The organism is Parabacteroides sp. AD58 (genome assembly GCF_023744375.2).
Classification (GTDB): Bacteria; Bacteroidota; Bacteroidia; order Bacteroidales; family Tannerellaceae; genus Parabacteroides; species Parabacteroides absconsus.
This window is the reverse complement of the sequence record NZ_CP146284.1, coordinates 2,883,700-3,114,385: the sequence shown is the minus strand read 5'-3', so window position 1 is coordinate 3,114,385 and position 230,686 is coordinate 2,883,700. Positions and strand designations below refer to the sequence as shown.

The 230,686-nt window shown below is 44.7% G+C and carries 182 protein-coding genes, 1 tRNA gene and 3 pseudogenes (2 of these 186 running past the window's edge); 64 read left to right on the top strand and 122 right to left on the bottom strand.

Annotated elements, in window-relative coordinates; all coding sequences use genetic code 11:
* A protein-coding gene (locus tag NEE14_RS13200; RefSeq protein WP_251966965.1) for a helix-turn-helix domain-containing protein crosses the window boundary here: on the top strand, positions 1 to 818 show its 3' portion. It extends 724 nt beyond the left edge of the window; the window shows 818 of its 1,542 coding nt (coding positions 725-1,542); the start codon falls outside the window, past its left edge; the stop codon is at positions 816 to 818.
* Between the two features lie 53 nt (positions 819 to 871).
* Here NEE14_RS13200 and NEE14_RS13195 read toward each other — a convergent pair.
* The 5 genes from NEE14_RS13195 to alaS all read right to left on the bottom strand — a co-directional run bounded on the left by NEE14_RS13195 (position 872) and on the right by alaS (position 12,901).
* Positions 872 to 946 (bottom strand) — tRNA-Pro (locus NEE14_RS13195).
* A gap of 38 nt (positions 947 to 984) precedes the next feature.
* Positions 985 to 2,046, bottom strand: coding sequence for a 3-dehydroquinate synthase (aroB, locus tag NEE14_RS13190; protein WP_251966966.1), 1,062 nt, complete (start codon positions 2,044 to 2,046; stop codon positions 985 to 987).
* Between the two features lie 282 nt (positions 2,047 to 2,328).
* Positions 2,329 to 5,382, bottom strand: a complete 3,054-nt coding sequence (locus NEE14_RS13185; protein WP_251966967.1) for a DUF6383 domain-containing protein — start codon at positions 5,380 to 5,382, stop codon at positions 2,329 to 2,331.
* 1,324 nt (positions 5,383 to 6,706) lie between these two features.
* Positions 6,707 to 9,901, bottom strand: a complete 3,195-nt coding sequence (locus NEE14_RS13180) for a TonB-dependent receptor (RefSeq protein ID WP_251967029.1) — start codon at positions 9,899 to 9,901, stop codon at positions 6,707 to 6,709.
* A gap of 372 nt (positions 9,902 to 10,273) precedes the next feature.
* The gene (alaS, locus tag NEE14_RS13175) at positions 10,274 to 12,901 is read right to left on the bottom strand and encodes an alanine--tRNA ligase (RefSeq protein WP_251966968.1); all 2,628 of its coding nucleotides are present in this window, start codon (positions 12,899 to 12,901) and stop codon (positions 10,274 to 10,276) included.
* A 97-nt stretch (positions 12,902 to 12,998) separates the two neighbouring features.
* Between alaS and NEE14_RS13170 the strand changes: the two genes are divergently transcribed.
* The 3 genes from NEE14_RS13170 to NEE14_RS13160 all read left to right on the top strand — a co-directional run bounded on the left by NEE14_RS13170 (position 12,999) and on the right by NEE14_RS13160 (position 14,857).
* A complete protein-coding gene (locus tag NEE14_RS13170) occupies positions 12,999 to 13,982 on the top strand; it encodes a M23 family metallopeptidase (RefSeq protein WP_251966969.1) in 984 nt (327 codons plus the stop codon).
* Positions 13,983 to 13,994: 12 nt separating this feature from the next.
* Entirely contained in the window at positions 13,995 to 14,351 is a 357-nt protein-coding gene (locus tag NEE14_RS13165) for a MerR family transcriptional regulator (RefSeq protein ID WP_251966970.1), read from the top strand.
* Between the two features lie 116 nt (positions 14,352 to 14,467).
* A complete protein-coding gene (locus NEE14_RS13160) occupies positions 14,468 to 14,857 on the top strand; it encodes a DUF3127 domain-containing protein (protein WP_251966971.1) in 390 nt (129 codons plus the stop codon).
* A gap of 105 nt (positions 14,858 to 14,962) precedes the next feature.
* Here NEE14_RS13160 and NEE14_RS13155 read toward each other — a convergent pair whose 3' ends face one another.
* The 10 genes from NEE14_RS13155 to NEE14_RS13110 all read right to left on the bottom strand — a co-directional run bounded on the left by NEE14_RS13155 (position 14,963) and on the right by NEE14_RS13110 (position 25,269).
* Complete coding sequence (locus tag NEE14_RS13155; protein WP_251967030.1) at positions 14,963 to 17,266, bottom strand: RelA/SpoT family protein; 2,304 nt, start codon at positions 17,264 to 17,266, stop codon at positions 14,963 to 14,965.
* Positions 17,267 to 17,360: 94 nt separating this feature from the next.
* On the bottom strand, positions 17,361 to 18,902 hold the full coding sequence (locus NEE14_RS13150) for a lytic transglycosylase domain-containing protein (RefSeq protein ID WP_251966972.1): 1,542 nt from the start codon (positions 18,900 to 18,902) through the stop codon (positions 17,361 to 17,363).
* 7 nt (positions 18,903 to 18,909) lie between these two features.
* Positions 18,910 to 19,614 (bottom strand): DUF5683 domain-containing protein, encoded by a 705-nt coding sequence (locus NEE14_RS13145; RefSeq protein ID WP_251966973.1) that lies wholly within the window; start codon positions 19,612 to 19,614, stop codon positions 18,910 to 18,912.
* A complete protein-coding gene (locus tag NEE14_RS13140) occupies positions 19,611 to 20,495 on the bottom strand; it encodes a ParB/RepB/Spo0J family partition protein (RefSeq protein WP_251966974.1) in 885 nt (294 codons plus the stop codon). The genes NEE14_RS13145 and NEE14_RS13140 overlap by 4 nt, the downstream gene beginning before the upstream one ends.
* A gap of 25 nt (positions 20,496 to 20,520) precedes the next feature.
* The gene (locus tag NEE14_RS13135) at positions 20,521 to 21,285 is read right to left on the bottom strand and encodes a ParA family protein (RefSeq protein WP_251966975.1); all 765 of its coding nucleotides are present in this window, start codon (positions 21,283 to 21,285) and stop codon (positions 20,521 to 20,523) included.
* 127 nt (positions 21,286 to 21,412) lie between these two features.
* Entirely contained in the window at positions 21,413 to 21,793 is a 381-nt protein-coding gene (locus NEE14_RS13130; RefSeq protein WP_251966976.1) for a hypothetical protein, read from the bottom strand.
* A complete protein-coding gene (locus NEE14_RS13125) occupies positions 21,790 to 22,353 on the bottom strand; it encodes an RNA polymerase sigma factor (protein ID WP_251966977.1) in 564 nt (187 codons plus the stop codon). The genes NEE14_RS13130 and NEE14_RS13125 overlap by 4 nt, the downstream gene beginning before the upstream one ends.
* A 3-nt stretch (positions 22,354 to 22,356) precedes the next feature.
* The gene (locus tag NEE14_RS13120) at positions 22,357 to 22,761 is read right to left on the bottom strand and encodes a DUF6249 domain-containing protein (protein WP_251966978.1); all 405 of its coding nucleotides are present in this window, start codon (positions 22,759 to 22,761) and stop codon (positions 22,357 to 22,359) included.
* Positions 22,762 to 22,897: 136 nt separating this feature from the next.
* On the bottom strand, positions 22,898 to 23,752 hold the full coding sequence (locus NEE14_RS13115; RefSeq protein WP_251966979.1) for a 3-keto-disaccharide hydrolase: 855 nt from the start codon (positions 23,750 to 23,752) through the stop codon (positions 22,898 to 22,900).
* Between the two features lie 29 nt (positions 23,753 to 23,781).
* Complete coding sequence (locus NEE14_RS13110; protein WP_251967031.1) at positions 23,782 to 25,269, bottom strand: Gfo/Idh/MocA family protein; 1,488 nt, start codon at positions 25,267 to 25,269, stop codon at positions 23,782 to 23,784.
* 589 nt (positions 25,270 to 25,858) lie between these two features.
* Between NEE14_RS13110 and NEE14_RS13105 the strand changes: the two genes are divergently transcribed.
* The 4 genes from NEE14_RS13105 to NEE14_RS13090 all read left to right on the top strand — a co-directional run bounded on the left by NEE14_RS13105 (position 25,859) and on the right by NEE14_RS13090 (position 30,007).
* Positions 25,859 to 26,086, top strand: coding sequence for a DUF4492 domain-containing protein (locus NEE14_RS13105; protein ID WP_251966980.1), 228 nt, complete (start codon positions 25,859 to 25,861; stop codon positions 26,084 to 26,086).
* Between the two features lie 12 nt (positions 26,087 to 26,098).
* Positions 26,099 to 27,673 (top strand): cytochrome ubiquinol oxidase subunit I, encoded by a 1,575-nt coding sequence (locus NEE14_RS13100; protein WP_251966981.1) that lies wholly within the window; start codon positions 26,099 to 26,101, stop codon positions 27,671 to 27,673.
* 27 nt (positions 27,674 to 27,700) lie between these two features.
* Entirely contained in the window at positions 27,701 to 28,825 is a 1,125-nt protein-coding gene (locus tag NEE14_RS13095) for a cytochrome d ubiquinol oxidase subunit II (RefSeq protein ID WP_251966982.1), read from the top strand.
* Positions 28,826 to 29,092: 267 nt separating this feature from the next.
* Positions 29,093 to 30,007: a ribonuclease Z gene (locus tag NEE14_RS13090; RefSeq protein WP_251966983.1), complete on the top strand. Its 915-nt coding sequence runs from the start codon at positions 29,093 to 29,095 to the stop codon at positions 30,005 to 30,007.
* 95 nt (positions 30,008 to 30,102) lie between these two features.
* On the opposite strand, the gene NEE14_RS13085 is transcribed toward NEE14_RS13090, so the two are convergent.
* The 5 genes from NEE14_RS13085 to NEE14_RS13065 all read right to left on the bottom strand — a co-directional run bounded on the left by NEE14_RS13085 (position 30,103) and on the right by NEE14_RS13065 (position 37,907).
* On the bottom strand, positions 30,103 to 31,155 hold the full coding sequence (locus NEE14_RS13085; protein WP_251966984.1) for a hypothetical protein: 1,053 nt from the start codon (positions 31,153 to 31,155) through the stop codon (positions 30,103 to 30,105).
* A gap of 4 nt (positions 31,156 to 31,159) precedes the next feature.
* Positions 31,160 to 31,678: a hypothetical protein gene (locus NEE14_RS13080; protein ID WP_338578741.1), complete on the bottom strand. Its 519-nt coding sequence runs from the start codon at positions 31,676 to 31,678 to the stop codon at positions 31,160 to 31,162.
* A gap of 145 nt (positions 31,679 to 31,823) precedes the next feature.
* Positions 31,824 to 32,366, bottom strand: coding sequence for an RNA polymerase sigma factor (locus NEE14_RS13075; RefSeq protein WP_251966986.1), 543 nt, complete (start codon positions 32,364 to 32,366; stop codon positions 31,824 to 31,826).
* A gap of 292 nt (positions 32,367 to 32,658) precedes the next feature.
* The gene (locus NEE14_RS13070; RefSeq protein WP_251966987.1) at positions 32,659 to 36,147 is read right to left on the bottom strand and encodes a DUF6383 domain-containing protein; all 3,489 of its coding nucleotides are present in this window, start codon (positions 36,145 to 36,147) and stop codon (positions 32,659 to 32,661) included.
* A gap of 473 nt (positions 36,148 to 36,620) precedes the next feature.
* Positions 36,621 to 37,907 carry an O-acetylhomoserine aminocarboxypropyltransferase/cysteine synthase family protein gene (locus NEE14_RS13065; protein WP_251966988.1) on the bottom strand — a complete coding sequence of 429 codons (1,287 nt, stop codon included), beginning with the start codon at positions 37,905 to 37,907 and terminating at the stop codon, positions 36,621 to 36,623.
* A 177-nt stretch (positions 37,908 to 38,084) separates the two neighbouring features.
* On the opposite strand from NEE14_RS13065, the gene NEE14_RS13060 reads away from it, so the two are divergent.
* A complete protein-coding gene (locus NEE14_RS13060) occupies positions 38,085 to 38,555 on the top strand; it encodes an Lrp/AsnC family transcriptional regulator (RefSeq protein ID WP_251966989.1) in 471 nt (156 codons plus the stop codon).
* 155 nt (positions 38,556 to 38,710) lie between these two features.
* Here the strand turns inward: NEE14_RS13060 and NEE14_RS13055 are convergent, their stop codons facing one another.
* The 5 genes from NEE14_RS13055 to NEE14_RS13035 form a co-directional block, all read right to left on the bottom strand.
* Positions 38,711 to 40,372: an RNA-binding domain-containing protein gene (locus NEE14_RS13055; RefSeq protein WP_251966990.1), complete on the bottom strand. Its 1,662-nt coding sequence runs from the start codon at positions 40,370 to 40,372 to the stop codon at positions 38,711 to 38,713.
* A gap of 243 nt (positions 40,373 to 40,615) precedes the next feature.
* Positions 40,616 to 42,469, bottom strand: a complete 1,854-nt coding sequence (locus NEE14_RS13050) for a sugar-binding domain-containing protein (RefSeq protein WP_251966991.1) — start codon at positions 42,467 to 42,469, stop codon at positions 40,616 to 40,618.
* Between the two features lie 24 nt (positions 42,470 to 42,493).
* A complete protein-coding gene (locus NEE14_RS13045; RefSeq protein ID WP_251966992.1) occupies positions 42,494 to 43,690 on the bottom strand; it encodes a DUF418 domain-containing protein in 1,197 nt (398 codons plus the stop codon).
* Between the two features lie 9 nt (positions 43,691 to 43,699).
* Positions 43,700 to 45,508 carry a glycoside hydrolase family 2 protein gene (locus NEE14_RS13040; protein ID WP_251966993.1) on the bottom strand — a complete coding sequence of 603 codons (1,809 nt, stop codon included), beginning with the start codon at positions 45,506 to 45,508 and terminating at the stop codon, positions 43,700 to 43,702.
* A 70-nt stretch (positions 45,509 to 45,578) separates the two neighbouring features.
* Positions 45,579 to 48,116, bottom strand: coding sequence for a glutaminase domain-containing protein (locus NEE14_RS13035; RefSeq protein WP_251966994.1), 2,538 nt, complete (start codon positions 48,114 to 48,116; stop codon positions 45,579 to 45,581).
* A 591-nt stretch (positions 48,117 to 48,707) separates the two neighbouring features.
* On the opposite strand from NEE14_RS13035, the gene NEE14_RS13030 reads away from it, so the two are divergent.
* Positions 48,708 to 49,928: a M16 family metallopeptidase gene (locus NEE14_RS13030; RefSeq protein ID WP_251966995.1), complete on the top strand. Its 1,221-nt coding sequence runs from the start codon at positions 48,708 to 48,710 to the stop codon at positions 49,926 to 49,928.
* A 3-nt stretch (positions 49,929 to 49,931) separates the two neighbouring features.
* Here NEE14_RS13030 and NEE14_RS13025 read toward each other — a convergent pair whose 3' ends face one another.
* Positions 49,932 to 51,332 carry an alanine/glycine:cation symporter family protein gene (locus NEE14_RS13025; protein ID WP_251966996.1) on the bottom strand — a complete coding sequence of 467 codons (1,401 nt, stop codon included), beginning with the start codon at positions 51,330 to 51,332 and terminating at the stop codon, positions 49,932 to 49,934.
* A gap of 87 nt (positions 51,333 to 51,419) precedes the next feature.
* On the opposite strand from NEE14_RS13025, the gene NEE14_RS13020 reads away from it, so the two are divergent.
* From NEE14_RS13020 to NEE14_RS13005, 4 genes are all read left to right on the top strand, one after another.
* Positions 51,420 to 52,688 (top strand): DUF2851 family protein, encoded by a 1,269-nt coding sequence (locus NEE14_RS13020; protein ID WP_251966997.1) that lies wholly within the window; start codon positions 51,420 to 51,422, stop codon positions 52,686 to 52,688.
* Positions 52,689 to 52,768: 80 nt separating this feature from the next.
* Positions 52,769 to 54,685, top strand: coding sequence for an Ig-like domain-containing protein (locus NEE14_RS13015; protein ID WP_251966998.1), 1,917 nt, complete (start codon positions 52,769 to 52,771; stop codon positions 54,683 to 54,685).
* 4 nt (positions 54,686 to 54,689) lie between these two features.
* Entirely contained in the window at positions 54,690 to 55,496 is an 807-nt protein-coding gene (locus tag NEE14_RS13010; protein ID WP_422394657.1) for a DUF3108 domain-containing protein, read from the top strand.
* A gap of 170 nt (positions 55,497 to 55,666) precedes the next feature.
* The gene (locus tag NEE14_RS13005) at positions 55,667 to 57,502 is read left to right on the top strand and encodes a right-handed parallel beta-helix repeat-containing protein (RefSeq protein ID WP_251966999.1); all 1,836 of its coding nucleotides are present in this window, start codon (positions 55,667 to 55,669) and stop codon (positions 57,500 to 57,502) included.
* A 13-nt stretch (positions 57,503 to 57,515) separates the two neighbouring features.
* On the opposite strand, the gene mgtE is transcribed toward NEE14_RS13005, so the two are convergent.
* Both mgtE and rsmA read right to left on the bottom strand, forming a co-directional pair.
* Positions 57,516 to 58,862, bottom strand: a complete 1,347-nt coding sequence (gene mgtE / locus NEE14_RS13000) for a magnesium transporter (RefSeq protein ID WP_251967000.1) — start codon at positions 58,860 to 58,862, stop codon at positions 57,516 to 57,518.
* Positions 58,863 to 58,927: 65 nt separating this feature from the next.
* The gene (gene rsmA / locus NEE14_RS12995; protein ID WP_251967001.1) at positions 58,928 to 59,731 is read right to left on the bottom strand and encodes a 16S rRNA (adenine(1518)-N(6)/adenine(1519)-N(6))-dimethyltransferase RsmA; all 804 of its coding nucleotides are present in this window, start codon (positions 59,729 to 59,731) and stop codon (positions 58,928 to 58,930) included.
* Positions 59,732 to 59,823: 92 nt separating this feature from the next.
* Between rsmA and NEE14_RS12990 the strand changes: the two genes are divergently transcribed.
* The 4 genes from NEE14_RS12990 (at position 59,824) to NEE14_RS12975 (ending at position 63,404) form a co-directional block, all read left to right on the top strand.
* Positions 59,824 to 60,834 (top strand): lysylphosphatidylglycerol synthase transmembrane domain-containing protein, encoded by a 1,011-nt coding sequence (locus NEE14_RS12990; RefSeq protein WP_251967002.1) that lies wholly within the window; start codon positions 59,824 to 59,826, stop codon positions 60,832 to 60,834.
* Between the two features lie 77 nt (positions 60,835 to 60,911).
* Positions 60,912 to 62,366, top strand: coding sequence for an aminoacyl-histidine dipeptidase (locus NEE14_RS12985; RefSeq protein ID WP_251967003.1), 1,455 nt, complete (start codon positions 60,912 to 60,914; stop codon positions 62,364 to 62,366).
* A gap of 18 nt (positions 62,367 to 62,384) precedes the next feature.
* On the top strand, positions 62,385 to 62,948 hold the full coding sequence (locus tag NEE14_RS12980) for an NUDIX hydrolase (protein ID WP_251967004.1): 564 nt from the start codon (positions 62,385 to 62,387) through the stop codon (positions 62,946 to 62,948).
* Between the two features lie 12 nt (positions 62,949 to 62,960).
* A complete protein-coding gene (locus NEE14_RS12975) occupies positions 62,961 to 63,404 on the top strand; it encodes a rhodanese-like domain-containing protein (protein WP_251967005.1) in 444 nt (147 codons plus the stop codon).
* A gap of 92 nt (positions 63,405 to 63,496) precedes the next feature.
* On the opposite strand, the gene NEE14_RS12970 is transcribed toward NEE14_RS12975, so the two are convergent.
* From NEE14_RS12970 to metG, 3 genes are read right to left on the bottom strand one after another with little or no spacing between them, the layout of a single operon-like run.
* Positions 63,497 to 64,522 carry a Gfo/Idh/MocA family protein gene (locus NEE14_RS12970; protein ID WP_251967006.1) on the bottom strand — a complete coding sequence of 342 codons (1,026 nt, stop codon included), beginning with the start codon at positions 64,520 to 64,522 and terminating at the stop codon, positions 63,497 to 63,499.
* Complete coding sequence (locus NEE14_RS12965) at positions 64,512 to 65,639, bottom strand: DegT/DnrJ/EryC1/StrS family aminotransferase (RefSeq protein WP_251967007.1); 1,128 nt, start codon at positions 65,637 to 65,639, stop codon at positions 64,512 to 64,514. Before NEE14_RS12965 ends, NEE14_RS12970 begins: the two co-directional genes overlap by 11 nt.
* Before the next feature lie 7 nt (positions 65,640 to 65,646).
* On the bottom strand, positions 65,647 to 67,686 hold the full coding sequence (gene metG / locus NEE14_RS12960; RefSeq protein ID WP_251967008.1) for a methionine--tRNA ligase: 2,040 nt from the start codon (positions 67,684 to 67,686) through the stop codon (positions 65,647 to 65,649).
* A gap of 242 nt (positions 67,687 to 67,928) precedes the next feature.
* Here metG and NEE14_RS12955 point away from each other — a divergent pair, with 242 nt between their 5' ends.
* The 5 genes from NEE14_RS12955 to NEE14_RS12935 all read left to right on the top strand — a co-directional run bounded on the left by NEE14_RS12955 (position 67,929) and on the right by NEE14_RS12935 (position 75,990).
* Positions 67,929 to 68,849, top strand: coding sequence for a fimbrillin family protein (locus NEE14_RS12955; RefSeq protein WP_251967009.1), 921 nt, complete (start codon positions 67,929 to 67,931; stop codon positions 68,847 to 68,849).
* Positions 68,850 to 68,866: 17 nt separating this feature from the next.
* Positions 68,867 to 71,107: a FimB/Mfa2 family fimbrial subunit gene (locus NEE14_RS12950; protein WP_251967010.1), complete on the top strand. Its 2,241-nt coding sequence runs from the start codon at positions 68,867 to 68,869 to the stop codon at positions 71,105 to 71,107.
* A 118-nt stretch (positions 71,108 to 71,225) separates the two neighbouring features.
* Entirely contained in the window at positions 71,226 to 73,070 is a 1,845-nt protein-coding gene (locus NEE14_RS12945) for a hypothetical protein (protein WP_251967011.1), read from the top strand.
* A 27-nt stretch (positions 73,071 to 73,097) separates the two neighbouring features.
* Positions 73,098 to 75,290, top strand: a complete 2,193-nt coding sequence (locus NEE14_RS12940; RefSeq protein ID WP_251967012.1) for a hypothetical protein — start codon at positions 73,098 to 73,100, stop codon at positions 75,288 to 75,290.
* Between the two features lie 202 nt (positions 75,291 to 75,492).
* Positions 75,493 to 75,990 carry a hypothetical protein gene (locus NEE14_RS12935; protein WP_251967013.1) on the top strand — a complete coding sequence of 166 codons (498 nt, stop codon included), beginning with the start codon at positions 75,493 to 75,495 and terminating at the stop codon, positions 75,988 to 75,990.
* A 215-nt stretch (positions 75,991 to 76,205) separates the two neighbouring features.
* Here the strand turns inward: NEE14_RS12935 and NEE14_RS12930 are convergent, their stop codons facing one another.
* The 6 genes from NEE14_RS12930 to NEE14_RS12905 are packed head-to-tail and all read right to left on the bottom strand — an operon-like array spanning position 76,206 to position 85,468.
* A complete protein-coding gene (locus tag NEE14_RS12930; protein ID WP_251967014.1) occupies positions 76,206 to 77,849 on the bottom strand; it encodes a PCMD domain-containing protein in 1,644 nt (547 codons plus the stop codon).
* Positions 77,850 to 77,857: 8 nt separating this feature from the next.
* Complete coding sequence (locus NEE14_RS12925; RefSeq protein WP_251967015.1) at positions 77,858 to 78,616, bottom strand: hypothetical protein; 759 nt, start codon at positions 78,614 to 78,616, stop codon at positions 77,858 to 77,860.
* A complete protein-coding gene (locus NEE14_RS12920) occupies positions 78,617 to 80,743 on the bottom strand; it encodes a PCMD domain-containing protein (RefSeq protein WP_251967016.1) in 2,127 nt (708 codons plus the stop codon).
* A 24-nt stretch (positions 80,744 to 80,767) separates the two neighbouring features.
* On the bottom strand, positions 80,768 to 82,096 hold the full coding sequence (locus tag NEE14_RS12915; protein ID WP_251967017.1) for a DUF4493 domain-containing protein: 1,329 nt from the start codon (positions 82,094 to 82,096) through the stop codon (positions 80,768 to 80,770).
* Complete coding sequence (locus tag NEE14_RS12910) at positions 82,093 to 82,887, bottom strand: DUF4493 domain-containing protein (RefSeq protein WP_251967018.1); 795 nt, start codon at positions 82,885 to 82,887, stop codon at positions 82,093 to 82,095. Before NEE14_RS12910 ends, NEE14_RS12915 begins: the two co-directional genes overlap by 4 nt.
* A gap of 7 nt (positions 82,888 to 82,894) precedes the next feature.
* A complete protein-coding gene (locus NEE14_RS12905) occupies positions 82,895 to 85,468 on the bottom strand; it encodes a DUF4493 domain-containing protein (protein WP_251967019.1) in 2,574 nt (857 codons plus the stop codon).
* Positions 85,469 to 86,110: 642 nt separating this feature from the next.
* Here NEE14_RS12905 and NEE14_RS12900 point away from each other — a divergent pair.
* From NEE14_RS12900 to ahcY, 3 genes are all read left to right on the top strand, one after another.
* The gene (locus NEE14_RS12900) at positions 86,111 to 86,452 is read left to right on the top strand and encodes a CidA/LrgA family protein (protein ID WP_251967020.1); all 342 of its coding nucleotides are present in this window, start codon (positions 86,111 to 86,113) and stop codon (positions 86,450 to 86,452) included.
* 6 nt (positions 86,453 to 86,458) lie between these two features.
* Positions 86,459 to 87,160, top strand: a complete 702-nt coding sequence (locus NEE14_RS12895; protein WP_251967021.1) for an LrgB family protein — start codon at positions 86,459 to 86,461, stop codon at positions 87,158 to 87,160.
* 161 nt (positions 87,161 to 87,321) lie between these two features.
* Positions 87,322 to 88,740, top strand: coding sequence for an adenosylhomocysteinase (ahcY, locus tag NEE14_RS12890; RefSeq protein WP_251967022.1), 1,419 nt, complete (start codon positions 87,322 to 87,324; stop codon positions 88,738 to 88,740).
* Positions 88,741 to 88,854: 114 nt separating this feature from the next.
* Here the strand turns inward: ahcY and NEE14_RS12885 are convergent, their stop codons facing one another.
* From NEE14_RS12885 to NEE14_RS12865, 5 genes are all read right to left on the bottom strand, one after another.
* Entirely contained in the window at positions 88,855 to 91,371 is a 2,517-nt protein-coding gene (locus NEE14_RS12885) for a YfhO family protein (RefSeq protein ID WP_251967023.1), read from the bottom strand.
* Between the two features lie 90 nt (positions 91,372 to 91,461).
* A complete protein-coding gene (locus NEE14_RS12880) occupies positions 91,462 to 92,226 on the bottom strand; it encodes a glycosyltransferase family 2 protein (RefSeq protein ID WP_251967024.1) in 765 nt (254 codons plus the stop codon).
* A 3-nt stretch (positions 92,227 to 92,229) separates the two neighbouring features.
* Complete coding sequence (locus NEE14_RS12875; RefSeq protein ID WP_251967025.1) at positions 92,230 to 92,634, bottom strand: HEPN domain-containing protein; 405 nt, start codon at positions 92,632 to 92,634, stop codon at positions 92,230 to 92,232.
* On the bottom strand, positions 92,631 to 92,948 hold the full coding sequence (locus NEE14_RS12870; RefSeq protein ID WP_251967026.1) for a nucleotidyltransferase domain-containing protein: 318 nt from the start codon (positions 92,946 to 92,948) through the stop codon (positions 92,631 to 92,633). Before NEE14_RS12870 ends, NEE14_RS12875 begins: the two co-directional genes overlap by 4 nt.
* Complete coding sequence (locus tag NEE14_RS12865; protein ID WP_251967027.1) at positions 92,945 to 94,204, bottom strand: glycosyltransferase family 4 protein; 1,260 nt, start codon at positions 94,202 to 94,204, stop codon at positions 92,945 to 92,947. The genes NEE14_RS12870 and NEE14_RS12865 overlap by 4 nt, the downstream gene beginning before the upstream one ends.
* A 473-nt stretch (positions 94,205 to 94,677) precedes the next feature.
* Between NEE14_RS12865 and NEE14_RS12860 the strand changes: the two genes are divergently transcribed.
* Positions 94,678 to 95,658, top strand: a complete 981-nt coding sequence (locus tag NEE14_RS12860; protein ID WP_005794072.1) for an IS30-like element IS4351 family transposase — start codon at positions 94,678 to 94,680, stop codon at positions 95,656 to 95,658.
* 324 nt (positions 95,659 to 95,982) lie between these two features.
* Here the strand turns inward: NEE14_RS12860 and NEE14_RS15865 are convergent.
* The 5 genes and pseudogenes from NEE14_RS15865 to NEE14_RS12840 all read right to left on the bottom strand — a co-directional run.
* Positions 95,983 to 96,300, bottom strand: a pseudogene (locus tag NEE14_RS15865) (glycosyltransferase); the annotation flags it as partial.
* A gap of 93 nt (positions 96,301 to 96,393) precedes the next feature.
* A complete protein-coding gene (locus NEE14_RS12855; RefSeq protein WP_251967323.1) occupies positions 96,394 to 97,332 on the bottom strand; it encodes a hypothetical protein in 939 nt (312 codons plus the stop codon).
* A 6-nt stretch (positions 97,333 to 97,338) separates the two neighbouring features.
* The gene (locus NEE14_RS12850) at positions 97,339 to 98,355 is read right to left on the bottom strand and encodes a hemolysin activation protein (protein WP_251967324.1); all 1,017 of its coding nucleotides are present in this window, start codon (positions 98,353 to 98,355) and stop codon (positions 97,339 to 97,341) included.
* The gene (locus tag NEE14_RS12845) at positions 98,352 to 99,164 is read right to left on the bottom strand and encodes a LicD family protein (protein WP_251967325.1); all 813 of its coding nucleotides are present in this window, start codon (positions 99,162 to 99,164) and stop codon (positions 98,352 to 98,354) included. Before NEE14_RS12845 ends, NEE14_RS12850 begins: the two co-directional genes overlap by 4 nt.
* Entirely contained in the window at positions 99,161 to 100,528 is a 1,368-nt protein-coding gene (locus NEE14_RS12840) for a bifunctional cytidylyltransferase/SDR family oxidoreductase (RefSeq protein WP_251967326.1), read from the bottom strand. Before NEE14_RS12840 ends, NEE14_RS12845 begins: the two co-directional genes overlap by 4 nt.
* Before the next feature lie 171 nt (positions 100,529 to 100,699).
* On the opposite strand from NEE14_RS12840, the gene NEE14_RS12835 reads away from it, so the two are divergent.
* On the top strand, positions 100,700 to 101,530 hold the full coding sequence (locus tag NEE14_RS12835) for a glycosyl transferase (RefSeq protein ID WP_251967327.1): 831 nt from the start codon (positions 100,700 to 100,702) through the stop codon (positions 101,528 to 101,530).
* Between the two features lie 11 nt (positions 101,531 to 101,541).
* Here NEE14_RS12835 and NEE14_RS12830 read toward each other — a convergent pair whose 3' ends face one another.
* Both NEE14_RS12830 and NEE14_RS12825 read right to left on the bottom strand, forming a co-directional pair.
* Positions 101,542 to 102,984, bottom strand: a complete 1,443-nt coding sequence (locus NEE14_RS12830; RefSeq protein ID WP_251967328.1) for a lipopolysaccharide biosynthesis protein — start codon at positions 102,982 to 102,984, stop codon at positions 101,542 to 101,544.
* 8 nt (positions 102,985 to 102,992) lie between these two features.
* Positions 102,993 to 104,306, bottom strand: coding sequence for a UDP-glucose dehydrogenase family protein (locus NEE14_RS12825; RefSeq protein WP_251967329.1), 1,314 nt, complete (start codon positions 104,304 to 104,306; stop codon positions 102,993 to 102,995).
* Positions 104,307 to 104,532: 226 nt separating this feature from the next.
* On the opposite strand from NEE14_RS12825, the gene dapB reads away from it, so the two are divergent.
* Genes dapB through NEE14_RS12805 form a run of 4 tightly spaced genes read left to right on the top strand, consistent with a single transcriptional unit; the run spans position 104,533 to position 108,225 of the window.
* Complete coding sequence (gene dapB / locus NEE14_RS12820) at positions 104,533 to 105,249, top strand: 4-hydroxy-tetrahydrodipicolinate reductase (RefSeq protein WP_251967330.1); 717 nt, start codon at positions 104,533 to 104,535, stop codon at positions 105,247 to 105,249.
* A 27-nt stretch (positions 105,250 to 105,276) separates the two neighbouring features.
* Complete coding sequence (gene lepB, locus NEE14_RS12815) at positions 105,277 to 106,683, top strand: signal peptidase I (RefSeq protein WP_251967331.1); 1,407 nt, start codon at positions 105,277 to 105,279, stop codon at positions 106,681 to 106,683.
* A gap of 21 nt (positions 106,684 to 106,704) precedes the next feature.
* A complete protein-coding gene (gene lepB, locus NEE14_RS12810; protein WP_251967332.1) occupies positions 106,705 to 107,568 on the top strand; it encodes a signal peptidase I in 864 nt (287 codons plus the stop codon).
* Between the two features lie 36 nt (positions 107,569 to 107,604).
* The gene (locus tag NEE14_RS12805; RefSeq protein ID WP_251967333.1) at positions 107,605 to 108,225 is read left to right on the top strand and encodes a WbqC family protein; all 621 of its coding nucleotides are present in this window, start codon (positions 107,605 to 107,607) and stop codon (positions 108,223 to 108,225) included.
* A gap of 217 nt (positions 108,226 to 108,442) precedes the next feature.
* Here the strand turns inward: NEE14_RS12805 and NEE14_RS12800 are convergent, their stop codons facing one another.
* The 5 genes from NEE14_RS12800 to NEE14_RS12780 form a co-directional block, all read right to left on the bottom strand.
* Entirely contained in the window at positions 108,443 to 109,306 is an 864-nt protein-coding gene (locus tag NEE14_RS12800) for an Rpn family recombination-promoting nuclease/putative transposase (RefSeq protein ID WP_251967334.1), read from the bottom strand.
* 347 nt (positions 109,307 to 109,653) lie between these two features.
* Complete coding sequence (locus NEE14_RS12795) at positions 109,654 to 111,912, bottom strand: inorganic phosphate transporter (protein WP_251967335.1); 2,259 nt, start codon at positions 111,910 to 111,912, stop codon at positions 109,654 to 109,656.
* A gap of 227 nt (positions 111,913 to 112,139) precedes the next feature.
* Positions 112,140 to 114,347, bottom strand: coding sequence for an alpha-galactosidase (locus NEE14_RS12790; protein WP_422394656.1), 2,208 nt, complete (start codon positions 114,345 to 114,347; stop codon positions 112,140 to 112,142).
* Positions 114,348 to 114,536: 189 nt separating this feature from the next.
* Positions 114,537 to 116,477 carry a RagB/SusD family nutrient uptake outer membrane protein gene (locus NEE14_RS12785; protein WP_251967336.1) on the bottom strand — a complete coding sequence of 647 codons (1,941 nt, stop codon included), beginning with the start codon at positions 116,475 to 116,477 and terminating at the stop codon, positions 114,537 to 114,539.
* A gap of 12 nt (positions 116,478 to 116,489) precedes the next feature.
* Positions 116,490 to 119,615, bottom strand: a complete 3,126-nt coding sequence (locus NEE14_RS12780; protein ID WP_251967337.1) for a SusC/RagA family TonB-linked outer membrane protein — start codon at positions 119,613 to 119,615, stop codon at positions 116,490 to 116,492.
* 705 nt (positions 119,616 to 120,320) lie between these two features.
* Between NEE14_RS12780 and NEE14_RS12775 the strand changes: the two genes are divergently transcribed.
* The 5 genes from NEE14_RS12775 to NEE14_RS12755 are packed head-to-tail and all read left to right on the top strand — an operon-like array spanning position 120,321 to position 125,326.
* Positions 120,321 to 121,250: a Mur ligase family protein gene (locus tag NEE14_RS12775; protein WP_251967338.1), complete on the top strand. Its 930-nt coding sequence runs from the start codon at positions 120,321 to 120,323 to the stop codon at positions 121,248 to 121,250.
* Entirely contained in the window at positions 121,247 to 121,798 is a 552-nt protein-coding gene (locus NEE14_RS12770) for a DUF4924 family protein (RefSeq protein WP_251967339.1), read from the top strand. Before NEE14_RS12775 ends, NEE14_RS12770 begins: the two co-directional genes overlap by 4 nt.
* Positions 121,799 to 121,802: 4 nt before the next feature.
* Positions 121,803 to 122,678, top strand: coding sequence for a dTDP-4-dehydrorhamnose reductase (gene rfbD / locus NEE14_RS12765; RefSeq protein ID WP_251967340.1), 876 nt, complete (start codon positions 121,803 to 121,805; stop codon positions 122,676 to 122,678).
* 14 nt (positions 122,679 to 122,692) lie between these two features.
* On the top strand, positions 122,693 to 124,273 hold the full coding sequence (locus NEE14_RS12760) for a peptide chain release factor 3 (RefSeq protein WP_251967341.1): 1,581 nt from the start codon (positions 122,693 to 122,695) through the stop codon (positions 124,271 to 124,273).
* A gap of 3 nt (positions 124,274 to 124,276) precedes the next feature.
* Positions 124,277 to 125,326, top strand: a complete 1,050-nt coding sequence (locus tag NEE14_RS12755) for an FAD:protein FMN transferase (RefSeq protein WP_251967342.1) — start codon at positions 124,277 to 124,279, stop codon at positions 125,324 to 125,326.
* A 103-nt stretch (positions 125,327 to 125,429) separates the two neighbouring features.
* Here NEE14_RS12755 and NEE14_RS12750 read toward each other — a convergent pair whose 3' ends face one another.
* The 5 genes from NEE14_RS12750 to NEE14_RS12730 all read right to left on the bottom strand — a co-directional run bounded on the left by NEE14_RS12750 (position 125,430) and on the right by NEE14_RS12730 (position 130,684).
* On the bottom strand, positions 125,430 to 125,831 hold the full coding sequence (locus NEE14_RS12750) for a hypothetical protein (RefSeq protein ID WP_251967343.1): 402 nt from the start codon (positions 125,829 to 125,831) through the stop codon (positions 125,430 to 125,432).
* Between the two features lie 161 nt (positions 125,832 to 125,992).
* Positions 125,993 to 127,009: a 2-oxoacid:ferredoxin oxidoreductase subunit beta gene (locus NEE14_RS12745; RefSeq protein WP_251967344.1), complete on the bottom strand. Its 1,017-nt coding sequence runs from the start codon at positions 127,007 to 127,009 to the stop codon at positions 125,993 to 125,995.
* Positions 127,010 to 127,013: 4 nt separating this feature from the next.
* Positions 127,014 to 128,867: a 2-oxoacid:acceptor oxidoreductase subunit alpha gene (locus NEE14_RS12740; RefSeq protein ID WP_251967345.1), complete on the bottom strand. Its 1,854-nt coding sequence runs from the start codon at positions 128,865 to 128,867 to the stop codon at positions 127,014 to 127,016.
* 69 nt (positions 128,868 to 128,936) lie between these two features.
* Positions 128,937 to 130,151, bottom strand: coding sequence for an alanine dehydrogenase (locus NEE14_RS12735; RefSeq protein ID WP_251967346.1), 1,215 nt, complete (start codon positions 130,149 to 130,151; stop codon positions 128,937 to 128,939).
* Positions 130,152 to 130,162: 11 nt separating this feature from the next.
* On the bottom strand, positions 130,163 to 130,684 hold the full coding sequence (locus NEE14_RS12730) for a shikimate kinase (protein ID WP_251967347.1): 522 nt from the start codon (positions 130,682 to 130,684) through the stop codon (positions 130,163 to 130,165).
* 213 nt (positions 130,685 to 130,897) lie between these two features.
* Between NEE14_RS12730 and NEE14_RS12725 the strand changes: the two genes are divergently transcribed.
* Complete coding sequence (locus NEE14_RS12725; protein ID WP_251967348.1) at positions 130,898 to 131,545, top strand: viroplasmin family protein; 648 nt, start codon at positions 130,898 to 130,900, stop codon at positions 131,543 to 131,545.
* Between the two features lie 68 nt (positions 131,546 to 131,613).
* Here NEE14_RS12725 and NEE14_RS12720 read toward each other — a convergent pair.
* From NEE14_RS12720 to NEE14_RS12700, 5 genes and pseudogenes are all read right to left on the bottom strand, one after another.
* Positions 131,614 to 132,003 (bottom strand): annotated as a pseudogene (locus tag NEE14_RS12720) (PD-(D/E)XK nuclease family transposase); the annotation flags it as partial.
* Between the two features lie 751 nt (positions 132,004 to 132,754).
* A complete protein-coding gene (locus tag NEE14_RS12715) occupies positions 132,755 to 136,813 on the bottom strand; it encodes a DUF6383 domain-containing protein (RefSeq protein ID WP_251967350.1) in 4,059 nt (1,352 codons plus the stop codon).
* Positions 136,814 to 137,435: 622 nt separating this feature from the next.
* Positions 137,436 to 139,034 (bottom strand): hypothetical protein, encoded by a 1,599-nt coding sequence (locus NEE14_RS12710; protein ID WP_251967351.1) that lies wholly within the window; start codon positions 139,032 to 139,034, stop codon positions 137,436 to 137,438.
* Positions 139,035 to 139,036: 2 nt separating this feature from the next.
* Positions 139,037 to 140,071 (bottom strand): HlyD family secretion protein, encoded by a 1,035-nt coding sequence (locus NEE14_RS12705; RefSeq protein WP_251967352.1) that lies wholly within the window; start codon positions 140,069 to 140,071, stop codon positions 139,037 to 139,039.
* 37 nt (positions 140,072 to 140,108) lie between these two features.
* Positions 140,109 to 141,419: a TolC family protein gene (locus NEE14_RS12700; protein ID WP_251967353.1), complete on the bottom strand. Its 1,311-nt coding sequence runs from the start codon at positions 141,417 to 141,419 to the stop codon at positions 140,109 to 140,111.
* A gap of 316 nt (positions 141,420 to 141,735) precedes the next feature.
* Between NEE14_RS12700 and NEE14_RS12695 the strand changes: the two genes are divergently transcribed.
* From NEE14_RS12695 to NEE14_RS12680, 4 genes are read left to right on the top strand one after another with little or no spacing between them, the layout of a single operon-like run.
* A complete protein-coding gene (locus NEE14_RS12695) occupies positions 141,736 to 142,632 on the top strand; it encodes a metal ABC transporter solute-binding protein, Zn/Mn family (RefSeq protein ID WP_251967354.1) in 897 nt (298 codons plus the stop codon).
* On the top strand, positions 142,616 to 143,383 hold the full coding sequence (locus NEE14_RS12690; protein ID WP_251967355.1) for a metal ABC transporter ATP-binding protein: 768 nt from the start codon (positions 142,616 to 142,618) through the stop codon (positions 143,381 to 143,383). Before NEE14_RS12695 ends, NEE14_RS12690 begins: the two co-directional genes overlap by 17 nt.
* A 3-nt stretch (positions 143,384 to 143,386) precedes the next feature.
* Complete coding sequence (locus NEE14_RS12685; protein WP_251967356.1) at positions 143,387 to 143,599, top strand: hypothetical protein; 213 nt, start codon at positions 143,387 to 143,389, stop codon at positions 143,597 to 143,599.
* Entirely contained in the window at positions 143,596 to 144,612 is a 1,017-nt protein-coding gene (locus tag NEE14_RS12680) for an NAD-dependent epimerase/dehydratase family protein (RefSeq protein WP_251967357.1), read from the top strand. The genes NEE14_RS12685 and NEE14_RS12680 overlap by 4 nt, the downstream gene beginning before the upstream one ends.
* A gap of 76 nt (positions 144,613 to 144,688) precedes the next feature.
* On the opposite strand, the gene NEE14_RS12675 is transcribed toward NEE14_RS12680, so the two are convergent.
* From NEE14_RS12675 to surE, 3 genes are all read right to left on the bottom strand, one after another.
* Positions 144,689 to 145,426 carry a NigD-like protein gene (locus NEE14_RS12675; RefSeq protein ID WP_251967358.1) on the bottom strand — a complete coding sequence of 246 codons (738 nt, stop codon included), beginning with the start codon at positions 145,424 to 145,426 and terminating at the stop codon, positions 144,689 to 144,691.
* A gap of 85 nt (positions 145,427 to 145,511) precedes the next feature.
* Positions 145,512 to 146,642, bottom strand: coding sequence for a lipid-A-disaccharide synthase (gene lpxB, locus NEE14_RS12670; RefSeq protein ID WP_251967359.1), 1,131 nt, complete (start codon positions 146,640 to 146,642; stop codon positions 145,512 to 145,514).
* Positions 146,643 to 146,655: 13 nt separating this feature from the next.
* Positions 146,656 to 147,423: a 5'/3'-nucleotidase SurE gene (surE, locus tag NEE14_RS12665; RefSeq protein WP_251967360.1), complete on the bottom strand. Its 768-nt coding sequence runs from the start codon at positions 147,421 to 147,423 to the stop codon at positions 146,656 to 146,658.
* Between the two features lie 383 nt (positions 147,424 to 147,806).
* On the opposite strand from surE, the gene trmB reads away from it, so the two are divergent.
* Together trmB and NEE14_RS12655 are read left to right on the top strand one after the other, a co-directional pair.
* A complete protein-coding gene (gene trmB / locus NEE14_RS12660; protein ID WP_022455339.1) occupies positions 147,807 to 148,565 on the top strand; it encodes a tRNA (guanosine(46)-N7)-methyltransferase TrmB in 759 nt (252 codons plus the stop codon).
* Between the two features lie 59 nt (positions 148,566 to 148,624).
* Positions 148,625 to 149,734: an Mrp/NBP35 family ATP-binding protein gene (locus NEE14_RS12655; RefSeq protein ID WP_251967361.1), complete on the top strand. Its 1,110-nt coding sequence runs from the start codon at positions 148,625 to 148,627 to the stop codon at positions 149,732 to 149,734.
* A 210-nt stretch (positions 149,735 to 149,944) separates the two neighbouring features.
* On the opposite strand, the gene NEE14_RS12650 is transcribed toward NEE14_RS12655, so the two are convergent.
* The 5 genes from NEE14_RS12650 to NEE14_RS12630 form a co-directional block, all read right to left on the bottom strand.
* Positions 149,945 to 151,153, bottom strand: coding sequence for a lipopolysaccharide biosynthesis protein (locus NEE14_RS12650; RefSeq protein WP_251967362.1), 1,209 nt, complete (start codon positions 151,151 to 151,153; stop codon positions 149,945 to 149,947).
* Between the two features lie 6 nt (positions 151,154 to 151,159).
* A complete protein-coding gene (locus NEE14_RS12645; protein ID WP_251967363.1) occupies positions 151,160 to 152,212 on the bottom strand; it encodes a M20 family metallo-hydrolase in 1,053 nt (350 codons plus the stop codon).
* A 55-nt stretch (positions 152,213 to 152,267) separates the two neighbouring features.
* The gene (locus tag NEE14_RS12640; RefSeq protein WP_251967364.1) at positions 152,268 to 153,299 is read right to left on the bottom strand and encodes a PDDEXK nuclease domain-containing protein; all 1,032 of its coding nucleotides are present in this window, start codon (positions 153,297 to 153,299) and stop codon (positions 152,268 to 152,270) included.
* Positions 153,300 to 153,390: 91 nt separating this feature from the next.
* Positions 153,391 to 153,993, bottom strand: coding sequence for an aminotransferase class IV (locus NEE14_RS12635; RefSeq protein WP_251967365.1), 603 nt, complete (start codon positions 153,991 to 153,993; stop codon positions 153,391 to 153,393).
* The gene (locus NEE14_RS12630) at positions 153,987 to 154,961 is read right to left on the bottom strand and encodes an aminodeoxychorismate synthase component I (RefSeq protein WP_251967437.1); all 975 of its coding nucleotides are present in this window, start codon (positions 154,959 to 154,961) and stop codon (positions 153,987 to 153,989) included. The genes NEE14_RS12635 and NEE14_RS12630 overlap by 7 nt, the downstream gene beginning before the upstream one ends.
* A 91-nt stretch (positions 154,962 to 155,052) precedes the next feature.
* Here NEE14_RS12630 and NEE14_RS12625 point away from each other — a divergent pair, with 91 nt between their 5' ends.
* Together NEE14_RS12625 and NEE14_RS12620 are read left to right on the top strand one after the other, a co-directional pair.
* The gene (locus NEE14_RS12625; RefSeq protein ID WP_251967366.1) at positions 155,053 to 155,625 is read left to right on the top strand and encodes an anthranilate synthase component II; all 573 of its coding nucleotides are present in this window, start codon (positions 155,053 to 155,055) and stop codon (positions 155,623 to 155,625) included.
* Positions 155,626 to 155,737: 112 nt separating this feature from the next.
* Entirely contained in the window at positions 155,738 to 157,291 is a 1,554-nt protein-coding gene (locus NEE14_RS12620) for an ATP-binding protein (RefSeq protein ID WP_251967367.1), read from the top strand.
* Between the two features lie 49 nt (positions 157,292 to 157,340).
* Here NEE14_RS12620 and NEE14_RS12615 read toward each other — a convergent pair whose 3' ends face one another.
* On the bottom strand, positions 157,341 to 158,051 hold the full coding sequence (locus tag NEE14_RS12615; RefSeq protein ID WP_251967368.1) for a ComEA family DNA-binding protein: 711 nt from the start codon (positions 158,049 to 158,051) through the stop codon (positions 157,341 to 157,343).
* 116 nt (positions 158,052 to 158,167) lie between these two features.
* On the opposite strand from NEE14_RS12615, the gene NEE14_RS12610 reads away from it, so the two are divergent.
* Positions 158,168 to 160,981, top strand: a complete 2,814-nt coding sequence (locus NEE14_RS12610; protein ID WP_422394655.1) for a M16 family metallopeptidase — start codon at positions 158,168 to 158,170, stop codon at positions 160,979 to 160,981.
* Positions 160,982 to 161,117: 136 nt separating this feature from the next.
* On the opposite strand, the gene NEE14_RS12605 is transcribed toward NEE14_RS12610, so the two are convergent.
* Positions 161,118 to 163,118 carry a T9SS type A sorting domain-containing protein gene (locus NEE14_RS12605; RefSeq protein WP_251967369.1) on the bottom strand — a complete coding sequence of 667 codons (2,001 nt, stop codon included), beginning with the start codon at positions 163,116 to 163,118 and terminating at the stop codon, positions 161,118 to 161,120.
* 347 nt (positions 163,119 to 163,465) lie between these two features.
* Between NEE14_RS12605 and NEE14_RS12600 the strand changes: the two genes are divergently transcribed.
* The 11 genes from NEE14_RS12600 (at position 163,466) to NEE14_RS12550 (ending at position 176,436) form a co-directional block, all read left to right on the top strand.
* Positions 163,466 to 164,182, top strand: a complete 717-nt coding sequence (locus NEE14_RS12600) for a tRNA threonylcarbamoyladenosine dehydratase (RefSeq protein WP_251967370.1) — start codon at positions 163,466 to 163,468, stop codon at positions 164,180 to 164,182.
* Between the two features lie 17 nt (positions 164,183 to 164,199).
* A complete protein-coding gene (locus tag NEE14_RS12595) occupies positions 164,200 to 164,871 on the top strand; it encodes an ABC transporter ATP-binding protein (RefSeq protein WP_251967371.1) in 672 nt (223 codons plus the stop codon).
* Positions 164,872 to 164,903: 32 nt separating this feature from the next.
* Complete coding sequence (locus NEE14_RS12590) at positions 164,904 to 166,280, top strand: sodium-dependent transporter (RefSeq protein ID WP_251967372.1); 1,377 nt, start codon at positions 164,904 to 164,906, stop codon at positions 166,278 to 166,280.
* 120 nt (positions 166,281 to 166,400) lie between these two features.
* Complete coding sequence (locus tag NEE14_RS12585; protein ID WP_251967373.1) at positions 166,401 to 167,600, top strand: MFS transporter; 1,200 nt, start codon at positions 166,401 to 166,403, stop codon at positions 167,598 to 167,600.
* Positions 167,601 to 167,650: 50 nt separating this feature from the next.
* Positions 167,651 to 168,760, top strand: coding sequence for a 4-phosphoerythronate dehydrogenase PdxB (pdxB, locus tag NEE14_RS12580; protein ID WP_251967374.1), 1,110 nt, complete (start codon positions 167,651 to 167,653; stop codon positions 168,758 to 168,760).
* Between the two features lie 163 nt (positions 168,761 to 168,923).
* On the top strand, positions 168,924 to 169,574 hold the full coding sequence (locus NEE14_RS12575) for a YjbH domain-containing protein (RefSeq protein ID WP_251967439.1): 651 nt from the start codon (positions 168,924 to 168,926) through the stop codon (positions 169,572 to 169,574).
* A 4-nt stretch (positions 169,575 to 169,578) separates the two neighbouring features.
* Positions 169,579 to 170,817 (top strand): YjbH domain-containing protein, encoded by a 1,239-nt coding sequence (locus NEE14_RS12570; RefSeq protein WP_251967375.1) that lies wholly within the window; start codon positions 169,579 to 169,581, stop codon positions 170,815 to 170,817.
* Between the two features lie 252 nt (positions 170,818 to 171,069).
* Positions 171,070 to 172,281 carry a carboxypeptidase-like regulatory domain-containing protein gene (locus NEE14_RS12565; protein ID WP_251967376.1) on the top strand — a complete coding sequence of 404 codons (1,212 nt, stop codon included), beginning with the start codon at positions 171,070 to 171,072 and terminating at the stop codon, positions 172,279 to 172,281.
* 189 nt (positions 172,282 to 172,470) lie between these two features.
* On the top strand, positions 172,471 to 173,265 hold the full coding sequence (locus NEE14_RS12560) for a polysaccharide biosynthesis/export family protein (protein WP_251967377.1): 795 nt from the start codon (positions 172,471 to 172,473) through the stop codon (positions 173,263 to 173,265).
* A gap of 36 nt (positions 173,266 to 173,301) precedes the next feature.
* Positions 173,302 to 175,707 (top strand): GumC family protein, encoded by a 2,406-nt coding sequence (locus NEE14_RS12555; RefSeq protein ID WP_251967378.1) that lies wholly within the window; start codon positions 173,302 to 173,304, stop codon positions 175,705 to 175,707.
* Between the two features lie 3 nt (positions 175,708 to 175,710).
* Positions 175,711 to 176,436 carry a tyrosine-protein phosphatase gene (locus tag NEE14_RS12550; RefSeq protein WP_251967379.1) on the top strand — a complete coding sequence of 242 codons (726 nt, stop codon included), beginning with the start codon at positions 175,711 to 175,713 and terminating at the stop codon, positions 176,434 to 176,436.
* A gap of 7 nt (positions 176,437 to 176,443) precedes the next feature.
* On the opposite strand, the gene NEE14_RS12545 is transcribed toward NEE14_RS12550, so the two are convergent.
* The 9 genes from NEE14_RS12545 to NEE14_RS12505 form a co-directional block, all read right to left on the bottom strand.
* Positions 176,444 to 177,982 carry a YifB family Mg chelatase-like AAA ATPase gene (locus NEE14_RS12545; RefSeq protein ID WP_251967380.1) on the bottom strand — a complete coding sequence of 513 codons (1,539 nt, stop codon included), beginning with the start codon at positions 177,980 to 177,982 and terminating at the stop codon, positions 176,444 to 176,446.
* A gap of 57 nt (positions 177,983 to 178,039) precedes the next feature.
* Positions 178,040 to 179,140 (bottom strand): TlpA disulfide reductase family protein, encoded by a 1,101-nt coding sequence (locus NEE14_RS12540; RefSeq protein WP_251967381.1) that lies wholly within the window; start codon positions 179,138 to 179,140, stop codon positions 178,040 to 178,042.
* A 160-nt stretch (positions 179,141 to 179,300) separates the two neighbouring features.
* Entirely contained in the window at positions 179,301 to 180,908 is a 1,608-nt protein-coding gene (pckA, locus tag NEE14_RS12535; RefSeq protein ID WP_022456623.1) for a phosphoenolpyruvate carboxykinase (ATP), read from the bottom strand.
* A gap of 291 nt (positions 180,909 to 181,199) precedes the next feature.
* On the bottom strand, positions 181,200 to 182,312 hold the full coding sequence (gene dprA, locus NEE14_RS12530) for a DNA-processing protein DprA (RefSeq protein WP_251967382.1): 1,113 nt from the start codon (positions 182,310 to 182,312) through the stop codon (positions 181,200 to 181,202).
* Positions 182,305 to 182,730, bottom strand: coding sequence for an acyl-CoA thioesterase (locus NEE14_RS12525; protein ID WP_251967383.1), 426 nt, complete (start codon positions 182,728 to 182,730; stop codon positions 182,305 to 182,307). The genes dprA and NEE14_RS12525 overlap by 8 nt, the downstream gene beginning before the upstream one ends.
* On the bottom strand, positions 182,727 to 183,989 hold the full coding sequence (locus NEE14_RS12520) for a peptidase U32 family protein (protein ID WP_251967440.1): 1,263 nt from the start codon (positions 183,987 to 183,989) through the stop codon (positions 182,727 to 182,729). The genes NEE14_RS12525 and NEE14_RS12520 overlap by 4 nt, the downstream gene beginning before the upstream one ends.
* A 104-nt stretch (positions 183,990 to 184,093) precedes the next feature.
* Positions 184,094 to 184,396, bottom strand: coding sequence for a hypothetical protein (locus tag NEE14_RS12515; protein ID WP_251967384.1), 303 nt, complete (start codon positions 184,394 to 184,396; stop codon positions 184,094 to 184,096).
* Between the two features lie 3 nt (positions 184,397 to 184,399).
* Positions 184,400 to 184,897, bottom strand: a complete 498-nt coding sequence (locus NEE14_RS12510) for a glucosaminidase domain-containing protein (protein WP_251967385.1) — start codon at positions 184,895 to 184,897, stop codon at positions 184,400 to 184,402.
* Positions 184,898 to 185,878: 981 nt separating this feature from the next.
* Entirely contained in the window at positions 185,879 to 186,292 is a 414-nt protein-coding gene (locus NEE14_RS12505) for an HU family DNA-binding protein (RefSeq protein ID WP_251968466.1), read from the bottom strand.
* A 310-nt stretch (positions 186,293 to 186,602) separates the two neighbouring features.
* On the opposite strand from NEE14_RS12505, the gene NEE14_RS12500 reads away from it, so the two are divergent.
* From NEE14_RS12500 to NEE14_RS12475, 6 genes are all read left to right on the top strand, one after another.
* Entirely contained in the window at positions 186,603 to 187,127 is a 525-nt protein-coding gene (locus NEE14_RS12500) for a hypothetical protein (RefSeq protein ID WP_251968465.1), read from the top strand.
* Positions 187,128 to 187,518: 391 nt separating this feature from the next.
* Positions 187,519 to 187,971 carry a hypothetical protein gene (locus NEE14_RS12495; protein ID WP_251968464.1) on the top strand — a complete coding sequence of 151 codons (453 nt, stop codon included), beginning with the start codon at positions 187,519 to 187,521 and terminating at the stop codon, positions 187,969 to 187,971.
* A gap of 1,467 nt (positions 187,972 to 189,438) precedes the next feature.
* The gene (locus NEE14_RS12490; protein ID WP_251968463.1) at positions 189,439 to 190,791 is read left to right on the top strand and encodes a replicative DNA helicase; all 1,353 of its coding nucleotides are present in this window, start codon (positions 189,439 to 189,441) and stop codon (positions 190,789 to 190,791) included.
* Positions 190,788 to 191,921: a CHC2 zinc finger domain-containing protein gene (locus NEE14_RS12485; RefSeq protein ID WP_251968462.1), complete on the top strand. Its 1,134-nt coding sequence runs from the start codon at positions 190,788 to 190,790 to the stop codon at positions 191,919 to 191,921. The genes NEE14_RS12490 and NEE14_RS12485 overlap by 4 nt, the downstream gene beginning before the upstream one ends.
* 334 nt (positions 191,922 to 192,255) lie before the next feature.
* Positions 192,256 to 192,453, top strand: coding sequence for a hypothetical protein (locus NEE14_RS12480; RefSeq protein WP_251968461.1), 198 nt, complete (start codon positions 192,256 to 192,258; stop codon positions 192,451 to 192,453).
* A gap of 180 nt (positions 192,454 to 192,633) precedes the next feature.
* Complete coding sequence (locus NEE14_RS12475; RefSeq protein WP_251968460.1) at positions 192,634 to 192,870, top strand: DUF4248 domain-containing protein; 237 nt, start codon at positions 192,634 to 192,636, stop codon at positions 192,868 to 192,870.
* 59 nt (positions 192,871 to 192,929) lie between these two features.
* Here the strand turns inward: NEE14_RS12475 and NEE14_RS12470 are convergent, their stop codons facing one another.
* From NEE14_RS12470 to NEE14_RS12280, 39 genes and pseudogenes are all read right to left on the bottom strand, one after another.
* The gene (locus NEE14_RS12470) at positions 192,930 to 193,589 is read right to left on the bottom strand and encodes a DUF3226 domain-containing protein (RefSeq protein ID WP_251968459.1); all 660 of its coding nucleotides are present in this window, start codon (positions 193,587 to 193,589) and stop codon (positions 192,930 to 192,932) included.
* Position 193,590: 1 nt separating this feature from the next.
* Positions 193,591 to 194,700 carry an AAA family ATPase gene (locus NEE14_RS12465; RefSeq protein ID WP_243325489.1) on the bottom strand — a complete coding sequence of 370 codons (1,110 nt, stop codon included), beginning with the start codon at positions 194,698 to 194,700 and terminating at the stop codon, positions 193,591 to 193,593.
* A gap of 152 nt (positions 194,701 to 194,852) precedes the next feature.
* Positions 194,853 to 195,242: a WbuC family cupin fold metalloprotein gene (locus tag NEE14_RS12460; RefSeq protein WP_251968458.1), complete on the bottom strand. Its 390-nt coding sequence runs from the start codon at positions 195,240 to 195,242 to the stop codon at positions 194,853 to 194,855.
* Between the two features lie 12 nt (positions 195,243 to 195,254).
* Positions 195,255 to 195,989: a hypothetical protein gene (locus NEE14_RS12455; protein WP_243325487.1), complete on the bottom strand. Its 735-nt coding sequence runs from the start codon at positions 195,987 to 195,989 to the stop codon at positions 195,255 to 195,257.
* The gene (locus NEE14_RS12450) at positions 195,982 to 197,046 is read right to left on the bottom strand and encodes an AAA family ATPase (RefSeq protein WP_243325486.1); all 1,065 of its coding nucleotides are present in this window, start codon (positions 197,044 to 197,046) and stop codon (positions 195,982 to 195,984) included. Before NEE14_RS12450 ends, NEE14_RS12455 begins: the two co-directional genes overlap by 8 nt.
* Before the next feature lie 63 nt (positions 197,047 to 197,109).
* Positions 197,110 to 197,289: pseudogene (locus tag NEE14_RS12445) on the bottom strand (WbuC family cupin fold metalloprotein); the annotation flags it as partial.
* Positions 197,290 to 197,307: 18 nt separating this feature from the next.
* Positions 197,308 to 198,591, bottom strand: coding sequence for a DegT/DnrJ/EryC1/StrS family aminotransferase (locus NEE14_RS12440; protein ID WP_251968457.1), 1,284 nt, complete (start codon positions 198,589 to 198,591; stop codon positions 197,308 to 197,310).
* Between the two features lie 34 nt (positions 198,592 to 198,625).
* On the bottom strand, positions 198,626 to 199,279 hold the full coding sequence (locus tag NEE14_RS12435; RefSeq protein ID WP_243325502.1) for a sugar transferase: 654 nt from the start codon (positions 199,277 to 199,279) through the stop codon (positions 198,626 to 198,628).
* A gap of 22 nt (positions 199,280 to 199,301) precedes the next feature.
* A complete protein-coding gene (locus tag NEE14_RS12430) occupies positions 199,302 to 200,132 on the bottom strand; it encodes a glycosyltransferase (RefSeq protein ID WP_243325484.1) in 831 nt (276 codons plus the stop codon).
* Between the two features lie 14 nt (positions 200,133 to 200,146).
* Positions 200,147 to 200,566, bottom strand: a complete 420-nt coding sequence (locus NEE14_RS12425) for an adenylyltransferase/cytidyltransferase family protein (RefSeq protein WP_251968456.1) — start codon at positions 200,564 to 200,566, stop codon at positions 200,147 to 200,149.
* Between the two features lie 227 nt (positions 200,567 to 200,793).
* The gene (locus tag NEE14_RS12420) at positions 200,794 to 201,621 is read right to left on the bottom strand and encodes a LicD family protein (RefSeq protein WP_251968455.1); all 828 of its coding nucleotides are present in this window, start codon (positions 201,619 to 201,621) and stop codon (positions 200,794 to 200,796) included.
* Between the two features lie 5 nt (positions 201,622 to 201,626).
* Positions 201,627 to 202,460, bottom strand: a complete 834-nt coding sequence (locus NEE14_RS12415) for a hypothetical protein (protein ID WP_251968454.1) — start codon at positions 202,458 to 202,460, stop codon at positions 201,627 to 201,629.
* A 3-nt stretch (positions 202,461 to 202,463) separates the two neighbouring features.
* Entirely contained in the window at positions 202,464 to 203,198 is a 735-nt protein-coding gene (locus NEE14_RS12410) for a polysaccharide deacetylase family protein (protein ID WP_251968453.1), read from the bottom strand.
* A 4-nt stretch (positions 203,199 to 203,202) separates the two neighbouring features.
* A complete protein-coding gene (locus NEE14_RS12405; RefSeq protein WP_251968452.1) occupies positions 203,203 to 204,009 on the bottom strand; it encodes a glycosyltransferase family 2 protein in 807 nt (268 codons plus the stop codon).
* Positions 204,010 to 204,015: 6 nt separating this feature from the next.
* Positions 204,016 to 205,113, bottom strand: a complete 1,098-nt coding sequence (locus NEE14_RS12400; protein ID WP_251968451.1) for a glycosyltransferase — start codon at positions 205,111 to 205,113, stop codon at positions 204,016 to 204,018.
* Entirely contained in the window at positions 205,082 to 206,257 is a 1,176-nt protein-coding gene (locus NEE14_RS12395) for an O-antigen ligase family protein (protein WP_251968450.1), read from the bottom strand. The genes NEE14_RS12400 and NEE14_RS12395 overlap by 32 nt, the downstream gene beginning before the upstream one ends.
* The gene (locus NEE14_RS12390; protein ID WP_422394712.1) at positions 206,250 to 206,411 is read right to left on the bottom strand and encodes a hypothetical protein; all 162 of its coding nucleotides are present in this window, start codon (positions 206,409 to 206,411) and stop codon (positions 206,250 to 206,252) included. Before NEE14_RS12390 ends, NEE14_RS12395 begins: the two co-directional genes overlap by 8 nt.
* A 12-nt stretch (positions 206,412 to 206,423) precedes the next feature.
* Positions 206,424 to 206,822 carry an acyltransferase gene (locus tag NEE14_RS12385; protein ID WP_251968449.1) on the bottom strand — a complete coding sequence of 133 codons (399 nt, stop codon included), beginning with the start codon at positions 206,820 to 206,822 and terminating at the stop codon, positions 206,424 to 206,426.
* Positions 206,823 to 206,858: 36 nt separating this feature from the next.
* Positions 206,859 to 207,992, bottom strand: a complete 1,134-nt coding sequence (locus NEE14_RS12380) for a glycosyltransferase family 4 protein (RefSeq protein WP_251968448.1) — start codon at positions 207,990 to 207,992, stop codon at positions 206,859 to 206,861.
* Entirely contained in the window at positions 207,989 to 208,879 is an 891-nt protein-coding gene (locus NEE14_RS12375; protein ID WP_251968447.1) for a glycosyltransferase family 2 protein, read from the bottom strand. Before NEE14_RS12375 ends, NEE14_RS12380 begins: the two co-directional genes overlap by 4 nt.
* A 6-nt stretch (positions 208,880 to 208,885) precedes the next feature.
* Positions 208,886 to 210,076: a UDP-galactopyranose mutase gene (glf, locus tag NEE14_RS12370; protein ID WP_251968446.1), complete on the bottom strand. Its 1,191-nt coding sequence runs from the start codon at positions 210,074 to 210,076 to the stop codon at positions 208,886 to 208,888.
* Between the two features lie 9 nt (positions 210,077 to 210,085).
* Positions 210,086 to 210,274 carry an acyltransferase gene (locus tag NEE14_RS12365; RefSeq protein WP_317259024.1) on the bottom strand — a complete coding sequence of 63 codons (189 nt, stop codon included), beginning with the start codon at positions 210,272 to 210,274 and terminating at the stop codon, positions 210,086 to 210,088.
* Between the two features lie 109 nt (positions 210,275 to 210,383).
* Complete coding sequence (locus NEE14_RS12360) at positions 210,384 to 211,349, bottom strand: glycosyltransferase family 2 protein (RefSeq protein WP_251968444.1); 966 nt, start codon at positions 211,347 to 211,349, stop codon at positions 210,384 to 210,386.
* Between the two features lie 4 nt (positions 211,350 to 211,353).
* Complete coding sequence (locus NEE14_RS12355) at positions 211,354 to 212,454, bottom strand: polysaccharide pyruvyl transferase family protein (protein WP_251968443.1); 1,101 nt, start codon at positions 212,452 to 212,454, stop codon at positions 211,354 to 211,356.
* The gene (locus NEE14_RS12350) at positions 212,451 to 213,614 is read right to left on the bottom strand and encodes a Coenzyme F420 hydrogenase/dehydrogenase, beta subunit C-terminal domain (RefSeq protein ID WP_251968442.1); all 1,164 of its coding nucleotides are present in this window, start codon (positions 213,612 to 213,614) and stop codon (positions 212,451 to 212,453) included. Before NEE14_RS12350 ends, NEE14_RS12355 begins: the two co-directional genes overlap by 4 nt.
* Positions 213,614 to 215,143 carry a lipopolysaccharide biosynthesis protein gene (locus tag NEE14_RS12345; RefSeq protein ID WP_251968441.1) on the bottom strand — a complete coding sequence of 510 codons (1,530 nt, stop codon included), beginning with the start codon at positions 215,141 to 215,143 and terminating at the stop codon, positions 213,614 to 213,616. The genes NEE14_RS12350 and NEE14_RS12345 overlap by 1 nt, the downstream gene beginning before the upstream one ends.
* A gap of 113 nt (positions 215,144 to 215,256) precedes the next feature.
* On the bottom strand, positions 215,257 to 216,525 hold the full coding sequence (locus NEE14_RS12340; protein ID WP_251968440.1) for a nucleotide sugar dehydrogenase: 1,269 nt from the start codon (positions 216,523 to 216,525) through the stop codon (positions 215,257 to 215,259).
* A 68-nt stretch (positions 216,526 to 216,593) separates the two neighbouring features.
* On the bottom strand, positions 216,594 to 217,562 hold the full coding sequence (locus tag NEE14_RS12335) for an SDR family oxidoreductase (protein WP_251968439.1): 969 nt from the start codon (positions 217,560 to 217,562) through the stop codon (positions 216,594 to 216,596).
* Positions 217,563 to 217,589: 27 nt separating this feature from the next.
* Positions 217,590 to 218,207 carry a hypothetical protein gene (locus tag NEE14_RS12330; RefSeq protein ID WP_251968438.1) on the bottom strand — a complete coding sequence of 206 codons (618 nt, stop codon included), beginning with the start codon at positions 218,205 to 218,207 and terminating at the stop codon, positions 217,590 to 217,592.
* The gene (locus tag NEE14_RS12325) at positions 218,204 to 218,806 is read right to left on the bottom strand and encodes a hypothetical protein (RefSeq protein WP_251968437.1); all 603 of its coding nucleotides are present in this window, start codon (positions 218,804 to 218,806) and stop codon (positions 218,204 to 218,206) included. The genes NEE14_RS12330 and NEE14_RS12325 overlap by 4 nt, the downstream gene beginning before the upstream one ends.
* Positions 218,807 to 219,260: 454 nt before the next feature.
* Positions 219,261 to 219,917 (bottom strand): hypothetical protein, encoded by a 657-nt coding sequence (locus NEE14_RS12320; RefSeq protein WP_251968436.1) that lies wholly within the window; start codon positions 219,915 to 219,917, stop codon positions 219,261 to 219,263.
* The gene (locus NEE14_RS12315) at positions 219,914 to 221,230 is read right to left on the bottom strand and encodes an AAA family ATPase (RefSeq protein WP_251968435.1); all 1,317 of its coding nucleotides are present in this window, start codon (positions 221,228 to 221,230) and stop codon (positions 219,914 to 219,916) included. The genes NEE14_RS12320 and NEE14_RS12315 overlap by 4 nt, the downstream gene beginning before the upstream one ends.
* Before the next feature lie 48 nt (positions 221,231 to 221,278).
* On the bottom strand, positions 221,279 to 222,031 hold the full coding sequence (locus NEE14_RS12310) for an endonuclease/exonuclease/phosphatase family protein (protein ID WP_338578735.1): 753 nt from the start codon (positions 222,029 to 222,031) through the stop codon (positions 221,279 to 221,281).
* Positions 222,032 to 222,599: 568 nt separating this feature from the next.
* Positions 222,600 to 224,516, bottom strand: coding sequence for a UDP-N-acetylglucosamine 4,6-dehydratase family protein (locus NEE14_RS12305; protein ID WP_251968434.1), 1,917 nt, complete (start codon positions 224,514 to 224,516; stop codon positions 222,600 to 222,602).
* Between the two features lie 340 nt (positions 224,517 to 224,856).
* A complete protein-coding gene (locus NEE14_RS12300; RefSeq protein WP_251968433.1) occupies positions 224,857 to 225,438 on the bottom strand; it encodes a TIGR00730 family Rossman fold protein in 582 nt (193 codons plus the stop codon).
* Positions 225,439 to 226,106: 668 nt separating this feature from the next.
* Positions 226,107 to 226,637: a hypothetical protein gene (locus NEE14_RS12295; protein ID WP_251968432.1), complete on the bottom strand. Its 531-nt coding sequence runs from the start codon at positions 226,635 to 226,637 to the stop codon at positions 226,107 to 226,109.
* Positions 226,638 to 227,095: 458 nt separating this feature from the next.
* Positions 227,096 to 228,373: a murein hydrolase activator EnvC family protein gene (locus NEE14_RS12290; protein WP_251968431.1), complete on the bottom strand. Its 1,278-nt coding sequence runs from the start codon at positions 228,371 to 228,373 to the stop codon at positions 227,096 to 227,098.
* A gap of 27 nt (positions 228,374 to 228,400) precedes the next feature.
* Complete coding sequence (locus tag NEE14_RS12285; protein ID WP_251968430.1) at positions 228,401 to 229,207, bottom strand: DUF4292 domain-containing protein; 807 nt, start codon at positions 229,205 to 229,207, stop codon at positions 228,401 to 228,403.
* 35 nt (positions 229,208 to 229,242) lie between these two features.
* Positions 229,243 to 230,686, bottom strand: partial view of a tetratricopeptide repeat protein gene (locus NEE14_RS12280; protein WP_251968429.1) — the 3' portion only. Its footprint extends 308 nt past the window's final position; only the last 1,444 of its 1,752 coding nucleotides appear in the window; the start codon falls outside the window, past its right edge; it ends in the stop codon at positions 229,243 to 229,245.

Here is a 230,686-nt window from a genome sequence, read left to right as displayed (position 1 = left end):
TCTTACATCCACTTCCGACTGACCCTGATATTCGTTACAATGATCGGGATATGATATGCGTCAATCTGATTCAGTCATATATCCGTTTGCTTAATTTTGTGCAGCGCAATATGCCAGATAAATTCCGTTTAGCGGATAATGGTATAGACCGTTTGGATTTGCGGGTAATGATATTCAGAGAAGTAATATCGAATACACTTTTGCACCGTGAGTATATCAGTTCATATACTAATAAATTTCTCATATTCCGTGACCGGGTAATAACGGAGAATTGGACAAAACCTTTCCAAACAGGGGATATAAATATAAATGACTGGCGTACCCGTACAAAGAATCCGCTAATTACGAAGGTATTCCGTGAAATGAAATGGGCTGAAGAGCTGGGTTCTGGACAGAAAAATATTCGGAAATATGCTCCGTTATACTTTGAAAACGCTGAGATAGAAATTCATAGTGGAGAAGAGTTTATCTTTTCCATTACCTATCGTGATCCTAAAGAGTTTGAATTTACAGAAGATATACCAACAAGTCGGGACCAAGTCGGGACCAAGTCGGGACCAAGTCAGGACCAAGTCGGCACAAAGTTGACACTAAGTCAGAGAGAAATACAAACAATTCTTGAAGCTTGTATATCTGAAAAGTCACTAATAGAAATTATTACTTTGCTACACTTTAGTAATCGGACTAAATTTAGGAATAAATATATAAACCCTTTGATTGCAGAAGGATTACTAGCAATGACTGTTCCTGACAAACCTAACAGCCGGTTGCAGAAATATTATACCACGGAGAAAGGAAAATCTTTACTAAACAGATAGCCTATTAATAACAAAGGAGTTAAGCCAGCAACTTAACTCCTTTATGCTTTCAGTCGGGATGACTGGATTCGAACCAGCGACCACACGCCCCCCAGACGCGTACTCTAACCGGGCTGAGCTACATCCCGTCTTTTCTTTTGACGGGTGCAAAGGTAGAGATTTTATTCTAAATTCCAAAACTTTCCCGATAAAAATCCATTGCCTCCAAGATCAGATCTTTTCCAACGTGCTGGTTGATACGCACATCTCCTATTTGTCCTAACAAAGTAAAGTTGATGATGCCGCCTTCGTTCTTCTTGTCATGTGTCATCAATTCATACAGGCGGTCGTAGTCTTTGCAAGTGAAGAAAAAGGCCGGATAATACGTTTTCAGGTAGCAGATGACCTGACTCAGTTTCTCTTTCGGGAAATCACATACTTTATGTGATAAATATAATTCGCTGACTAAACCGGCTGCTACTGCATGTCCGTGCAACAACGGTTTGTTTTGCTGGAAAGACAGACTTTCGTACGCATGACCAATCGTATGACCGAAATTCAAGGCTTTTCGGATACCTTTCTCTTTCGGATCCTTTGCCACAATATCTTCTTTGACGGCAACCGACTGTGCCACCAGCTGATTCAGATAGGAATAATTCATCGTATCAATGTCATACAGCATGACGGGCAAATAGACGTCCATCGAACTGATCAGTGCATGCTTGATCATCTCGGCATAACCGGAAAGAATATTGGCACGATCTAACGTGCGGAGAAATTCACAGTCGATAAAGACACATAAAGGCGGATAGAACGAACCGATCTCATTCTTCAATCCGTTGAAGTTAATACCGGTTTTACCGCCAACCGCGGCATCGACAGAAGCCATCAATGTTGTCGGTACATTGATCGTCCGAATGCCCCGCTTGAAAGTAGCACCGGCGAAACCGCCCATATCCGTAACCATGCCTCCACCCAAATTCAACAATACCGAATGACGAGTCGCGCCTTCATTCGACAGCCGCATCCAGATAGACGACAATGATTCTAAATTCTTATGTGTATCTCCGGCTTCAACCGTTATAACCGGAACATCCTGCAGCAAAGGAATATCTTTTACCAAAGGATAGCACTGCTCCACCGTATGCGTATCGGTCAATACAAACAACTTATCATAATCCAGACCTGCCAGAAAAGCCTGTAGCTCGGCTTTCAGATCCTGACAAATCACTACTTTCTGTTCAGCCATAATCCATTGATTTTATTTTCGGAAACAAAATTAGAAGAAATTCTTCGATTTCGGAGAGGAATAAAAACAAAAAACCTTCCTTGTCCTCTCGGATTTGGAAGGTCATAGAACTTTTTATTACACTATTATCATATTAATTTAATAATGTAAAAACACGCTTTCGCCCTCGCGGGTTACTCGTTACAAGTATCTTAAAAAAGATTCATGTGCGTGCAAATTGTAATATATTCGTGTAAATATCAGGAGTCTGAGACTCCTGATATGTTGTTAGTCATAACTTAATTATTTAACAACCACTTTGAAGCTTTCGCCGTCAACTGATACAACTACTACACCTGCAGGAGCTGTGATCTGAGCGTTGTCTGAAGTCAATACTTCGTTAGCAACTACCTTACCTAAGATTGTGCTTACGATTACGTTCTTGCCTTCAGCACCCTTAACTACTACTGCACCGTTTGTACCAGCTACTACTACGTTACCAGCAGCGATTGTTTCGTTGGCTGTCGGAGCTTCTACGTTAGTTACTTTTACGCGCAATGCATTTGTACGGTTATACTGATCGCTATTCGCAAATACCAAGTATTCATTGATATTGAACAAGTAGTAACCACCCTGACGTACTAAGTAGTAACCTTCATTATCCAAATCTTCTACAATCTGGAATTTATAACGATTCAAACCAGCCTGTACATTCTTATTTTGATCAGCAACAGTTGCTACAGCTGTTTCCTTACCCTTAATTGTTGTAACAATTGTATCATGATCAGCATTCAATTTACCTACACGGAAGATTGCTTTATTCAGATCATAATCACCGTTCAAAGCATATTCTTTATTGAATTCACCTGTTGCAACATTGTAATCTACAGAGTCAACAGAGTTGAACAAGAACTGACGTTCACCTGTTTCACCATTCCAACCAGTAGAGATCAAGAATGAAGGAATCTGACGGTCTGTATCTGTTGCAAACAAACGTAATGTTGTCTCTTTACCAGTAATGATTGCGTCACGATCGTTCTTGATAGCCACATAGTTGTCTAATTCAGTTGTCAATGTAGCATAAGTAGTCTTCGGATCTAATGATACTTCAGGAGATTCTACTTTCAAGAATGTCTTAACATCCTTAGCGTTTGAGATTTCAGCCAAAGAAGCTTCAATGATATTATGACCATCAAAATTTTCAATACTATTTGAAGCTACATTCCATTCATCAACTACAATATTCTTAGTATAATCATAATCACCAACAGTTGAAGTACCATAAAGAATTGTCACAGAACCGTCTGCTGCGTTATCTTTAATGATGAAATTATTTGCAGTGTTGACATCATCTACTAAGCCATATTTACTGCCTGTACTATTCCATGCCAAATATTTCTCAACTGCTTCACCGTCTCTGTAAGCTTGGAATTTATATGTGTAATAAGCGATCGTATCGCCATCAGCATATTTCTTCACTTTATTATCGGCAGAAAGATAAGCATATTCATTTGTGATGTAGTTCACTTCCTTATTCTTAACAAGCTGGAACTGGATTGCATCCGATTGATTATCACTTACAGTAATACCCTTCTGATTATCTTTAACCATAACAAACAAACGGTTAGAAGTTGATTTATCATCACGAGCAAATGACATAGTAACCTCTGTCAAGTTATCAACATCCCATGCACCAGCAAACATATCAACTGTAACAGGAGTTAGTTTAACCCACTGCGTATGTAAATCCTCAGTTGATGCAACAACAATATTACCATCTTTATCAACATTCAAGTCAGTAAATGTTTTCTGACTTGCTCCATTCTTAATAGCCATTGAATAAACTCCATCTGCTTCCTGGTAGAATTTAGCAGTAAAGCTATAAGCCTTATTAGCACGGTTTTCGAAAGTGATGTTGTTATCATCCAAATCTACATCAGTAATGATATATTGAGCTTCTGGAGCAGTCGGATCAACAAACTTCGCACCCTTAGCATACGCGGTATCTGGTGCATAAGCCGGAGTGAACAGATATTTACCAGCTAAATCATCATTTACAAACTGAATATTGTAAACTGCTTTAGCATTCTGATTCAAGAATTTTGTATAAGAAACTGTATTTACTTCCTTAAAGTCAAAAATGAAATTTTCTGCTTTTGCATCAGTTGTTAAATACAAATCTCCATGATCATCACCGTCTTTAGCAGTTACTTTGATTGCAACTGCTGCAGAAATTTGTTTTTCAGCACCAGTTTTTTCGTTATAATAGAAGGTTGCAAGTTGAAGAGCATAGTCACCATTTAAATCTTTTGTAACTTTAAAACATGCATTGTTTACTGATACATCTTCTCCTTGAAGATCTTTATTTGTACCAACTTTTACTAAATCACGACCTGCCTTCTTAATCAACTGGAAGCCTTGACCAGCTTTACGCCAATCAGCATCATTGATATCATTTACAGAAGGAGAAGCTGCAATTAATGTAGAATTCATTAAGAAATCATAAATTTCCCCACCTTTTGTAGCTGGAGGAACAGCTCCTAGTTTATTATTTACTACAAAATAAGTACCTACAGGGAAACTGTATTTACCATCACTAGATTTCACATTACCATCTACAACTTGAACAGCCATAATGCGATCACCTTCTTTTGCAAAGATATTATCTACATCTTTCCACTTGTCCTGATTTAATACAAAATTAAATCCAGTTGAGTTGTATAGATCATTCAATTCTGTTGCATCAATATTTGAAGAATTAACAGAGTAGAAAAACCAAGGATATACAGTTGTTGTACCAGCCCGTGACAAACCAGTCTGTGTTATCACTAATGCACTTTTTCCTGATGTTGCGTCATTCTTATATAATGGACCTGCATACGCAGAACCATCCTTATCTTCTTTTGCTCTATATTCAATAGCTGCATTTCCAAACCAAACTACCTGATTTAAAACATTAGTTGGATTAGCATCTGAATAATCTGTATCTACAGTACCATTAGCATCAAAAAATAGCTGTTTCCCAGTAGCTAAATTTGTCAACTTATAGCCATATGCAGTTGTAACCCCACTTGACACTTCAATAGGAGCGACCTCAACTTTCCAAACAAATTCTTTGTAATCTGTTACATCACCATCAATTTGTGCATACTGCTGATCAATAAATTTGTCGTTAGTAGCATTTTCCTTGAAACCATAAGCATAAGAATCGTTTGTTTTATTCACAAAGAAATAATACTTTCCCGACTCAATAGATTTGGCCACTTCACCATAAGGTAATTTTTCAGCAAGAACGCTGTTGAACAAACCACCACTAAGCAGTAAACCAGCCATCAAAGTAGAAAACTTTTTGTTCATAATTAAATTAATTTAGTATTAATAATAAGTAATTATATCCTCTTGTGTAATATTCGTCTTTATCAAGTCGGTATAAAACGGTGGTTTAAAACCAACATCAGGGCGGCAGAATTAAGGAAAGAAAAGGCTTTGTTGCCCAAAACGGGTTGTTTGTACCATAATTGTTATGTGGTTGATAAGAAAGAGTATATATTTGGAAAAAAATTAGTACGTTTATTTGCTAGTATCAAAAAAGGATTTACCTTTGCAATACGGTAAAGTCGGGAAGAAACCACCGTTTTATTACTACTCCATTATTTCAAATCCCATTTATTTTCCATTCAACCAAAAAGAGATTTGCTATATATAATAAGGAATAGGGAAGTCTGTTTTCATTCATGCCTATGAATGATTCAAAAGCCGGCGTCTTTTCATGAATTCCCGGCGTATATTGCTGAAAAGCCGGCGTATATTTTATTAAAAGTAACGAGTTTTAAAATCGATCTTCGTCAGATTCGTTTTTGATCTTCGTTGGAATTGATTATACCTATATCTAATTTTCTTTTATACCCTTCACACACTAGTTATTTATCTCATATTCTGCTAGTTCTTGTGAAGGTTCTTATCGTTCTTTCTGGCTTGACCCAGAAAGAAGCAAAGATATCAAGATAGTATTCGTTCTTTTGCCTTGATGCAAAAGAACCAAAAAATCAAGGCTCACACTACGGAGGCTACGGTCTCGGTCGCTACGCTAAAATCTCGGAAAACTCGCCTTCGGCTCAAACAGCCGAGATTTTTTAACGCTTCGCTTGGTCGACCGCTTTACGCCTCCTCCGTTAGGCCGAAACAATGTACAATTGAGAATGGACAAATGGCCGAAAAAAATAATAATATTATTCGTTCTTGCATTGATTGCCATTCGATTTCACAATGCCGTTTTGAGGCGCAGCAGCGCTACGCCTCTACAGTCATCCTCATCATTAATTTTCAATTTAAGAAGTTCTCAATTATCAATTTTCAATTTTTGGGGCCTCGTTCTGGTGAGCGTTAAGCGAAGGAACGAAGTGGAGCGGCCGGAGCGTCGCTGTTTGAGCGAAGCGAGTTTGCGGCGCGCACAGCGTAACGAAGTGACGGAGTAGCTCAGCAGACGCAGCCTTGAACTTTTGGTTCTTTTCTTTCAAGAGAAAAGAACGAATACAATCTTGAACTCTTTGGTTCTTTCTGGGTCAAGCCAGAAAGAACGGACAATCACTTGAACTTTATGGACGTTTGTGAAGGATAAAAAAATAACGGCTGACTTCCTTCATGGGGGAAACCAGCCGTTTCTTATTGAGCGGACTCTTTATCAGAATGTCAATCTTACACCTACCTGAGCATGCCAACGAGAAGCGATATCATCTTTTGCCACCTCATTGTTGCTGTTGTATGTATAAGCCGGAGTACGTGTACCATCGGCTGCTGTTGAAATAGACTGTACTGACAGCGGTGATACGTTGTAAGCTGAGCTGTAGCTTGCACCCCATTTCTTATTCAACATATTCGTGAAGTTCACAACATCGAATGTTACCTGGATCTTGCTTCCACGTTCTTTCAAGTAGAAGATGTCCTGAGCCAGGTGCAAGTCAACCTGATGTTCCCAGTCTGACAAGTTCGAGTTACGTTCAGCATACTGGCCACGATGATTCTTGGCATAGCTGTCGTTGGCAATCCATTCGCCAAATGCCTGACGGCTTTCTTCGGCTGTCATGATTACCTTTCCTTTGCTGACATAATCTACAAAGTTCATCTGCTGTAATTCTGATTCAGTAGGGATATATAACAAGCTGTTACCGCGGTAACCATCACCGTTGAAGTCGCTTGATTCGTTCATCGTCAAGCTGTAGCGGCTACCAGAGAATGCGTTATAGATCAATGCTACGGTTGTAGCCATCCATCCGTTCAAATATCTCGGAGTTGTATAAGAAAGCTGGATCATCAAGCGATGAGGAATATCGAACTTAGAGAAACCTAATTCGTCTTCCGAATTAGTATCGCGTGAGTAATTGTATTTCCAGTTAGAATAAGCCACAGAAGAAGTACCGTCGTTAACAGCCTTCGCATGTCCGAATGTATAAGATGCCGACAAGTCCAGACCGAAGTTGAAGTGTTTTTCCAACAAACCAGAAACAGCATACGTATAACCCTTATTGGTATTCTTCAGATTGATGATGCTATAATAGTCGCTCTTCGCATTTGAATAGAAAGGAGCAGCCGAAGCCTCAACACCCGGAATAGCATATACCTTTTCACCATTATTAGACAAAGCCAAGTTCTCGAAGAACACATTGTTCATTGTCTTTGAGTAAATACCTTCCAACGTAAACTTCACGTCGCCCGGCAACATCTGTTCCAAAGCCAGGTTAGCACGGAACACCTGCGGATACTTGAAATCCTTATCAACCGTTACGATATCCGGTTTAGCAGCCGAACCGCTCATAGACTGTAAAGCTCCTAATGGATTGTCAGCATACTGACCTAATGACGGAGCATACTGAGTAATATTACCATCCGCATCTTCTACCTGATTAATAGTAGTTCCCTTCAGTTCCATACCCGTATTGTTGTAGGCATTGCACAACCAGACAAACGGAACACGGCCTGTGAACAAACCGACACCACCACGAAGCAAGGTCTTACGATCTTCATCCGCATACCAACGGAAACCGACACGCGGAGAAACCATTACCTTTGCACCCGGCATTTCGCCTACACGTGCATTCAGCCCGTTTTCTTCTGCATATTTATTGAAGTTCGGATTCGTTGTCGGATCATTGAATGTCAACGGAATATCAAAACGGATACCGTAGGTCAAATTGAAGTCGCGTGTAATATCCCATTTATCCTGAGCATAGAAACCAAACTGACCGGCTTTCATAATCGGCGCATACTTCAAATCGCCACCCGTCAAATCCGGATCAGTATATTTATAAGAGAACTGATACGGTGTATCATTCAGGAAGTCGTTCAATGAGTTGAAATACCAAGAGCCATTGGCAGCCTGGATGAACAGGTTCTGCATCCGGTAGATTTCATTATGTGTACCAAATGTAAATGTATGATTTCCTTTATACCAAGACACGTTATCTTCGAATGTATAAATATCCTGGTTCAGGTAGTTGGCACCCGAAGAATATTCAGTACCGATATTAGCCTGAATCATTGTCGTCTGGTCAGCACCCGGAACATTGCTGATCTGCACCGTCGGTCCCTGATAAGCCACGTCACGATGGTCGCGCACGTACGTAGCAGAAGCACGGAACTCATTAGAGATCTGATCCGAGAAGCGAGAGTTCAATTCAGCCACGATAGAGTTGGTCTTGTTGTTCATCCGATAACCACTGTTGTTGAACTTATAAGAAGTAGTACCTGAGCTATAATTATCATCAAATGAGTTATTATGCTGATAACGGACAGCCAGTTTATGATCCTTATTGATGTTCCAGTCGATACGGGCCAACAAGCCGAACGATTTGTTTTCTACATCACGAGCCGAATAACTTTCCTTGAAACCCGTATATTGCTGATACTTGTCGGCAATCTGCTGAGCCACTTCCGGAGTCATGTAATTATCGGTATATCCCGGATAAACGCTCGAAGGATAAGCCTCTTTCTTAGCCTCAGCACTTACGAAGTAGAATAATTTATCCTTGATAATCGCGCCTCCTAATGTACCACTAAATGTACGTGTATATTGTTCAGACATCGGATACTTCTCATTATCACGCAACGCACTGTATTTACCATACATATTTTCATTTGTGAAATAAGAATAAGCCGTAGCCTGCAGTTTGTTTGTTCCCTGTTTCGTAATCGCATTGATACCACCACCGGTAAATCCGCTCTGACGAACATCGAACGGAGCAACAACTACCTGAATTTCCTGAATAGCATCCATAGAAATCGGGTTAGCACCTGTCTGACCACCATTTGTACCGGAAGCAGACAAACCGAATACGTCGTTACTTACTGTACCATCAATCTGGAAACTGTTATAACGGTTATTTGAGCCGGCAAAGGTAATACCACCATTCTTGGAAGTCATTGCCATCGGCATATTCTTGATCACATCGTAAACATTACGATCGACCGTAGGAGTATTTACAATCTTGCTTGTTGAGAAGTTCTGGGCAGCACCCGTTTTAGCCAAGGCATCTGCCGTAATTACGACTTCATCCAATTCTTCAGAGCTGACCTGTAAATTGGCATTCAAATCCAACGTATTACCCAGCTCCAACTGAAGCCCGGTAAATGTAGATTTCTTATAACCTACATACGAGATTTCTACTTTATACGGTCCACCAGTACGCATACCCTGAATGGTGTAACGACCATCCATGTTTGTAACAGTGCCGTAAAGAGTACCCGAAGGTTCATGTACAGCAGTAACTGTTGCTCCAATTACCGGTTCCTTATTTTCATCCAGAACCACGCCATTGATAGCTGAAGTTGTCACCTGAGCATCAGCACAAATAACGGTTGTTGCGGCCAATGCTGTAAGCATTAATTTAGTAGAATAATTCATATAATAATATTTAACAGATAACCTTTATTGATGAAAGGTTTTTCAGTAGCCCTAAAAGGAGCTTTCACTTTCCACTATAGAAAACACCTTTCACTTGCTATAAAAAACGCCCTTCAGAATAGATTTGTCTTAATATTTATGCAAAAATAAAAATAATAACACAGATACACAATTGCATTTTTGTATAAAACGTATGACAAAACCGTTTCACTTACAAATCATAAGTAAACCTATATTCACTGAGAGAGAACAAAAAGAATAAAGTTTCATTTTCAAAGATATTTCTACTTCGAAAATGAAACTTTAACATATTAATACAAATCCGACATAGGATTGTATATACAGATTCTATTATTTCAATCCAGCTTCTTCCAAAATCATGTCAACGGCAGCATCTAATCCATCCGGATTTTTACCACCGGCAGTTGCAAAGTGAGGCTGTCCGCCGCCACCGCCCTTGATATGTTTCGCTGCATCTTTTACCAGCTTACTTGCGTTCAGGCCGTCTTTTACCAGACCATCACTCAAAGCAACCATTAATGCACACTTGGCTCCATCTTTGATTCCGCCGACAAAGAATACTTTTCCGTCCATCGGAGCTTCCCCTTTAATCTGGAATGCCAAGTCTTTAATTACGTCTACATTAGCATCTCCCTTGAAGACGATTACTTTGACGCCGTTCTTTTCCTGCGCGTTAGCAACCAGATCCTTCTTCATGCGCTGTACTTTTTCCTTGACGTAATCATTTACCTGCTTCTTCAGCTCTGCATTTTCTTCGATAGCCTTACGGATCGTCAAAGCCAAATTCGGTACATTATTGAACATGGCGCGCAACTCACGGATAGAATCCTGCAATACAAATGTATATTCTTCAGCTGCTTCGGCAGTAACTGCTTCAATACGACGAACACCTGCTGCAACAGAGCTTTCTCCGACAATACGCAAAGAACCAATCATACCAGTTGCCGGAATATGCGTACCACCACACAATTCGATAGAAGTTCCATATTTAACGACACGCACTTTATCACCGTATTTCTCACCAAACAAGGCCATCGCACCCAATTTCTTTGCCTCATCGATCGGCATGTTCCGATGTTCTTCCAACGGATAGTTGACACGGATCTTTTCTCCAACCAGACGTTCTACCTTACGGATTTCTTCATCTGTTACCTTCTGATAGTGAGAGAAGTCGAAACGCAAGGCTTCGGGTGATACATACGAACCTTTCTGTTCAACATGTGTACCCAAGACTTCCCGCAAAGCTTCGTGCAGCAAGTGAGTAGCCGAGTGGTTGCATTCACACTGAATACGCTTCTTCTTATCAATCTTGGCAGTGAAAACAGCCGTTACATCCTGTGGTAACTTCTCTACAATATGAATCGGCAGGTTGTTCTCCCGCTTCGTATCGATAACCGCTATTTTTTCATCACCGTTAATCAGCCATCCGGTATCACCTACCTGACCACCCATTTCAGCATAGAACGGAGTTTTATCCAAGACAAGCTGATATAAAACTTTATTCTTCTGTTTTACCTGGCGGTAACGGAGGATTTCAGCATCATATTCAAAGAAATCATAACCGACAAACTCAGTTTCACCCTCTTTCAAGGTAATCCAGTCGCCTGTTTCTACCGCTGCAGCATTACGGGCACGATCTTTCTGTTTCTGCATTTCCACATTGAATTCGTCGATATCGGCATCCATGCCATGCTCACGCAAGATCAGTTCTGTCAAATCCAACGGGAAACCGTATGTATCATACAAGGTAAAGGCGTCCACACCACTGATGGTTGTCTTACCGGCAGCCTTGGTCTCTTCCATTTTCTTATCCAGCAGACGGATACCAGTCTCAAGTGTACGCAAGAAAGCTTCTTCCTCTTCCTTGATAACCTTTTCGATCAATGATTTCTGAGCGATCAGTTCAGGATAAGCATCACCCATGGTCTCAATCAACACCGGAAGCAATTTATACATGAAGGCTTCTTTGCGATTCAGGAATGTATATCCATAACGAACAGCACGGCGCAGAATACGACGGATTACATAACCAGCCTTAGCATTCGAAGGCAACTGACCATCGGCAATAGAGAAAGCCACAGCACGCAAGTGATCGGCAATCACACGCATGGCAACATCCACATTCTCATCTTTTCCGTATTCCAATCCGGACATCTTAGAGATAGCCTGAATGGTCGGCTGGAAAATATCTGTATCATAATTGGAATGTTTACCCTGCAGGGCACGAACCAGACGTTCAAAGCCCATACCTGTATCAATCACATTCATCGACAGTTTTTCCAACGAGCCGTCAGCTTTGCGGTTAAACTGCATAAAGACCAGATTCCAGATCTCAATTACCTGTGGATTATCTTTATTGACCAGTTCACGTCCGGGAACTTTCGCCTTTTCTTCCGGAGTACGCGAATCCAAATGGATTTCAGAACAAGGACCACAAGGACCTGTATCACCCATTTCCCAGAAATTATCATGTTTGTTACCATTGATAATATGATCGGCCGGAACGTGTTTAGCCCAGTAAGAAGCCGCTTCGTCATCACGTTCGAGGTTTTCTTCCTTGGAACCCTCGAATACCGTTACATACAGATCCGCCGGATCCAGATGCAATACATCAACCAGGTATTCCCAAGCCATATCAATGGCGCCTTCCTTGAAGTAATCGCCAAAACTCCAGTTACCAAGCATTTCGAACATCGTATGGTGATACGTGTCATGCCCTACTTCTTCCAAGTCATTGTGCTTACCGCTCACGCGAAGACACTTCTGAGAATCGGCTCGCCGGCGAGGTTCCGGATCCCGGATTCCCAAGATAATATCTTTCCACTGATTCATTCCCGCATTGGTAAACATCAATGTAGGATCGCCCTTTACTACCATGGGCGCAGACGGCACAATTTGGTGTCCTTTAGAAGCGAAGAACGCTTTAAACGATTCACGGATTTCTTTTGCTGTCAACATAATATATCTATATAGTTCTCGTTAATATTCTGAAAAACAATTTGCAAAAGTACTGCAAATTATTATTTTTGCAGCTATCCAAGCAACAAAATATTCAATGAAACTATTTAAAAACAGGAAAACATATTATTTATATAACCCCAACACGTTGGATTATGAACGTGTTTACCCTTCGGCTAAAGATCGTTTGTTTTCTGTTCTGCGACATTTGAGTACAGGTATTGCGTTTGGTATCGCGACTTTCTTTGTCATGATGCATGTCATCGATTCTCCGCAGGAATCTCAATTGAGAAAAGAGAACAAACTGTTGCAAACCCAATATGAAGTACTGGATTTACGTCTGAACAACGCCATGGAAATCCTGGATGACATCCAGCAGCGGGACGAAAATCTGTACCGGGCCATTTTTCAGGCAGAATCCATTCCGGAATCGGTCCGCAAATCCGGCTTCGGCGGCACCAACCGGTATAAGCAACTGATGGAACTGACCAACGCAGAACTGGTTGTCTCGACAACCAAGAAAATGGATATGCTCCGCAAGCAACTTTATATTCAGTCCAATTCACTGGAAGAGCTGATTGAAATTGGCAAGAACCAGGAAGAACGGGCAAAATGTATTCCCGCCATTCAACCTATTTCCAACAAAGACTTACGGCAAACAGCTTCGGGTTACGGTGTGCGAATCGATCCGATTTACCGCACGCCCCGTTTCCACTCAGGCATGGACTTCTCAGCCAAGATCGGGACAGACATCTATGCAACAGGTGACGGGAAAGTAACCATGGCCGGCTGGAAACAGGGTTATGGCAACTGTGTTATGATTGATCATGGTTATGGATACCAGACCTTATACGGGCACATGAGCAAGTTCAAGGTCCGTGTCGGACAGAAGGTAAAACGAGGAGAAGTGATCGGAGCTGTCGGAAACACCGGAAAATCAACAGGTCCGCATCTGCATTATGAAGTGATTGTACGTGGGCATTACGACAATCCTTCCAAATATTATTATATGGACCTGACTCCGGAAGAATATGACCGGATGATACAGATTGCAGACAACCACGGTCAGGTAATGGATTAGGAGATAAATCGTATGGCCATCAAGAAAGACAAACCGCAGAAATTATATTATTCCATCAGCGAAGTAGCCCAAATGTTCGACATCAACGAGTCGGCACTTCGCTTTTGGGAAAAGGAATTCGATATCATCAATCCCCGGAAGAATGAAAAGGGAACCCGATTCTATAAGGAAGAAGACATCGAAGCCGTGCGCGTAGTTTATTATCTGCTGAAAGAACAGGGCATGACACTGGCCGGTGCCAAGAAGAAATTGCGCGACAACAAAGAGAAAGTCATCCGTCAGGTAGAAGTAGTCAACAAACTCAAACTGATCCGGGCAGAGTTATTATCCATTAAGGAAGCCTTTGACCGTATTGATCCAGAAGAATAAGGGACATAAGGAATCAAGTAAAGCACAAATTATTGGGCTTTTGTAATGTATTCCGGAAGAAAAGCCGTACCTTCGCTTACCTATTAAGAAACATAAAATAACTAATAACATACAATATGGAAATTACAGGAAAGATTATAGCAGTCCTGCCTGAACAAGGTGGCGTCAGTAAAAACGGAAATGAATGGAAAAAGCAGGAATATGTACTGGAGACACACGACCAGTATCCGAAAAAGGTCTGCTTTCAGTTATTTGGCGCCGACAGAATTGCGCAAGCAGCCATCCAGCCAGGAGAAGAACTGACGGTTTCATTCGACATTGAAAGTCGTGAATATATGGGTAAATGGTATACCAATATCAATGCCTGGAAAGTTGAACGCCCCGCAGCAGCAACTGCCAATCCTGCTTCTGCCGACATTACACCGGATAACATTGTACCATCAGGCGCTCCGATGGCAGCTCCCGACTTTGGCCCTTCTAATCCGGTTGACGACCTGCCGTTCTAATAATTGATAATGGACAACGGAGAATTATAATTATTAACAACATAAAAACAGGCACGAACTTCTATCCACTCGTGCCTGTTTTATTTATATCTTCCTATTTTCTCATTAATCCGCGATACGGGAAACCGACTTGATATTATCGATCTTCGAAAGACGGACACACAGCTTCTGGATATCTTCCACATCATGAACCTTCAGTTTGATACGTCCTTCAAATACCCCGTCTTTCGCTTCTATCAGAAGCCGGATAATATAGACATTAAACTCTTCCGAGATGATTTTAGTGATCTCATTCAATACACCTAACGAGTCAATACCTTTAACCTCCAGTGTTGCTTCGAAAGAAGAAAGCTGATGACTGCTCCATACCGTATTCAGGATACGCTCACCAAAGCTGCTCTTCAGTCGCATAGCAATCGGACACGAGCGCTTATGCACAACTACATTTCCATCGTCATTGATAAATCCCAGACATTCGTCTCCTGGAATCGGCTTACAACAATCAGCAATCACATAATTCCGCTCAAAAGCCTCTTCTTTCAGGATATACGGCTTCTTCTTATCATATACAGGTTTCTCCTTTTTATCTGTTTCCGGCTGATTTTCCTCACTCGAAGACTTCGAATATTGGGTAGCCCGGCGCAATGCTTGCTTTACATATTTGAAGAGTCCGCTCTTGTCATCCTTCTTAAAGACCTTACGGATATTCTCAGGCAAAACCACATCGCCTTTTTCAACGGAATAATACAAGTCATCCCGCTTACTGAAGCCATAATACATGGCTAACTTATCTAGATTCTGAGAAGACGGCTCCACATTTGACTTCTGACAGGCTACAAGGACCTTCGTTTCTCCGTTCTTTACAGCTTCTTTCCGTATCTTACGGATGTAGGCCGTTATCTTCGTCCGTGCCCGTGCTGTTGTGACAAAATTCAACCATTCCGGCTGAGGAGTCTGCGAACGAGATGTCAGCACTTCTACCTGATCTCCACTGCTCAACTTATGGCTTAACGGAACGAGTTTATGGTTCACTTTGGCTCCAATACATTTATTACCTACATCCGAGTGAAGCGCATAGGCAAAATCAAGTGCCGTAGCACCCTGCGGCAGAGTTTTCAGTTCTCCTTTTGGAGTAAAGACAAAGATCTCAGATGAGAACAGATTCAATTTGATCGTATCCAAGAAATCCAGAGCATTGGGATCCGGGCTCTCCAGAATCTCAGTAATTGTCTGAAGCCATTTGTCGAGCTCCGTATCTTCTTCCACATGGTTTTCCTTGTACTTCCAATGGGCAGCAAAACCTTTTTCGGCAATATCGTCCATACGCCGGCTTCGGATCTGTATTTCCACCCACTGTCCGTCCGGTCCCATCACCGTCAGATGCAGGGCCTGATATCCATTCGCTTTCGGACGACTTACCCAATCACGAATCCGGTCAGGCCGGATTCGATAAATATCTGTAATTGCCGAATAAATATCCCAGCATTGATTCTTCTCATCAACACCTGGCAGCGGATCGAATATAATACGGACAGCATATATATCGTAAATATCTTCAAAGGCCACCTTCTTCGCCTGCATCTTGTTCCAGATCGAATAGATGGATTTTACCCGGGCCTTCATCTCATAATTCAGTCCCATCGCCTGCAGTTTGGCGTCAACCGGTTCAGCGAAATGTTTGAATAAAAGCTCGCGGGCCGAAGCTGTCGCCTCCAGCTTCTGACGGATAGCCTCATATTCCTGCGGATGTTCATACTTGAAGCTCAAATCTTCAAGTTCTGTCTTGATAGAGAACAAACCCAAACGGTGAGCTAAGGGAGCATACAGATAAAGCGTTTCTCCGGCAATCTTAAATTGCTTGGCAGGCAACATGGAACCCAGGGTACGCATGTTATGCAGACGGTCGGCAATCTTAATCAAGATCACCCGGATATCGTCACTCATAGTCAAGAGCAACTTACGGAAGTTTTCAGCCTGGGCAGAAGCCTGTTCACCAAAGATACCACCGGAGATTTTTGTCAGTCCGTCTACAATCTGGGCGATCTTGTCACCAAACATGTTACGGATATCTTCTACCGTATATTCCGTATCCTCTACCACATCATGTAACAAAGCTGCACATATAGAAGTTGAACCCAATCCCATTTCACTACATACGATTTTAGCGACAGCTATCGGATGCATGATATAGGGTTCCCCAGAACGTCGTTTTACACCGTCATGCGCCTGCTTCGCAAAATTGAACGCCTTCGTGATGCGTTCCACTTTACGACGATGATTCGAATTCAGATAGTCTTTCAGCAAATCCTCAAAACCATCCTGGATCATTTGTTCATCGGGTGACAGTTTTGACGCCTCTGCTGCTGTTTCAGGCTTGTTTGTATTCTGTATTTCCTTTATTTCTTCCATGGTACAACCTCCCAGCTTTATCAAGTGTAAACACAAATATAGGAAATATTTGTTAAGATCATACTATTTGGACAAGAAAAAGAATAAAACAGCATTATCCGACAGGAATTTTCAACACCTGACCCGGTATAATCTTCGTATCAGAGAGGTTATTAGCCCGCTTTAAAGTCTGGGCAGAAACGCCCGGATACTTGGAGGCAATCGAATATAAGGATTCGCCGGAACGTACTTTATGGGCAATATATCCGTCTTTTGCCTTCTTGTCGGATTGAGAAGAAGCCGTCACCGACGCGGCTGCAGCTGGCTGCTGCTTTTGCTGTGCGTTCTTGGCCGACAAATAAACACCGCCATTATCAACATACAACTTCAGGCGTTTTCCCCGGGCCAGACGGTTCGACGACAGTCGGTTCCATTTCTTAATTTCCTGTGGGGTTACTCCATAGCGGTTGGCAATGGTATAAATATTCTCATTCTTTAAGACAATATGCGTAATCTGCTCACGGGTAGCTGCACCCGAAGTCGATCCGCCATTGATAGTAACCAGATACGAAGGAAGGAGTTCCTCAATCCGGTACTGGTAAATAGAATCTTCCTTATCCACAAAGGCATAGGTGTCGCCTGCCGGCAGTTTCAATACGGCATCTCCGGTATTTCCCGGAACAATATCTCGTTTATATTGTGGATTCAGTGCCCGCAGCTGTTCCAAATCGACATGCAAGACTTCAGATACTTGCTGGAGATGCAGCATCCGGTTGACATGAATCGTATCCGTTGCCATCGGTAAGTTCGTTTCCAGCGGACAGAGATTATGATCACAATAATAGTTCATGACATAATTGGCTGCAATGAATAAAGGAACATACGAACGGGTTTCTTTCGGCAGATAAGGGAATATATCCCAGAAATTCGTTTTTCCTCCTGAGCGCTTGATGGCCTTATTGACATTTCCCGGTCCGCAGTTATAGGATGCCATCACCAGGCTCCAGTCTTTATAGATGGCATACATATCCTTGAAATAAGCACAGGCTGCTTCCGTTGCTTTAACCGGATCACGACGATCGTCCACCAGACTATTGATGGTCAATCCGTACTGCTTCCCCGTCGGCAACATGAACTGCCACAGTCCACAGGCACCCACTCGCGACAAGGCGACCGGATTCAAAGCACTTTCTACCACAGCCAGATATTTCAATTCGATGGGCAGACCGTATTTATCCAGAACTTCTTCGATGATCGGGAAATAATAATCGGCCATTCCTAACATATAGCGAACCAAGCCGCGACGACGTTCGGTATAAAGGTCAATGCAGTCGCGCACCACATTATTGTATGGCATCGGAATAATACGCGGCAAACTGGCCAAACGACTCGCATAAACTGAATCCGGGAAATAGACATTTTCCTCATCATCATGGCAGAAATCATCTCTTTTCGTGAAGTATTGTACATGCCACGAATGCAACAAGCTGTCGATATCCGAATCCAGACTTTCCGGAATAATACCGACAATCTCTTCTACAATGGAATCAGCCGGTAAAGCCGAACTCGGGAATTCTTCTTCTACCTGCTCCTGTCCAAAAGCCGGATGCATCCCGCATCCCAAACACATCATCAACCCTAATACGAACTTCTTCATCCTCCTGCTAAAATTTGATACTACAGTTTACACCATACGAACGTGAGCTATAAGTGGTTTGTGGAGTAACCGTCGGTTCCCAGTGCATGGATAAATCTGGAGATATGTCAAAATCAAATAACTGGGCATCCACATAAGCGTCAATGATTGACAAGGCATAGACACCCACTGTTATGATGATACTTAAATCGCGATAACGCCGGTAATAGTCCTTCCTGTTCTTCAGCTGAGTCTGGAAGTTGGTATTGCTCACCCATTCTTTCGGATCATAACCGACACCCAAGAAGTCCTGCCAGCTGGTATGAAACTCTTCTACCGGCCTGTTCGGTTCCTCCGCATCCAACATGATGTCTTTATAAGCTGTCGAATAGTCCTGATAATTCCGGTTATTCCAGGTAATGGCATACATACATCCCATCAAACCGCCATAAACGATCGGCAGCTTCCAGAACTTCCGGTTATAAATCTGACCTAAACCTGGAACCAAGGCCATCAATACAGCCTTTTTCGGATCGGGTTTGAATTCCATCTTCATCTTGACCGGCTTAGGCAATGAATCGGCAGCCAGCATGACCGACCGAACCGTCGAATCGGCAGCTATTTCAATCCGCGAGGAATCGGCTTTTACCTCAAACGACTTCTGGTCCTGGGCAAAACCCCACGACGAACAACCTATCAGTGCCAGACAAACAAGTAGAATCCGGTATATCATTTCAAATTATCCAACAAGCTGATCAATTTTTCCAACTCTTCTTCCGAGGCAAAAGGAATGGTTATCTTTCCTTTCCCTTTCTTATTGCAAACCAGCTGAACTTTTGTCTGGAAAAACCGCGACAAATGTTCTTTCAACAAGTCAAATTCTTCGGGCAAAGCCTCTTTCTTCTTTTTCTCATCTGTCGGTTTCTGCGGCAAGGCTTCACCTTCAGCCACCGAACGCACCATTTCTTCTACCTGACGGACAGACAGGCCTTCCGCCAGTATCTGCTCATACAGTGCCAGCTGTACTTCCGGATCTTCGACCGGCAGCAAAGCGCGAGCGTGCCCCATATCAATCCGTTTGTCTTTCAACCCAACCTGAATTTCGGCAGGCAGTTTCAGCAAACGCAGATAATTGGCAATGGTAGCTCTTTTCTTTCCGATCCGTTCGCTTAGCTTTTCCTGTGTCAATCCGTATGTTTCAATCAGCTTCTGATACGCTAAGGCTATTTCAATGGCATTTAGATCTTCCCGTTGGATATTCTCGATCAGGGCCATTTCCACCACATTGTCATCAGCAGCCGTACGGATATAAGCCGGAACGGATGTCAGGCCAGCCATCAAAGAAGCCCGGTAACGGCGTTCACCCGAAATAATCATATACTGATCTGTCCCGATTTCCTTCAACGTAATCGGTTGAATCACGCCTAATGAACGGATAGACGCAGCCAATTCCTCCAGGGATTCCTGCTCGAATACAGAACGGGGCTGTTCCGGATTGGGCTGAATCTTGCTCAACTCAATCTCACTAATAGACGATGAACCACTTGTCTTCAAGTCGTCCATCGTAATCAATGCATCCAAACCACGGCCCAGAGCCGATCTTTTCATTACCATATATCTTCTTTCTTAACTGACAATATCAACTATTTTTATCTATTAATTCTTGTGCCAACTGCATATAATTCAGTGAGCCTTTCGAATCGGCATCATATAAAAGCACCGGTTTTCCATAGCTGGAAGCCTCACTCAACTTCACGTTCCGCTGGATGACGGTATTAAATACCAGGTTCTGGAACGGACGTTTCACTTCTTCGTAAATCTGATTGGCCAGGCGAAGACGTGAATCATACATCGTCAGCAAAAAGCCTTCGATCTCCAATGCCGGATTCAGTTTTGACTTGATAATTTTTATTGTATTCAACAGTTTACTAATCCCTTCCAAGGCAAAATACTCACACTGTACGGGGATAATTACTGAATCAGCCGCTGTAAGTGCATTAACCGTAATTAATCCCAACGAAGGTGAACAGTCAATCAGGATATAGTCATACTTTGTTTTCAAGGGAACCAGGATGCGTTTCAGTATCTGTTCTCGATTATCCATATTCAACATTTCTATCTCCGCTCCCACCAAGTCGATATGAGACGGGATAATGTCCAGGCCTTCCACTTCGGTTGGCACGACAGCGGTCAAGGCATCATTACCATTCACCAGACACTCATAAATAGAAACCTCCACATTTCGGATGTCTATTCCCAAACCTGAAGAGGCATTCGCCTGCGGGTCAGCATCAACAACCAAAACTTTCTTTTCCAGGGCGGCCAATGAAGCGGCTAAATTGATCGTCGTTGTTGTTTTACCAACCCCGCCTTTCTGATTTGCCAAAGCAATAATCTTTCCCATAAATTGTAACCCATTAAATTCCGGCTACAAAACTAAACATTTAAAATTGAATCACATTCGTTTATTCTGAAACAATCGTTGCATTGTTGATAACTTTCCTGAACTGTTGATAACTTGCCGGATATGTTTATTGGGTAACTTCTTCCTGCTGTCCTGCTTTTTTATTCTGCCGCTTATCCCACCAAACGCCGGCAATGTATAAGGGAATTACCAATGAAGCTGTCAGGATCAAAGACAAATAGGGCGTCAGTTCCTCCCAAATTGTACTCATATCCAACTTATTGGAATACACATAATAAAAGGCTCCCGCAGCAAGCGCAATATAGGCCAAAAACCAACCCAGGTAATTTGCCAAAGAAGGCATATTCGGTACAAAGGCAACATCCGGCTTCTTCTGCCGACGGATCAACGCCATTATACGCATATTCAATGACGAAGACGGACTTTCGGCCGTTCCTGCCATCAGACGCCTCGTCAACTGATCAAGTTCTTTATTTTCCATCTTCATAACAAATCCTTCATTTCATTTTTCATTCGTTTTTCCAAAGCCGTATAAAAATGCTTCCGGGCCCGGAAAAGCTTTGTTTTTACATTCGATTCTGTCAAATCGGTAATCTGTACGATCTCTTCAATCGAGCATTCATCCAGATAATACAAAGTTAATAATAATCCTTCATCTTTTTCCAGAGTCTTCAGTACCTGCGAAATAATTTCTTTCCGATCGGCTCTTTCCAGCAATGAAGTAGCAGTTTCCTGTTCGGCCAGTGTGACGTCACCAGCTTCTACTTCTTCATAATCTGAAAAGATACACTGACCGCGCAAGGCCGTCAAAGCCGTCCGGTAAACGATCCTGTAAAACCAGGAAGAAAACTTACAGTCAAAACGAAAGTCGGGTAACGCCTGATACATTTTCAGGAATGCATCCTGCACGACTTCCTCGGCATCTTCCCGGTTCTCGACGATTCGGACAGCTATGGTATAGGCCATTTTCTCATATTTGGCTACCAGACATGAAAAACTCTGCATGTCGCCCGCCAAAATAGCGGCTATCCACCCACGTTCATCCATTGATTATAGCTGTTCTATCCTACTCTCCGCATTCTTTTTTTTATCTTCCTCACGCTCCTTTACCTGTAGCCTACGGGAAAGTGCAAAATATACGATGAAACCAAAGCCGCCAAATAAAACGGCAAAGACAGGAATCACCAGAAAATCAAAATCATTTTCCGGAACATAAGGTGCCACGAACATACCTAAAATCAGACCAACGGCCAGACCCACCATAAACAAACCGTTCCGCAAAGCCGGATACCGGTTTGCCTTCTTTTCCGGCTCCTCCAAAATGACACCTTTCTCGATCATCTTGATGCGTTCTTCATGACGGTTGCGGAGCAAAACAACCCAACCGATACCTAATGCGGCAACCGGCAAAATAAAAATACCGATAACAGCCAAAATAGCTACTAATTCTCCCATATCTGTAACGTTTTAAATTGTTTGTAATTAAGTTTATTTGTCCATAAGACGACACAACTTAATCACCGGTTACAGAAAAGCCCGAGATTAACAGTCATTAACCCCGGGCTTCCTTATTTAATTATCCGACTAGGTATTAGTCAAGAAGTTTGATACGAATGTTACGATACCATACGTTATCACCATGATCCTGCAAGCCGATGAAACCTTCTTTCTTTTCACCACCGCAGTTCAGCAATAATTCGTATGCCAACGGCCATTTGTCTTTGCTGAATTTGCTCTTATCCAACATTTCCTTCCAAGCCGGAGTCCACATATGGTACTCAACAACTGGAGAATCACTGTTCAGATAGTGAGCGATTGTACCTTTATAGCAAAGGATCTTACCCTTGTTCCATTCGCCATAAGGTTTAGCGTTCTGCGGTTTAGCCGGAATCATATCATACAAAGAAGCTGATTTACGGTTACCGTCAACACCCAACTTAGCATCCGGGTGATTTTCGTTATCCAATACCTGATATTCCGGAGCTGAGATATAAGCAGGCTGACCTTCTACTTCCTGGATCATGATAAATACACCAGAGTTAGCGCCTTTATCAACCTTCCATTCAAATTCAAGTTCGAAGTTGCTGAACTTGTGAGCGAATACCAAGTCGCCACCGTCTTTAGCACCAGCTTCACCGTTACCAGAACCTTTGATATGGATAGCACCATCATCAACAATCCAAGCAGCAGGAACATCTTCGCGGTCATAACCACGCCAGCCGTTCAATGTCTTACCGTCGAACAAAGTAATCCATCCGTCTTTATCTTTCGGGAAAGTAGACAAATCTACAGTCGGAAGATCTAACAACTTGTACTCAGGAGCAGCTGCTTCTGCAGCAGGTTGTTCAACCGGAGTTTCAGTAGTTTCAGCTTTTTTGCCTCCGTTACAAGAAGCAAAGCACAACATCAGTGCAGCTGCACCAGCAAATAATACTGACTTTTTCATTTTACTTTTTATTTTGTTTAAAACCTTAATTATCTCGGCATATCAGGCAACTTCCAGCCATCACGATAATTATGCTTGATCAATTCAGAAGCGAATTGCTTAGCATTAACCGGATCAGTCCAGATCTTATTGAATTTCGGGTCACCATCAACAACCTTGAAGTCGTCTTTGATCAAAATCTTGATTGTTTCGTCATCTTTGATGTTAGTGAACTGCATGTTAGGACCATCCCACAACAATTCTTTGTTCAAAGTCTGCAGACGAACAGCCAATACACCCATTACAACCATTTCGTTGAACGGACCAGCATCTTCGAAACGAGACTTCAACACACGACGATTTTCTTTGCTTTCCTTACATGCTGCAACCCAGTCCATTTCGTGACCACCGGCCATTGCTTTCGGAACACGACGGCAAACTTTCGGAGCGTTAGGAACACGACCTGACAACAAGAACGGCTGTTGACCGTAGCAACCACAAATCAATGTATCTTTTGTACCGTGGAAGATTGTCAAACCACCACCAGGACCCATCAACTGTTTGCCTTCTGGGAATCCTTTTGGACGATCCGGCATCATACCACCATCATACCAGTGAACTTCTACTTCCGGCATAGCTACCTTCGGCATGTTTTCACGAGCAGGGAATGTCAATTTAACGTGCTGAGCCTGCGGAGCACAATCCTGTAACAACAGAGTAGATGAACCCTGAACTTTTGTAGGATAACCCAACTTCAAGGCTTTGAACGGCTGATGCAGGATGTGGCAAGCCATATCACCTAATGCACCTGTACCGAAGCGCCACCATCCACGCCAGTTCCAAGGATGATAAATAGCGTTGTAAGGGATAACTTCCTGCGGACCGCAGAACAAATCCCAGTTCAAAGTCTTCGGAATACGGTCTACTTTTTCAGGAGCATTCAGACCCTGCGGCCAGATAGGACGGTCAGTAGCACATTCTACTTTATATACTTCACCGATTTCACCGTTCCAGATCCATTCGCAAACCAAATCAGTACCTTCGTCTGAAGAACCCTGGTTACCCATCTGAGTGGCAACACCTGTTGATTTGGCCAAGTTAGTCAGCAAACGTGATTCATAAACAGAGTGAGTCAACGGTTTCTGGCAATATACGTGTTTCCCCAGAGTCATCGCATCGGCTGTAATCAAAGCATGTGTATGGTCGGCTGTAGCAATGATAACGGCATCAATAGAGCTGCCCATTTCATCGTACATCTTACGATAATCCCAATATTTCTTTGCATTGGGGAATTCATCGAACACGCCTTTTGCATATTTCCAGTCTACATCACAAAGAGCAACCAGATTTTCTGTGTTCTTCACATTGTTAATGTTGGCATGTCCCATACCACCGATACCAACGGCAGCGATATTCAACTTGTCAGTCGGAGCTACATATCCGTGACTTTTTCCTAAAATAGAATTAGGAGCAATTGTGAACGCGGCAGCAGCTGCAGCGCTTCTCTGAAGGAATGATCTTCTACTAATTGACATAATAATTAAATTTATAGATTAGCACACTAATGTTTTTCATTTATCTCTCGTCTTAATCCGTCTTATAGTGGACCAAGGTTGTTGCAAATATAAGGATACATTAATTATCAACAATCATATTTCCGATAAAATCTTTAATAAAATAGTTTTTTTTAACAGCGCAAACCAGCATTTTTTAACCCGGAAGCAATCCATAATGATGTCATTCTCGAAGGAATAATACCGGATTATGCTATACCTGACCGCCTGATTCTGCAGGTAAGCATTGCAAGACCCACGGACTTTGTTTTTGAATCCTACGGGTTTCTTCTATAAAAGTCATTACTTTTTAATTGTTTGACAGCTGTCAAAAAGCTTTTCCATATATGTGATAAAGCTTTTCCATAGTAGTCGCAAAGCTTTTTGACAACTGTGATAAAGCTAGGTTCTCGTATGTTTTCAGTCAGGAATCAACGAATGTCGGATGAATTCTTAAGCAACTTCGGGAAAACTTTTTCTCAAGAATGTCTGTTATATTTTCATCGAATGAAAAATATCATTATTTTTACCGGGAAGAAACAGGCAGAAAAAATAACCAGAAAACACATCCAGTATGATGGCATACATACAACGCATATACCATTTTTACCGGGAAGGTTTCCGCGAAATGAAATTAGGAAAACTTCTCTGGCTGATCATTCTGATCAAGCTTTTCGTCATTTTCTGTGTACTCAGGCTGTTCTTTTTCCCTGATTTTTTAGGGAAATACAAGACTTCTGCTGAAAAGGAGAACTACGTCTCCGGCGAACTGGTCAACCGCGCTAATTCATTTACTAAATAATTATCATCTACCATGATTGCAAGTATCGACACATCACTGATCGACTGGTCGAGGGCTCAGTTTGCTCTGACGGCCATGTATCACTGGCTTTTCGTGCCTCTTACGTTAGGCTTAGGTATTATCCAGGCCATAATGGAAACGCTGTACGTAAAAACAGGCAAGGAACACTGGAAAACAACGGCCCGCTTCTGGATGAAGCTGTTTGGCATCAATTTTGCCATCGGCGTTGCGACCGGACTGATCCTTGAATTTGAATTCGGGACCAACTGGTCCAACTACAGCTGGTTTGTGGGAGATATATTTGGTGCCCCGCTGGCTATCGAAGGCATCGTCGCTTTCTTCATGGAAGCCACGTTTATTGCCGTTATGTATTTTGGCTGGGACAAAGTGAGCAAACGCTTCCACCTGGCTTCTACCTGGCTGACCATTGCCGGAGCCACGCTTTCGGCTTTATGGATTCTGATTGCGAATGCCTGGATGCAATATCCGGCAGGTATGCACTTCAACCCGGATACAGTCCGGAACGAAATGCTCGATTTCTGGGCTGTTGCCCTTTCTCCAGTAGCCATCAACAAGTTTTTCCACACGGTTCTGTCGGGCTGGGTGACGGGCGCTACCTTCGTCATCGGCGTCAGCAGCTGGTATTTATACAAGAACCGCGAGCAGGCCTTTGCCTTGCGCAGCATTAAGGTTGGCGCTATCTTCGGACTCGTTGCTTCCATCTTGCTGCTTTGGACGGGCGATGGTTCTGCTTATCAGGTAGCCGACAAGCAACCGATGAAATTAGCCGCCATGGAAGGTTTGTACAAGGGAGAAAAAGGAGCCGGACTGGTCTGCGTAGGTATTCTCAATCCTGACCGGACGACTTACAATGGTCCGGAAGATCCTTTCCTTTTCAAGATAGAAATCCCGCAGATGTTATCATTGCTGGCAGAACGCCAAACAGACGCTTTTGTCCCGGGCATCACCGATCTGATTGAAGGAACATACACGGATGATTCAGGACAGCCGGTACTCTCGGCCGAAGAAAAGATAGCCAAAGGGAAAGTCGCCATCCAGGCGCTTGCCGACTACCGCCAGGCCAAAAAGGATAAAGATGAAGCCGGCATGGCTGCTCATCGGGCAACCCTCGAAGAGAACTTTGATTATTTCGGCTATGGGTATCTGAACGATCCGTCGGAATTGATTCCGCCTATCGGCCTTTCATTCTACTCATTCCATATCATGGTTCTGCTGGGAGCTTATCTGATCCTGCTCTTCCTGGCTGTATGGATTCTGCAACGCCGGGAGTCATTCCTGCGTATGCGCTGGCTGCATTTAGTAGCTTTATGGAGCATTCCGCTGGCTTATATCGCCGGACAGGCAGGATGGATTGTGGCCGAAGTAGGAAGACAACCCTGGGCCATCCAGGATATTTTGCCGACGGTGGCCGGTATTTCACGCCTCGAAACTGCTTCGGTTCAGACAACCTTCTTCCTCTTCCTGATTCTCTTTACCGTTCTGCTCATTGCCGAACTGCGCATCCTGATCAAAGCCATCCAGGCCGGACCGGAAACAGAATCAGTTCATTCACAGACAAACGAATAGTAGTAACAATTAAACGAAAAGTTCATTATGGAAACTTCTACATATATTTTCTTACAGCATTACTGGTGGTTTCTGGTTTCACTCTTAGGCGGACTTCTGGTCTTTCTTTTATTCGTTCAGGGCGGACAGTCGCTGGTCTTTCAGCTGGGCAAGACCGAAGCGCAGCAACAGCAGTTATTGGGGTCGACCGGAAAGAAATGGGAATTCACGTTTACCACCTTAGTGACGTTCGGAGGAGCTTTCTTCGCTTCTTTCCCCTTGTTCTATTCTACCAGTTTCGGCGGTGCATACTGGGTTTGGATGCTGATTCTGCTCTGTTTTGTAATACAGGCCGTATCTTATGAATACCAGATGAAGAAAGGAAACCTGTTGGGGAAAAAGACCTATCGGGTATTTCTGCTCATCAACGGAATAGCCGGACCGGTTCTGTTGGGTACAGCGGTCGGGACATTCTTCAACGGAGCTGAGTTTATCGTGAATAAAGAACAACTCAGTGACCTGGCGATGCCGGTCATTTCCCAATGGGCTACGCCATGGCACGGACTGGAAGCCGTATTGAACCTCTGGAATGTCTGTTTGGGAATTGCCGTCTTTTCCCTGGCCCGCGTTTTGGCCATCCTTTACTTTATTAATAATGTAGAGGACAAAGAGATTCAGATGGAAAGCCGCAAACGCCTGCTGCCCGAAAGTATTGCCTTTTTGGTTTTCTTCCTGGCCTTCTTGATTCACTTACTGGTGGCTGATGGCTTTGCGGTCAATCCGGATACACAGGAAATCTTCATGCAACCCTATAAATATGCCTTGAACCTACTGGAGATGCCTTATGTTACCGGTATCTTACTGATTGGCGTAGTGCTGGTGTTATGGGGAATCGGAAAAACATATCTGAGTTCGGCTTACCGGAAAGGAATCTGGTTCAGCGGAAGCGGTACGGTACTGACGGTCTTGGCCTTATTGCTTTGTGCCGGCTGGAATCATACGGCTTATTATCCTTCTTTAGCCGACCTGCAAAGTTCGCTGACCATACAGAACAGCTGCTCCAGTCCGTTTACCTTGAAAGTTATGAGCTACGTATCCATCCTGATACCATTTGTCTTGGCATACATTTTCTATGCCTGGAGAGCGATCGACTTGAAACCGAATAAGAAATAACGGAAGGAAAGGTCCTATAAAAATTAGAAACGGCGTAGCTTCTCGCCAGGCCGTTTCTACATTTAACCGTTTTAAACAAAAAGAAAAAGTTAGTCAAGGTTTACTTAATAACCATTTTAAGATGATCATAACTATCTTTACTTAAAAAGGACAGCGAACAAATATAGTAATATAAACGCAAACCGAATCAGCCACGCCCTCCATTTTCATGATTTTTTACACTACACTTAAAGATTTACATTATCTTTGCAGAAACATTTCGTCCTTATGGCAGATTTTGAATTAAACATTTTAGGTTGTGGCTCCGCTTTGCCTACAACCCGCCATTTAGCTTCCTCCCAAATTATTGATCTCCGAGATAAATTATATATGATCGACTGCGGAGAAGGTGCTCAGGTACAAATGCGGAAGATGCGGATCAGGTTCAGCCGCCTGAATCATATCTTTATCTCGCACATGCACGGAGATCATTGCTTTGGCTTGCCGGGATTGATTTCCACATTGGGTATGTTAGGAAGAAACGGCGACTTATTTGTTCACGGTCCGGCCGAATTAGGAGATTATTTAGATTCGATTCTGAAGCTGTTTTGCCAGGGACTTCCGTTTAACGTCCGGTTTAATCCGGTAAATACGGAAGAGCATACGTTAGTGATGGAAGACCGCTCGGTTTCGGTCTACTCTATTCCACTCAAACACCGCATTCCCTGCTGTGGCTATTTATTTAAGGAGAAACAACGCGAACCCCATATTATCCGAGAGATGATCGACTTTTATCAGATTCCGGTGAAGGAAATCCAATATATCAAACAAGGGGCAGATTATGTGACGCCCGACGGGAAATGTGTTCCGAATCACCTGCTGACTCGTCCGGCAGTGCCGGCCCGCTCGTATGCCTACTGTTCGGATACGGCTTACAGGCCGGAGATTATTCCCTACATCCATCAAGTCGATTTGCTGTATCACGAAGCAACCTTCCAGGAAACCGATTTACCACGGGCGCACGAGACATTTCACTCGACAGCCAAAGAGGCGGCTACCATTGCCCGTGATGCGGAAGTCAAACGACTGATCATCGGACATTACTCCGCCCGTTATGACGATCCGCAGCCGCTCAAACAAGAAGCTGTCGCCATCTTTCCCAACACCACATTGGCCAAAGAAGGAATGAAAGTGAATCTGTAAAGGAAGAATCAAACAAGACAACATAAAACAAGGCTTCAGACAGAAGAGTCATTCTATCCGAAGCCTTGTTTTTTCTTATCCTGCTGACAGATTAATTATTCCTTCCGGATATTCATATTCGAATATCCGCCGGCATCGAAGTAAATCGAACCGTTCTTGCCTCCATTTACTTCATAATACACGGCATCCTTTTCTTTCTCGCTCTTGGTTGGCTCGAAACCGAGCAGTTTACAATGACCGTATTTCAGATTCTCGCCTTTTACCTGGAAAGAAGCAGATGACGGTAAAGCCAGCTTCACGGCGCTATAGCGTGCTTCGACTTGTATCTTCTGGAATTTGGCATTAACAGCATCCAGCTCGAGTGTACTGTAATCGAGTGATTCGGCAGCCAAGTTATCAACCAAATAACCGATCTTGCAGGTACTGTATTTCACATCGGTTTCGGCCGACTGCACTTTCTCGGCTTCCAGCTGACCGTATTTTAAGTCCAAAGCCAGACTACCGATTTCTCCAGCCTTCAGATTCGAATATTTGCTGTCTGCATTCAGTTGGGAAGCCGACTCCAGAAAGACCTTTCCGCAATAGCCTAAATCGAAATCAGCAGACTGCAAGGCACCAAGCGTCACATTACTGTATTTGGCTTCCAGCTGCAAGGGCTGTTCGAAGCTGCCGCCTTCAATATTACCATACTTCACCGTCAGCTGACACGGTGCCGGATTCTTAGACGGCATCAGAATATTCCCATAATGCTGCTCGAGTTTGCAAGGCACCCACGAAGGCATACTGATATAATATTGTATATCCAGCTTCCCGTTACGTACCGAGACATTCGATAATTCCGTGATTCCTGAAATCACATTTCCCTCTTTTCCCAAACGGATCTGAATCCGATCGAGGTTTTTCTGGTCGTCCTGCGCGTTTCGGGTCTTGACTTCAACCACCACCCGAAAGGCTACTTCCGACTTGTTCCAATGGGTAATGGTGATTCCTCCGTATTTGTTGGAGATAAACAGTTCGTCACTCTTGCTGGCCGGAAAACTCTTTTCGTATTCCTTCTTGTGCAGATCATCCGGATCTGCGGCCTGTGCTGCCAGACAGAAGAACAGGCAGACACAGGTACACCATAGTCGTAATAAAGTTGCGTTCATATTATTATTCGTTTTTTAAGTTCATACACTGTTGACAAAGAATCTGCATACTGTTCAGGCTGTTCCGGTATTGCTGGTTGATGACGAAGATGCCTTCGTCTGAACAAGGCAGCGTTGGCAACACCTGATTGTCGAACTGCTGGCAAGAAGCTTCAATCTGCAAGCCGGCTTCCAGCAGATTCCGGAAGGCTTCCGATGGATGAGCCTCGCTGGCTGCTTCCAATTCCATCAGATGATCTTCCAGCTGCATGCGGTAATACGTATGTAGCTCACTCATCTCCGAATGGAGCTCGCAAACATACGAATCGGGCGTTTCCCTCTGTATCCAGAACGGGACAGACAAGCAGAGGAACAAAGCTATGGCAGCTGCCAGAGGCATCAGCCGGCGCCACAACGGAACCGTCTTCACCTTTTCCTCTTCTTGTTCCAAGCGAGCGGCAAAGCGATCCAGATGTCCTTCGGGTAAAGGTATCTCGTCGAAGGCTTCCCGGTGCTGCTCAATATAATCTTTTAATCGGTCCATATCTTTCATTCGTCTTTATTTCTTTTTGGGGAGACGCGGTGTGCTACGTTTCTACCCTTTTTCGCATTAATTCTTGTGAGACGCGGTGCGCCACGTTTCTGCCTATTTCGGCATTAATTCTTCTGAGACGCGGCACGCCACGTCTCTACCTGTTTTGTAATAATTCGATCAATCGCCGTTTGCCTCGCAAATACTGACTCCGCACACTGGATGGCTGTATCTTCAGGATTTGGGAGATTTCTTCCATATCATAGCCTTCAAACAGATAAAGCGACAACACCACACGGGCCTGGGCCGGTACTTTCTCCAACGCATTCCGGACGGAAGCGACCGTCAGCAGCGTCTGTTCTTCCTGCTCCCGGATCTCTTCCTCGTCGTCCGGCACATCCGGCAGTGTTTCTTCTATCAGTTCTTCTTCCGGCAACCGTCTGCGGACATAATCGATGGCTGTCCGTACGGCAATCCGACGAATCCACGCCTCAAAACAGAGTTCATCATGATATTGATCCAGCTTCTCGAACAGCTTCAGGAAAGTATCCTGCATTGCCTCTTCTGCTTCTTCCGAATGACCCACGATACGCAGGCAAATCGGATAAACCAGCGGAGCAAAACGGCGGTACATCGCCAGCTGTGACTGGCGATGCCGCTTCCGGCATCCGGCAATGAGTTCCTGAACTGAATCTTCCATATCTTTTCTGTTTTCTATCTATAAGACGAAGCCACAAAACCAAAGGTTGCAAAAACAGGTGACATTTTTGGGAATTATTTTTTCCAACGAGAAGAGCAGACACACAAAAAAAGGCGTGCCATTGCTGACACGCCTTTTCTATAATGTCGTCCATGCGGACTTAATTTCAATAAAAACACGCTTTCGCCCTCACGGGTTACTCGTTACATGATTTAAAATCATGTGCGTGTAAATTGTAATATATTCGTGTAAATATCAGGAGCTTGAGACTCCCGGTATATCATCGAGTCATTTATTTAACAACAACCTTGAAGCTTTCGCCGTCAACTGATACAACTACGATACCAGCCGGAGTAGCGATCTGAGCGTTATCTGAAGAAACTACTTCGTTAGCAACAACCTTACCAAGGATTGTAGATACGATTACGTTCTTGCCTTCAGCACCCTTAACTACTACTGCACCGTTTGTACCAGCTACTACTACGTTACCAGCAGCGATTGTTTCGTTCGCTGTAGGAGTACGAGATTCGTCTTCGTTCATGTTGTAGATATCAGCATTCTTGATATCGTCAACAACTACAACAACACCGTTCATCCACTTCAAGTAACCCGGAGTCTGAGTACCGTCTAATGAAGTTTCGATTACGAATGACTGATCTGCAGTATCTGCATAACGGAACTGGAATTTAGCGATATGGTTATCGTTGTTACCAATGAACTGTTTTTTACCGTTAACAATCAAAGAATCGTTACGATGAGTAGCCTGTACGAAACCTAATTTGTAGTAACCTTCGCTATTCTTAAACGGATTACCTACCTGATGCTTGTTAGCGTTATCCCAAGCCTTAGCTGAATCAACCAAGTTAACCAAGAAGCGACCTTCTGTCCAAGCCGGAACATCTACTGCATGTTCGCAATCATCTGAGTTACAAACATCACACCACTTACCTGCCGGGTGGATTGTCGGATCAACGATCAACATATACTGAGGTTTGTAAGTTTCATTGCGTACGTATGCTGTATCAGCGATCATAGCCGGAGCCATCTTCGTGAAGTCTGCAATATTTTCCATACCCAAGAAGTTTACAAATACATCATCTGCAATTTCTGTTGTCTTTTCATACAACAGAGACTTTTCATTGTAATTACGATAGATTGAAACTGTATCTACATTGTTAGCCAAACGACGGTAAACTTCAGATTCTGTTTCTTCGATTACAAACAAGTCATTTTCTGTTCTATCATACAGACTTGTATTAGCCAAAATACCTAATGTAGCATCACCTGCATACATCTTGTACCAGTCATAATGAGAATCATCAGTAGAAGTATGGAAAGTAAATTCCTGATATAAATCTTCATCTTCTTTACTTCCTGATACATACTCTTTCTCATTAAATGCCTCTTTGCACAAAGCGACCGGACGCAAGTTATACTTAGTGATAGAATTATTATCGTAACGAACGGCAAACTTTTGAGCAGCTTCATGAGCTTCTGCTAAACTAGCATATTTTTCCTTCTTATCATCTGTCTTATATACATCTGAATAATAACAGTCTTTTTCAGCACCAGTAACTGCACCGTACATCAGCGGTTCATTATATTGATTAACGAATGAATAAGTAACCACCTTTAATGTATCAGACTTATATTCTTGCTTTTTAGTCTTTGTATTATAGAAACCTAACTTACTAATTACATAAATAGAGTCTGTTGGATGATATTTATAAGTATGATCAGACTGTTCATCTTTCAGATTACGCTCTGCACTATATTTCTTCATATTGAAAACTAATGCATTATCACGTTCAGTTTCCAGACCAATTACATGGGCATTCGGATCTGTAGTATCTGCATGGTTTTCTGTTAAATATGCCTGAGAATCAAATACTGCAGAAGAGAATGCAATATGATATTGACGATTCAAGTCACTATCAGAGAAACGTTTGTAACCATCAGCCTCGTTTACTTCTGCAACCGGTTTGATTACATATGTTTCACCTGCATATTTGTAAGTATTCTCTTTATCAGTAGAATACATTGCATCAATTGAAATTTCAGCCCAAACCGAATTTCTAGTTTCACGATTTGTAAAGACATATTTACCAGTAATTTCATTTACAGTCAAAGCAAACTGACCTTCCAAATCATTACCATAAGAAGTAGTCCAGTCTGTTGTACCATATCGAGCAGTCAACTTACCTAATTTTGCAGTCTTATCTGTAGATGCAATCTTTTCTACTGTATAGAATTTAGCCTGCAAGAATTCTTTCCAATCAACCAAATTACCAGCTTGCAATGAAATATGGATTGGTTTCAATTCAAAGTTACCGTAACGATATATAGCTACTAATGTAGGAACATTCTTAATATCAGCTCGGCCTAATTCTGCATACGCATCAGTAGCAACACCTACATTATATGGATCAATGTTTACTTCCAACCAAGTAATTTCATCAAGAGCTGTTTCATCCTTATCCAAAGCAGCTTCATCTACTGATGCACGGAACTTGCCAAAGTAAATTTGTTCATCCTTTAGTTCACCATTATTTGCTCTTGCGATATTATGAAGCAATTCTTTTTCCGTAACAGTTGTGAAGTTGTACAAAGCTTGAGAAGACTGTTGACCTTCTACGTCATACTTCATTGCTACAATATAGTTACCCGCTTCATTTTTCAAATAGTATTCTTGAATCAAACCAAGGTTATCTTGATCCTCTGCCTTTTCAAATTTACTATTATTTATTAAAACCATCGGAGTCAAATGGCCTGAGAATGGATTACCTGCTAATTCAACAGTTGGCTCATTCTTTGCGTCCAAGCCATTGATTTCAACAGTGAAACCATCCTTTTCGTAATAGTTCAAAACATCTACTGAGACTGGAACACGAGTATTTGTTGCAACAAATGCTAAAACAGTTGCTTTCTCAATTGAATCAACTAATTTGAAATCCCCATCTTCAACAGCTAAATAACCTTTACCGCTCTTCAGTTTCAAAACAGCATCATCTCCTACTCGTAGCATTTCAAAGTCTGCTTCTCCACCAAATTCAACTTCCTTTCCAGTAGTATTATTAGTAAAAGTCCAAACTTGACGATCTTTATTATAAGCAGCTTTTAAGATTTGAGAGAAGTACCATATTCCGTCCTCAGCATTATTAAAATAATGAATCTTATAAGTTTTTCCATCAGCTACATAAGTTTCACCATCTTGAGTAAAGAAGTCTGTTGCTGTGTAATAATCTACTTCATGTAAGGTTGTAGGAATTGCATCAAAACCATCTAAAGAAGCTTCTTCCCAAGCATTTTTCCCATCTTCCTTTAATAATAATGTATAATTAGTATTATCACTTGAAGATGCTTGATTAGCTAAATATTTATTAGCTACTTTGAACAGATTTGATTCCACAGATGATAATTCTGCAAATTTGTTAGTAGAACCATCTCTATAATCAACTGTAAAATCATTAACACCGTCAACTGTAAATTCATCATTATTTAAATTAAACAATGAAATAGTACCATCTACGTTTTTGACAACTTTCCAAAGAATGTCTTCATTAACATTCGAAGTTAAAACGCCCTTTCCTAAAAAGAACTTACCTTCTGAATCCGGATAACCTGTAGCTGATGCACCATCGCCTTGATACTTATAAGCGGTACGAACGATTTTGTAGTACGTTCCATCTGCCAAGTCATTGATATTTTCTGCTGACAGATTAGAAAGTGCTCCACCAGCCAACAATAAGCTGGCCATAAGTGTAGAAAACTTTTTGTTCATAATAATAAAAATTAATATTAATAATAGAGTAATAATAAATTCTTCTTTTCTATAAGGCTTCCGAAAGTTCTAAAAACGGAAGCGGTGGCATTTCATTTTTAGCCACAATCAACAATGCAAAGGTAAATCCTTTTTTCATACCTGCAAATAAACCTACCTATTTTTTTATCAATTGTTTGGATTTCTTATCCACTGCCTATTTTCAGGCGACAAAACCCCGGGTTTGGATAACGAAGCCCCGTTTCGTCCGGGCAGTATGTGCCTGGATGTCCGGATGTATATAATATAAGGTATAGGGATCAGCTTTCTGCCATGCAATAAATCATTTCCGAAACTCACGAGGATTGAAATCGATTCCGGTGGGTTTCGGAAATGATTTTCGTTTATTTCTATGCGGGAGAATATATCTTGCAGGAAGGAACCAAAACAGTTATCTTTTCTCTCCTACTACACTTCCGGCCAGCCGGCAACACTCACACCGCCTGAAAGGCCTGGTCCAGGTCGGCTATCAGGTCTTCTGCATGTTCCAGACCTATAGAAAGGCGGATGGTGCCCGGATAAATCTGCTGTTCCTGCAATTCCTTTTCGGTCAGCTGGGCATGCGTGGTCGTGGCCGGATGAATGACAAGCGACTTGGCATCAGCTACGTTGGCCAACAAAGAGAATATGCGGAGATGATCGATCAGGCGATGCGCCTCGCTGATTCCGCCATTGATTTCGAAGGTAAAGACAGAACCGCCTCCCTGTGGAAAATAGCGCGTGTACAAAGCATGATCCGGATGAGCGGGCAAAGACGGATGATTCACCCGTTTTACTTTCGGGTGTTGAGCGAGGTAGCCGACGATCTTCCGGGTATTTTCAGCATGCCTTTCCACACGCAGGGAAAGCGTTTCCAATCCCTGCAACACCAGGAAGGCGTTAAAAGGACTGATAGCCGCTCCCGTATCCCGCAGCAATACCGCCCGGATTCTGGTCAGATAGGCGGCCGGTCCGGCTGCTTCCGAGAAACGAAGTCCGTGATAAGCCTGATCAGGCTCTGTCAGCTGAGGAAATTTTCCCGAACGGGGCCAGTCGAATTTTCCGGAATCAATGATGACGCCACCCAAGGAAGTTCCGTGGCCGCCAATGAATTTCGTAGCCGAATGCACCACGATGTCGGCTCCGTATTCTATCGGACGGATCAGGAAAGGCGTGCCGAACGTATTATCGACAATCAGGGGAATTCCATGCTGATGGGCAATACGGGCCACTACCTCCAGATCAATCAGATTGGAATTCGGGTTACCCAATGTTTCGACAAAGATGGCTTTCGTATGTTCCTGTATGGCCTCTTCGAAGTGCCGTGGCTCAGACGGATCCACAAATGTCGTATGAATGCCATAGTCGGGAAGCGTATGTTCCAGCAAGTTGTATGTACCGCCATAAAGCGTCCTGGCAGCCACCAGATGATCACCACTGCGGGCAATGTTCAGAAAGGCATAAGTAATGGCGGCGGCACCCGAAGCCACGGCCAGAGCGGCTATGCCTCCTTCCAGTGCTGCCATACGCTGTTCGAAGACGTCTTGCGTCGGATTTCCCAACCGGCCATAAATAGGTCCGGAATCACGGAGGTCAAAGCGGGCCGCAGCCTGGGCTGAATCCGCAAAGACATAAGAAGTAGTCTGATAAATCGGAACAGCTCTCGCCCCAGTGGCGGAGTCTGCTTTTTCTTGTCCGGCATGAAGCTGCAATGTCTCAAAGTGTAATTTCTGTGTTGCCATATTCGTATCTTCTTTTGGTTTGACTTCGTATATTTTTCTGAGACAAAGCTACGATATGCAGTTATTTCAGCCAATATTCATCTAAAATATAGAATATTTCACTATTTATATCACAGAAAATAGAACAGATACACTAAATTTGCCGGTCAGAAAGAGATAAAACAGAATAATCACCCTATGAGCCCCAACGAGAAGTTAGATAAAGTAGACTTGCAGATTCTCCGTATTCTGCAAGAAAATTCCCGGCTGACGACCAAAGAACTGGCCGCTAAAGTTAGTCTGTCGTCCACACCTGTATTCGAACGACTGAAAAGGCTGGAAACGAACGGCTATATCAAGAAGTACATCGCCATACTGGATGCCGATAAATTGAATCAGGGTTTTATGGTCTTCTGTAAAGTCAAGCTACAACGGGTAAATTACGACATTGCCACCGAATTTGCCCGGATCATCGCCGATATTCCGGAAGTCACCGAATGCTACAACATATCGGGCAGTTTCGATTACCTGCTGAAGATTCATGCTCCCGACATGAAATACTACCAGAGTTTCATCTTGAATGTGTTGGGCCGTATCGAATATCTGGCTTCCCTCGAAAGTGTTTTCGTCATGGATGTCATCAAACATGAATATAATGTGCACATATGATGGGAAACAACAGTGTTTCTTCCCAAAAATCGCTCTTAACTTTATTCACAAGAGCAATTATAAAATTAATTATATATCAGCCTTTTAGCTGACAAAGGCAAGGTTTATCATTTCATTCCGCTCTTAAATCGCTCTTAAATTGCTCTTAAATATGATCATTTTACGAGTGTCCACTCAGACTTATTTCCTAAAGTTACATTCATAATCAGTCCTTTTTTTCTTAAGCGAGTCAACAGGTTTCCTATCTTATTCTTCTTTTGGCCGTCAGAAAGCTGATCTGATAATGCATTCCAAAGTAAGACATCTATATCCTGTCTTGTCAATACATTGTGATCGGCTAACGCATCCAAAAGCAAACTTTCACAGGATTTCTCTGTAAGTCCCTTATGCTTTGAATATTCTGCTTTTGTATGTGTATTCTGTGCAATTGTTTTGGCTATGTACACATGAGGTTTACGTCCCTCCACAAAATGCTTTTTCCGCAATAAGTCAATTGCAGAATCACTAATACGCTTGCCTTTCTGTAAATTATCCAATAAAATTGCTTCTGTCAAATTTACTTCATTATTTGACATTAGCAACAGACTATAATTAGTGTCTATCACAATACCCGGCAGATGAAGAACTACCTGCGACTCCGTACTCCCATCATAATCAGGCATAGGCAAAAAGCGCTCCTTCTGCCGTAAGAACAAATTGTGTATTCCATAACCTTGCGAATCTATCATCTTCACATTTACCATAGCTTTCATCAAAGCCGGATTGCGGTAACGCTTGGGTGTCTTCTCTCCCAAGACGTATTGATTGTAATCTCCATCAAAAAAACTACCTGCATTTTCAAATGTAAGTTTTTCTTTATCTTCCGTCACTCTAATACGTTCATCAAGGGCATAATCCTGATGTGCCACACAATTATGCATCGCTTCAAGGATACTACGTGCATCATATTTCCAGACTTCGGCAGGAATTAAAGAGTTCATAGGATATATCTTGAAACGATAATTACGAATACGTTTCAAAACTTCACTGGTGGATCTGATAAATGGAATCGTAAATGTATCTCCAAACGTTTCTCCATCCTGATGACACTTCCATACAATTTCTGCAATATGCGGTATCTTATGCGCCTTTTCCCGCTTGCCAACCAATAACATCGTAGTACGTGTTATCTGACCATCTAAGGTTAAACAGGCTTTATCAAGAAAGATTTCATCACTCCACTGCGACAATTGCTCTTCATACTGAGGATAACGCTCTTTATATCCTTCTCGTGCTATTTGTATGGCTTCCGGGTCCAGATCGTTTATAGTCGCATCTTCCACTAATTGAGCAGTCCAATCATAACGTGAAGAATAGATTTCGCGCATCCATTCCGGGTATTTTGACAACTCTGTCACATGACTATCCACACGAACATAAGGTTTATTGTAAAAAGTAGTCGGCTCACCTGCAGCTGCAGGTATCTTTAAACGGACTACCCGTTTATCTCCTTCATAATAAAACTCTTCAAACATAAATGGAATATGCGGGAATATGAGTTGACGAAGATACATTTCCAAAGCCTGATTACCTTTAGCTTTAATTGCGGAGACATTAAATTTAGTACCTTTCACCTCGAGTGTTGAATCGTCTATTCCAAAATAAAGGTAGGCAAAATCCTGATGATCAAGGCAGGCACCATTTGATAAAGCAGAGATATATTGTCCTAATTTGTCTGCTTCCTGATAATTTGATTTAAACTCTAATGAGCGGTTTTCTTTTTGTACTTCACATATTTGCTTCTTAAGGAGTTCTGTATATTTATTGTCTTTATTCATAAATTATGTATGATGTACAAGTATATAGTTCTTTTGCAAAAATAGGACTTTTTTTAATTTTCAGTAGTGGTTTGTAATCTTTTCCTTACGGAGGATCTATTTCAGTGTTTTCTAATGTATTTATACGTATTGATGAAGGAATAATCTTGAAGGCATGTCAATGTTAATCTGGCATGCCCTCAAGAGGAAATACCCGTATTTCTTCCTCCTCATTAAAAAAGGATAGGAAATACCGGTATTGTTTTATTTACTCTCCGGATTCTTACTGAAGATGGCGTGAATCCGTTTCATGTCGAACTTCGGAGTACGGTCGTAGTAATAGATACCGTTCTGTTCCTGTTCTACGTCTGTCAGCTGAGTGTAGCAATAACCCCAGACATGATCTGACAACGACAGGACGGTGTTTACCAGGCCTTCCAGACGGGCATAGAATTCTTCCAGTGAATGAGGCGGTTCGCCATAGCCCCAAGAAGTATTCTGGGCGCTTTCCATCTGCTGTGACGGATTCCACTTGATACCTCCGAATTCATCAATCAGGTAAGGCATATCGTGCTTATACTGTGGGAATGTATACTGATAGGTATATTTCAATCCGTTATATCCGATGTTCTTCGGCATCAGCTGGATTTCCCATTTGGGCGCTTCCATCAGCTTGCCGTCGTTGTACAGCAGTTCCTTCAGCTTGGCCGGATCCTGTTCATAATTATGTACTGTCCAGATATCGGTAGCGATATGAGAACCGCCGCTGGTTCCGTGGAAAGGACGAGTCGGATCGATGACTTTCGTCAGCTTGTACAGATCCTGCATCAGACGAGGATACTGAACACGGTCGGGCCAGAACTCTTCATTGGTTGGTGTCCAGATCAAGATAGACGGATGATTTCGGTCGCGTTCCACGATTTCTGTCCATTCGGTGATGAAGTTACGGGCAGTTTCGATGTCATTGCAATCCATTCCCCAGCTTGAAGCTTCTCCCCAAGTCAGGTAACCCAATTTGTCGGCCCAGTAATAGAAGCGTTCTTCAAATACTTTCTGGTGCAGACGGGCGCCGTTGAAACCGGCTTCCATCGAAAGCTGGATATCTTTCTTCAGGGCTTCGTCGCTCGGAGCCGTCCAGATGCCGTCGGGATAGAATCCCTGGTCGAGTACCAGACGCTGATAGTACGGCTGGTTGTTCAGGTAAATCTTATTGCCTTCGATGTGTACTTTCCGCATACCGGCATACGATTTGACCTCGTCTACCACATTTCCGGCCTTGTCGATCACCCGGAATTCTACGTCATAGAGGAACGGATTTTCCGGACTCCAGGTCTTCATCTTCTTGACCGGCAGGATAACGGTTGATAAAGCGTTGGCAGCGACAGTTTCTTTGGATACGACCTTTCCGTTGTCTTTCAGGGTAACTTCCAGCTTACCACCCAGCTCCTTGTAGAAACGCGGACGGATGATCAGCTGCTGCTGGTCGATGTCCGGAATCATCTGGACAGACTGTAATCCTTCGGGATGAACGGCTTCCAGCCAGACTGTCTGCCAAATACCGGTGGTACGGGTGTAGTTACAGCCATACGACGCGAACTGCAGGTTCTGTTTCCCGCTGGGCTGATGTGTGCTGCGTACGTCGCTCTCCACATAAACCACTAAGTTGTGTGTCTGACCGGCCTTGACATACGGTGTAATATCTACCTGGAAGGAAGAAGTTCCACCGAAATGGCGGGCTGCAAAGACACCGTCGATGTAGATTTCCGATTTATAATAAACAGCACCGAAGTGCAGCAGTACCTGCTTGTCGGCCCAGTCCTGCGGAATGGAGATGGTCCGGTGATACCACATGTGGTTGATAAAGTCCTTGTACTCTACACCGGATAATTTACTCTCCGGACAGAAAGGAACCGTGATCTTCTGGTCGAATCCGGTTGACTTGAACCATTCGCGTTCGAGGCCGGAACCGCTGAAGTCGAATGAATAGGTCCATTCTCCGTTGAGGTTGATCCACGCGTTACGTTCGAACTGCGGACGCGGATATTCGGCTCTCGGTATCGCAAAGGCCGTTATCCAGCACAATAACATGAAAAACGATAGAGTTGTAATTCGTTTCATACACTTGATTATTTAGTTAAACATTTATTTTCTGACGAGGGGAACACGTTGCATCCAGGTCAAGGTGCGCCACAGCCATTCCATCGGTCCGTAATAGAAGCGCTTGATCCACCAGTTGCTGTACAGAATCTGTACCAGACAGAACAGCAGACCGACACAGAGGCTCTGCAGGTAGTTGCACTGCACGGCCAGGTTGGCTCCGAAACCATAGAACAGACAGACACCGACCATCGACTGCGCCATGTAGTTGGTGACACTCATCCGTCCGACCGGCGCAATGCGGTCGAGCCCTTTCTTCCATCCATGGTTGTAATACAGCAAGGTGAAGCCACAGATGTACAGCATCATCATACCCAGGTTGGCGAAGGTCTTGAACAAGGTCGTTCCGACCGACAGGGCAAAACCGGTCACACCGAGTGCCGGCAGCAGCCAGACAATCAGGTAAAAGACAACAAACCATGCCAGGCTGTAAGGCAGCATCAGGCGGCTGTAACGGACCATCTTCTCTTCGCTCTTGTGTATTTCCATCCGTCCGACCAGCATGCCGGCGATGAACAGACCCAGCAACTGCAGGTAACGGTAATTGTTGATGGTCCATAACCATTTGGCCACTTCTCCGTTCCATACATTGAAAGCCAGCACATCCTTGAACGAGCCTTCGGCATAGATACCGGCACACGTAGCATAGAGCTGATTCATATACACATTCAGGTACGAAGGTTCGTTCAGCGTCGGATTACCCAACAGGGTAACAAAGCTGACAATCGCCGGAATCTGCAGGAAGAGCAGGATCATCACCACGACCAAGTATTTGGTCGGCACTTTGTACAGCGGAACCAGGAACAGTCCCAATACGGCATAGATAATGAAGAACTCGCCCATATAGATGAGGCCGTTGATGTAGCCGAAGAGAAAGAGCAGGACCAGCCGCCAGACAAAGCGGGCGCGGAAGTCATTCCCCTTGGCTGCCTGCGAGTCCATCTGCATATAGAAACTCAGACCGAACAGAAAAGAGAAAATGGCATACGACTTGCCGGCAAAGAGGAAATACATGGCTTCATAAACGAATGTATCCACCCGTTGCCAGAAAGGTGATGCCACTTCCGGGATGATTGTCAGGTCAAACCGCTCCATGCAATGCAGCAGCATGATCCCGATCAACGCAAAACCACGAAGCGCATCAATCGAGTTAATGCGCTTCTTTGGTACGATTGTCGTCATAGGCTGTGTTTATTCTGACAGCGACTGGATAACAGCCTCATTGGCGGCCTTTACTTTCGCTTCATTAATCTTGATTACCTTACGGTCGTAGGTCATCAGACCGTTTACTTCGCCTTCCACATCGGTGGTCTGGGTATAAACCGCAGCCGAGAATCCGCGTTTCACGAAGTCTTTCAGCTCGTTGGCATACTTCACGTATTCGGCTGTCACGGCTTCACCGTCTTTAAACTGGATGTAACCCCAGTTCCGTTTGTTCCACCACAGGTGGTTTTCCAACGGAAGGCCGATACCGCCATATTCACCCAATACATTGACACGCTGTGGGTCAGACAAGAACATATCCGGTCCCGGATAATTATGCAGGTCTAAGATGTCACCGCAAGGACGATGGTTACCGCCACTGGCCGGATTGACCAGACGAGACGGATCGTATGCTTCTGTCCAGGCTACTACCTTTTCGGTATCAAACTGTCCCCAGGCTTCGTTGAACGGAACCCAGACAACAACCGACGGATTCGACATGCACAGATCCATGATTTCCTTCCATTCCTGGTAGTAGTTGGCTACCGATTCCGGTGTACGCTGTTTGTCGGTTCCACCATTGTAAGTATGAGGTGCCCAACTGTTGCCCATGTCGCCGCTCGGCATATCCTGCCATACCAGGATGCCTTCCTTGTCGCAATGATAGTACCAGCGGGCCGGTTCTACCTTCACGTGCTTACGGATCATGTTGAAACCCCAGTCTTTGGTCTTCTTGATGTCGAACAACAGGGCTTCATCAGTTGGAGCAGTATATAAACCATCCGGCCACCAGCCCTGATCCAACGGACCATACTGGAAGAGCGGTTTATCATTCAGATACATGCGTTTGATACCGGATTTGTCTTTTCCAACCGAGATTTTACGGAAGGCAGTATATGATTTCACCTGATCAACGGCTTTTCCTTTCTGCAGCAGCGTAACCTGCATGTCGTACAGATACGGATTAGACGGACTCCACAAGGTCGGATTATTGACGCCCAAACGGATTTCCTGTCCCTGGATTCCCTTGCCAGTCGCTACTACCTGGCCTTTATCCAATAACTTCACTTCCACGATCGAGGAAGCACAGGCCGATGTACCAACGGTTACATTCATCACCTTCGCATCTACATTCGGAATGGCCTTGATGCTGGTGATATGGTTTTCGGCTACCGGTTCCAACCAGACGGTCTGCCAGATGCCTGTTACCGGCGTGTACCAGATACCTTCCGGATTGGATGTCTGTTTTCCTCTCGGCTGATAGCCTTTGTCGCTCGGGTCCCATACACGGACCACTAACTTCTGCGCGCCCGAGCCTTGCAGATACGGGGTGATATTGAACGAGAACGGTGTGTAACCGCCTTTGTGCGAACCGATCAACACGTCGTTGACGAACACTTCGGCTTTCCAGTCTACCGCACCAAAGTTGAGGACGATATCTTTTCCCTTCCATTTCGAAGGAACGGTAAATGTGCGTTTATACCAGAGTTCATTCTTGTCGCCTACTTCCTTCTGTACGCCCGACAACGAAGATTCAACGGCAAAAGGAACCAGGATATTTCCCTGGAACTGCCCAGGTTCTGCCTGTCCGGCAGGCTGAATGGCATATTCCCATTCACCGTTCAGGTTCATCCAGTCGGCACGCTCCAGTTGCGGACGCGGGTATTCCGGCAATACAGACTCAGGGTTAACTTGTTCGGCCCACTGCGTCTTGATCTTGTCTCCGGCAGGCTTCCATTGTGCCTGCGCACAGAGTGCCCATGCCAAGGCACAACATACAAATAAGGTCTTCTTCATAAATATAAACTTAAATATAACAATGAATAATTCTGTTTTATATCATTCCGGCTGATGCTTCGGCCTCTGCTCATTGAGCCGGCTGCGGCTGCGAAGCCTCCGGACACATCCGCTGTTCCAGCACCTTCATGAAATAACCGCCCACTACCGAGCGCGCCCGGAATCCTACCGAAGTGGCATCGGTCGTCTCGTGCCAGTCGCTGAGCGGAATACGCGACGGGGTCTCGTTCGCATACTTATACACCGGTGCGACCAGGGCATTGAAATCGTCCATCTCACCCGTCAGGCAGGCTGTCCACATGATCCAGTCTGACTTCGTATAGGTCTTGCGGCTGTCTAACGGCAGGCCGTAGGTGTTCTGCACCGTCTTGTAATAAGCCATTTCCGTCGTCGCGATGTCTTTATCGAAGATGTTTAATCCCAGCAGTTTGTCCCAGATCAGGTTATACTTCTGGCTCCAGGTTCCCGGCTGGTCGAATGTCAGCTTGTAATGATCGCCGTCGATCGCCATTTCCTTCCATTTGCCCGCCATCTCCTTGGCTGCCTTCAGATACTTGTCTGCCGTTTCCTGGTCGCCCAGCATTTCAGCCAGCTTGCCATAACCGGCAATACCCAGGATAGCCTTGATCGAGAGGTTCGCGTTGTGGGCAAAATGGCCGGCAAAGTCGTCGGTACACAACTGGTTCTCCGGGTCGAGTCCGGCTTCTACCAGATAGTTGGTCCAAGTAGTCAGCACATCCCAGTGTTTCTTGGCATAGTCGGCATTTCCTTCCCGCAGGGCGATGGCTGTTGTCAGGATCAGCATGTTACCGCTTTCCTCAACCGGCATATCGCCTCCATAGGTCTGTCCGTTAGCCTGCGGATAAGTACCCACATCGTGTGCGGCAAACGGTTTCTGCCACCGGCCGCTCTCACTGTATTCGAAGATGAAATTCATCATGCCCTTCAGCAACTCGGGGTTATAGACCAGGAAGAGAGGCGATGAAGGATAGGTAATGTCGACCGTTCCGATCGAACCGTTGCTGAAGTTCTCTTTCGAGAAGTAGAGCAGGTTACCGTTCTTGTCTTCTACCAGCTTGTGGGCAGCCAGGATCTGGCGGTAAACGAGGGCACACAGCTCAGCATACTGCTCACCGCCCGCCGTCCGGGTGTCGTTCATCAGCTGTTCATCGAAGGTACGGCAGCGCTGCATCACCGGATCATAGTCTTTCGATGCCTGCAGCAGCACCTGGTCGATGCTCACCTGTCCGTTATGTTTCCAGTAAGCCATCCGGTTGTCGTTGAAATACTGGATGGCGTAATCGTCGTCATAGGCAATCATGGCATAGCCGGAAGCCGCGTCTTTCACGCTTCCCAGGTTATCAACCATGGCCAAGGAATGTTCCTGGTTCGGATCGTCGATGTTTCTTCCTCTCGAAATAGATCCTGCGGCAGCAAATTCCTTTTTCAAGCTCATGAAATCGCTGGCACCGAAGGTCACCGATTCTTTCTGGGGCGCTGCCAAATAGAAATGTCCCCAGTCAATCCGGACATCATCGCCCTTGGTCTGCAACACCGGCTGGTCGACCGTACCGGTCATCGCATACTGAAGTCCTTCGGGTTTCAGAATGACCGCCGACTCAACAGCCTGTCCGGGCACATTGGTTGCCCAGGCCGAAGTGGCTTCGAGGTAGAGCTGCACATCGTGTGCCTTCCCGTCGGCCGATTCTACCTGATAGGAAATATAATTGACCGGACGGCTCATCAGGTCCAAGTCGTCCATCAGCAGCGGAGCCGTAAAGATCACCTTCAGGGCCACCGGTCCGCAAGCAAAGGTATAATAGGTCTGCGTCGGGGTAAAGGTGACGTGTGTCTGGTCGGCAGCGGTTTCAAAGAACATGGCATCGGGCATCTTGACAGAAAGTCCGAAATCCACATAAGCGCCGCCCGTCGTGTTGTGGCAGTGCGCGGCAATCACGTTCTTGCCTTTCCGGAGGGAAGCCTTCACGTCGGCCGGCAGCTCCAGCAAGACATCATTCTTCCAGGTGTTACCGGTCGAAACAACCTGTTTCCCATTGATATAGAGTTCAAATACATCGTCGTGCGAATAATTCAGATAGACTGTCTGGTCTGCTACGTCTTCATCCAGGTCGAAGGTGCGGCGTACCCAGATATCTTCAGACTGCCAGGTCGTAGCCAGATGAGGCATCTCGGGCGTTCCGAAAGCGGCTTTGCCCTTCTTCCACGAAGCATCGTTGAAGGTTGCTTCAAACCAGTTGGCAGCGGGTTTCTTCTCGGTGTACGAAGCATCCCATTTTTCCAGCTTGGCCGTACTCAATACAGGCCGCAGAGGGATATTCTCTTTTCCCATAAAACGATAGTTGGTTCCGTCGACCCGCAACACACCCAGCAAAGGGAAAGGCTTCCCGGTCCAATGCCGCGTCTGGTCGGCATTCAGCTGATCGGTAAACGACCAGCCACTGGTATAAGGATCGATCGTGACAAGCGGATAAGCCGGAGCCCTCAACTGGCAATCGGCCACCGGAGTAAAATAATTGTTTTTTTGCTGAGACGTGCAAGCACTTAGCAAACCTGCCAGCAAAACGAGCATGGATGAAAATAATTTCATGGCATAAATAATCTTTAAGTTATCATGTTTATACCTATATGACGCCCAAAGGCGCTTCCTGCCCCCAATAAGGACCGGACTTTTTTATTTTTTTATAAAAAACACATTGGCCTTTTTTATTTTCTTTTTCTGACAACAAAAGTAACAATAAATTCACAGTTTCTGCCTTTGTCGGCAAAAATATAGCAGGTGGGCGGGATGAATATTTTATGTATGAATTATATATCTACGATGCATCCCTTGAATATACAGTCATAATATATTGATAAACAGATAAAAATTATCATTTTTACGACTTATAATTCCTATAAAACAGATTACGAATTAATTAATTCACTAAAGTGATGTAATCAATTCATATTAGTAAATTAATCAATTCACAAGTGTAATTCAATTAAATCACATATATGAATTAATTAATATATTAAGAGAAACGGTAGAAAAGATGGAAGTTGAATATAAATTTCTCCTGATATTCAGACCTGATACCTTACTGATTTTTCAGTTGTGGCAGATTGGTGTTTCAAATAAAGAATGATTTTCCCTCCCGGAATTTATACTACCTTTGCGCCGGAAAAGAAAACGAGATTTATGGAATATACAACACATACCTTGGCCAACGGACTGCGGATGGTGCATTTGCCGTCGGAATCGCCGGTGGCGTATTGCGGATTTGCCGTCAATGCCGGGGCGCGCGACGAGCAGCCATCGGAATACGGACTGGCGCATTTCGTGGAACACATGATTTTTAAAGGTACCGAACGCCATCGTGCGAACTACATCCTGAACCGGATGGAGACGGTGGGTGGCGAACTGAATGCCTATACGACGAAGGAAGAGACGTTTGTCTATTCGCTCTTCATGCGCGAGCATTTCCAGCGTGCCTTCGACCTGCTGGTCGACCTGGTGTTTCATTCTACGTTTCCGGAGGTGCAGATTGCCAAAGAGACGGATGTGATCCGCGATGAGATCAGTTCGTATGAAGACAGCCCGTCGGAGCTGATCTTCGACGATTTCGAGAATCTGCTGTTTCAGGGCCATGCCTTGGGGCATAACATCTTGGGCGATGAGAACTGCCTGTCGGCCTTCGGCCCGGAAAGCGGCAGGTCGTTCATGCGCCGTTTCTATACGCCGGATAATATGGTCTTTTTCTCGATGGGGAACATTCCTTTCAGCAAGATCGTGAAATGGGCGGAAGGACTGATGAGCGACATCCCGGCTTCGGCCAACCGGCTGTCGCGGCAGAAACCCGGGCCGGTGGTTCCCGAATCGCGGTTGCTGTCGAAAGACACGCACCAGGCGCATGTGATGATCGGCAGCCGGGCGTACAGCATGTTCGACGACCGCCGCATCTCTTTGTTCCTGCTAAACAACATCTTGGGCGGACCCGGCATGAACAACCGCCTGAACCTGTCGCTGCGCGAGCACAACGGACTGGTATATAACGTAGAGTCGAATATAGCTTCGTACACGGATACGGGCGTGTTCAGCGTCTACTTCGGAACCGACCCAAAGAACAGGAAGCGGGCCATGCACCTGGTACACCGCGAGCTGGATAAGTTTCGCACGGAAAAGCTGAGCGAACGCCAGCTGGAAGCCGCCAAGAAACAGGCCCTGGGGCAACTGGGCGTATCGGTTGATAACCGCGAAAGCCTCTTCCTCAACCTGGGGAAAAGCTTCCTGCACTACAACCGTTTTGATTCGATGGAAGAAGTATTCGAGCAGATTCAGGGCGTCACCGCCGAAAGCATCTGGCAGGTGGCCGGCGAGCTGTTCGATCCCGACCGGCTGTTCACCCTGATGTACGACTGATCTTTACCAGCATTCGGCCTCTTCTTCCAGCTCCGGGATGTCTTCTTTCCGGTAGACCGGACTTTTGATGCCTTTCCGTTTCTGGGCCATGTAGTTGTCTAACAGCAGAAAGGCCTGCCGGCTCAGGATGGAGATGGCGATCAGGTTGCAGATCGTCATGAGGCCCATCATGATATCGGCCAGGCTCCAGGCCAGGTCGAGGCTCATCAGGGCGCCACACAAGACCATGGCCGCCACCAGCAGCCTGTACGCCACGAGGACCGGCTTCCGCCGCGTGATGAAATGGATATTCGCTTCGCCGTAATAATAATTCCCGATGATGCTGCTGAAGGCAAAAAGCAGGATGGCCAGGGCGATAAAGACACTGCCCGCCGATCCGACTTCGGCCGTCAGGGCTTCTTGCGTCAGCTGGATGCCGTTGAGGCTGGTCTGGGTGGAGACACCACTGAACAGGATGATGAAAGCCGTGCAGGTACAGATGATCAGCGTATCAGTAAATACGCCCAGCGCCTGGATCAGTCCCTGTTTCACCGGATGAGAGACATGGGCCGTAGCCGCCACGTTCGGCGCCGAACCCATACCGGCTTCGTTGCTGAATAAACCCCGTTTGATGCCCTGCATCAGTGTCGCGCCGATGCCGCCGCCCAAGGCCTGTTCCCAGCCGAAGGCATTCGAGATGATCAGGCGGATCACATCCGGCAGTTTCCCGAGGTTGAACAAGACGACGCCCAGGGCCAGGATGATATAACCCAGCGCCATGACCGGAACGATCACACCGCTCACCTTGGCAATGCGGTGGATGCCGCCGAAGATGATCAGCAGCGTCACGGCCGTCAGGATAATTCCCATCCAGACAGGATCAATGCCGAAAGCCTTGTCCCATGCCGCACAGATCGTATTGCTCTGCACGGAGTTAAAGGCAAAACCGAAAGTGATGGATATCAGTACGGCAAAAAGGATGCCCATCCAGCGGGCCTTCAGTCCTTTTTCCATGTAATAGGCCGGACCGCCCACGAACGAGTCTTTTCCCCGCCGTTTGTAAAGCTGGGCCAACGTAGATTCGACAAAGGCACTCGACGAACCGATCAGGGCAATGATCCACATCCAGAAGATCGCTCCCGGACCGCCTACCGTGATGGCCGTGGCCACACCTGCCAGATTGCCCGTCCCGACACGGCTGGCCAGCGAAACGGCAAAGGCCTGGAACGACGAGATATGTTTTTCGTGCCCGTCGGCCTTCTTCGGCGAGTCACCCAGCAGGCGAATCATTTCCCCAATCATCCGGAACTGCACAAAGCGGCTGCGGATGGTAAACCAGAAAGCACAACCCAGCAGCATGATGATCAGGATGTACGACCACAATACGTCGTTGATGCTGCTAATCCAATCATTTAATAAGTCCATAGGCCCGAATATTTCCGCAAAGGTAACCAAAATTCCCAATTTCTTTTCTTACCTTTGCTTCAGGTCTCATTCCTTAACTGTGAAAATATGGAACAACTACTTCATTACCTCTGGAAATACCGGCTGTATCGGCCGTCGGGCCTCACCACGACGCAGGGCGATACACTCGAGATTATTGATCCCGGCCTGGAGAACACCGATGCCGGGCCCGATTTCTTCAATGCGAAAATCAGAATCAACGGAACTGTATGGGCCGGCAGTGTGGAGATACACCAGAAAGCGTCGGACTGGCTGGCGCACGGCCACTCGGCCGACAAAGCCTACGGAAATGTCATCCTGCACGTCGTTGAGACAGACGACGGCACCGTGTTCCGCCAGAACGGAGAAGCCATCCCGCAGCTGGTCCTGCCCGTTCCGGAACAGGTCATCGACAACATGGAATGGCTGCTCACCCGCGACAGTCCGGTGGCCTGCCTCGAGCGCCTTCCTGCCATCGACCCGGTGTTCCGCCTGCAATGGATGGACGCCCTGCTGGCCGAACGGCTGGAGCGGAAGACCGACGATATCCTCCGCTGGCTGGACTTGTATCAGAAAGACTGGAACGAGGTGTTCTACATCCTGCTCTGCCGCAACTTCGGCTTCGGCGTCAACAGCGATGCCTTCGAACGCCTGGCCCGCAGCCTGCCCCTGAAGTGCATCCTGAAGCAGCGGCCAAGCGCTTCGCAGGTCGAAGCCCTCTTCCTCGGACAGGCCGGTCTGCTAAACGATTCCACCGGGAACCGCCATCATTACTACCGGCTCTTGCAACAGGAATACAGCTTCCTCCGCAAGAAATACGGGCTGGAGCCACTCGAGCCCCATATTTTCCGGAACCTGCGCCTCCGGCCCGACGCGACGCCCCACATCAAGCTCGTCGAACTCGCGGCCATCTGGATCCGGCACGACACCCTGTTCTCGTCGGTTCTCTCGGCCCGCACGCCCCGCGAGCTCAAGGATTTCTTCCGGGTACCGGCGTCAGCATTCTGGGACACGCACTACAACTTTCTCCGTCCGTCGCCACACAGGAAGAAACAGCTGGGCGAGAATGCCCTCAACATGCTGCTGATCAACACGGTCGTTCCCCTGATGTTCGCCTATGGCCTCTATCACCGGATGGACGAGCACAAGGCACGCGCCCTGCGCCTCCTGGCCAGTATTCCGCCGGAGCAGAACTCCATCATTTCCCTGTTCAGCCAGGTCGGGATGAAACCCCGGAACGCGGGCGACACCCAGGCGCTGATCCAGCTGAAGCGGAACTACTGCGAACAGAAGAAATGCCTGTACTGCCGGTTGGGCTTCCAGCTGCTCAAGCCGTGACGCTTTCGAGGGTTTATCTGGATGAGATAGTGGAAATCACAGTTATTTTATCTATTTTTGCCCAGTATTATCTACAGACAATGAGAATAAGAAAGAGTTTCTATCAACGGCTTCTCGGATGGACAGGCGTTTGCATGCTGCTTGTCTTATGTGCCTGTGCCAACATGGCGACACCCAACGGAGGACCTTATGACGAAGATCCGCCCAAGTTTATCGGCAGTACGCCTCTTCCCAATTCCACGAATTACAAAGGCAAGAAAGTGGAACTGCTGTTCGACGAGTTAATCCAGATCGACAACCCGTCGGAGAACGTGATCATCACTCCGCCGCAACGGGAACTGCCCATCATCCAAAGTGCCGGGCGGAAAATCCAGGTGGAACTGCTGGATACGCTGAAGGAGAACATGACATATACCATCGACTTCACCAATTCGATTGCCGACAACAACGAGAAGAATGTGCTGGAGAATTTCTCGTTCGCCTTCTCGACGGGCGATGTGATCGACTCACTGGAGATTTCGGGATATGTCCTCAACGCCGAGAACCTGGAACCGATGCCGGGCATCTCGATCGGCCTGCACAGCAACCTGGCGGATTCGGCCTTTCAGAAACTGCCTTTCGACCGGACTTCGCGCACCAATGACCGGGGACGTTTTACGGTGCGCAACATCAAGCCGGGCACCTACCGCGTTTATGCCCTGAATGACGTGAACCGCGATTATAAGTTCGACCAGCCGGGCGAGGATATCGCCTTCCTGGATTCGGTTGTCGTACCGACCTTCGAACCGGCAACGCGGATGGATACGACCTGGGTCGATTCATTGACGATCGATACAATCAAGCAGGTGGCGTTCACCCGTTTCCTGCCTGACAACATCGAACTGCGGCTCTTTAAGGAGAAATTCGAGCGCCAGTATATGACTCGTCCGGAGCGGCCGGATGAACACCGGTTTATCCTGCATTTCAATGTTCCGGTTGATACGGTTCCGGCACCTGTTCCCCTGAACTTCGAGCCGGAACAGGCCGACTGGTATCTGGAACAGCCGACCGACGGCGGGAAAAACATCACCTTCTGGCTGACGGACTCGACCGTATGGAAGCGTGATACCCTGCAGATGGAAATCACTTATCCGAAAAGCGATTCCCTGGGTATTCTGCAACCCCAGACAGACACCATTCAGACCGTGTTGCGCCGCCGGGGAGAACAGAAACGCAAGAAGAAAAAGAATGGTGAGCCGGAGATCGTCTTCCTGAACATGACCATCGACGCGCCCGGCGACATGGACCTGTTTGATACCGTCTCGGTGGCATTCGACGAACCACCTATCGAGCTCAAGAAGGAATTCTTCCATCTGGAACAGGAGATCGACTCGGTCTGGACGACTGTCGATTTCGATTTCTATCAGGACTCTATCAACTCACTGGGCTATTATATCCAGCGGAAATGGAAATACGGAGAATCCTACCAGATCAGCGTCGATTCGGCTGCCATCTACAGTCTGTACGGCAAGTGGAACGATAAATTCCAGGCGAAGTTCAAGATCAAGCCTGAAGACAGTTATGGCCATCTCTATATCAACATCATCGGGAACGACACGGTTCCGGCCTATGTCGAGCTGCTGAACTCGAAAGACGAGCCCATACGGAAAGCCACGGTCAAGAACGGCGGCGTCTTGTTCATGGACCTGAAGCCGGACAAGTATTATGCCCGCCTGGTGATGGACGCCAACGGAAACGGAATATGGGACACCGGCAACTATGCCGAGAAACGGCAGCCCGAAGAAGTCTTCTACTGCCCGAAAGTATATACGATCATGCAGAACTTCCAGGTAGAAGAGACGTGGAACATCCGCGAAACGCCGTGGCTGAAACAGAAGCCGCTGGACATCACCAAGAACAAGCCGAAGGAAACGACCAAGAAAAAGCGGGATTACCGGGAAGAAGGACGTAATAAACAATCATCATCATCCAATGGACTGGGCGGTTTCTCTTTCTAAAAGGATGATGATCTTGCTGTGCTGCCTGCTCGGTTGTGCTTCGCTGGCAGCCCAGGAAATTCCCGTCTCGCGGTTCCAGCCGGGTGAGACGGTGAATTATCAGCTTTATTTCAAATGGGGACTGATTATGGCGAAAGCCGGAGAAGCGACGCTGTCGGTCGACAAAGCTTCGTTCCAGAACCAGCCGGCCTGGCATTATTCCCTTCTGTTCAAGACCAACGGCCTGTTTGAGCGTGTCTACCGGATGCGCGATACCCTTGCCTGCTTTTATTCGTATGACAAAGGGCGGCTGCAATACAGCAGCAAGCATTCAGATGACGGTGATTATTATTCGATCGACGAACTGACATTCTCGTATGTGAAAGATCAGGTGCATGTTCATTCCAAGCGCTACACACCGACACGCGTCAAGATTGATACGCTGCTGACGGCGGAAGGGAATGTACATGACATGCTTTCGGCCACAATGTATCTGCGGTCATTAGACTGGAACCGGCTGACGATAGGCCATGAGTGTCCTTTCCTGATTGCCGTCGGCCGTGACATGGTGCGTGCCGCCTTCCGGTATGAAGGACAGCAGGTGATTGAACGGGACGGTGTGAAATACCGGACCCGTCATTTCTATGTAGATGTGTATGATGAAGCCTTCACCCAAAGCAAAGCAGCCGGAGAAGTCTGGATAGGCGATGATGAGAATCACATTCCCGTGAAAATCCGGGCGAAGCTGAAAATCGGTGCGGCAGAAGTCTATTACAAGTCTTCCCAAAACCTGAAATTTCCGTTTTCATGCGGAATCTCAGCCACGAAATAAGAGAGGAAAGGTCTATAAACAATTAAAGGCTGTCTCACGACAACCCCTAATCAAACTTTGTTAACCTTAAATCTAATACTATTATGAAAAAACCACAGTGCAAAAGTAGATATTGTCAAGTGGTTTGTCAAGTATTTTCGATATAATAAATCTTAAAAGCAGTAATCATCATGAAGAAACAAGCAACTTTTCTCGGACTGTTAGCCTGCTGTCTGCTGCAGTTCGCCTCCTGCACAGGCGGACCGGCCGGCAAAACCGTGTATAACCTGTCTGATTATGGCATCCGTCCGGACACACGTGAAAACATGTCTCCGCTGATCGAGAAAGCACTCCAGACCATCCGGAAGGAACACCCGGAAGGGAAAGAACTGACCATTGTCCTGCCGGCCGGGCGCTATGATTTTTATCCCGACCAGGCCGCCTCGCGCACCTATTTTGTCTCCAACCACGATCAGCCCAATCCCAAAGCTGTCGGATTGGCCCTGGAAGATATGGACGGAGTGACCTTCGACGGACAAAACGCGGAACTGGTGTTCCACGGGCGCATGCTGCCACTTTCTTTACTTCGCAGCAAGGACTGCACCCTGAAAAATTTCTCCATCGACTTTGAGCAGCCTCATATCACACAGGCATCCGTCATTGCCAACGATCCGCAGGCCGGACAGATCACACTGGAACTGGCGCCGTGGGTACAGTATGAAATCTCGGGAGACTCGTTGTTCGTCAAAGGAGAAGGATGGCGGCACTGTCCTCCTATCTGCATCGCTTTCGAGCCGGAAACCCGTCGTCTGGTCTACAACAGCAGCGATGTGCGGATGGTCTTGTCCAAGGTAAAAGATCTGGGCAACCGCAGAATACTGGCCGAAGGCTGGAAGAACCCGCAGCTGGTTCCCGGCACGGTACTGGCCATGCGAACCTGGTATCGTCCGGCGCCCGGTATTTTCCTGTCGCATAACACCAATACAACCCTGAAAAACATCCAGGTACATTATGCAGAAGGCATGGGCGTATTAGCACAGGTTTGCAATAACATCCAGCTCGACAGCTTCTCGGTCTGCCTGAAAGGGAAAGATGATCCGCGGTATTTCACCACCCAGGCCGACGCCACCCATTTCTCCAACTGCAAAGGACTGATCCGTTCGGAGAACGGACTGTATGAGAATATGATGGACGACGCGATCAATGTACATGGTGTCTATCTGAAAGTCCGGCAGCGTCTGGACGACAAAACCGTTCTGGCTTCGTTTGAACATGCGCAGGCCTATGGCTTTGACTGGGGATTTGCGGGAGACACCGTCCAGTTTATCCGCTCCAAGACCATGGAACTGCTCGACGGAACCAACCAGATCGCTTCCATCCGGCCGGAAGATCAGGATTCTGTATGCGGTGCCAAGGTTTTCCGCATCGCATTCGCACAGGCATTGCCCGCAGAAGTCACACCGGAAGCCTCCATCGGAATAGAAAACCTGACCTGGACGCCGGAGGTGATCTTTGCCCACAACACTATCCGGCACAACCGGGCACGGGGAAGTCTGTTCAGTACGCCCAAGAAAACGGTGGTGGAAGAAAATCTGTTTGACTATACTTCAGGCACAGCCATCCTGCTTTGCGGAGACTGCAATGGCTGGTATGAAACCGGAGCCTGCCGGGATATTCTGATCAGACACAACCGGTTCATCAATGCCCTGACCAATATGTTCCAGTTCACGAATGCCGTCATCTCCATTTATCCGGAAATACCGGATCTGGAACACCAGCAAAAGTATTTCCACAGCGGCATTGTAATCGAAGATAATGAGTTTGACACGTTTGATACACCGATCCTTTATGCCAAGTCAGTCGACGGACTGGTGTTCCGACACAATACCATTCACCAGAACCAGGCTTATCCGCCTTTCCACTGGAACAAACACCGGATTATGCTGGAACGGGTCACGAATGCCACCATCGAAGACAACCAGTTTGAAGGCGGATTCGACCCGGCCAATGACGTGTTGCAGCAATAATCGAAAAGGCAGCTTATGTCAATGCTGAAACCATGAACATATAGATCAGCATGCCGATAATATCATTCGAAATCGTAATGAAAGGTCCGGTCGCCAAGGCCGGATCTATTTTCAACTTATCGAGGAGCAACGGCACGAATGTACCAAAGATACTGGCGAAAATCACAACCGTAAACAAGCTCAGCGAAACGGAAGCCGTAATCGCACGGTCGCCCAGCATAAAGAAGTTATAAACGAAAACAATCAGACTGATAATACTGGCATTGATAACCGAAACGATACTTTCCTTCAGGATTTGGGTAAAGATATTGCCTTCCTTCAATGTATTGTTGGCCAGGCCCTGCACCACAATGGCAGAAGACTGAATCCCGACGTTTCCGCCCGTTCCGCCAATCAGCGGAATGAAAAGCGCCGTCTTCGGATTCGTCGCAAAGCTGTTCTCAAATCCGCCTAAGATGATGGAATTACTCAGTCCGCCGATCATTCCGATCAGCAGCCAGGGCAGGCGCGCAGCCGTTTGGGTAAACACATTATCCGACGTCTCTACATCTTGAGAGATACCGGAAGCCAACTGATAGTCACGTTCGTGCTGTTCACGTACCTCATCCATGACGTCATCGATCGTGATTCGTCCGACCAGACGCCCGATACTGTCGATAACAGGAACAGCCACCAGGTCATATTTCTCAATCGTCTGCGTCACTTCCTCGATACTGTCACTGTCGTGCACGGCAATCGGGTCTTTCTTCATCACGTGTTTGATCTTGGAAACCGACGGATTGGTTATCAGCTTTTTCAGCGGCAGCACACCACGCAGGCGATCGTCGTCATCCACCACATAGACATAATGGATTTCATCCACCTCTTCCGCCTGCTTACGCATCTCGTCAATACATTTGGGCATACTCCAGTTCTCGTTCACCACAATCATTTCCGTACCCATCAGACCACCGGCCGTATCTTCATCGTACTTCAACAGATCGACGATATCACCCGCCTGTTCAACGTCTTCGATATGCGAAAGGATTTCTTCCTGTCTGTCTTCATCCAGCTCACGCATCAGGTCAACCGCATCGTCCGTCTCCATGTTATCTACGAAACGCTTGGCGATCAACTCATTCGGAAGTTCTTTTAACAGTTTGTGACGATCTTCTTCATCCAGTTCCATCAAGACGTCTGCCGCCTGTTCACCGTCCATCAGCATATACAGGTAAATAGCTTCCTGCAGGTCGAGTTTCTGATAAATTTCGGCTATGTCCGCCGGATACAGGTCTTTCAGCAGTTCCTTTGCCTTGACATCATCTTTTTCTTCAATGATTTTCTTCAGATTGTCTATGTATTCTTTCGTCAGTTCTGTCATGGCTGCTCCGTTTTTAATATTGTTATGCAGCCGCTATAACCAGCGGCCGCCAAGTTAAGTTCGTTTTATTCTTCAGGACGCGCCCCGGCTGTCTTAAGCCAGTTATCCACCAGCAGCGTCAGCTCGATAAACTGTTCGACAGAAAGCTGTTCCGGCCGTTTGTCGAAGACGGGCAATGCATAATCAGGGAACTCTTTTCCCAAGATCGGCTTGATGGAGTTACGCAAGGTTTTCCGGCGCTGGTTGAATGTTGTCTTCACAACCGTCTTAAAGAGTTTCTCGTCGCAACCCAACGCTGTCCGCCCGTTACGCGTCATTTTTATCACAGCGCTTTTGACTTTTGGAGGCGGATCAAATACCGATTCACTCACCGTGAACAAGTATTCTATATCATACCAGGCCTGCAACAGGACACTGATAATGCCATAAGCCTTGCTCCCGGGTTTGCCGGCAAGCCGTTCGGCCACTTCTTTCTGAATCATGCCCGAACAACAGGGAATCTGATCTTTGTAATCGAGCACCTTAAAGAAAATCTGGCTCGATATATTATAAGGATAATTTCCGATCACACAAAACGGCCCTTTATACAGAGACGACAAGTCCAGTTTCAGGAAGTCGGCAGGAATGATCCGTCCTTTCAAGTCAGGGAAATTCTGTTCCAGATAGGCCACTGATTCCTGATCGAGCTCCACCACTTTCAGATCGTGTTCGGCTTCCAGCAGGAATTGGGTAAGAACTCCCATGCCCGGACCGATTTCAAGAACAGGAGTTCCTTTATATTCGGCAAGGGTGTCTGCTATTCGGCGGGCAATCTGCAAATCCTTCAGGAAATGTTGCCCCAATGCTTTTTTCGGTTTAACTAATCTCATTCACTTCGAGGAGTAATGGGTTTATATTAAAATAATATGCTTATCTTTGCCTGATACAAAAGTACAAATAATTTAACGAATATAAGTGTCTGATGAATCTAAAAAGCACATTACACACGATAATTAAGATATTTCTACCTCTCTTACTGGGTTGTCTTTTGCTCTGGTTTCTGTACCGCAACATGGATATTACCGAGATCTGGCAGGTCATCAAGTCAGGTGTTGATTACCGGATTATCCTGTTTTCTCTTCTATTTGGTTTGTTTGCCAATGTCGTCCGTGGATTTCGCTGGGGCCTGCTGATCCGTTCATTAGGCGAGAAAATCAAAATGAGCAACATCATTTATGCCGTATTGGGAAATTATGCCGTTAATCTGGTTCTGCCCCGTGTAGGAGAAGTCTGGCGCTGCGGTATGATCACCAAGTATGAGAAGATTTCTTTCTCCAAACTGCTCGGTACACTGCTGATCGACCGGGTAAGCGACACCATTATGGTGGGACTGATCACCTTATCCATTTTTGTTTTCAACATCGAATTCTTCATTCATTTCTTCCGTCGTAATCCTGATCTGATCGTCGGTTTCCGCTCGATGTTCAACTCGATCTGGATTTACGCTTTTTTGGTAATTATTATCGTTGCCGTTTGGTTCGTATTCAAATATTTGAGTAACTTTACGCTGGTTCAAAAAGCAAAAGGAGTTTTGAAGAATATCTGGACCGGTATCCGCAGCGTCTGGGTAATGAAAAGCAAAGGTTTATTTCTGATACAGACACTGTTAATCTGGACTGGCTATTTCTTTTATTTTTACATCACTTTTTATGCGTTCGATTTCACACGTGATCTGGGCATGTCGGTAGGTCTGATAGCCTTCACCATGAGCAGCATCGGTGTGGCAGTTCCAGTACAGGGCGGTATCGGGCCATGGCATTTCATGGTGATCTCTACGTTGGTCTGCTTTGGTGTCAACGAAAATGATGCAGCCGCTTTTGCCCTGGTGGTACACACGGTACAAACGGTTTGGACCGGTATTTGTGGACTGGCAGGTGTTGTGGCCTTACCACTCACAAACAAAAACAGTGATCAGCCGAATCACGACAATTGAAAATTAAGCAGGCAGGTTTTTTCATCGTATTTGAAGCCTCGCCAGCTCAACTTAAATACTAACAAACTAATAACATTATGTCAGCAGAGATTAAGGAGCTATCACCCAAGCAAGTGTGGGGCAATTTTTATGAACTAACCCAAATTCCACGCCCAACAGGGCATGTTGAGGCAGTAAGCCGTCATATTGTAGAATTTGGTAAGAAGTTAGGGCTTGAGACTTTGCAAGATAAAGTAGGAAACGTATTGATCCGCAAGCCGGCTACTCCTGGTATGGAAGACCGGAAGACCGTTACTTTGCAGGCTCATCTGGATATGGTTCCGCAAAAGAACTCGTCGGTCAATCATAATTTCCTGACCGATCCGATCGATGCCTGGATTGACGGAGACTGGGTGAAGGCCCGCGAAACGACATTGGGTGCCGACAATGGAATCGGCGTATCCTTAGCCATGGGCGTGCTGGCAGACAATACACTGAAACACGGTCCGATAGAAGCACTCTTCACCGTTGATGAAGAAGAAGGCATGGTAGGAGCTTTCGGGCTGAAACCAGGTTTCCTGAAAGGTGATATTCTGTTGAACTGTGATTCAGAGAAGGAAGGCGAACTGTTTGTAGGTTGTGCCGGTGGTGCCGATATGAACATCACTTTCCAATTCAAGGAAGATACCTATATTCCGGAAGGCGACGTAGCTGTCCGCCTGCATTTATCCGGACTGAAAGGAGGCCACTCAGGCGTGGACATTCACTTGGGGCGTGGAAATGCCAATAAACTGATGTTCCGTTTCCTGAAAGAGGCTGTTTGTGACTATGGTGCCCGTCTCTCAGCCATTGAAGGAGGCAACTTACGGAATGCCATACCACGAGAAGCAGTGGCTGTTGTTACGATTCCGGGAGACAACGTAGAAGCCTTATGGGAACTGGTTTCTGATTATCAGGACATGTATCAGGAAGAGTTTGCCGGCATCGAAGAGAACATTCGTTTCTCAGCAGAAATGACAGACCTGCCAACCACCTTGATCCCCGAAGAAATACAAGACGACCTGATCAATGCCATCGAAGGTTGTCAGAACGGAGTCATCACGATGCTGCACGACTTCCCAGGCACTGTTGAATCATCTTCCAACCTGGCCATTGTCAAGTCTACAGACGAACTGATAGAAATCAAATTACTTGTCAGAAGTTCTTCCGAAAGCCGCAAAGATGCACTTTGCTCCAGTCTGGAAAGTATTTTTGCCTTAGCCGGAGCCAAGGTTGAAATCACGAACGGATACAACGGATGGCAACCGAATATCAACTCCCCCATTTTAGATCTGATGAAACAGACGTTTGCAGATCTATTCGGCAAGGACGCAGAAGTAAAAGTCATGCACGCCGGTCTGGAATGCGGCATTATTCAGGGAGCCTATCCGCAGATGGACATGATTTCCATCGGTCCGGACCTCGAGCATCCGCATTCACCGGATGAACGCGTCAGCATTTCTTCAGTGGCCCGCACCTGGGAACTGATCAAGCATGTACTGGAACGTATTTAAATACGTATAACAGCTATTATGGAACAAGATTATAAAGAGAAAGGCCGGTTATGGAAAGTCCTTAACCGGTCTTACATATATCGGGATGCCTGGCTGACAGCCAGGAAAGACACCGTGCAGTTGCCCAACGGGAATATCATTCCCAACTATTACATCCTCGAATACCCCAACTGGGTCAATACCATCGCCATTACAAAAGACCAGAAGTTTATCTTCATCCGTCAGTACCGGCATGGCATCGAAGAAGTACGCTATGAACTGTGTGCCGGCGTGTGCGATCCTGGTGACGCATCTCCGCTCGAATCAGCACGGCGTGAATTATGGGAAGAAACCGGCTACGGGAATGGAAACTGGTCACCGTTCATGACTCTTTCTGCCAATCCCAGCACCATGAACAATCTGACTTATACCTTCCTGGCAACAGATGTAGAACCGATCTCTGCTCCCCATCAGGAAGCAACCGAAGATCTTACCATCCATCTGCTTACACGGGATGAAGTACTCGACCTGTTGCGTTCTGACCAGATTCGCCAATCCCTGCATGCGGCTGCTTTATGGAAGTATCTATTTTTAAGTCTATAAGTTTAAATTAGAATGAAAAATAAGAAGCAGATCCTATCTATACTGTTTTTCCTGGCTACTACAGGTACAGTCATGGGACAGAATCAGACAACACCGACAGTTCAGATACCGGATTCATTGCAAATATTGGACAAAGATCCGAATTTCACCACCTACACAGCAGCCGGCTTTGATCAATGCTGGGCAGCTTATCCGGGAGCACAGCTGGTAGATGTGCGCACAGCAGATGAATACGCCAAAGGACATATCGCCTCCGCACGGAACATCGATGTCAAAAAAGAGACTTTCCTGCAGGAAGCCGATTCCCTGTTAGACAAAAGCAAACCGGTAGCCGTTTATTGCAAGGGTGGTGTTCGCAGCCGGATGGCCGCCAAACAACTGTTGAGCAAAGGATTCATGGTTTATAACCTACAAGACGGTTATGACGGATGGCTCCGGTATCAAGAGGGGGAATAAAAATACAATACCTTACAAGAAATGTGTCAAAATAAACAGATATGATCTCAACACAAAATTGATGCTATCTGTTTATTCTGACACATTCTATTTTAATTGCTCTTCAACGCATAAATCCGTCGGATAATATCCACAATCTTCAGGCCTTCGAGAGCTGTCGTCGTATTCTGAGCTCCCGATTGCTGCAAGACCTCCACTACATTACGGATCACAAAGTTATGATTCTGGGCCGATCCTTTATAAGGTCCATAATCATTTCCCGGATTCGTCGGAGCCAGTTCCGGCATTTCGTATTCCTTAATGTGGCAGTATTCTACTTCATTCATATACTGTCCGCCTATCTTGACACTTCCATTCTCAGCAATGATCAGCATACTGCTCTCCATATTCTTGTTCCACACAGCTGTTGAATAGTTCAAGCTGCCCATGCCACCATTTACAAACTCAAATGTCACCAGACCGGAATCTTCAAAGTCAGTCAGCTGCTGATGATTGAAATCGGCAAAACGCGCCTGGATATGCTGTATATCTCCAAAGAGCCAGTACATAATGTCAATAAAATGAGAGAACTGGGTAAACAGAGTACCACCGTCAAGATAAGCATTTCCATGCCAGCCACCCGGCTTATAGTAACGCTCGTCGCGATTCCAGAAGCAGTTCAACTGAACCAGATAAATCTTTCCCAACCGTCCGGAATCGATCATCTGCTTAATCCAGACAGACGGCGGAGAATAGCGGTTCTGCATCACACAGAATACTTCTTTCTGGAACTTCAGAGAAGCCTGCAAGACCCGCTCGGCATCCTGCACCTGCAAAGCCATCGGCTTTTCGATCACCACATGATGCCCCGATTCAATCGCCTGAATCGCCATTTCAGCATGAAGACCGTTCGGCACACATATATTGATAACGTCTATATCCAAACCAGATTGAAGCAGCGAAGTCAGATCCGAAAAGAATGCCACCGGATAGGCTTCAATACCAAGTTCCTCTTTCGGACGGATATCACACAAGGCCACCAGTTCTGCTCCGGGATCACGTACAACCATTTCAGCATGCCGCTTTCCAATATGTCCGCATCCGACAACGGCAAAGCGTATTTTCCTTTTATTTTCCATAATTACATACGGTTTCAATGATGTAATCCACTTCTTCGGGTGCCATCTCTGTATGAATCGGCAATGACAACACCGACTGAACTAACTTTTCAGAAGCCGACAGAACCGAACCGATTCGGGAAAAACCATAGAAGGCCGCCTGTTTATGCAACGGGAGCGGATAATAAATCATCGAAGGTATTCCTTTTTCCCGAAGGTATTGCTGCAGGCCATCCCGTTGTCCATCGGCCACCTGCAAGGTATATTGATGATAGACATGGGTTGAATAGGAAGCCCGGACAGGAATCTGCCAGCGGGGATCATTACCGAATGCCTCATCATAGCGCTCAGCCACCTGACGGCGAGCCTCTGCAAACGCATCCAGATGAGGAAGTTTAGTATCCAGCACGGCAGCCTGCAAAGTGTCCAGACGAGAATTACATCCGATTATCTTATGATGATATTTCTGCTGCTGCCCGTGGTTGGCGATCATCCGGATCCGTTCAGCCAGACGTTCATCAGCAGTCATGACAGCTCCGCCGTCACCATAACAGGCCAGCGGTTTGGAAGGGAAGAAAGAGGTCGTACCGATATGGGCAATCGTTCCGGCTTTCCGGCGACTGCCATCGGCAAACAAGACCTCTGCCCCCAGCGACTGGGCATTATCTTCAACCACATACAGATGATTCTGCTCGGCAATCTGGATTATTTTTTCCATATCGCAGCATTGACCGAACAAATGCACGACGACGATAGCCCGCGTCTTGGGCGAAATCGCCGATTCTATCATCCAGGGATTAATATTAAACGTCTTTTCATCGACATCTACCCATACTGGTATCAAGCCCAGCAGTGAGACCACTTCGGCAGCTGCCACGTAGGTAAAAGCCGGCACGATCACTTCATCTCCCGGCTTCAGGTCAAGTGCCATCAGCGCAATCTGCAAGGCATCCGTTCCGTTACCGCAAGGTATGACAGACGGAACATCCAAGTACGATGACAAATGCGAGGCAAAACGCTGTACCTGAGGTCCGTTAATAAAGGCACATGAATCGATTACTTCCTGCATAGCCAGATCCAGCTCCGGACGTAGCCGCAGATACTGTCTATGCAGGTCAACCATCTGGATTTTATCCATAGCCTTTTTATTTAACTTCGCTACCCGGTTTCACTTCCTTCTCCGGCGTAATGACAGCCAATTTTCCATCAAAATCTTCAGCCGAAAGAATCATACCTTCTGATACAATGCCTTTCAACTTACGAGGTGCCAGATTGGCAATAAAGCAGATCTGTTTGCCAACCAGTTCTTCCGGTTTATAATAATGGGCTATACCCGAAACGATCGTCCGTTTCTCCAGACCGTCATCGATACGGAACTGCAACAGCTTGTCGGCTTTTGGTACTTTTGTACATTCCAGCACTGTACCAACTCGGATATCCAACTTCGTAAAATCGTCGAAGGCGATGTTTTCACGTACCGGCTTTGCTTTGTAATTTGCCTCTTCATTGGCTTTCTTGGTAGCCAGCAGCTTGTCGATCTGAGCCTGAATCACGTCATCTTCAATCTTTTCGAACAACAGTTCAGTCTTTCCTAACTGATGACCGGCTTCCAGCAGATCAGTTGCACCCAAGCGATTCCAACCGAGCGCTTCCACATTCAGCATCTTATTCAGTTTTTCCATACTGAACGGCAGGAACGGTTCAAATACGATCGCCAAATTTGCTGTAATCTGCAAGGCGATATTCATGATCGTTGCCACACGCGCCATATCCGTCTTAGCCAACTTCCAAGGTTCCGTGTCAGCCAAGTATTTATTACCAATACGGGCTAAGTTCATCGCCTCTTTCTGGGCATCGCGGAAATGGTATGTATCCAGCAGACGCTCTACATTTTCTTTCACATCTTCAAAGTCCTTCAGGGTCTGACGGTCATAGTCGGTCAGTTCACCGGCAACCGGCACCTTACTGTCAAAGTATTTGCCTGTCAGGACAAGGGCCCGGTTGACAAAGTTACCCAAGATAGCCACCAGCTCATTATTATTACGAGCCTGGAAATCTTTCCAGGTAAAGTCATTATCCTTGGTTTCAGGCGCATTGGCTGTCAGGACATAGCGCAGCACATCCTGCTTGCCAGGCATATCTACCAGGTATTCATTCAACCACACAGCCCAGTTGCGGGAAGTAGAAATCTTGTCACCCTCCAGGTTCAGGAACTCATTGGCAGGAACATTTTCCGGCAGATTATAAGAACCTTCGGCCTTTAACATGGAAGGGAATACGATACAGTGGAACACGATATTATCCTTACCGATAAAATGAACCATCTTGGTCTCGGGATCTTTCCACCATTTTTCCCAACTGTCAGGCAATAATTCCTTCGTATTGGAGATATAGCCGATCGGAGCATCAAACCAGACATACAATACCTTGCCTTCAGCACCTTCTACCGGCACAGGAATACCCCAATCCAAGTCACGACTCACGGCACGAGGCTGCAAGCCCATATCCAGCCAGCTCTTACACTGACCATAAACATTCGGTTTCCATTCCTTATGTCCTTCCAGAATCCACTGGCGGAGGAACGGTTCCCATTTGTCAAGCGGCAAATACCAGTGTTTGGTCTTACGCATGACCGGTTTGCTGCCGCTGATAGCAGATTTCGGGTTGATCAGATCCGTCGGACTCAACGACGTACCACAAGCTTCGCACTGGTCGCCATATGCTCTTTCATTTCCACAGTGCGGGCAAGTACCCGTAATATAACGGTCGGCCAGGAATTGCTTAGCCTCTTCATCGTAATATTGTTCGCTTGTTTTCTCAATAAACTCGCCTTTATCATACAACGTACGGAAAAAATCGGAAGCCGTCTGGCAATGAATGGCAGAAGTAGTACGTGAATAAATATCAAATGAGATACCAAAATCTTCAAACGACTTCTTGATGATAGCATGATAACGGTCAACCACATCCTGCGGCGTAATACCTTCTTTCTTCGCACGAATGGTAATAGGCACACCGTGTTCATCAGAACCACCAATCATAATTACTTCTTCACCCTTCAAACGCAAATAACGGGCATAAATATCGGCTGGCACATAAACGCCGGCTAAATGACCGATATGAACCGGACCATTCGCATACGGCAAAGCCGTAGTAATCAATGTTCTCTTAAATTTCTTTTCCATACTGTGATGTTCTCTTTTTGAACTACAAAGGTAAGGAATTATTTGGGATTGAAGGCAACTTCACGGAAAATTGAGAACCGCCAAATGGGAATTGCCTAGAGATATTAAATTCTTAAAAAAATTAAACACATAAACATTACTCGTCTATTCCGGTTTTATAAGCGAAACGTCAAATAATATTTATTAATCAAAAACTATTTGTCTAATTATTAATTTCAGTAACATTCAAGATGAAACAAAGAATGAGCAAAAAGATTCTATTAGTAGGACTCAGCAGTGTATTTTTCATGTCATGTACGTCAGACGAAGACCTTACAAATCCCGTTCAGCCGGAGAATTTCACCAAAGTCCGTATGATCGTAGATGACTTCTTCCAAAGTACAGCTTCAGCCTTGCCAACAGGAGAAAATTCGATTGGTGAAATCGAGGCTTATTTGTTCCAAAATGATACGTTAAAGAAATGTTTAGGTCCTTTATCGAGCAGTGGAGACAACACTTATCAGTTGAACATCATGAACAGTGACAAAGGTGATATTTATTTTATCGCCAATACAGAAGGACATGTCAATGTCAGCGGTCTGGAAGAAGGAGTTACTTTAAAGGCAGACTTCCTGAAGCTGGCTTCTAAACTGAATGACGATCAGACCCGCCTGAAAGGGAACCATATCCTGACAGGAAATTACCAGCGTACCAAAGCCGGAAATGCAGAAGTGAGTCTGCAGCGTGGTGTTGCCCGTCTTGACCTGACGGTAAATGTACCACAAATCAAGGTAAAAAGTGTTCGCATCGACAATGTATCGAATACGGGATACGTATTTAAGCAATCAGGCGTAGAAACACCTGCCGACGTAGAGAAGAGAAGCATCCGCCGCGACTTCACTGAGCCGCTGACAACCAGCGAAACCGGATTGTTCTACCTCTATGAACAGGCTAACGCTGAAATGAAACTGACCATGGAAATTGAAGCAGACGGTAAATCCAATACATTATCTGCCCAGTTGCCAGCGTCATTGAGCCGAAACACCATCTATACGCTGACAGTCAACAAGACCGGCACGGAAGATTATGAAATCAACATCCAGGTGACTACCAGTGTTGAAGAGTGGACTCCGGGCGAAGATGTAACGGCTACACCCGATTCAATTGTTTCTCGAAACGTATAAACTTCATTTGATCTCGTATGAATAAATATTTCTTGTTAGGACTTATTTTCATGCTCGTTTTCAGCCGATGCACCGAGCACGATGATATCCGTCAGACGATAAACAACTCCAGTTCATTCCGTATTCAGGCGGCCCATTTTTCCGTATCCGGAGCCAATGCGTCCCTTCCTGAAGAAGATCAGATCCGCGAACTGGATGCTTACCTGTTTGACGAAGGTAAGCTTATCAAAAAATATGAAGATTTAGCGAGGCAAGATGAGAACTTATATTCAATAGAGGTCCCTGATAACAAAGGGACACTCTATTTCTTAGGAAATTCAGATGCAATCACCGATCCGTCCGACATCCTTTCTGGTATGGCTGAGGAAGATTTTCTGCAACTGACAACCTTGCCTTCTGCTTCTTCTGCCAGTCATTTTCTCAGTGGAAAACTGGATCTGAACGGTACATCTACCTCTCGTCAGGTATCGTTGCGGCACGGGGTTGCCCGACTCGACCTGTCTCTTCAGGACGCAGAGACAACTGTCAAAAGTATAACAGTCAAACAAGTTGCCAAAACAGGATATCTGTTCGGACAAGACCCGGTGAAGACGGCTCCTCATACAGAATTTGAAGATGTGAATCTGTCGTTCGAACCACAATTGAGCGCGTCGCAGTCCGGATTATTGTATCTGCATGAACAACAGAACGACCAGTTAGCTGTGTCGATTGTCATCACGCACGGCGGTAAAGAAAGTCTGTTAAAGGCACAACTGCCTGCCACTATCAAAAGAAATGCGGTCTATACCATCCGCATCTATGGAAACAATGCTGTCATTGAAGCTGAAATCAAAATCGATGAATGGAATGACGGCGAAGACCAGAAACTGTATCCGGACTTATCATCACGGGTATTGGTCAATCCGGAACGGTCTGTCTTTCCGGAAGGCGTTGTCCTTGCCGGAAGTCAGGATGCCATTCAGGTTCCTTATGCTGCAAGCCGAATGACGCTTGTCTTAGACGCACCCAGTGCCGTAGACCTGCAGGTAAAAGATCCCAGCATGGGCCTGTCAGTCGAAGCGGTACCCGATACGATCAATAAGTTTATCGTGACTACCAGCTTAAATCCGATCGGCCATGCGGAAAAGCAGACAGCACTCTGGGTCAGATATAAAATGCTGGAACAAAGCTATGAAGATAAAATAAACATCACCTTGCAACCGAATGACATACAGATGGAAGGATCGCTATCATTCGATACCCAACGGATCTGCGATTATGCCAAATATCTCGACGGAGAACTGGCACAGTTTACCCTGACCGGTGGAAAACAGATCCAGACAGAAGGTGCCTGGCTGAAAGCGGAAGTGAATGAACAGCATCCCGAACAAGTCCGCCTCCTGGCCGGATGGAAACCGAATGATCCAGAAGCCGACGGGCGTGTACAAGAAGGCAAGCTGAAGATACTCAGTGCCGACGGAGATGTACTGGAAGAATATACGATCAGACGGCGGAATTACGGTTTACCGGTAGTCAATGTAGACGGTACGTGGTGGTGCAAATACAATATGCGCGGTAACGTCAAGAACTTTGATGACCAGATTTCCATCCAGGAAGATCCGGCCAAAGATGTCAGCCTGTTCGACTACCTGTCTACCTGTACGGATGAAGAATGGCTGGCTGTCTGGGGCGATGTCTATCAGGGAAACAATCCGAACGGACTTCCGCTCCGGCACAATGGAACGTCTTTCTACTATGAAGGGTTTGATCAGGACAACACGGTTCAAATCGGCGATCTGCCGGTTACGGAAATGGCGCCCGACGGATATCAGTTACCGGGAGAAGCAGAGTTCAGCCAGTTCAAAATGGACCATGCGACTTCTTCAACGAACATCAACTTCGGGCATGGTGCTACAAACGGTTACTGGACACAGGCCAGAAAACGACTCAATATTAAGAATCACGAACGGACTAACCTGATGTTCGGCGACGTGAGCTACGGACCCGTGCACCATCACAGTATTAAAATAGAAACGGAGAATTCAACGGAACTGATTCTCTTCGGGCCCGGAGCACAGAACAACAATCAGGGAAGCAACATGTTCAGTCCGCTCAGCATCATCTTTGCCGGACATTTCGAAGGTGGCTTCACCTGGACAATGGAAGGTTATTCTACGGCTTCGGGAAAAGGAAACTGGTTTAAGACAAATACGTTCTATCCCAGATATACCCGTGTCATCCGATGCATTAAATCACCCGTAGAATATATTTACAACTAAGCGGCACATCTACAGTTACAATATAGGAAAGGCCGGCATGGCCGGAAAGTCGTACTACCGACGTTTCAGAAACGACTTCTGCCTGCCGGTTCTTTTTCTGAACAGACTTGAATATAATATGAATCTACAACGATATTTCTTATTTCTACTTCTTATGCCGTTCCTGTTCTCCTGCGACGAACAGGACAACTGGGAAAACCGGCCTGATACAACCCGTGGCATTCTGTTCCATCTCTCGGAAGAGCCCTACGACGGTGAAACGCCTCAGACAACCCGCTCGACCGGAGAATTCAGCCGGGTTGAACACCTGATTGTTACAGACGAAGGAGATCCGGTTCTCAACATTAAAAGTATATATTTGGCTGAAAGCCGGAAAATCCTGGCCGAAGGATTGCAGACCGGATCGTACAAGCTACTGGTATTAGGTATCATCGGCGACGAGAGCAAAGACCAGGCCACGGTGCATACCATCTCATCAATACACGACACCTGGCTTTCTTTCCCCGAAAACCTGCAACGTCCGCTGGAAGCTGAATATTTCTATGCGCAGATTCCGTTTACAGTATCACTCAACAGCCAGGGAAAAGAAGAAAGCTCGCTGTCTGAAGTCAGCCTGAAGCGAATCATCGGCAAGGTTTCCTTCGATTTCTCCTACAACAACGACTATGTACGTACGGCTGTTACCGGCTTAACCCTGCATCTGCCAAATACCCGTTTCTATACGACATTCTCGGCCAACCAAGAATATTCGGGACAGAGCGACGGAACGGTTCAGATCCAGTCACTGCAAGGGAAACAGGAATTTCTGTTCATGCCGATCGTGGGCGACGAGAGCACTGGCTCCATCGAAATGGTCAAGCGACATCATTCGGATCCGGAGAGCATGCAGCAATATGCCTTCCGTCTCCATATCCAGCCGAACCGGAACGAAGCGGTCAGCACAACTTTGGCCTGCGATGACGACCACGACGGAATTGTCTTCGCTACCGACCTGGCTTACGAAGAAAGTCCGCATTACAGCATTCTGAGTGACACAGAGTCGAAAGAAGTCTATTACGACGCCAGCCAGCGTTCGTTCTATATCAACCAGCCGCTTCAGGTAAGCATTGACGAAGAAGCCCGGCTGCATACCCGCTTCTATTCGGTCCGTCCGGTGAAAGGAATGACCATCTATGCCCGGATCAGCCAGTACAGTTCGGAATGGCTCAAATTTGCCTACTTCGATGAAATACCGGTATTGGGAGATGCCTTGTTTCCTCTTCCTTTCATGACGAGAGATGTGGTCTACTATACAGAATCCGGCAAACGGGTGAAAATACCCAGACAGGAGACTTTTTCCAACAGTCAGATCGAGTTCAAGCTGGCATCCGATGATCCGTACTGGAAAATGCTCGAAAAGATCAAGATAAACTGGTATCTTTCGTTTGCGTCTTTTGGCGGTGATCCGGATGCGGCCGACGGAAAGCCTTCCGGTAACTGGCGTGCGGTTCGTCCGGTACATATCCGCGAGTACATTGCCTTCTTTACCAATGCAGCTTATATGTGGGAGCTACCGGATTGTGAACAGACCATGCACGATTATGTGGCGGCTAATGGAGATTTCCATGATGACCAAGGCCAACCGGTTTCGGTCAGTACGGTCATGGAGCAGTTTCGGAACATGAAGAGTTTCAAGATCGGTCTGATCAAGCCGGGAGGTGTTGCCGGATTAGGCGGTAGCGGTGTGTACGGGTTAGCCCAGTACATCCTGACCCATCATTACAGCAATACATATTATTGCAGCCTGGCGTTCCATGAATTAGGGCATTGCATGGGATACCTCGGACACAGTTCGTCTTTCACATACGGCCCGTGGGCTGAAAAGGTCATGAACAACTACTATGTCAATAATATTCACCGGTTCCCTGTCGATTCGTGGGAATACCTGCGTTCTCGGGAGAATCCGTACTTATATAACCCATAATAAAAGCATCACTATAGTCTATTCAATATGAAACAATACTTCATGGGGCTATCAGCCCTCCTTTTTCTGCTTTTTTGTGTTGCCTGTTCGGAAGATGCCGTTCATCTTCCGGCTGGTTCGCTGCAGTCCGGCATCAAAATCCGGACCGCGGCTTTCGGTACACAAGGGACAACGACAGAACTGCCGGCTGAAAAGCAGATTTCCAACCTGCAGGCTTACTTGTTCTCAGGGAAAGCATTAGTCCGTTTGTTTACGGACCTGTCTGTCGGCTCCGACAGTATCTGCCGGATTGATGCCGACAACGAAACCGGAAAGCTGTATTTCCTGGCCAACATCGACGCCGAAGTCAGAGCCGAGATATACGAGCAAATGCCAGAAGAAGAATTTCTCCTGCTGACAGCCCAGAATCCGTCAGCCGGGAATGCGCCCCAAATTCTGTCGGGTGCCTTAGACCTGTCGGCTTCTGCTCTAGGAGCCACCGTGCACCTGCAGCGCGGCATTGCCCGTATTGACCTGGAAATCGCTTCTCCGTCAGTCGAAGTCAACGAAGTAACCGTTGCGCAAATCTGCCAGGCGGGTTATTTATTCCCTCAGGAAGAAATCCAGTCGGTGCCGGGTGCCGCTCAGGAAAGCCTGGTACAGACCTTCAGTACGCCACAGACCAGCCAGGTTCCCGGCCTCTTCTATCTCTATGAGCAGAAGAACAGTCAGCTGGAAGTACAGGTAAAAGCCTCCATCAACGGGATTGCTCAGGTACTTCGGACCACTTTGCCCCAGCAGATTGTCCGGAATTATGTCTATACCCTGCGCCTGAAAGGAACAGGCGCCAAACTGGAAGCCGATATTCTGACAAACCAGTGGGAAAATGGTGATCAGGAAAACGGTTCCTTAAACGAGCGGATTAGCATCGACCTCCAGTCTTTGCCCGCAGGCGTCACCTGCGAAGGCAACCAGATATTCATCAGTCATTTGGGAAGCTCTTTTACCTTGCGCCTCAACAAGCGGGAAGAGGTCGATATCCGCATCAGTCAGTCGGATTCTCATTTCCAGGTTCTTCCGACAGGCAACTCGACTTCCTTTCAGGTCAGTGCCGATCATGTTTCTCCGGGTGTTCATGAGAAATGGGTACATCTGGATGTTTATCCGGCCGGTCAGCCGGATGTACGCATCGGCCGGATCAGTCTGATCCAGAAATCCAACCCGACCGCTCTGACGGGTGTCTTGTCGTTCGACCAAGACTGGCGACGCGACTTCAACCGGTATATCGACGGCGAATTAGGTGTATTCACCCCGCAACCGGGCAAGGAAATCCGGGTAGAGACCAATGATATTCCCTGGCTGAAAGTATATCCCGAAGCCGGAAATCAATATCGTGTCGTAGCCGGTTGGAAACCGAACGACCCGGATGCCGACGGCCGGAAACAGGAAGGGAAAATCATCATCTGCAATACCGACGGTACCGAAGCGGAAGAATATTTTGTGAGTCGCCAGTACTGGGGATTACCGGTAGTCGAAGTCAACGGAACCTGGTGGTGCAAATACAATCTCCGTGGCAACGTCAAGCGCTTCGAAGACCAGATTCTGCTTTCCAATGATCCGGCAGCCGGACGGGAATTGGGTGATTATCTCTCATCCTGCACCAACGATGAGTTCCTGCACGTCTTAGGCGACCAGTATCAGGGAGGAAATCCGAACGGCCTGCCGTTGCGGTACGACGGTTCGAACTTCTACTTCGAAGGAATGCAGGCCAGCGCCGGGAATTTCGGAACGCTTGATCCGACAGAAATGGCACCCGACGGTTTCGAGATACCGGATTATGATGATTACCGCTTCTTCACGGCCAGCAACAACTTCAACTTACGCTACGGTTCTAATGCGTTCAACAACAACTTGGGACAGCGCCTGACGTTTGATATTGTAGAGCGCGACGCCTCTTTTTTAGGCGGTTCTTATGGTCCAGTCAACTTCTACGACTTCAATTACAACGGAGCGCATCTCGTCCTCTGCGGCTTGGGCCATCAGTATAGCACGGATACAGCCTCCGTAGCCAGGATGATGATTCTGTTTGCCACCTACGGTAACAGCGGTTCTACCTGGCTGATTGAAGGCAGCTCGCAGGCAACGGGAACAGGCAACTGGTATAAATATACCGGACAGAACTCAACCAAGACGCGTACCATACGATGTGTTAAGACGCCAGTTGAATATATGATCGAGTAATTCGTTATAAACCTTACACGACCAAAGGACAGGCGGGGAATAAAAACCCGATCCTGTCCTTTTTTTCATCTTCAATCATCCATTTTCCGCTATCAATTTGTTTCCAAACAACAGAATTGAAAATCTCCTGAACTTTTTCCGGTGCCCAGTTGTTATCATTTATATAGTAATCAAACGAAGTCCTTGACAGAAGGCAAATATCATGAAAATTCAGTTTGAAATCAAAGAGACGTTAGCTGGCATACTCGACCAGCTGTTACATTCTGACTTCTGGATCACGGAAGTAGAAGAGATTGATGACAAAAGGAAACTTATCAAGATCAGAGATTTTGCTTACCCGCAGGAAGCGACAGCCGAGGTTTCTGAGAATGAGATTCTGCTGAAGACGGCATGGTCCAAATATACCTACCGTCTGTATGAAGTAAACCATGTTTGCTGGTGCGAATACACAGGCGCTTATCGAGGACTGCTGGAACAAAAGCTTCTCCCTATCATAACGCCGAAAGAGAATCTGCTCGATCAGCCTGTTAGCAGCTCTTTATTGGGCGATATGCACAAGCCGCTCCGTGAATATGCCATGGACAATCTGAAGCTGAAGAAATTCCGCCAACAGACTTTCGGTGATATTGGTTTCTCGACCAACGACCATCCGAAACGGGTGTACGATGCGTTTATCAAGGAAGATTATATTCCTGAATAGTCGTCTTATCCTTTTGATGTAATCTCCTATGGACTCACAACCATCGCAACCGAATCAAGAAGATGTATCCGTGGTCCCGTACAATTCATTCTTCCGAGTGAATCTGCTGATAACTAAAATTCCTCCAACCGCTTCGTCCCAGCTTTGGGTTAAGAAGTTGTTGGAGGAATTTTTATAATGCTACTATATTGTCTTTATATACAAGAAACATCTTCTCATTCATAAAGCAATTCCATTTCATCCAGATAAAGCGTACTACCTTCGCCACCGGTAAAGAAATCTCCATATTTACTTGCTGAAGCTACAATGATGATATATTTAGGCTTTCTATAACTGCGATAATCCAGTTGGATCGTATATTCTTTATACGAAGTCACCGTTTCCGCCGAAATAAACTCTCCATAAGCGATGATGCTCTTGTCATTCTTATTGAACAGTTGCCTATCAGACTTTTTAGTCCGGATTTCATAAGGTTCAGACATATCCGTCAATGCCACATAAATATGCATTGAATCCGGGCGGTTCAACAGGTATTCATAATCCGAATCACCACTTTTGTTAATCGTTTCTGAATTATATTTATATTGGAATTTGAGTCCTGTTGGATAGGTATTAAACTCACGGCCAAAGCTCAATACACCATTTGTTCCATCAGTCCGAACATACGATCCGGTAAAGATATTCCCAGCCGCAAACTTACCTATTCCTAACAAACCGACAAAACGAGACTCCAACTTTACAGCCTGCCCGCTACCATTACTTGTATCACTGGTCGGTACACTATTGCTTTCGCCCAAAGTTGCAGCACCTTTATTTCCTGTATCCCAAAAAGAGACACCTGTCTCAGACCATGGATTCCACACATTACCATCCTTATACCAGTCATCAAAACTTCCATTAGTCAAAGCAACCTCAGATGCGGTAGTACATTCTTCTTCATTTCCGGCTACTCCGTCTACCGTTGTTCGGTAAACATACGTCGTATTGGCTTTCAATCCTGTAATAAATGCCGTATAAGTTGTACCTTCTATCGTGATAGAACTTTCCGAAAGTGCCTGCCAATCGGAAGCACTTTTTTCCTTATATTCAATAACCGGAGTCTTGCCAACCTGTATAGTTCCCGAAACTCGTATCTGATGAACCATAGGGAAACTATTACCAGTCGCCACAGATTCTTCATCCGAATGCAAAACGGTCACTTTCCAGGTTTCTGTTACCCCAAAACGGGTTACTTCGAATGTTTGAGGTCGAGAGAAGTCTGTTATGATTGTTGGATCTGGAACGACAACACCCACCGAACCACCTAATTTCATTTCCGTTACTTTTATCTGATCCAATGGTTGATTCTTCGCTACATAAACCACCACCTGCTTATTTGCCACATCTATAACCGGATCTCCAATCTGATTACTTACGACAACGGTTCTGTTAATCGTCTGATTGACCGTTATCGTCCAAGGATAATCCTGATAAGTTTGTAACAACACTGATACCGGAGATGTGAAATCAACACGGGTATCAGCAGACTTCGGCAGACTGTCTAATGATGAAAAGCCTACTGTCGGGAAGTTTTCATAATCAACACACCGACTTGAATCGATAGCCACATGAGCGCTGTTACTAACCTGTAATTTCTGTATCTGCAAAGAGGTGATATCTACCGCATCACTGACTTCTACAACAACTGTTCCCTTTGCCTTATCAATGGATAATGAATTATCAATCTGTCCTTCAACAGCAAAATCCGTAATATTTCCTTCTTGATAGGGATAAGGTATATCATTCTCAATGCAAGAAAAGAATGAGAACAAACAGCCTAACAAAGCAATACTCTTAAATTTTAACTGAAATACATTCATGACCGTACTTAAAAATAAAAGTTCATACCCAAATTGATCGAGAACAAATCAATCTTAAAGTCGGCCGAGCTGCTTCGACGCGAACCTGTCTCTACTTGATTGGTTACCTGATCCGTCCATTTCACATCAAAACCTAATACATCTACCGAAACTTCGACAGCGGCAAAATTGGTGATAAATGCTGTCAAACCAGGACACATACCGATCTGTAACTTATTAACCGTCTGATAAGTCCCGGAATAATCGGCTGTACCCATTTCTCCGGATGAGTTTTTACCCTGACCGTAACTATAGGTCAAACGTGCTTCATTAAACAAGCCGAACACTTTACTCCTTCCAATAGGCATATAAGTACGTACAAACCCAGTCGTTGAAAATTCGTGTTCCAAATATTTCAAATCGGAAATATCGAAGTTCAAGTCTTCATCCAAGTCCAGACTGATATTGCCTAAATCGGTATAAGAACGTTTGTAGGCAAAACGGCCACCAATCGCCACATTATCCCGGATGAAATATCCGAAGAATGGGCTTACCCGAAAGGAATAACCGGTACTTTCGATATCTTCCAACAATCCCATAAAGGAAAAGTTTCCATCTTCATGTTCTGAATACGAGAAGGTTGAACCTACCATCCATTGTCCTTTTGGAATAAAGGTATGGTTCTGTATACCTCTGTCAAATACTTTCCGACCCAATATTTTTGTTTGGGCATTGATAGCTATCGGAGATAGGATAGCTATTAAAAATAATATTGCTATTCGTTTCATTTATTTATTAATTTCATCTATTGAAGAGGGATAAACCAATTCTAATTCATCTAACCATAAAGTACTACCTTCTCCTCCTGTAAAATAATCACCTTTTTTACTTGAAGATGCAACAATTATAATATGAGTAGGTTTTTTATCTAATGACTTATACGTCAAATTAATTTCTCCTAACTGAAATGCAGTTACAGACTGAGAAATAGTAAATGAGCCATAAGCTAAAATATGTTCATCTGAAGAATAATTTTCCTCTTTGATAAATGAATTCTCATTAGTAGTATCTATATTATAGATCTTATCCGTCAGCAAGAAATAAATAAAGCCAGAGTCATTCTCTTCTGTCGCAGATCCCCTATTATTATTGATAACATTAATTTTAGCTGATGTGTACTTATATTGAAATTTTAATTTAGCAGGTCTTGACGAATACTCATGCCCAAAATCTAAATGAACTCCTTCAAAACCAGAAAGGCCTTTATAACTGCCTATAAATATATTTCCACTTACAAACTTTTTAGCTAGTGTTTTATTCATATAAGAAGATTCCATCTTTACACAATTACTACTACTTCCTATCTCTTTTACCGTAGAATAATAATCTAAAATACTTGTTCCACTATTACCAGAATCCCACCAGCCATTCGGAGTGTATTGATCACTCCAATCGTCTAAAGATAAATTTGGAACTTCTGTTTCCGCTTCCGTAGTAAAAGATAACACATCACCTTCTACATCTCCTTGACAAAACATATAGTCATAAGTCGTTCCAGGAGTGAGTTCCTTTATTTCGATAGAAGCATAATTACTGTCAAATGTTACCTCGCCCGTTGTTTGCCACTCGGTTTCCGAGCTCTTTTTATATTTAAAATAGCCACCTGATTGAGGATTTGCTGCAAAACCTCGTAATTGTGCAAACCGAGACCAAACATATTCGGCGTCACCGTTAATACTTTCTGTTGATAATTCTCCTTTCACACTATACGTAAATTCACCAGAAGACATTTTTCCGTTCTTATCTTGGAATAAGAGAGTAAATTTAACATCACCCGGCTGTAAGCTGGCAGGAGTAAAATGATAAACTAATTCTGCTTTATCATCTGAATAATCCAATGGAAATTCAAAACCTAAGCCAGATAAAATTTCATACTCCTTACTATCTTGCGTTAATTCTGACAATGTTAAAACAGATGGAATTTGAGCAAACTGCTCAGAAGTTGTTTGTGTCAATAACTGAACCTTTTGCATACCAATATTTTCAGATTGAGCGGTAACCGTTACTTGATGTTTCGGATCTGTCTGTTCACTTTGAGGTACTGTTACAACACCTTTATCTGTTGTACCTGTAAACTTCACGACCGGCGGCTTTTGTCCATAACCGGTTTCCGGTAATGGGATCGTTACTGTATGAGTTTCATCATTTGTCGGATCGTCTTCAATTGTAATATCGAAGTCCATACCCGAATTATCATCACCACTTTCAATCATATCAAATACCAAGTGATAATGATCACGTGCTTCTGTCTTGTCGATCAACTTAGACATTTTGAATTCCAAACCTTCTTTATTGGTTAAGGTCATATCCACCAAGATATATCCCGGCTGAAAATACCCGGCACGGGTTTCTTTTAGGCCATAATCCAAGTAAGAACCACTTTTATCGTTTACGCGAGCTATTACCGACGCAAACATATCTTGAACAGGTTTGGTAAACTCGGTTGTTACTTTCACACAGCTTAAAAAACATTCAACAGACACCGCCGTTGTTTTTCCGGCTGTAACAGCAACATTTGTCTTTTCTCCATAGAAAGTAGGCTGTTCGAACTCCAGTTTGGAAGTCGGGTTCGAACTTACCTTGACTTTATATGTCCCTACATCCAGTAAAACACGATCGCCTGCCATATCATTATAATCGGAAAAATGTTTCACAATGGAATCATTCGCTCCGGCACAAATATCCACAGCCAACGACTGATCTTCTACATCAAAACCTCGTGTTATAACTTCTACATTTTTAGAAACACCCAGTTCCAAATAACCTTGTGTTTCCAAACCTCGTTCATCCTCTGTACAAGCTCCAAAAGCCAAAAACAAAAGGAATAGACTACTTATGATATATTTAAAGTTCATCTTCTTTGCCTGTTAATACGTTTGTCATTTATCAATTGAGGTTGAAGCCGAATGACCTTTTGAGTCGGTCACTGTTATCAAGAAATGATGTTCCCCTTCAAAAGTCAACATCCCCAACAAAGTGGAAACATCAAAATTCACATTCGTCTTCCCCTTTACAGAACCATCAACAATATGAAATTGATCTACCAACACACTTTCTAACTCCGGAGTCAAATTTGTCAAATCAAAGCTTGATAATCCCATACTCGCTATAATTCCCGAGAACTCTGCATTTGTAGAAGTAATCTGAACAGTCATAGACGCAATACCATTCGGTGCAGAAACCTCAATCCGACCAGATGAAGGATCTCCAGAAATCGTAACACCCTCTTCACTACCACCATCATCTCCGCTGTCTCCTTCATCACCATCTCCACCAATGTTACCACCGTTTCCACCGGCACTTGGAACGACAATATCCACCGGATTTTCATTCACCGTCAGATTTACCTTAATCGTAAATTTACCGGTTGTTGGTTCTTCCGGTTCTGGTTCGGGCTCTGGCTCGGGATCAGGTTCAGGATCAGGTTCGGGATCAGGTTGTTCCGGTTCATCCGGAATAATATCTTCTTCCAAATCTTTTATTTCGACACGGAACAAATCCTGAGCATGCACATGACCTTCATTATCGGCCAATACAAATGTACGGATCACGGGAGTCTGGGTTTCTTTCTCCGTAGCACGGATGGTAACTGTTGCTTCCATACCCGGACGTACATATACAATCTTCGGATCGTCTTTCCCAATCGAAATAATACCCGAACCATTTGTTATCGTAATGGAATAATCATCCAGACAAGCTTCCAGAAACTCAGCACTCGGCACCAGATATACGATGGCACTTTGCAGCTGACAAACCGCATTCACGGTTGCCACTTCTCGTACGTTAACCTGACAAGTATCTATCGCCTCATAATAAGGATAATCGGTGGTTACTTCGTAATTCTCGCCCGTCGAAACTTCTACGTAATACGTTCCGGCTTTTACCATATATTCCGAAACCTTTTCATAATCGGCATACGACTCAAAATAGTCTTGCAGTTCCTGTGCTTCATTAAATATCTTTACCTGCAAATCTTCGGCCTTCGGTACGATTATTTTATCAGTGTTGGAAGCACGCGTTTCCGTTTCCAATCCATTGTAAACCGGTTCTTTTACGGATAATTGTAAGTCCAAAATACCGGATTCATCCGGAGAAAGTTCATTCGGATCTTTCCCCCATAATTCATTTTTCATCTCACACGATGAAAAGCTTGCCAGCAACAAACCTGACAAGAGTCCGCAACCTATCGTTCTTCTCCAATGTATCATAATTCAATCTGCGTTGCTTTGATATTTAATGATTGGCTTTCTGCTACCTCCAAGTTAATAATAATATGTTCTTTTGCTTCAAACAGATTATTATCATTAACTTCACTATTTGGTTCAATCGTTTCCGTATAATCTACCGGGAAACCTTTGATGGTCGTTCCTTCCACATGAATCTTAATATAGGGAGATGTCTTATCGCCATCGAAATAAGCCGATTCATCCAAATTCGTATAATTATATTCTACTGATCTCTCGTTGGCATCAGATACTGTCAATTTAAACTTATTACCACCCTGAGCATCTACCATTTTATCATCCCGAAAAGCACTCATAAAGGCTGCACTGGGGACAAAGGATACTTGAAATTGCTGTAAACTACATTCCAGTTTGACTGTTACCGTTTCATCGGGTAACACCAAAGTATCTTTTTCTGCATAAAAGCAGGGTTTATTCCTCTCTGCTTTACCACTCGTTGGCTCATTCGAATAAGCCTTCACCGTATAAGTTACGCCTTTAGTTCCTGCCGGTAAATAAAGCGGAGAATTGGCTTCTAAGATATGTAATGTATCTTTTTCGATTTCTTCCCCGGTCTCTTTATTGATTATACAGATAACAAAGTTATCCACATCCGGAACCGGTGTTGCCCGGGTAACAATCTGCACCGGACATTCGCTTGTACTTAACTGGAATTGCATCTTTGCTTTTCCGCTCCCTGTTACCTGTTCCATTTCTTCGTTGGAACAGGATGCTGCCAGCAATAGGATGGCTACTGTGTATAATAAGTGCTTCATATTATTCTTAATCATATATTAATTCTACGTCGTCAATGTATAATTGGCTACCGATATACTCACCAGTAGATAAATCATTATAAGGGGGCACAATCATATAATCGTATTCTGTTTCTACTCCTGATTTAAATAATATATATAAATGAGTAGCTTTATATGAGCTATTTATATATGTTATAGGAATAGTTTTTAACTCATAAGATGTAGTTTTACCACCTTCCTTTAAATATCCTTCTCCTAAAAGAATAACCTGATTTCCATTTCTATATTCAACTTTTATCCAAACCTCATAATTATCATTACTAACTTTTTTACCACTTGCTGGTAAATACTTTCTATAAAAATTCAAGGCCGCGGGACGAGATTGAAATGGATAAGGAGAATATTCAGTTTCCGGATTATCTGATTCACCACCAAGATACAAATATCCAGAATCAGCTTTCTTTATATTTCCATCCCACGTTCCAATAAACTTTCCAGGAGCTGTTGTACCTTCACCCCAACCTATTGTACGAATTAAGGCAGCCTTTTCTCCATCTTTTTTATCATTCGTTTCTATTGTCCCTGAATTATTAACATAAGCAAAGTTTGATGCTGTAACATTTTCATCAGAAGTTGTTTTCTGATTTAAAGTGTTCCATCCTCTGGTATTTACGTTATTACTATCCCAAGGGAACCAACGTTTCCAATTTGATTGGGGTTGCTCATAGCACCAAAATTCAAATCCCGAATTAGGTAACTGTTGTTCTTTTTCAGTTGTCCAAGAACCTTTTATCTGAATACCATTATGCTCTAGTATAACCTTTTGTGGTTCACCAGATCTTAAACCAGAAAGAACATATGAAACAACGCCATCACCCTCATTCTGTAAACCTTCTGTTATTTCTTTATCTCCATAAATAAACTTTATATCACTAATATCATTATCCAATGCCTTTGCTCTTAAAATTATATGTTTAGCAAAAACATCATTTTCTGTTGTCAACCATTCTACTGATGCTATAGAAACTGGTATTTTTTCTACCACCTTTATACTAGCAATATCTTCTACCGTTACAAATAGAGTAAATTTTCCACTTTGAAGCGTATTTAACCACGTCGGTGTAAAATCTAAATAATAGGCATCTTCAGTTTTTCGCCAATCAATACCTTCAACCGTTGTTTTTCCAGTGACTAAATCAACTTCACCAGTATTAATAATCTCATCCGAAGAATTTGTCAACACAAATGAACAAGATGCTAAATCTAATGTATGTACAATCCTTAAAGACTTTTGCTCAGTAAATTTCTGATAAGTTCCGTCTATCAAATCCAATCCAGAAAAAGAAGGATCTTGCGCTTCTTTCAATACTATTTTTACTAATTTAGTAGTTGTATTCGATTCTGGCAAAGCATCTGAAACAGATAAAGAAATTACATATTCAGCATTAACATCTTTCTTAGGCATTAAAGAATTTAATAATCCTGTAGGATTAAAATCAAAACTCATTTGCCCCTTAATTGTTTCAGGCAAGCCGAATGCATATAAAGATTCTAATTCGGCTTTCTTTTCTTCTTCCAGATTAGCAAAATCAACATTCAATACTGATTCACCGTCCTTAGTTACCGACAAGATGGCTTTATCCACTTTTCCACCGGCTAAAACTGATATATTAGGAATATTTGTAAATGTATTAGCATCCATAGGATCTAATATAGTAGGTTCAGTCATAGTTTCTTTACCATCCCAATTAAAGAATGAACTTGAAATAGATGGTGCTCCCTTCAACTGTTCCATAAAATCAGGAATACCTATATTGACATACACCGTTTCTTTTGTTTCATCATTCAGTACGACATCAATAGCCACACCGTTCAACCCTTTTTCATCGGTTCGAACCGTCAGCTTCGTCCATTGCTTTTGCTTGATAGTTGTTGTTGCCGTATATTGTACATCCTTTCCGTACACATTGACCAGTTCCATTCCAATCGTCAGCTTAGTACCAGAGGCATCTGCCTGAAAATACATCGGGCGATATTCCCCTTTTTCATAGACCAAAGGCAAGGTCATCTTGTTTGTCATGAACGACAAGGTATAATCTTTATACGTTGCCACAAAATCATCCGAAAAATCGACCGTTACCCGGCTGTTTTCCATCGCAGCCGTAACTTCTACCGGAGTTGTCATATCCTTGACAATCGTAAAATCCTGCTTCCCGTAGAAATAAGGAGAATTAAAAGCTGCGGCAGTTTTGGTTCCTTTACTCACTTCCACACTGTAAGCACCGGCTTCCAGTTCAATCTCTGCCGGCATTTTATCAAATCTGGCGTATTCTGCCACGACTCCCGAATCCTGAGAGATCACTACTTTATAACTATCAGGATCATCAAAACCGGAAAGCTCAAGGATATTAGAAGCTCTCGTTGATGAAGAACCCACCAACGTTGTATCAACCCCCATCTGAAAACTTAATTTTCCGGTATTCAATATCGTGCTGTCTTCCTCCTGACATGAATACAACCCCAAAAACAGACAACAAAAACATAATAAGCGACTCAACATAAAGGCCTTATTAGCACAAAAGAATAGTTTATTTTCCATTCAGACTTGATAACAATTAATTTCTTTTTTTCCGCTTGCAAAGGAACAACAATTCGCAAAGCCTCGCAAGGTCAATTTATAGAAAAATGTATTCTGTTTTTTATATCCGGAGTTTCCCATCTTTTTGCTATCTATTTGGAATTGCATGATATATGGGTTTTAGCAGACAGGTTTATTGTTCTATTTATTAAAACACGATGTTCTATTATTTGAATAGGTGTATGATGGAATCTATACAATGTATGATCTTTTCCGCAGCAGAAAACCGGAGACGGAAAAGGCTTGAATCACCTCATTTGATAGACTATCAGGCAGATAGAAGAAAGGTGAAAGATAAGTATGGAAATAAGTCACGGACGATTGTCGGGAGTTTTGAAAAAGGAAGATACGGGAATCGTTTTTGATGCTCGGGAGCTTTGTTTTCAAATACCCTTTGTTTTGATGAAAAGCCGGCGTATATTCATCAAAAGCCGGCGCAAATTGACAAAAAGCCGGCGTGTTTTGAAACAGGTCATTTTTCAATGAATGTTAAAAATCATGTTAATTAAGCATGTTGTAGAACATCTTTACAAATTGCTAACTTATCTTTGCATCGGTTATCAAATAGTGTATAAGTAGGCATTTAGTTTAGGCAAAAAGATTATGTTATTGCAAGTTTTTCACATCATGTTTTTCTACTTTGTAGGAGAGTGTATCAGCCATTTTATCCACGGGTTTATCCCGGGAAGCGTAATCGGGATGGTTCTGCTTTTCTTAGCCTTGGCGTTTAAGGTGGTAAAGCCATGCCATGTGAATAAAATCTCCAAACTGCTGACGGACAATATGGGCTTGTTCTTCCTTCCCGCCGGTGTCGGACTGATGACATCGATCGGCGTAATTTCTCATTACTGGGCCGTGATCCTGATTTCGTGTGTAGTCAGTACCATTCTGGTAATCGCTACGGTAGCCCTTGTTCAACAAAAATTCGAAAAACGAAAAAAATAAGCCGGTATGCATTCGTTGGTTCATTCTGAGATATTCGACCTGGCCCTGGTGGTCGGTACGTATATCGCCGCTACTCTTTTGTATAAGAAAACGCATCTGAGCCTGCTCCATCCGCTGCTCACCTCTATTTTCGTGATCATCGTCATCCTGGAAGTGCTCGATATTGAATATGAATCGTTCCAGCAAGGCAGTCACCTGATTCATTTCATGTTAGGTCCTTCGGTTGTTGCCCTGGGATATGTCTTGTTCGAACAGATGAAATACCTGAAAGGGAATGTCGTTTCGATCCTGACCTCGGTCTTTGTCGGGGCTATCGTCGGGATTATCAGCGTAATAGCCATCGGAAAGCTGATGGGTGCCGACCAGTCGCTGATTGCCACCCTGCAACCCAAGTCGGTCACGACACCGATTGCCATGGGTATTTCTGAAAAGAACGGCGGTATTCCGTCATTGACGGCCGTTATCGTTGTGGCGGTAGGTATCTTCGGGAGTATTGTCGGTCCGGCCGTTATGAAAGTGCTGGGTATCGAAAGCCGCATCGCTAAAGGATTGGCCTTAGGCGCTTCGTCGCACGGAGTCGGTACGGCAGCCGCCATCCAGCTGGGAGCCGTAGAAGGCGCATTGAGCGGGCTGGCTATCGGTCTGATGGGTATCATGACCGCCATTCTGGTTCCGGTCATTTCGTATATTCTATCCTTGTTTGCCTGAATACAGGCAACCGCTCTTCCTCTCGGGAAGCCGGTTATCACATACATCTGCCTCTCAACCCCTTGGCTGAAGAGGCTCGAATCTGACAGCAGGACCGCCCGACTATGGCGATTCTGCTATTTTTATCGTACCTTTGCGAAAAATATTTATTCGTATCAATTATGTCACAATTATTCCCTACTGATCTGCCTTACAAAGTGGCAGATATGAGCCTGGCGGAATTCGGACGGAAGGAAATCGAGATTTCCGAACACGAAATGCCCGGTCTGATGGCTCTCCGCAAGAAATATGGTGATTCGAAGCCATTGAAAGGAGCACGGATCACAGGTTCTTTACATATGACAATCCAGACAGCCGTCCTGATTGAGACACTGGTAGCCTTGGGTGCCGACGTCCGTTGGGCCAGCTGTAACATCTTCTCTACCCAGGATCATGCCGCTGCTGCCATTGCGGCCGACGGTGTACCGGTCTTTGCCTGGAAAGGCGAATCGCTGGAAGAATACTGGTGGTGTACGGAAATGGCACTGCGCTTCCCCGGCGGTAAAGGTCCGCATTTGATCGTTGACGACGGCGGTGACGCTTCTCTGCTGGTGCACATGGGTTACCGTGCCGAAAACGACCCGACAACCATCCAGCGTAAGGGAAGCAACCACGAAGAACAGTGCATCCTCGATACGTTGAACCGCATCCTCAAAGAAGACCCGCAGCGCTGGCATCATACGGTAGCAGAAATGAAAGGTGTTTCGGAAGAGACGACAACCGGTGTTCACCGCCTGTACCAGATGATGGAACGGGGCGAGCTGCTGGTTCCGGCCATCAACGTAAACGACTCGGTAACGAAGTCAAAATTCGATAACCTGTACGGCTGCCGGGAATCGCTGGCCGACGGTATCAAACGGGCAACCGACGTGATGATTGCCGGAAAAGTAGTTGTCGTAGCCGGTTACGGTGATGTAGGAAAAGGCTGTTCGCACTCGATGCGTTCCTACGGAGCCCGTGTACTGGTAACGGAAATCGACCCGATCTGTGCCCTGCAGGCTGCCATGGAAGGCTTTGAAGTCACTACGATGGAAGAAGCCGTAAAAGAAGGAAACATCTTTGTGACAACGACAGGTAACTGCGACATCATCACCATCGAGCATATGCAGCAGATGAAAGACCAGGCGATTGTCTGCAACATCGGTCACTTCGACAACGAAATACAGGTAGACAAGCTGGTGACTTTCCCCGGCATCAAACGCCTCAACATCAAGCCGCAGGTCGACAAATATACATTCCCCGACGGACATTCCATCTTCTTGCTGGCAGAAGGCCGTCTGGTCAACTTGGGATGTGCTACCGGACATGCTTCTTTCGTGATGAGTAACTCATTCACCAACCAGGTACTGGCTCAGATGGATCTCTGGCAGAAGCCGTACGAAGTAGGTGTATATCGTTTACCGAAGCACCTCGACGAAGAAGTAGCCCGCCTGCATCTGGAACGTATCGGTGTAAAGCTGTCAAAACTGACCCAGAAACAGGCCGATTACATCGGTGTACCGGTAGACGGACCGTACAAGGCTGATCATTATCGGTATTAAATCTTGACGTTCAGACTAATACTGAAATATTAACTATACAAAAACAGACGAGCTCACAAAGCCAGGAAAATTCCAACGCTTTGTGAGCTCGACTTTTTTACAAGTACCAAAGATTTATTCTTCTTTCGTCTTCTTATAAGAAGTATATAACGAATAACCCACAGCAACAATCAGCAATACTAAAATCAGGAAGCTGCTGTAGGCTTCTACATTGGCTGCGATTATATAGCCTTCGGGCTTGAATTCGAATACGATTTCATGCTCCCCGGCAGGTACTCGCATGGCGCGTAGAATCCAATCAACCCGTAAATGATCAACCGGTTTCCCGTCGACCGTAGCCTTCCATCCCGGCTGGTAATAGATTTCCGAGAAGACAGCCAGCTGGTCGGTAGCGGCTTTCGACTGGTAAACCAGCTTGTTCGGCCGGTAAGATTGTAACTGAATGGTTGCTGTCGAATCAGCCTGTGGAGTAAATCCTTCTACCTGGGCAGCGAAACGCTGATCAACTACTGCCGTCTGTTTCGGATCAATCTCATCCAAAGCGGCCATTTCTTCATCCGCATTCGCTACGATTTTGATATTCTTTACAAACCAGGCATTTCCATCGGCCGAAGGATTCAACAAAGGCGGCTGTCCCGGATTGTAAACAACGTAGCGCGTATTCAGCATATTCAAAGTCGGACAAGCCTGGAAAACGGTCCAGAAATCAGCCTCACTCTTGGCTGTCTGGAACGAAGCGATGATGGAGTTGATTTCCTTCTGCAAGCGATAGTCAATCAATTCCTGGTATCTCCTCAACTTGGCTGCATGATAACCGCCAATCGAATGATGATAATAGGAAGTATTGGTCTCGAGGAAAGGGTTATTCAGATTCAATACCCGGAAATTATCTTTATCCTTCAGAATTTCCTGATCGGATACCGATTCCTGATAAGTGGCCTGGATATCTTTCTTCGGGAAGAAATTCTTATCATTCAAATAACGCTTGTCGACTGTCCATAAATCGACAAAGATCAGGACGGTCATACCGATACCCACCCACGTAGCGACTGTTTTCTTGTTCTTGGCCACCATGAACCAGGCCACTAGAGCCGCACTCAGCAGGACAAACAGCAAAGAACGCAGGGCATCATCAGAAGCCAAGGTCGCACGGTCCATCAAGAGGGCATTGTAGAACTGTTCGGGCAACTGATACTGGGCATCGTAAGCTGAACGGAAATCAAGCAACAACGACGGCATCAGCCAGACAATCAGCGAAAGACCGCCGGTAATAACCAGAGCTCCTATCAGTCCTTTCTTCACCTGTTCATACGAAGCCTTCTCCTGCAGGATTTCTTTCAGTCCCCAGATTCCGATTATTGGAGCAACCAGTCCCGGAATAACCAAGGCCATCTCGACCGTACGGAACTTGTTGTACATAGGCAGATAATGGAACATGAAGTCGTTAAACCAGTCCAGATTCCGTCCGAGTGCCAGTAACGTCATAAAGGCACCTCCGGCAAATAACCACCATTTCATCGGATTCCGAACCACAAACATACCCAAGACAAAGAGGAAGCAGACAACAGCTCCGAAATAAACCGGACCTGAAGTAAAACTCTTGTCTCCCCAATACGTAGGCGCCTGTATCTCTTTTCCGACCTTCATGCCTCCGGCTTTCGCCATCTTGTAAAACTCAGAATCCTGTCCTAACGTACCACCAGAACCACCACCGTAGGCATTCGGGATCAGGGTTGTCAGCAATTCCATCTTTCCATAGCTCCAGGCAAACGCATAATCTTTATCCAATCCGGTTGATTTCTTCTCGACTGTGCCATCAGCATTAGGCTTAGGTGTCAGTTCAGAAGCCCCACGAATAGACTGTTGTCCGAGTTCCCAGTTACTGTACAACCCTTTAACACCCGGAAGGACAGCCAATACCGCGCATGCCACCATAATTCCGGTTACCTTTCCCAATTCAGCCCAATCTTTTTCCTTGATTTTCCAAACCAAAAATCCAATGTAGATAAACAGGCAGAGGATAAACAAATAATACGTAATCTGAATATGGTTGTTACTAATCGATAAAGCAACACCCAAGAGGAAGAGAATCGCTCCCCACAAATGTTTCCGCTTAAAGAGAAGCGCCATACCCGCCAACGTAACCGGCATGTAGGCAATCACATAACCCTTTACGATATGTCCGGCTTCGATGATAATCAGATTATAAGAAGCCAAAGCAAAGGCAAACGCACCTGCCAGAGCCAACCACCAGCTGGCGCCCATCACACACATCAGCAGATAGAAACAAACCAGTCCGGTAAAGACCATGGAAGCATCGCGATAACTCAGCGACTTAAAGAATTTCTCAACAATCTTATATTGCGGCAGGTCGGGAGCCGGATTTCCGTAAGTAGCCACATAAGGCATACCACCGAACATAGCATCCGACCAGGCACTGAATTCTCCCGGCTGTGCTGTTTCTTCATATTGTTTCATCTGGCTGTTTCCCATACCGGAGGCCTTAATGTCATCCCCCTGTCGGAGGACCTTCCCGTCGATTACCGACGGAGAAAAATAAACCACCGTAGCCACCAGCAAGATCAGAATAGCCACGATGTGCTTAACCCAATTTTTTAATAGTTTCTGCATATCGTCATTCGTTATTAATTCCTATTTCAAAACCCGAGAGTTTCGTTTTCGATTCCTACGAGAATCATTTTCGATTTCCGTCTATCTGAACTATACCCTTCCTTTGAACAGTTTGGCCGTATAAAAACGGACGGCAAACCAGCCATGCAATAGTATGGTGGCAAATTTACCATAATATTTGCACATGATGGCATACCGTTCCTTCAAAGAAGCTTTTCTTTGTTGCGTACTCATCCCGGCTTCCAGAAAATTAGAGAGAATCAGATTCGTATTGTACACATATCGTGCCTGCTTCAGGCAACGGATACACCAGTCGTAATCCGCACTCAACCGGTAATTCAGATCATACAAGGGAGCGATTTCCCGCCGGGCAATAAAAGACTGGTGGCAGACCAGCATTCCCATGCGGAAGCTCTTCCACGAAAGCTTCTTGGGCGGACGCAGGCGACGCATGCCCAACATCTTCCCCTGCGCATCTACAATAGCCGTCTCCCCATAGATAACATCCGGCAAGTGTTTCCGTTTTTCCATCTTCTGGACAATCCGTTGTATAATATCCGCATTCGGCAGGGTATCACCGGCATTGATAAACCAGACATAATCACCGGTAGCATGCTGCAATCCCTTGTTCATGGCATCATACAGTCCCTTGTCCGGCTCACTGAGCCAAAAAGAAACCCCGGAAGCATACTGACGGATTATATCCACGGTTCCGTCGGTCGATGCCCCATCGATAATCACATATTCAATATTCCCATACGACTGGCTCAAGATACTCAGAATGGTCCGTTCCAGCCACTGCGCCGCATTATAAGTGATCGTTATAATCGTGAATTTGACAGTATTATTCCCCATTATTCATTCTTTCAATGTAATCAATTCGTATACATGTTTCATGAAAGCTTCCGTCTTTTCAAAAAAAGGGGCGACATCTTCCTCTGTCCAATCAAATAAATCATCATAATCTCCCGATTGCCTCATATTAAACAAACGAGAAATAAGTCTACCATCTTCTTTTGACAAGAGACCGTTTTTCACGAATTCAGCACCTATTATATGAATAATCCCTGAATGCGATCGTGCAACAATACCTTTATCTACCAACAAGGCAGAAGCCATATAATAAGCGGCATAATATAACCTGGAAGCAGCCAAAGTCCAATGATTCAATTGAGCATTATCTTTCGCTTCCTGCATACTGTTCCACGCCTTTTGAATACGATACGCAATAATAGCTTTCTTCTCTTCGATACTTAATGTCATAGAACGATTCCTTCCTTTTCTATATTTTTATAAAACGGAGTAAAGCACCTTTTCTTCCAATCCTTGAATGTATAAAGTATCGGATGAATATACTCATCTAACTCCCAACCCAACTCTATCAACGGATAAGCTATTTTATCAAAATCATCATTCAGAATCTTATCTTTTTCGATGAGAATCAACAAATCCCAGTCTGAATCCTCCTGGGCATCATTCCTGGCTCTCGATCCAAACAAAATTATCTTAGCATTCGGTGCGACCAAATGTAAAGTCTGTTTGACTGCTTGTAAAATATATTCACGTGAGACTTTCATATCTTTTCTTTATCCATCAGCTTCTGATACAAAGCTATATATTTTCCGGCAATAACCTCTTCCGAATAATGAGTTTTTACCTTCTCCACACAGGCCTCAGCCAATTGTTGCGGATGAGGATGATCCAAAACCCACGTAATTCCCTGAGCCAGATCCTCTGCATCTTGATAACGGGCTACATACCCGTTCTTCAGATGATCAATCATCTCCGGTATCCCTCCTGTCTGAAACCCGACACAAGGAGTTCCACATGCCATTGCCTCCATGATGGTGTTGGGGAGATTCTCGTCCAATGAAGAAGTCACGAACAAATCAACGGCATTATACAATGCCACAATCTGATTGTCATCAGACAAATATCCCAGCGAATGAATAGGAACAGGAACCAAATCCTTTATTTCCCGTTTGACCTGACCGAATACCACCAATTCCATATCATTCCGAGACAATAATCTCAATGCCTTAATCAGATAATCTACTCCCTTCCTAGAATCCGTTACATTCAAGGCTCCGAATAAAATCAAATGTTTATCTTCTGGTAAATGTAACAACTTTCTGCTATCTGAAACATTCTTAGGAGTAAAGAGAGAAAGATCCAGAGGATTAGGAATATTTATAACTTGTTTGTCCTTCAACAAAGCACTTTGGGCGGCTCGTTCTGTCAGCCATCGGCTACATCCTACAAATGTGATGGGAACCGAGTGATAAACCTTGTTTTTCTGTAAAAACACACGAGTGGACAAATCTGTATGCTGTGTACTATGTAAATAAAAACAAGCCCCACACTGCTCATGATAAGCAGAACACTCCCGTGCATGATGGCAAATCCCCGTACAAGGCCACATATCATGCATCGTCCACACAATTGGTTTACCCAACTGGAATAATTTCTGCAGATCTGAGAGCGACAAAAAACCCTGATTAATCCAATGCAAATGAATGATATCAGCCTGTCTTACCAGCGGATGATGACTGATATCCGTTCCTGTATTGGCAATCGACACCCGAAACAGTTCTTTTTTATCCAGATGATTACACAAGAAGATAATCAGCCGTTCCCAATAAAAACGGAATAAGTTCATTTTCCGCTTCCACCCTGTAGTACTCACCGAAGAAATGGAAGCATCCGCTATTTCTTTGTCGCGTACCAACATCGAAACGTCTATTCCTTTCTTCTGTAAAGCCTTTCTCAGACGATTGGCAGCCACCGCCGCCCCACCAGTCCGAGCAGAAGTATTTAGTAGGAGGATTTTCATTACTTAGAATAATATTTACAACATAAAATCGGCCATAAGGCAGCTCTTACCACAGCAACCAAACCATTGTTTTCTTTCGCATAAAAAATCTTATTTCTCAATTTTATGCACAAGCAGGAAGCTTTTATCATCTTCATAAACGATTTGTCTGATAATAACCCTGACAAATGCAAAGCATCCTGTAAACTTGATGACCGCTGAGGAAATTCCTGCAAATATAAATATACGTCTCTCATATAATCGCAACGCAGTTTCACATTGTTTTTATATCCTTTAAATGCAGATGTGAGATATCGTATTATATTACTTGAGTTCAACTTATAAATGCAACTTTTTGGGTGCGGATAATAAGCAATAAAAACATTTATTTTTCAGAGAGGAAAGAGAGACAATGTCCCCCTTTCTCTCACTCTGAATGGATAAAGTTTGCTATCTTTGCTTTAATTGTCCGTCCAAAGAAAAAAAAGTTGCAGATGAGCAAACATATAACCGAGGAACAAAGGTATGCAATTTCTATGATGTTGCAAATACCGATGAGCAAAAAAGCAATAGCGGAAGCTATCGGAGTAGATAAAAGCACTGTTTACAGGGAGATAAAGCGCAATTGCGACGCCCGAAGTGGTAGCTATAGCATGGAGCTTGCCCAGCGAAAAGCAGACAGGCGCAAGCAGCAAAAACATCGCAAGGAAGTGCTTACACCGGCAATGAGAAAACGGATAATAAAGCTGTTGAAGAAAGGATTCAGCCCGGAGCAGATTGTCGGCAGGAGCCGCTTGGAGGGAATTGCGATGGTATCTCACGAAACGATATATCGCTGGATTTGGGAGGATAAGCGGCGGGGTGGCAAACTGCACAAATATCTTCGCAGACAAGGTCGCAGGTATGCCAAACGTGGTTCTAAAAATGCAGGGCGAGGATTTATCCCAGGCAGGGTGGATATTGATGAGCGTCCCGAGATAGTGGAACTGAAGGAGAGATTTGGTGATTTAGAGATAGATACAATTATTGGTAAGAACCACAAAGGTGCCATTCTTACCATTAACGACAGAGCAACAAGCAGGGTCTGGATACGCAAGTTGTCGGGAAAAGAAGCCATCCCGGTAGCTAAGATTGCAGTATGGGCACTGCGGAAAGTGAAAAACTTAATACACACAATTACGGCTGACAATGGAAAGGAGTTTGCAAAGCACGAGGAAATTGCGCAAAAATTGGAAATAAAATTCTATTTTTGCAAACCATACCACTCATGGGAACGTGGTGCCAATGAAAACACCAACGGGCTTATCAGGCAGTATATCCCAAAGGGTAAGGACTTTAGTGAAGTAACCAACAAACAGATTAAGTGGATTGAAAATAAACTCAATAATCGACCTCGTAAAAGACTTGGATACCTCACGCCAAACGAAAAATTTAAACAAATTATTAATCAGAATTCTGTTGCATTTGCAAGTTGAATTCAGCTTATTTATGGAACGTTCATTGCTCTCTGGCTTAATATAAGATACAGCATTTAAATGCCGGCGATGAGCTGTTAAAGTTTCATTTAGAACAACAACTTTTCCATAAGCATTTGCAGTAATTGCAATCTGACCATCATAAGAGCGTTTATGCAAAAAATCCTTAGGTAATAAATCTATTACTGCCCGCTCTAAAAGCATGGCATGACCCGGAATAACCGGATAAAAAATCAATCGTTCAAGTCCATAATTCGGAACACGTAAGTCGATATTTAAAGGAATGGAATCAAGAGTAAACGGCTTGCTTAAAGAGAAACATAATAAAGCATTCTGCTGCACCAAATAAGAAACCTGTTTCTCGATCTTTTCCAAATTCCAAATATCATCTTGATCCGATATAGCTATTAAATCACCACTTGCCCTTTGCAAAGCAGTTATAAAATTTAAAGTTACACCTTTTTGTTTCTCATTCACAAACAGCTTAATAGTCTTATTACTCTCGGCATATTTCCTAATAATTTCTACCGTTTCATCCGTAGAACAATCATCTTGAATAATAATTTCAAAGATTGGATAAGTCTGATTTATAATCGAATCTAATTGCTCACGTATATATTTGGCACCATTATAGGTACACATGACTACTGATACTTTCTTTTCCATTTTTTATTCACTAAAACATTACCAATCATTCAAACAGTATAAGTTACAAAAACTACAATGTTTCCTTAATTACATATTATCCTTGAAAAAAGAAAGCCAACTACTAACATCATATTGTGCCTTCAACGAATCAGACTGTACATACACAGGTTTTTCCATAAAAGCTGGAATTTTTTCAAAATCTTCTCCTTCTAGGATAAAGATATTATTCGGATGAAAGAAATCATAATTCCGAATTTCTGGATTGTTTGTGATAAGTTTCTTATTATAAAATAATGCCTCCACAGGCCTCCTTGTAATACCCGATTGACCTTTCTGATAAATATCAACAATACATCTACTCCTAGCAACGTATCTCAGATTTTCTTCATAAGAAATATATTCACTACTGGAATGAGGTATTACGAAATAGCATTTATATCCTTTACTTTCCAAGAAGGCCTTAATTCTTAACAAATAAGGTTCTCGATCCTTAGGAATTCCCGCAAAGAAAAAATCAATATCAACCCTACATGCTAATTCATCCGACTTAGGGAAACGCAAAAATTGATTATGATATGACATTCCATACCGAATAGCATCCTGCGGATCAAAAGTTACCAATTGGAATCCAAATTTTTTGATTTTTTCTAAACATGGTTGAGGATTTCTACCTTTAAAAAGTGGATAAATAGGATTTCCAAACCAATTATATTTGACTAAATTTTTAGGTAAAAGATGATACAACATTCCCGTAGCCCGCAAATTAATACTTTCAAAAAGTAATAACGTATCATCTTCTTTTATTTCTTTCAGCTGCATCAAAAATGATTTTTTGAACCACAACTGCAAAATAAAGATAGGAAGCCAACATTTTCCACAAAATAGGAAACGAGTAATTTGAAGGAAACGGTTTTTAGGAGCAGCCAGTCCATTCTCAATCACAACAATATTTCCCCGTTTTTCCTCATCTCCAAACAAGTAAGTAAAAGGAATACTCCTATAAGCAATTATATATAATTTCCCCATATTTCATCAATTACATTTTTCTTTTCCTAACCATTTATCAATCCGATCACGAATTGATTTTAATATTAGCCTAAAGTTTCCATAACGTAGGTTCAAATAAAGTTCTTCAAATGAACGTCCTATTTTAATCCAAGGATGTCTCCAAGCCATAATACGATACACTGCTTCTTTGTAGGCAACATTCTCAATCACATAACGAGGATGCTTCAATGGGAAATTGACCTCATAACGATCCATCGTAAATATACGCCGATATCCCTTCGGCATGGTTTGGATAGAGCCTTTGAAATGGGTTGAATCAGCTATTGCCCCCAAATTATTTATCATATTTTTTGTAGGAACGATACTCAACCCCGACTGAAAGAAATTAGCTGCTTGAAAAATCGTTTCATAATAAGCTTTCCCATGTTCACGATGCCGTTGACACATATAAATAAAATCGTCTCTATAATTTCTTGCGGCAATAAGATTTTTCAGCAATCCCATATTCTCCGGATCATCCAGAAAAGAATATTGCTCATCCCACTGATCGATCACACGCCTCCAGCTTGCCCATCCCCAGATGGAAAATGTTGTTGAAAAGAAATAATCAGATGTAACATGTGGAGTAACTTCCTCTGGATTAAATCCGGCAATCATGCAGATACGAGTGTCATGCTCATACCTATCCAACAATTCCTTACAAAAAGGGAAGAATGACAAGGAAGGTACATCATCATCCTCTAATACGATACATTTATCAACAAATGAAAAAGCCCATTTTTGAGAAAGATATTCTGAAGGATCACAACCCTGATTTTTTTCTTGAAACCATTGATGTACTTCGCATTCCCAATCAACAGCTGATACAATTTCCCGACAAGCTAAAATTCCGGGCATATCTTTTTCATTCCGTGGTCCGTCCTGATATAAAAACAACTTAGAAGGACATGCCTTCTTCACCTGCTCAAAAACCTGAGATAAAGGCTCCGGCCGGTTGAAGAACAAAATCAGTACAGCGACATCAACTAATGCAGGTTTCATGATTCTATCAATTCAGTATGAAAATAGATCGCATGAACAATACGTTTATTTTCAGGCGGTATTTCCATGTAGTTCTTATATAAATCAGTCAAATAAGCATCCGGATTACAGGGAGCTTTAAAACGCTTGCCTTCAAATTCTATCTCACCTATAGGGAATATGGAATCTTGACGGTGCATAATGCCGTAACCATTATTATTCAATACATTTGAGATATAAGTACGCTTACTTACAAATAAATTGATAAACTTCCACAAGGCTCCGATAATAATACATTTCAGGCCAAACCAGAAAAATTCGAAAAAGGAACGAAACGAATAATAATGCTTGGTATGCAAAATAGAGTTACTGACAGAATAGCCTCGTGCCAATTTTTTCACCCAACTTTTAGGAATACTCGGATAATCGACAAATGGGAATATATCCACAAAAACTCCTTTCTGGTAATCTAAATGAAAATCATCGCCTTCCTCAACAAAGAACGAGTTCAGGTCACGGACTTTAACGATCGGTTTATTATTCGAGGGATCACTGTCTTTCGTCTGTAAAAATAATCCTTCACGTAATTCCTGCGGAGCAATTCTGATAAAACGTCGCATATCTTCCAAGCGCATGGCTATGTCAATATCATCATCCCATGGAATAAATCCTTTGTGTCTGACAGCACCTAATAGACTACCACCATCCAACCAATAATCAATTTTATGTTTTTTGCAGATCCGATCTATTTCTTCAAGTATAGATAACTGTTTAAGCTGACAAGCTCTCAGATTCTGTTTTACGTAGTCTGTTAAAAACGGATTATTCATAACATTTCTCTTTTTACATCTATGACTTGCCCAGTATAATCTGATGCCAGCGTACTTAGAGTTGCCTCAGCAACTTGCTTAGCTGAAAGTAACGTATCATCAGGCTCAATACCAAAATTATGTATCCTCATGGGAGTTTTTGTTCTTTCTGGATTAATACAGTTAACAGAAATACCAAACCCTTCCCACTCCTGAGATATAGCCTGGACAAAATTAACGATAGCTGCTTTCGTTGAAGAATATATGCTATAAAAAGCACGCCCTCGGGTATAAGAACTCGAAGTGAAAAATACCAGTTTTCCTCTTGTCTCCTTCAAATAAGGGAAAGACTCAATGGCTACATGTACTGTTCCCATATAATTCGTCTGAACAGCCGACACAATAGTCGAATAATCAGTAGCAACTAAAGGCTCTTTATTTAAAATACCAGCTGTATTAATTACAAAATCTATTCGTCCTTCTTTTTGAAAAACCTGCTGTAAGGCAGACGAAACATTTTCACGATTTCCTACATCCGTACTAGTCTGTGATCGGGAAAAACTGTAAACTTTTACTTGCTTCTCTTCCAATAAATGAAGTATTTCTGCTCCAATGCCATAACTTCCACCAAAAATAACAGCTACTTTATGGGCAAAGAAATGATCATCTATTTTATTAGGGTTGACTTCGCTCTGTCTTAACTGAAAAAACTTATCTAATAAATAAGTATCTTCCTTATAAGTGAGCTTCATATTACTTTCTTCACCGGTAACCACATAAATAGGAATATGCGGTAAATATTTTTTGACGACACCACAATCATCTGTCACTTTAAAAGCTGGATCTTTCAATGCGATCTGATAAGCTTGTTTGATTATTTCAATATCAAAAGCCTGAGGAGTCTGCCCTCTACGTAATCGAGAACGATCTGGTATTTGATGGATAAAATCTCCTTCTACCTCTATAATTGTATCCGCAGAAGGCAATGCCACATCAATAGCATGATAGGTTGCTAAAGCCTCTACCACATCATTAATGATGCGCTGACTAACCAGAGGACGTACAGCATCATGAAATATTAAATTAACTTGCTGATCAGCATATGCCTGGATTGCAGAAAGACTTGAATGATAACGCTCTGCCCCTCCTTTCAGGATTTTCTTCACCTTACGCCATCCGTTTTTTATGACTATATTTTCAAATTCTGAAATATAAAACGGATTCGATACAATCGCTATTTCGTCGATATGGGGATTACATTCAAATACATCTATTGTATGTTCCACCACCATTTTCCCTGCGACTTTGAAAAATTGTTTGGGGGTAGATAGTCCTAATCGACTTCCTACGCCTCCGGCTAATATAATTGCTATGTTTCTTTTCATAGATTATTTCTACATAATCATTTAATACTTTTTCTAAACGAAAGAGAACTATTATTATCTATTTATTCTCCAAGAATATAAAATAAACTTAGACAAATTAACTTATTCCCTACACAAAAATACGAAAAGGTTTAGGAAGTTCTTTAAATTTGCATTCTAAAACACAATTGTATGCATAAATTTATGTTTATACCCGTTGGCGGATTGGCCAATCGCATGAGAGCTGTTTCATCTGCAGTTACGTTAGCACAAAAGACAAATACGATTATTGATATTGTCTGGTTTCAAGATTGGGCATTGCATGCACCCTTCAAGACCTTGTTCTGCCCAATAAATATACAAAACGCTCATTTACGCGAAGCTACTCTTACTGATCATATTTTGTACGATCGGCCAAGAAAACGAAATATGAACATACCTTTGTTTTTTCAAAAGATATTATTCAAAACTTGTCTTTATGAAAAATCTATTACTCCTTTATGCAAGCAGCAGTTTGACTTTGAGCATTGGATACAACAAGGGAATGTCTATATGGCCTCATACACCAATTTTTTAGACTATTCCTATGGTCTGCTTCGCCAATTGTTCATACCTCTACCTCCGATTCAAGCTCGTATAGATCATTTGAGCCAACAATTTTCTCCCTATACTCTCGGTGTACACATCCGAAGAACAGATAACACTGCTTCGATAGAACAGAGTCCAATAGAATTATTCTTTGCTGCCATTGATAAAGAAATCGATTTATATGCAGATACTTCCATTTATTTGGCTACAGACGATGAATCTGTAAAGCTTGAGTTGCAAAAGCGTTATGGAAAGCGCCTGATATTTACTAAAGACAAAGCGGATCGTAGTTCTATTACCGGCATCCAAGGTGGTATTGTAGATATGTATGCATTGGCTCGAACACAGAAAATTTTAGGATCATTCCACAGTTCGTTCTCAGAATTAGCAGCACAAGTCGGGAATATTCCTTTAGAAATCATAAAAAAGAAATAGAATAATTATATTCATCTCTTCCTAAATATATACCCTATACTTTCCTTAAAAGTAACAGAGCCGCTAAGCCACATGATAAGTATAAAAGTGACAGCTGCAATGACTATTTTTAAGACTAACGACCCATATAGATTCGTAGTGATAATAGTAGTCACATAGTAAGTGAAGCACATGACCCCACCCGCTATTCCCAAATAGGGTAGAACATCTTTCAGGGCTGAAGATAAGGGCAAGCCAATCTCTTTCTGCACAAAATAATGCCAGACAAACAGCCAGCAGATGTTAATGCCTACATAAACCGAAACCATGAAAAATATTCCGTGGGAACGCAAAAGGTAGATGACTATCAGCTGCAGAATTCCCAAAGTAACCGTATTTCGAAGGTATATGTCTGATTTTCCACGACTGATCAACAGGTTGGAATACAGATTGGCTATCGGGAAGAAAGCTCCCCAGATGGCTAACAGCTGTAATATCCGGGCACTGCCTATCCATTTGTCGGTAATAGCGATTGTAATTAATTCGGGAGCTACTAACGACAGTCCCAACATGCAAGGGAAAGAGATGAAGGCGGTAAACCGAAGCATCTTGCGAAAGGCTCGTACCTGCCGTTCGGAATCATCGGTCATTTGTGCGAAAATAGGTTGTGCCACACTTCCTACCATTCCGGATATCAACGAGAAACCCATGTAATTCCATTTATTGGCCTGGTTGTATTGTCCGACTTCTTTTTCGGAATAATAGCGTCCTAAAATGATGGAGAAGATGTTATTATTAACATGATTGAAAATGTTCGTAAATAACAGCTTACTGCTGAATCCCAACATTTCACGTACCGGAGCAAAGTTCCATCTCCAGGTTGGGCGCCACTGACATTTATACCAAAGATACAGGTTCAAGACCGTGATATAAACAATGCTCTGTGTAGCTATACCCCAATATGAAAATCCGTTATAAGCCAACAGAACACCAGTCGTACCGGAAAAGATCAAGGCTAAAACGGTTGCCAGGGCCTTTTGTTTGACCATCAGGTTGCGAAACACATAGGCTCCGGGAATAACGCCTAAACTGGCTATAAAGAACCCCAAAAAGGAATAACGCGCCAATGGAATCAATTCGGGCTGATTATAGAAATCAGCGATCAGAGGGGCACAGAAGAATAATATCCAATACAAGCAGAAACTGACCGTTATTGAAAACCAGAATACGGCATTGTAATCGTCGTGAGTGATTTCCTTCTTGTTGGCCAAAGCAGAGATAAAACCACTTTCCTGTAGAGATCCGGCTATCAGAGAAAAGATGGTCAGCATCCCGACCATACCATAATCAGCCGGAGTCAATAATCGGGCCAGGAATATGCCGAAAAAGAGATTCAGCAATTGCTGGGTTCCGTTATTAATGAATCCCCAAAACAGACCTTTTGCCGTTTTCTGCTTTAATGTTTCTTCTGCCATGGAGATTCTTAACGTCCGATACAATGGTAGTCAAAGCCGTATTCAGCCATCTCTACCGGATCATAAATGTTTCGTCCGTCAATAACCAACGGATTTGCCATCAGTTTCTTGACTACCTGCCAAGACGGCATACGAAATTCTTTCCATTCAGTAATCAGCAGGAGCACGTCGGCATCCATCACTGCATCATAAATATCTTTGGCATAACGGATAGCATCACCAATCCGACGGCGTGACTCGTCCATGGCTACCGGGTCATAGGCAGATACTACACAGCCGGCTTCCAATAATTTCTGGATAACGACTAAAGAAGGAGCCTCACGCATGTCATCCGTCTCCGGCTTGAACGCCAGTCCCCAAACAGCCACCCGTTTTCCCTTCAAATCACCTTTGAAGTATTTGTCTACTTTCCGGAAGAGGATGGATTTCTGTTGCTCATTAACTTCCTCAACGGCTTGCAGGATTCGCATCGGATAACCATGATCTGCCGCCGTTTTCACCAAGGCTTTCACATCTTTCGGAAAACAGGAACCTCCGTAACCACAACCGGGATACAGGAAACGGTGACCAATGCGAACATCTGTTCCAATACCTTTGCGTACCATATTCACATCAGCTCCTACAATTTCACACAGATTGGCAATATCATTCATAAAGCTGATACGGGTTGCCAGCATCGCATTGGCTGCATATTTCGTCATTTCGGCCGAAGGAACATCCATGAAGATAACCCGGAAATTATTCAGCAGGAACGGACGGTATAAACGGGTCATCAGCTCCTTTGAGCGTTCTGATTCCACACCTACCACAATACGGTCCGGACTCAAAAAGTCCTTCACAGCAGCTCCTTCTTTCAGAAATTCCGGATTCGAAGCCACATCAAAGGTCAGGTCAGAACCCCGTTTATCCAGTTCTTCCTGAATGGCCTGACGGACCTTCTTGGCCGTCCCTACAGGCACGGTACTCTTTGTAACAAGAGTCAGGTATTTATTCATATAACGGCCTACGGTATGAGCTACTTCCAATACGTATTTCAGATCAGCACTGCCGTCTTCATCCGGGGGCGTTCCTACAGCACTGAACACCACTTCCACCTCATTCAAGCAGGAAGCTAAGTCTGTCACGAAATGCAACCGTCCCGCTTTCTGGTTACGGTTCACCATTTCCTCCAGTCCGGGCTCATAAATGGGAAGAATACCCTGATTCAGATCGGCGATTTTCTTCTCATTTACATCCACACAAAAGACTTCCGTACCCATTTCGGCAAAACAGGTTCCACTGACCAAACCCACATATCCGGTTCCGACAATTGCTATTTTCATATTCTCATAAATTTCTGATTATTTCCCTCTTTGGCAAACACGCTGATACAGAGTTCAGGGTACACCAAGGTTCGTCAGTCCCATTCCGAAACCGACCTAATACCTTGCAAAGATAGGAAATAATCTGATACCAGCTTTTTTATTCGCATATTCCATCTATTTTTGTATTTTTGTGCCAAGATTCCAACAGATTAAACGAAGATTTGCAATATAAAACAATAAAAATATGAAAATAGCACTTGTCGGTTATGGGAAGATGGGAAAGACCATCGAACAGATTGCCTTGAGCAGAGGTCATGAAATTGTATCAATCATCGATATAAACAACCCGGAAGATTTCCAGTCGGATGCATTCAAAAGTGCCGATGTAGCCATCGAGTTTACAACTCCGGCAACCGCCTTCAACAATTACATGAAATGTTTTGAAGCCGGCGTTCCGGTTGTTTCTGGTACAACCGGATGGCTTGACCGTTTAGACGAGGTGAAGCAGATATGTGAAAAGGAAGGAAAAACATTCTTTTATGCCTCTAATTTCAGTGTAGGAGTGAATATTTTCTTTGCCTTGAATAAATATCTGGCTAAAATCATGAATAATTTCCCAAGCTATGATGTCCGGATGACGGAAGTGCACCACATTCACAAGCTGGACGCTCCCAGCGGTACTGCCATTACTTTAGCAGAAGGTGTTATCGAGAATCTGGACCGGAAAGACCGTTGGACGCTGGAGACAGCCGAAAAGCCAACCGATCTGCCTATCCATGCTATCCGCGAAGGAGAAGTTCCGGGAATTCATGAAATCATTTATGAATCAGAGGCCGATACAATCAGCATCAAGCATGATGCCAAGAGCCGTGCCGGTTTTGCTTTAGGAGCCGTTATTGCCGCTGAGTTTACAGCCGGAAAGAAAGGCTTTTTAGGCATGAACGACCTATTCCATTTCTGAGATTTCGAAGCATAAAATATCAGTAAAATGAAGAAGATCGAGAAAAAACAATATATCAAATTCGCGATTGCAGCCGTTTTGTACGGGCTGTTCATCTTATGGATGCAAAACGGCTGGTTGGCATTAGGCTATATCCTGCTGATTGATATCTATCTGACGAAATATATCCCGTGGGGATTCTGGAAGAAGACGAAGAATCCGACTTTGAAGAGTATCTTCGACTGGGTGGATGATATTATCTTTGCCCTGGTAGCTGTCTATTTCATCAATCTGTTTGTCTTTCAGAATTATCAGATACCGAGTTCTTCTCTCGAAAAATCCCTGTTGGTAGGCGATTATCTATTCGTCAGCAAAGTCAGCTACGGACCTCGTGTTCCGAACACGCCGCTGTCTTTCCCGCTGGTGCAGAACACACTGCCAATACTTAACTGCAAATCGTATCTCGACTGGCCTTCGTGGGGTTATAAGCGTGTTGCCGGCTTAGGCAAGATCCAGCGGAACGATATCGTCGTATTCAACTTCCCGGCAGGTGATACCATTGCACTGTTACAGCAAAATCCGGATTATTATACGTTAGTACAGATGTATGGTCGTGAAGCCGTACACATGAACAAACAGACATTCGGAGACATTATTTACCGACCGGTCGACAAGCGTGAGAATTATGTAAAACGCTGTGTCGGATTGCCGGGTGACAGCTTGAGTGTACGTAACAATCAGGTATATATCAACGGGAAAGCGGCTCAGAACCCGAAGAACATGCAGTTGAATTATTTCGTAGAGACAGAAACTCCGCTTACGGAAACGATGTTCCGCAACTGGGGCGTCAGTCGGGATGATTACATGCCTTACGGACAACCTTGTACGGTATCCGATCCGGAAACCCTTTCCTTCCTCGGATTCCAGCCGAATACAAATGGTACTTACAACCTGGTTTACCGTTTCCCTATGACGGAAGCTATGGTAGCTCAGGTAAAGAAGCTGCCGTCTGTCAAGAAGGTAATCGTTGAACCGGAAGTATTCGGCGGCACGATGTACTACCCGGTTGATTATGATAATGGGTGGACACGTGATAATTACGGACCGATTTGGATTCCAAAACGGGGTGCTACCATCGAACTGACACCGGAAAACCTGGCTCTATACCGTCGCTGTATCAAGAATTATGAAAACAACGAATTGGAAGAAAAAGACGGGGTTGTATACATCAACGGTGAAAAGGCTAGTACTTATACTTTTAAATATGACTATTACTGGATGATGGGTGATAACCGCCATAACAGTGCCGACAGCCGTTCGTGGGGATTCGTTCCTGAAGATCATATCGTTGGAAAACCAATCATGATCTGGTTATCACTCGACAAAGACCGCAGTCTGTTCGACGGAGGTATCCGCTGGAACCGTTTGTTCCGCTGGGTTGACAGCATGAAATAAGGCAGGATCATACAAAACTGTATGCGACAAAAAGGAGAAAACAAGAAATATAACTGGAAGTGGCTGGCAGGCATTTTACTGCTGGCCGCTCTTGTTATGGGAATCCGCCTGTTCCTGGTTGAATCGCTTCATCTGTCGACCGACTCCATGGAGACATCCCTGCATCAGGGTGATTTCGTGCTCCTCGACAAAACTCCGTTCGGTAAACATCCAAAGCGGAATGCCATCCAGGTATTTACCAGTCCGCTGCGGAAAGATTCGATTCATCCACCTGTTTTCGTCAGTCGCTGCATTGCCTTGCCTGGAGATACCATACGGGTAACAAGTACGGGGTATCAGATAAATGGAAAAGAATATCCTCATTCTCCCCAGGCACAAGCCTCCTATTTTATGGCTAACCAGGGGAAAGATATCTTTATCCGCCTGTTGAAGAAGCTGCCCGAACGCTCTCGGGAATGGAAAGTGGTAGAAGGAGGCATTACCTGCGTGCTTACTTCATTCGAAGCCTACCAGATAAAAGAAGAACTGCCCAAAGCGCTTCAGCCTTGTTTCCGCATGTATGCCTCACCGGAGTATCAGTTTATTGTTCCTCAAAAAGACAGGGCCTATGCGTTAGACAGTCTCTCGCTTTTAGCCTGCCGGGAAGCCATTCAAAATGAAACGAACGGGAATGCCGTTTTCAAAGACGGGAAATTATTCATAGAGGGTAAGCAGATGAATTTCTTCTTTTTCCGACAGAACTATTACTGGTTTTTATCGGATTACAGGGATGTAGCCATCGACTCCCGCCATTTAGGCATTATTCCGGAGGATCATATCATCGGACGGATCTTCTTCTGCTGGTACAGTCCGGATAAAAACAACCGGTTTACCCTGATAAAGTAATGAGTATATCCGAATACATCATAAAAACAGATAGAAATGAATACAGCTTATGTTTCGACGGCTTATTTAGGCCCCATCCAATTATATACCAAGTTATTTGCTTACGACCATATCTGGTTGGAAACCCAGGAGAATTATCTGAAACAGACGTACCGCAACCGCTGTGTCATCGCTGCGGCTAATGGTCCGCAGGCACTTACGGTCCCGATTGTCAAACCCGAGACCTTAAAATGTCTGACAAAAGACATTCGCATCTCCGATCACGGAAATTGGCGTCATCTGCATTGGAACGCTTTAGTATCTGCATACCGGATGAGTCCCTTTTTCGAATATTATGAAGAAGATTTCGCCCCTTTCTATGAAAAGAAATATGAGTTCCTGCTCGACTTCAATGAAGCCCTGCGCGAGGTAATCTGCCGATTGATCGACATGCAGCCGGATATCCATTACACAACCGAATATCAGCCCGAGGTAAACGCTGATTTCCGGGAAATCATCCGTCCCAAACACGAAGGGGTTGATCCGTCCTTCCAACCGATTCCTTATTATCAGGTATTCCAAGAAAAACTAGGCTTCTTGCCTAACCTGAGCATCGTAGATTTACTTTTCAACATGGGTCCGGAAAGTCTTCTTATCTTACAAAAATCTATTCGCTGATTATATTCAGGTAGGTATAAAAAATTAAAGGCTGTCTCACGACAACCCCTAATCAACTTTGTTAACCTTAAATCTAATACTATTATGAAAAAACCACAGTGCAAAAGTACGTTTTGTCAAGTGGTTTGTCAAGTATTTTCGTGATAAAAAATTTTAAAAGGGAATATTTTTCTTCTTCACAACAAAAGCCATATCTCCTTCTACCCTGAAACACAGATTATAAATGCCGTATTTCCTCGTCAGACAGGCCCGTACATAATTTAATTTGCTCAAAAGAAATACCATTCTGTTTCATCAGGCGGGCGGTTGTCAATATACCTTTCTTTAAGCCTCTCTCCTCTCCAATTGCTATTCCTTCTTCTTTCCCTTCTCTTCTTGCCGTCGTAACAACATTTTCATTATCCCGGTATATTTTCAAGGCAGCCTCGTATTCTGCCCGTTCCTTCTTGTTCATATTGGCGATACGAGCCAATTCCTCCAAGCGGGCAAACAAGGCTTTCTGACCTTTGAATGATAAATGTTCCAACTGTTCCATATGCTTTAAATTATATAACCAGTAATCCAACGGAGTCTTACATTCTGATTCCGCTTTGTTGAATAATGGAAATTCGATGAAGATTTCCCGGAAATTCCGGCTCTTCTGTTTGCCGGTTTCACGGTCGGCTATCACCAGATCAGTACGGACTTTATCTGTTTTGCCTGACCGGAAATTCAGCAGGAAGATTCCATAAACCGGTACGAGTTCAAACTCCCAAGATTCACCTTTCTTACCTTGTGAGGCGATCATACGACAAAGATAATACAATGCCCGTTCATAAAAATAAGTTTGCCTGGCATTTTGCAGTTCAACGATAAAAGTTGTCCCGTCCTGATCCTTACATAATAAGTCAAAAACGGTACCCCGACCGTCTGTTGTCTCACTCGGATCTTCCTTATCCATATAAGAAAGGTCTTCTACATGGTGCTCACCTTCCAATAAATCATTGATTAACTCGATTAACAACTCCTTGCTCGATTCCTGTCCGAACAGAATCTTAAACCCACGATCCACAAACGGATTGATAAATACGCTTTTTCTCATAGAAAAGGTCTTTTTAATGTGTTTTGTCCCAATAGCGGGATAGGCAAATTTAGAAATAAATAAAAAATAAGCAAGGAAAAATAAGAATTCATTTCCACAAAGCACCCTATCACCAAAAAGCCGGCGTCTTTTCATCAAAAGCCGGCGTAAATTGATAAATTCCCGGCGTGTTTTGATCAAAACATAGGCATGAATTTTGGAAAAGATACCGACCTTTTTCTACAAAGCAAACGAGAACCGTCAACAATCCTCGTTAGATTGATTTCCGATTCTCGTTTATATATCTACAGGCTCTTCCTCGGAGTCTGTACCACTCTTTAAATAAGTTCTAGCTTAGAGCTGTATCATTATTCCATCTGGAACTTCTTGCTCACTTTAATCAAATTGCATGCGAAGTTTACCACGTTGATGGTCTCATGCAACATATTCAGATAAACCATGCTGACCTTGGTACTGCCGGACTGTCCCTGAATACGTTTCAGTTCTTCCTTCTTCAACTGCGTCAGACCAACAACCAGCTGATTGGATTCATCGACCAACGAAGGCATGATTTCATAGTTGTTTTTCTCGATCATCTCCGCACAACGGTTCAAGTAACTGATTACGCGGTCGTCCATACCGGTAAAATCTTTCTTCTGAATCTCATCCAGCGGATTGAAGTTATTGTCGATATGCTGCTTGCAAGGCTCTACCAGACGACGGATACTATAGACAATCTCACTGGCAAAGTCGTTACTCTGATAGTAATACAAACCTTTATCGATAGCGATATCACGATCCAGCTGAGTGACCCCGAGCGTACCAACACGTTTTACTTGCTTCAGATGTTCTTTCTTTTCTTCAATAGAAGCCATCACGTGGCGCAGCTCTTTCAGGTTCTCATGTGTAAAGCCTTCAACAGCGGCACTCAAAGCCTGAGCAGCGAATTGCAGATCATTCTTCAACTCTTCACGGCTATGCTGACGGAACAGGTTCAGCGCTTCAATTGGATTGCTGGCTGTACGCAATTTGGCTACCGTTGTATTAACTTCATCCTGCATGGCCTCTTTATGCTTTTTCTTCTTGTAAATAATCTGGCTTCTAATCAACGAATAGACAGCCAATGCAATCATTACCAAGATAGCCGGAGCACCGCCCAAATAAATAATCATGGTAACGATGAAACAGATGGAGAAGGCGGCTCCAGCGGTGATGAACCAACCACCAATTACTGACAATACGCCGGTAATACGGAATACGGCACTTTCACGGCCCCACGCACGGTCGGCCAAAGAAGAACCCATTGCCACCATGAAGGCTACATAAGTAGTTGACAATGGCAATTTCAACGAAGTACCTACGGCTATCAGCAAACCAGAGAGAACCACATTAACGGAAGCTCTGACGAGGTCGAAACTGGCTTTGTCTTCCAAAATGATTTCCTGATTATTAAAACGACGGTCAATCCAGTTCTTGACCGGAACAGGAACCACATTCATAATGGTGGCAGAAGCATTACTGCAGACACGTACCAGCACACGGGCTACCGGTGATGTACCGAAATTCTCATCACCATCCGACTGACGGGCCAAATCGACCGAGGTCTTTACAACATTATGTGCTTTCTTAGAAGTCAACAGGGCAATCACCATTATTACACCCGAACCCACAAGGAAATACCATGGAGTCTTGGCCGAACCCTGCAAAGAAGTCATCAGGAAGGTATCTGGCGTAGTTGTTCCGTTTTGTGCCAAGAAATCCGTATAAGCTGAATAACCGGCCAAAGGCACACCGATGAAGTTAACCAAGTCGTTGCCCGCAAAAGCTAAAGCCAAAGCGAAAGTACCCATCAATACAATTACTTTAAATACATTGACTTTCAGCCAGTGCAATACCTGCATCAGAACAGTAAATCCGATGAAGCAATACAATACCAGTTTTCCTGTATGTGAGAAAATATAATCAGCTACCGGACCTGCCAGGAACGGACTTGACTTCAACCCTTTGAAAAGCATGAAATAAACGATAGCCGTAGCTGCAAGTCCACCAAACAGACCAATGAAATACTTGGCCGTCTTCCGGTAATTAAAGGTAAAAATCAGACGGGAAATGTATTGGACGATCGCACCGAATATAAAAGCAATGGCTACAGAGGTAAAGATACCTAAGATAACGGTCAATGCTTTATCCGTATTCATCAAATCACCAATATGCAGGATGTTTTCCGTATCGTTGGCAATCTTGATGAGAGAGTAGGCTACGGTACCACCTAACAATTCAAAGACCAGAGAAACCGTTGTAGATGTCGGCATTCCCAACGAATTAAAGATATCCAAAATCACCACATCCGTCAACATTACTGCTACCAGAATGCACATGATCTCAGAGAAATAGAAATACTGGGGCTGGTAAATGCCATGCCGCGCAATATCCATCATTCCATTCGATAAAGCCGCTCCCACCAGAATACCTGTGGCTGCAACAATCATGATAACACGAAAAGATGCAGCTTTTGAACCAATCGAAGCGTTTAGGAAGTTTACCGCATCATTACTGACACCGACCGACAAGTCAAATATCGCCAGTACTGCCAGGAAAATAACCAAAAACAGATAGAATGTTTCCATAAAGAATTAAATGTATATTTTTCTGGTTGCAAAGTTCTTAATTACCTGTTTCAATAAGATGTCACAGATATTACAAAACTATTACAAGGAAAAAGCTTATTAGCTTCCCGGCAGTTAAGGCTAAATAAATCAATGTTGAGGGATAGTGTGTAAAGCAGGAGAAAGTATGAATTATATAACAAGAGAGGGCGTACCTGTCCGGCACGCCCTCCATCTGTCAGAAGCTCTTAATCAAGAGCTGTTATTTCAAAGATGTGACTGGTTGTCTGGCGGGCAGAGAACACCCGAACCCCAACCTTCATCAGGTAATCACCCGAATACGTTTGTCCGTTAATAACAGCCTTCGACTCTGTATCCGGCATCAGGTTGATTTCCTCAATCTTATACATCTTCTCAGGATCCAGTCCTTGCAACTGAACCGCATAAGTACTTTCAGCAAACCGCGGATGAATGTCATAAGCATACAGAATGGCTTTCTTCTGATTATCACCCACATGCATAACCGCCATGTGTTCTGTATCATAAGGAGAAACCAGGCGATAGAAGTCTCCGTTGAGGATAATCGGTTTCAAACGATGATACGTAGCAACGGCTTCCTGGCAGAAAGTCAGTTCGTCAGCGTTGAGGTCTTTCAAGCCGATATCGAAGCCCATCTTGCACATCATAGCCACATCAACACGAAACTTCACCGAAGTATTCTTGTTCCAGCTGGTTACATGTGCACAGATTGCCTTGGATGGGAAGAATTGTGAGAATCCCCACTGAATGAACAACCGCTCAACCGGATCGGTATTATCGCTTGCCCAAAACTCGGTAAAATACTTCAAGGCTCCATAGTCACAACGACCGCCGCCGCCCGAGCAGAGCATCATCGGTACAGCCGGATATTTCGCTCTGATCCGATCGAGGACATTATAAAATCCTCGCACATAATCCACATAAAGCTGTTCTTGTTTATCTTTCAAATATGGAGAATAAATATTGGTAATCGGACTGTTGCAATCCCATTTAAAGAAGGCAATTTCCGGATTCTCCATCAGCAGATTATCAACCACTCCAAATACAAAATCTTGAACTTCCGGATTAGCCAGATCGAGAACCAGCTGGTTCCGGTAATAATAGGTCTCCCGATTCGGCAGGCGGATAATCCAATCCGGATGCTTTTGTGCCAGATTACTCTTCGGATTAACCATCTCCGGCTCAATCCAGATACCGAACTTGACTCCGGCCTTTTTTGCTTCCTTCACCAGATACGGAATACCGTCGGGCAATTTGCTCTTCATTACCTGCCAGTCTCCCAAGCCTGCATGATCATCGTTGCGGGGGAATTCATTTCCAAACCAACCGTCATCCAAAAGGAACAGATTTACGCCCAATGACTTGGCTTCAGTCATCAGAGTACTGAGTTTCTCCTGATCAAAATTAAAGTATGTATTCTCCCAGTTGTTCAACAATGTCAACCGGTCGCCTTTTCCATCATATAACTGATAATTTCTGGCCCACTGGTGCAGATTGCGACTGGCTTTTCCTTTTCCCTCCTCACTGCGGGTAAAGATAAATTCTGGAGTCGTAAATGTCTTGCCGGCTTCCAGTTCATAATGCGAAGCATACGGATTAATACCCGAAATCACACGCAGATTCCCGACATTATCCACTTCGAAAGTAAAGCGGAAATTACCGGTCCAGCCAATGGTGCCTAAAACGACTTCTCCCTGATGTTCCTCAGCAGGTTGTCCCAAACCCAGTTCGAAGAAAGGATATACATGCATGGCAGCCCTCGTTCCTAATTTCGTATCCAGGATTTTCTTACCATACTGCAGCTGCTGGGTAGTCATATTCATTTCCTTCGCCCAGTCTCCATTAAACTCTGTCAGGTAATAGGCCGGACGCTCAAAATAAATGATAGATGATGCATAGCGATGAAGACGGATCGGTTTCTTTTCCTGATGAGTAATTTCCGTCCAGGTCTTGATCACATTTTCTTTCTTATAAGCTACATAATGCATCACCACCTGCAGCGGATACTGATCATCTTTCAGTCGGATGATGGTTTCCGTCGCATTGCTGTCGATTGCTTTCTGTTCAGAAGAGACATAGGTAAGGATAGTACTCATGTTTCCATCAGCATGGGTAATACCCAAAGCCGGCTCAAAGAAGTCTTCGGCACCCGAAGTCATATAAATCTCCCAGCCTTTCTTTCCGGCACTTCCATCAGACCCACCTTTGGCAAAGGCAGAAAGATGTTTCAGATCACTTTCATGCAACAAAGCCGGCCCTAAATAAGCCTGATATAACCGCCCGTTTGGAGCTTGTTTATAAATCAAATCCGTTTCGTCGGTAGAAATACGGATGAGTGCACCGTCTGTACTAGTCTGGGCAGACATATGCCAGCTACCCATCAGCATGACGAGCCATAAAAACAAATACTTTTTCATGATATTGTACAGATTAATCATTTATACGTCAAAATTACACAAAAAAACTCATACCTGCCTTCTGTTTTTTGTTCTTCCTCTTATTCTAGCAAGGTAAAACGAAATGAAAGCTAAGTATGAGTCTTTCCGAACCGGTACGACCTGCCTCTTCACCCAAGAACAGGCAGGTTGTACCTCAAAGTTATAGAATTATTCCATTCCCGGGTTCTGAATAATAGCTGTATTTCTATTAATTTCATCTCGCTTAATAGGAGCAAAATACAACTTATCCGTCCACTTTCTGGTTTCACGATAAGTCAGATCGGTAACGAAGTACTGATAATCCCATGTCTCAGCATCCTGAACATACGGTGCAGAAGCCGTCTTTCCAGGTTTTAGACGAGCTACCACAGCAATACCAGTCAACGGTTTCGACATCACCTGAGGAGCAATCATCCAACGTCTGATGTCATAATAACGAGAATCTTCATAAGCCAATTCTGAACGGCGTTCCAAACGCAAGAATTCACGCAGATTATCCTGATTGAAAGCCTGGTTACGAACAGCCAAGGTTGCTTTTGTATCTGGGCGTCCGATACGGGCACGTAATGCATCCAGATACTGAGTGGCTTCATCCAGTCTGTTTAATTCGATACAAGATTCAGCTGCAATCAAGTACATTTCAGCCAGACGAATAAACGGATATGGACAAGTCTGGAACATAGATTCAGATGCTTCAAATGAAGTATCGATCAGCTTCTTTTCCAAATAGCCTGTAAAAGAACCATTCCAGTCTTCAACAGCCGAGCGACGTGTATCAACGCCATTAACACCCATGAAAGAAATAGTCTTGGTCGGGTTACCAGATGCGTCAAAAGCGACCTGGGCTTCTACAGCACTACCTCCACTTGACAATTCATAGAATCCCATCTGCAAGGTTCCTAAAGGAGTTGGATCAAACACCTGCGAATCAGATGGACGAGCTCTACCCCATTCAGCACCGTCATAACCGATTGTAGCATAAAAACGCGGTTCGCGATTCAAATACGGGTTTACCGTTGTCGTTTCACCTGCAGTCCGCATAGCCGGATTCAAAGAACCATCTTCCATTTCGAAAGACATCACCAAATCATTAGACGGAGTCACACCAGCCCAATTATGATACCCGTTAGGACCATGGCAGAGAGCAGCTCTGTTTCTGACATTATTATCTGCATTCTGAGACTTATTAACAAACTGTTTCGTGAAAATCAATTCCGAATTGTTTGTTGTAGCAATTTCATGAAACTTATCAGCTATTTCCTTCACTGTTCCTGCATTACAGTCAACCAAAGAATATAGGCCACTGTTAATAACTTCTTTCGCATAAGTCAAAGCAGATTCATACAAAGCAGTACGGTCGCCGTCATATTGGTTGCAAGCCAGCGTATTGACTGTACGGTCAGCATACAACGGGCTGGCCAAGTGCAGACACATACGTGCCTTCAGGGCGATTGCTGCTCCCTTTGTTGCTCGGCCAAGATCTGCTGAAGAGACAGTTTCTGGCAAAAGCTCTATTGCCTTATCCAGATCCGACAGTATAAATTCCAGACATTCTTTGACACTGCTTCGTGGCAACGACAAGGTAGAAGCTTCTTCAATCGTATAAACTTTGTCGACAATAGGTACACCGCCGAAACCTCTTACCAGCTCAGAATACATATAAGCTCTTAAGAAATACGTTTCGCCTTTTAGCATATTCAGATCATACCCTACTTTTTCGGGAACATTATCAATATTCTGTAAAATCAGGTTGGCACGATAGATTCCCTTATAACTGTTTGTCCATTTGAAAGGACAGTTGTCATCGTCATACCACTGCAGGTCACTACCTGAAATAGCCGATTCATTGATAGCCTTCACACCGTAGTTGTGTGTAAAATAAGCATCATCGGTCAGCGCCGTAGTACTAACTTCATCTGCTCCATGTTTAATATAAGCATAAACATCATTCACAACAGCCTGAACCAGTCCGGCATCAGACCATACGGTTGCTTCATCATATTGATCCTCTGGCGTCAGATCCATAAAATCTGAACAAGAAGTCAGTGCAACAGACATTATGAAGCTTAATGAAAGCGTGCTGTATAATTTTTTTACTAACTTTCTCATAAATATCATGTATTAGAATGTCGCTTGAATACCAAAATTAATAATTCGTCTCAAAGGATATGCTTCCAAGTTGATGTCTCGCTGTTCCGGATCGGCATCTTTAACACCATCAATACAGAACACATTGGTTGCATTTGAATAAATTCTCAGTTTACTCAATCCGATCTTCTGCAATACATCATTGTGGAATGTATATCCCAACTCAATGTTCTTCAAACGCAAATAATTGGCATTGCGCAGGAAATACGTATTTCGGTTGGTAATCCAGTACTGATTTTCTCGTTCATAAGTACGAGGACCTGTAGCATCCGGATTTTCCGGAGTCCAGCGTTTATCATAATAACTCTTCAAGAAGTTACCGATCGTACCAGACCAGGTCTGAATATAAACCTGACCTCCCGTAGCTCCTTGGAACAAGGCCATCAAGTCCCATCCTTTCCAGTTCAAACCTAAAGTTAAACCACCCACAAATCGAGGTTCCTGGTTCTTGTCTGAACGAACACGGTCGTCAGCGTCAATCTTACCATCATTATTGACATCTTTAAAGCGGATATCACCCGGCTGAGCTCCTTCCCAATGTGGATAAGCATCTACTTCTGACTGATCACGGAAAATACCATCGGCTATATAATACAATTCTGTATCAACCGGCATGCCTGTAGAAACCTGATAAGAAGGAACACCTGGTGTTTCATCCCAGAACAGAATTTCATTCTTGGCATAGGTCATATTAAATGAAGCCGAATACTCTACTTCACCAATCTTATCGTTCCAGCCCAACAACATTTCAAAACCACGGTTCTTCATCTTACCGATGTTTTCACGAGGCAGGGTAATACCTGTGATTTCCGGCAAAGAGGCATTTCTCGAAATCAACATATTGGTACGTTTGTGATAGAATATATCACCTTCCAAGCTCAAGCGGTTATTGAGGAATTTGAAATCCAAACCGACATCATAGGTTGTTCCTACTTCCCAAGTAATATCCGGGTTCGGGGTACGTGTCGGATACAAACGCTTGTATTCAACGCCGCCAAACACACTTCCTGCAGTATTGAAACCGTAGGTATTCAGATACTGGATAGAGCGGTCATAATTACCGTCGGCATCCAACAGTGCATCATTACCTGTTTGAGAAACAGAACCTCTCAACTTGAAATAATTGATAAAGCCGACATTCTCTTTCCACCAGTTTTCTTCAGATACACGCCATGCAGCTGATACGCCCGGGAAGAAACCATAACGCTTGTTTTTAGGGAAACGGTAGGAACCATCGACACGCCATACAAATTCGAACAAATAGCGTTCCAGATAGTTGTATGATACACGACCGAAATAATTCAGACGAGATTCATTCCACGAATATCCATTTGCCTGAATGCCTTCCTCACCACCTAAATTCAATTCCGGTTTCGTATCTGAAATAAATCCTTTACGGAAAGCATATGTTTCTTCATAATGTTTCTTCTGAGCTTCCACACCGAATGTTACGCCTATCGTATGCTGACCAAATGTGCGATTGTAATCTGCCATCAAGTTGGTCATCCAGTCGGTCTGTTCAATATGCTTACGTTCCAACTGAGGAGATTCCAGCCAACGCTTGGCACCGCTCAAACCCGAGCTGTCATAATGAACACCGTCCCATGAATACAGATAAACGGGGCGTTCAAATTTATGGCGGTTCTGGAAATGAACGTCATATGAAGCATTACCACGCAAAGAAAGACCTTCTACCCAAGGAATTTTGATATTAACAGAAGCATTATTCTGAACGTAATAATCTTTATAATGGTCCTTACCAGCCAAGTCGGTACAAGTTACGGCCGGGTTATCACCACGTTCCAAGTCCGGACCTGGTTCTCCTGTCGGCCAGAATGCTACCTGAGTCGGCTTACCACGACGGATTCCGGAGAAGATACTGGAAGCCGCTTTTGCCGGATAATTTGTATTTTCAAAACGAGCTGTCGAACCGAACTGGAAATTCACGTACTGACTGGTCTTAATATCCAAATTGGTTCGGATACTGTACTGATCATAGCGGTTCTGTGAATTTTTATACAGACCATCTTCACCGTTAGCAGCTAAGTTGACGTAATATTTAATGATATCCGTACCGCCACTGACACCTACATCAGCTCTGTAGACCGGAGATGCGTTCTTCAATACGGTATCAAACCAATCGGTATCCGGGTGCCCCCACGGATCTTCTCCTGTTTGGAACAATCTCAAATCCTCATCCGACCAAGTACCCGGATTGATTTCATTCACCATCGTTGCGTATTCAAAGGCATTACACATCTCTGGCAAACGGCTTGGCTGAGAGAAACCGGCACTGGCATTAAATGAAACCGTCGGTTTACCTTCTTTTCCTCGCTTGGTAGTAATCAAGATAACACCATTCGCTGCACGCGCACCGTAAATGGCTGCTGAAGCGTCTTTCAATACAGACATTGATTCTATTTCATTCGGATTCAAGCGGTTCATACCACCACCTCTATCAGGAATACCATCAATAACGATCAACGGGTCTTTACTTCCCAATGAGTTGGTACCACGGATACGGATGGTAGTACCTCCACCACCCGGTTCATCAGCTGTCTGGAAACCGATAACACCCGGCATACGTCCTACCATGGCATTTGTCAAGTTGGATGTAGGAGAAGCTTTCAGTTCTTCACCGGTCACACTGGCTACAGAACCGGTAACGGTTACTTTTTTCTGTACACCGTAACCTACGACTACCACTTCTTCCAGTTTTTCAGAATCTTCCGATAAAGTAATGTTGAATTCTGTTTTTGAACCGACCGGCATTTCTATGGATTTGTAACCAATATAAGAAATCTGCAAAATAGCATCTGCCGGAACATCCGGAATTACAAACTTACCGTCCATATCGGTAATAGAACCCAGTGTTGTACCCTTGATGATCACATTCGCCCCGATAATAGGCATACCTGTCTGATCAACGATCACACCCGAAATCATCTTTCCCTGCTGGGTAATTCCGGCCATAGTCCTATCAGAACTAAATCCACCTGCCTGAACACTTACGACCGACAATGCCGGCAGCAACAGGCACAAGGTAGAAATCCTCGCGATTTTACCTGAATTAAATAAAGGTTGACATTTGTTTTTCATATAATACTATTTATTAGAATAAGGAAAATAATATTAAAATCTCTCTTCAACTTTCAAGTTCTTAGCATTAGCAACAGTTAACAATTCTCACAATTTCACCACCAATCTGACATATATTTTGTCTTTAAAATCACACTCTTTCTGGAATCATTCAAGCCTCTCCCAACTTTTCTACTGATCAAACAAATAGAAAATAACACGCTACACCTACTTAACTTACTTCCATATCCTACAAAATGACAAAATATATCAAGATCATCTCTAACTTGCATTCTTGCTATGTCGATTGCAAATATATGGATATTTTTTACATTTCAAAAGGGAAATAACACTTTGTATAAAAATATTTTTTATCGTAAAATTTATATCACAGTCTTATTCTTTTTAAACTTGTTTAATATAGTTGATATTCAGTGTACAACAAACAAATATCCATAATTTAATTCCTTTAATCCTACCACTCTGATAACTGATAATCCTCACGAGAATCGAAATTGATTCTCATATGAATCAAAAATGCTTCTATCGAGAAACGATGAGAGAAAAGCTATGACCTTATTTTCCAAAACTCCGCCGATTTTTTCTAAAAGAAGAACTGGAAAAATATAATTCTGATAGAACTGGCCACAAATCCACATCAAAGATGAGATAAATAAAAACGAGTGTGAAGATTTTTTCGTACTTTTGCCCTATAAAATCCTAACAATGCGAAAAATTCATTTGATTTCAATTACGGATCCCCTCGTTTTAGAGCTGGCAAGTGCTATCCACGACAAAGGATATGAGGTCAGTGTTTCCGGTGCTGAAATTCCTTTGGAAATGGCGGAAGAACTGGAACAGGACGAGATTACCAGCTTTGGTAACGGATGGTTTCCGGATAAATTGACGAAGAATACATATTCGGTTGTCTTGGGCAGCAAAGTAACTCAGGACAATCCGGAATTTAAGCGCGCGAAAGAGTTGGGGCTGTTAATCCAATCGATACCGGAATTTATATATCAGCGCACAAAGTCAAAAACAAGAGTGGTCATCGCCGGCAGCCGTGGCCGGAAAATTATCATCGCTATGATGGCGGCAGCCCTACGCAGGCAGAAGTTGGCATTCGACTATGCCACGACCAGCGAAATCCCAGGACTGAACAAGCACCTTCATTTCAGCTACGAAGCCCGTATTGCCCTGATTGAAGGTGATGAGCACATCACTTCGGTCATCGAAAAACGTTCTCAGCTCGAATTTTACCGCCCGCATATTGCTGTCATGACCAACCTCAACTGGGATTCGTCTCAGGATCATGACACGCCGGAAGCATATATGTCGACTTACCGGTGTTTCTCGACGTCGATCGAGCGAGAAGGCAAGCTGATTTACTACGGAGGTGATCCGGTAATCGGAGAACTGGTCAAAGACATCCGGAATGATATTACAGCTATTCCGTTCGAAGAACATCCGGTCGTGGAAGAGGACGGGCAGGTTTATCTCGATACCCGATACGGTAAATATCCGATCCGTGTATTGAACCGTCATTTCCTCATCAACATCAATGCTGCCCGTCTGGCCTGCCGCCAGTTGGGTATCAAGGATGCGGATTTCTACCAGGCGGTGTCAGAGTTTACATTATCATCGTTATCAGTATGATTATTGCCAGACAAAAAAGAAAAGAAAATATATGTGAATACCTGCTTTATATGTGGCAGGTAGAAGACCTGATCCGTGCCAATCATTTCGATATGGACGAGATCCGGAAGAATGTCATTTCCCGGTACGATCAGCCTGACGAGGTGAAAGAAGAAATTGCCCGTTGGTATGAAGAGCTGATTGACATGATGCGAAGCGAGGGAGTCAAGGAATCCGGTCACATCCAGTTGAACAAGAATGTGATCATCGCCCTGACCGACTTGCATCTGCGCCTGTTGAAGTCGCCGAAGGAGATGATTTACGGAGCAGCCTACTACAAGACACTTCCGTATATCGTACAGTTGCGGGCCAAATCGGGTGGGAACGACGTGCCTGAACTGGAAACCTGCTTTACAGCCGTGTACGGTTATCTGATGCTGCGGATGCAAGGGAAAGAAATCAGTCCCGAGACAATGGAAGGATTGAAACAGATCAGCTCATTCTTAGCGCTTTTAGCCGATAAATACAGGGCTGATATGAACGGAGAACTCGAATTAGAAGATGAATAAAGATATGAAAACAGTGCTGGTAACCGGAGCAAACGGACAGTTAGGTACATCTATCCACCACCTTTCCACCTCCTACAACCGCTTTCAGTTCCTTTTTACCGATGTAGATTCGCTGGATATCTGCAAGGCTGAAAGCGTGGATGCCTTTATCCAGGCCCATCCGGTAGATTATATTGTAAACTGTGCGGCGTATACGGCTGTTGATAAAGCCGAAGAGAATCCGGAGCTCTGCGAGCAGATCAACCGGGATGCCGTAGTCAATCTGGCCCGGGCTGCCCAAAGCTGTGGAGCCAAGGTACTGCATGTATCGACCGATTACGTATTCGACGGTACTGCCTGCGTACCATATCAGGAAACAGACACGCCCCATCCACAATCGGTCTACGGCTCGACGAAGAGAGCCGGGGAAACGGCCCTGCTCGACATTTGTCCGGATGCCATTATCGTACGGACAGCCTGGCTGTATTCGGAATACGGGAATAATTTCGTCAAGACCATGCTGCGCCTCGGAGCCGAGCGGGAAGAACTCCGGGTGGTATTCGACCAGGTAGGCACTCCTACCTATGCCACCGACCTGGCCCAGGCCTTGCTGACGATACTGGAACAGGCCGAAGCGGGAAACTATCAGCCGGGAATATATCATTTCTCAGACGAAGGTGTCTGTAGCTGGTACGACTTTACCGTCAAGATCATCTCGCTGGCTGGTCTGAAAGCACGGGTACTTCCCATCGAATCAAAAGATTATCCGACTAAAGCGGTTCGTCCGCATTTCAGTGTACTGAATAAGCAGAAGATCAAGGCAACTTATGGTCTGACGATTCCGCACTGGGAAGAGAGCCTCCGGAAATGTTTGGAGAATATGAATGTAATCACGAAATAAGAAGAACAGAAAAAATGGGTCAATACACCGAAGAAATTGAAAGAAGAAGAACATTTGCAATCATCAGTCACCCGGATGCCGGTAAGACAACATTGACCGAGAAGTTATTGCTTTTCGGAGGTGCCATCCATGTGGCTGGAGCGGTAAAATCAAACAAGATAAAAAAGACAGCTACATCAGACTGGATGGAAATCGAGAAACAACGTGGTATCTCGGTGGCTACTTCGGTCATGGCATTCGATTATGCCGGTCATAAAATCAACATTCTGGATACTCCGGGTCACCAGGACTTCGCCGAAGATACCTTCCGTACCCTGACGGCTGTCGACAGCGTCATCATCGTAATCGACGTGGCAAAAGGAGTCGAGGCACAGACCCGCAAACTGATGGAAGTGTGCCGCATGCGGAAAACGCCGGTCATCGTGTTTGTCAACAAGATGGACCGCGACGGTAAGGACCCGTTTGATCTGCTTGACGAAATCGAGGAAGAACTGCACATCAAGGTTCGCCCCCTGAGCTGGCCGATCGACATGGGACAGCGTTTCCGTGGGGTTTACAACATCTACGAACAGAAGCTGAACTTATATACACCCAGCAAGCAGTACGTAACCGAGAATGTTGAATTCAAGGATATCAACAGTCCGGAACTGGAAAACTACATTGATCCGGCACAAGCCGAAAAACTCCGTATGGACCTCGAATTGGTAGAGGGCGTCTATCCCGAATTTGACGTAAACACCTACCTGTCTGGTGATATCGCTCCCGTTTTCTTCGGCTCAGCTCTGAACAACTTCGGAGTGAAGGAACTGCTGGACTGCTTCATCCAGATCGCCCCTTCTCCTCGTCCGGTACAGGCCATCGAACGGGTTGTCGATCCAAATGAAGATACTTTCAGTGGCTTCGTGTTCAAGATTCATGCCAATATGGACCCGAATCACCGTAGTTGTATCGCCTTCGTCAAGATCTGCTCCGGTAAATTCGAACGAAATGTCAACTACAAGCATGTTCGTTTTGGAAAAATGATGCGTTTCAGCAGTCCGACGGCGTTCATGGCCCAAAAGAAGGAGGTGGTAGACGAAGCGTATGCCGGCGATATCGTCGGTCTGCCGGATACAGGCAACTTCAAGATCGGAGATACACTGACTTCTGGCGAAGACCTGCATTTCAAGGGACTGCCCAGCTTCTCGCCGGAGATGTTCAAATACATTGAGAATGCCGATCCGATGAAAGCCAAACAGCTGAATAAAGGAATCGAACAGCTGATGGACGAAGGTGTTGCCCAGTTGTTCATCAACCAGTTCAACGGACGGAAGATCATCGGTACCGTCGGTCAGTTGCAGTTCGAGGTTATCCAGTACCGCCTGCTGCACGAATACGGAGCCCAGTGCCGCTGGGAGCCGATCAGCCTCTACAAAGCCTGCTGGATTGAGAGCGACAACGCGGCCATGCTGGAGAATTTCAAGAAGAGAAAAGCGCAGTATATGGCGGTCGACAAGGAAGGACGCAATGTCTACCTGGCCGATTCCAACTATGTGCTGATGATGGCCCAGCAGGATTTTCCGGATATCAAATTCCATTTCACTTCAGAATTTTAATGTATGAAACAAGCAACATTACTAACAATAACCCTGCTGGTACTTCTGTCATTCGGAAGCTGCCAGCGGGCTTCTCAGATGTATTATACGTATAGCGGTCGCCTGCATACTCCGTATCATATCAAGTATCAGTATGACAAGCCACTCGACGGTGAAATACAGGCAGAACTGGAGCGTTTTTACTACCTCTTCAATGCCTTCGATTCGACTTCGGTAGTTTCACAGATCAACCGGAACCAGCTGACGCAGGTGGAAGACAGCACTTTCCGTTCTCTTTTCCGTACGGCCATGCTCGTCTCTGCCTATACCGATGGAGCCTACGACATTACCTGTGCTCCGCTCATCAACCTCTGGGGATTCGGTTTCAGCAAGAAAGACAGTGTGACTCCCGCCCATATCGACAGTGTGAAGCAGTTTATCGGCTACCAGAAGATCCATCTCAATGGCCAGGACATCGTGAAGGATGATCCGCGCCTGATCCTGAACTGTTCGTCGCTGGCCGACGGAACGGTATGCGACATGATAGCCGACCTGTTCGACAAGAAGGGTATTCAGAATTACATGGTTGAATTTGGTGGGGAGATTGTTACGAAGGGAATCAACCAGCGCGGAGAATACTGGAAACTGGGAATCACCCGTCCGGTCGACGACAGCACCGGACTGAACCAGGACTTGCAGGCGACGATCCATCTGTGGCCGAAAGGACAGACGGCAGAAACAGCCCGTAACAACGGACGCCGCGGAATGGCTACTTCAGGAAATTACCGGAACTTCTACATCAAGGACGGTAAGAAATATGCCCATACCATCGACCCGCGCGAAGGTTGTCCGGTACAGCGGGATGTATTGAGTGCGACCGTTATTGCCCCAACTGCCATGTTAGCAGATGCGTGTGCAACGGCCTGCATGGTGTTAGGCTCGGAAGGTGCTGAAAAGCTGAAACAGAAATTGCCTGAAATCGAATATTTCCTGATCTGTTCATCCGATTCAACCGGATATAATATCCTGGAATCATCGGGCTTTTCCAAGTACCTGATTTCAATGAACCCCTAAAGGAAAAAGATACAAAATACAAAAATACCCGGTACGGGCCGCTTTCATAGAAAACAGGACTCATACCGGGTATTTTTATCTCATGACATGAGGTGAAGCCAGATCAAAGCTCCATTTTCAACAGCTCCAATACTTCATAAACACCATCATATTCTGCCGCAAAACCTTCATCCGATTTTCCCAGGTATTTTACTTTCATCTCCACCCGTACTGGCGTATAGCTCTTGATACCTTCGGGAACGATCCGTTCATATTCCTGCTGGACTTTGCCGGAACGGTCGATAAACCAATATTCAGCCGAGTCTCCATCCACCACAAAAGAACAGACCTCATGCCCAATTACCAGTTTACCCGTGACAACAGCAATTGAATCCTCTGCCTGTTTTGCCTTCACTTCTGCCGGAGGGAAATCCAGACTTCGAGAACCTGTATCTGCCGGCCGGTTCGTACAGGCCATACCGGATACCAATAACAGCATCCATCCTAAACTTTTCCTGATTATCATACCACTCTCCTTTCTACTATGTGTTACTAAAATGAATTACATGTCTGGCAAAGATATGGTTTTCATGTAAAAAAACAAAGCACGGATTCCGCAGATTGCCCGGTATTGAAACCGGGTGTCTCCGCAGAATCCGTGCCTGCGTATATAGGCAAAGCCTGTCTTTACTTAATTTCCCAAGTCTCGCCGCTTCTCAGGAACTGATCCAGTGTACGGCACGGCATCTTTTCCTGAACTTCTTTCAGCTGCTGATGAACAGCCTCATCGTAAGTAGGAGCTTCTACATCACGGATGATACCTAATGCAACCGGCATGTCGCCACCCATCATGGCCAGCATCATGTGCAGGGTATTGTCCTTGCAATGAGCATCATGTACCAACACATCATCCAGCGTATAACCATCCTGACCAATTGTAACCGATTTCAGTTTCAATCCGTCCAGCACGATACCCTTGTCATTATTGGCACCATAGATCATCTTTTCGCCATGGCGCAGGAAAATAGTCCGATCTGCCCGGAATTCCTTATCCGTAATCTGCTTGTGGATACCATTGTTGAAGATAACACAGTTAACCAATACTTCGGTTACAGAAGCCCCTTTATGACGGGCTGAAGCAGCCAGGATATCCGTAGTATTCTTCAAATCCACATCGATGGCACGGGCAAAGAAGTTGCCGCGAGCTCCCAAAGCCAGTTCGGCCGGGATGAACGGATCTTCCACTGTTCCGTAAGGAGAACTCTTGGAAACGAATCCACGGTCGGATGTCGGAGAATACTGCCCCTTTGTCAAGCCGTAAATCTTATTGTTGAACAATACAATGTTCAGGTCGACATTACGACGAACTGCATGAATGAAGTGGTTACCACCGATAGCCAGACAGTCGCCATCACCCGTGATCAACCAGACACTTAAATCCGGACGAGCCGTCTTGACACCCGTAGCAATTGCTGCGCCACGTCCGTGAATCGTATGGAAACCATACGTATTCATGTAGTAAGGCAGACGGGATGAACAGCCAATACCTGAGATGACAGCCATATTATGCGGAGCAACGCCCACTTCTGCCATCGCTTTATGTAAACAATTTAATACGGCATGGTCTCCACACCCCGGACACCAGCGGACGTATTGATCGCTTTTATAATCTTTCGGTTGATATTTTTTTTCTTCTGTTGCCATTATCTTATGCCTCCAATATTTTAGTAAATTCTTCTACCAGACGAGATACAACGAACGGCTGACCTTCCACACGGTCGAACTTGTACGGATTGAAATCGTCTACTTTACTTCTCAGATAGTTGGCAAACTGTCCGTTGTTCTGCTCAGCTACCACCACTTTCTTGTATTTCATCAATACTTCAGCCGTATTCTTTGGCAGCGGATTGATAAACTTGAAGTGTGCCAAAGCTACTTTCTTACCCTGTTCCTGCATCGTTTCCATAGCTTCATACAGGTGACCGTAGGTACCACCCCAGCCGACAATCAGCAAATCAGCATCTTCGTCGCCTACCACCTTCAATTCAGGAATATAGTCGGCAATCTTGTCGATCTTCTGCTGACGGGCTTTCACCATACGCTGGTGGTTCTGTGGATCCGTTGAGATTGCACTGGTTTCATAGTCTTTTTCCAGACCACCCAGACGGTGGGTAAATCCTTCCGTACCCGGGACCGCCCAATAACGAACCATGCTCTCATGATTACGGCGATACGGTTTCCAAGGTTTCTCTTCGTGGTAATTGGAAACATAATTCGGTTTGATTTCCGGATATTTATCCAATTCCGGCAGACGCCATGCAGAAGAACCGTTGGCGATGAAGGCATCTGTCAACAAGATAACCGGTGTCATGTGTTCTACAGCCAGTTTACCAGCCCAGAAGGCAGCATCGAAACAGTCGGTCGGCGTGCAGGCAGCCAAGACAACAGCCGGACATTCACCGTTACGTCCGTACAAAGCCTGCAACAAGTCAGTCTGTTCAGACTTAGTCGGCATACCCGTTGACGGACCACCACGCTGTACATCGATGACAACCAGAGGAACTTCGGCAATCACTGCCAAACCAATGGCCTCACTCTTCAGAGCCAGACCAGGACCTGAAGTAGAAGTAGCAGCCAGACAACCGGCAAAGCTGGCACCAATAGCCGTACAAACGCCGGCAATTTCATCTTCAGCCTGTACCGTGATAACGCCCAAGTCCTTGCGTTTAGATAATTCATGTAAAATATCAGTAGCCGGAGTGATCGGGTAACTACCTAAGAAAAGACGTAAACCAGCTTTTTCAGCAGCGGCGATCAAACCATATGAAGTAGCCTTGTTTCCATTGACATCCATATACGTACCCGGAAGCGCTTTCTTGCTTTCGATACGATAGGTAGAAACAGTGGCATGGATGTTATGTCCGTAGTTGTAACCGTCGGTCAGTGCCTTGATATTGGCCTGAGCAATCACCGGTTTCTTAGCGAACTTGTTCTGCAGCATATGCATGGCTTCATCGAGCGGACGTTCAAACAGCCAGCATACCAGACCTAAGGCAAACATGTTCTTGCAACGCAGGGCTGACTTGTTGTCCAGTCCAAAATCAACCAGGCCGTCGCGAACCATCGTCGAAATAGGTGCTGCCACGATCTGTACCTGTGTCAGTCCCAATTCCTTGAATGGATCATCCGTTGTGTACTGGGCTTTTTCCAGATCGCTTTTCTGGAAAGAATCTGTATCAATGAGGACAATGGCGTTCGGTTTAATGTGCGTCACATTCACCTTCAATGCTGCCGGGTTCATAGCCACCAATACATCGGCTTTCTCACCTGGAGTAAAGATTTTCTTGGACCCCAGATGAACCTGGAAACCAGAAACGCCGCTTAATGTTCCTTGCGGAGCTCTCACTTCTGCCGGATAATCGGGAAATGTAGAGATTTCATTTCCGAAAACTGCCGACAGGTTTGAAAAGATGGTACCTGTCAATTGCATACCGTCTCCAGAATCTCCGGAGAAGCGTACCACTACCTTTTCCAATGTCGTTACTTTAGTTTGTTCTGTCATGATATTGTTTTACTTAATCGCTGTTATCAATTAAAGACCTACAAAGAAAATAAGAAAGAATGATATTTCCTAAAAAGCGGTCAAATAGATATCAATATTATTTGATCTGAGATTAAAATGATTGGATATGTAATCATTCACCGGTTTTCCCGAATACAGATAAACTCCCTGCTTGAGGCCCGGATTATACTGTATCATCGCCTTCAGACTTCCCAAATCACCGATTTCCGTCAGTACCGGAATGAGCAGGTTGCTGAAGGCCATCGATGCGGTGCGTGCCACATAATTACTGATAAAGGGCTTGCAGAAATGCAAGACGCCGTGCTGTTCGAATACTTCCGGATCTGCGGCCGACAGGCAGCAGGTCGTTTCGAAGCATCCTCCCTGATTCATCCGGAGGTCGATGATCAGCGCGCCTTTCTTCATCGTCTCGATCAGTCCTTCGGCTATCACATACCTATGTTGCGGATGATCGTTGTGCAGGGCCCCGATCACGACATCGGCACTCTGAAAGGCATTCCGCAATACATTCGGATGAAAGTTGGAAGTAAAGAGGGAAACCCCGAGGGTCCGCTGTATCTGGCGCAGCCGCTGGATATTATTGTCGAACACCTTTACCGAAGCGCCCAGTGCCAACGCTGCCCGTGCGGCATTTGTTCCGGCATTTCCGGCTCCGATAATGACAACCTCCGTAGGGGAAACACCTGCAACTCCTCCCAGCAGAATACCTTTGCCGCCGTGATTGTTACTCAACAGATCCGATGCGATGCTGATTGAAGCATAACCTTCTATTTCGGCCATCGCACTCATAATCGGCTGGTACATCAGCTTCTCGTCTTTCAGGAAATCATAGGCTAAAGCCGTAATCCGTTTGTTCATCAGGACCTGATAGGTCTCAGCACTCATCTGGCGGAGGGGAACAAACGAGAAGACACTGCTACGCGGACGCATCAACAAGGCTTCTTCAGGCAATAGAGGCAGAATCTTCACGATCAGGTCTGCCTGAAATACTTCTGCCGGAGTCGCCACAATCTCTGCTCCAGCCTCCGAATAATGATTGTCAGAATAATTGATGCCTAGTCCGGCTCCGCTCTCTACATAGACATGATGTCCGTAACTGGTCAGGATCTCGACCGATTCGGGCGTAAGGGCCACCCGTTTTTCACCTCGGTTCCGTTCTTTGGGTATTCCGATAACCAGCGTGTTCTTCATCTTGCCCAGTTCCTGCAATAACTCCTGAGGAATGTAAAACTGTTGTGAAGGGTTGTCTGTCGTGTTTTTCATATCCAACTGGTTTATAGCAAATCCATCAATTTGTCAGTGATCGCCTGTATATCCTGCTCCGTCATCATCTGCTCTGCATCAAAGATGATCTGAGCCTTCTCATAGAAAGGGCTGCGGCTCTCCAGGCTTTCTCCAATAAACTGTTTCAGTTCTTCACCGCTCCGGTTCCGCAGGACGGGTCGCGTCTGCTTGCAGACTTCCAGGCGGTTGGCCAGTTCATCGACCGATACTTTCAGATAGACCGTCGTTCCCGCTTTGTTCATAAAGTCCATATTATCGAAAAAGCAGGGAGTTCCGCCCCCGGTAGATATCAGCACATCCTCAAACGAAGCCACCTCATGCAGCATCCGCCGTTCGATATCCCGAAAAGCCTCCTCTCCTTTTTCTGCAAAAAGCTGGCGTATTTCCTTATGATAACGCCCTTCTATATAGTAGTCCAGGTCTATAAAGGAGAGATTCAGCTGTTTCGACAACTTTTTCCCGACGGTTGTCTTGCCGGCTCCCATATATCCCATGAGAAAAATACGTTTCATTTCATTATCCTTTGAATTTATGCAAAAATAGATTTTTTTTCTTAAAACCTCAAAGTTTATTCGCCCGAATTTGATAAACTTGTTGCTAAAGTTTTTCTGAAGCTTATCTGAAGAGGTTGCGCATCTTATAAAAAATTAGTAACATTGCATCCGGAATACCGCCTGAATAAAGGTTTTCCTTGTAATATTTATCAAAACTCTCGGATATAATCTATGGCAAAAACGCGGAAATACTATGTTGTCTGGCAAGGGCAACATCCCGGTGTGTACAACAACTGGGATGATTGTAAAGAACAAGTAGAAGGCTATTCAGACGCCAAATACAAGGCCTTTGAAAGTCGGGAAGCCGCCGAAGAAGCGTATGCCAACGGATATGAGCAGTATATTCAAAAGAATCCGACTCCACGGATGGTATTCGAGAAGATGATGAAGGAAAAGACGCCGGTCATCGGCCGTCCCATCAACAACAGTCTGGCGGTAGACGCCGCCTGCAGCGGCAATCCCGGCGACATGGAATACCGCGGTGTCTATACGGCTACCGGACAGGAAATCTTCCGGGTCGGCCCCATGCCCAAAGGTACCAACAACGTAGGCGAATTCCTGGCCCTCGTACACGGACTGGCCCTTCTCAAACAGAAGAACTGCCAGATCCCGATCTATTCAGACAGTAGGAATGCGATTTCCTGGGTGAAGAACAAGAAATGCAAGACGTTATTGGAGCGTCTGCCCGAAAACGAACCAATATTCGACCTGATTGCCCGAGCCGAAAAATGGCTGCAAGAGAATACCTATACTACACCTATTTATAAATGGGAGACATCAGCCTGGGGAGAAATTCCTGCTGATTTCGGAAGGAAGTAACAGCTTATTATCTGTAAATGAGAATTGAATAGGAGAGTTGGGCGCAGCACGCTGCGCCTCAACCCATTCTATAGATTTTCGATTTCTGCATCAGTCAATCCCGTACACAATTTGATCTGCTCGAAAGAAATGCCATTCTGTTTCATCAGGCGGGCGGTTGCTAATATGCCTTCTGCACGACCTTCTTCCCGTCCTTCCTTTCGGCCTTTTTCCAAGCCTCGCTTTTCACCGATTTGGATTCCTTCTCTCCTTGCCGTCGTAACAACATTCTCATTATCCCGGTATATTTTTAGGGCAGCCTCATATTCTGCCCGTTCCTTCTTGTTCATATTGGCGATACGTGCCAATTCTTCCAAGCGGGCAAACAAGGCTTTCTGACCTTTGAATGATAAATGTTCCAACTGTTCCATATGTTTTAAATTATACAACCAATAATCCAATGGGGTCTCGCATTCAGATTCTGTCTTTGTGGAAGATAACTGGCCTTATGACAGTAGAGGCGCAGCGTGCTGCGCCTCCAGCAGGCGTTATACCACATAATTGACGGAAAACTTTTTTAACGGCATTGCCTTAATCTGGCATTGACGAAGGATTGTTCTTTCTCTTTTAGCCGTTATTTCCCGGTCTGCCGACAGGAGGCGCAGCACGCTACGCCTCTACTATTATCTTCGAACAGAATCTTAAAACCCCGATCCACAAATGGATTGATAAATACGCTCTTTCTCATAGCAAAGGTCTTTTGATGTTTTGTCCCAATAGCGGGATAGACAAAGATACATTTTTTACTTGAAAAAGCAAGACCCGTTCTTTACGAATGAAGTACAAACATAAAAAAATCCCTGCCGCCCAAACGAACGACAGGGATTTCATTTTTTGAGATTCTATGTTTACTCTTCACAGGGTTACTGATAGAACATAAACTTTATATTACACTATTATTAATACTAATGTCATTTGTTCACCTTCGCAGGCTACTTACCTTTCCTTCATTGGCACTCCTGGATTTTTTTAATGTGCGTTCTGAAGCGGCTCATGACTATTAACTTTTTTCATATCAATCTATTTATTAACGCCACGTTCGCTCTCACGAGGTACTTGTTCTAACGGTAGATTTACTACCGACGGTGGGTCATAATTTCAATATATCTTATATTGCAGCGGGAATAATCCCGCCGCAATTTTTATGATTCATCAATAGTTAATCGTCAATTATTTAACGACTACCTTGAAGCTTTCACCGTCAACTGATACGACTACGATACCAGCCGGAGCAGTGATCTGAGCGTTGTCTGAAGAAACTACTTCGTTAGCAACAACCTTACCTAAGATTGTACTTACGATTACGTTCTTACCTTCAGCACCCTTAACTACTACTGCACCGTTTGTACCGGCTACTACTACATTACCAGCTGAGATTGCTTCGTTAGCGGTAGCTTCTTTGTCGCTAGCTTCCATGGTGAAGTGTTCTGCTTGGTCTAAGTACGGAGTAACAACCAAATTACCATTGTGCCATCTCAGATAACCTCTTGAAGCTTCTACATTTGTTACAGTTGTCCAGCTACCATTCTTAGAAACATATTGCTTAGCTGCAGATTCACCAACTTCAATAACAAATTCATTGTTAGTTTCATTGATCATCTTGAATGCGAACTTAGCAAAGTGAGGAGCGGCATTACCTACTTCAGATTTAGCAATAACCTTACCAGCTTCGTCTGTGATATACAATGTATCATTCTGGTGATAACCTGAAACGAATGCCAACTTGCTTTCACCATCGTATTCAAACTTGTTGTTATGAACATTCTTTTCATCTTCAACTTCAGCAGAATCGCGCATATTTACCAAGAAGCGACCTTCAGTAAATACTGTACGTGGATGTTCGTGATTTGGATTACCACAATCGTCAACAGTATCTACCCGGTTGATATTTACACCCAACAGGTATTCATAACGATAGTTACCTTCACGGTTTACATAAGCTGTATCAACATACAATGTAGGATTAATATCCGTATAAGCCTTGATATTGTCAATACCTGCAAATTCACCCTTTTCATAAATTACTTCGTCATTGTTCTCTACACGAGAGATAACGATCTTCTGACCTTGTTCCATCTTCTTGTAAGTAGGAGCAGCGGCTTCATTGATTACGAACAGATCATTAGAAGTAGCTTCATACAAATCTACATCTTTCAATACACCTGTAGCAGAAGTTGTTCCACCGATGATCTTAGAACGACTCAGACTTAAGTAATAATTTGCATTATAATCAGATTCTTTCATTGAAGAACCCTTATACCAATTATAGTAATAACCATAAACCGGGACCAAATTAACTGTACTATCACCTACTAATTTCAAAGCGATACGAGTAGCCACTGTTTCATAAGGACAATAGTAGTAAGTATTTGCCTCTTCTTCAGCATCATCTGAACCACTCATGTATTCATCAGTATCTGTATTCTTTAAGATATATGTACAGATTTCCAATACAGTGTTAGGATCATAATATTTATAAGAACCATCTACATTCTTGCTGTCTTTATCATTTGTGTAAACCCACTGATTATCTTTCCAATATTTAATCGTAGCAGGTACTTTTACAGTATCAGCAACCAATGCCTTCTGAGCTCCGGCAGCATCTAACAATTTGACAGTCGGAATTTCGATACGCCATTCAGTAGCTTCTTCACGATCCAAACCGATACGATGTTTGTCGTCATGATTTTCTACTACATACAAGAATGATTCATCCAACAAGTTCATTGCAATGTTGTAAGTGTTGTTGTTCAAATCAGCAGCAGAATAGCGTCTGAATCCATCATAAGACTTATAAGTAGTAACTGGTTTGATTGCCAATGTATCCATGTGGCTACCATGCAAATATGCAAATTCAGTAGAACTGATCTTATACAAACGATCTCCCATCAACAACGACCAAGCAGTCTCTCCTGTTTCACGGTTTGTAAAGTCATAGTTTCCAGTATTGACATTGTAAGAAATAGCGAACTGTCCTTCCGGTCTGTTGATGTCAGTCTTCGTAGCTGCAACATAATCAATAGCGCCATTTTCATTCAAGCCTAAAACTTGACCTTTGTGAGCTGCATCCTTAGCTTTATTCAGTACTTCTACAGTATAATATGCTGGTTGATTCAACCAAGATGCAGCATCTACCAATGAACCCTTGTTCAGTTCAATAGTTACATCAAGCAATCCAGCTCCATCTTTAGCAACCAAAGTAGGAACTTTTTTATCTAAATAACAACCTATTTCTAATGCTTTACGATCAACAGCATCCCAGGCATAAATATTAGTAATCTCCGTTACCTCTGACACATCTTTGCCTGGAGTATATTCAAAGTAGAAAGTTGTTACATAGTTTTTATCCCCAGCTTGATCTACTACATAATCATGTGGAGTAATCGTTGTCAATGGATAAACATGATTGTTGGAACCTTCTGACAAGCGATCATCTTCATTCTTATTTACAGCTAAGATTTCACCCTTTTCATTTACTAACATAAATGAGGTTGCCCAAGGATTTGCTTTTATATAAGTAGCCTCCCCTGAAGTATATTCAACTCTTTCCATTGGACACAAATTACCTTCAAAAATGCTAGTCAAATCTGTCTGACCTACTTCATCTTTCTTGTAAGTAATGTCTATCGTGAAATATTCTCCGTAACGTTTTAATAATGTAGAAGCATATACATTAGCGATTTGGATATCTGCAATACCAAAAGTGTGAGCTAAGAAAATTGGTGAAATAGTCGCAAACGAACCATTTTCATCAATTGTTACCCACTTATCTCCAGCCTTCAATTCCAAGTCTGTCGGGAATACGGTATTATCACCATCCATTTCTTTCCAGTCATTACCTGTTACAGATGATTTGTACTCGTAATTTCCATCACTGTTTACTTGTACATTTACATTTTCAACTGTCACATACTGACCATCGACTTTAACAAAATTGCCATAACAATCTTTCAAGCGTAATTCATATTCGTCCGCACTAAGCTCATATGGAGTCAATGTAAAGAAATATTGAGAAGCTACGTTTCCATTTGTACTATTAGGATCATAATTTCCCATAGTATAAGAAACATTACCTGCAGCATCTTTAAATGCTTTTACCGTAGCACCATTAAAAACTAACACGACTTTATCTGTCGTTCCGTCTGATTTAAAAGACTCATAATTACCCCATTGTGTTTCACTAACTCCATCAACTTTGACTGTTGTGTTACCATTATCCACTTGGTTAGGATTACCAACTGCAATATTATAACTACCTGAAATAATAGTAAAGTCTTTCCCTGCTAAATCAAGATCATTAACTTTATTCTGAATTTCATCATAAGTAAATCCTACAAGTGTAATTATTGCATTGTCAGCCGCATTTTTCAAAGTCTTATTAAAGGCCTTATCGTTAGTTTGACTTTTAGTAATCGTAACTACCTCAAATCTATCTCCATTTGGATTAGTTTGTGAAACCACCCCATGTGCTTCTACATAAGCATAGTCAATAGCAGCATTATTGATTTTATTATCAGAAATTTTCGAATTAGAAAAATTCACATTAGAAGCAGAACCACTATTTCCACTCTTACTAGTAAAGTAGGTATAACCATTATTTGCTTCTCCTGGTATATTTCCGATTATTTCAATACCAAATGCAGGTGAATCAGGCCAAATTTCATCTCCATTAGCAATTTCATTTGCATTATTAATAGTATTTCCAGTAATAATAAATACAGGATCTGATGTCAACGGATAAATTGAAATTCCATTTGCAACATGAGCGTCATTCGGGTCTGAACTACTTACTGTAATCTCATTATCAATAAGATTAACCCTAGAAGCAAAAACAGTAATGGCACTTTTATTTTCAATAACAGTTCCATCCTCTCCTGCGTTTGGAGAAATCATTACATTTTTATAGTTTATCTTTAAATTCTTAATAGTAACATTTTCTCCTGTAATAACGATACGTCCATTCCATGTTTGATGATTACCATCCAAAACAAAATTATCTTTGTCAATCAATAAAAAATTTCTTTGATCTGAAAATGTCACTTCATCATTAACTGTCATTTTCAAACCATCAGCAGACAATGTTACAGGTTTATCACCTCCCATAAATGCGTTCAATTCAGTCTGCCAATTCGTGCCCGAGATTCCATTATTGACATAATCTCCAGCATAAACTAGAGACGAGCCACTCAGCAACATCGCCGCACAAAGCGTAAGTACTTTTTTGTTCATAATGAATAAAATTAATTGTTAATAAATGAGTTATAAAAATTCAACAACTAATTTTACGAAGGGTCCAACAACCCCCGCGAATCATTATGAACAGACATAAAAAAAACGCGGGCTGGCTGTCTATTATTTAAGTATAGGCATCTGGAAATCGCCCGTCAAACAATAATAGAACAACAGCCCGCGCTTATACGATATAATACAGTCCGTCCATAACAATGGCAGACACTCTTTTATATACGTAGTCAGCGCAAGCATTTACTGTCCATTATTCCGTTTGACTTAAAATTTTCCAGATTTTATACTTAGGAATAATCTTCGTAAAATGCTTACATAATATGTATGAAACCGCACGATGCGAACCGCTGTTCGCTACGGAATCACTGCAAAGATAAAGAGGTTTTCTGAATCAACAAGAAAAAACTTGCATTATTTTCCAAAATATATGGATTATAGGACGAAACGATTGGATTTGTAACACAAAATCCCCCTTTTCGAGGATATGAAAATAGCCGGCGTATATTCATTCATTCCCGGCGTATTTTGATAAAAAGCCGGCGTGTTTTGAAGAAAAGGTAGGCAGCTATTTTTCAATGCCTGCCTACCTTTTTCTACGAAACAAATTTTACTTTTTCATTCCTTCCCTTTTGAAAGCATCGGCCACTTCTTTTCGCAATCCTCGCCACGAAGGCATCGGCTTCAGTTCACGACGGATGGGCGCATCGTAGATGAGGAAGAGAAGCAGTAGGAAAAGACAGGCATACAGAACCCAACCGTACAGCTGCTTGATGCTGATCTCCATCATCTGCTCGGCAAATCCTTCGATAAAATGACCAAAGGGGAAAGGCGACTGACTGAAGGCAACCCGGTCGACAGCCGCGCCGTAGCGTGCCATGTTGTCGGCCATGTAATAAGAAAATCCCTGGGTATAAAGGGCTGCGCCCATTACACCGCCTACTACCATGTGCAGCATGTTGAATACACTCAGACCTTGGAAGAAATGCTGGAATGTCATGATCTCTTCGAGGCAGACCATGAAGGTGGCGCTCAGAACCGCATAGGCAAATCCACGCAGAGCTGACGGCAGATAAAGGTCGGATATCGGAATCTCGGTTGTGAGCAGGAAATAATAACCGCCTAAATAACCGGCCAAGGCAATGATCCCGACAATAATCAGGCGCAGGTAGTTGTAGCGCCGGATGTGCATCCACCAATAAGCAAAGGCACAGCCACAAAGGACGCCTGCCAGGACAAACCAGCTCAGCTGCACATTCACCATGGCCTCATACTTCATGATCTCTCCGCGGAAGACATCTTCCAACACATGCTCGGTAGCCAGAAAAGCTTCTACCAGGGTAATCAGAATGAGGATGGGGAAAAGATGACGGTACGTCCACATCTTCGGCTCGATATACGGATGACGGATCGACAGCATACGGCCGATGCAGAAGAACAGGGTAATGAAGATGGCTACCGTCAGCCGGCGAATCACCGGACTGTCCCACCAGTCATACCAGTCGCCGTAGTTGAACAAATAAGCTACTTCGAGCAGCAAGGTAGCCCAAAGCACGGCGCCCAGCCAGTCGATTCCGAAGAGCGGTAACTTCTTGATGATCCGGAAATGGCGGGTACAGCCATACAGAATCAGCAGATCGACCAACATCAGTCCGCTGATGAACAGATGCATATAGCTCCAGTGATAATAATACATGAAAGAAGTAGACAACAGGTTGGCCAATTGCATACTGCCCAAAATAACCACATGCAGACCGGGAAAGAATACGGTGAAATCCCGCTTCGGCGTCATCCATAACTGGATATTCGACATGCACTCGAATGTTCCCTGTATTTTACAGATACCTTCAACGAAGCAGACAGCCCACAACAGGGGCAAGAAGGTAATATGCGGAGCCAGCAGGTTGCAGATCAAAGCCCCCGAAGCCGCGGCGATCATCAACGTCTTGTTGGTGAAGCGGAACTTCATCCGGAACAAAATCGGGAAATAGATGGCCATACCAGCCAGATTGCAGTACAGGCACATCATCAGGTCTTCCCGCATCAATGTCGTTTCACCCATCATCTCGTTGAGCGTCCCTAAATAGATACCTCCCGAAAGCTGAAAGGTGAAAGCCATGAAGAGGTAGATCCAGGGCTGTATTTTCCGGGGAACAAAAGCCCGGAACATCGGCATGGTAAACGGACCGTTTAACTGTGGTGCTCCCATGATCAGTATTTCACTTTACATTCTACATTGAATCCGGCACGGAGGCGCTTCAGATTCTCCGGATCGTTGCCCTGCAGACTGATCCGCACCGGCACGCGCTGTTCTACCTTGACGAAGTTGCCCGTCGCATTATCCTGTGGAACCAGAGAGACGGCAGCTCCTGTGGCATCAGAAATCGATTCGACAGTACCGGTATAGACAACACCCGGAACTGCATCGGCAGTGAGAGTCACCTGAGCGCCTTCCGTAATATGCGGCAGCTGTGTCTCCCGATAATTGGCGATCACCCAAAGGTCACTGGCATCTACGATATCAACCATCGTCTGCCCGGGCTGGACAAGCTGTCCTTCATGGATATCCTTCCGGCCGGTTACGCCGTCACACGTCGCTACGATGACGGTATACGAGAGGTTCAGACGAGCCAGTTCGACGGCTGCTTCTGCCAGTTGGACAGCCGCTTCATTCTGCCCCAGACGGTGGGTTTGTTCACTCTTTACCAATGAAGTAGACTGCTTGGCGCGCGAAACCTGATCATACCGGGCTTTGGTCGCTTCGTAAGCCGTCCTGACATTATCATACTGCTGGCGGGTAACAGCTTTTTCCCGCAGTAACTTTTCATACCGGTCCAGTTCGCGTTTGGCATTCTGCATCTGTACCCGCACTTCTTCGATACTGGCATCGTTTACCCGAAGATTATTCTGCGTCGTAGCAATACCGGCATTCATGGCCTGTTGTCCGGATAAAGCATTGGCCAGATCCGCTTCGGCCTGAGCCAGGCGCAGGCGGTATTCGGCGTCTTCAATCACCACGAGGGTATCGCCTTTCCGCACCGGACGATATTCTTCGAAATAAATCTTCCGGATAAAGCCCTGAACGCGGGTATCGACCGGAGTGATGTGTTGTTTGACCTGGGCATTGTCGGTATATTCCACATTCCCTAAATGGATAAAACGGGAACACACATAAATAAGTCCGCCTGCCAGCAGACAAATGATAACGGTATTATAAATCAGTTTCTGAACTTTTCTTGTAGCCATAATTCTTGTTGTTAGTCTTTATGTTAGTAATCGGATATTATAAGGTATGCGTCACATACTTCATCTTGTAGAAGTTATAAACCACATTGATGCGGGCATTGACCAGATTCAGGTCGGCGCTGAGCTTGGTGCTGCTGGCATCAAGCATATCGGTCAGCAAAGCCAGTTCGTTTTCGTACCGGTTGTTCGTGACCTGGTAGTTCTGGTCGGCCAGCTCCACATTCTTCATCTGCGTATGCAAGTCGGTAAACGACGTGAGGAAATTGACATAGGCCGCCTGCACCGCGTTTTCCACCTGTTCCTGAGCCAGACGGTGCGTCTCTTCAGCCTTACGGACATTCAGCCGGGCCTGTTTGAGCTTACGGTTGTTCTTGAACAGGGAAGAAATATTGTATTTGATGCCAATGCCCACATACCAGTAATTGAAGTTATTGTCCAGTACCGGGACTTCAATGGTAATCGGTCCGTCAAGATGTTCGGCAGCGACTACGGCTATTTTAGGCAGACGTTCCGAGCGTTCCAGTTTGACTTTGGCCTCATTCATGCGAATATCCACCTGTGCCTGTTGCAGGTCCAGATTAGACTGTGCCGCCATCTTCTGCCAGTCTTCTTCAGCTAATGTCCGGATTTGCTGGTCGAGCAAGGTGGTATCCGGAATCAGAATTGTCTCTTCCGGCAGATGTAGGGTTGTTACCAGCTGGTGGTTCATGATACGGCAGGCATCTTCCACCTGCGTCCGTTGCAACTTCAGGGTTTCCCGTTGCAGTTCATAACGGGTGATGTCATTTTCCAAGGCGGTACCTTGTTCGCAGCGGGCTTTCATGTTGGCGATCACCTCTTCCGTCAGTTCCAGATTCTTCTGCAAGACCTGAATCTGATTATGCAGCTTGTATAAGTTCAGATAATAGCCGGTCAGCAGGAAACGGATTTCCTGACGGTTCTTCTGCCAGGACAAATCGGCCATCTGTTTTCCTAACTCAGCCAACTTGATACCACTGGTGATGGCTCCACCGGCATAAACGACCTGTTCCGCTTCGAGGGCAAAGTTATTGCCGAAATGCGGCATGTCGATCGACGTAGGATGACTGAAATCGCGGTCCCATAACTTGCCGTCGCCCCAGTAACTGGCCGATAAAGAAGCATTGATATCCGGCAGCCGTTGGGCTTTGGCTACTTTCAGGGCCTCGTCGGCTACTTCTTTCCCGGTCTTATACGTTTGAATACTCTGGCTGTTTTCATCGGCCAGACGGAACAGCTCTTCGATACCCATCACTCGCTGCTGGGCACGCAGGCCATGGCTACATAGTGCCGTACAACAAAGCACTATGAGCGTCTTGAGATTGCTCATAAACAAAATGGATTAAGATGATACGATTAATTGAAAATAAAAAGATAAAAGGAAGGACAACGACTAAATCAAAGCGGCAGCACCCCATGAATGGAAATCATGGATCTTGTTCTTATAACGGATTGAAATAGAAATAAAATTAATCATAACGCTTTGTGCCGTTCTTTATTTTCGCTGCAAAATTAGAAAAAGGATACATAACTTGTAACCCTATATAAATTCATATTTTTGTATTTTTAACAGGCGAGCGACCTTTTGCCACCTTCACGCCAAACCCAAAGAATAAAATTCCTATCTTTGCCAAAAATATTTATTTATGAAGAGGATACCTTATTGGATATGCTTGCTGTTGGCCATCGTCGGCCTGTCGGCCTGCCAGGGGAAGAAAGAGGGAGGAACACGGATGATCTCTGTCACCATCGAGCCGCAGCGGTATTTTGTAGAAAAGATAGCCGGAGACCTGTTTCAGGTTTATTGTGTAACACCTGCCGGACAAAGCCCGGAAACATACGATCCGACACCTCAGCAGATGGTTCAGATCAGCCGGAGCCAGGCTTATTTCCGTATCGGAGAAATCGGGTTTGAACAGGCCTGGATGAAAAATCTGCAAAGCCAGAATCCGGATATGCGCGTCTTTGACCTTTCGGAAGGAATGGAACTGATCAAGAACCAGGAAGAAGAGCATGAGGGAGAGGAAGCGCATCACCACCATCACGGGTCGGTCGATCCTCATATCTGGACTTCTATTTCCGGCGCTAAGGTGATTGCCCAGAACACCTGTCAGGCTTTAGTCAAACTTGACCCGGAAAACCAGGAAACTTACCAGGCCGGTTATCAGCGCCTGATCGGAGAAATAGACAGTACAGCGGTTGAAATGAAGCGGCTGTTGCAGCCGTTGGCGGGTTCGGCTTTTATTATCTATCATCCGACGCTGACCTATTTTGCCCGTGAGTTCGGATTGCAGCAGCTTTGTATCGAACTGGACGGTAAAGAGCCGTCGCCGGCACAGCTGAAGCGATTGATCGAGACCGCTGCCCAGTCGAAAGCGAAGGTCGTCTTTGTGCAGCAGGAATTTGACCAGAAGAATGCCGAACTGATAGCGAAAGAGACCGGATGCCGACTGGTAAAAATCAATCCGCTGAGTTATAACTGGCATGATGAAATGATTCGTTTGGCAACTATATTGGCAGGAAAAGATGGACAAGCTGATTGAATTGACACAGGTAACAGCCGGTTATGACCGGAAAATCGTCTTGAAGGATGTTTCGTTGACGGTCTGGGATCATGATTTCTTAGGAATCATCGGACCGAACGGTGGCGGAAAGACCACGCTGCTGAAAGTCATCTTGGGTTTGCTGCCTCCGAAAGCCGGAGATATCCGTTTTTATCACCAGGGCCAACCTGCTGATGGCATCAAGATCGGCTATCTGCCCCAGATGAGCAATATCGACCGGAAATTCCCAATCTCCGTACAGGAAGTGGTGGCTTCCGGATTAGCCTCGGAAAAGCCCCTGTTCCGGTCTTATACAGCGGCACAACGGGAACGGATTGAAGAGGTCATCGTACAGATGGGACTGAAAGACGTGCAGAAGCATTCGATAGCCGAACTTTCCGGCGGACAGTTACAGCGTGTCCTGCTCGGGCGTTCCATCGTATCGCGTCCGCAGGTTCTGATCTTAGATGAGCCGAATTCGTATGTAGACAAACGGTTTGAATCGAAATTCTATCCACTGCTCGAAGAAATCAACCGCGAGAGTGCCATTGTCCTGGTATCGCACGATATCGGCACGGTGCTTTCCATGGTGAAGAATATCGCCTGTGTGAATGAATCTCTGCATTATCATGCAGGATCAAATATCTCATCGGAGTGGCTGGATAAACAATATGCCTGCCCGATCGAACTGATCGGCCATGGAAATCTGCCTCATCGTGTATTGAAGAATCATGAACATACAACCGATTGAACCATGTACTCATCCGTTTTAGCTTTTATCGGAATCCCGGAATTAGGTATGATAGCCGGTATTGCCGTCATTCTGTTCGGTTGCAAGGCCGTCTCCCAGAATCCGTTTATCGACCGGAAGCAGAAGTTACTCTGGATGCTGACGATTGTCGTCCTGAACTGGGTAGGTCTGCTGTGGTATTATTATGTTTTTTATATGAGGAATAACGAAGAATGAAACGAGCTGATAAGATATTGATTACGGGAGCCAGCGGTTTTATCGGAGGCTTTTTAGTGGAAGAAGCGTTGAAACGGGGCTATGAAGTCTGGGCTGGAGTCCGGGCACATAGCAGCCGGCAGCATCTGCAGGATGAACGGATCCGTTTTATCGACCTGGATTATGCACACGAACAGGCATTGGACAAGCAGCTGGAAGCCTTTGCTCAGGAACATGGAGGCTGGCGCTATGTCATCCATAATGCGGGACTGACCAAAACGACTGACAAGGCTCTTTTCTACGAAGTAAATGCCGAGAATACACGTCGCTTTATCGGCGCGCTGGCCCGTCATTGCTCACCACAGAAGTTCCTGCTGATGAGCAGTCTCAGCAGTTATGGTATTGGAGACGAGACCGGTTTCTCCCCGATTAAACTGAGTGACCCGCAGACGCCGAATACAGACTACGGAAAAAGTAAATTACTGGCCGAGAATTATCTGCGGAAGCAGACTGCTTTTCCCTATGTGATTCTGCGTCCGACAGGTGTCTATGGTCCGGGAGAGAAAGATTATTTCCTGGAAATCAAAAGCGTTCAGCAAGGGTTGGATTTGGCTGTAGGAAAAGTTCCACAACGCATTACGTTTATTTATGTGAAAGATCTGGCCCGGGTTGCTTTATCGGCTCTTGAGAAAGAAGAGATCTTGAACCGGGAATATTTTGTAGCAGATGGCGACATACATACCGATGCTTCATTTGCCCGGCTGATCCAGGAACTGCTGCAGAAAAAGCATGTCTTGCATGCCCGGGTTCCGTTACCCGTAGTGCATGCCGCCTGTATTGTGTCGGAAAGAATCGGACGACTGTTCCATAAAAGCATGACACTGAACAGCGACAAATACCAGATATTAAAGCAGCGGAACTGGATTTGTGACATTACGCCATTGCAGCACGACTTGGGATTCCAGGCGGAATATCCGCTTCGGAAAGGATTGGAAGAAAGTATCCGCTGGTACAAGGAAAACGGCTGGCTATAAAAAAGCGCAAGAGATCTCACGATGTCTTGCGCCAGAACTAATAAATGATAAAAAAGTTATGTGGGAAGGTTATATATCAATGAATGCTTTTACTGATGTCATCAGATGAAATAACTTCTTCCGGTTCTGAATACATACTGGCCGGATCTGAATTATAAGCCAGCTTGTATGACTGTTCACCATCGAACGTATTCACATTAATCACCAGATCCACCGTTTTTCCTCCCGTGTCGGGCAACGATGAAAGGTCAAAGGCCACCAGTCCTTCGGCTGCATATAAAGCGCCATCCCCGTATGCCTGGTGGCGGAATTCCAATGTATAAGGATCACTGTTATCTGCCTGAGTCGGTATCAGACTGATCAGGTGTTTAATGCCTGTATTGCCGAAATTGGCAGCAAAACGGATGTTCAGGTAACCGTCTCCGATCGCCATCGCCAACATTTCTACCGGATCTGTCCCATAAACGGAATCATTTTCTGCGACCAGGTAAGGTGAGATATTTTTAGTCAGGATATTTTCTATCCAGTTTATCTTTATTCCGTGACTGAAGCCCGGAATGGAATCAGACAACATGGTATAATTGACCTGAGCTCTCGTTTTCGAGAAATTATAGCCCGGACAATTGGTAGCAAACGGCCATAGCTTTTCGCCATTATCCCGACGCAGATAGTACGTACTTCCGTCAGGTACTACCGTCATGATTTCAATCGCAAATTTATCCAATGAATAATCATCATCGTCCTGACAGGCACTGAATCCGAACAGACTCAACATCGCCGTCAACATCAACAAAGTGTACTTCCAGAATTTCATAATTGTATTTTCCCTAAAATTTTATTTTCTATTATGAAAGATGTAGCACACAGCTGATTCGCTGCATAACCGGGTGTAAAAAAAGTTAATGATTCAGTCGCCCGACGATCAGTTCGGCTGCCCGGCGTGAGGCTCCCGGCTTTCCCAAAATCCGGATCATCTCATCATAATGCTGCAACATCTTTTCCCGATAGGTCTTGTTATATACAATCCGTCCTAATTCTGTCGTAATGTTTTTTTCCGAGAAGCGTTCACCGAAGAGTTCCTGTACGACTTCTTTTCCGGCAATCAGATTGACCAGCGAAATATAAGGCGTATGGAAAAAATGCTTGAAAATAAAGGTAGCGAGGCGTCCGGCCGGTACGTAGTAGCAAACCACCTGCGGAACGCGGAACAGGGCTGTCTCAAGCGTAGCCGTTCCGGATGTAACGAGAGCCACGTCGCTATGCTGCAAGAGCGGATAGGTCTGCTGAAACAGAATCTGTACAGACGGATCAGTATATTGCCGGTAATATTCCGGATCAATTCCCGGAGCTCCGGCGATGACCGGCTGATATTCCGGGAAACGGGCGGCCACCCGCAGCATCACCGGCAGATTATCCCGTATCTCCTGTTTACGGCTACCGGCCAACAGGGCCAAGATGGGTTTGTCGGCCAATCGGTTCATCCGGAAGAACGTAGATCTTCCGACCGATTCTCTCATCTGATAATTCGAGACGGAATCGACGGAAGGATTACCGACATAATCTACCTCGTAATTCAACCGGTGGAAAAAGGCCGGTTCGAAGGGCAGGATGGAATAGAGATGATCTACATATTTCCGGAAATCCTTGATGCGATATTGCTTCCAGGCCCATATTTTCGGTGAGATGTAGTAATGTACCGGTATATGGAGAACAGTCTTCACATACTTGGCTATCTTCAGATTAAAACCGGGATAGTCAATCAGGATAACGACATCCGGCCGGTACTGACGGATGTCTTCCCGGCAGACCTGCATATTGCGGAGTATGGTACGCAGGTTCATGAGCACAGGGATGAAACCCATAAACGCCATTTCCCGGTAATGTTTGACCAAGGTTCCTCCTACCCGTTTCATCAAATCTCCGCCCAAGAAACGGAAATCAGCCTGCGGATCCGCATGCTGAATGGCACGCATCAGGTTGGATGCGTGCAAATCCCCCGAAGCTTCACCGGCTATGAGATAATATTTCATGGCAGAAACGGCATTAAAGGTTCCACGTTTGCAGCTCCTGCATAAAGGCATAGTCGGTTATGTCAATCTTGCAGGGAACGAGCGAAGCATAGCCTTCGTTCAGCAATTTATCATCATTATCGTCGTGCTGGTCGTCATTCCGGAAATAACCGGTCAGCCAGAAGACGGTTTGTCCGGAAGCATCCTCGCTCCGCTTGAATTCTTTCACCCAACGGCCATCTGCCTGACGGCATATTCTCAGTCCTTTGACCGGGATGTCTGTCGGGACATTCAGATTCAGGTACGTCCCGTGAGGAAGTCCTTTCTCCAGGATCTTTTCAGCGGTCAGCCGGCCCAGCCGGCAACATTCCGTGAAATCGGCATCAGCCCGGTGATCCAATAAGGAAACGCCCAAGGAAGGAACTCCAAAGATACAGCCTTCGGCAGCCGCTCCCATCGTACCGGAATAGTTGACACAGATAGCCATATTTCCACCGTGGTTAATTCCCGAAACCAGCAAATCCGGCTCACGGTCCAGCACTTCATTAATCGCTAATTTGACACAATCAACCGGTGTGCCCGTACAACTGTAGACCGTTACGCCCGGTTCTTCCCATTCTACCTTGTATTTGATGGGAACCAGCGAGGTAATTGCACTCGACATGCCCGAACGGGGTCCGTCGGGAGCCATGACTACCAGTTCTCCTAAATCTTTGAGGGCTTTGATCAGTTCCCGGATTCCTTTCGCTCTGAATCCGTCATCGTTTGTGATCAGTATCAACGGTCTGTTGTTTCTTTCCATATTACGTGTCTGTTTATCGGAGAACAAAGATACGAGAAGCCTGTGACATTCGTGTTAATGTCTGGCTAAATTGTGAATTTTAAAATAGAGTAGCCAGCTCGAAAAGCAACGAACAACGTACATCGGAATATTGACATAGTATGATATGGACATTTTCTTCGCCAGAAATTATATTTTTGACAGATGTGATAAAGCTTTACCATATCTGTACTAAAGCTTTTTGACAAATATGCTAAAGCTTTACGACTTCTGTCAAACAATTAAAAAGTAAGGATATAAAAATAACTTCGTAACAGGGTCGTAACTTTGTACCTTTTATTGAAATGCTTATATCTTCTTGTGATTTCGTTTCTTGAAGAATCGGAAAGTAGTATCTTTGCAACATGGGAAAGAATAAATTAGCTAAATTCGATGACATGGCGGGTTATCCGCATGTGTTTCAATATCCGTTCGGTGTTTTGAAGGAACAGGGTTTCCCGATGCAAGGGCATTGGAATGAGCAATTCTTCAAGAATGATCATCCGATCGTACTCGAACTGGGATGTGGTAAAGGGGAATATACGGTCGGACTCGGACGGTTGTTCCCGGAGAAGAACTTTATTGGAGTAGATATTAAGGGTGCCCGTATGTGGAGTGGTGCCAAGGAATCGTTGGAAAGCGGCATGACGAATGTGGCCTTCCTTCGGACCAGCATCGAGCTGATTGCTCATTTCTTTGCTCCGGGCGAAGTGTCGGAAATCTGGATTACCTTCCCTGATCCTCAGATGAAAAAGGTAAACAAACGACTGACTTCTACCCGCTTTATGAAGTTATACCGGGAAATCTTATCGGGTGATGGCCTGATTCACCTCAAAACGGACAGTAACTTTATGTTTACTTATACCTGTGAGATGGCGAAAGTCAATCATCTTCCGGTCAAGGTGCTGACGGATGATTTGTATCACAGCGGACAGGCCGACGAGATTCTCTCCATCCGGACCTATTACGAACAGCAATGGCTGGACCGTGGCTTGAACATTAAGTATATCCAGTTTGTTTGTGAAGAGCGGGAAGAATGGATAGAACCCGAAGTAGAAATCGAATACGATGCTTACCGGAGCTTTAACCGGAGCAAGCGGAGTGCTTTGGCTTCCGGAAAATAAACTCGTGAGAATCGTTTTCAAAATAAACGAGAATTAAAAACGAAATAAATTAAGTTCGTATGACTATATATCCACAATTAATTCTGGATGCGCTCAAGACAGTGCGTTATCCGGGAACAGGTAAAGACCTGATTGAAATGGGTATGGTGGAAGACAATATTCGTATCGACGGTATGAATGTAACCTTCTCCCTCCTTTTCGATAAACCGAACGATCCGTTTATCCGTTCGGTGGTAAAAGCTGCCGAAACAGCTATCCTGACGTATGTAAGTCCGGATGTCAACATTAAGAATAATATTACGGTTAAGGCTCGCCAGCTGGCACGTCCTGAACCGGACAAATTGCTGCCTGAAGTGAAGAATATCATCGCTGTTTCTTCCGGAAAAGGTGGCGTAGGAAAGAGTACGGTAGCAGCCAACTTAGCAGTAGCATTGGCTGGATTAGGTTATAAAGTCGGATTGCTCGATGCGGATATTTTTGGTCCGTCGCAACCTAAGATGTTCAATTTGGAAGAGGCCCGTCCTTATATGGTGGAAGTTGGTGGTCGTGAACTGATTGAACCGGCTGAAAACTATGGGGTGAAGATGCTTTCTATCGGTTTCTTTGTGAACAAGGAAGATGCCGTATTGTGGCGTGGAGCCATGGCAAGTAATGCCTTGAAACAATTGATTGGAGATGCCAACTGGGGCGAACTGGATTACTTCCTGATTGACCTGCCTCCGGGAACAAGTGATATTCATCTGACCATGGTGCAGACGTTGGCGATTACAGGGGCAATAGTTGTCAGTACACCTCAAGAAGTGGCTTTGGCAGATGCCCGTAAAGGAATCAGTATGTTTACAGGAGATAAGGTGAATGTTCCGGTATTGGGACTGATTGAAAACATGGCCTGGTTTACTCCTGCCGAACTTCCGGAAAACAAGTATTATCTTTTCGGTAAAGAAGGCGGAAAGCGTCTGGCTGAAGAACTGCATATTCCATTGCTGGGACAAATTCCTATTGTTCAGAGTATCTGCGAAGGTGGTGACGAAGGAAAGCCTGTTGCTCTGAATCCGGATAGTATTACCGGACGGGCTTTCCAGGATTTAGCGAAGGAAGTCGTTAAGGAAATAGATTACCGCAACGAACATTTGGCTCCTACCCAGCGGGTACATGTGACCAAGAAATAACAGGCTCATTTATATACGTAAAATCCCCTTCCAGGGAACTGCCTCTCCTAAGTTCTATATCGGACTTTTTGATAGGCAGTTCTCTGGCTAACGGGGATTCTTTTTTTGATACCTTCTGATTCATTTCTTCCGGGATTTTTTCTGTATTCCTCCATAACAAAACCTGAGACATTCAGAAGAACCGGAAACTTCCCAATTCCCCTATTTTCTTTAACGCCCTTGGCTTCGGCTATTTTTCTGAAAAGCCCAGAAGGAGAAACAGGCCATCGCTGTAAAAGCCAGGCTGGAAGTAACAGCAGCGCCCGGTATTCCGTAAGCCGGAATAAGGAAATAGCCGGCGATGAGGAGAACGATTAACCCAACACACGAAGAAGCGGCACTGTACCGCACATGACCGCTGGCAATCAGGTACTGCGAGAGTATGGTATGGCATCCAAAGGCAACGATTCCAACGGATAGGCCTCGGATAACGGAAGTGATGCCTTTGAACTCCTGACTGAAGAGGTAATCAGTAAAGATCCATTCCGGAATGCAGAGAAGACACACGACGGCCGCGAATGTTCCTAAGAATGTCAGTCGGAGTAGTCGGAGTGTGATTTGCCGCTGTTTCTGCGGTTCTTTCTCCCGGGCCACCTGACTGTTCGTCAGGAAACCGATCGAACGGCTGATATGCCAGACACTCTCTGAAATACGTGTTCCTCCATCCAGCAAGCCCACACCAGCAAAGCCTAAAAAGCGCCTGATGAAGAAATAATTGATACGTGTCGTGCAGACTTCTGCCAAGTTATCCACATTCCCCCATAATCCATAGACCAGCATTTCCCGCCAGTGCAAGGAGGTTCGGGAAGTCTGATACAAACAGGAACGTAAATCCCGGTACAGCCACCACAGACTGCACCCCAATGCGGAAAGGTTTGCTGCATACAGTCCGTACAGATAAGCTTCGGCATCTTTCAGTCCGAGAATGAAGTAAAGGAAAAGTAATACGGGACAAAGCAATCCGCCCTGAATCATAAAAATCAGGTTAAAAGCCCCTACCCGGTCTTGTCCCAACAAAAAACGGGAATTGGCAGTAATCAACGAACCGGTAAGCGAGAGCAGATAAACATCTGCCAGGTAGCGTAACGGGAACATACCGGCCAAAGCCAGTACAGCCGTAGCCAACAGTGATCCGAAGATGGCCCACAGATAGGCCGGAATAAAGACATCCCGCAAGGAATACCGGTGCATAAAGTACACGATCGTTCCTCCGCAGAAAATGCTGTTGAAGGTAGTTACCAGATTAATGGAAGCAATCAGGATACCAACCAGGCCCAATCCTTCGGCTCCCAACACCTTCGCGTTAACAAAGATCAGGAGCAGATTGAGCAGTGCTACCAGATAACGGGCACCTACGGTACCTAAAATACTCTTCCACATGCCATGTCAGAATTTCAACTGATTGAGCAAGGTTACATACAGCTGAATGGCCTCACGGATTTCCATCAGCCCGATATATTCATCTGCCGTATGGGAACGGCTGGATTGCCCCGGTCCGATTTTTACCGAAGGGAAAGGCATCAAGGCCTGATCACTTAATGTAGGCGAACCGAACGGCTTCAAATCCATCATGGCCGTCCGCTGCAGGAAAGGATGATCCAAGGGCAACGATGACGAATTCAGGCGGAAGCTGCGGGCTTTTACCTCACATTTAACCTGCTGGCAAATAGCTTCGTACAGCCTTTCATTGGTGTAAAACTCATTGGTACGCACATCCACCACAAAGGTACACTTATCGGGTACTACATTGTGCTGTGTACCGGCATTGATCATCGTCACACTCATCTTGACCGGTCCCAAGAAATCACTCTGTTCGGGGAATACGTATGAACGAAACCATTCGATATCCGACAGGGCTTCATAAATGGCATTAACCCCTTCATTACGGGCAGCATGCCCAGCTTTCCCGACAGCTGTACAATCCAATACCATCAGTCCTTTTTCGGCTACTGCCGGCTGCATCCCGGTCGGTTCACCAACGATGGCAAAATCAACAGGCGGCAAATACGGTAATACGGATTCGATACCTCCCTTTCCGGAAACTTCTTCCTCACAGGAAGCCAGGAAAATCAAGTTATAAGGCTGTTCCTGACGGGAAAGCGACGTAAATGCCCCATACAATGAGACAACACTGGCTCCCGCATCATTACTGCCTAAACCATATAGCCGATCCTCCTCATCCACTTCCGGAGTAAACGGATCACGGGTCCAGGCACTGACAGGCTTTACCGTATCAATATGTGAATTCAGCAATAACGTCGGCTTGGACGGATCAACCAGATTCCCGGCTATCATCCAAAGATTATTTCCCCGGCGAAAGACTTTCTGTCCTGCCTGCTTCCATTTATTTTCGAGGAAGTCGGCAACCTCTTTCTCTTCCCGACTAAACGAAGGTATGGCTATCATGCCTTTCAGTATATCGACCGCTTCGTAATACATAGTTCCAATCATTAATTCAGCCACGAAATTAGTTATTCCGAAGGAGAAATACAAATTACATTTTCGCCTTCCCCGTTTTTGTCTGCACTGTCTGTTTTACTTCATTAACTTGTTCTATAAGTTGTTCTTTGGAAGGCAAATAAAGTTGATACTGACTGGTAAGAATATTCTTATTATCTTCCGGCAAAGACATTTTTACCATGGTATCATTTTTAGCCGTACAAAGGAGAATCCCGATTGTAGGGCTTTCTTCTGCTAATTTCACACATCTATCATAATAATTTACATACATCTGTAACTGCCCTAAATCCTGATGTGTCAGTTTATGTGTTTTTATCTCGATGATTGTAAAGCAGCGAAGTAAACGATTATAAAAGACCAGATCAGCAAAAAACTCATCTTCTTCTATCAAAATACGCTGTTGTCGAGCCACGAAAGAAAAGCCTTTACCCATTTCTAACATAAATTCGGTAATATGAGAAATAATAGAACTCTCTAAATCTTTTTCATAATATTGAGGCTTACATTCCAATCCCAGGAATTCCAAATACATAGGATCCTTTATGATTTCAACAGGCGAATCCGGCATTCGCTCACCTCTGGCCACAGCAAGCACAGATTCTTTATCATTACTTGACAATAAACGTTCATATAAATGGGAATTTAGCTGTCGCTCAAGTTCTCTACTGGTCCACAGATTATGGGCCGCCTCAAGTTCGTAATATTCTCGCTTATCTTTATCTGAGATGGAGATTAGAAGCTTATATTGAGACCAGTTCAATTGCGTCCGCAGTGTAGACGCAATTGGATACAGTCGGTAAAATTGCCGTGCCCGTTCCAACTGCCTTTTTGAAAAACCACTCCCATATTCCGGTTCTAATGCCTTTGCTAAATTCGCAAGTAAATAAGTTCCATAATCGGCCCGTTCTTTGCCTTGTTGTTCTTCTTCAAATATACGCTTACCTATGTTCCAATACATTTTCACGCGACAGAGATCCACGCTTTTAATGGCATTAGTTCGGCCAGTCTCAATGATAATACGGATATCCTGAATAAAGGATGTCTGATTGCTTGCCATATTTTTCATAATCATCTCACAGTTAAAGTTTGATATAAAATGTATATTCTCTGCCACGAAATTAGTTATTCCGAAGGAGAAATACAAACGGTTAGGGATTTTACCTGACTGCCGACAATGGGAGAGAAATATTTTCTTCCAATCCGATCAGAGCATTGATGAGACACAGGCGGTTATACTGGTTTAAATCAGACGTACGGATAGGCCTTTCCTTCACGATTCCTTCGGCCAGTAAACGCTGCCTACGGGTTCCATTCAACAGACAGGTATGAGGGACAAACAGACCTTCCGAATTTTCCAGAACCACATTGCTGTACGAGGTATCAGTGATAAACCCATCTTTTGTTATAAGAATATCATCACAGATTCCTTTTTGCCAGGTTAAACGCATCAAAGCCGAACGATCTTCATATTTGAAGGTATAATCCAACGCACCGCCATCAACCAGTTTGAGTGAACGGATCATCCGGGGTTGATAAGGAGAATAGGTGATTTCCCGAATCTGAGTATCATAAACTATCCGGCATTTAAAGACTCCTGTGCCAGCCTCTTCCGGTACTTTCCAAGAAAGAAGAGACAAATCCAGCGGATATTGCCAATGGGCAGCCGTCTGACGCATCCGTTGCAGATGCCATTCCAACGAACAAAACATACCGTTGCATACACGGATCGATTCTATAAAACGAGGAGGATTCATCAACATGGTAAATAGACTTTTTGTAAGACTTCCTGATATTCGGCAGAACAATCACTATTGACAGTGATTCCTCCACCACTTCGGAAACGTAACCGGCCTCCCTGTTGTTCAATAAACCGGATCATCACGGCCGACCGGAAACTCTTTCCGTCAAAATAGCCGAAAATACCCGTATAGAAACCCCGGTCTTCCTTTTCTGCTTCCCGGATAATACGTACCGTTGCCGCTTTAGGAGCGCCTGATATAGAACCGGCAGGAAGCATATCGAAAATAAGATCGCCCAAGCGGGATAAATAATCTTCCGGCAGATTTCCTGTAACCTGACTGGAAACCTGCAAGATTTCTCCCCGGTTCGTTACCAGTCGGTCTATGTAACGAAAGCGTTCTACCCGGACATCGGTAGCCACCCGGTTCAAATCATTCCGGATCAGGTCCACAATCGTATGATGTTCGGCACTTTCCTTATAATCATTCAGAATGATATGATCGGCATTGGGTATATCTGCCCGAATAGTTCCTTTCATCGGAAAAGAAGAAATCTTTCCATCTGAAAGAATAACGAAAGTTTCCGGAGAGAAACAGACAAACCGGTCCGGTACCAATAACTTATATCGTGCCCGACTTCGGATAAAGATTTCTTCGAGCGTAAAATCCGTATCCAAATCCGTTGCTACCGTCAGATTCAGCAGAAAAGAATCACCCCGCAGCAATCCCTGACGGGCTATCCGGAATTTGGCTGCATAACATTCCTCATCCATAGGAAAAGACTTGAAATAACTACCTCGCTTTTCCGTTGTAAAAGACGGCTGATTCGTTATTCCTTCCATATTCCACCAGACTTCTTTTTGTTCCAACGGATAAGGCAACACAAAGCCCTCCGTCAATTCATAATTCACAGCACACAGGAACGGAATTCCTTTTGCTCCATAATCATTCATCCGTTGCCGGGTCTGTCCGGCCGACAGCCAATCCATCTTTCTTCCACTTTCTTTTGATTCAAGAACAAAGCTACGGAAATAAATGAATTTATGCGTATGTTTGTAGCCGTTTCTAATGATATTTTCCATGAAGAGAGTGCTTGTTGTCGATAATTACGACTCATTTGTCTATAACTTGGTACAGATACTGCGTGAAGACCCTCTGTGTTCTTTTGAGGTAGTAACCAACGATCGGATTCCCTTCAGCCGACTGGATGAATTTGACTGCCTGCTTCTTTCACCTGGACCGGGGATTCCGGATGAAGCCGGTGATTTACTTGCTTTAATCGACCATTGCCATCGAAGTCATGCCATATTAGGAGTTTGCCTGGGGCATCAGGCTATCGGTCAATACTTTGGTGCTCAATTAGAGCAGATGTCTTCTCCCAAACACGGACATCCATCAACACTTCAGATACGGGATCATCAGGACCGTTTATATAAACAGGTAAATGAGCCGATACAAGTCGGGCGTTATCACTCCTGGCTACTATCACCTACTTCGTTCCCTGACTGCCTACACATTACCGCTACAGATGAAGAAGGGCATATCATGTCTTTCTCCCACAAGCAGTACCCGATCTATGGCGTACAGTTCCATCCCGAATCCATCATGACACCACAAGGCAGCATGATGATCCGTAATTTTCTTCATGACTAAAAGAAAGAGAATCGTTTTCGATTCCAACGAGAAACAAAAAGGGAACTCGTTTACTATAGCTGGATGAAAAAAGCTATATTTGCGAAACAGTAATCTATTAAATTCAAAAGCAATGAGTCATCTTTATCCGGTAGGCATACAGAGTTTTGAGAAAATCCGAAAAGAAGGTTATTGCTATGCGGACAAAACGGCTTTGATTTATCAGTTAGTCAAGACCAATAAATATTACTTTCTCAGTCGTCCACGGCGTTTCGGGAAAAGTCTGCTTATTTCTACTCTCGAAGCCTATTTCTTGGGAAAGAAAGAACTCTTCAAAGGCTTGGCTTTGGATGAACTGGAAAAAGACTGGATTACCTATCCCGTACTGCACCTGGATTTAAACACCCAAAAGTATAATACACCGGAAGCACTGACGAATGTATTAGAAGAAAATCTGAAGAACTGGGAAGATCTTTACGGAGCATCCGACCGAGAAATAGGCGTTGCCCGACGTTTTAACGGGGTGATCCGGAGAGCGGCAGAGAAAACCGGACGAAATGTCGTGATCTTGGTCGATGAGTACGACAAACCCATGCTCCAGGCGATCGGTAATGAAGAGCTGATTAATGAATATCATAGTTCGCTGATGGCTTTTTATGGTGTATTGAAAAGCTGTGACCCGTATATTCGTTTTGCTTTGCTGACCGGTGTTACCAAATTCAGTAAAGTAAGCGTGTTCAGCGATCTGAATAATCTGATGGATATTTCCATGTCTAACCGTTTTGCCAACATTTGTGGCATTACGGAACAGGAATTACATACTGAATTTAAAGAAGACATTCTTGCGTTAGCTCAGAAAAACAACGCGACAGAAGAGGAAGTTAAACAATTGTTGAAAGAGCAATACGATGGATATCACTTTGTAGAAGACAGCGAAGACATCTACAATCCGTTTAGCCTGCTGAATACATTCGCCAAAATGAAATTCGGCAGTTACTGGTTTGAGACGGGAACACCGACTTTTCTCATTGAATTACTGAAACGCAGTAAATATAACCTGTATCGCCTGACGGAAGAAATCGCTACGGCAGATTCTTTAGGCGGTATCGATTCCATGGACAGTAATCCTGTTCCCATTCTTTATCAGAGCGGATACCTCACCATCAAAGGGTATGACAAGCGTTTCCGGACTTATACCTTAGGCTTTCCCAATCGGGAAGTGGAAGAAGGATTTATTCAGTTCCTGCTGCCTGCCTATTCCAGCACATCCCGTTCAGACTCAGCTTTCGAGATGGTTCATTTTGTCCGTGAAGTGGAAAGCGGAAACATCAGTGCATTCATGCGCCGCCTTCAGAGTTTCTTTGCAGATACGCCTTACGAACTGGTACGTGATCTGGAACTACATTATCAGAATGTTCTCTTCATCGTATTCAAGTTATTGGGCTTCTACACCCAGGCAGAATACCATACTTCCAACGGACGGATTGACTTAGTGATAAAGACCGATCATTACATATACGTCATGGAGTTCAAACTCGAAGGAACGGCCGAAGAGGCTTTACAGCAAATCAACGACAAACAATATGCGCTGCCTTTTGCATCCGACTCGCGGCAACTCTATAAAATAGGGGTGAACTTCAGCAACGCGACCAGAAATATTGAGAAATGGCTTGTTGAAGAGAACTGATGCCCTGTATATGCTTTGCATAAGTTGATGGCAGGATTGATTCTCCCTTTTAGTCGAACGACAGATAGTAACGGAGCCTTTCTATTTCTCCGGGAGGAAATTCATCCAGCAAACGAAGTTCTTCCCAGCCCTGTAGCTTCCCTTTCCGTTCAATGAGGCGGAGAAGGATTTTGGTTTGCTGTTTATTCAAATACGGATGCCGGATCAAAGTCCGGTAATCTGCCTGATTAACGGCCAAAGGACGAATCAAGGCGGTATCTACGGTAAACCAAGGTTCAAGGGCTGCATACTTTTCAGCATCTATTCCATATACTTCAGCCAGCTGATGAACGGCATAGAATCCGCCTAAAAGCTCCCGGTATTTGATGATACGGCGGGAGAAAACGGGACCGATTCCCGGTACTTTCTGTAAGGTCAGCGTATCAGCCTGGTTCAGTTCCACCTGTGTTCCTGCCGGAAACTTCTGACTTCTGGGGCGTTTGGACGAGGACGTAAAAGGCTTCTGAAACCGTCGTTTTTCCGAATAAGAGGAACGGGGTTTCGAGACAGTGCGGGGAATGCTCCGGACGGTATCTTGTGACTTCAACTTGGGTACAGAATCTGTTTGGAACTTTTGTGCCACAACAGTCAGAGGCACAGGCTCTTCCTCCGGTTCCGTTACCCACAACAGGAGCCAGGCTCCCAGAATCAGGAAGGACAGCAGCGTCAGTGCCCTTCGTTCACTTTTCGAGAAATAGAATAAATCACGCCAATCTTTCATAGTTCTTGGTTTTCGTCATTGTTTCTTTATGTATGCAAATATATTCAAAAGAAGGAGAATCATGGCTGATTACGCCGTTTTTTATTTAGTTTTGCCGCATATATTTTGATAAAGCTATGAGATACACATCGAAAATCTGGATGTTTTTCCTGCTCTTCTGGGTAGGATTCGGATTATTGCAAGCGCAGACAGAACTTCAGCCGCTACCGGTTGATCCGAAGGTCCGTTATGGAAAACTGAGTAACGGACTCACGTATTATATTCGTCACAATGAGCTCCCGAAAGAGCGGGCAGACTTCTATATTGCCCAGAACGTAGGTTCTATTCTGGAAGAAGAAAACCAGCGCGGACTGGCTCACTTCCTGGAACACATGGCCTTTAATGGAAGTAAGAACTTTCCTGATCATGCGATGGACCATTATACCGAAAGTGTCGGCATGCGGATGGGAGAGAACTTCAATGCCTATACTTCTTTCGATGAAACCGTGTATATGATTATGAATGCGCCGGTACAGCGCACACAGGTGGTAGACAGCTGCCTGCTGATCCTGCACGACTGGTCTAATTTCATCACCTTGGCCGATACGGCTATTGAAAAGGAACGAGGCGTGATCCGGGAAGAATGGCGTACCCGCCAGGATGCGCAAGCCCGGTTATGGGAACAACAATTACCGAAGATGTATCCTAACAACCGGTATGCTCACCGGATGTCTATCGGCACACTGGATGTCATCAACCATTTCAAGCCGGACGAGTTAAGAGCGTATTACAAGAAATGGTATCGTCCCGACCTGCAAGCTATTATTATCGTAGGAGATGTGGATGTCGATCAGGTAGAAAACCGTATCAAAACAATGTTTGCCGATATTCCGGCGCCAGTGAATGCCGCAGAACGTACTTATTTCAGTGTACCGGACAACGACGAACCGATTGTTTCGATTGCCACAGACAAGGAAGCATCCAATATTCTGCTGTACATCTTCTATAAATACGATCCGTTACCCAAAGAAGTTAAAGCTTCCGTAATGGGCATGGTTACCGGTTACGTACAGGCTGTATGTGATCAGATGATCAACGAACGGTTCCAGGAGATCTTGCAGAAAGCGAATCCACCGTTTATTTATGCGGCAGCATCGGATGGCGACTTTATGGTTTCCAAGACCAAATCGGCCTGGTCGGTAGCGGCTTTGGCGAAAGAAGGCTGCATTGATTCTACCCTGACAGCTGTCGTGAAAGAGATTCAGCGGGTGAAGCAATATGGGTTTACGGCTTCTGAATACGAACGGGCCCGTATCAATGTACTGAAAGCGTATGAATCGGCCTTCAATGAACGAGACAAACAGAAGAACAGTACATATTCCAGCGAGTACGTTTCTCATTTCACCGACGGTGGAAGTATTCCGGGAATCGAGATGGAATATGAACTGATCAACCAGATAGCCCCGGCTATTCCGGTAGAACAGGTGAATCAGTATATCCAGCAGATTATCGGAGACAAGAACATTGTCATCAGTCTGACGGCTCCGGAAAAGGAAGGTGTGACATATCCGACGGAAGAAGAATTACTGGATGAATTCCGGAAAGCACAGCAGATTCCGGTAGAAGCCTATCAGGAAAATGTCAGCAACGAACCGCTGATTCCTGAATTACCCGAGGCAGGCAGTATCATAGAAGAAAAAGTAGACCCGCTCTTCGGGGCTACGGTTATGAAACTGAGCAACGGCGTACGGGTGGTATTAAAGCATACGGACTTCAAGGATGATGAAATCCAGATGACGGCTACCAGTCCGGGCGGTACGTCTTTATATGGAGATGAAGAAGCCCTGAATCTGAAGTTGCTGAACAGTGTCATTGGCTTGGGCGGTTTGGGTAATTTCTCGGCAACCGACTTAAGTAAACGCCTGGCGGGTAAGAAAGTGTCCTGTTCGACTTCCATCGGGACGGACTCCGAAAGTGTGAACGGGTATGCTTCTCCGACGGATGTCAAGACATTGTTCGAGCTGGTTTATTTAGGATTTACAGCATTACGTACCGACAACGACGCATATCAGTCGCTGGTTTCCCGCCTGAAAGCCCAATTGGAGAACCAGGAACTAGACCCGATGTATGCCTTGCAGGACAGTATCATCCGTATCACGTATCAGAATAATCCGCGGATGAAAAGCCTGAAAGCTTCGGAAGTGGACCAGATCAGTTATCCGCGCCTGATTGAAATCTATAAGGACCGTTTCGCCGACGCATCTGATTTCACCTTCACTTTCGTCGGAAACCTGAATATTGACAGTATGCGTCCGCTGATCCGACAATATCTGGCGACATTGCCTTCGATTCATCGGACTGAAAAAGCAGATGTTTCTCACGAACCGGCCATGAGTAAAGGTGAACATATCTGCCATTTCCATCGCGAGCAGGAAACGCCTAAAGCCACCATCTACAGCATCTATTCAGGCCAGATGACCTACGATTTACAGCACATCCTGTCGGCTTCCATGTTGAGCCAGATCTTGGATTTGGTCTATACCGAGAAAGTCCGGGAAGAAGAGGGTGGAACATATGGCGTACAGGCCGGTGCAGGTGTACAGGATTTCCCTGAAGGCAGAACTATCCTGCAGATTGTATTCGATACCGATCCTGCCAAATGGAAGGATATGAACCAGATTGTCCGTACCGAGTTACAGCGTATTGCGAAAGAAGGTCCGCGTCAGGAAGATTTCAAGAAGACATTCGACAATATGCAGAAACGACATGAAGAGAAACTGCAGGAAAATGGTTACTGGCTGAATGTTTTGGATGTATATTATTGCAAAGGACTGGATGCCCTGACGCCTTATACCGAGACTTTACAGCAGATGACTCCGGAAACAATCCGCTCCTTTACCGACCAATTACTGAAACAAGGCAACTTCATCGAGGTCGTTATGGAGCCGTAAATTCTCTGAAAAGGAAGTTCTCTCTATATAATATAAGTAACGGGCCTTTTCTATAAAGCCCGTTACTTTTTCTTTATCTCAGTTTCAAACAATCACTTTCCAACTGGATTCATAAGTAGGAACTATCATCCGTTACTTACTTGACCAATACTTTTACTTTCTTTGTACCTGAATCACCTTGCAGTACGACGAAATAGATTCCTCTTTGCAGGTTAGAAACAACCGTCGAACCACTGATAGACGACTGATAACAGCAAGCCCCGTTTGCCGCGTAAACCGACAAGGCAGCCTTGCCTTCCATATCTACATGAATTGTACCCGGACGCGTATAAATACGGGCATCTACAGCCTGGATCGTTTCATTGGCAACACTTGATTTAGAGTAATAATAATAATCTATACCATACATTTGCCAGTTTTCAAGATCATTTTCCGGAAGATAATATCGTTTAATTATCATCGGGTTGCCTTCTGTTGCCTCTGCCTTATCTGAATAGAATATATTCCAATTATTATTTGTTACATCATATTCAGCATCGATACGAGTGTAACTTTCGCCATCCGTTTCATCAACGTATTTATATCCATAAGTTATCATCCAATCATTGCTCTCAGTATCCCAATTATAGTTGATTTGCGTATAACTATTACCGTCTGTTTCATATTCATACTTAGAACCACTTGTTACCACCCATTCTTCAGACTCCATATCCCAATCTGAATGCCGATCATAGTAGCTATCTTCTCCTGTCTCTTCGTATTCATACCGGTATCTGGAAATTAATGTCCATTCATCTGTTTCAAGATCTTGCTTATAATTATTCATAATATAGCTTCTTCCCTCGTCTTGACGTTCATATTCGGACTTTTGGCTGGAATCTATTATATTGTCTTCATAATAAGTACTGACCTCTGATAGAGTTCGACCTTGTGAATCATACGTGTATTCATAAGCAGAGTGCCTACTGGCACGTTCCCCTGTTTTCGGATCTACATTGTATCCTTTCATTGAAAGCATCTGCCCATTGCTGTCATACGTATAGTCCCAACTCGTTAAAGATACAGACTTGTTGCCATCACTTTGTATAGTCGTATCTTTCAGAAAAGAAGTACCCGTTAATTTATCATCTGCATACGAATACGTTTCTATGCTATGCCAATAATAAGATGAATTATCCTCTAAATTTTCACTATAAGTTAACCAGTCATCCTCATCATAGGCATATTTTTCAATGCTTATTTCGTATTCTGTGCCATTCCACTGTTTGTTTTCATAATAAGTCCGATGACCATTATCATCAAATTCATAGTAATAACCTACATTCAAATAAAGATCTTCCTTATCAGCATCCCAATTATACATTTCGTATAAGGTTTGATTACCTTGAGAGTCATACCCATAGCTATAATAGAAAGAATAATACCATTCTCCATTTTCATCAAGGAGTTGCCGTTCTGAATGAGTTTGTTTATTTTCTGAATTGTACACGTATTGGCCTTGTTCAACCAGTGTCAATACCCCGTTTCTCAATTCTTTATATTCATATTTAGTTGGCTGCCCCACTGAATTATATTCATAATAAGACTGAGAAGTCATCTCTCCTTCAGCATCGTAATAATTATATGAGAGACTGATCTGATTATTCGAACTGTCATAGGTATAAACATCTTTCCAATATAATTGCCATTCAGAGCCATTAATCATATAATTTGAATATGATAAAAGATTTCCATTTTCATCATACTCGTATAATTGACGAGTGTTGGGAGTCCAGTTCGGATCGTTCCAAGAATATCTCACTTCCTCTGTTACTTTACCCACAGCATTGTATTGATAAACATACTTGTTCTGTTTTTCGCCTTCCGAATTACAATAGACCATACTATCCAATTGCATCGCTTGTGCTGTAGCGCGTAATGAAGCAGAACGGGAAGCGACAGGCTGATTCATCCGATCATGCGGCATACGAACGACCGGCATTTTAGGTTTAATCATTGCTTTTACCGGTTTTTCCCATAGCAGTTTCCCTGACTGTGGTAACATTAGTTTATGTTTATCGGCAACCGTTTGGGCAGTTAATGACATGCCAAAGAGAGCTACTGTCCAAATCATTAGGTTCAAGTAAATCTGTTTCATAATATGTGCTATTTAAGTTGTAAATAAGAATCTAAGATGATTGACCTTTTGTGGTTCTATTGCTGCCAAGATAATAAAAGATATTTAAAATCCAATACTTTTCTTTCTATTTTCAACGATTAGCGGGATAAATATTAACAAATGGAACATCCAATGGTCCAAATATGAGAGATAACAAGTATTTGGCAAATCTTGCTCCCAAAGAAAATAACAGGAAAAGAAACCTGTATATTCCCATCAAAGGCCAGCCTCTTTTTCATCATTTTCAGACCGAAAAATTCAAAAAACGGACAAAGAAGAAGCATTTTCCCTTTTGATTTATTACTTTTGCCGCAAAATATTGATAAATGATTTACAATTGGAATTCAAGAACTGAATTATTGTTAGGAAAAGAGCGTTTGGAACGTTTTTCTGAGGCGCATGTCCTGGTGGTCGGTTTAGGAGGTGTCGGAGCCTATGCAGCCGAACAGATTTGCCGGGCCGGTATCGGACAAATGACGATTGTAGATGCCGATACCGTCAACGAAAGCAATCTGAACCGTCAGCTGCCTGCCCTGCATTCTACGTTAGGACAGCCCAAGGCCGAGGTAGTAGCCGCACGCCTGATCGACATTAATCCGGAACTGAAATTGACTGTTGTCAATGAATTCTTGCGGGACGAACGAACCGAAGAGATTCTGGATCATGCGCATTACGACTTTATTGTCGATGCCATCGATTCGCTCAGTCCGAAAGTGTTTTTACTCTATCATGCGTTGCTGCGGAAAATACCCATTGTATCGTCGATGGGTGCCGGTGCCAAGATTGACCCCTCGCAGGTCCGTATTGCCGATATATCGAAGTCATCTAACTGCGCATTGGCGAAAGCTGTACGGAAGCGGTTGCGCGGATTGGGCGTACAAAAGGGGATTCCGGTTGTCTATTCCACAGAGATGGCCAATCCGGATGCTGTCATAGAAGTGGCCGACGAGGCCTGCAAACGGACGACAACAGGGACGGTCTCGTATATGCCGGCCATCTTCGGATGCTATTTGGCTTCGTATGTAATCAGAAATATCGAATAAGGGGAGAATAAAAGTATATGATAGTAGCAGAAGGCATTACCAAAAGTTTTGGAAACTTGCAGGTTTTAAAAGGAATCAACCTGACCATCAACCAGGGAGAAGTGGTTTCGATTGTCGGTCCGAGCGGAGCCGGTAAAACGACCCTGCTTCAGATTTTGGGAACACTCGACAAGCCGGATGGCGGACGTCTGCTGATCAACGATACCGATGTACTGCATCTGTCGGAGCAGAAGCTGTCGGCTTTCCGTAACCGGAATATCGGCTTTGTCTTTCAGTTCCACCAGCTTTTGCCTGAGTTTACAGCCCTCGAGAATGTCATGATTCCGGCTTTGATAGCCAAGGAAAAGGCTTCGGCTGCCGAAAAGCGGGCCAAGGAGATTCTGTCATTCCTGAAGTTGTCAGACCGGATGACGCATAAACCGGCTGAATTGTCGGGCGGAGAAAAACAGCGGGTTGCCGTGGCCCGTGCCCTGATCAATCATCCCCAGGTTATTCTGGCAGACGAGCCGTCGGGCAGTCTGGATACACGGAACAAAGAGGAGCTGCATGCCCTGTTCTTCGAGTTGCGTGACCAGATGAACCAGACCTTCGTGATTGTCACCCACGACGAACAGTTGGCTGCACAGACCGACCGGACCATTCATATCCGGGATGGTGTAGTCAGCGAAGAAGCAGAACAAAAGAACTAAAGGAATCAACGATTTTATACAAAGAACCAAATATGTCGACAGATAGAGCTACATTTGGAAGTAAATTAGGCGTGATCCTGGCAACCGTCGGTTGCGCTGTGGGGTTGGGAAGCATCTGGCGCTTCCCGTATATGGTAGGAGAAAACGGCGGAGCCGCTTTCCTGCTGGTATTTATTATCTGTACTGTGTTACTGGGCTTGCCCATTATGATCACAGAGTTTTTCATCGGACGGCATTCGCGGAGCAATGCTGCCGGTTCGTTCAAGAAACTGGCCCCGCATACCAAATGGCCGCTGATCGGATATAACGGTGTGCTGGCAGCTTTCCTGATCTTAGGTTTCTATGCCGTCGTATCCGGCTGGACCCTCGAATATGTCTGGCAGGCCATGAGCGGTAACCTGTCCGGCAAGAGTGCCGCCGATTTTACAACCGATTTTCAGGCGTTCTCGAGCAGCGTCTTTCGCCCGATCCTCTGGACGGCTGTCTTTATCGGTATCACCCATTACATCATCGCTGCCGGTGTGGAAAAAGGAATCGAGCGGGCCTCTAAAATCATGATGCCGGCCCTGTTTCTGATCCTCCTGGTCTTGTGTATCCGTTCCGTTACATTACCGGGAGTCAAAGAAGGACTGACCTTTCTGTTCCGGCCCGATTTCGGGAAGATTACCTCGTCGGTCATCCTGAGTGCCATGGGGCAGACCTTTTTCTCCCTGAGTATCGGTATGGGATGTCTGATCACCTATGCTTCTTACTTCGGGAAAGATACGAACCTGCAGACTACCGCCGTACAGGTGACCGTCCTGAATACACTGGTTGCCCTGCTGGCCGGTATCATGGTCTTCCCGGCCGTATTCAGCTTCGGCATCGAGCCTACAGCCGGTCCTGAACTGGTCTTCATCACCTTGCCGAACATCTTCGAACAGCTGCCTTTCGGGAGTGCGTGGTCGTTCATTTTCTTCATTCTGCTGGCGCTGGCAGCCCTAACTTCGACCATTTCCCTGCACGAAGTAGCTACGGCCTATGTACACGAAGAATATCAAGTACCCCGTAAGTTTGCCGCCTGGGTGGTTTCTATCGGTGTCTTCATCATCGGTGTCTTCGCCTCGTTGTCGTTTGGTGTACTCAAAGATTTCACCATCGGCGGACTGACGATCTTCAACGCCCTCGATTTCCTGACAGCCAAGATTATGATGCCCTTAGGCGGAATGATGATCTGCGTGTTTGTAGGCCTGCGTATTGACAAGAAAATACTGAAGGAAGAACTTACCAACCACGGGACGATCCCGTTTTATTTCTTCCATACCTACGCTTTCTTCATCAAATACTTAGCACCCTTGGCAATTGGACTGATATTTATCAATGAATTGGGAATAATTGCGTATCTTCGCCGTCTCATAGCAGGCAGTTAAGGGCAGAATGCCGGTAACGGCCGGCTGTGCCTGCGCCTTCCAGCTTATCAAAAGGAGTCGATGGCGCAGGAGGATATGAGACTTATACTTATTTGGTTGCATCTGAAAAAATAGAAGATTATGTCAAAAGACAAGATGGTAACGCCAAGTTTCTGTTATATCTTAGCGGCCAATTTTCTGCTTTATTTTGCCTTCTACCTGATATTACCCATTCTGGCGTTTTATCTGCAGGAAGAATTTGCGGCCGGAAAGACGATGATCGGCTTTATCCTTTCCTGTTATACGATAGCGGCCCTGAGTATTCGTCCCTTTTCCGGTTATCTGCTGGACACGTTTTCCCGCCGTCCGCTGTATCTGCTGGCTTATTTCATCTTTATAGCGATCTTCGGCGGTTATATCCTGGCTACCAGTCTGACGCTTTTCATCGCCCTCCGTATCGTGCACGGTCTGGCTTTCGGGATGGTGACGGTAGCCGGCAATACCATTCTGATTGACATCCTGCCGTCGTCTCGGCGTGGCGAAGGAATCGGCTATTACGGACTGGCCAACAACCTGGCCATGAGCTTCGGTCCCATGATCGGACTGTTCATGCATTCTGTCTATTCCTACCAGACGATCTTTACCTGTTCACTGATCACCGGGACCGTCGGTTTCCTGATGGCCTACCTGGTTAAAACGCCCTATAAGGCACCGGTGCAGCGGATTCCCATTTCCCTCGACCGTTTCTTCCTGAAGAAGGGGGTGTGGGCCGGTATTTCCCTGCTGCTGCTGTCGATTCCTTATGGGATGACGACGACCTACGTTGCCATGTATGCCAACGAAATCGGGATAGAAGTCAACCCCGGACTGTATTTCACCTTCATGGCGATCGGTCTGGCGGTATCCCGCATGTTCTCCGGTCGTCAGGTCGATAAGGGGCGGATTACGCTGGTTATTTCCCTGGGGATGTATTTAGCCGTAGTAACCTTCTTCGTCCTCTCAGCCTTACATCTGTTGATGGAGTGGAACCATGTCTTCAGCTCCTATCTGTATATCGGTATCGCGCTGGCACAAGGTGTCGCTTTCGGGACCATGTTCCCGGCATTCAATACCCTGTTTGTCAACCTGGCAGCCCACAACCAACGGGGAACGGCTACTTCTACCTATCTGACCAGCTGGGATGTGGGTATCGGTATCGGACTGATGATCGGCGGTTCCATCGCCCAGACCTTTGGTGGCTTTGAATATGCCTATTTGTGTGGAGCCGTGTTAAGCGTCGTATCCACCGTCTTCTTCCTGCTCAAAGCCGGACCTCATTTCAATCGGGAAAAGCTGAGATAACGGAGCTTTCGGCCAACATAAACAAACGTACAAACTCAAAAAAACTCAAAATGAAAATAGTAGCAGACGATACCATTCCCTTCCTGAAAGGGATTGCAGAACCCGTAGCCGACGTCGTATATATTCCGGCCAAAGGATTCACTCCTGAAATTGTAAAAGACGCAGACGCGCTGATTGTCCGCAGTATCGACAAATGCACGTCCGACCTGCTGAAAGGCAGCCGTGTCCGGCTGATTACCACTGCCACCATCGGCTTCGACCATATTGACATCCATTATTGTGAATCGCATGGCATCACCTGGAAAAACGCTCCGGGATGCAACGCGCCTTCGGTAGCCCAGTATGTCATGGCGTCCCTGTTGCGCATTGCCCTGCGCCGGGGAGAATCCTTGCAGGGAAAGACATTGGGCATCATCGGAGTCGGACATGTGGGGAAAGAAGTAGAGAAACTGGCCTCCCTCTTCGGTATGACCATCCTGCGGAATGACCCGCCCAGAGCCGATGCCGAAGGTCCGGAAGCCTTTGTCTCCCTCGAGGAACTGGCCGCCCGGGCCGATATCATCACCTGCCATGTCCCGTTTACACGCGAAGGCTCCTATCCTACCTGGCATCTGGCCGACCAATCCTTCTTCAACCAGGTCCGTCGGGGCTGCTGGTTCATCAACAGCTGCCGGGGTGCCGTTCATGATACCCGGGCATTACTGGAAGCCCACGAGAAAGGTATTGTAGCTGAGATAATACTCGATTGCTGGGAAAACGAACCGCAGATCAGCCGGGAACTGCTGGACCGGGTATCCATCGCTACGCCTCATATTGCGGGATTCTCGGCCGATGGAAAAGCGACGGCTACCCGTATGTGCCTCGAAGAAATCCAGCGTTTCTTCGGGATTCATTTCGACCGCCTGGGCGAGGTCGTACCACCGGCTCCGGCTCATCCGGTCATCAACCTGGATTCGTTTGCCGACCACCGCATAGAAAATGCCTTCCTGCAGACCTTCGACCCGCTGGTTGTCGACAGGCGGCTGCGTGAAGACCCGTCGTCATTCGAATGGTTACGCAATCATTATGACCATCCGCGCGAACCGCTGGCTTACCGGGTTATACAGGCTACACCTGCCGAGAAAGACCTCCTGCGGAAAATCGGATTTGTTGTAGAATAATGCAAACAAATAATCGCTATCTTTGCGGTGTATGAAAAAGAAATATGAAATCTCCGGTCAGGCTGCTGGACAGGGCCGGAGAAAAACAACGTACCTCTTCCTGCTCCTGTTCCTTTTCTGCAGTCTTTCTGCGCGCTGGACGCCCCTGCAGGCCCAATACAGCATGGGAACAACCGGACTGATGAACATCCCGACTGCCGATATGCAGCCGGACGGTACGTTTATGGCCGGAGGCAACTTCATGCCTGCGGCCATCTTGCCTGACTCCTGGGGCTATCATTCCGGTAATTATTTCGTAAACATGACCTTCCTTCCTTTTCTGGAAGTCGCTTACCGGTGTACCTTGCTGAAAACAGGAGAAGACCATAACCACAAATGGAACCAGGACCGCTCGGTCTCTCTCCGCCTCCGCCCGTTGAAAGAAGGGAAATGGTGGCCGGCCATTGTGGTAGGCTCGAACGATGCTTTTACAACCAATCAGCTGAATATGTTTGAAGACTCGGGCGGAAACCGTTACTTCTCATCGGTCTTTGCGGTGGGGACCAAGCATTTCTGCTGGGGCGGTCATCAGGTAGGCCTTACGGTAGGCGGCCATATTCCGTTTCGGAGCGGCAGCCAGAAAAAAGGGGTTCTAGGCGGGCTGGAATATCGTCCGGCCTTTTATCCGGACTGGTCGCTGATGGTCGAGTACGATTCGGATGCCGTCAACCTGGGAACAGCCATCCGACTGTGGAAACATCTTTCTCTCCATGTCTTCTGTTATGACTGGCAGGCCGTCTGCGGCGGACTCCGGTATGAAGTTAAACTATATTGACGCTATGATGAAGAACAAACGAAACGATGATAAGCGAATGAGACAGATGCTCCTGACAGCCCTTCTGTTCCTGTTTCCCTGGCTGGCGGGCGCTGCCTCGTATGTTCCCCTGCTGAGGCAGTTGGGCATGGAGAATATCCGTGAAGCCGCCGGTCCGGAAGGGGTGTATCTCTGCTGGGAAGACCCCGTGTACCGGGGACCGGTACGGGGCCTGGCCGAAGTATTGCGGCAGCTGGCCGCCCAGGAGGAACTGACACAGGAAACGCACCTGGTCATATTGGAGAACGGATGGCCCCAACTGCTCATCACAGTACCGGCCGGGAGCTGGACCGATTACCGGGAAGAACGCGTCACATGGACGGAGTTCGTCAACAGCCTGGAGCTGACGTATGATACCGACGAAGCCATGCGTCATTTTTCGGATGCCAAAACAGAACACCGGAGTGCCGGGAAAGTCGACTTCGTAATCTATCCGCAGTTGCAGCTCCGGAATTCCTGGATGGACAAGATCTACGGGGCCTCGGTCAATATCGCCCCCGCCATCGAGATGCAGCTGTGGAAAGGAGCCAGCTTCACCGGACAGGTGATTTTCCCGATCTGGAATAATCTGATTGGCGAGATGGATTATATCCGGGCCGGCATACTGACCCTCCGTCAGGAAGTCCGTCTGCCCAAGCGGTGGATGGCTTCTCTTACCGTCGGTAATTTCACCCAGCAGCGGATCGGAGCCGACCTGCAGCTGACCTGGCGGACAGCCGATGACCGCTGGCTGTTGGGAGCCCGTGGCGGACTGACGGGCGCTTCGGTGGTACAAGACGGACACTGGCAGGTCAGCCGGTGGGAACGTCTCAGCGGGGCCGTATGGGGGCGTTATTTCGAACCCCATTACCAGCTGGAGCTGGAGCTCACCGCCGAGCGGTATATCTATGGCGATTATGGAGCCCGTCTGGACTGTGTCCGCCATTTCGGGGAGACAACGGTCGGCCTCTTTGCGATGGTCTCGGGAGGCGAAGCCAACGGCGGTTTCAGTTTCTCGGTTCCCCTGCCCCGGAAAAAACGGATGCGGCGAAAAGCCGTACGGGTACGCCTGCCGGAATACTGGGGACTGACATATGAAGCCCAGAGCGGTAATGAATATGCAGAAAGACGGCTAGGACGCCGGTACCAGACCGATCCGGTGGTGAGCCGGAGCAACCGCTTCTATAACCCGGATTTTGTACGGAAGCAATTACTCCGTCAGTAAACCGGGGAAAAACGGGAAAATACGGTGCCTCCATGAGCACTGAATCATCTATTTGAAGGTAAATTCATGTTTTTTACAAGAAAAAGAGTGATCGAATCAAACTATTCACTAATTTTGTGGCAATCTATGTGTTATACGGTGGGTAAAGGGTCATAAAAACTGTTTTAGGCAAAGATTAATGCAATGGATTAAACGACCAGATTGAGCTGGTAAAAATAGATATAGGAAATATTAATTATAAACAGAAAACGTATGAACAAGTATTTGACGGGTGCATTTGCTTTTGCCCTGTTATTGAGCACAAGCGTTTCATTGTCATCCTGTAAAGATGAAGATGAAGTAACACAGACTCCGGAACAAGTGGAAACCAAGATTGAAGCTTATGTTTCAGGTCGAGTAATGGAAATGGGAAAACCATTGGCTGACGTAACAGTCGCTTCGGGCGATGTTACAGCTACGACAGACAGCGAAGGAAACTATACATTAGCTATCGGAAATGCCGGCACTGTAACCGTTACAGCGTCAAAAGAAGGCTATATGTCTTCTTCTTCTCAAGTCACAGCAGTCGCTGCTGATGTTACCTCTTTAGATTTTGAACTGACTCCGCAGAACGCGTCGGTATCTTTGACTCCCGACGGTGGACTGGACATCCTGGAAAGCCGTGACGAATATACGACTCTTTCCTTCGAGGCTCAATCCGTAACGACGGCTACAGAAGTGTCTATCACCGAATTTACGACACGTGCCGAGATCGATAATTTGGGTGCTCTTTCAGCCATCTACTGTACGCCCGACGGACAGCAATTCGAGAAACCGGTTAAAATCAAGGTAGCCCGTAACACAAGCTCCGACCTGTATTTTGCCAACATGAAGCATTATGTAGAAGACAACGGTACCTGGAAGGCCGAAAGCGACATGACTGTCGATCCGGAAACAGGGGAATATACCGGTGAACTGACTCACTTCTCCAACCACGCGTTTGGTGTAGAAGCTACCTGGAGCGCAAAAGCCGCTTCTACCGAAGCCGGAGCTTCTCAGGAATTTGACAACCGGGGCAAATTAAGCGCTATTCAGGTTCCGCTGACTGTTGAATCGAAGAACGGTTGGGAAATCGACGGAGATCTGGCCTCTATTGTCCGCTCAGCCCTGTCAGGCGTGAGTGAGTCTGACGCATCTGAACTGGCTACCGAACTGAGCCGTATGGTCCGCAACGCCAAAGGTAGCAGTTCCTCTGTATCCAGCCAGCAGGTAAAACTGAATGATATCAGCATCAGCGGTGATACCAAAGCAACAGTAGCTGTCGAGAACAACGTATCGACTTCTTCTATGTCAGTCACCGTGATGTTTAAGGGACAGCCGGTTTCCATCAGCGTTCCGGTCAAGGTATATCAGGGTGTTTCCATGAAGATCACCTACGAACACGGATCGCTGACTCCGGATCACTCAGGTGGTAACATCGGATAAACTGGAATTTTCTTGTCACATAAGAGGCACGGTACTTCGGGTAACCCATTTACCCGCGGTCCGTGTCTTCGTATTTGCCTAAAATAGAATCCTATTATAAACAAATTTTCCCGTAAACGGGTTATAAGCCATATAGAATATCATTTTCCGGGGCCTGGACCGGAATCATCAGACAAACAAATCAGAAATATGCGAATCGGAAAGTTCACGAAATGGATGTTGTTAAGCTGGGTCATCCTGTTCTCAGCCTGTAACTCAACAAAAGAGGTGGTATATCTGCAAGATGTAGTTCCCTTGAAGCAACAGGATATCGAACGAAAATATGAAGTATTTATTCATGAAGATGACTTGCTTTCCATCATGGTGAACAGCAAGGACCCCGAGCTGGCATTACCTTTTAATATGCCGTTGATCACGTACCAGATCGGTAGCGAGAGCTCCGGTCAGCAGCGTGTATTGGGCTACCTGGTAGATACAAATGGTGATATTGACTTTCCGATCTTGGGAAAACTGCATGTAGCCGGTCTTTCCCGCCTGGAATTACGGGATTTAATCAAAGAGAAATTAATCAGTGGAGATTACATTAAAGACCCGGTTGTAACGGTTCAGTTTCTGAATTACAAGGTATCCGTCATGGGTGAAGTGGCCCGTCCGGGTTCGTTTACCATCACGGGCGACCGTATTACGTTGCTGGAAGCCTTAAGTATGGCAGGCGACCTGACCATCTACGGACGCCGTGACCGTGTAGCCGTCATCCGTGAGGAAAATGGCAAACGGACCATCCTGTTCCACGACCTGCGTTCGTCGGATATCTTTACCTCACCGTGCTATTACCTGCAGCAGAACGATATCGTCTATGTCGAACCGAACAAGGCCAAGGCCGGACAACGGGATATCAACCAGAACAACTCAGTCAGCGTCTGGCTGTCGGCCGTATCCGTACTGGCTGCTGTCGCCTCCCTGCTGGTAACCGTCTTAAAGTAAGAATAAAATACTGTCGAACAGATAAACCTCACATCGATGAATCAAACAGATTACTCAAACAACCCACAACCGCGAGATCGGGAATGGAAGGAAGAAAGCGGCAACGAACTGAACCTGATGGATCTGCTGCACATCTGCCTGACCAACTGGAAATGGTTTGTACTATCGCTGGTCGCCTGCATGGGATTGGCTTATCTCTACCTGCTGCAAGCGCCCCGGGTGTACACCCGTACCGCTTCGGTCATGATTAAAGAAGACAACAAGAATGGCAGTATGGCCAACGACTTCGGTTTCTCGACCGACCTGACCTCATTGGGATTCAAGAACAATGTCGACAACGAAGTGCTGGTATTCAAGACCTACCGTCTGATGGAGAAAGTGGCAGAACGCCTGCACCTGGATGTCAGCTATACCATCCAGCCACGACTCCGCAAAATCGAATTATACCGCCAGTCGCCTGTGCTGCTGTCGTTCCCCGAAGCCGAAAACAGCCAGACATTCGCTCTGCAGGCAACACCGCTCAACGAAAACGAAGTACTGCTCTCTGATTTCGTGGTGACCAACGAACAGGGGAAAGAACAGAAAATTGCTGAGCAGGTAAAAGCGACATTAAAAGATACGATAGCGACTCCTGTCGGCAAGGTGGTTGTCAACCCGAGTTTCTACTATACCGATCAATATTACAACACCCCCATCCAGGTCCGTAAATCGAACCTCGAAGCCGTGGCGAAAAGCTATCAGAACAACCTGCAGACCAGCCTGGCTTCCAAGACGTCGACCATCATCAACCTGACCCTGCAGGATGTCTCCATCGCGCGGGCCGAAGATGTGCTGAATACCCTGATCGCCGTATATAACGAAGCCGCCATCGACGACAAGAACCAGATCACCGTCAACACCTCGGAGTTCATTGCCGAACGACTGGTGATCATTGAAAAGGAATTAGGCAGCGTAGATGCCGATATCGAAAAGTTCAAACAGGAAAACCGTCTGACGGATATCACCTCCGAATCCGGCATGTACCTGGAGTCTACCAGCCGCTTCCAACAGGAAGGGGTGATGGTCGAGAACCAGCTGACGATGGCCAAATACATCCGTGAATACCTGTCGGACCCGAAGAAAGCCTCAGACCTGATCCCGGCCAACACCGGTATCTCCGACGCGAATATCGAACAGCAGATCGCCGTGTACAACGAAACCCTGCTGAAACGTGACCGGTTAATCAGCAACAGCAGTAACCGCAACCCGGTTGTCATGGACCTGAACAACAATTTGGGGGCCATGAAGCAGACGATCATCCGGGCCATCGACAACCTGATTGTCAGCCTCGATATCAAGAGCGACAACCTGCGGATGCAGGAAGAACAGATCACCAAGCGTATCTCGGCCGTACCGACCCAGCAGAAATATGTGCTTTCCGTAGAACGTCAGCAGAAGATCAAGGAGGCCCTCTACCTCTTCCTGTTGAACAAACGGGAAGAGAATGCCCTGACACAGGCGATGACGGAGAGCAACATGCGTGTGCTCGACGAAGCGACGGGAAGTTCTGCCCCAATCGCCCCGAAGTCGGCCATGATACTGCTGGCAGGCTTTATCCTGGGACTGGCCATTCCGGCCGGTATCCTGTGGTTGCGCTGGGCTAACGATACCCGCGTCCGTTCGATGAAAGACGTACAAGACCGGACAGCCCTTCCGCTGTTGGGCGAAATCCCCGCCCTGGAAAAGAACCAGGAAAAACTGGTGGTGAAAGAAGGAAGCCGCGATGCCGTTTCGGAAGCCTTCCGTATCCTGCGTGCCAACATGGACTTCATGCGTGGGGGTGACGAACACATGCAGGTACTGCTGTTTACCTCGATGAACGCAGGAGCCGGCAAGACCTTCATCTCGTCTAACCTGGCAGCCAGCCTGGTACTGACCCACCAGAAAGTGGTCCTCCTCGACCTGGATATCCGTAAAGGAACCTTAGGTAAACAGGCCGGATACCACGGAGAAGGTATCACGAACTTCCTGTCCGGAAAAGTGACAGACGTTGCGGAACTGATTTGCAGCGACGAACTCGTTCCCGGTCTGGATGTCATCCATGCCGGTCCGGTTCCTCCCAACCCGGCCGAACTGCTGCAGAGCAAACGCCTGGACGCCCTGATTACGGAATTGCGTTCGCGCTACGATTATATCCTGCTGGATAATGTGCCCGCCGGCCTGGTTGCCGACGCGCAGATTGTGGCCCGTCTGGCCGACCTGACCATCTGTGTGATCCGTGCCGGTGTACTCGACCGCCGTCAGATCCCCGCGCTGGAGATGATTGCCCGCCGTTTCCCGAAATTCTCGCTGGTGCTGAACTACGTGAAAGGCCATCACGGCGGCTATGGTTACGGATACGGTTATGGCTACGGCTATGGCTATGGTTACGGATACGGAAACGAAAAGAAGAAGAAAAAATAAACCATGTTCGGATTATTTGGAAAGAAAAAGATCTTGACGAGCCGGCTGCTGGAAGGGATGACAGACATCCACTGTCATTTGCTTCCGGCCGTCGACGACGGAGCAGAAAACGAAGAAGAGGCGTTGCAGGCATTGAGACTGATGGAATCAGTAGGCGTGCAGCGCCTCTTTTTTACCCCGCATGTCATGGAAGAACTGACAGCCAACCGCGCCGACTTCCTGCGTGAACGGTTCGACCGTTTCCGGGCAACGCTGTCTACCTCCATCGAAGTGAGACTGGCAGCCGAATACATGCTCGACCCGGCCTTTGCCGCCCGCAAAAAAGAGGGACTGCTGACCTTCGACGGGACCCATGTTCTGGTGGAGACCTCCTATCTGATGCCCCCCCTGGGCTTCCGGGAAATCCTCTTTGACCTCCAGGCCGAGGGCTACCGCCCTGTCCTGGCCCATCCCGAGCGCTACCGGTACATGAGTCCGGACGATTATGACTGGCTCTTCGAGCACGAGATCGCCCTGCAGCTCAACCTCATGTCGCTGGCCGGAACCTACGGTCCGAGTCCGCAGAGACGGGCCGAAGACCTCCTGTCAAAAAGCTATTACACCTTTATCGGCTCCGACTGCCACCGCCGCGACATCTACGAGCGTTCTCTCCAGCACCTCAAGGTCACGACAGCCCAGCTAGCGGGCCTGAAAATACTGTTCGAAAACAACCGGCGCCTCGCCCGGTAACCAGGCATCAGCCACCCCACCCCTCCCGGTCGAGGTTCCGGTAATGAATGGCTTCAGCCAGGTGGTGGGGCCGGACCGCCTCCTCTCCTTCCAGGTCAGCGATCGTCCGCGATACCTTCAGGATCCGGTCGTAGGCCCGGGCAGACAGATTCAGTTTCGTCATGGCATGCCTGAGCAGCTTCAGCCCCTCGGCGTCGGGCACGGCATAGGTATGCAGCAGGCGACTGTTCATCTGGGCATTGCAATACACACCGGGGTAATCCTGAAAGCGTTTTTCCTGTACCCGGCGGGCAGCCATGACACGCTCACGGATGGCGGCACTGGGCTCGGCCGGACGCTGTTCGGATATCTTCTCGAAGGGAACCGGGACAATCTCGATCTGGATGTCTATCCGGTCGAGCAGCGGACCCGATATCCGGTTCATGTATTTCTGGACAGCCCCGGGAGAGCAGACACAGGCCCGGGTCGGATGGTTGTAATACCCGCACGGACACGGATTCATGGAGGCCACCAGCATGAATCCCGCCGGATATTCCACGGTAAAGCGGGCCCGCGAAATACTGATCATCCGGTCTTCCAGCGGCTGGCGCATCACTTCGAGGACACTCCGGCTGAATTCGGGCAGTTCGTCGAGGAAGAGGATTCCGTTATGCGCCAGACTGATCTCACCGGGCTGCGGATACGAGCCTCCGCCCACCATGGCCACGTCGGAAATGGTATGATGCGGAGAACGGAACGGACGCTGGGTCATCAGGGAGGTCTCGTTCCCGATCTTCCCGGCTACCGAATGGATTTTGGTGGTTTCCAAAGACTCATGCAGGGTAAAGGGAGGCAGGATGGAAGGCAGGCGTTTGGCCATCATCGACTTGCCGCTGCCCGGCGGACCGATCATCAGCAGGTTGTGCCCGCCCGCCGCCGCTACCTCGAGGGCCCGTTTCACATTTTCCTGTCCGCGGACTTCCGAAAAGTCATCGTCGAACTGCAGCTGCCGGGCATAAAACTCCTTCCGCGTATCCACCCGGGTAGGTTCCAGTTCCTCCTTCCCGTCCATGAACCCGATCACCTCCCGGATGTTGGTGACCCCATAGACATCCAGCTGATTCACGACAGCCGCCTCCCGGGCGTTCTGCTGCGGTAAAATAAATCCTTTGAATCCTGCTTCCCGGGCCTTGATAGCGATTGGCAAAACGCCTTTAATGGGCTTGAGCGTCCCGTCTAAGGAGAGCTCTCCCATCAGCAGGTATTGTGAAAGCTTTTCGGAGCTGATCATTTCCGCTCCCGCCAGGATACCGATGGCCAGGGGCAGATCATAGGAAGAGCCCTCCTTGCGGATATCGGCAGGCGCCATGTTGATGACGATCCGGCTCCGCGGGAACTTATATCCGTTTTCCTGCAGGGCCGAGACAATCCGTTCATGACTTTCCCGCACAGCCACGTCGGGAAGCCCTACCAAAAAGAACTGGATGCCTTTACTTGTATTGACTTCAATGGTGATGATAGTAGCCGAGATGCCTTGTACGGCGGCCGCATACGTCTTGACCAGCATAGTTAAAGTTTTTTAAGATGAATACTGAGGGTTCCGCCCCGGGCGGAACCGGTTTGCTTACTCTTCCAACAATTCGTCGAGCACGTCTTTTACCTCAAGGTTGTTTTCAGACTTCAGCAGAATCTTCCGGTCCTTGTCGATCAGGTAGCAGAGCGGCAGTTCACTCACGTTGTACAGGTCCATCAGCGCCGTCACCTGCCCGGCCGAATCGGCCACGAGGTTCCACGAGATGCTGTCGGTCTTGAGGTAATCGCGTATCTGGTTGCAATTGTTGTCGATGGTGATGACCAGCATATTCAGTTCCTTGGCCGGATGCTTCTTGGCGATCTGTACCATATACGGATCGGTCAGCTTCGTTTTGCCCTCCCACGAAGGGACAAATGCCAGCAAGGTATATTTGTTTTTTACGGTGTCCAGCTTGAATTCCTGGCCGTACACGTTCTTCACGTGGAAGTCGGGTGCTTCCGCCCCGATGTTGGTCCGTTTGGTCCGGGCGCTGTATTCCTCCAGTTCCCGGTACAGGAAATGATCGCGCAGCTCGGGTGTAATCAGGGCCAGCAGTTCGTCGGTCTCCCGGCTGTCGTCCGGATTCGTGAAGAAATACTGGATCAGGGCCAGCGACACGGCCTTGTCGGTATTCTTCTTGATGTAGGCCACCGCCTCCTCTTCCAGCTGGTGGTTAATGTTGGTCAGCTTGGCAATGAGGTCGGCCTCCTCAATCGGGTGTTTGGCCTTCCGGTCAATCTGGGTGAGCAGCTTCTCCTGTTCCTTCCACAGGTTGGCCGATCCCCTTCTCAGGGCTGTCAGCTGCTTGTTAATGCTGCTTCCACCTTCTATTTCGAGCAGTTTCGGATAGGTGATATCCCCTTCGATACTGACTTTTTTCCCTTTTTCCAAAAATACATTCACTACCCGCGAACGGTTCTCAAAAAACAGGGTTGCCGTATTGAAGTCGCCTGTTTTCTGCTGCACCTTGAATTTGCCTTCCGTTTCACACACAACGGTATCAATCACTTTCCCGTTCTCACTTTCAAACACGACATACACTGTTGGGTCCTGCAAATGAGTGAGTTTTCCCTCAATCTGGTAACTCTGATCCTTGCTGCATCCAGCCAGTCCCAACAACATGATCCATATAAATAATATGTATTTCTGCATAAGCATCTCTCTTTTCCGCCAATTTTGCGTAAAGATAGAAAATGTTTTTTAAAGTACGTTTATAAATAGGAATAATTTTGAAAAATAATGGAAAAATGCATAAAAAAAGAGGATGCTATCAGCACCCTCTTTCTCTTTATAGTCGGATATGTAATAGAAATTACAATTGCGGACCAGCAGCAACCAGAGCCTTACCAGCTTCGTTACCAGTGAACTTAGCGAAGTTCTTGATGAAGCGAGCAGCCAGGTCTTTTGCTTTTTCTTCCCACTTGCAAGCGCAGTCGTAAGTATCGCGCGGATCCAGGATCTTCGGATCAACACCCGGCAATTCTGTCGGAACTACGAAATTGAAGTACGGGATAGTCTTAGTCGGAGCCTTGTCGATAGAACCGTCCAGGATAGCGTCGATGATACCACGAGTATCGCGGATAGAGATACGCTTGCCAGTACCGTTCCAACCAGTGTTAACCAAGTAAGCCTTAGCACCCACCTTTTCCATCTTCTTAACCAATTCTTCAGCATATTTTGTAGGATGCAAGCTCAAGAAAGCAGCACCGAAGCAAGCTGAGAATGTAGGAGTCGGTTCAGTGATACCACGTTCTGTACCAGCCAACTTAGCAGTAAATCCTGACAAGAAGTAGTACTTAGCCTGTTCTGCGTTCAGGATAGATACTGGAGGCAATACACCGAAGGCATCAGCTGACAGGAAGATTACCTGATGAGCGTGAGGACCTTTAGAAACCGGCTTAACGATGTTGTTGATGTGATAGATAGGATAAGATACACGCGTATTTTCAGTTACGCTCTTATCAGCGAAGTCGATCTTACCGTTCGCATCAACTGTTACGTTTTCCAGCAAAGCGTCACGTTTGATAGCGTTGTAGATATCCGGTTCAGATTCCTTATCCAAGTTGATAACCTTAGCATAGCAACCACCTTCGTAGTTGAATACGCCTTCGTCGTCCCATCCGTGTTCGTCATCACCGATCAACTTACGTTTCGGGTCAGTTGACAAAGTAGTCTTACCTGTACCAGACAGACCGAAGAAGATAGCTGTGTCAGTACCTTCCATGTTGGTGTTAGCTGAACAGTGCATTGAAGCGATACCACGCAACGGGTTCAGGTAGTTCATGATTGAGAAGATACCCTTCTTCATTTCACCACCGTACCAAGTGTTCAGGATAACCTGTTCGTTTGTCTTCAAGTTAAATACAGTAGCTGTTTCAGAGTTCAGACCTAATTCCTTGTAGTTGTCAACTTTTGCCTTAGCAGCGTTGAATGATACGAAATCAGGTTCTCCGTAGTTAGCCAGTTCTTCTTCTGTCGGACGGATGAACATGTTCTTAACGAAGTGAGCCTGCCATGCAACTTCCATGATGAAACGTACTTTCAGACGAGTAGCCGGGTTAGCACCACAGAATGTATCCATTACGAACAGACGCTTGCCTGACAATTCTTTAACAGCTTTAGCCTTCAAATCAGCCCATGCAGCTTCAGAACATGGTTTGTTATCGTTCTTGTATTCGTCAGAAGTCCACCATACAGTGTTTTCGCTGGCTTCATTCTTAACGAAGAATTTATCTTTAGGAGAACGGCCGGTGTAGATACCAGTCATCACGTTTACAGCACCTAATTCAGTTACCTGTCCTTTTTCGTAACCTTCCAAACCATCTTTAGTTTCTTCGGCGAACAGTACTTCATAAGAAGGATTATGCAAAATTTCCTTCACATCGGTAATACCGTACTTGCTTAAATCTAAATTTGCCATCTTGTTAATAATTTAAGTGATTGACTTTATTTATTGTTTATTTATTTTCTTCTTAGCCAGTCCTGAAACTTTTTCTTTTCCAACCTGCTACACTATTAAATGAACAAGCGGGAGCGTCTTTTTGTTTAACGCGTACAAAAGTACTATTTTTTTTTATAGGAGATAGCAGATTAAGGAAATTTTTCAGCAATAAATGCTCTTTTCATTTTCCAGACCTGCCGGCGGCGTTATTTTGTCAACCTCAGTTGGCAAAATGCTTTCCTAACACCGCTGCCGGAGCCCACTGATGACCTACCGCAGGTGATACCGGTTGCCGGGAAGGGAAGCGATACGGCCGTCCATCTCGAGTTCGAAAAGGAGGGCGGTGAGCTGCTGGATGGTGAACCCCGTCTGCAGCGAGAGCTGGTCGATATGGAGCTCGCCTCCGCCCTGCAGGGCTTCGAGCACCCGCTGTATCTCGGGCGAATCGGTTTCGGCAAAGAGGAGTTCGGTCTGCCGCGCTGCGGGGAAAGCGTCTTGCTGCTGCCAGCCCAACGCGTCGACAAGATCCCGGGCCGAGGTAATGAGAGCGGCACTCTGCCGGCGGATCAGCTGGTTGCAGCCTGCCGAATAGAGGTCGCCGATACGCCCCGGACAGGCAAACACGTCACGGCCGTACGAGAGGGCCAGACCGGCGGTCACGAGGGAGCCGCCTTTTTCGGCCGACTCGATCACCAGGGTGGCTTCGGTCAGTCCGGCAATGATCCGGTTGCGTTTGAGGAAATTCGGGCGGTCGGGATTCGTTCCGCTGGGGAAGTCGGTCAGCAGTCCTCCCTGCTCCAGCATCGCGATTGCCGTCTGGCGGTGAGCCGGCGGATAGATACGGTCCAGGCCATGAGCCAAAACCCCTACCGTAGGAAGTCCGCCGGCTAACGCCTGCCGGTGGGCGGCAATATCAATACCATAAGCCAGTCCGCTGACGATCAGTGTGTCGGGATAGAGTGCCGCCAGGTCGTCCAACAGCGCCGCTGTCATCTCCTGACCGTAACGGGTCGCATGGCGGGTACCCACCACACTGACGGCATGACGGGCATTCAGGTTTCCCTTACCTTTATAATATAGTACCAGGGGGGCATCCGGACATTCCCGGAGGCGGAACGGATAAGCCTCATCCCCGCATACCAGGACGGTAATCCCGGCGTCGTCGATAAAGCGGACCTCCTGTTCGGCCCGCCGCAACACCTCCGGATTGGTGATTTCGGCTGCCAGGACGGACCCGATGCCGGGAATCCGTTCGAGCAGCTGTTTCTTTTCCTGAAAAACGGCCCGGGCATCGCCCAGGGCTTGCAATAACTGACGGGAGAGGACTCCTCCCACTCCATTCACCATAGTCAAGGCAATGGTATACAAAATCGTATCATTCATGTTCTTTTCCTGTTCGGTTACCGATGCGGCTGAGTAACTCGTCGAAGTACTCGCCGCGCGAGAGCCGCCCGTTCTCGACGAGGACACAGTCGACTGTGCCACGTGAAACAATTTCCATCTCGGGCAGCTTGTAAATATCCTGGCTCATCACCAGCTTCACCCCGTCCTTCCTCGCATTCAGGCAGGAGAGGTAACGGTCGCCACTCCGCAGGGAGTGTTTGAGCTGTATCTCGATCCGGGCCACGAAGAGATCCATCCCCCGGTCGTGCAGGTCGCTGAAGTTCTCGCCCAATGAGAGCAGGAACTCATGGCGGGTATGCTCCATGTAATGCAGGTAGTTCGCGTTATTCACCACGCCCTGCAGGTCGCATTCATAATCGCGCACCTTGTCTTCGTGCTGATAGACGTACATTTTCATGCGTTGAATTCTTTTTTGGGCTGAACCACTTCCATGACATACAGCCGGTCAGACGGACGTATCTTTTCTTCTACCTTGATCGAGAAGCGTTCTCCTTTGACGGTCTGCGGCACGGGTTTCAGATCCACCCGTATTTCTTCTACCTTCTGCATCACGGCACCGGTTGTCGGTCCCGTAATCAGAATCTCGTCGCCTACCTTCAGGGTGCCGCATTCCATTTCGAACTCGGCCACGCCGATCTTGTCGAAGTATTTGATGCCCCGGGCTACATACACCTTCTTGCGCGTAGCTCCCGAGCCGTATTTGCTGCTCCACTCACCCAGGCGCTGCCCCAGGTAATACCCGTTCCAGAAGCCCCGGTTGAAGACCATCTTCAGCCGTTCGTCCCAGCGGGCCACCTTCTCTTCCGTAAACGTGCCCTCGCAGTAGGCCTTCACGGCTTCCTTGTAACACTCCGTCACGATACGCACATACTCCGGTCCGCGGGCCCGGCCCTCAATCTTGAAAACACGCACGCCGGCATCCATCATCTTATTCATGAAATGGATGGTCTTCAGGTCTTTCGGCGACATGATATACTGGTTCTCGACATCCAGCTCGATATCGCTGTCCTTGTCTCGTACCGTATAGGCCCGGCGACAGATCTGCATGCAGGCGCCCCGGTTGGCGGAAGCGTTCATCTCATGCAGGCTCAGGTAACACTTGCCCGACACCGCCATGCACAAAGCCCCGTGGGCAAACATCTCAATCCGGATCAGCTCGCCTTTCGGCCCCCTGATCTGCTGTTTCTGTATCTCCTGATAAATCTCATACACCTGGTCGAGGTTCAACTCACGGGCCAATACCACCACATCCGCGAAGCGGGCATAAAACTTCAGTGCCTCCGCGTTCGAGATATTCAGCTGGGTAGACAGGTGGACTTCCTGCCCGATCCGGTTGGCATAATCCATGGCTGCCACATCGGCGGCGATGATCGCCGATACCCCGGCTTCCTTGGCTGCGTCGATGATCTCGCGCATCAGGGGCAGGTCTTCCCCGTAAATCACCGTATTGACTGTCAGGTAGCTCTTCAGGCCGTGTTCCTGACAGATAGCCACGATCTTCCGTAAGTCGTCTATTGTAAAATTATTCGAAGAGCGGGAGCGCATGTTCAATCCTTCAATACCGAAATAAATCGAATCCGCTCCCCCCTGTATGGCCGCCATCAGGGATTCATACGAACCCACCGGTGCCATGATTTCAAAATCTTTCTCGTTCAATGCCATAAAGGTTTAATGTTCTTGGGGCAAAGGTAGGAATAAATTAGGTCAAATCCATCATACCCGCCCCAAATTCGAAACCTCACGGCGGCGGAAACCTCCGGCTAAAAGAAGAACTCGTACAGGTAACCCGCCCCTCCGGCAAGGATCAGGGAGAAACCGGCTATACCCATCCAGGGCGTTCCGACGGCCCTCCCCCGCCGGGCGGGGGCTGTTGCAGCAACGAGAGGATCCCGCCCAGGGCTGCCATGGCCAGTTGAATCTCGTTCTTCCACAAAGCCAGGAGGACGATCAGATACAGACTGAGCAGCAGCCACGTCTTCTTGTTCGGGTTCGTTTTTCTGCTTCGGGAAGAGAGTCCGAAGGATGACACGCACAATTTTAAGGATGATTTCAACGTACTTCATTTTTTAGGATTTAAGTGAATTAGACATGTTGGGTTCCCGAAACAGCTCGGGTCCTTTTTTCAGGAAGCGGCCTATCTTGTCGCTGATCACCACAATCAGGTTGCGGTATTCTTCGCGGTTGTCGCCGTTGACTTCACTGATGTAACGGCTGTAGGAGATGGCCAGGGCAAAGGCCACCGGATCATAACTGGCTTCAGCAGCGTTGGGATAGACTTCCCGGATCAGGCGGGCATAGTCGAGGAACGAATCGTCGGGGCAGCTGTAAACCCGGAACTTCAGGGAGTATTTCCCCAATTCAATCGACGTCCCGTTCCAGAAGGCATTCCGCAGCCCATAGGCGGTCAGCCCGAAGAAGTTATGATACTCGGTAGCCAGGGTGCTTTCTCCCCACCCGGTCTCAATAGCCGCCTGGGCGAGGATAATCACCGGGTTCAATCGGTAGTGTGCCCCCGCCTTATCGGCCAGGGGCTTGTATTGTCTGATAAAGTCGGTGTAGTACATAATTTTTTTTGTTTTAAATTATCTGTTCTTTTGCCTTGATGCAAAAGAACCAAAAGATCAAGATCGTATTTGTACTTTTGGCTTGACCCAAAAGTACCAAAAGGTCAAGGCTCACACTGCGGAGGCTACGGTCTCGGTCGCTGCGCTAAAATCTCGGAAAACTCGCCTTCGGCTCAAACAGCCGAGATTTTTTAACGCTCCGCTCGGTCGACCGCTTCACGCCTCCTCCGTTAGGCCAAAGCAATGGGCAATTATTCAGGCTGAAGGCCCTTCACCTTCACCAATTGAAAATGGAAAATTGAGAATTGACAATTCATTCGGCACGGATTTCTCGGATTTCACGGAAATTATAATTCTCCGTTGAGTTTGGAAAATGACTGTAGAGGCGTAGCGCTGCTGCGCCTCATCCCAATGCCACAGGATATAATGGCGTAAACCGCAACAAATATATCCGTTATGTCGTTGATTGCCATTCAATCGTGAAATGCCTCGCGTTGAAAATTAATTAGGCACGGATTTCACAGATTTCACGGAAATTTTAATTCTCCGTTGAGTTTGAGAAATGACTGTAGAGGCGTAGCGCTGCTGCGCCTCCAACCAAACGCCACAGGGAAAAATGGCGAAAAACATAATAATATTATCCGTTATATGATTGGTTGTCATTCAATCGTGAAATGCCGTTTTGAGGCGCAGCAACGCTACGCCTCTACCGTCACTCCCATTATTAATTCTCAATTTTCAATTCTCAATTTTCCATTTAAGAAGTAGCGCTGCTGCGCCTCATCCCAATGCCACAGGAAAAAATGGCGAAAAACATAATAATATTATCCGTTATTATATTGATCGCCATTCAATCGTGAAATGCCGTTTTGAGGCGCAGCACGCTACGCCTCTACAGTCACCCCCCCATTATTAATTTTCAATTCTCAATTTTCAATTGATGAAGTTTTCAATTGATGAAGTTGTCAATTTTCAATTGAATTAAGCGCTTTCCGCGTCCTTCTTCGGCACATAACGCTCGAACTTGGCGTTCTGGGTGGTGCCTATCAACATCGTGCCGGGGTAGAAGACGATGCGGGGTTTCTTGATCAGCGAGACCTCGAACTCCTCGGGCGTGGAGGCCCCCTTGCTGCCGGCTACCATGCGGAAACTGCCGAACTCGCCCAGGTGAACCGATTCGCCTTCTGCCAGGGCCTCGTTCATCACCTTGATCAGACCGTCGAGTACGAGGATAATCTCACCCCGGCTGGCGGTACAGTACTTCTCGATGCGCGAACAGATCGTGTTCAAGTCCAGGCGCTTCGTAACGCTGGTCTGCGCGTAATACAACTGGGCTCCTTCCAAAGCGCCCTTGCTCATGTCTCGTCTCTTTACGAGGGTGTAAATCAATGCCATATTAATAAAATTTTTTAGTGAAACATGTGTTATCTGATAACACTACAAAGATACACCCACCCCCCTGTCACTCACGCAGATAAGGTCGTTTAGCATCGGGTAATCCAAGTTATCGGCTTTTATATTTTGCCCGGAATTCCGGTGAGAATTGAAAAGGATTCTCACGAGAATCCAATCCGATTCCCAAGGCTTCTTCCGGGGGATACAGGGAAGGATCAGAAAAATTTTGAATAAAAAAGTCATATTCTTTCATGGTATGTTATTTTTTTTATTAAATTTATCACAATAATATGATCTTAAACATATATACATGGAACACAAGCTAATAGAGCTGTTAGACAGCGAGGCATTCAAAGAAGTGAGAAAGAAGATCTCAGACATTGTGGGGAGTAATTTCAACCTGAGTAAATTAAACGCCGCAATTGAACAGAGTGAGCAACCGGAAGAAGTGATCATGATCCTGGCGGGGGTCTTGTCGCTGCTCAAGCACAACCACCGCAAGTGTTGGAACGACCTGTTCCGGCGGTACGTCAAGACGCACTCCGACGTGCTGATCAAGCATTTCTTCCCCGAGGAGACAAACGAGAAAGACGAGAAGCTGGAAGTGAATGACAGCCTCCTCTTCCTCCAACTCATCAGTGTCCTGATTCATGCGCATATCTTCCCCGAGATGTCGTATGCCCAGATTACCGACCTGCTCAACCAGAAGTTCGTTTTGCAGTATTCTCCCAGTACCGTAACCCGCCTGCTGAAGGAAAATCCGGTCGAAATGGAGGAACTCGAGAACTACCTCAGAAAGCTGCGGGCAGATTTTCGGAAGCGCAATATCAGCTAAAATAGCCGCACAACCTGTTTATTAACAAACGCATATAACTTCTTGACAAAGCTATTTCAACCTGCAAAAATCGGGTTGAAATAGTTTTTTTTTCGGGCGCAAGCCTATCTACCTTTGCGGCTGTTGAAAGATATAAGAGAAACGAAAGATCTGGTTACGATTTGTTATTAAAATAATTGAAAAAGTCAAACTCTTCTTTCTATCTTTCTTTATTCTTTCTTTCTAACATAAAGGGTGGCTGGTTCGCTGGCTCAAGTGTGGTTGAAAGTGGAAGATAAATAACTGACATACTGTTATTTGTTTGGTTTAGATGTGGCTCGCTGATTGGCTTTAAAAATATGTTAATGACTTAAATACTTATCAAACAATTAATTAAGAGAAACATAAACGTATGCAACCAAGAACAACAAAACAATTGAGAGTGCAGCAGAAAGGATTCCTCCGAATCCCACGTAACATCATCGCGTTAATCTTAAGTTCGGATCCGGAAACAGCCGGATTGGGGAAGGTCTATCTCTACCTCATGACCAAGGCCTATTTCCGCAGTCGTACCATTACGTACAACAAGAAGGTGTACACCTGTCAGCGGGGCGAGTTTATCATCAGCCAGCACCAGGTTTCCCGCGAGTTGGACATGAGCCGCACAGTCCTGGAACGGTACCTCCGCATCCTCCTGGAGCTGGAGCTGATCGACATCGAGGTGGAGAAACGCTGCACCCTCTTCCGCATCCGCGACTACCAGCGGTTCTGCACCGACCTGCCGTCGGATAAGCCCGAGGAGGAACCGGATCAGTCTTTTTTCGAGGCGGAACGCTCTATGGGAGGAAGGTGCTTTTTTCAATAGCCCCCCCTTCTTAAATGGATAATTGACAATGGACGATTGACAATGGCCCCATCACCCTTTTCTTTATTTTTCCCAATGTAAATCAATTCGTATCGTTCTTTTCTCTTGAAAGAAAAGATTCAAAACTTCAAGTGATTGTACGTTCTTTCTGGCTTGACCCAGAAAGAACCAAAGAGGTCAAGATCGTATTCGTACTTTTGGCTTGACCCAAAAGTACCAAAAGGTCAAGGCTCACACTGCGGAGGCTACGGTCTCGGTCGCTGCGCTAAAATCTCGGAAAACTCGCCTTCGGCTCAAACAGCCGAGATTTTTTGACGCTCCGCTCGGTCGACCGCTTCACGCCTCCTCCGTTAGGCCGAAACAATGGGCAATTATTCAGGCTGAAGGCCCTTCACCAATTGAAAATGGAAAATTAAAAATTGAAAATTAATTAGGCACGGAGTTCACGGATTTCACGGAAATTTTAAGCGCCCCTGTTTTAGGGGAGCTCCCCGCAGGGGTGAGAGGTCTATATATACCATGTGCAACAAAATTCAGGCTGAAGGCCTGACAGGTTATAGCCCGGGGCAACGCCCTGGGGTAGCCATTCCATCATCCCATCAAGCCCTGAAAGGGCGGAATATGGGTTTCATTATGAAAGGCTTTCAGCCAAAAACACCTGTTATGCCCACAACCCAGGGCGTTGCCCCGGGCTATATCATTTTAGGCTTTCAGCCTATATTTTACCCAAATCGAAGAGGCTATGCCATGGATAAATGAGAGAGAAAAGATAATTCTCAATTTTCAATTGACAATTAACCCCATCGCCCTTCGGGCACTTCCCCTACAACAGGGGAAGTTTTTGGTTCGTACTAAAAAGCGCCCCTGTTTTAGGGGAGCTCCCCGCAGGGATGAGAGGTCTATATATACCATGTGCAACAAAATTCAGGCTGAAGGCCTGACAGGTTATAGCCCGGGGCCAACGCCCTGGGGTAGCCATTCCATCATCCCATCAAGCCCTGAAAGGGCGGAACATAGATTGGATTATGAAAGGCTTTCAGCCAAAAACACCTGTTATACCCACAACCCAGGGCGTTGCCCCGGGCTATATCATTTTAGGCTTTCAGCCTATATTCTACCCCAAACAAAGAGGCTATGCCATGGATAAAAGGATGAAAAGATAATTTTCAATTCTCCATTTTCAATTTTCAATTGATGAAGTTGTCAATTGGATCGGCCTCGTTCTGGTGAGCGTTAAACGGAGGAACGAAGTGGAGCGGCCGGAGCGTCGCTGTTTGAGCCGAAGGCGAGTTTGCGGCGCGCACAGCGGAACGAAGTGACGGAGTAGCTCAGCAGACGCAGCCTTGACCTCTTTGGTTCTTTCTGGGTCAAGCCAGAAAGAACGTACACAACATGTGTCAAACCAAAAGTACGAATACGACAAATAGTAAAAGAAAAAAAGAATAACTAACAAAAACTCCAAATACAATGGCAATAGAAATTGAAAAAGTATTGATTTGCAGCCTGCTGGTATCCGGAAAAGCGATGGATACCGGCGTGGCAGAACTCCGTCCGGAAATGTTTGAGAATCCGGACCTGGGATTTGTCTTTCAGTGCATCCGGGAAGTATATAACCGGGGAATACAGCCCGATTTCATGATGATCGAGCTGGAGATGCGAAAGACGGACGAAGAACGCTTTACCCGCCTGAACGGCCTTTCGTTCCTGCTCGACTACGTGCGTAACATACGCTATGAAGCGAACACGGAGACGTATATCGCCGAGATCAGGCGTAGGTTCCAGCTACGGGCGCTGAAGAGCCTCTTCGAACAGATGAGCCTGAAGGCGGCCGACGCTTCGGCTCAGCCGGAGCAGATTACGGATGCCCTCGAACAGCAGCTGGCTCGCTTCTATGAACAGTCGCTGACGGACGAACCACTGAAGCCGTTGGAGGAACTGGCGGTCGAGGCGGTCGAGTGGCAACGCTTACGCCGGTCGGGCGACGGCCGGGTGATCCAGATCGCCAGCGGACTGGAGGAATTCGACTATGTGACAGGCGGGTTCCATAAGGGTGAACTGACCATCCTGGGCGGAAGGCCGAGCGACGGTAAGACGGCGGTGGCCCTGCAGATGGCATTGAATATTGCCCGCCAGGGACATCCGGTCTGTTTCTTCAGCCTCGAGATGTCGAGCCTCCAGATCCTGAACCGTGTGCTGACGGGGATGACGGGCATCAATCCGGATTGTCTGCGTGTGGAACTGCCCACCGACCGGGAGATGGCTGAGCTGGAAAGGGCGGTCGGCCTGCTGAAAGGCCTGCCTTTCTACCTCGACTATACGGCGGGATCGAGCCTGGACGCGATCCGGACAAAGGCGATGATGCAGCGGCGGAAAGGGAAGTGCGCCATGATCGTGATCGACTACCTCCACCTGCTGGGCGGAGCCGTCGGGAAAGGGGAAACGACCGAACAGGTGGTGTCTCGCCATGTGCAGGGACTGAAACGGCTGGCTCTCCAGCTGGACTGCCCCATCCTGGCTCTCTCGCAGATGAACCGCGCCTGCGAGACCCGCACCGAACGGGGCGGCATCCCGATCATGAGCGACCTGCGCGACTCGGGCACGATCGAGCAGATAGCCGACTGTGTGACCTTCGTCCACCGTCCAGAGCGGCACGGCATCCTGGAGGACGAGAAAGGAAACAGCCTCAAGGGCGTGGGCCGGCTGTATGTCCTCAAGAACCGCAACGGAGCCACCGGCCTGGCACGTTTCCGCTATAATGAATCATTTACTATTATCACTAACTACCGGCAAAAGGACCGGCAAACACGTTTAGACTTATGAACACAAACGAACTGAAACAACGGATTCCCATTGAGGAAGAAATCGGGCGCTACGTGGCCCTCACCCGACAAGGACGTCATTATACCGGACTCTGTCCGTTTCACAACGACCATCACCCGTCGCTGGCTGTCAACCCCGAGCGGGGCACCTTCTGCTGCTTTGCCTGTGGAGAACGGGGCGACGTGATCCGTTTCCGGATGCTGATCGAACGGATCAGCTTCCGCGAAGCGGTCAGCCGCCTGGAAGAAGAATGGAAAGACAGAAAGGAGAAACGGACGGTGGTCCTCCCGCCCCCGCCATCCTCGTCGGCACCCGCGGCACCGGCGGTCCGCCCCCTACCCGACCTGCAGGCTTTCGAACGGATACTCATGCCCTATCTGCCCGACGACACCCGTCTGACGGATACCTGGCTACGCTTCGGTGTCTCCCAGGCCCCGCACTTAGTGCCCGATGCCTGGAAGGCATACAGTAACCGGATCATCTTCCCCCTGCACGACGAAGAAGGGCACCTGATCGGGTTCGCCGGACGACGGCAACGAGACGACACCGACCAGCCGAAGTACATCAACCCGTCCAACAGCAGCCGCTTCCAGAAGAGCGAATGGCTGTACGGACTGTACCAGGCCAAGGAGGCGATCCGCCAGACGGGGTTTGTCTACGTGGTAGAAGGATACAAGGACCTGCTGGCCATGCACGCGTCAGGAGTGACCAACAGTGTGGCAATCGGAGGCACGAGCCTGTGCGAAGGACAGCTCCGCCGCCTGCAGGCCTACACCCACGAAGTCCGTCTGATGCTCGACGGCGACGAGGCAGGCGAGAAAGGCATGGAGCGGGCAGCAGCCATGATCCGTCAGGCCGGTATGCTATGCCACCTCTTCCGCCTCCCCAAGGGTGAAGATCCGGATTCGATGTTCCGCCTCATGGGCCCCACCGACTGGATCACCTGGCTGCGTTATCAGTGGGAAGAGCTATATCCCGACCCGGGGGAACGCCTCGCCTACCGTATCCAGAAAGGGATTCTCCTGCTCGCCAACGAGCATGACCCCGAACGCCGCCAATATCTTTTAGGGCTTTTGCAGCAAAGGTGGAAGGAAACCTTCTTAAATGGAGAATTGAAAAGTGAGAATTGAAAATTAATTTGCCTCGAGTTTCACATAATTAGGCACGGATTTCACAGATTTCACGGAAATTATAATTTCCCATTCTCCATTGTCCATTTTCAATTGAAGATTGACCCCATCGCCCTTCGGGCACTTCTCCTACAACAGGGGAAGTTTTTGGTTCGTACTAAAAAGCGCCCCTGTTTTAGGGGAGCTCCCCGCAGGGGTGAGAGGTCTATATATACCATGTGCAACAAAATTCAGGCTGAAGGCCTGACAGGTTATAGCCCGGGGCAACGCCCTGGGGTAGGTAGCCATTCCATTATCCCATCAAGCCCTGAAAGGGCGGAATATAGATTGGATTATGAAAGGCTTTCAGCCAAAAACACCTGTTATGCCAACAACCCAGGGCGTTGCCCCGGGCTATGGTATTTTAGGCTTTCAGCCTATATTCTACCCCAAACAAAGAGGCTATGCCATGGATAAAAGAGGGAGAAAAGAAAATTGTCAATTGTCAATCATCAATTGTCAATTGTTTCGGCCTCGTTCTGGTGAGCGTTAAGCGGAGGAACGAAGTGGAGCGGCCGGAGCGTCGCTGTTTGAGCCGAAGGCGAGTTTGCGGCGCGCACAGCGGAACGAAGAGACGGAGTAGCTCAGCAGACGCAGCCTTGACCTCTTTGGTTCTTTCTGGGTCAAGCCAGAAAGAACGTACACGAATACAAACAACTAAACATTAAAAACTATGACATACAACAATGAAAATGGGACCATACGGCCCCGCACCTTTTCCAATATGGAATTAGGATGCCTGTACTGCCCGCACCTGACGCCGGCGATGGCATCCCGTCGGTTAAAAGAGTGGATTATCTATAATCCCACCCTGGTAGAGATGCTGAAAGAATCGGGCTGGAACCCGCGGAACCGGATTTATACCCCGCATCAGGTAGCCTGTATCTTCAAGATCTTGGGTGAACCGTAAACGAGGGGGCTGTAACCCCATCGTCCTTCGGACACTTCCCCTATAACAGGGGAAGTTTTCTAATGAGGAAGAGGTATACATTCAAATAGATTATTCAACCAAGCTATGAACTTCTGGCATAATTCTCCATCTGTAGATAAGGTTTGTTTCGTAATAGCTGTTCCCATGGGTGTTCCCGGTTCATCCTGCCATGACAACCAAGTATGAATTCTGGCCTTTGCATGATGCACACTTTTATATTTATTCCAATGATTCTCTTCCAGTTCTTTTAATACATCATCTGTTTTTCTCAACAAAACATCATCATTCTTTTCCGGAATCATAAAAGTAACAAAGTCCTCTAACATTCCATTCAAATTATTGTCCGGCATTATCCAAAGCCCGAAAATTATATAAGCCGGATCATCCGGATGCGCCACCAGACCTTCTTTCGGCAGTTCTTCCGGGACAGAAGAATACAACTGGCTGTCAAGTAAAATATGCCGTATAGCCTCCCAATGTCCTTTCAGATTCTCATCAGCATCCACCACAATACCCAGCCGTTGCAGATTATTCGTACTTTTCAATAGCACGGGTAAGACTTTCAAAATCTGCTGATAGGAACCTATATCCTCCACCTCGAATGTTTCCAACAAACTTAAGCGATTAGCCAAGTTACATACGACATGTAAGTCATTTATCCCTTCGACCAATAATCGGAATGGCTTATTCTTTTTCATATTAACGTAATTCTATATCATTTTCTAAGGCTATTTGTAACTCTCCCGATTTATAGTTCACTGCAGCGAACTCTGATTTTCTCTTTTCCAGACGAATCAACTGAGCATCTACTTCATGAGCAACCGAGGAAAAGCTCCTGATGCAATCCAGACTATGCGTCGTGGCGAAAAGCTGCACATCCAATTCTTTTACCAGCAGGCATATTATTCTCCACAATTCCGGCTGACGCCGATAGTAAATACCATTTTCTATTTCATCAATCAGGCAAATGCCTCCTTTTGAATTGACAATACCTAATATAATAGACAGGATACGGTTCATACCATCCCCCATAATACTCAGCGGATATCTGTCCGGTCTATTTTTTAAGGTAATATAGGGCACTCTGTCTGAAGCACCTCTTCCCCCTTTCAGAACAGACTCTTCCAAAAACGCCAGGTTTTCAACAAGGGGATCAATAACCCTCAGGGCTTCTATAACATGTCTTTCCAGTCCGGTCAAAGCGATATTGTCCCATAATCGCAAATTATAACTTTTAGAAGACAAAGACGTATGAATAAAGTTAACCTGCTTCGGATAAACAAATTCATCCCCCATACCCGAACCCGTACTGAAAGCAGAAAAGAATGTATTATTATTTGAAGTAAACAGGATACCTCTTTCCAACGTATCACCTCCTTGGGCATTCTCTAAAGGCTGATCCAGAATTTCCATTTTATTAACGACGGCATTACCTGCTTTTTCTTTTGATTCCAGCACATATACCAATTTCATTTGTAATGCCTGATCTGTTCCTGCCTTAATGATCAAATCTTTACCCAACTTAAATTGCCAGTCTTTGAAAAAAGTCAAAAGCAACTTCTCCTTGTCCACGACAAAAGATTCACCCATCGGATTCTGAATATTCATCCGATTACATCCCATTTGGAGCAAAGCGCCCATCTCTCCTCCGGTTGCAAGTGCATATAACGCTTCCAGAACCGTCGATTTACCCACATTGTTATCACCGGCAATCAAATTAATAGAGGAAAGAGAATCTATATACAGATGATCGATCGACTTAAAGCCTTCTATTGTCAGATCAGGAAAGTAGATGCGCTTTTTATCCATAATTTCTTTTTTTACAAAAATAAAAGATATATTTCAGAAAACCACTCTTTCTTTCAGAAAATCATCTCCTATCATCCAGCAAAAAAAGGCGCAATCCCCAAGCGGGATTACGCCTCATTACACAAAACCAAAAACCTCAACTATTATGTTGATTATCCTTTATACGCCCCATCTTTGGCTTCAAAGATGACGGACGGCTCGATCACATGGACCGTATGCCAGACACCCGCGGGAATCTGCATCCCGTACTTCCCTTCGGCAGGCGACAACAGCTGGCGGGATACTTCGCGGAAGGTCGGCTGGCCGTTCTCCTCCCCGACTTCCTCGTAGATCACTTCTTCGAGTTTCCCCATCAGGCAGACCACCGTCTCAGCTGTCTCTTCATGGCGGTGAATGGCTACTTCCGTACCCGGCAAGAGGGCATTCAGCATCCGCTGCGAGGTATCGGCAGCCGAATTACGCAAGTCATAGTGCTGACGGAGACGGGGTGATTCCTTGGCCCGGTCAAATAAGGAGTTGATGAATTCGTTATTGATGAGCATAATGAATGTATTTCAATAAATAATTGTCTGCACAAAACTAGAGAAAGAATGACATTTTCCAGAATTTATCAATGCTTCGAAATCCGCTTTCGATAATGAAGCCATAATGGTCTCCAGTTCTTTATCATGTTTATCATAGTCACTATTAATCAAGTGACAGATATTTTTTAAGACAACTGTTGGATGATAAATTGTTTTTTCCAAATCCTGAGAAAGATCTATACCCAAATGCTTTTGGATAAAATCGTATGTCAATTTAGAATCCATCTGTTGCCAACAAGCAGGCATCGACAATAGCCATGTCTCAAATTCCATAATAGCGAAATGTAAAGAACAATTACTGTTCGCTCCTTTTCTATTAAGGATTGTTTTTAAAGCACCATTTATAAAGTTCTGGTTAATATCTTCATTTATCATCCTATTTTTACAAACCTGATGATATTGCTTACTAAACATATCACGCAAGCCAACAATCTTATGATATCCCTGAGCCGTCAAACGATCCGATTCATCTAACATCTTACTTAGTACCGTCTGATCATTACCTACATTGACAATCTGGAAAAAATTTTCACTTTGTTCATCTCCTATAGGGTAAGGTACCGGATTAAATCGTTGAGCCTGCAAAGAATAACAAGTAACCCCCACCCTATTCGTATCAAACTGATACCAGCGGAATAAAAACTCACGAAGGAATATAAGTTCACCTTGTCCTTCCACAAATAAGGCTATTTTCCTTTTATTCATGATTTGACAGATATCGGTCTATATAATCAGATGAGAACAAATCGAAATTACTTAATCCCGTATATACGAACTCATCAAACAATTGAGGATGCGTTAAATAATTGATGCTAAAGACCTCACTTCCCCGGCGGAAAAGAATATTCCAATACCGTGTATCGACGGCATTCATCAGAAAACTATCATTGGAACTGGCTATTAACTGAATATCTTGTTCCTCACATCGTTGAAACAAGTATTTGCCTAATTGGGTCGATCTATTATAATCCAATCCTTCACAAACATCATCAATCAGCAATAAGGAAGGACAATCCTGCTGTATCAGATATTCCAAATAAATAATCAAATGCAAAGTACGGAACATACCTTTCGATAAATCCGAATCAAACAACACCCGATTCACTCCTTTTTCATAAAATAATATTTTATGAATATCCTTTGTTTCAAACGGCTCAATATCCGTTAATGGATAATCCAACTGATTGGCCAGTTCCTTTATGTACTCAATACGATCATCAGGCAAAGTCTTGATCATGGTATATAAATTTTTACCATGAGCTTGAATATAAGAATCCGTATGCGAATCACCCCAGATATCCGTTTCATTAAAACGCTGTCCGCATACATGTTCGGCCCATTGCATAATCGCTTCAATATAGGGATAGGAAACCGTATCTCTACGGACATGAGGTGTCAATTTATTCTTCGGTGGATTGATCTCCATCCCATGCAAGGTCGTAATCTCTTTATTCCTTTGTAATAAGATCTCATCTTGTCCTTCTTTTTGCACTTTAATTTCCTCAAAAAGAATGACACCAGCCGCACATTTTACCCGATATGAAATAAACTCTTCGTCTTTTTCAAAATACAAGAAGAAATCAAATCTATCACTTGCCGATATTTCTTTTTGCTGTAACAAATAAGCAACCACGACATTCAAACTTTGAATTGTCTTAGACTTACCTGAAGCATTCTTTCCAACTAATAAATTGACTGACTGGAAATTGACTTCTTTCAATTCCCAATCTTTCTCCTTATATACAAATCTTAAAAGCTTCATACTATCTTATTTGTTACAAAAGAAATATATTTTTCCCATTATTCCAATAATTCAAGCCCTTAATACCACTGTTTCCGTCTCTTCATGCCGGTGAATGGCTACTTCCGTACCCGGCAAGAGGGCATTCAGCATCCGCTGCGAGGTATCGGCAGCCGAATTACGCAGATCATAGTGCTGACGGAGACGGGGTGATTCCTTGGCTCGGTCTAATAAGGAGTTGATGAATTCGTTATCCAAAAGCATAAGGCAAAGTTATTGAAATTAACGGACAATCGCTTTCTTGATTGTATCCACGATATACTGAACATCCTCGTCTGTTACCCACGGACCGGCAGGCAGACAGAACCCTTTCTTGAAGATATCTTCTTCTACCCCATTCGTATAAACAGGCGAACCCTCATAAACCGGCTGCTTGTGCATCGGCTTCCACACCGGTCTTGCCTCTATCTTCTTCGATAACATATAAACTCGGAGTGCTTCGATATTATCATTCGGCTGGCAATCGGTCGTTGCCGAATCAACCGCATGGATCACACCGGCAGCACCACCCACCGCCGTCTTAATGACTTCCTTATAGGCATTCTCCTGTCCGATAATCTTCACTTCCGGATCTAAGGTAGCGGCACAAAGCCAGAAATTGGCATCAAACTTTTTATCCTTCGGCTGATCATGCAGATGAACACCCGGAACCTCCTTCAGCAATTCCTTATACAGGGCCTGCACATGCTTGTGATGAGCGATATGATCATTCAAGACCGTCATCTGTCCACGACCGATACCGGCACAAATATTACTCATTCGATAATTATACCCGATGGCCGAATGCTGATAATAAGGATAAGCATCACGCGCCTGGGTAGCATACCACATCATGTCGTTGGCTTCCTTGGCATCCCGGCAGATCAAAGCACCACCGCCCGAAGTCGTAATCATCTTGTTTCCGTTAAAGCTCAATACACCGAACTTTCCAAACGTACCCAATACCTGACTATTAAACCGGCTGCCCATCCCCTCGGCAGCATCCTCTACAACCGGAATGCCATATTTATCGGCGATGGCACAGATCTCATCAATCCGATACGGCATACCATACAAGGCCACCGGGACAATCGCCTTCGGATAACGGCCTGTTTTCTCCTTCCGATCCAAGATAGCCTGTTCCAAAAGTACCGGGTCCATATTCCAGGTTTCCTTTTCGGAACCCACAAATACCGGTTTCGCTCCTAAATACGTGATCGGATGCGAAGAAGCACAGAACGTAAAACTCTGCACAAGCACTTCATCACCGGCTTTCACGCCACAACCAATCAGGGCCAGATGAACAGCCGCTGTACCGGCAGACAAACAAACCACTTTCCGATCCAGCTCACTTCCATCCGTATTATGGTTGACAAAATTCTGCAAATCCTGCTCGAAAGCATTCACATTCGGTCCCATGGGTACCACCCAGTTGGTATCAAACGCTTCCTTTACATATTTCTGTTCCCAACCCTCTTCGCTCATGTGGGCGAGACAGAGGTAAATTGTTTTTCTTTCTTCTGACATGATTCTATTATTTTATCCTATTCATTCAAATAACTTATACTTCCTCTCCGGCAAATTTAACCTTAAAGCCAAGAACCGTAGCTAATATCATCTCTATATCTTTTAAGAAACTATAATGACGATAATAGTAGCAATTCAATCTTACCTTATCCGGATATATCACTGTATCATTATACTCTGTGGCTATCTCTTGCATAGGACGAGTATCCCCTGCTGCCTGTTTTTGTCGGACATAGTCAGAAATCATTTCATCTTCTAACCGGTACTTCAAAGTAGCAGGTCCTGTAATCCCCGGACGAAGTTTCAGTACATCCCTATCATCTCCTTCCAACTTATCCGCATATCCCGGGACATCCGGACGAGGACCGACAAAACTCATGTTACCGATTAAAACATCCCATAACCCTGGGAGCTCATCCAATTTATAATGACGAAGTTTTGCCCCCAAAGGTGTAATGCGAGAATCGCCGGCAACAGAAACCGTTGAACCATTATGATTTACTGTCATTGTCCGAAATTTATGGCAATTAAAAAGTTTTCCTCCTTTACCTACTCGTTTCTGCACAAAGAAAACTGGTCCTCCAGGCATTTTGATCTTTACCATTATGGCAACAATCAGCAATACTGGCCACAAGATTAAAAGCCCGAGTAATGCAGTAATACGGTCAAAAATCCATTTAAATATCATACAAAATGCAATTTTCTCTATCTTACTTTCTAGCAAACTTTCTAAACACCCAACCTCTGAGTTTATTAGGCATTGCGACCTGTACTATCCAGCGAATGAGCACATTATAAATATATCTCGGATAAGTTATCAGTTTATGGTCAAACATATATTTCTGTAATCTGGCTTCACTTAGAAAATATTTTTTACCCCCTCTACGCTGGTACATTTTCTCACCTACACGGACATTTACCAAGTTCTCTTGAATATTATAAAATTTATATCCTGCAAGTGCCAAACGAATCCATAAATAATAATCTTCTTCACAGTACCAATCCTGATAGCCCCCAACATTCATTATATCCTTTTTCTTGAACATTACAGTAACGAGGTTCATAGGGCAACGAGATTTCATATAGTTTTTAATATCTATATCACATTCTGGAACGATACGAGAGCCTACAACATTATCAACAGTACGGATAAACTCATTAATAAAACCTCCTATCACACTCACATCAGGATAATTCTCAAATGCCTGTAATTGCTTTTCAAAACGATCTGGCAAAGAAATATCATCTGCATCCATTACTGCACATAAGTCATTCTTTGCAATTTCTATAGCTGTCTGACGAGCAATGGCATGACCCATATTCTGCTCAAGAGGTATTATCTTCATAATTCCTGTCTTTTCCTTCAAAACCTCTATTGCATCATACATGGTCATAGAAACTGGACCATCAATAACCAAAATAATTTCGTCTGGAGGACAAGTCTGATTATAAATACTTAATACCGCATCAGTAAAGTCTGCAGTATTGTCATTTTTATAAACAGACATACAGACAGAAAATTTTTGCGTTTCTCCTTCCATAGCTTAATCCCCTATTATTTATTTAACTTCTCTCGCAAAATAGTTGAACTGATGCCATCTGTATGATCCAAATAAATTACTACACATCCCACTTCTGCAAATTCTTTCTCATACTGATTCCAAGCATCTGTACCCTTCCAGTCTGAACCAACGAATACAGCATCTATCCCCAACTCTTTCACGGGTCGTATTTTATCCATATCCGTCTGAGGAACCACTTTATCCACATAACGTATAGCCTTTACAATTGCCATACGCTCTTGTTCATTGATGATAGGATATTTGTGTTTACGCTTGAAGCATAGCTCATCTGTTGTCACACCAACAATAAGCGTTTCACACTGTTCCTTAGCACGACGAAGAATATTCAAATGACCAATATGAAACATATCAAATACACCCGTTGTATAACCTACCTTATATTTCTTTTCCATAATGAGAGCTATTAATTTTTAATTCCTCTGCCAACAATTAAATAAGCTAGAATATTCTCTTATCACTTGAAATTAATTTTTAAAGTATCCTCTGAGAATCTTAACTTTTTATCAATTAACAGATAAATATCATTACGAATATCGTCTATCAGTCTTAATGCAGTTCTTACTACAGATAAAATTGAATTTACAACAATTAAATATGCATGTTTACACATTATCCTACTTTAATTTATATACTCCGTATAGTTTTTCTTAGTATCAAAGATCATGGCATGTACTGCAGCCTGTTGCTGTTCTTTTGAAGGTAATTTCATATAGTTACCATAACGATACTCCAAATATTCCTTAATGTGCTTTGAACCATATAGTACGGTGTCTTCAAACGGTATGTCCACTGGCTGCTCAAAAAAACTTTTGTCGAACAATCCTGAGTGGAACTTCGCAGGTGTAATCCAATAGCAGTATTTGAAGTTATCCTTGCGGTCATCATACTTGTAGATGCGATGATAACACAACTTTGCAATCAACTGACAAGGAAGTACCTTCAACATATTTAGTGCTATAGCTTGCCCTTTGCTCTTCGGCTTCCAATTGCGTTGACTGAGGGCATAAAGAGTCACAAATTTACTCTCATAATAAACAAGCTTCTGTATAAAATTTGACTCTGGAACCTTATGCAGTATCATAATATCCACATAGATACCCTGATGCAAGTCTTTCCTGTCCTTAAAATTTGCCTCTATAAAGGTTGTACCGTTCATACGTACCTTCGCATATTCCAAATACCTTTCTACTGTACGCCATTCTTGCAGTATGAATTTCGGATTAGACTCCTTCTTCATAGCTGCTTTAAACTTTGTATACTCAGCAGGAGTCATAAAAATATCCAAATCGTCATCCCAAGGAATAAAACCACCATGGCGAATTGCACCTAAGGCAGTACCTCCCATAATATAATATACAATGCCATACTTACGGCAAACGGCATCAATAAACTTCATTACCTCCAAGATCTTATCCTGAACTTCACGAACAGATTTCTTCTGATCCATATTACTTATATTCTTTTTGCTAAAAAGTAAAACTTATTCAGTATCCACTCTACTCCTGGAATATGACGAGCCACCATTACGGTCTCTCTCACCACACGGAACATAGCAATCTTCAGATTAATCTTCCATGCAGCAGACATCCATCGGTGAGGGTGCGTACTGATCACATAACTCTTATCCGTTGACTGCACCAGCTTCAGCAAATTGTTGAACCCTCCTATGCGGGTATTTTTTACCTCTGGGTATAGGTCGTTTGTCTCAGGCAATGTGATGTTGTTCCATCGATAACAGACATCGCTGATGTAGTTGTAGTCATGTTTAGTATGCTTGCTGTAATCAACCACCATGTCAACCAATTCTGGATAGTGCGAGTGAATCTCCTCGTTGCGGAAGAAGTCACGATTTGATGTATAGCCCACTCGTTTCTTCACCGGATTACCATGCTGACAAATAGTGTTGAAAGTGAAACCATTATCAGCAAACACCTTCATATAGCTCTTGAAACTCTCCTCTGCCGCCTTGTAATCACCGGCATGAGCATCAAGCACATCATAGTGATATGAAATCTCGTGTCCCCATTCCTGCATTTCCTTCAGCAGACGGATATTCTCCGGATCGCTCAACAAGTACGCTTGCACATAATACGAACCGCAGATGTCATATTTATGCTCAATTTTAGCCAATCTATAGGCTCTAGACACAAACGTCTCTACATCATGTTTCAGTACCACAAACCGCTCATCTTTTGACAGCTTGAGCGACTGCTCTGCCGTACAGAGCGTGATACCAGTCTTCGTAAGGGATTTACAGAAACGATCCCAGTTTTTATAGTAGAACATTGTTTATCCTCTTAACTTTAACACAAGTTGTTTAAATCTATTGTAGTTTGAACCAAGGAACTTCTTAACCAACAACAAACGCTTATATCGTTTTTGCAACTGTACTCGATAATTCTTATCACTCACTATTTTATCAAAAAACTCCATTGTAGTATCCTTCGAAACTGTAAAGCGACCTATCACCTCAATACCATATTCTATACGCACTTCAGTCGTAGGTTCACTAGTATACAGAGTCTTAATTCCTACTTCAGCAGCGGCTTTAATTACATCTTTTGATACCGCACCACCAGGTACGGATGCCACAGTCACTTCATGACCGACAATCTCTTCAAGAAGAGTCTTTGAGGTTTTCCACTCATTCACAATCTCGTTGTATGATAATTCTGAGATTATAAGAGGATGCGTATGCGAGTGTGAAGCAATAAGATGTCCCCGCTTGTCCAGTTCCTTTATCTGCTCTTTTGTTAGAAAGTATTCTGTACCAATGTATTTGGAAGAGATAAAGAAAATCCCCTTCTGATTATTATGTTCCAATATTGGCGCTATCACTGTGTAAAAAGACTCGCCACCATCATCAAAGGAGAATACTATATAATCTCCATTGAAACGCGTTACCTGTTCAAAGAACACTCTTGAATTTAGAGTATATTGAAGAGCTCCAACCTTTTGAAAACCAGACTTTGGATGTAGTTCATTCACTACATCATGATACATTAATACTATTTTATATTCCATATTCTTATATATTTACCATGATATAATGAAACATGCCTAAAACAGCCTGAATATATCTTCTAAAACTGTAATTTAATGGATGTCTAAAATATATCTTCGTATACTGACCAATAACCATTAAACTATTATTAATTACATAACCCTTACTTTTCTTTATAGTAATAGCACTGTTTTCTCTATAACGCCTATAATAGATAGCATTAGGGGAAGTAAAGTCAACATACTTTATACGGTCAGATATTAAGAACATAAATAAACTATCTTCGCTATTTTTTAATCGAGTATCAAACTCTCTACCATTTACAATGTTTCGTGGAATTAATTTCATCCAAGGACCTGAAAAGAATTTTCTGACTCCAATAGCACGACGCTTTCCACTTTGTACATACTCATCAAATGCATCTGCCATTACATATGGAATCTCTACATCTGGCATTCCATCGTTAAACGCATATGCGTTACTGCATACAACGGTGTCCTTATCTCCCTTTCTATAGAGCTCCTCAAGATAAGATGGTGATATGTAGTCATCATCATCTATGAATGTAATAAACTCACCTTGCGCCTCCTTCAAAGCTTTATTTCGAGCATTACTAACACCTCCTTGATTTATCTGAATAAAACGCCAGTTATAATTATTATGAGTATTGATATAGTTCCAAATTTTCTCCTCGTATGGTGCTTTACAGCCATTCAACACGATTATTATCTCATACTCATTTGGAGATAACGATTGATTACATAGCGATTCCAGACACTCCCTTAGATAGTCCTTAGGTTTATATGTCGGTATGATTACAGAAATCTTCATTATCATCTATATAAACAAGGTGTTATAATCAAAGTTTGAATACTTAAAAGGTATAGGCTTTTTAAGCGATTCATGTGCCTTTTTAATACCTTCAGCCAAAGAATCTGAATCTTCCTTATTGACAACAATTCCCTGTGTTTCATTAAAAATACCACTAAAGTCAACACAATTTGTACATACAACAGGTGTATGTAGCGATAAAGATTCAAGGACAACGTTTGGAAAACCTTCTTTACGTGAAGATAGGACAAATAAATCTGCATTCGCATAATATGGATAGGGGTTTGATTTATGGCCACACAAAAACACACGATCAGCGATACCGAGGTCAGAAGCTTTTTTATTTAGGAAATCTCTATATCCTATTTCATACCTTTCTTCACCTAATATATAAAGTCTTGCGTCAGATATAACATTTTTCAGTTTTGCTAATGCCTCTATCAGCAAATCAAAGCCCTTTACAGAATAAAGAGCACCTACTGCAACTATATTATAACCATCGTTTCGCAATTCTATTGGTCTTGTTTCATTTACAGAGAGTCGTTGAACACGATCAAAGTCGATATAGTTCCTTATGACCTTAACTTTTTCAGAAGGTATATTATAGCTCTTTATAAGATCCTGCCTCATATATTCAGTTTGGGCTACTACTAGATACATCTTTTTGTATTGCTTCGAAGAAAAATATTCTTGGAAACGACTTTTCCATGATGTGAAATATTTTTCACAAGGCGTTACAGCAACACGCGTTACAACTTTAGCCCTTACTCCTGAAAATTTACATAATATAGGTAATGTCCATGCTATAGTCCCATTCGTCGTAAAGATATAATCAGGTTTGAATCTTTTTATTTCATTGTACAACTTTTTCAGTCCTTTTCGCATATGTGTTTCTCCATAATACGCAACTGGAACATCTTTCCTAATATCACTCTCTTCAAAAGAACAATTGTAAACGATACGTATATCCAACGTTTTTGCATCAAGTGAATTTGCTATATTGATAAAAACACGCTCTGCACCACCACCACTTACATCGAGGCCGATAAAAAGCACTTTAACTTTTCTATTACTATCTGCATTGTAGCATTCCTTTTCGTTCATTTTTATATAATAAGAATATAAATATTGAAATTACAAACCACCATTTTCTACTTTCCCAGTTGGTTGTCATCATGGATACTAGGGGTAGAATGATAAGTAAATAATAAATAAACAAACTTTTATCTTTACCTGAAATCATTTTTTTCAAATAGTTGTACAGAGTTTTCAGGTAATATAAAACAATAATAAAACCAATAATACCAACAGTTGTTAGAACTGTTAAAAAAAAATTATGTGCCCCTTGATACCGGCCTGTCATCTGTCCAAAGAATTGAACAAAAGTACCCCATCCACAACCAAAGATTAACTTTAATCCTGCGTTAGGGAGATAAGCTAATGTCAAATCCCATATATCTCCACGCCCACCAAAGTCATTATCGTCAATACTATTAGAAATTCCAAGGAACCTATCAATAAGAGTTTCAGGAAGTGTTTGAAACATATAATATAGTCCAACAATTAATGCGATTGAAATAATTACATTTCGAAAATTAAACCTCCTAAAAACAGAAGAGTATAAGAAAGTGATAAATGTGATAATCAACATTATAAATCCATTTCTTGAGCCGAGAATGAAGATAAAAAATGAGAAAAGCATTATACAACCATAAAAAATACATTTCATCCAATTCTTCATTGAATCTTTATTTAAAATAATAAACAAAAAAACAATGGCGTAATTAATCATAAAGGCATTTTCATTCGGATTTCCAGCCTCGTCATCACGTAAATAAGCTTGGGGATCGTAATTTGTCAAAGATAAATAGCCAATATATAAGCACCCTAAGCAATAAGCAAGCATATATCCTCGTAGTCTTTTCCAGTTTTGAGCATGATTTGTTGCAACAAGTGTAATCATCATGTATTGCACTAGTTTTGCTAATTGATCAAAAGTACGTGCCATATCGATACTCCATAGAGTGGTGAAAGCAGCATAGGCCATAAATACAAATAGAATTTTTATGTGCTTCATGTCTGCAGTCACTTGAAAGCTATTTTTTAAATCTAGTAGGCTTATAGCTGCTAAGGCATAAAAAACTAAACGTCCATAAGACATACCTTCCGTTACTGTTATGGCCTCAAGGGGAATCAGTCCAATATATAGTGCGGACAGATAATATAAAATATTGACTTTTCTATTCACGGTTGCTAATAAGTTTAGAAGGATTTCCACCTATGACAGAATACGGAGGGAAAGATTTACATACAAGGGTTCTAGCAGCTATTACGGTACCATCAGCTATAGTCATCCCAGGATTAAACATGACCTCTCTCCCTATCCATACGTCATTTCCTATTTTTGTTACTAATTATTCTCCGTATCCTTGTTCTTTTATCAAACGATTTTTGTCCTTATACAAATGATTAAAAGGCAGGAAAAAACATTCTGGTCCCATCAAAACATTGTTACCTATTTTTACGTTAGAAGGCATATGTGTTTTGATTCCAATCCCCGAATTATCTCCGATTTCAATTTCAAAACCTGATCCAAAATTAACATGACTTTCAATATTTACATTAGTACCTATACTCAAAAAAATATGCTTGCAAACATAATATCGAATTTTTCTTGCAAAAAATATACGTCCTAGAGGAGTAAAACTTGATGGTAGCCAATATGCAAAGCCATAATATAGCATTAGCCATATCATTTTAACCTTATTGTCTTTCCAGCTATTTCTTCTTGGTGTAGGTCTGTTTGAATCCATAACGTTTAATTAAATATGAAACATTTACTTTCAAAATTATATTTTATCGACACCATAATGCTTAAGTAACTTTGAAACATTTCTTCTCAGGTCAAAATATGCCAAAGCATGCATTCGGGCATTATCTCCCATTGATTTTCTCAAACCTGAATCTGTAATTAGTTTATATAATATATCAGCCAAAGCATCAGGATCTTCAGTATTACACAATATTCCAGTTTTACCATCAACCACACTTTCTACAATACCTCCAACACGTGATGCTGCAGTAGGTAATGAAGCTAGAGAAGCCTCCATAATGGATAATGGAATTCCTTCACTTCTTGAAGGTTGTGTATATACATCACATGCACTTAATATTTCAGGTACATAATCAGTCACACCCATCCAATTTACATATTTAGAAATTCCAAGTTGTTGCTCCAATGCATGTAGATCTTCTGTCTGTTTGGCATTCTGTCCACCACCAATTTGAATGATTCTAAAGTTATCAGCTTTATATCTGTCTACTAAAATTTTTACTGCCATCAACAAAACATCCACTCCCTTTATCGGATTGTGATATGCAACATTTGCAATATTAACTACATTATGGTCAAGTCCATACTTTCTTTGCATTTCAATCTTATCAAAAAAGAAATCACTAACCCCTAAATATTCAGTAGTTATTTTATTCTTATAAATCAAAGGAGCATGTAGGAACGCCTCTGCTGTTGTCTTTGAGACGCATAGTTTTTCTGTACAAAAAGGTAACTCTAGATTATAATACCCTATTGCTCCTATTCTACTCATATCAGGAAGACAGTGTTCTGTAGAAATACGGTACTTAACCCCTAGCTGTTTTGCAGCAATAAGAGCCCATATATTTTTTTGACCAAAATTTTTATGGATAGCCAAAACATTTCTACTCTTAATCATCTGTCCGATACGTTTGTAATACGAAAGATTACTAGTAAAAGGCAAAACGACCCATTCTGCCCCCAAATTTTCAAGGTCAGCTATATAAGATTTACATATAGGTTCAACTGCGAATACTACTAGAAGTCCTATACCCTTCTCTTTAAGTTGTCTACATTCTTCAACTATGAATTTTTCAAGACCTCCATATTTCTTTGCTCCCATTCCAATCAATTCAATTATAATTGGAGCATTTTCCTTATTCTTTATCATATTTTATGTAAAAAAAAAGTAGAACCAGTGAGTTGTTTTAGATTGTCAATGATTCCATATATAACAGATTTCATTAACTTTCGGTTAATCTCAGAATTATCAGTAAGACAAACCAAAATTCGCTTTATTGGTACATATATATAGTATATAGGCCATTTTGACACAGGGATATTGAGATTATACCGTTTGTTATATTTCTTTATCAAATGCCTGTTTCTTACAGTATAGTATGTTGTAAGCGGCCTTAATGATTTTTCTGTTGATTTAGCCTGCCTTACGGCTTTTGCTGATTTTACAAGAATCGGTGTACAAATCTTTACAGCACGATACCCGTAGGTTGTATCATCACCAGCAACAAAAAAGTCCTTATCTGGAAAACCGATCTGTGAAACAATATCTTTTTTAATAAGAAGGCCTTCAAAACAAACGCCATCAGGAACTCTTACATATTGATTATCTGTAGCTTCATCATAGAATAAACTATCTTTATAATTTTTCTGGTAATACCAATATGGGCAAGGGACTACCACACCGTCTGAGTAATATCTACTCATATTGATACATGGAGAAATCTTCGTATACTTTAATAGATTTTCCAAACAGTCTTTTTCGGGGAACACATCGTCGTCCATCATCCATATCCAATCAGCACCGTCTTCATAACAGTATTTTACTCCAGTATGAAAACCACCTGCTCCACCTAAATTCTCTTGGTTGATAACAAACAAATCAGGTTGCATAGCTAACCATTCTGAAGTGCCATCAGTAGATGCGTTATTAACCACAAGAATTTTATCAATCTTATAGGTCTGATTTCTTAAACATTCAACCACTCTTTTTAAAAGTTCGAATCTATTGAATGTAACAATGAAAGCATATATTTTCATCTAAAACTATAAATTAAGTTTCAACACCTGTTCAATAATCGGTGCCATATCGTAATACTTATACTGTCCGAGGCGACCACCAAAGATTACTCCCTCTTCCATCTCTGCTAACTGGTGATACTTCTCAGCCAAGGCATTGTTGTGGTCATCGTTCACTGGATAATATGGTTCCATACCATTCTTGTATTCAGTACTGTACTCCTCACTGACAACCGTCTTCGGGCAGTCATATACCTCTTGACCGAACATTTCAAAGTGTTTGTGTTCAATCACACGAGTATAAGGCACATCGTGACTGGTATAATTCACCACTGCGTTACCTTGATAGTTTGGCATATTCTCAATGCGTGTTTTGAAATTGACGGTACGCCAATCAAGCTTACCCAACTTGTAGTTAAAGTACTCATCCACCGCACCTGTGTAAACCAACTTATCAGCAACCTCGCGCCAGCATTCGCTGAGCGGGCGATTATCGCTATCATTAACGTTATCTTTGAAAAAATCCACCTCAGTTTTACACTCTACGCCTTCGAGCAGTCCATGAATGAGTTTATTATAGCCACCAATAGGAATACCCTGATACTTATCGTTGAAGTAGTTATTGTCAAAGATCATGCGCACAGGTAGACGCTTAATAATAAATGCAGGCAACTCCTTGCAATCACGTCCCCACTGTTTTTCAGTGTACTCTTTGATAAGCTTATTGAAGATGTCTCTCCCAACCAAGCAAAGAGCCTGTTCCTCCAAGTTCTGAGGTCTACGACCACCAAGGGTAGCTATAGCCTCAGCTTTTTGCTCGTCAATCCTTTCCTGAGCCTCTGCAGGTGTATGCACCTCTGGCCACATGCGATTAAACGTATTCATGTTGAATGGCAGATTGTACAACTCACCCTTATAGTTAGCCATGGGGCAATTGGTGTAGCGATTGAACTCCACTATTGAGTTCACAAAGTTCCACACCTCCCTGTTAGAGGTATGGAAGATGTGTGCTCCATACTTGTGTACATGAATTGTATCCGATTTCTCCACTTTTGTTGGCAAGCCCGTAGAACCATCGATAGCTTCGCAATAGATGTTACCACCAAGGTGAGGTCGCTTGTCAATCACCAGACAAGACTTGCCCATTTGTTTTACGCGATAAGCAAATGTGGCTCCGTAAAGACCAGAACCTACTATTAGAAAATCGTATTTAGCCATAATTCCAATTTAATTCTTTTCCCATTTTGAAGTTTCAAAATTATATTGCTTTATAATTTTAGCTGGCATACCAACAGCTATAGAATAATCAGGAATATCCTTAGTTACGATAGTGCCAGCAGCAATTACGCAATGTTTACCAATTGTCACGCCTAGCATTATCTGACTTCCGTAACCTAGCCAAGACTCATCTCCTATAGATACAGGCTGTGATACACATGGTTGACGGTTAATTGGAGTATTGATGTCTTCGAAAATATGCGGCTTTAAAGATTTATATCCACCTAGTATAAGAATTTTAGATATTCTAATTTTTGAAATGTGATACTAAATTTCTTATTACCAATATTTTAGAAATGCAGAAGCTGCTTTTAATTTTATAAAATAATTTTAGCCAAGAAGGGAGGAGAATCATTGTTTTATTCTGCGTATAGAATGATATACTTTCCTTTACAATTTCCATATGAAGTTCATTTCGATTAAATTCTATCGTTTCTGCTGCAGAACTGATATAATACCCCATTACTAGGGCTGCGAATCTTTCTCTTAGCTTCTGGTATGGAATAATAGGCAGCTCTCTGTTAAGCGAGCGAGCTAACTCAGCATAGTTTCGATACGAGTTAGAGCGATGGGATAGACTACTGTCAATAATTCGATAATTATAAGGAGCGACATCAGTAACTACAAGATTTGTTATATGATTAACGAACATTAAACAGAATAACTCGTCTTCTTTTATTTTAAGTGAATTATTGAAAGATAGATTATTCGTCGTTATAATGTTTCTTCTAAAAAATTTATTCCAAGTAAAACCAAATAAAGAGTTTTTATTATCCAATAATCCAGATAATTTTTCGTCAATTTCTTTAATATTGGTAACTGTCCCACGATATAGGGGTTTACAACATTCGATTTTGTCTGGTCGTACTCTCTTGAATCCAAAGAAGATAATGTCTGCTTGTGAATTACTAACTGTTAATTCCAGTGTATTATCGTCCAACCAGTCATCTGCATCCACGAAAAGCACCCATTCTCCCTTTGCCTGTTTCAATGCCACGTTTCTTGCATAGCTTGGTCCCGAGTTGTCAATATGTATAGACGTAATCCTTTCGTCTGCCTTTGCATATTCATCACAAATAACAAGTGATTTATCTTTGCTGCCATCATCTACGAGAATTAACTCCCAATCGCTTACAGTTTGTGAAAGAATGCTTTTAATACATTCGTCTATATATAATTCAGCATTATAAACTGGAATAATTATTGAAATCATAGTTCTATTGTAATGCAGTTTTTATAAACTCGATAGACTTGTTTTTTTCCTTCTTAAGATTAACTCTAACGATACTGTAATCAATATTCATTACATCACCTGTATAGCCACTCTCAGAGTCGTATATTGCTCTATTTTCCAATCCAGCAATATCAAGGAGAGACTTTATACGAGTTTCACGCCCTTTTACTAGTACAGAAATAAAAGGTCTTTCAAATATTAATGAGAATGCTGTGCCATGGAATGAGTTCGTTATCACTACTGTAGCATCCTGAAACAAACTTACAAAGCCATCTGGACCTATGCCATCAAGTGATTCTTTTCGCTTATATAGATCAACTTTGCTATCTATAATAATTAGGTCAAGTTGATTGTCTTCTGCTATCTTTCTAGCAAGATTCTCTGAGAGCTTATCTGGTCCCACTTGATATAAAAGGACAAAATTTTCTTTACCATGTATTCTTTTCGATAAGATAGGTTGATAGTCTGAAATTTCACAAAGCAAGGTCGGATCTAAGACTTTCGGGAATTTAATCCCCAACAAGCCTTCGAATATATCCTGCATTGATTGTTCACGTATTGAAACGGCATCGAAATTTCTAATATTCTGCTTTATGAATCTAATCTGAGCCTCAGTAAATGAAGTCATCTCCATGCTTGGTGCATAAGCGATTTTTTTCCCTTGGCACTTTACATTTCCCCAAAACACCGGATCAAAAGTTCCTAAAAATCTAGATGTCCATATCTGGTCACTTCCAAAAAAGATTGCATCGTACTTAAGAACAGCCTTCTGGAGTTTGATTTTTGAATAAGGCACAGATTCTGGAAGATATTGTTTAGCAAAGCTCTTAAATGCTTCAATGCGAGTTATGCATCTTGGGTATTTAATCAATGTAGCAACCAGTGTCTTTATATTTGATATAATACCGTTCTTAAGAGATATATTTGAAGGAAATGGCTTATAAGCATTTTCTATAGCATCTTGTCGATATGATATAAATTCAACATCATGACCCATATTAGACAAAACCCGATGTAGGGCATAAGCTTGAAGCATAGCCCCATAGTTATGAGCACGATGGAATGTAAGAATTCCTATTTTCATACGCGACATATATGAATAACATTTTTAACGATACTTCTCAATTTCCCCTTTACCTTGTTTCGAAGACCATAATTAAAATACTTTACAGCAATGGAGCGGAAAGTTTTTTTATCATAATCTAACCAAAACATTTCTCTCAAAGGATTAGACTCAACAGGAGATATGAGATTGGGTTGAACACAATGATCTTTTGTACTCTCAATAAAGAAGAAACTATCTTTTATATCACTAAATACAGTTTCTCCCTTATCAGTATTTGTGAATAATAGGGAAACCCCATTTGAGTCGTAAAATTCAGGATGAACCTTTTCGATACCCCAATAATCTCCAATAGTTAAATCTCCAGGATGTTGATAATTTGAAAATCGACATTCATGACATGAAGGACGTGATATTAGTTGAGAGTAAAATAGTTGATTCCACAGATTTGATTCAGGAGTATCAAATATTTCTTTACCGTCAGAAAATGATATACGTAATCTTTGCTTACCCCATCCTAATGTTTTGTCTTTCATAAAAATAGATGAGATGGAGCTTTTAAACGTTTTCTGTATGAAATGAAGATAATCATCATATACACGGGGAGATGGAACACAGTGACACATTATATCAACCGTTAAGAGGTTGACATAAGGTTTTATTAAAAAATTCTTAAGACCTTGAACTTGACATGGGGTACCACTAAATAAGACAAACTGATTTTTTCGTAATTGATCTCTTATATCCTTATATATTCCTCGGAGATCACTCTGTACATATTTTGATCCTCTGATTTGCAATGCTTCCGTCTCATTCTTGGCTAATCTATGAATAACATGAAAGTTTTCATCGTATACAGCTCCATAAACTACGCCATCCTTAGATAATGTATATGACACAAGTTCAGCAAATACACCACCGCTTGAAGAAGTCTTTAAAATTTTAGAATCCCGATTACGCAAAGCATAAATCTTAGGGGATGACATAGCTTTATCCAATGCATCGTAATAAGTTGTCGGGCAGACCTTCTCACATAAACCGCAATTAGTACATAGGTCACTATTTACGGCAGGATAAAGGAAACCTTCAATATCAGGTTGCATTGTAATTGCACTATGTGTACAAATACTAGCACAAGCGGTACATCCACAGCAATCAGCTTTATTGATGATATTAACCATTATAACTTATTCTTAAGTTTTATAAGTTGTGATTTAACCATATTCTTCTCCGGTTTATTCAAGCCAACGTAGTATATTGATGCACAAGCACTAATAACTGAAACTACACATACTAATAAAAAAGAGTATAAATTTTGTGGCAAGAAATGGTTAACAACATAAGGTAAAATGAATGCGATAACAGAACATACAATTACGTTGAGATAAACATTTTTTAAAAATGCCCTTGCTGAAATACGAATCATACTTCTCAGCATCCACAATCTAACAAACTCGCAAACAACAGATATTACTATAGATATTACAAGTACCGATTCTGCCGGTAATCCAAGTTTAAGACACACATAAGAGATTGGCACATTAAGCAATTGAAAACTTCCTACTGCTATTTGATAGTTACGAATATTGCCAGTTGCAAGCATTGCAGTAATAAGTGGTCCAGCTAAGGTCTCACTTAACGCAAATATAAGAACTAATCTAACAAAGTTCACTGTATGTTCCGGAACTATTCCTAACCAAAGATACAACAAATACGGTGCTGTAATAATAATAGGCAAAGCAAGAATGAACATAATACAATACGAGAGACGTGCACCTTGAAAAACCAGTTTCATCATATAGTCGTAATTACCTGAAGCATAGTTTTTGGTAATCTGAGGGTTTAATGCTGTTTGAAAATTAGCAACAAATCCTTGAACTGCCCCACTTACTTGCATTGCTATTCCTCTGGCAGCATTTACTGCTGGTCCAAAGAAAATATTAATAATAATATTTCCACCCTGATCTCTAAGAACGGCTGCAGATGCACCAATGAAATTCCATCCTGCAAATGAAAACATTTTTTTTAATAGATCTCTATCGAACGAAATATGATATGTGCATTCCTCAAAGTGTATTTTGCAATAGCTTACGTATATTGCCCATAACACAACTGACATTAAGCTCAAAAGCATAGAGTAAAAAATAAGTTTATCCATAGGCGAAACGTATACTCCATAAGCTATTACTAACTTTCCTAGAACCTCAATAATACTAATATATGCGAATACGGACATTTGTTCATGAGAAATAATCGAAGCATTAAAAGGTACGTTAATTAGGTTAATAGCAAATGTTAAAATAGAAAATTGATATACCCAATTTGCTGCACCTATTCTGTTTTCAGGTATAGTCATGTGAGTGTTCAAGAACCAAATACCAATAGTTTCTGCAAAGACTATAATTATTACAGCCAATAGGATTTGGATAGTTACAGCTGATGAAAATACCTTATTTAGATTTCCTTTATTTCCTGATCCAAGCTCATAGGTTAAAAATCTGCTAATTGCTGCATTCAATGAACCTGATATCATGGAAAACATTGCAACAACTCCACCAACTACATTGTATATACCAAAATCTTCTACTCCCAATGCATTCAAAATAACGCGCGAGGTAAATAAGCCCACAATCATAGTGAACAACATTCGGAAATATAACAACAATGTATTTTTTGCTATGCGTTTATTATTTGTAGAAGAATTCAACATCGTACATTTGCAATATTAAATAATTAGTTGAACTGGCAGGAAGTATCGAACTTCGAGCTTTCGTTCCACCTGTGCTGCCAGTTTTGAGGTTGTATTTATATTGACCTTATGGCTTACAAACGTGCATCAATAATGTTGCGGTCGAGTGTACACTTCACATCGAAAATAACGTGCTTGTCCTTGAGGAGGGATAGAACATCCATTTCTTCGAACTTCTTGTGTGCTACGGCAGCAATAGCTGCATCAAACTTCTCTGAAGGGAGTTCGTTGACTACATCAATACCATACTCGTGCTTTGCGATAGCAGGATTAGCCCATGGATCGTAAACGGTTACGTTAACATTATACTCCTTGAGGGTACGATAGATATCGATAACTTTGGTATTTCGAACGTCAGGACAGTTCTCCTTGAATGTGAAGCCAAGGATAATGATTTCAGAGTTGAGTACCTGAATGCCTTTCTTAAGCATATGCTTAACGGTTTCAGTAGCAACATACTCTCCCATGCCATCGTTCATACGACGACCAGCCAAGATAATCTCAGGATTATAACCATGATGCTGAGCACATTGTGCCAAATAATATGGATCAACTCCGATACAGTGACCTCCTACTAATCCTGGTTTAAAAGGTAGAAAATTCCATTTAGTACTAGCAGCTTCAAGTACATCAGAAGTATCAATATTCATTTTTGTAAAAATATGTGAGAGTTCATTTACAAAAGCAATGTTGATATCACGTTGAGAATTTTCAATTACTTTCGCTGCTTCGGCCACTTTAATACTGGGAGCCAAATGTGTACCAGCCGTAATCACAGAAGCATAAATTTCATTGACTTTTTGTCCGATTTCCGGCGTAGAACCAGAAGTTACTTTCTTGATTTTTTCTACCGTATGCAATTTATCCCCCGGATTAATACGTTCCGGTGAATAACCTGCAAAGAAATCTTCATTAAATTTCAAACCAGAAACTTGCTCTACAACCGGAATACATTCATCTTCTGTCACGCCCGGATAAACGGTAGATTCATAAACTACAATATCTCCCTTAGAAATTACCTTACCTACTGTCGTACTGGCACCATACAACGGTGTTAAATCTGGATTGTTGTTTTCATCAACCGGAGTCGGAACAGCTACTACATAAAAATTACAATCTCGAATAGCCTCTATATCACTGGTACAAACAAAGCCATTTGCAATGGCACTTTGTAACAATTCATCACTGACCTCTAATGTAGCATCATGTCCATCCATTAGGGCTTTTACTCGGTTAGGATTCATATCAAATCCTACCGTTTTGTACTTTGTTGAAAATAAACGAGCTAAAGGTAAACCAACATACCCTAACCCAATGACACAGATTTTTGTTTCGTTATTCATTTTATTCATAATTAATATTTCTTTCCGACTTTAAAATAAAAAGTAGTATTCGAAACGATCCAACTACCTCAAATATTTTCCCAATACCATTTAACAGCCTCTTTCAAACCGTCTTTCATGCTGTATTTCGGATCATAACCCAATAATTTCTTTGCTTTGTCCACACAAGCTAAAGAATGAGGTATATCGCCAGCCCGATTCGGTCCATGTGTCGGTTCGATCTTCGCAATTTCCGGATCAAAATCAGACAAATATTCTTTCAAATACTGTACCAGTTGGTTCAAAGTCGTACGTTCGCCAAAAGCCGTATTGTAAATCTGATTGACAGCATCCGGATTTTCTGTAGTCAACGCCAACATATTCATCTGGATCACATTGTCAATGTAAGTAAAATCACGGCTATATTCACCATCACCATTGATATTCGGAGCTTCGTGTGCCATAAATTTCTTTACAAACAATGGAATAACAGCGGCATACGCTCCAAACGGATCTTGCCGACGGCCAAATACATTAAAGTAACGGAGACCGATATACTCAAATTGATAAGTACGGGCAAACACATCTGCATATAATTCATCTACATACTTTGTAATCGCATACGGAGAAAGCGGCTTTCCGATTACATCCTCTACCTTCGGTAAAGACTTGCTATCCCCATAGGTAGAAGAACTGGCAGCAAAGACAAAACGCTTGATTCCGGCATCACGCGAAGCTACGATCATATTCATAAAGCCTCCGATATTGACATCGTTCGTTGTAATAGGATCTTTGATACTACGAGGTACAGAACCTAATGCGGCTTCGTGTAGTACATATTCCACGCCTTCTACAGCTTTCCGGCAATCGTCGAGGTTACGGATATCTCCGACCTGTAAAGTAAATGTTTCCGGATATTTTTCCAATAAGGGGAAAATATTTTCCGGCTTACCGGTTGCAAAATTATCCAAGCAACGGACTGTATGTCCATTTGCCAATAAATGTTCACAAAGATTAGAGCCTATAAACCCGGCTCCTCCGGTTACGAGTACGTTCATATTGTTTAGTTTTTGAGTTTATTACATCTATCCTATCAGAAACAAACTTATAACGGAGGCAATTAAAGAGAGTATGAATGTTATTAGAACAAATTTACCCCATTTAGAAATATATGTTCCCCAACGGTATATTCGGGACCAACATAATTCTTTCTTTTTCTGTAGAAGCATATTTTCCATCTCCCTGTAACACTGAAACGCAATCTCATATTTTGCTAAAGCCTCATCTTGATCGAACGCTTCTTTCTTTTTAGCTAGCAAAACATTCTCTTGGGCTTTAGAACGGAAAGATGTATATTGTTCCCAAAATTCTCCATTCTCTCCCCAATACAACCACAAATTACTATAATACTTTTTCTCAATAGACTCTATTTTGCTAAACAAATCCATATTGAGTTGCTTAAAGCAATCCAAAATAAGACGACGTACATGTCCTTCTGCTTTGGATAATTGTTCCATTCGCTGTTGAGAAGTGATATTTTCAGAGTAACATCTAGCAATATGATCGTTCAACGCACGAATTTCATTATTGATACCCAATAAATGATCGTCACCGCGTCTCAGCTTCAACTCCAATAATAAGGGACGAATATTTTCACAATAATACAACAATATATCATTCTGCAGCTTATCTTCCTCACTCATGACAGCCAATCAATTAAGTATCTCATAAAGCCCTTGATTTCCGTAGAATAACATGAGACAACGATCCCCACCCCTACAGAAATACAAATACTTAAGAGCCATTCCAGAATTGTTCCCCATACACGGACACAACTCGTACCGTGAGTTATAACTTCTGGAATTTGTTTATTACAAGCTTCTTCTAACTTACTATATTCCTTATATGCATTTTTATAGTCTTCGGCGTTTATATATTCTCTCGCATTTTTCAATTGTGATTTGAACAAACCAACAAAACGCCCTCCACTTAACTTTGATAGACTCTTACCCACTTGACGACTAAAAGCTTTAATGTTTTTGTCGATCACCATTATAAGCGTCTGATAACTGTCTTTAATACTGATACGCAACGATTCATCTGCAAGATTGAGATGTTTAGTCGCCTCTTCATCTTGACAGTCTGCTTTCGCCTGAGCATGAAGCGCTATCTCATCAAACATAGTCGCCAAATGCGTCAGTAACCCTTTTTCAAACATTTCTGTTCTCCCCTCAATCTCCGAGACAAGAGGTTTTAGCTCATTATTATAATCTGAGTATAAAGAGGAATAATCCTGATTCATTTTTTAAGCTTGGATAAATAACTGCGTACATCTTCTATATGCAAAAAACGTCCCGCTTGGATGTAAACAGATCCACGTGGGTGAATAGACCGTTTTGTCGGACATGAATATATTCTACTACGCTTTTTGTCCACACCAGCCAATTGTTGGGATACAGATTTCCGAGATTGTTCTGAAGGGACTACCCCTGTTGAACTTTGTATTAAGGAACGAGTTGTTTTATTTAAGGTAAAGCGCATAATAGATTTTTCTAAATGATTCTATATTTTTAAAGTTCACAAATTTAATCGTTTTTATCCGATAAAAAGAAACGTAATCGTATAATTTCTATATTTTTCTTTCAAAAAAGTATCCCTGCCATACCACCATCTTATGATCGCTGTAGGGGGTATCGGGGGAATCATACGAGAGACCTTTCAGTTCGTCGGAATAGAAGTATATTGATATGGATATTTTATTCTTTTGCAAATAAATCGGCCAACTGAACCGTATATTCGGAAGTCTGGTTTTGTACTGGAATATAGTGAATGTCTATTCCCCGCATACATAACGGATCATAATAGCCCAGACATTTTTCCTTTGGCATCTGATAGAAAGCGTCTCTATTCAGCTGGTAGCAGAACCGAATAGCTCCTTGATCATTTTCCATTTCCTTACTCATGAACGAAAGCATTTCGTCTGTTGGAGAAAATGAAGCAATGATACCCCGTATCACCAATTCTTCTTGTTTATAGACTTGCAAAAGACTTAACAATGCGTGTAGCTTTAAATAAGAACCGATAATCTGATCTTTAGCACTTGCTATTTCTGAAACGGTAAACTTACTTTTCAATTCGCATAGAAACAAATAGGTTTTACCTTCCTTTTCTGTCAGAAAGATACCATCACAGTCTCTTCTCAAGAGCTTTTTTTGAGTTACCTTTTCATACAAGCTATTTGCCGCTTTAATAATTTGATTGGAAATTTCAAAACCGTCTACGCCTTGGATATTTAAACGATCGAATGTAACATGCGCTTTTGATTGATTCTCTTTTTCCTCAATACAAATGGATGTCACTTCCGAAACATATGGCGGATACAGTTTTTTAAAATTTTCAATCAACTGTTTCATTCTAATTCGTTTAACTTGTCATACACGAAAGAACTTGCCGTTACCTCGTTTTTTAAAACTTTTGAAAAGGTATCAAACGGAATGCCTTCCTCGGCAGATTGAGGAAGAATCTTCACAACTGTATCCTGTCGCTGGAAATAGTAGGCACCAACCTTTTCCGCCGGAATGGTTATATCCGGATTCAATTTGTGCTGCTGACAGAAATCAGTATATGCCTCTTCCGACATTTTCTTTTTCAGCAGATGCAACCGGATCAGGTCATTGATTCTGCGAAGAAAATAATCGCTATGGGTTGTTACCTGCAATCGTCCTCCTTCATTCAAAATATACGCCAGTAAATCGGCTACCTGAATTTGCATTTCCGGATGAAGATGAGACTCTGGTTCTTCAAACAAGATGGCATAGTCGGCAACAATTTCCTTTTGTAACATCAAGGCGAAAGGAGTCAACTCTTTTACAGAGGAAGCTGCCGCCATAATAGGAATAGGAGCTTCCATTCCAAGCTGTTCATAAAACAAATCGTTCTCACGGATTTGGATATTTCCTTGCAGCATTTTTTCACTCAGTTCCTTGTATTGCTGTCTGGTGTCTGCATTGTCTATTTTCTTTGCTTTCAGATCAGAGAAATCCGAAAGAAATTCTTCATACATTCCCATTGAAGCCATCACTCCCCAGCGGGTGGTATCAGATAAACCCACTAAAGCCCCTCGGGAAGGAGGAAGCAAAAAGGTCTTCGATTGCTTAATTCCAAAAATCGTTTTCATTGATATTTGGAATAACAGGTAAAGTGGTATAGCTCCCCATTTTTCGGAACGATGCGGAACACGTACCGAATGTCCATTGTTCAACTGGATTAAGTCGAAATAATCCATCACATCACCCGACAAGTTCAATACTTCCTTTTTGAACGTATATTTATAATGGTCAGGGACTCCTTTAAAGCGGATGGATATGTGGGCTTTCAGATCAGGATTTCCCAGCATTTGACCTAAATAAGAAACTGCTGCTTTACTACACCAAGCTTCTAATTGCCCCAGGGAGAACTCATATAATACTCCTGCCTCGTCGTCCGGATGTTCAGCCATTAATTGGTTATATGATACACCCAACTCCTTAAAGAAATCGGAAAGAGCCGTATTACAAAGCAGACAATAGATATAGTGTACCAATAATGCCGTATAACTCTTACCAGTTCCCGATTCACCCGAGAAGAACATAAAAGGCTTTAAAACTATCTGTGAATCACGAATAGGCCCTAATTGTTCTATATGTATTTCTATCGTTCCCGAATCCATGTTTTTTTTATTTTCCACAAAGATAGAATTATTTGATAGAAAATCTCCGCAAGTTGAAGAAAACCTTTATTTCTGTTCTATACAACCCCGCCATACCACCATCTTATGATCGCTGTAGGGGGTATCGGGGGAATCATACGACAGACCTTTCAGTTCGTCGGAATAGAAGATATAATCGATCCGCCAGATACGTTTGAGCTGACGGAAGGTGTATTGATAGCCCCGGCCGGCATCGCGGAATCCATCGGTCAGCGCGCCTTTCATCCGGTGATAGGCATAGGAGGCAGGGGTATCGTTGAAGTCGCCACATACCACAACGGGGTAGGGGGAACGACGAATCTCTTCAGCAATATAGTCGGCCTGCGCCGCCCGCTTCCGGAAGTTCTCTTTCATCCGCAGGATCAGTTTGACACCGGCTTTCAGGCGGAACATCCAGGGCTTGGAAGCAGCCTGTATCTGTCCGCGGTACTGGTTCACACTGGTTGTCTCCAGGTGGTTGCAGAAGAGGCGGATGGTATCGGTAGGCATACAGACATCGGCGATCATCGCCAGATTGACGGAGTTCTTGAAATAGAGAGTCCGTATATGCTGCAGGGGATACCGGCTGCCAATCATCATCGGCAGGTGGTCGGTACGTCCGCTAACACAGTGATGGGGGACGTAGCTGAATGCTTTCCGAACGGTGTCAGCCTGGTAGTAGGCTCCATCGGGGGCCTCCTGCATACAGATAATATCGGGTTGCAACTGGCGGATATAAGCCGCCGCCTCCCGCATCGTCTGCTGTCTGTCCCAAAAGAAATGGGAGGTGTTGTAAGTCACCACCGTCAAGGGCTGAGCGCCTTCGGGCAGGGTATTCCTTCCGGGGAAGGAGGGCTGCCAGACAGCCAGCAGGTAGTCGGTATGCAGCAGGATTGCCAACAGGGGCAACCACACTTTCCGACGGTGACGGGTAAAGAGTTGTACAATCATCTGCAGAGCATTGAGTGCCAGTATTCCCCAGATTCCCAACGTCAGGAAGGAGAGCCAGATCAGTATGCCGTTAGCATAGTGGCCGCCGAGCCAAGCGAGTAGGGAGAGGAAGGGGAAAAAATAATACATATCACTTGCTAGTTGACAAGGCTATTTGTTTGAAGTTGACAAGGCTTCAGAGACAAGTTGACTAGGTTTTAGATACTACTAGATAGTAATTGATAGGGAACACACTATAAACTTATTTCCTTGTTAACTTATCTTCAGTTGACTAGGCTTCTGAGACAAGTTGACTAGGTTTTAGATACTATTTGATTGGAAATTGAAACTAAACATACTATGCTGTTCCTTGTTAACTCGTCAACTTGTTAACTTGTCAACTTATAATCCTCATTAACTTGTCAACTTATCCCCCTCGTCAATTGTCCAGCTGTTCGTAGATGGAATTCTTGCTCTTGAATTCGGGTACGATCTGTTTCATCATGCGGACGGTATCCATCTTTTGGACACGGATGGCGAGGTCGGTCAGCTCGTCGATGGCATGATCGACCTGATGATAGTCGTATTCGCGTACCTGAGCACGGTAGATCTGGGAATTGTCGGTCGGAAGGGTGTTTTCCTTCGTTGCCAACAGCTCTTCGTAGAGCTTTTCGCCCGGACGCAGACCGGTGTAGATGATGTCGATATCTTTTCCGACAGTCAGGCCGGAAAGCTCGATCATCCGGCGTGCCAGGTCGGCAATCTTGACCGGACTACCCATATCGAAGACAAAGATCTCGTTGCCCTTGCCCATGAAAGCAGCTTCGAGCACGAGGCGACAGGCTTCGGGGATGGTCATGAAGTAACGGATGATGTCGGGGTGAGTGACCGTCAGCGGGCCACCCTTTGCCAGCTGTTCGCGGAAACGGGGGATGACCGAACCGTTACTGCCCAATACATTGCCGAAGCGGGTAGTGATGAAACGGGTCTTGCCCGGCATCTCGCCCTTACTGATGGCGATACTCAGGCTCTGCACGTAAATCTCCGCCAGGCGCTTGGAGGCTCCCATCACGTTGGTGGGGTTCACGGCCTTGTCGGTCGATATCATGATGAATTTCTCGACATCATATTTCACTGCCATATTGGCTACCAGACGGGTACCAAAGACATTGGTATGCACCGCCTCGCAGGGGTTCTCTTCCATCAGGGGCACATGCTTGTAGGCAGCCGCATGGAAGACATACTGCGGACGGAAGCGGTCGAAGACACTCTCTACACGGTGAATCATACGGATATCACCCATGACCGGCTCGAAATGTACCTGAGGGAATTTGTCTTCCAGCTCGAGGCGAATGTTGTGCATCGGGGTCTCGGCACTGTCGAAGAGGATGAGTTCCTTCAGTCCGAAGGTACAGAGCTGACGGCAGAGTTCGCTACCGATGGAACCGGCGGCACCCGTTACCATCACTACTTTCCCTTTGAGGGAATCGCGTATCTCGTCGAGGTTGATCTTAATCTCGTCACGCCCTAAAAGGTCTTCGATGCGGATTTCCGGCAGGGCCTTCAGGCGATTCTTTTCCTTGCCCAATACATCCACGGGCGGAAGTACCAGCATCTTCACCCGGCGGTGCGAACAATAGCGCACCAGGCGGTCTTTCTCCTGCTGGGCAGCCTTCTGGCTCGGGAAAACTAACGTATTAAAAGGAATATTGTTGAAGAGACGCTGGAAGTCTTCTTCAGAATTTACGGAATAGACGGTCAGGCCGTTCAGGCGGTAACGGGCCGACTGACCGATCTGGATAAAGCCCCGGATCTTGTATTTGCTCTGCTCTTGCATCAGGGAAGCAAGGCTGGTATCTTCAGACTGTGGATCGTAATAAATCAATACTTTATCGCTCTGGGGATTCATGTTATAAACCAGGTAGCGATAGGTGATAATCATCAATGCCCGGGAAAAGGAGAGGAGGAAGAAGGTGGCTCCAAAATCAAAGATTCCTCCTAAAAGGATGATGTCGGCGGGGAAGAAATGCCAGACACCCAGGAAAAGACATAATAGTACAGATTTCAGGAAAGAGGCTACGCCCAAACGCCCCACTTCGGTAAAGGCCGAGTGACGGATGATGTTCTTGTACGTCTTCAGCAGGGCAAAGCTGATGCCCGCCGCTACAATAGAAGCTACCGAAAGCGTGCACAGTACTTGAGGCGTCACTGCCAGGCTTTCATAAACGAACTTAATCAACAGGAGGGTGAGTAAGCTCGCGACCCACGATAAAAATAAATCCAAGCAAAATATAACCCAACGGTTTACATATTTCAGCTGGCGTAAACGAAATAGATTGACCAAAAATTGATTCATTACGATAAACGTTTTTTAGTATATGAATGATTTTTTCTCCGTTGTTTGTACGCATTATATCGTTACAAACTTATTCGCATTTTATTTACTCAACCCATTAAGAAAGAGCAAATTAACGATCAGTTTTAGCTGACGTCTTTCCACACCAAGGTTCGTCAGTCCCATCCAGGCGGGGCGACGAACAATCTTGTTTCATCCTCTTTCGTTCGCATACGTATCGCACGTATGGAATCAAAAATACCAGCTGTGCCGACGACTGTTAAACACGTCAGTTTCCTGAAATGTTTACCATCCCAGCCCGCTGTCTGTCCTTTTTCACTACTTCTTGACGTATGTCAACTCAATACTTGGCCACCTGACGAATGTTCTTGTCATACACCGGAAGGGTCTGCACCAAGTGAACAGCCTCATCGGGCGTATGGGCCACGGCCCACAGATCTGCATGCAACGGACGCATGAATCGTCCTTCGACAGCCTTCTCAAACATGAGCAGCAGCGGATCGTAATATCCGTTCGTATTCAGAATGACAATAGGATTGAGATAGAGGCCCAATTGCTTCCACGTGATAATCTCGAGCAGTTCTTCGAGGGTTCCATATCCGCCCGGCAAGGCAATGACGGCATCCGAGAGACGCGCCATGGTCTGCTTCCGCTCGTGCATATCGTTGACAACGATCGTTTCTGTTAATCCGGGATGATTCCAACCCTGTTCCACCATGAAGCGCGGGATTACACCCGTTACTTCACCCCCGGCATCGAGGGCGGCATCAGAGACAGCTCCCATCAGGCCGATATTGCCTGCTCCATTGACGATCCGGATATGTGCCTCCGCCAATTGTCTCCCCAAGAGGCGGGCGTGGTCGAAATAGACTGGATCGATCTGGGTGCTGGATGCACAGTAGATACAGATAGTTTTGATCATACCCTTAATCTTTATATCCTTATATCTCTTTCTTATACGGGACAAAGGTAGTAATATATTTTGAGAACCGCTAAAAGAACCTTTTGAACTTCTATATATTTTTATTTTTTAACATTGGAAGGAATAATATCATTTGTTTTCCCCTGTGGCGTTTGGGATGAGGCTTCTTAAATGGAAAATTGAGAATTGAAAATTGAAAATTAATAATGGGGGGGTGACTGTAGAGGCGTAGCGTTGCTGCGCCTCAAAACGGCATTTCACGATTGAATGGCAACCAATCATATAACGGATATATTTATTGTATTTTCCCGTCGTTTTTCCCTGTGACGTTTGGGATGAGGCTTCTTAAATGGAAAATTGAGAATTGAAAATTGAAAATTAATAATGGGGGGTGACTGTAGAGGCGTAGCGTTGCTGCGCCTCAGAACGGCATTTTACGATTGAATGGCAACCAATCATATAACGGATAATTTATTATGTTTTTCGCCGTTTTTTTCCTGTGGCGTTTGGGATGAGGCTTCTTAAATGGAAAATTGATGAAGTTTTCAATTCTCAATTGATGAAGTCCGTGTGCCGATACAACTTGAGGAAAGAAAAAAGCCAATCTATTCACACATAACCCCCATGTGAATAGATTGGCTATTTATATTCTTTCTGATTCTATCAGATTATTTTCCCGGTGTGTAAGAGAATTTTAACAGAGTAAATTCTTGCTGAGTATAAGCCTCCATAGCTGCTCCTCCTACATTTAAAGTACCACTTTCTTCAGTTAAAGACGAACTAAAATTACTATCTACTGAACCATCCTTCAGAATTCCGGTAACTCTGGCATGTGATTCTTTTCCAAACAAATATGTAGAATCCGCATCAAAAGCAGGGACTTCTGCTTTTGGCTTGGCAATTACGTTACAATAATAATTGGTTTCTCCTGTATAAGGAATCGTTATGCTACAATCCCAATCTTCAGTTAAAATCATTGTTTTCTCTTCTGCTCCAGTATTATAGCTTAATTCAATGTCGAAATACTTAAACCAATTTTCAGTAAGATCAATTGAATAATCTATCTTCACATTTTCAAGCTTGTTTGTATCTTCCTCGATAGTAGCATCATCATCTTCACTACAAGATGCAAACGAAATACAACCAGCCAACATGGCCAAACACAAAACCGCTGTTTTGAATAAAAATTTAGCGTTCATAGTCAGATAATCATTTAATTATTAATATAACCGATAATTGAGGCGCAAAGGTACATAATTTTTGTTATTCAGGGAATATGGGGGATTCAAAAATTCATTCTCGTTCTTTTGCCTTGATGTAAAAGAAACAAAGAAGCTATTCCGCCCTTTCAGGGCTTGAGGAAACGCGGAAATGATTCTCCCAGGGCGTTGCCCCGGGCTATAACCTGTCAGGCCTTCAGCCTGGATCTTGCTATACATGGTATGCGTAAACCCCTCACCCCTGCGGGGAGCTCCCCTACAACAGGGGAGCTTTTTAAAGCTACCTCTGTGAAGTGTTTTCCCGTCGTTTTTTCCTGTGACGTTTGGGATGAGGCGCAGCAGCGCTACGCCTCTACTGTCATTTTCAAAAATGAAAAATTTCCGTGAAATCCGTGAATTCCGTGCCTAATTAATTGTCAATTATCAATTGTCAATTATCAATTGCCCAGCCATGGCTCCGGATCCTGTTTGGACTTTTCCTTCCAGAGCTGGAAATGGAGAACGGTGGTGTTGTCGGACGGATCGAGGAAGATCTTTCCGATCTTCTGACGGGTAGAGACCTTATCGCCGGCTTTGACATAGACCTGGCTCAGGTTACTGTAGACCGTGAGGTAATTACCGTGACGGATGATGATGGAGTTGTTGAACCCGGGGATGGTGAATACACGGGTAACCACACCGTTGAAGACGGCACGGGCTTCGGCTCCCGTAGAAGCCAGGATATCGATTCCATTATTATTGGTACGTACATGCTCGAGGGCGGCATGCTGATGCTCACCGAAGGGAGCGATGATACGATGTGAACTGCCTGTCACGGGGTAGGGCAGACGGCCCCGGTTCTCGGAGAAATAGTTGGAGAGGGCCTTCTCTTCCTTCGTCATGGCATATCCACCTTTCACGTCGGCCTTCCGTTCTTCCAGCGGAGTAGTGGTATCGCCTTTCTTGTTCTTCCGGGCAGCCGCCTCACGGGCCTTCCGTTCACGCTCAGCCTGGGCGATCTCTTCGGCGATCTGCTTTTCGATCATCCGGTTCAGCTGGTCGGCCTGTTTCTGTTTCTCGCGGAGCTGGGCCTGGAGCTGCGATTTCTTCTTGCCCAACTGGGCGATCTCATCTTTCTGGCTCTGTTCTTCGACCTCCAGCTTCTGCTGTTCCTCCTCACGGCTTGCCAGGAGGCGGGTCTTCTCTTCGCGCGTCTTCTTCAGCTCCAGCTGCTGGCGGTTGATCTCCGACTGACGGGTGATGATGTCGGTAGCCTGCCGTTTCTGCCACTGGGCATATTCACGCAGGTAACGCATCCGGCGGAGCGACTGTCCGAAGCTCTCGGCCGAAAGGATGAAGAGGAGCTTGTCCTGAGAGGCATGACGGCGGTACATGCTGCGTACCGACTTGCCGTAGCTCTCCTTCTTCTGCTGCAACTGGGTTTCGAGGACACGGATCTGTTTCCCCATGTCGATGATCTGGATGTTGATGACTTCCATCTCCTGGTTCAGCAGGCTGATGACTTTCTTACGCGAGAGGATCTGCTGGGAAATCAGCTTCAGGCGGCGGGTTACGTCTTTCTCCGTCGCTTGTGTCTGTTTCAGGAGCTCTCCGGTCTTACGGATCTCCTCCAGCGTCTCTTTCCGCTGTTTCTCCAGTTCACGCACCCGGGCCGACTGCTGGGCCCATACCGAACCGGCGAATACCAGAAATATCAATAGATGAATCAGTCTCATGTCAGTCTCAACGGCCCATCCGGCCTTCTATTTTCCTCCAATCATTTTTATTATGTCTGCAAAGGTAATGCGTTTATATTTTGCAGGAACCGAAAAATCCATATTTAACGGCTTATCCCACTGGAGACGGGAGAAACGGATATCCATCCCGCCCTTCCGGATACCTTCATCCCGGAACGACACCTGCATCTGCAGGGGGAAAAGCCAGGCAACCGACGGCTGGGCCTCCAGACTGAGGTATTTCCAGAGCAGGGAATACCGGCCGTTGCCTTCTGTGATGAGGGTAGAAAGCAGCTGTTCGCTGCTGTTTGCCTCGAAGCAGTAACGCAGGTCCATCCGGTCACGCGCATGCAGGCGGGTGATCGCTCCTTCCCGGTCGAGGCGGAACTGGTCGTAATGCACGCCTTCCACCTCCTGCTCACCCGGCAGGAAAAGCTGATGCACAAAGAGGGCCTGGAGGTTATAGAAGTTGAAGTCGATGGGCCATTCTTCCTTCAGGGCCGTGTACCCTTCGGCTACATAGCGTTTGTTCATCCGGTCCATGACCTTCACACTGTCGGGGGTCAGCTCCATCCGGAAGACTTCAATCCCCAGGAAGGGCTGAACAGACAACTGCAGGGCACTGTCTTTGACCAGCTTCAGTTCCACCCGCGAGCCCATCGTTTTATCCCCTGTCTGGAGATCGACGCTCAGACGGGCCGAGAACGTGCGGAAAGCGGGTTCCTGCTCCTGCATCGACGCCACAAATTCTTTCAGTTCCTTGGTGTTGACTTTCTCTTTTCCACCCGGTACCTTCGCCGACTTACACCCGTAGAACCCCAGGAGGGTGACCACCAGGAGGCAGCTCACGACGATTCCGTTTATTCTTCTCATCGGCTTTCTGTATCTTCAATATAAATACCCTTGGCGATCTTCTGTTTGAGGACATCGGTGTCCTTGCCCATCTCTTTCGCCTTCTTCCACTGCTCGAGGGCCTTGTCTTTTTCACCGCTCATATACAGGATATCCCCGTAATGGTCTACCAGCTCGGCGCTGTTGGTCGTATCCTTCGACAGGGCGTTCTCGATATAAATCTTGGCCAACGTATAATTGCCCTGGACAAAGAACACCCAGGCATAGGTATCGAGGTAGGTGGCATTGTCGGGCTCGAGCTTGATACACTGGGCCGCCATGCGCTCCGCCTTCTTCAGGTCTTTCTTGTCGAGGGTCAGGAAATAACTGTAGTTGTTCAGGACCGGGGCATTGTTCTCGTTGTATTTCAACGCCTCATCATAGGCCTTGTAGGCTTCGTCCATCTTCTTCATCTGGTAATAGAGGTCGCCTATCTGACCGTAGAAATTCGACTTCACCACCCCGTTTTCTTCCGGGATGATCTTCAGTCCGGCATAATAGGTTTCCAGCGATTCCTGGTACTTCTCCTGCATATAATAACCGATTCCCAGATAGAAATAATATTCGGGAGATTCGGGGAATACTTCCTTGCACTTCGTACAGATACGGATGACTTCTGGAATGTCTTCCCGCTTGAGGGCCATGTTGAGCAACTGCTGCCAGGCGGCTTCGTTGGAAGGATCCATCTCGGTCACGAGCTGGAACTGGAACTTGGCCTCGTCTTCCTTCTTCTGGGCCATCAGCAGGCTGCCGTACATCAGCTTCAGCTCCGTATCCTCGGGATGCTGGTCGAGCAAGGTCTGGAAAAGCGAGTTGGCCTTATCGAAATCCTGCTGGGTCTGCTGCAAGCGCTGTATGTAACGGGAGAGGATACCCACCTTGGTCTCTACATCCAGCTTTTCATTGACCAGGGCATCCCGGATTTCCTGTTCGGCAGCTTCCTTATTGCCTGTCTGGTCGTAATAGTTCGCCATCGAGACGATATAGCGGGGATCATCCGGATCGATCTCATGGGCTTTCTGATAGCAGGCAAGGGCTTTATCCGCCTCGTTGTTCTCTAAATGCAGGTCACCCATCAGCAGGCGGTAACGGGCATTCATCGGATATTTGTCGGCCAGCTTCTCTATCTCTTCAAACGCCTTGTCAGGCTGTTTCAAGGTCTGGTACAGCTTGAATTTCTGCAACGAGAGGCCCTCGTTCATCCCCATGGTCGACTCGAGGGCGTTGTAGGCATCGATGGCCTGACCGATTTCTCCTTCCTGGGTCAGCGCATCGGCCAGGTAATAGTTCAGCTCGGTCTTATCGGGATACTGCTTGATCAGTTCTTCATACGAGGCAGAGGCTTCGCCATACATGCCTAAATTCCGGTATAAGCCCGCCAATGTCATCCGGTAGGTGAAGTTGTCAGCGCTATGCGCCACC

Excerpts from the sequence above, each read along its gene's own strand:
- NEE14_RS13165 (WP_251966970.1), top strand. The coding sequence starts at position 13,995 with ATGGCCATCAAGAAAGACAAACCGCAGAAATTATATTATTCCATCAGC.
- NEE14_RS12355 (WP_251968443.1), bottom strand. The coding sequence starts at position 212,454 with ATGAAAATAGGAATTCTTACATTCCATCGTGCTCATAACTATGGGGCT.
- NEE14_RS12750 (WP_251967343.1), bottom strand. The coding sequence starts at position 125,831 with ATGATAATCAGGAAAAGTTTAGGATGGATGCTGTTATTGGTATCCGGT.
- NEE14_RS12475 (WP_251968460.1), top strand. The coding sequence starts at position 192,634 with ATGACATACAACAATGAAAATGGGACCATACGGCCCCGCACCTTTTCC.
- NEE14_RS13065 (WP_251966988.1), bottom strand. The coding sequence starts at position 37,907 with ATGGCAACACAGAAATTACACTTTGAGACATTGCAGCTTCATGCCGGA.
- mgtE (WP_251967000.1), bottom strand. The coding sequence starts at position 58,862 with ATGACAGAACTGACGAAAGAATACATAGACAATCTGAAGAAAATCATT.
- NEE14_RS12835 (WP_251967327.1), top strand. The coding sequence starts at position 100,700 with ATGCATAAATTTATGTTTATACCCGTTGGCGGATTGGCCAATCGCATG.
- NEE14_RS12500 (WP_251968465.1), top strand. The coding sequence starts at position 186,603 with ATGGAACACAAGCTAATAGAGCTGTTAGACAGCGAGGCATTCAAAGAA.
- NEE14_RS12360 (WP_251968444.1), bottom strand. The coding sequence starts at position 211,349 with ATGATTTCAATAATTATTCCAGTTTATAATGCTGAATTATATATAGAC.
- NEE14_RS12350 (WP_251968442.1), bottom strand. The coding sequence starts at position 213,614 with ATGGTTAATATCATCAATAAAGCTGATTGCTGTGGATGTACCGCTTGT.
- NEE14_RS12990 (WP_251967002.1), top strand. The coding sequence starts at position 59,824 with ATGAATCTAAAAAGCACATTACACACGATAATTAAGATATTTCTACCT.
- NEE14_RS13140 (WP_251966974.1), bottom strand. The coding sequence starts at position 20,495 with ATGGTAATGAAAAGATCGGCTCTGGGCCGTGGTTTGGATGCATTGATT.
- NEE14_RS12415 (WP_251968454.1), bottom strand. The coding sequence starts at position 202,460 with ATGTTCTACTATAAAAACTGGGATCGTTTCTGTAAATCCCTTACGAAG.
- NEE14_RS12795 (WP_251967335.1), bottom strand. The coding sequence starts at position 111,912 with ATGGAAACATTCTATCTGTTTTTGGTTATTTTCCTGGCAGTACTGGCG.
- NEE14_RS12755 (WP_251967342.1), top strand. The coding sequence starts at position 124,277 with ATGAAACAAGCAACATTACTAACAATAACCCTGCTGGTACTTCTGTCA.
- NEE14_RS12910 (WP_251967018.1), bottom strand. The coding sequence starts at position 82,887 with ATGAAGCACTTATTATACACAGTAGCCATCCTATTGCTGGCAGCATCC.
- NEE14_RS12740 (WP_251967345.1), bottom strand. The coding sequence starts at position 128,867 with ATGACAGAACAAACTAAAGTAACGACATTGGAAAAGGTAGTGGTACGC.
- NEE14_RS12975 (WP_251967005.1), top strand. The coding sequence starts at position 62,961 with ATGAAAAATAAGAAGCAGATCCTATCTATACTGTTTTTCCTGGCTACT.
- surE (WP_251967360.1), bottom strand. The coding sequence starts at position 147,423 with ATGGAAAGAAACAACAGACCGTTGATACTGATCACAAACGATGACGGA.
- NEE14_RS12465 (WP_243325489.1), bottom strand. The coding sequence starts at position 194,700 with ATGGATAAAAAGCGCATCTACTTTCCTGATCTGACAATAGAAGGCTTT.
- NEE14_RS13040 (WP_251966993.1), bottom strand. The coding sequence starts at position 45,508 with ATGAAGAAGACCTTATTTGTATGTTGTGCCTTGGCATGGGCACTCTGT.
- NEE14_RS12385 (WP_251968449.1), bottom strand. The coding sequence starts at position 206,822 with ATGGATTCAAACAGACCTACACCAAGAAGAAATAGCTGGAAAGACAAT.
- NEE14_RS12600 (WP_251967370.1), top strand. The coding sequence starts at position 163,466 with ATGATTTACAATTGGAATTCAAGAACTGAATTATTGTTAGGAAAAGAG.
- NEE14_RS12590 (WP_251967372.1), top strand. The coding sequence starts at position 164,904 with ATGTCGACAGATAGAGCTACATTTGGAAGTAAATTAGGCGTGATCCTG.
- NEE14_RS13170 (WP_251966969.1), top strand. The coding sequence starts at position 12,999 with ATGAAACTATTTAAAAACAGGAAAACATATTATTTATATAACCCCAAC.
- NEE14_RS13130 (WP_251966976.1), bottom strand. The coding sequence starts at position 21,793 with ATGAAGATGGAAAATAAAGAACTTGATCAGTTGACGAGGCGTCTGATG.
- NEE14_RS13025 (WP_251966996.1), bottom strand. The coding sequence starts at position 51,332 with ATGGACTTATTAAATGATTGGATTAGCAGCATCAACGACGTATTGTGG.
- NEE14_RS12925 (WP_251967015.1), bottom strand. The coding sequence starts at position 78,616 with ATGAAACGAATAGCAATATTATTTTTAATAGCTATCCTATCTCCGATA.
- NEE14_RS12540 (WP_251967381.1), bottom strand. The coding sequence starts at position 179,140 with ATGCAGAAATACATATTATTTATATGGATCATGTTGTTGGGACTGGCT.
- NEE14_RS12575 (WP_251967439.1), top strand. The coding sequence starts at position 168,924 with ATGGGAACAACCGGACTGATGAACATCCCGACTGCCGATATGCAGCCG.
- NEE14_RS12480 (WP_251968461.1), top strand. The coding sequence starts at position 192,256 with ATGAAAGGCTTTCAGCCAAAAACACCTGTTATGCCAACAACCCAGGGC.
- NEE14_RS12950 (WP_251967010.1), top strand. The coding sequence starts at position 68,867 with ATGAATAAATATTTCTTGTTAGGACTTATTTTCATGCTCGTTTTCAGC.
- NEE14_RS12375 (WP_251968447.1), bottom strand. The coding sequence starts at position 208,879 with ATGAAAATATATGCTTTCATTGTTACATTCAATAGATTCGAACTTTTA.
- NEE14_RS12970 (WP_251967006.1), bottom strand. The coding sequence starts at position 64,522 with ATGGAAAATAAAAGGAAAATACGCTTTGCCGTTGTCGGATGCGGACAT.
- pckA (WP_022456623.1), bottom strand. The coding sequence starts at position 180,908 with ATGGCAAATTTAGATTTAAGCAAGTACGGTATTACCGATGTGAAGGAA.
- NEE14_RS13155 (WP_251967030.1), bottom strand. The coding sequence starts at position 17,266 with ATGGAAGAAATAAAGGAAATACAGAATACAAACAAGCCTGAAACAGCA.
- NEE14_RS12840 (WP_251967326.1), bottom strand. The coding sequence starts at position 100,528 with ATGAAAAGAAACATAGCAATTATATTAGCCGGAGGCGTAGGAAGTCGA.
- NEE14_RS12555 (WP_251967378.1), top strand. The coding sequence starts at position 173,302 with ATGAATCAAACAGATTACTCAAACAACCCACAACCGCGAGATCGGGAA.
- NEE14_RS12725 (WP_251967348.1), top strand. The coding sequence starts at position 130,898 with ATGGCAAAAACGCGGAAATACTATGTTGTCTGGCAAGGGCAACATCCC.
- NEE14_RS12880 (WP_251967024.1), bottom strand. The coding sequence starts at position 92,226 with ATGGGGAATAATACTGTCAAATTCACGATTATAACGATCACTTATAAT.
- NEE14_RS12570 (WP_251967375.1), top strand. The coding sequence starts at position 169,579 with ATGATGAAGAACAAACGAAACGATGATAAGCGAATGAGACAGATGCTC.
- NEE14_RS12745 (WP_251967344.1), bottom strand. The coding sequence starts at position 127,009 with ATGGCAACAGAAGAAAAAAAATATCAACCGAAAGATTATAAAAGCGAT.
- NEE14_RS12865 (WP_251967027.1), bottom strand. The coding sequence starts at position 94,204 with ATGAAAATCCTCCTACTAAATACTTCTGCTCGGACTGGTGGGGCGGCG.
- NEE14_RS12690 (WP_251967355.1), top strand. The coding sequence starts at position 142,616 with ATGGACAAGCTGATTGAATTGACACAGGTAACAGCCGGTTATGACCGG.
- NEE14_RS12320 (WP_251968436.1), bottom strand. The coding sequence starts at position 219,917 with ATGAAACAGTTGATTGAAAATTTTAAAAAACTGTATCCGCCATATGTT.
- NEE14_RS12470 (WP_251968459.1), bottom strand. The coding sequence starts at position 193,589 with ATGAAAAAGAATAAGCCATTCCGATTATTGGTCGAAGGGATAAATGAC.
- NEE14_RS12625 (WP_251967366.1), top strand. The coding sequence starts at position 155,053 with ATGAAGAGAGTGCTTGTTGTCGATAATTACGACTCATTTGTCTATAAC.
- NEE14_RS12490 (WP_251968463.1), top strand. The coding sequence starts at position 189,439 with ATGGCAATAGAAATTGAAAAAGTATTGATTTGCAGCCTGCTGGTATCC.
- NEE14_RS13060 (WP_251966989.1), top strand. The coding sequence starts at position 38,085 with ATGAGCCCCAACGAGAAGTTAGATAAAGTAGACTTGCAGATTCTCCGT.
- NEE14_RS12545 (WP_251967380.1), bottom strand. The coding sequence starts at position 177,982 with ATGCTGGTCAAGACGTATGCGGCCGCCGTACAAGGCATCTCGGCTACT.
- NEE14_RS13150 (WP_251966972.1), bottom strand. The coding sequence starts at position 18,902 with ATGAAGAAGTTCGTATTAGGGTTGATGATGTGTTTGGGATGCGGGATG.
- NEE14_RS12675 (WP_251967358.1), bottom strand. The coding sequence starts at position 145,426 with ATGAAATTCTGGAAGTACACTTTGTTGATGTTGACGGCGATGTTGAGT.
- NEE14_RS12645 (WP_251967363.1), bottom strand. The coding sequence starts at position 152,212 with ATGTATTACGAAGCGGTCGATATACTGAAAGGCATGATAGCCATACCT.
- NEE14_RS12485 (WP_251968462.1), top strand. The coding sequence starts at position 190,788 with ATGAACACAAACGAACTGAAACAACGGATTCCCATTGAGGAAGAAATC.
- NEE14_RS12585 (WP_251967373.1), top strand. The coding sequence starts at position 166,401 with ATGTCAAAAGACAAGATGGTAACGCCAAGTTTCTGTTATATCTTAGCG.
- lpxB (WP_251967359.1), bottom strand. The coding sequence starts at position 146,642 with ATGAAATATTATCTCATAGCCGGTGAAGCTTCGGGGGATTTGCACGCA.
- NEE14_RS13105 (WP_251966980.1), top strand. The coding sequence starts at position 25,859 with ATGATGGCATACATACAACGCATATACCATTTTTACCGGGAAGGTTTC.
- metG (WP_251967008.1), bottom strand. The coding sequence starts at position 67,686 with ATGGAAAAGAAATTTAAGAGAACATTGATTACTACGGCTTTGCCGTAT.
- NEE14_RS13100 (WP_251966981.1), top strand. The coding sequence starts at position 26,099 with ATGATTGCAAGTATCGACACATCACTGATCGACTGGTCGAGGGCTCAG.
- NEE14_RS12695 (WP_251967354.1), top strand. The coding sequence starts at position 141,736 with ATGAAGAGGATACCTTATTGGATATGCTTGCTGTTGGCCATCGTCGGC.
- NEE14_RS12525 (WP_251967383.1), bottom strand. The coding sequence starts at position 182,730 with ATGAAAATGTACGTCTATCAGCACGAAGACAAGGTGCGCGATTATGAA.
- NEE14_RS12290 (WP_251968431.1), bottom strand. The coding sequence starts at position 228,373 with ATGAGACTGATTCATCTATTGATATTTCTGGTATTCGCCGGTTCGGTA.
- NEE14_RS12735 (WP_251967346.1), bottom strand. The coding sequence starts at position 130,151 with ATGAAAAACACGACAGACAACCCTTCACAACAGTTTTACATTCCTCAG.
- NEE14_RS13070 (WP_251966987.1), bottom strand. The coding sequence starts at position 36,147 with ATGAACAAAAAGTTTTCTACACTTATGGCCAGCTTATTGTTGGCTGGT.
- NEE14_RS12710 (WP_251967351.1), bottom strand. The coding sequence starts at position 139,034 with ATGGGAGCACCACAGTTAAACGGTCCGTTTACCATGCCGATGTTCCGG.
- NEE14_RS12945 (WP_251967011.1), top strand. The coding sequence starts at position 71,226 with ATGAATCTACAACGATATTTCTTATTTCTACTTCTTATGCCGTTCCTG.
- glf (WP_251968446.1), bottom strand. The coding sequence starts at position 210,076 with ATGGCTAAATACGATTTTCTAATAGTAGGTTCTGGTCTTTACGGAGCC.
- NEE14_RS13055 (WP_251966990.1), bottom strand. The coding sequence starts at position 40,372 with ATGAATAAAGACAATAAATATACAGAACTCCTTAAGAAGCAAATATGT.
- NEE14_RS12460 (WP_251968458.1), bottom strand. The coding sequence starts at position 195,242 with ATGCTCATCAATAACGAATTCATCAACTCCTTATTTGACCGGGCCAAG.
- NEE14_RS12605 (WP_251967369.1), bottom strand. The coding sequence starts at position 163,118 with ATGAAACAGATTTACTTGAACCTAATGATTTGGACAGTAGCTCTCTTT.
- alaS (WP_251966968.1), bottom strand. The coding sequence starts at position 12,901 with ATGTTGACAGCAAAAGAAATCCGTGAATCGTTTAAAGCGTTCTTCGCT.
- NEE14_RS12915 (WP_251967017.1), bottom strand. The coding sequence starts at position 82,096 with ATGATACATTGGAGAAGAACGATAGGTTGCGGACTCTTGTCAGGTTTG.
- NEE14_RS12420 (WP_251968455.1), bottom strand. The coding sequence starts at position 201,621 with ATGGATCAGAAGAAATCTGTTCGTGAAGTTCAGGATAAGATCTTGGAG.
- rsmA (WP_251967001.1), bottom strand. The coding sequence starts at position 59,731 with ATGAGATTAGTTAAACCGAAAAAAGCATTGGGGCAACATTTCCTGAAG.
- trmB (WP_022455339.1), top strand. The coding sequence starts at position 147,807 with ATGGGAAAGAATAAATTAGCTAAATTCGATGACATGGCGGGTTATCCG.
- NEE14_RS12335 (WP_251968439.1), bottom strand. The coding sequence starts at position 217,562 with ATGAACGTACTCGTAACCGGAGGAGCCGGGTTTATAGGCTCTAATCTT.
- NEE14_RS12800 (WP_251967334.1), bottom strand. The coding sequence starts at position 109,306 with ATGAGAAAAAGCGTATTTATCAATCCGTTTGTGGATCGTGGGTTTAAG.
- NEE14_RS12330 (WP_251968438.1), bottom strand. The coding sequence starts at position 218,207 with ATGAGTGAGGAAGATAAGCTGCAGAATGATATATTGTTGTATTATTGT.
- NEE14_RS13125 (WP_251966977.1), bottom strand. The coding sequence starts at position 22,353 with ATGGATGAACGTGGGTGGATAGCCGCTATTTTGGCGGGCGACATGCAG.
- NEE14_RS13045 (WP_251966992.1), bottom strand. The coding sequence starts at position 43,690 with ATGACGACAATCGTACCAAAGAAGCGCATTAACTCGATTGATGCGCTT.
- NEE14_RS12410 (WP_251968453.1), bottom strand. The coding sequence starts at position 203,198 with ATGGAATATAAAATAGTATTAATGTATCATGATGTAGTGAATGAACTA.
- NEE14_RS12620 (WP_251967367.1), top strand. The coding sequence starts at position 155,738 with ATGAGTCATCTTTATCCGGTAGGCATACAGAGTTTTGAGAAAATCCGA.
- NEE14_RS12965 (WP_251967007.1), bottom strand. The coding sequence starts at position 65,639 with ATGGATAAAATCCAGATGGTTGACCTGCATAGACAGTATCTGCGGCTA.
- NEE14_RS12430 (WP_243325484.1), bottom strand. The coding sequence starts at position 200,132 with ATGGAAGGAGAAACGCAAAAATTTTCTGTCTGTATGTCTGTTTATAAA.
- NEE14_RS12560 (WP_251967377.1), top strand. The coding sequence starts at position 172,471 with ATGCGAATCGGAAAGTTCACGAAATGGATGTTGTTAAGCTGGGTCATC.
- NEE14_RS12550 (WP_251967379.1), top strand. The coding sequence starts at position 175,711 with ATGTTCGGATTATTTGGAAAGAAAAAGATCTTGACGAGCCGGCTGCTG.
- NEE14_RS12825 (WP_251967329.1), bottom strand. The coding sequence starts at position 104,306 with ATGAAAATAGCAATTGTCGGAACCGGATATGTGGGTTTGGTCAGTGGA.
- aroB (WP_251966966.1), bottom strand. The coding sequence starts at position 2,046 with ATGGCTGAACAGAAAGTAGTGATTTGTCAGGATCTGAAAGCCGAGCTA.
- NEE14_RS13095 (WP_251966982.1), top strand. The coding sequence starts at position 27,701 with ATGGAAACTTCTACATATATTTTCTTACAGCATTACTGGTGGTTTCTG.
- ahcY (WP_251967022.1), top strand. The coding sequence starts at position 87,322 with ATGTCACAATTATTCCCTACTGATCTGCCTTACAAAGTGGCAGATATG.
- NEE14_RS12565 (WP_251967376.1), top strand. The coding sequence starts at position 171,070 with ATGAACAAGTATTTGACGGGTGCATTTGCTTTTGCCCTGTTATTGAGC.
- NEE14_RS12495 (WP_251968464.1), top strand. The coding sequence starts at position 187,519 with ATGCAACCAAGAACAACAAAACAATTGAGAGTGCAGCAGAAAGGATTC.
- NEE14_RS13120 (WP_251966978.1), bottom strand. The coding sequence starts at position 22,761 with ATGGGAGAATTAGTAGCTATTTTGGCTGTTATCGGTATTTTTATTTTG.
- NEE14_RS12875 (WP_251967025.1), bottom strand. The coding sequence starts at position 92,634 with ATGACATTAAGTATCGAAGAGAAGAAAGCTATTATTGCGTATCGTATT.
- NEE14_RS12780 (WP_251967337.1), bottom strand. The coding sequence starts at position 119,615 with ATGAAAAACAAATGTCAACCTTTATTTAATTCAGGTAAAATCGCGAGG.
- NEE14_RS13135 (WP_251966975.1), bottom strand. The coding sequence starts at position 21,285 with ATGGGAAAGATTATTGCTTTGGCAAATCAGAAAGGCGGGGTTGGTAAA.
- NEE14_RS12435 (WP_243325502.1), bottom strand. The coding sequence starts at position 199,279 with ATGATATTTAAATGGATTTTTGACCGTATTACTGCATTACTCGGGCTT.
- NEE14_RS12855 (WP_251967323.1), bottom strand. The coding sequence starts at position 97,332 with ATGGGGAAATTATATATAATTGCTTATAGGAGTATTCCTTTTACTTAC.
- rfbD (WP_251967340.1), top strand. The coding sequence starts at position 121,803 with ATGAAAACAGTGCTGGTAACCGGAGCAAACGGACAGTTAGGTACATCT.
- NEE14_RS13010 (WP_422394657.1), top strand. The coding sequence starts at position 54,690 with ATGATGATCTTGCTGTGCTGCCTGCTCGGTTGTGCTTCGCTGGCAGCC.
- NEE14_RS12805 (WP_251967333.1), top strand. The coding sequence starts at position 107,605 with ATGAATACAGCTTATGTTTCGACGGCTTATTTAGGCCCCATCCAATTA.
- lepB (WP_251967331.1), top strand. The coding sequence starts at position 105,277 with ATGAAGAAGATCGAGAAAAAACAATATATCAAATTCGCGATTGCAGCC.
- NEE14_RS12860 (WP_005794072.1), top strand. The coding sequence starts at position 94,678 with ATGAGCAAACATATAACCGAGGAACAAAGGTATGCAATTTCTATGATG.
- NEE14_RS13145 (WP_251966973.1), bottom strand. The coding sequence starts at position 19,614 with ATGATATACCGGATTCTACTTGTTTGTCTGGCACTGATAGGTTGTTCG.
- NEE14_RS12845 (WP_251967325.1), bottom strand. The coding sequence starts at position 99,164 with ATGAATAATCCGTTTTTAACAGACTACGTAAAACAGAATCTGAGAGCT.
- NEE14_RS12730 (WP_251967347.1), bottom strand. The coding sequence starts at position 130,684 with ATGAAACGTATTTTTCTCATGGGATATATGGGAGCCGGCAAGACAACC.
- NEE14_RS12295 (WP_251968432.1), bottom strand. The coding sequence starts at position 226,637 with ATGAACGCTAAATTTTTATTCAAAACAGCGGTTTTGTGTTTGGCCATG.
- NEE14_RS13085 (WP_251966984.1), bottom strand. The coding sequence starts at position 31,155 with ATGAACGCAACTTTATTACGACTATGGTGTACCTGTGTCTGCCTGTTC.
- NEE14_RS12760 (WP_251967341.1), top strand. The coding sequence starts at position 122,693 with ATGGGTCAATACACCGAAGAAATTGAAAGAAGAAGAACATTTGCAATC.
- NEE14_RS12325 (WP_251968437.1), bottom strand. The coding sequence starts at position 218,806 with ATGAATCAGGATTATTCCTCTTTATACTCAGATTATAATAATGAGCTA.
- NEE14_RS12700 (WP_251967353.1), bottom strand. The coding sequence starts at position 141,419 with ATGAGCAATCTCAAGACGCTCATAGTGCTTTGTTGTACGGCACTATGT.
- pdxB (WP_251967374.1), top strand. The coding sequence starts at position 167,651 with ATGAAAATAGTAGCAGACGATACCATTCCCTTCCTGAAAGGGATTGCA.
- NEE14_RS13115 (WP_251966979.1), bottom strand. The coding sequence starts at position 23,752 with ATGAAAAAGTCAGTATTATTTGCTGGTGCAGCTGCACTGATGTTGTGC.
- NEE14_RS13005 (WP_251966999.1), top strand. The coding sequence starts at position 55,667 with ATGAAGAAACAAGCAACTTTTCTCGGACTGTTAGCCTGCTGTCTGCTG.
- NEE14_RS12505 (WP_251968466.1), bottom strand. The coding sequence starts at position 186,292 with ATGGCATTGATTTACACCCTCGTAAAGAGACGAGACATGAGCAAGGGC.
- NEE14_RS12655 (WP_251967361.1), top strand. The coding sequence starts at position 148,625 with ATGACTATATATCCACAATTAATTCTGGATGCGCTCAAGACAGTGCGT.
- NEE14_RS12345 (WP_251968441.1), bottom strand. The coding sequence starts at position 215,143 with ATGTTGAATTCTTCTACAAATAATAAACGCATAGCAAAAAATACATTG.
- NEE14_RS12705 (WP_251967352.1), bottom strand. The coding sequence starts at position 140,071 with ATGGCTACAAGAAAAGTTCAGAAACTGATTTATAATACCGTTATCATT.
- NEE14_RS13050 (WP_251966991.1), bottom strand. The coding sequence starts at position 42,469 with ATGAAACGAATTACAACTCTATCGTTTTTCATGTTATTGTGCTGGATA.
- NEE14_RS12895 (WP_251967021.1), top strand. The coding sequence starts at position 86,459 with ATGCATTCGTTGGTTCATTCTGAGATATTCGACCTGGCCCTGGTGGTC.
- NEE14_RS13035 (WP_251966994.1), bottom strand. The coding sequence starts at position 48,116 with ATGAAATTATTTTCATCCATGCTCGTTTTGCTGGCAGGTTTGCTAAGT.
- dprA (WP_251967382.1), bottom strand. The coding sequence starts at position 182,312 with ATGAATGATACGATTTTGTATACCATTGCCTTGACTATGGTGAATGGA.
- NEE14_RS12785 (WP_251967336.1), bottom strand. The coding sequence starts at position 116,477 with ATGAGAAAGTTAGTAAAAAAATTATACAGCACGCTTTCATTAAGCTTC.
- NEE14_RS12955 (WP_251967009.1), top strand. The coding sequence starts at position 67,929 with ATGAGCAAAAAGATTCTATTAGTAGGACTCAGCAGTGTATTTTTCATG.
- NEE14_RS12305 (WP_251968434.1), bottom strand. The coding sequence starts at position 224,516 with ATGAATCAATTTTTGGTCAATCTATTTCGTTTACGCCAGCTGAAATAT.
- NEE14_RS12775 (WP_251967338.1), top strand. The coding sequence starts at position 120,321 with ATGCGAAAAATTCATTTGATTTCAATTACGGATCCCCTCGTTTTAGAG.
- NEE14_RS13185 (WP_251966967.1), bottom strand. The coding sequence starts at position 5,382 with ATGAACAAAAAGTTTTCTACTTTGATGGCTGGTTTACTGCTTAGTGGT.
- NEE14_RS13160 (WP_251966971.1), top strand. The coding sequence starts at position 14,468 with ATGGAAATTACAGGAAAGATTATAGCAGTCCTGCCTGAACAAGGTGGC.
- NEE14_RS12380 (WP_251968448.1), bottom strand. The coding sequence starts at position 207,992 with ATGATAAAGAATAAGGAAAATGCTCCAATTATAATTGAATTGATTGGA.
- NEE14_RS12685 (WP_251967356.1), top strand. The coding sequence starts at position 143,387 with ATGTACTCATCCGTTTTAGCTTTTATCGGAATCCCGGAATTAGGTATG.
- NEE14_RS13080 (WP_338578741.1), bottom strand. The coding sequence starts at position 31,678 with ATGGACCGATTAAAAGATTATATTGAGCAGCACCGGGAAGCCTTCGAC.
- NEE14_RS12920 (WP_251967016.1), bottom strand. The coding sequence starts at position 80,743 with ATGAACTTTAAATATATCATAAGTAGTCTATTCCTTTTGTTTTTGGCT.
- NEE14_RS12985 (WP_251967003.1), top strand. The coding sequence starts at position 60,912 with ATGTCAGCAGAGATTAAGGAGCTATCACCCAAGCAAGTGTGGGGCAAT.
- NEE14_RS13015 (WP_251966998.1), top strand. The coding sequence starts at position 52,769 with ATGAGAATAAGAAAGAGTTTCTATCAACGGCTTCTCGGATGGACAGGC.
- NEE14_RS12450 (WP_243325486.1), bottom strand. The coding sequence starts at position 197,046 with ATGAAGCTTTTAAGATTTGTATATAAGGAGAAAGATTGGGAATTGAAA.
- NEE14_RS12610 (WP_422394655.1), top strand. The coding sequence starts at position 158,168 with ATGAGATACACATCGAAAATCTGGATGTTTTTCCTGCTCTTCTGGGTA.
- NEE14_RS12830 (WP_251967328.1), bottom strand. The coding sequence starts at position 102,984 with ATGGCAGAAGAAACATTAAAGCAGAAAACGGCAAAAGGTCTGTTTTGG.
- NEE14_RS13020 (WP_251966997.1), top strand. The coding sequence starts at position 51,420 with ATGGAACAACTACTTCATTACCTCTGGAAATACCGGCTGTATCGGCCG.
- NEE14_RS12440 (WP_251968457.1), bottom strand. The coding sequence starts at position 198,591 with ATGTCAGAAGAAAGAAAAACAATTTACCTCTGTCTCGCCCACATGAGC.
- NEE14_RS12650 (WP_251967362.1), bottom strand. The coding sequence starts at position 151,153 with ATGTGGAAGAGTATTTTAGGTACCGTAGGTGCCCGTTATCTGGTAGCA.
- NEE14_RS12980 (WP_251967004.1), top strand. The coding sequence starts at position 62,385 with ATGGAACAAGATTATAAAGAGAAAGGCCGGTTATGGAAAGTCCTTAAC.
- NEE14_RS12790 (WP_422394656.1), bottom strand. The coding sequence starts at position 114,347 with ATGAAAAAGTATTTGTTTTTATGGCTCGTCATGCTGATGGGTAGCTGG.
- NEE14_RS12300 (WP_251968433.1), bottom strand. The coding sequence starts at position 225,438 with ATGATCAAAACTATCTGTATCTACTGTGCATCCAGCACCCAGATCGAT.
- NEE14_RS12715 (WP_251967350.1), bottom strand. The coding sequence starts at position 136,813 with ATGAACAAAAAAGTACTTACGCTTTGTGCGGCGATGTTGCTGAGTGGC.
- NEE14_RS12850 (WP_251967324.1), bottom strand. The coding sequence starts at position 98,355 with ATGAAACCTGCATTAGTTGATGTCGCTGTACTGATTTTGTTCTTCAAC.
- NEE14_RS12515 (WP_251967384.1), bottom strand. The coding sequence starts at position 184,396 with ATGAAGTACGTTGAAATCATCCTTAAAATTGTGCGTGTCATCCTTCGG.
- NEE14_RS12640 (WP_251967364.1), bottom strand. The coding sequence starts at position 153,299 with ATGAAAAATATGGCAAGCAATCAGACATCCTTTATTCAGGATATCCGT.
- NEE14_RS12870 (WP_251967026.1), bottom strand. The coding sequence starts at position 92,948 with ATGAAAGTCTCACGTGAATATATTTTACAAGCAGTCAAACAGACTTTA.
- NEE14_RS12930 (WP_251967014.1), bottom strand. The coding sequence starts at position 77,849 with ATGAATGTATTTCAGTTAAAATTTAAGAGTATTGCTTTGTTAGGCTGT.
- NEE14_RS12510 (WP_251967385.1), bottom strand. The coding sequence starts at position 184,897 with ATGTACTACACCGACTTTATCAGACAATACAAGCCCCTGGCCGATAAG.
- lepB (WP_251967332.1), top strand. The coding sequence starts at position 106,705 with ATGCGACAAAAAGGAGAAAACAAGAAATATAACTGGAAGTGGCTGGCA.
- NEE14_RS12595 (WP_251967371.1), top strand. The coding sequence starts at position 164,200 with ATGATAGTAGCAGAAGGCATTACCAAAAGTTTTGGAAACTTGCAGGTT.
- NEE14_RS12935 (WP_251967013.1), top strand. The coding sequence starts at position 75,493 with ATGAAAATTCAGTTTGAAATCAAAGAGACGTTAGCTGGCATACTCGAC.
- NEE14_RS12635 (WP_251967365.1), bottom strand. The coding sequence starts at position 153,993 with ATGTTGATGAATCCTCCTCGTTTTATAGAATCGATCCGTGTATGCAAC.
- NEE14_RS12680 (WP_251967357.1), top strand. The coding sequence starts at position 143,596 with ATGAAACGAGCTGATAAGATATTGATTACGGGAGCCAGCGGTTTTATC.
- NEE14_RS13090 (WP_251966983.1), top strand. The coding sequence starts at position 29,093 with ATGGCAGATTTTGAATTAAACATTTTAGGTTGTGGCTCCGCTTTGCCT.
- NEE14_RS12905 (WP_251967019.1), bottom strand. The coding sequence starts at position 85,468 with ATGGAAAATAAACTATTCTTTTGTGCTAATAAGGCCTTTATGTTGAGT.
- NEE14_RS12340 (WP_251968440.1), bottom strand. The coding sequence starts at position 216,525 with ATGAATAACGAAACAAAAATCTGTGTCATTGGGTTAGGGTATGTTGGT.
- NEE14_RS12425 (WP_251968456.1), bottom strand. The coding sequence starts at position 200,566 with ATGGAAAAGAAATATAAGGTAGGTTATACAACGGGTGTATTTGATATG.
- NEE14_RS12900 (WP_251967020.1), top strand. The coding sequence starts at position 86,111 with ATGTTATTGCAAGTTTTTCACATCATGTTTTTCTACTTTGTAGGAGAG.
- NEE14_RS12400 (WP_251968451.1), bottom strand. The coding sequence starts at position 205,113 with ATGAACGAAAAGGAATGCTACAATGCAGATAGTAATAGAAAAGTTAAA.
- NEE14_RS12455 (WP_243325487.1), bottom strand. The coding sequence starts at position 195,989 with ATGAATAAAAGGAAAATAGCCTTATTTGTGGAAGGACAAGGTGAACTT.
- NEE14_RS12405 (WP_251968452.1), bottom strand. The coding sequence starts at position 204,009 with ATGAAGATTTCTGTAATCATACCGACATATAAACCTAAGGACTATCTA.
- NEE14_RS12770 (WP_251967339.1), top strand. The coding sequence starts at position 121,247 with ATGATTATTGCCAGACAAAAAAGAAAAGAAAATATATGTGAATACCTG.
- NEE14_RS12630 (WP_251967437.1), bottom strand. The coding sequence starts at position 154,961 with ATGGATTGGCTGTCGGCCGGACAGACCCGGCAACGGATGAATGATTAT.
- NEE14_RS13075 (WP_251966986.1), bottom strand. The coding sequence starts at position 32,366 with ATGGAAGATTCAGTTCAGGAACTCATTGCCGGATGCCGGAAGCGGCAT.
- NEE14_RS12885 (WP_251967023.1), bottom strand. The coding sequence starts at position 91,371 with ATGCAGAAACTATTAAAAAATTGGGTTAAGCACATCGTGGCTATTCTG.
- NEE14_RS13030 (WP_251966995.1), top strand. The coding sequence starts at position 48,708 with ATGGAATATACAACACATACCTTGGCCAACGGACTGCGGATGGTGCAT.
- NEE14_RS13180 (WP_251967029.1), bottom strand. The coding sequence starts at position 9,901 with ATGCTTACAGCATTGGCCGCAACAACCGTTATTTGTGCTGATGCTCAG.
- NEE14_RS12615 (WP_251967368.1), bottom strand. The coding sequence starts at position 158,051 with ATGAAAGATTGGCGTGATTTATTCTATTTCTCGAAAAGTGAACGAAGG.
- NEE14_RS12940 (WP_251967012.1), top strand. The coding sequence starts at position 73,098 with ATGAAACAATACTTCATGGGGCTATCAGCCCTCCTTTTTCTGCTTTTT.
- dapB (WP_251967330.1), top strand. The coding sequence starts at position 104,533 with ATGAAAATAGCACTTGTCGGTTATGGGAAGATGGGAAAGACCATCGAA.